This is a genomic window from Bradyrhizobium japonicum USDA 6 (assembly GCF_000284375.1).
GTDB lineage: Bacteria > Pseudomonadota > Alphaproteobacteria > Rhizobiales > Xanthobacteraceae > Bradyrhizobium > Bradyrhizobium japonicum.
The window spans coordinates 8,025,933-8,256,618 of the sequence record NC_017249.1; the positions used below are offsets into that span (position 1 = coordinate 8,025,933).

148 protein-coding genes, 24 pseudogenes and 1 riboswitch (2 of these 173 only partly in view) are annotated in these 230,686 nt (G+C 58.5%); of the genes and pseudogenes, 62 read left to right on the plus strand and 110 right to left on the minus strand.

Annotation, left to right across the window (positions count from 1 at the left end):
- Nucleotides 1-69: the final stretch of a hypothetical protein gene (locus BJ6T_RS48785; RefSeq protein WP_014497773.1), read on the plus strand. Its footprint begins 267 nt before the window's first position; the window shows 69 of its 336 coding nt (coding positions 268-336); the start codon falls outside the window, past its left edge; its stop codon occupies nucleotides 67-69.
- Nucleotides 70-226: 157 nt separating this feature from the next.
- Here BJ6T_RS48785 and BJ6T_RS37425 read toward each other — a convergent pair whose 3' ends face one another.
- The 12 genes from BJ6T_RS37425 to metE form a co-directional block, all read right to left on the minus strand.
- The gene (locus tag BJ6T_RS37425) at nucleotides 227-1,564 is read right to left on the minus strand and encodes a glutamine synthetase (protein ID WP_011084879.1); all 1,338 of its coding nucleotides are present in this window, start codon (nucleotides 1,562-1,564) and stop codon (nucleotides 227-229) included.
- Nucleotides 1,564-2,850, minus strand: coding sequence for an ATP-grasp domain-containing protein (locus BJ6T_RS37430; protein ID WP_011084878.1), 1,287 nt, complete (start codon nucleotides 2,848-2,850; stop codon nucleotides 1,564-1,566). Before BJ6T_RS37430 ends, BJ6T_RS37425 begins: the two co-directional genes overlap by 1 nt.
- Nucleotides 2,847-3,716 (minus strand): EamA family transporter, encoded by an 870-nt coding sequence (locus BJ6T_RS37435; protein WP_223153700.1) that lies wholly within the window; start codon nucleotides 3,714-3,716, stop codon nucleotides 2,847-2,849. Before BJ6T_RS37435 ends, BJ6T_RS37430 begins: the two co-directional genes overlap by 4 nt.
- A gap of 163 nt (nucleotides 3,717-3,879) precedes the next feature.
- Nucleotides 3,880-4,695, minus strand: a complete 816-nt coding sequence (locus tag BJ6T_RS37440) for a gamma-glutamyl-gamma-aminobutyrate hydrolase family protein (protein WP_011084876.1) — start codon at nucleotides 4,693-4,695, stop codon at nucleotides 3,880-3,882.
- Nucleotides 4,692-5,750, minus strand: a complete 1,059-nt coding sequence (gene rtxC / locus BJ6T_RS37445; RefSeq protein WP_011084875.1) for a dhydrorhizobitoxine desaturase — start codon at nucleotides 5,748-5,750, stop codon at nucleotides 4,692-4,694. The genes BJ6T_RS37440 and rtxC overlap by 4 nt, the downstream gene beginning before the upstream one ends.
- 31 nt (nucleotides 5,751-5,781) lie before the next feature.
- Nucleotides 5,782-8,193 carry a 2-aminoethylphosphonate--pyruvate transaminase gene (locus tag BJ6T_RS44275; protein WP_014497776.1) on the minus strand — a complete coding sequence of 804 codons (2,412 nt, stop codon included), beginning with the start codon at nucleotides 8,191-8,193 and terminating at the stop codon, nucleotides 5,782-5,784.
- 1,746 nt (nucleotides 8,194-9,939) lie between these two features.
- Complete coding sequence (locus tag BJ6T_RS49300) at nucleotides 9,940-10,455, minus strand: NoeE-like protein (protein WP_244442032.1); 516 nt, start codon at nucleotides 10,453-10,455, stop codon at nucleotides 9,940-9,942.
- Nucleotides 10,456-10,656: 201 nt separating this feature from the next.
- Nucleotides 10,657-11,004 carry a sulfotransferase gene (locus tag BJ6T_RS49305; RefSeq protein WP_011084869.1) on the minus strand — a complete coding sequence of 116 codons (348 nt, stop codon included), beginning with the start codon at nucleotides 11,002-11,004 and terminating at the stop codon, nucleotides 10,657-10,659.
- A 978-nt stretch (nucleotides 11,005-11,982) separates the two neighbouring features.
- A complete protein-coding gene (locus BJ6T_RS44285) occupies nucleotides 11,983-12,168 on the minus strand; it encodes a hypothetical protein (RefSeq protein ID WP_014497780.1) in 186 nt (61 codons plus the stop codon).
- Nucleotides 12,169-14,325: 2,157 nt separating this feature from the next.
- Nucleotides 14,326-15,198 (minus strand): glycine amidinotransferase, encoded by an 873-nt coding sequence (locus BJ6T_RS37475; RefSeq protein WP_197535737.1) that lies wholly within the window; start codon nucleotides 15,196-15,198, stop codon nucleotides 14,326-14,328.
- A gap of 702 nt (nucleotides 15,199-15,900) precedes the next feature.
- Nucleotides 15,901-16,107 carry a hypothetical protein gene (locus BJ6T_RS37485; protein ID WP_026312600.1) on the minus strand — a complete coding sequence of 69 codons (207 nt, stop codon included), beginning with the start codon at nucleotides 16,105-16,107 and terminating at the stop codon, nucleotides 15,901-15,903.
- A gap of 2,029 nt (nucleotides 16,108-18,136) precedes the next feature.
- A complete protein-coding gene (gene metE / locus BJ6T_RS37490) occupies nucleotides 18,137-20,482 on the minus strand; it encodes a 5-methyltetrahydropteroyltriglutamate--homocysteine S-methyltransferase (protein ID WP_011084864.1) in 2,346 nt (781 codons plus the stop codon).
- A 101-nt stretch (nucleotides 20,483-20,583) separates the two neighbouring features.
- A riboswitch (cobalamin riboswitch) is annotated at nucleotides 20,584-20,785 on the minus strand.
- 351 nt (nucleotides 20,786-21,136) lie between these two features.
- Here metE and BJ6T_RS46375 point away from each other — a divergent pair.
- The 5 genes from BJ6T_RS46375 to BJ6T_RS37510 all read left to right on the plus strand — a co-directional run bounded on the left by BJ6T_RS46375 (nucleotide 21,137) and on the right by BJ6T_RS37510 (nucleotide 28,161).
- Nucleotides 21,137-21,427 carry a hypothetical protein gene (locus BJ6T_RS46375; protein ID WP_131234261.1) on the plus strand — a complete coding sequence of 97 codons (291 nt, stop codon included), beginning with the start codon at nucleotides 21,137-21,139 and terminating at the stop codon, nucleotides 21,425-21,427.
- Nucleotides 21,428-21,772: 345 nt separating this feature from the next.
- Nucleotides 21,773-22,498, plus strand: a complete 726-nt coding sequence (locus tag BJ6T_RS37495; RefSeq protein WP_014497786.1) for a hypothetical protein — start codon at nucleotides 21,773-21,775, stop codon at nucleotides 22,496-22,498.
- Between the two features lie 1,077 nt (nucleotides 22,499-23,575).
- The gene (locus tag BJ6T_RS37500) at nucleotides 23,576-24,346 is read left to right on the plus strand and encodes a thermonuclease family protein (RefSeq protein WP_240537930.1); all 771 of its coding nucleotides are present in this window, start codon (nucleotides 23,576-23,578) and stop codon (nucleotides 24,344-24,346) included.
- A gap of 8 nt (nucleotides 24,347-24,354) precedes the next feature.
- Nucleotides 24,355-25,098, plus strand: a complete 744-nt coding sequence (locus tag BJ6T_RS37505; RefSeq protein ID WP_014497788.1) for a carbonic anhydrase — start codon at nucleotides 24,355-24,357, stop codon at nucleotides 25,096-25,098.
- A 1,896-nt stretch (nucleotides 25,099-26,994) separates the two neighbouring features.
- Nucleotides 26,995-28,161 carry a flavin-dependent monooxygenase gene (locus BJ6T_RS37510; RefSeq protein ID WP_014497789.1) on the plus strand — a complete coding sequence of 389 codons (1,167 nt, stop codon included), beginning with the start codon at nucleotides 26,995-26,997 and terminating at the stop codon, nucleotides 28,159-28,161.
- Between the two features lie 822 nt (nucleotides 28,162-28,983).
- On the opposite strand, the gene BJ6T_RS37515 is transcribed toward BJ6T_RS37510, so the two are convergent.
- Nucleotides 28,984-29,631: an FkbM family methyltransferase gene (locus BJ6T_RS37515; protein WP_011084858.1), complete on the minus strand. Its 648-nt coding sequence runs from the start codon at nucleotides 29,629-29,631 to the stop codon at nucleotides 28,984-28,986.
- Between the two features lie 950 nt (nucleotides 29,632-30,581).
- Between BJ6T_RS37515 and BJ6T_RS37520 the strand changes: the two genes are divergently transcribed.
- Nucleotides 30,582-30,896, plus strand: a complete 315-nt coding sequence (locus tag BJ6T_RS37520) for a co-chaperone GroES (RefSeq protein ID WP_014497790.1) — start codon at nucleotides 30,582-30,584, stop codon at nucleotides 30,894-30,896.
- 84 nt (nucleotides 30,897-30,980) lie between these two features.
- Entirely contained in the window at nucleotides 30,981-32,621 is a 1,641-nt protein-coding gene (gene groL / locus BJ6T_RS37525; protein ID WP_014497791.1) for a chaperonin GroEL, read from the plus strand.
- Between the two features lie 1,239 nt (nucleotides 32,622-33,860).
- Here groL and BJ6T_RS44305 read toward each other — a convergent pair.
- The 6 genes and pseudogenes from BJ6T_RS44305 to BJ6T_RS37550 form a co-directional block, all read right to left on the minus strand.
- Nucleotides 33,861-34,757: a YopT-type cysteine protease domain-containing protein gene (locus BJ6T_RS44305; RefSeq protein WP_011084854.1), complete on the minus strand. Its 897-nt coding sequence runs from the start codon at nucleotides 34,755-34,757 to the stop codon at nucleotides 33,861-33,863.
- A 610-nt stretch (nucleotides 34,758-35,367) separates the two neighbouring features.
- A complete protein-coding gene (locus BJ6T_RS49765; protein WP_011084853.1) occupies nucleotides 35,368-35,787 on the minus strand; it encodes a DUF7694 domain-containing protein in 420 nt (139 codons plus the stop codon).
- 1,082 nt (nucleotides 35,788-36,869) lie between these two features.
- Nucleotides 36,870-37,914, minus strand: a pseudogene (locus BJ6T_RS37530) (IS110 family RNA-guided transposase).
- 89 nt (nucleotides 37,915-38,003) lie between these two features.
- Nucleotides 38,004-39,108 (minus strand): annotated as a pseudogene (locus BJ6T_RS37535) (IS3 family transposase).
- 176 nt (nucleotides 39,109-39,284) lie between these two features.
- Nucleotides 39,285-40,529: a group II intron reverse transcriptase/maturase gene (gene ltrA, locus BJ6T_RS37545; protein WP_014497798.1), complete on the minus strand. Its 1,245-nt coding sequence runs from the start codon at nucleotides 40,527-40,529 to the stop codon at nucleotides 39,285-39,287.
- 1,508 nt (nucleotides 40,530-42,037) lie between these two features.
- Nucleotides 42,038-42,271, minus strand: coding sequence for a hypothetical protein (locus BJ6T_RS37550; protein WP_014497799.1), 234 nt, complete (start codon nucleotides 42,269-42,271; stop codon nucleotides 42,038-42,040).
- Nucleotides 42,272-43,467: 1,196 nt separating this feature from the next.
- Here BJ6T_RS37550 and trpD point away from each other — a divergent pair.
- The 6 genes from trpD (at nucleotide 43,468) to BJ6T_RS47730 (ending at nucleotide 49,089) form a co-directional block, all read left to right on the plus strand.
- Complete coding sequence (trpD, locus tag BJ6T_RS37560; protein WP_014497800.1) at nucleotides 43,468-44,481, plus strand: anthranilate phosphoribosyltransferase; 1,014 nt, start codon at nucleotides 43,468-43,470, stop codon at nucleotides 44,479-44,481.
- 239 nt (nucleotides 44,482-44,720) lie between these two features.
- Complete coding sequence (locus BJ6T_RS44320) at nucleotides 44,721-44,906, plus strand: hypothetical protein (protein ID WP_014497801.1); 186 nt, start codon at nucleotides 44,721-44,723, stop codon at nucleotides 44,904-44,906.
- A gap of 871 nt (nucleotides 44,907-45,777) precedes the next feature.
- The gene (locus BJ6T_RS46395) at nucleotides 45,778-46,038 is read left to right on the plus strand and encodes a hypothetical protein (protein ID WP_133415003.1); all 261 of its coding nucleotides are present in this window, start codon (nucleotides 45,778-45,780) and stop codon (nucleotides 46,036-46,038) included.
- Nucleotides 46,039-46,178: 140 nt separating this feature from the next.
- A complete protein-coding gene (locus BJ6T_RS44330) occupies nucleotides 46,179-46,814 on the plus strand; it encodes a hypothetical protein (protein WP_223153701.1) in 636 nt (211 codons plus the stop codon).
- 27 nt (nucleotides 46,815-46,841) lie between these two features.
- Nucleotides 46,842-48,152, plus strand: coding sequence for a preATP grasp domain-containing protein (locus tag BJ6T_RS37565; protein ID WP_014497802.1), 1,311 nt, complete (start codon nucleotides 46,842-46,844; stop codon nucleotides 48,150-48,152).
- 469 nt (nucleotides 48,153-48,621) lie between these two features.
- Nucleotides 48,622-49,089: a hypothetical protein gene (locus tag BJ6T_RS47730; RefSeq protein WP_018647484.1), complete on the plus strand. Its 468-nt coding sequence runs from the start codon at nucleotides 48,622-48,624 to the stop codon at nucleotides 49,087-49,089.
- 543 nt (nucleotides 49,090-49,632) lie between these two features.
- On the opposite strand, the gene BJ6T_RS37575 is transcribed toward BJ6T_RS47730, so the two are convergent.
- The 14 genes and pseudogenes from BJ6T_RS37575 to BJ6T_RS37650 all read right to left on the minus strand — a co-directional run bounded on the left by BJ6T_RS37575 (nucleotide 49,633) and on the right by BJ6T_RS37650 (nucleotide 67,920).
- Nucleotides 49,633-50,310, minus strand: a complete 678-nt coding sequence (locus tag BJ6T_RS37575; RefSeq protein ID WP_014497804.1) for a 2OG-Fe(II) oxygenase — start codon at nucleotides 50,308-50,310, stop codon at nucleotides 49,633-49,635.
- Complete coding sequence (locus BJ6T_RS37580; RefSeq protein WP_014497805.1) at nucleotides 50,295-51,446, minus strand: GFA family protein; 1,152 nt, start codon at nucleotides 51,444-51,446, stop codon at nucleotides 50,295-50,297. Before BJ6T_RS37580 ends, BJ6T_RS37575 begins: the two co-directional genes overlap by 16 nt.
- A gap of 1,210 nt (nucleotides 51,447-52,656) precedes the next feature.
- Nucleotides 52,657-53,523 carry an electron transfer flavoprotein subunit beta/FixA family protein gene (locus BJ6T_RS37585; protein WP_011084835.1) on the minus strand — a complete coding sequence of 289 codons (867 nt, stop codon included), beginning with the start codon at nucleotides 53,521-53,523 and terminating at the stop codon, nucleotides 52,657-52,659.
- A gap of 517 nt (nucleotides 53,524-54,040) precedes the next feature.
- Nucleotides 54,041-55,789 carry a nif-specific transcriptional activator NifA gene (nifA, locus tag BJ6T_RS37590; RefSeq protein WP_014497807.1) on the minus strand — a complete coding sequence of 583 codons (1,749 nt, stop codon included), beginning with the start codon at nucleotides 55,787-55,789 and terminating at the stop codon, nucleotides 54,041-54,043.
- A gap of 252 nt (nucleotides 55,790-56,041) precedes the next feature.
- The gene (locus BJ6T_RS37595; RefSeq protein WP_011084833.1) at nucleotides 56,042-56,878 is read right to left on the minus strand and encodes an SDR family NAD(P)-dependent oxidoreductase; all 837 of its coding nucleotides are present in this window, start codon (nucleotides 56,876-56,878) and stop codon (nucleotides 56,042-56,044) included.
- A 728-nt stretch (nucleotides 56,879-57,606) separates the two neighbouring features.
- Complete coding sequence (locus BJ6T_RS37605; RefSeq protein ID WP_011084832.1) at nucleotides 57,607-58,719, minus strand: nodulation protein NodZ; 1,113 nt, start codon at nucleotides 58,717-58,719, stop codon at nucleotides 57,607-57,609.
- 165 nt (nucleotides 58,720-58,884) lie between these two features.
- Nucleotides 58,885-60,911, minus strand: a pseudogene (locus BJ6T_RS49310) (carbamoyltransferase family protein).
- Nucleotides 60,912-61,166: 255 nt separating this feature from the next.
- Nucleotides 61,167-61,955, minus strand: coding sequence for an ABC transporter permease (locus BJ6T_RS37620; protein ID WP_011084828.1), 789 nt, complete (start codon nucleotides 61,953-61,955; stop codon nucleotides 61,167-61,169).
- A 3-nt stretch (nucleotides 61,956-61,958) separates the two neighbouring features.
- Complete coding sequence (gene nodI / locus BJ6T_RS37625; RefSeq protein WP_011084827.1) at nucleotides 61,959-62,879, minus strand: nodulation factor ABC transporter ATP-binding protein NodI; 921 nt, start codon at nucleotides 62,877-62,879, stop codon at nucleotides 61,959-61,961.
- Between the two features lies 1 nt (nucleotide 62,880).
- Complete coding sequence (gene nodU / locus BJ6T_RS37630; protein WP_014497812.1) at nucleotides 62,881-64,590, minus strand: nodulation protein NodU; 1,710 nt, start codon at nucleotides 64,588-64,590, stop codon at nucleotides 62,881-62,883.
- A 13-nt stretch (nucleotides 64,591-64,603) separates the two neighbouring features.
- Nucleotides 64,604-65,233: a nodulation methyltransferase NodS gene (gene nodS / locus BJ6T_RS37635; protein WP_014497813.1), complete on the minus strand. Its 630-nt coding sequence runs from the start codon at nucleotides 65,231-65,233 to the stop codon at nucleotides 64,604-64,606.
- Nucleotides 65,160-66,617: a chitooligosaccharide synthase NodC gene (gene nodC / locus BJ6T_RS44350; protein ID WP_011084824.1), complete on the minus strand. Its 1,458-nt coding sequence runs from the start codon at nucleotides 66,615-66,617 to the stop codon at nucleotides 65,160-65,162. The genes nodS and nodC overlap by 74 nt, the downstream gene beginning before the upstream one ends.
- A gap of 14 nt (nucleotides 66,618-66,631) precedes the next feature.
- On the minus strand, nucleotides 66,632-67,291 hold the full coding sequence (gene nodB / locus BJ6T_RS44355; RefSeq protein WP_011084823.1) for a chitooligosaccharide deacetylase NodB: 660 nt from the start codon (nucleotides 67,289-67,291) through the stop codon (nucleotides 66,632-66,634).
- Nucleotides 67,288-67,920: a NodA family N-acyltransferase gene (locus tag BJ6T_RS37650; RefSeq protein WP_011084822.1), complete on the minus strand. Its 633-nt coding sequence runs from the start codon at nucleotides 67,918-67,920 to the stop codon at nucleotides 67,288-67,290. The genes nodB and BJ6T_RS37650 overlap by 4 nt, the downstream gene beginning before the upstream one ends.
- An 880-nt stretch (nucleotides 67,921-68,800) precedes the next feature.
- On the opposite strand from BJ6T_RS37650, the gene BJ6T_RS44365 reads away from it, so the two are divergent.
- The 10 genes and pseudogenes from BJ6T_RS44365 to BJ6T_RS37690 all read left to right on the plus strand — a co-directional run bounded on the left by BJ6T_RS44365 (nucleotide 68,801) and on the right by BJ6T_RS37690 (nucleotide 79,764).
- A protein-coding gene (locus BJ6T_RS44365; RefSeq protein WP_110115808.1) for an IS5 family transposase occupies nucleotides 68,801-69,560 on the plus strand; the annotation gives its coding sequence in 2 pieces (ribosomal slippage) (nucleotides 68,801-69,141 and nucleotides 69,140-69,560; 762 coding nt in all).
- A gap of 9 nt (nucleotides 69,561-69,569) precedes the next feature.
- A pseudogene (gene nodD1 / locus BJ6T_RS37660) lies at nucleotides 69,570-70,493 on the plus strand (transcriptional regulator NodD1); the annotation flags it as partial.
- A 633-nt stretch (nucleotides 70,494-71,126) separates the two neighbouring features.
- Entirely contained in the window at nucleotides 71,127-72,119 is a 993-nt protein-coding gene (gene nodD2 / locus BJ6T_RS37665) for a transcriptional regulator NodD2 (RefSeq protein WP_011084818.1), read from the plus strand.
- Nucleotides 72,120-72,705: 586 nt separating this feature from the next.
- A complete protein-coding gene (locus BJ6T_RS44375) occupies nucleotides 72,706-72,915 on the plus strand; it encodes a hypothetical protein (RefSeq protein ID WP_014497819.1) in 210 nt (69 codons plus the stop codon).
- Nucleotides 72,916-73,037: 122 nt separating this feature from the next.
- On the plus strand, nucleotides 73,038-73,751 hold the full coding sequence (locus BJ6T_RS37670; RefSeq protein WP_026312621.1) for a MerR family transcriptional regulator: 714 nt from the start codon (nucleotides 73,038-73,040) through the stop codon (nucleotides 73,749-73,751).
- Nucleotides 73,752-74,175: 424 nt separating this feature from the next.
- Entirely contained in the window at nucleotides 74,176-74,466 is a 291-nt protein-coding gene (locus BJ6T_RS49315; RefSeq protein WP_028154217.1) for an ABC transporter substrate-binding protein, read from the plus strand.
- Between the two features lie 100 nt (nucleotides 74,467-74,566).
- Nucleotides 74,567-75,166 carry an ABC transporter substrate-binding protein gene (locus tag BJ6T_RS49320; protein WP_245283467.1) on the plus strand — a complete coding sequence of 200 codons (600 nt, stop codon included), beginning with the start codon at nucleotides 74,567-74,569 and terminating at the stop codon, nucleotides 75,164-75,166.
- A 1,478-nt stretch (nucleotides 75,167-76,644) separates the two neighbouring features.
- On the plus strand, nucleotides 76,645-77,007 hold the full coding sequence (locus tag BJ6T_RS37685) for a hypothetical protein (RefSeq protein ID WP_014497821.1): 363 nt from the start codon (nucleotides 76,645-76,647) through the stop codon (nucleotides 77,005-77,007).
- A gap of 963 nt (nucleotides 77,008-77,970) precedes the next feature.
- Nucleotides 77,971-78,216, plus strand: coding sequence for a hypothetical protein (locus BJ6T_RS44385; RefSeq protein WP_011084811.1), 246 nt, complete (start codon nucleotides 77,971-77,973; stop codon nucleotides 78,214-78,216).
- Nucleotides 78,217-79,038: 822 nt separating this feature from the next.
- A complete protein-coding gene (locus BJ6T_RS37690) occupies nucleotides 79,039-79,764 on the plus strand; it encodes an outer membrane protein (RefSeq protein WP_014497822.1) in 726 nt (241 codons plus the stop codon).
- Between the two features lie 347 nt (nucleotides 79,765-80,111).
- On the opposite strand, the pseudogene BJ6T_RS44390 reads toward BJ6T_RS37690, so the two are convergent.
- Nucleotides 80,112-80,249, minus strand: a pseudogene (locus BJ6T_RS44390) (LuxR C-terminal-related transcriptional regulator); the annotation flags it as partial.
- Nucleotides 80,250-81,495: 1,246 nt separating this feature from the next.
- Here BJ6T_RS44390 and BJ6T_RS37700 point away from each other — a divergent pair.
- Together BJ6T_RS37700 and hemN are read left to right on the plus strand one after the other, a co-directional pair.
- Entirely contained in the window at nucleotides 81,496-82,212 is a 717-nt protein-coding gene (locus tag BJ6T_RS37700; protein ID WP_014497825.1) for a sulfite exporter TauE/SafE family protein, read from the plus strand.
- Between the two features lie 1,642 nt (nucleotides 82,213-83,854).
- Nucleotides 83,855-85,192 carry an oxygen-independent coproporphyrinogen III oxidase gene (gene hemN / locus BJ6T_RS37705; protein ID WP_014497827.1) on the plus strand — a complete coding sequence of 446 codons (1,338 nt, stop codon included), beginning with the start codon at nucleotides 83,855-83,857 and terminating at the stop codon, nucleotides 85,190-85,192.
- A gap of 408 nt (nucleotides 85,193-85,600) precedes the next feature.
- Here the strand turns inward: hemN and BJ6T_RS37710 are convergent, their stop codons facing one another.
- Nucleotides 85,601-86,119: a hypothetical protein gene (locus BJ6T_RS37710; protein ID WP_011084803.1), complete on the minus strand. Its 519-nt coding sequence runs from the start codon at nucleotides 86,117-86,119 to the stop codon at nucleotides 85,601-85,603.
- A gap of 413 nt (nucleotides 86,120-86,532) precedes the next feature.
- Between BJ6T_RS37710 and BJ6T_RS47740 the strand changes: the two genes are divergently transcribed.
- From BJ6T_RS47740 to BJ6T_RS37720, 3 genes are all read left to right on the plus strand, one after another.
- On the plus strand, nucleotides 86,533-86,889 hold the full coding sequence (locus BJ6T_RS47740; RefSeq protein ID WP_161170727.1) for a hypothetical protein: 357 nt from the start codon (nucleotides 86,533-86,535) through the stop codon (nucleotides 86,887-86,889).
- Between the two features lie 507 nt (nucleotides 86,890-87,396).
- On the plus strand, nucleotides 87,397-89,004 hold the full coding sequence (locus BJ6T_RS37715) for a carbohydrate porin (protein WP_223153702.1): 1,608 nt from the start codon (nucleotides 87,397-87,399) through the stop codon (nucleotides 89,002-89,004).
- A gap of 131 nt (nucleotides 89,005-89,135) precedes the next feature.
- Complete coding sequence (locus BJ6T_RS37720) at nucleotides 89,136-89,516, plus strand: transposase (protein ID WP_011084799.1); 381 nt, start codon at nucleotides 89,136-89,138, stop codon at nucleotides 89,514-89,516.
- A 7-nt stretch (nucleotides 89,517-89,523) separates the two neighbouring features.
- Here BJ6T_RS37720 and BJ6T_RS37725 read toward each other — a convergent pair whose 3' ends face one another.
- The 9 genes from BJ6T_RS37725 to BJ6T_RS37760 all read right to left on the minus strand — a co-directional run bounded on the left by BJ6T_RS37725 (nucleotide 89,524) and on the right by BJ6T_RS37760 (nucleotide 106,576).
- Entirely contained in the window at nucleotides 89,524-90,159 is a 636-nt protein-coding gene (locus tag BJ6T_RS37725) for a hypothetical protein (protein ID WP_014497829.1), read from the minus strand.
- 2,215 nt (nucleotides 90,160-92,374) lie between these two features.
- Entirely contained in the window at nucleotides 92,375-93,319 is a 945-nt protein-coding gene (locus tag BJ6T_RS37730; protein WP_014497831.1) for a hypothetical protein, read from the minus strand.
- Nucleotides 93,320-95,502: 2,183 nt separating this feature from the next.
- A complete protein-coding gene (locus BJ6T_RS37735; RefSeq protein ID WP_011084794.1) occupies nucleotides 95,503-96,543 on the minus strand; it encodes a pectinesterase family protein in 1,041 nt (346 codons plus the stop codon).
- A gap of 218 nt (nucleotides 96,544-96,761) precedes the next feature.
- Nucleotides 96,762-98,060, minus strand: a complete 1,299-nt coding sequence (locus tag BJ6T_RS37740; protein ID WP_014497833.1) for a glycoside hydrolase family 28 protein — start codon at nucleotides 98,058-98,060, stop codon at nucleotides 96,762-96,764.
- A 950-nt stretch (nucleotides 98,061-99,010) separates the two neighbouring features.
- Entirely contained in the window at nucleotides 99,011-99,301 is a 291-nt protein-coding gene (locus BJ6T_RS44415; RefSeq protein WP_014497834.1) for a hypothetical protein, read from the minus strand.
- Nucleotides 99,302-99,815: 514 nt separating this feature from the next.
- The gene (locus BJ6T_RS37745) at nucleotides 99,816-100,985 is read right to left on the minus strand and encodes a Wadjet anti-phage system protein JetD domain-containing protein (protein WP_011084791.1); all 1,170 of its coding nucleotides are present in this window, start codon (nucleotides 100,983-100,985) and stop codon (nucleotides 99,816-99,818) included.
- A gap of 2 nt (nucleotides 100,986-100,987) precedes the next feature.
- Nucleotides 100,988-104,422 (minus strand): SbcC/MukB-like Walker B domain-containing protein, encoded by a 3,435-nt coding sequence (locus tag BJ6T_RS37750; RefSeq protein WP_014497835.1) that lies wholly within the window; start codon nucleotides 104,420-104,422, stop codon nucleotides 100,988-100,990.
- Nucleotides 104,419-105,057 carry a DUF4194 domain-containing protein gene (locus BJ6T_RS37755; RefSeq protein WP_014497836.1) on the minus strand — a complete coding sequence of 213 codons (639 nt, stop codon included), beginning with the start codon at nucleotides 105,055-105,057 and terminating at the stop codon, nucleotides 104,419-104,421. Before BJ6T_RS37755 ends, BJ6T_RS37750 begins: the two co-directional genes overlap by 4 nt.
- Complete coding sequence (locus tag BJ6T_RS37760) at nucleotides 105,047-106,576, minus strand: Wadjet anti-phage system protein JetA family protein (RefSeq protein ID WP_014497837.1); 1,530 nt, start codon at nucleotides 106,574-106,576, stop codon at nucleotides 105,047-105,049. Before BJ6T_RS37760 ends, BJ6T_RS37755 begins: the two co-directional genes overlap by 11 nt.
- A gap of 223 nt (nucleotides 106,577-106,799) precedes the next feature.
- Between BJ6T_RS37760 and BJ6T_RS37765 the strand changes: the two genes are divergently transcribed.
- The 3 genes from BJ6T_RS37765 to BJ6T_RS37775 all read left to right on the plus strand — a co-directional run bounded on the left by BJ6T_RS37765 (nucleotide 106,800) and on the right by BJ6T_RS37775 (nucleotide 109,738).
- Complete coding sequence (locus tag BJ6T_RS37765; protein WP_043900307.1) at nucleotides 106,800-107,864, plus strand: IS630-like element ISRj1 family transposase; 1,065 nt, start codon at nucleotides 106,800-106,802, stop codon at nucleotides 107,862-107,864.
- A 303-nt stretch (nucleotides 107,865-108,167) separates the two neighbouring features.
- On the plus strand, nucleotides 108,168-108,419 hold the full coding sequence (locus BJ6T_RS37770; RefSeq protein WP_011084786.1) for a helix-turn-helix domain-containing protein: 252 nt from the start codon (nucleotides 108,168-108,170) through the stop codon (nucleotides 108,417-108,419).
- Nucleotides 108,419-109,738, plus strand: coding sequence for a type II toxin-antitoxin system HipA family toxin (locus BJ6T_RS37775; RefSeq protein ID WP_011084785.1), 1,320 nt, complete (start codon nucleotides 108,419-108,421; stop codon nucleotides 109,736-109,738). The genes BJ6T_RS37770 and BJ6T_RS37775 overlap by 1 nt, the downstream gene beginning before the upstream one ends.
- A 251-nt stretch (nucleotides 109,739-109,989) precedes the next feature.
- On the opposite strand, the pseudogene BJ6T_RS44420 reads toward BJ6T_RS37775, so the two are convergent.
- A pseudogene (locus BJ6T_RS44420) lies at nucleotides 109,990-110,984 on the minus strand (IS481 family transposase).
- A 213-nt stretch (nucleotides 110,985-111,197) separates the two neighbouring features.
- Between BJ6T_RS44420 and BJ6T_RS37790 the strand changes: the two are divergent.
- The 4 genes from BJ6T_RS37790 (at nucleotide 111,198) to BJ6T_RS37810 (ending at nucleotide 115,866) form a co-directional block, all read left to right on the plus strand.
- Nucleotides 111,198-111,563, plus strand: coding sequence for a Nif11-like leader peptide family natural product precursor (locus BJ6T_RS37790; protein ID WP_011084781.1), 366 nt, complete (start codon nucleotides 111,198-111,200; stop codon nucleotides 111,561-111,563).
- Nucleotides 111,564-112,279: 716 nt separating this feature from the next.
- A complete protein-coding gene (locus tag BJ6T_RS37800) occupies nucleotides 112,280-112,747 on the plus strand; it encodes a hypothetical protein (RefSeq protein ID WP_028143999.1) in 468 nt (155 codons plus the stop codon).
- A 46-nt stretch (nucleotides 112,748-112,793) separates the two neighbouring features.
- The gene (locus BJ6T_RS37805; RefSeq protein ID WP_011084778.1) at nucleotides 112,794-113,186 is read left to right on the plus strand and encodes a hypothetical protein; all 393 of its coding nucleotides are present in this window, start codon (nucleotides 112,794-112,796) and stop codon (nucleotides 113,184-113,186) included.
- A gap of 700 nt (nucleotides 113,187-113,886) precedes the next feature.
- On the plus strand, nucleotides 113,887-115,866 hold the full coding sequence (locus tag BJ6T_RS37810) for a RiPP maturation radical SAM C-methyltransferase (protein WP_014497841.1): 1,980 nt from the start codon (nucleotides 113,887-113,889) through the stop codon (nucleotides 115,864-115,866).
- Between the two features lie 89 nt (nucleotides 115,867-115,955).
- Here the strand turns inward: BJ6T_RS37810 and BJ6T_RS48805 are convergent.
- Together BJ6T_RS48805 and BJ6T_RS37815 are read right to left on the minus strand one after the other, a co-directional pair.
- Nucleotides 115,956-116,080: pseudogene (locus tag BJ6T_RS48805) on the minus strand (aldehyde dehydrogenase family protein); the annotation flags it as partial.
- A 99-nt stretch (nucleotides 116,081-116,179) separates the two neighbouring features.
- A complete protein-coding gene (locus BJ6T_RS37815; protein WP_223153707.1) occupies nucleotides 116,180-116,398 on the minus strand; it encodes a hypothetical protein in 219 nt (72 codons plus the stop codon).
- A 392-nt stretch (nucleotides 116,399-116,790) separates the two neighbouring features.
- Here BJ6T_RS37815 and BJ6T_RS37820 point away from each other — a divergent pair, with 392 nt between their 5' ends.
- On the plus strand, nucleotides 116,791-118,137 hold the full coding sequence (locus BJ6T_RS37820; protein ID WP_014497842.1) for an IS5 family transposase: 1,347 nt from the start codon (nucleotides 116,791-116,793) through the stop codon (nucleotides 118,135-118,137).
- Between the two features lie 376 nt (nucleotides 118,138-118,513).
- Here the strand turns inward: BJ6T_RS37820 and BJ6T_RS47745 are convergent, their stop codons facing one another.
- The 6 genes and pseudogenes from BJ6T_RS47745 to BJ6T_RS47755 form a co-directional block, all read right to left on the minus strand.
- Nucleotides 118,514-118,741, minus strand: coding sequence for an IS3 family transposase (locus BJ6T_RS47745; RefSeq protein WP_370091571.1), 228 nt, complete (start codon nucleotides 118,739-118,741; stop codon nucleotides 118,514-118,516).
- An 8-nt stretch (nucleotides 118,742-118,749) separates the two neighbouring features.
- Nucleotides 118,750-119,049: a transposase gene (locus BJ6T_RS37825; RefSeq protein ID WP_011084772.1), complete on the minus strand. Its 300-nt coding sequence runs from the start codon at nucleotides 119,047-119,049 to the stop codon at nucleotides 118,750-118,752.
- A gap of 205 nt (nucleotides 119,050-119,254) precedes the next feature.
- Nucleotides 119,255-121,573, minus strand: a complete 2,319-nt coding sequence (locus tag BJ6T_RS37830) for a S9 family peptidase (RefSeq protein ID WP_014497844.1) — start codon at nucleotides 121,571-121,573, stop codon at nucleotides 119,255-119,257.
- A 776-nt stretch (nucleotides 121,574-122,349) separates the two neighbouring features.
- Nucleotides 122,350-122,930, minus strand: a pseudogene (locus tag BJ6T_RS37835) (IS6 family transposase); the annotation flags it as partial.
- 427 nt (nucleotides 122,931-123,357) lie between these two features.
- Nucleotides 123,358-123,498, minus strand: a complete 141-nt coding sequence (locus tag BJ6T_RS47750; RefSeq protein ID WP_154694111.1) for a hypothetical protein — start codon at nucleotides 123,496-123,498, stop codon at nucleotides 123,358-123,360.
- Nucleotides 123,499-123,614: 116 nt separating this feature from the next.
- A complete protein-coding gene (locus BJ6T_RS47755; protein WP_162130978.1) occupies nucleotides 123,615-123,785 on the minus strand; it encodes a hypothetical protein in 171 nt (56 codons plus the stop codon).
- A gap of 75 nt (nucleotides 123,786-123,860) precedes the next feature.
- Here BJ6T_RS47755 and BJ6T_RS44450 point away from each other — a divergent pair.
- Nucleotides 123,861-124,067, plus strand: a pseudogene (locus BJ6T_RS44450) (IS256 family transposase); the annotation flags it as partial.
- 695 nt (nucleotides 124,068-124,762) lie between these two features.
- Here the strand turns inward: BJ6T_RS44450 and BJ6T_RS37855 are convergent.
- Nucleotides 124,763-125,500, minus strand: a complete 738-nt coding sequence (locus tag BJ6T_RS37855) for a glycoside hydrolase family 12 protein (RefSeq protein WP_014497847.1) — start codon at nucleotides 125,498-125,500, stop codon at nucleotides 124,763-124,765.
- Nucleotides 125,501-125,793: 293 nt separating this feature from the next.
- Between BJ6T_RS37855 and BJ6T_RS48810 the strand changes: the two are divergent.
- Nucleotides 125,794-126,123: pseudogene (locus tag BJ6T_RS48810) on the plus strand (IS256 family transposase); the annotation flags it as partial.
- 305 nt (nucleotides 126,124-126,428) lie between these two features.
- On the opposite strand, the gene ltrA (BJ6T_RS37860) reads toward BJ6T_RS48810, so the two are convergent.
- The 6 genes and pseudogenes from ltrA (BJ6T_RS37860) to BJ6T_RS37890 form a co-directional block, all read right to left on the minus strand.
- Entirely contained in the window at nucleotides 126,429-127,694 is a 1,266-nt protein-coding gene (ltrA, locus tag BJ6T_RS37860; protein WP_225895121.1) for a group II intron reverse transcriptase/maturase, read from the minus strand.
- Between the two features lie 507 nt (nucleotides 127,695-128,201).
- Complete coding sequence (locus tag BJ6T_RS37865) at nucleotides 128,202-128,393, minus strand: hypothetical protein (RefSeq protein WP_014497849.1); 192 nt, start codon at nucleotides 128,391-128,393, stop codon at nucleotides 128,202-128,204.
- Between the two features lie 17 nt (nucleotides 128,394-128,410).
- Nucleotides 128,411-130,777: an LPS-assembly protein LptD gene (locus tag BJ6T_RS37870; RefSeq protein ID WP_223153708.1), complete on the minus strand. Its 2,367-nt coding sequence runs from the start codon at nucleotides 130,775-130,777 to the stop codon at nucleotides 128,411-128,413.
- A 1,269-nt stretch (nucleotides 130,778-132,046) separates the two neighbouring features.
- A pseudogene (locus BJ6T_RS44460) lies at nucleotides 132,047-132,829 on the minus strand (IS5-like element ISBj2 family transposase).
- Nucleotides 132,830-133,227: 398 nt separating this feature from the next.
- Nucleotides 133,228-134,064, minus strand: coding sequence for a hypothetical protein (locus tag BJ6T_RS37885; RefSeq protein ID WP_028144470.1), 837 nt, complete (start codon nucleotides 134,062-134,064; stop codon nucleotides 133,228-133,230).
- 17 nt (nucleotides 134,065-134,081) lie between these two features.
- Nucleotides 134,082-135,146, minus strand: a complete 1,065-nt coding sequence (locus tag BJ6T_RS37890; protein WP_011084514.1) for an IS630-like element ISRj1 family transposase — start codon at nucleotides 135,144-135,146, stop codon at nucleotides 134,082-134,084.
- Between the two features lie 2,155 nt (nucleotides 135,147-137,301).
- Between BJ6T_RS37890 and BJ6T_RS44465 the strand changes: the two are divergent.
- From BJ6T_RS44465 to BJ6T_RS46460, 3 genes and pseudogenes are all read left to right on the plus strand, one after another.
- Nucleotides 137,302-138,126 (plus strand): annotated as a pseudogene (locus tag BJ6T_RS44465) (IS6 family transposase).
- 249 nt (nucleotides 138,127-138,375) lie between these two features.
- Entirely contained in the window at nucleotides 138,376-138,963 is a 588-nt protein-coding gene (locus tag BJ6T_RS44475; RefSeq protein WP_063701405.1) for a GNAT family N-acetyltransferase, read from the plus strand.
- A 286-nt stretch (nucleotides 138,964-139,249) separates the two neighbouring features.
- A pseudogene (locus BJ6T_RS46460) lies at nucleotides 139,250-139,496 on the plus strand (IS6 family transposase); the annotation flags it as partial.
- A gap of 170 nt (nucleotides 139,497-139,666) precedes the next feature.
- Here BJ6T_RS46460 and BJ6T_RS47760 read toward each other — a convergent pair.
- From BJ6T_RS47760 to BJ6T_RS37945, 8 genes and pseudogenes are all read right to left on the minus strand, one after another.
- Nucleotides 139,667-139,837 carry a hypothetical protein gene (locus BJ6T_RS47760; RefSeq protein ID WP_014497858.1) on the minus strand — a complete coding sequence of 57 codons (171 nt, stop codon included), beginning with the start codon at nucleotides 139,835-139,837 and terminating at the stop codon, nucleotides 139,667-139,669.
- A gap of 56 nt (nucleotides 139,838-139,893) precedes the next feature.
- Nucleotides 139,894-141,639 (minus strand): T3SS effector NEL-type E3 ubiquitin ligase NopM, encoded by a 1,746-nt coding sequence (gene nopM / locus BJ6T_RS37910; protein ID WP_014497859.1) that lies wholly within the window; start codon nucleotides 141,637-141,639, stop codon nucleotides 139,894-139,896.
- Between the two features lie 417 nt (nucleotides 141,640-142,056).
- Nucleotides 142,057-142,628, minus strand: a pseudogene (locus BJ6T_RS37915) (IS66 family transposase); the annotation flags it as partial.
- Nucleotides 142,629-142,938: 310 nt separating this feature from the next.
- A pseudogene (locus BJ6T_RS37925) lies at nucleotides 142,939-143,528 on the minus strand (LLM class flavin-dependent oxidoreductase); the annotation flags it as partial.
- Between the two features lie 215 nt (nucleotides 143,529-143,743).
- A complete protein-coding gene (locus BJ6T_RS37930) occupies nucleotides 143,744-144,814 on the minus strand; it encodes a flavin reductase (RefSeq protein ID WP_014497863.1) in 1,071 nt (356 codons plus the stop codon).
- Between the two features lie 744 nt (nucleotides 144,815-145,558).
- Nucleotides 145,559-146,641, minus strand: a complete 1,083-nt coding sequence (locus BJ6T_RS48820; RefSeq protein ID WP_347336781.1) for an aspartate/glutamate racemase family protein — start codon at nucleotides 146,639-146,641, stop codon at nucleotides 145,559-145,561.
- A gap of 800 nt (nucleotides 146,642-147,441) precedes the next feature.
- Nucleotides 147,442-148,584 (minus strand): ABC transporter substrate-binding protein, encoded by a 1,143-nt coding sequence (locus BJ6T_RS37940; protein WP_014497865.1) that lies wholly within the window; start codon nucleotides 148,582-148,584, stop codon nucleotides 147,442-147,444.
- Nucleotides 148,585-149,116: 532 nt separating this feature from the next.
- On the minus strand, nucleotides 149,117-149,878 hold the full coding sequence (locus BJ6T_RS37945; RefSeq protein ID WP_028170445.1) for a class II aldolase/adducin family protein: 762 nt from the start codon (nucleotides 149,876-149,878) through the stop codon (nucleotides 149,117-149,119).
- 623 nt (nucleotides 149,879-150,501) lie between these two features.
- On the opposite strand from BJ6T_RS37945, the gene BJ6T_RS37950 reads away from it, so the two are divergent.
- Both BJ6T_RS37950 and BJ6T_RS37955 read left to right on the plus strand, forming a co-directional pair.
- Complete coding sequence (locus BJ6T_RS37950) at nucleotides 150,502-150,705, plus strand: hypothetical protein (protein WP_014497867.1); 204 nt, start codon at nucleotides 150,502-150,504, stop codon at nucleotides 150,703-150,705.
- Nucleotides 150,706-150,814: 109 nt separating this feature from the next.
- The gene (locus BJ6T_RS37955) at nucleotides 150,815-151,597 is read left to right on the plus strand and encodes an aspartate/glutamate racemase family protein (RefSeq protein ID WP_014497868.1); all 783 of its coding nucleotides are present in this window, start codon (nucleotides 150,815-150,817) and stop codon (nucleotides 151,595-151,597) included.
- A gap of 280 nt (nucleotides 151,598-151,877) precedes the next feature.
- Here BJ6T_RS37955 and BJ6T_RS48825 read toward each other — a convergent pair whose 3' ends face one another.
- Both BJ6T_RS48825 and BJ6T_RS46470 read right to left on the minus strand, forming a co-directional pair.
- The gene (locus tag BJ6T_RS48825; protein WP_014497869.1) at nucleotides 151,878-152,597 is read right to left on the minus strand and encodes an aspartate/glutamate racemase family protein; all 720 of its coding nucleotides are present in this window, start codon (nucleotides 152,595-152,597) and stop codon (nucleotides 151,878-151,880) included.
- Nucleotides 152,598-152,607: 10 nt separating this feature from the next.
- The gene (locus tag BJ6T_RS46470; RefSeq protein ID WP_141379392.1) at nucleotides 152,608-153,084 is read right to left on the minus strand and encodes a hypothetical protein; all 477 of its coding nucleotides are present in this window, start codon (nucleotides 153,082-153,084) and stop codon (nucleotides 152,608-152,610) included.
- A 1,188-nt stretch (nucleotides 153,085-154,272) separates the two neighbouring features.
- Here BJ6T_RS46470 and BJ6T_RS48830 point away from each other — a divergent pair.
- Nucleotides 154,273-154,830, plus strand: a pseudogene (locus BJ6T_RS48830) (CoA transferase); the annotation flags it as partial.
- A gap of 92 nt (nucleotides 154,831-154,922) precedes the next feature.
- Here the strand turns inward: BJ6T_RS48830 and BJ6T_RS44490 are convergent.
- From BJ6T_RS44490 to BJ6T_RS37990, 4 genes are all read right to left on the minus strand, one after another.
- Nucleotides 154,923-155,381 carry a hypothetical protein gene (locus BJ6T_RS44490; RefSeq protein ID WP_080593924.1) on the minus strand — a complete coding sequence of 153 codons (459 nt, stop codon included), beginning with the start codon at nucleotides 155,379-155,381 and terminating at the stop codon, nucleotides 154,923-154,925.
- Nucleotides 155,382-155,624: 243 nt separating this feature from the next.
- Entirely contained in the window at nucleotides 155,625-156,590 is a 966-nt protein-coding gene (locus BJ6T_RS37980; protein WP_014497873.1) for a D-2-hydroxyacid dehydrogenase, read from the minus strand.
- A gap of 453 nt (nucleotides 156,591-157,043) precedes the next feature.
- Nucleotides 157,044-158,444: an aminotransferase gene (locus BJ6T_RS37985; protein ID WP_014497875.1), complete on the minus strand. Its 1,401-nt coding sequence runs from the start codon at nucleotides 158,442-158,444 to the stop codon at nucleotides 157,044-157,046.
- An 11-nt stretch (nucleotides 158,445-158,455) separates the two neighbouring features.
- A complete protein-coding gene (locus BJ6T_RS37990) occupies nucleotides 158,456-159,934 on the minus strand; it encodes an NAD-dependent succinate-semialdehyde dehydrogenase (protein WP_028170442.1) in 1,479 nt (492 codons plus the stop codon).
- A 188-nt stretch (nucleotides 159,935-160,122) separates the two neighbouring features.
- On the opposite strand from BJ6T_RS37990, the gene BJ6T_RS37995 reads away from it, so the two are divergent.
- A complete protein-coding gene (locus BJ6T_RS37995) occupies nucleotides 160,123-160,599 on the plus strand; it encodes an Lrp/AsnC family transcriptional regulator (RefSeq protein WP_014497877.1) in 477 nt (158 codons plus the stop codon).
- 698 nt (nucleotides 160,600-161,297) lie between these two features.
- On the opposite strand, the gene BJ6T_RS38000 is transcribed toward BJ6T_RS37995, so the two are convergent.
- Both BJ6T_RS38000 and BJ6T_RS38005 read right to left on the minus strand, forming a co-directional pair.
- On the minus strand, nucleotides 161,298-162,380 hold the full coding sequence (locus tag BJ6T_RS38000) for an ABC transporter ATP-binding protein (protein WP_141379390.1): 1,083 nt from the start codon (nucleotides 162,378-162,380) through the stop codon (nucleotides 161,298-161,300).
- Between the two features lie 55 nt (nucleotides 162,381-162,435).
- Complete coding sequence (locus BJ6T_RS38005; protein WP_014497879.1) at nucleotides 162,436-163,152, minus strand: ABC transporter permease; 717 nt, start codon at nucleotides 163,150-163,152, stop codon at nucleotides 162,436-162,438.
- A 108-nt stretch (nucleotides 163,153-163,260) separates the two neighbouring features.
- On the opposite strand from BJ6T_RS38005, the gene BJ6T_RS38010 reads away from it, so the two are divergent.
- Nucleotides 163,261-163,887, plus strand: a complete 627-nt coding sequence (locus BJ6T_RS38010) for a hypothetical protein (RefSeq protein ID WP_014497880.1) — start codon at nucleotides 163,261-163,263, stop codon at nucleotides 163,885-163,887.
- Between the two features lie 222 nt (nucleotides 163,888-164,109).
- Here BJ6T_RS38010 and tnpB (BJ6T_RS38015) read toward each other — a convergent pair whose 3' ends face one another.
- Nucleotides 164,110-164,415: an IS66 family insertion sequence element accessory protein TnpB gene (tnpB, locus tag BJ6T_RS38015; protein ID WP_014497881.1), complete on the minus strand. Its 306-nt coding sequence runs from the start codon at nucleotides 164,413-164,415 to the stop codon at nucleotides 164,110-164,112.
- Nucleotides 164,399-164,803: an IS66-like element accessory protein TnpA gene (tnpA, locus tag BJ6T_RS38020; RefSeq protein ID WP_014497882.1), complete on the minus strand. Its 405-nt coding sequence runs from the start codon at nucleotides 164,801-164,803 to the stop codon at nucleotides 164,399-164,401. The genes tnpB (BJ6T_RS38015) and tnpA overlap by 17 nt, the downstream gene beginning before the upstream one ends.
- A gap of 165 nt (nucleotides 164,804-164,968) precedes the next feature.
- On the opposite strand from tnpA, the gene BJ6T_RS48835 reads away from it, so the two are divergent.
- The 3 genes from BJ6T_RS48835 to BJ6T_RS49325 all read left to right on the plus strand — a co-directional run bounded on the left by BJ6T_RS48835 (nucleotide 164,969) and on the right by BJ6T_RS49325 (nucleotide 166,680).
- A complete protein-coding gene (locus BJ6T_RS48835; protein WP_225895101.1) occupies nucleotides 164,969-165,868 on the plus strand; it encodes an IS4/Tn5 family transposase DNA-binding protein in 900 nt (299 codons plus the stop codon).
- Nucleotides 165,869-166,150: 282 nt separating this feature from the next.
- Nucleotides 166,151-166,423, plus strand: coding sequence for a hypothetical protein (locus BJ6T_RS48840; protein WP_225895102.1), 273 nt, complete (start codon nucleotides 166,151-166,153; stop codon nucleotides 166,421-166,423).
- Nucleotides 166,424-166,557: 134 nt separating this feature from the next.
- The gene (locus BJ6T_RS49325) at nucleotides 166,558-166,680 is read left to right on the plus strand and encodes a hypothetical protein (protein ID WP_259227855.1); all 123 of its coding nucleotides are present in this window, start codon (nucleotides 166,558-166,560) and stop codon (nucleotides 166,678-166,680) included.
- A gap of 63 nt (nucleotides 166,681-166,743) precedes the next feature.
- Here the strand turns inward: BJ6T_RS49325 and BJ6T_RS38035 are convergent.
- From BJ6T_RS38035 to BJ6T_RS38060, 6 genes and pseudogenes are all read right to left on the minus strand, one after another.
- Nucleotides 166,744-167,759, minus strand: a pseudogene (locus BJ6T_RS38035) (FAD-dependent oxidoreductase).
- Nucleotides 167,756-168,475 carry a class II aldolase/adducin family protein gene (locus BJ6T_RS44505; RefSeq protein ID WP_014497888.1) on the minus strand — a complete coding sequence of 240 codons (720 nt, stop codon included), beginning with the start codon at nucleotides 168,473-168,475 and terminating at the stop codon, nucleotides 167,756-167,758. The pseudogene BJ6T_RS38035 and the gene BJ6T_RS44505 overlap by 4 nt, the downstream one beginning before the upstream one ends.
- Nucleotide 168,476: 1 nt before the next feature.
- Nucleotides 168,477-171,146: an SUMF1/EgtB/PvdO family nonheme iron enzyme gene (locus BJ6T_RS38045; protein WP_014497889.1), complete on the minus strand. Its 2,670-nt coding sequence runs from the start codon at nucleotides 171,144-171,146 to the stop codon at nucleotides 168,477-168,479.
- A 19-nt stretch (nucleotides 171,147-171,165) separates the two neighbouring features.
- Nucleotides 171,166-171,780, minus strand: coding sequence for a hypothetical protein (locus BJ6T_RS38050; protein WP_014497890.1), 615 nt, complete (start codon nucleotides 171,778-171,780; stop codon nucleotides 171,166-171,168).
- Nucleotides 171,781-171,786: 6 nt separating this feature from the next.
- On the minus strand, nucleotides 171,787-172,743 hold the full coding sequence (locus BJ6T_RS38055) for a 2-hydroxyacid dehydrogenase (protein ID WP_014497891.1): 957 nt from the start codon (nucleotides 172,741-172,743) through the stop codon (nucleotides 171,787-171,789).
- A 16-nt stretch (nucleotides 172,744-172,759) separates the two neighbouring features.
- The gene (locus BJ6T_RS38060) at nucleotides 172,760-173,497 is read right to left on the minus strand and encodes an iron-containing redox enzyme family protein (protein ID WP_160321084.1); all 738 of its coding nucleotides are present in this window, start codon (nucleotides 173,495-173,497) and stop codon (nucleotides 172,760-172,762) included.
- A 1,438-nt stretch (nucleotides 173,498-174,935) separates the two neighbouring features.
- On the opposite strand from BJ6T_RS38060, the gene BJ6T_RS38070 reads away from it, so the two are divergent.
- Nucleotides 174,936-175,361, plus strand: a complete 426-nt coding sequence (locus BJ6T_RS38070; RefSeq protein WP_014497893.1) for a GNAT family N-acetyltransferase — start codon at nucleotides 174,936-174,938, stop codon at nucleotides 175,359-175,361.
- 573 nt (nucleotides 175,362-175,934) lie between these two features.
- On the opposite strand, the gene BJ6T_RS38075 is transcribed toward BJ6T_RS38070, so the two are convergent.
- From BJ6T_RS38075 to BJ6T_RS38120, 10 genes and pseudogenes are all read right to left on the minus strand, one after another.
- A complete protein-coding gene (locus tag BJ6T_RS38075) occupies nucleotides 175,935-177,029 on the minus strand; it encodes a KamA family radical SAM protein (protein WP_014497894.1) in 1,095 nt (364 codons plus the stop codon).
- 1,332 nt (nucleotides 177,030-178,361) lie between these two features.
- Nucleotides 178,362-178,595 (minus strand): annotated as a pseudogene (locus BJ6T_RS46485) (transposase); the annotation flags it as partial.
- A gap of 486 nt (nucleotides 178,596-179,081) precedes the next feature.
- A pseudogene (locus BJ6T_RS38085) lies at nucleotides 179,082-180,635 on the minus strand (porin).
- A gap of 597 nt (nucleotides 180,636-181,232) precedes the next feature.
- A pseudogene (arfB, locus tag BJ6T_RS38090) lies at nucleotides 181,233-181,639 on the minus strand (alternative ribosome rescue aminoacyl-tRNA hydrolase ArfB); the annotation flags it as partial.
- Nucleotides 181,640-181,780: 141 nt separating this feature from the next.
- Nucleotides 181,781-183,145, minus strand: a complete 1,365-nt coding sequence (locus BJ6T_RS38095; RefSeq protein ID WP_014497898.1) for a M16 family metallopeptidase — start codon at nucleotides 183,143-183,145, stop codon at nucleotides 181,781-181,783.
- Nucleotides 183,142-184,485 (minus strand): M16 family metallopeptidase, encoded by a 1,344-nt coding sequence (locus BJ6T_RS38100; RefSeq protein WP_225895103.1) that lies wholly within the window; start codon nucleotides 184,483-184,485, stop codon nucleotides 183,142-183,144. Before BJ6T_RS38100 ends, BJ6T_RS38095 begins: the two co-directional genes overlap by 4 nt.
- Nucleotides 184,486-185,344: 859 nt before the next feature.
- Nucleotides 185,345-186,154, minus strand: a complete 810-nt coding sequence (gene istB / locus BJ6T_RS38105; protein WP_014497900.1) for an IS21-like element ISBj11 family helper ATPase IstB — start codon at nucleotides 186,152-186,154, stop codon at nucleotides 185,345-185,347.
- The gene (istA, locus tag BJ6T_RS38110; RefSeq protein WP_028170462.1) at nucleotides 186,151-187,665 is read right to left on the minus strand and encodes an IS21-like element ISBj11 family transposase; all 1,515 of its coding nucleotides are present in this window, start codon (nucleotides 187,663-187,665) and stop codon (nucleotides 186,151-186,153) included. Before istA ends, istB begins: the two co-directional genes overlap by 4 nt.
- A gap of 1,068 nt (nucleotides 187,666-188,733) precedes the next feature.
- Nucleotides 188,734-190,566, minus strand: a complete 1,833-nt coding sequence (locus tag BJ6T_RS38115) for an ABC transporter ATP-binding protein (protein ID WP_028170463.1) — start codon at nucleotides 190,564-190,566, stop codon at nucleotides 188,734-188,736.
- A 656-nt stretch (nucleotides 190,567-191,222) separates the two neighbouring features.
- The gene (locus BJ6T_RS38120) at nucleotides 191,223-192,215 is read right to left on the minus strand and encodes a TlpA disulfide reductase family protein (protein WP_014497903.1); all 993 of its coding nucleotides are present in this window, start codon (nucleotides 192,213-192,215) and stop codon (nucleotides 191,223-191,225) included.
- A gap of 1,026 nt (nucleotides 192,216-193,241) precedes the next feature.
- Here BJ6T_RS38120 and BJ6T_RS38125 point away from each other — a divergent pair.
- Entirely contained in the window at nucleotides 193,242-193,565 is a 324-nt protein-coding gene (locus BJ6T_RS38125) for a hypothetical protein (RefSeq protein ID WP_014497904.1), read from the plus strand.
- A 123-nt stretch (nucleotides 193,566-193,688) separates the two neighbouring features.
- Here the strand turns inward: BJ6T_RS38125 and BJ6T_RS48845 are convergent, their stop codons facing one another.
- The 3 genes from BJ6T_RS48845 to BJ6T_RS47765 all read right to left on the minus strand — a co-directional run bounded on the left by BJ6T_RS48845 (nucleotide 193,689) and on the right by BJ6T_RS47765 (nucleotide 194,964).
- Entirely contained in the window at nucleotides 193,689-193,895 is a 207-nt protein-coding gene (locus BJ6T_RS48845) for a hypothetical protein (RefSeq protein ID WP_028170465.1), read from the minus strand.
- Nucleotides 193,892-194,236: a hypothetical protein gene (locus tag BJ6T_RS38130; RefSeq protein ID WP_014497905.1), complete on the minus strand. Its 345-nt coding sequence runs from the start codon at nucleotides 194,234-194,236 to the stop codon at nucleotides 193,892-193,894. The genes BJ6T_RS48845 and BJ6T_RS38130 overlap by 4 nt, the downstream gene beginning before the upstream one ends.
- 557 nt (nucleotides 194,237-194,793) lie before the next feature.
- Entirely contained in the window at nucleotides 194,794-194,964 is a 171-nt protein-coding gene (locus BJ6T_RS47765) for a hypothetical protein (RefSeq protein WP_014497906.1), read from the minus strand.
- Nucleotides 194,965-195,000: 36 nt separating this feature from the next.
- On the opposite strand from BJ6T_RS47765, the gene BJ6T_RS38145 reads away from it, so the two are divergent.
- Nucleotides 195,001-195,375 (plus strand): c-type cytochrome, encoded by a 375-nt coding sequence (locus tag BJ6T_RS38145; RefSeq protein ID WP_340050700.1) that lies wholly within the window; start codon nucleotides 195,001-195,003, stop codon nucleotides 195,373-195,375.
- A gap of 684 nt (nucleotides 195,376-196,059) precedes the next feature.
- Here the strand turns inward: BJ6T_RS38145 and rpoN are convergent.
- From rpoN to BJ6T_RS38155, 3 genes are all read right to left on the minus strand, one after another.
- Entirely contained in the window at nucleotides 196,060-197,514 is a 1,455-nt protein-coding gene (gene rpoN, locus BJ6T_RS38150) for an RNA polymerase factor sigma-54 (RefSeq protein ID WP_011084688.1), read from the minus strand.
- 2,293 nt (nucleotides 197,515-199,807) lie between these two features.
- Complete coding sequence (locus BJ6T_RS44520) at nucleotides 199,808-200,593, minus strand: helix-turn-helix transcriptional regulator (RefSeq protein ID WP_018645272.1); 786 nt, start codon at nucleotides 200,591-200,593, stop codon at nucleotides 199,808-199,810.
- A gap of 1,100 nt (nucleotides 200,594-201,693) precedes the next feature.
- The gene (locus BJ6T_RS38155) at nucleotides 201,694-202,308 is read right to left on the minus strand and encodes a J domain-containing protein (protein ID WP_011084684.1); all 615 of its coding nucleotides are present in this window, start codon (nucleotides 202,306-202,308) and stop codon (nucleotides 201,694-201,696) included.
- A 1,406-nt stretch (nucleotides 202,309-203,714) separates the two neighbouring features.
- On the opposite strand from BJ6T_RS38155, the gene BJ6T_RS38160 reads away from it, so the two are divergent.
- Nucleotides 203,715-205,043, plus strand: a complete 1,329-nt coding sequence (locus BJ6T_RS38160) for a hypothetical protein (protein WP_011084682.1) — start codon at nucleotides 203,715-203,717, stop codon at nucleotides 205,041-205,043.
- Between the two features lie 684 nt (nucleotides 205,044-205,727).
- Complete coding sequence (locus tag BJ6T_RS44530; protein ID WP_011084680.1) at nucleotides 205,728-206,144, plus strand: SET domain-containing protein; 417 nt, start codon at nucleotides 205,728-205,730, stop codon at nucleotides 206,142-206,144.
- Nucleotides 206,145-206,883: 739 nt separating this feature from the next.
- On the opposite strand, the pseudogene BJ6T_RS44535 reads toward BJ6T_RS44530, so the two are convergent.
- Nucleotides 206,884-207,666, minus strand: a pseudogene (locus tag BJ6T_RS44535) (IS5-like element ISBj2 family transposase).
- A 510-nt stretch (nucleotides 207,667-208,176) separates the two neighbouring features.
- On the opposite strand from BJ6T_RS44535, the gene BJ6T_RS38175 reads away from it, so the two are divergent.
- On the plus strand, nucleotides 208,177-209,835 hold the full coding sequence (locus tag BJ6T_RS38175; protein ID WP_224517533.1) for an outer membrane beta-barrel protein: 1,659 nt from the start codon (nucleotides 208,177-208,179) through the stop codon (nucleotides 209,833-209,835).
- A gap of 2,156 nt (nucleotides 209,836-211,991) precedes the next feature.
- On the opposite strand, the gene BJ6T_RS38190 is transcribed toward BJ6T_RS38175, so the two are convergent.
- From BJ6T_RS38190 to BJ6T_RS44550, 4 genes and pseudogenes are all read right to left on the minus strand, one after another.
- The gene (locus tag BJ6T_RS38190) at nucleotides 211,992-212,567 is read right to left on the minus strand and encodes a hypothetical protein (RefSeq protein ID WP_014497914.1); all 576 of its coding nucleotides are present in this window, start codon (nucleotides 212,565-212,567) and stop codon (nucleotides 211,992-211,994) included.
- A 1,612-nt stretch (nucleotides 212,568-214,179) separates the two neighbouring features.
- The gene (tnpC, locus tag BJ6T_RS46515) at nucleotides 214,180-214,854 is read right to left on the minus strand and encodes an IS66 family transposase (protein WP_223154101.1); all 675 of its coding nucleotides are present in this window, start codon (nucleotides 214,852-214,854) and stop codon (nucleotides 214,180-214,182) included.
- 17 nt (nucleotides 214,855-214,871) lie between these two features.
- Nucleotides 214,872-215,159 (minus strand): annotated as a pseudogene (gene tnpB / locus BJ6T_RS46520) (IS66 family insertion sequence element accessory protein TnpB); the annotation flags it as partial.
- 19 nt (nucleotides 215,160-215,178) lie between these two features.
- Nucleotides 215,179-215,553, minus strand: coding sequence for a transposase (locus BJ6T_RS44550; RefSeq protein ID WP_014497916.1), 375 nt, complete (start codon nucleotides 215,551-215,553; stop codon nucleotides 215,179-215,181).
- A 326-nt stretch (nucleotides 215,554-215,879) separates the two neighbouring features.
- On the opposite strand from BJ6T_RS44550, the gene BJ6T_RS38205 reads away from it, so the two are divergent.
- Both BJ6T_RS38205 and BJ6T_RS38210 read left to right on the plus strand, forming a co-directional pair.
- On the plus strand, nucleotides 215,880-217,226 hold the full coding sequence (locus tag BJ6T_RS38205) for a citrate-proton symporter (protein WP_014497917.1): 1,347 nt from the start codon (nucleotides 215,880-215,882) through the stop codon (nucleotides 217,224-217,226).
- Nucleotides 217,227-217,889: 663 nt separating this feature from the next.
- A pseudogene (locus BJ6T_RS38210) lies at nucleotides 217,890-218,686 on the plus strand (IS1380 family transposase); the annotation flags it as partial.
- Nucleotides 218,687-218,837: 151 nt separating this feature from the next.
- Here the strand turns inward: BJ6T_RS38210 and BJ6T_RS44555 are convergent.
- On the minus strand, nucleotides 218,838-219,263 hold the full coding sequence (locus BJ6T_RS44555) for a hypothetical protein (protein ID WP_223153745.1): 426 nt from the start codon (nucleotides 219,261-219,263) through the stop codon (nucleotides 218,838-218,840).
- A 179-nt stretch (nucleotides 219,264-219,442) separates the two neighbouring features.
- Here BJ6T_RS44555 and BJ6T_RS44560 point away from each other — a divergent pair.
- The 3 genes and pseudogenes from BJ6T_RS44560 to BJ6T_RS38225 all read left to right on the plus strand — a co-directional run.
- A pseudogene (locus tag BJ6T_RS44560) lies at nucleotides 219,443-219,874 on the plus strand (effector protein NopP); the annotation flags it as partial.
- Between the two features lie 583 nt (nucleotides 219,875-220,457).
- Nucleotides 220,458-220,751 (plus strand): IS5 family transposase, encoded by a 294-nt coding sequence (locus tag BJ6T_RS38220; protein ID WP_011084662.1) that lies wholly within the window; start codon nucleotides 220,458-220,460, stop codon nucleotides 220,749-220,751.
- A gap of 142 nt (nucleotides 220,752-220,893) precedes the next feature.
- Complete coding sequence (locus BJ6T_RS38225) at nucleotides 220,894-221,904, plus strand: IS481 family transposase (protein WP_011084661.1); 1,011 nt, start codon at nucleotides 220,894-220,896, stop codon at nucleotides 221,902-221,904.
- Between the two features lie 330 nt (nucleotides 221,905-222,234).
- Here the strand turns inward: BJ6T_RS38225 and BJ6T_RS38230 are convergent, their stop codons facing one another.
- The 4 genes from BJ6T_RS38230 to BJ6T_RS38245 form a co-directional block, all read right to left on the minus strand.
- Nucleotides 222,235-224,478, minus strand: coding sequence for a T3SS effector XopP-like protein (locus BJ6T_RS38230; RefSeq protein ID WP_011084660.1), 2,244 nt, complete (start codon nucleotides 224,476-224,478; stop codon nucleotides 222,235-222,237).
- Between the two features lie 426 nt (nucleotides 224,479-224,904).
- Nucleotides 224,905-226,146 carry a cytochrome P450 gene (locus tag BJ6T_RS38235; protein ID WP_011084659.1) on the minus strand — a complete coding sequence of 414 codons (1,242 nt, stop codon included), beginning with the start codon at nucleotides 226,144-226,146 and terminating at the stop codon, nucleotides 224,905-224,907.
- Nucleotides 226,147-226,696: 550 nt separating this feature from the next.
- Nucleotides 226,697-227,578, minus strand: coding sequence for a pantoate--beta-alanine ligase (locus tag BJ6T_RS38240; protein ID WP_014497922.1), 882 nt, complete (start codon nucleotides 227,576-227,578; stop codon nucleotides 226,697-226,699).
- 184 nt (nucleotides 227,579-227,762) lie between these two features.
- Complete coding sequence (locus tag BJ6T_RS38245; RefSeq protein WP_011084657.1) at nucleotides 227,763-229,244, minus strand: pentapeptide repeat-containing protein; 1,482 nt, start codon at nucleotides 229,242-229,244, stop codon at nucleotides 227,763-227,765.
- Nucleotides 229,245-230,650: 1,406 nt separating this feature from the next.
- Between BJ6T_RS38245 and BJ6T_RS38255 the strand changes: the two genes are divergently transcribed.
- Nucleotides 230,651-230,686: the start of a hypothetical protein gene (locus tag BJ6T_RS38255; RefSeq protein ID WP_014497924.1), read on the plus strand. 873 nt of this gene lie beyond the right edge of the window; 36 of the gene's 909 nt are visible here — the first part of the coding sequence; the start codon lies at nucleotides 230,651-230,653; the stop codon falls past the right edge of the window.

Genomic DNA, 230,686 nt, shown 5'->3' on the forward strand with positions numbered 1-230,686 from the left:
GCCATATTCGCGAAGTACAGCATGGAGCGCTGGGGTACGTTCTTTCAGGCCTCCTATAAGTTTGATTGAAAAGATCACACCTCAAACCAAGCGCCGGGCGTCTTCAACGCTACGAGTAACGCACATTTTCTCTGCATGAACTCCAACATTAGCGGCACAGACCCCCGCAGTAGCCCTGCCGGCACCGGCCAGAAGAATGATCTCCAGAACTGTCGAAGAGCCCAAGCTAAATGATCTCAAAGTATCTCCGACGTTCAAAGTCGGTGACCCGATGTTGAACGGCTTGCCACTCCCAATGGCGCGAGCAAGAAAACGCTCCAACAAACCTTTCTCCAAAGACATCACTGGCCGCTGCAGACTCTGCAAACCGAGATGTTGCCTCTGATAGGCTTTGAGGCAGTCTCGCGGACGGACGACACATTTCCACGCTTGCATCACCGACGATCGAAGCCGGTAGTGCCGGACCTGTCTCGACGCCCAATATTCCCGAACCAATCGCACATGCTAGCGCGAGATATGGGTTCGCGTCTGCGCCAGGCAGCCTATACTCCAGGCGATGGGCAGATGGCTCTCCCGGAATGGCGCGAACCGCGCAGGAGCGGTTGTCGACTCCCCAGCTTGGACAGATTGGTGCCCAGGAGCCAGGTACCAATCTCTTGTAGCTGTTGAAGTTTGGCGCAGCGAGCACACAGAACTCATTCATGTATTCTAGTTGTCCGGCGATAAATTGCCTCATAAGATCGGAGACGTTGCCGAACGCATCACCGTCGTAAAACGCATTTTGACTATCCGAGGACATGGAGATGTGAATATGGCCGGACTGGCCAGGCCATTTCTCGGAAACCTTGGCCATGAATGTAGCCATCATGCCTCGCGTTTGCGCCCAGGCTTTTATCATCGACTTGAATATGGTTGCTCGATCGGCGGCTTCCAGCGCATCACAATGACGAAGTGACGCTTCGACCACGCCAGGTCCCGTTTCAAAGTGTAGTCCGCTGAGAGGTATTCTAGCCTTCTCACAAAGCGCCAAGATCTCACCGAACAGCTCATGTTGCGCGATAGAGCGCGCAATCGAGTAGCCGAACGGGCCGCGAGTTAAAGGAGCCCATTCACCGAACGGCTTTTCTTCAATCGTGTCTGCGTTCTCCTTAAATAGTATAAACTCAAACTCAAACCCGGCAGTGCAGTCGTATCCGTGGTCAGCAGCCCTTCGTAGGACCTTACGCAGAACGCCGCGCGGGCAGATGTTCTCATGCGCGCCCGTGAACTCCGCGAGGTAGAGATATTGAGAGCCGAGATGAGACACCGAACGGCCGGTGCCTGATAGAATACGCAGGTCAGCATCTCCGAACGCTGATAGCGGCTTTTGCGTGAAACTCGCCGGAATGACCCGGTCCGTACAATCCCACGCCAGCACCGCTTCAGAGAACTTGATAACTTTATCTCCATCCGAGAGATCTTCACCTAAGACGTGTTTGCCTCGCAGAACGCCATCGAAGTCGCTGACGCCGACCATCGCCGCGCGGGCTGGATTCGCTCCGGTGAACCTGGGATCAGTTGGCATTAGTCGCGATCCTGCATCACTAAATCGAACACCTGGTCCATCCGCATTGCTCGCAACTTGCGATAGTCATTCTCAAGCGTAGTCAAGTCGCTATTCACGAGATAAACGATGCCCGGTGTCGACGCCAAGTCGATCGTGGGAACAAGCTCTTGACCAATCGGAACGAATGCAATGGCGTCTGCGAAGCTCGGCAGCTTGCGGATTGCTTCGAGTCCCGGGTAACCGGCGACGACACCGCCCATATCTGAGATCAACGAGACGCAAAGTGCGTGAGCCTGCCGCTTGTAGGGCCCGCGCAGCCTCATATATTCACCAAAGCCCTTGGGATCTGCGTAGCACCAGGCCGTCAGGGTCATATGGTTGTGCCCCAACGCCATCGTTCGTGCTTTTGCCGACATGGTCCCTTGAAGCCTCGCTCCGAAGTCAACCAGAACTGGTCCCCGATGATCGACGATGATCTCAGCATGAGCCGGTCCCTCGGCGATCTGAAGCGCCTGCAACGCTCGTTCCAGGTAGTCGGACAGCTCCTGAACGATTGGTTCGCTGCCGTCCAACAATCTCTCGAGTGAACAGACCGATGATGCTCGCTCGATAGGAACGGTGTCATACGTCCAGGCCTCCGTAACGAAGGCATTCCCGTGGATCGAGATGGCGTTTACGGTGTATTGTTGACCGTTTATTTTTTCCTGCCCGAGGGCAAAACGATTCAACGCTCCGACACGGTTGGTCTTCCCGACAATCGCGCTTAGTGCCCGCTGAATGTCAGCATCTGTCGTGCAAAAGAATACATCCTCGGTTCCCGTACTGTTCAGAGGTTTGATCACGATCTCGTCGAAGTTCGCTTCGCGCTTCCAGCTTGCGATTTCTACAGCATTGTCAGACACGACTTGTCTGATCGATCGCACACCGGCATAGGTCAGCGCGCAAGACAATCGCGCTTTGTCACGCCGAGCAGCCGATAGAGCGGTGCCGTTTGAAGGTAAGCCCAGCCGCTCCGACAACGAATCGGCGAGTTCGACTCCAGACTCGCAGCCGGCGATAACGAACTCAAATTCTCTGCCATGGAGGGCCTGAAGATGATATTCAACGATGTCGTCATACCCCATGCGCTCGCTGGGGCGAATGACTTCATCATACAGGTTAGCATCAAAGTGCGCTTGGAATATGGGTGGAATCTGTGCGGCCGACATCACATGCACGGTTCCAATGCCATAGCGCTTGAACTGTTCCGGTAGATATCGGCCGGTAGAGTATGCGTCTACGATTACACAATTCCGTTCTTTCATGCGGATCTCCGATACTGCAAGTAGATGTTGCTGACGGCGACAGCCGTAATGAGAATGTTTCCAAGGAACGTATGTGACGAAGGCACGATGCGAGAATCGAAGTACTGGAACAGGAAGGTGATGATAGGGGCGGTGGACAGGACCATGTTGACGGTGAAGGGCTCGACGTAACGAATGCCCTGCTGGATCAAGAGCAAAGGAACGATCATCGTCGAAACGCCAACTGCTGCGATCGCAAACCAATGCTGCGAGATCTCAGGCACGATGGATGAATAGTCCACCAGTCCCAGCAGCAAGATAATCGTTCCATAGAACCGATGCGCCAGCACTTGCCGGCCGGAAAACCCACGGTCGAAAAGCAGTTTGACAAGTACATTTGTGAGGGCGAGCGATAGGCCGGCCACGATGGCCAAGACTATTCCAAAGGACGATCGAGCCCCCCACTCCACGCCTGCGTTGCCGCTGGCCGAGATCCAAATCATGTAACTCGCGATCATCGCGATCGAAGCGCTGACGACGATGTCGGATGCTGGCGGAACTCCCTGGCGCCTGATCACGGCGTTTAGCCACACAGTTGCGGTGGGCCCCAACGCCACCATGAACGCGACGACGATCGCAGGTTCAACGTATTTCAAGCCGATAAATAGGCCGATCCAGCTGATTGCTGTCACGACGTTGAGTACGGCGAAGACCAAAAGGGACCGATTCCCCACTCCTGCCTTGCTTGTGTCGTGGCGCGCCAAGAGATTGAACGTCAGACAAACCACGGTAAATGACAGCAGGAGCGCGACGAACGCATCTGCTCGCTGAAAATACGCTGCGGCATAAACCTCGCCTGCCGCACTCACGAGGACATAGAGGGCCACAAAGAGCACTCCCAGCGCGAACCTATTCGTCAATCGTCTACCCTTCCCGTGCCCGCGCGACGGGGCGCGGCCCTCGCAGGGACCGGGCCGCGCGCATCGATTTTGAGGCATTCAACTTTCGGCCTGTACTGACCACGTTTGGTTTGAAATCTCACGATCTGCCCTAGTGATTCTTCGTTCCGCGGTACACAACACAGGCCTCTCCGAATGCTTTGAAGAGTTGCTTGCCGAGGAGATCGGTTGAGACGTGCCATTCGGGGTGCCATTGCACCCCGATTTGCAGCGTCGGCGCGCCAATCACCGAAGCCGCCTCAACAAGACCGTCAGGCGCCCACGCCTCCCGCCTCAGCGCCGGGGCAAGCGCCTCGATGCCTTGATTGTGCAGCGAGTTGACTTGGGCTTCGATCGTCCGGGCGATTGGGAAGAGCGCGCCGTCGGAAGATATCCTGACGCTGTGCGCGGCATCGTACTGACGGTCCCTGGGACGGTCTGGCTTCTCGGCATGCATAGCACCGCTTTCGAGGCTCCACTCCGCAAGCGATGGGCGGAGTGTGCCGCCGAAATAGACGTTGAGCTCCTGAAGCCCACGGCAGATGCCCAAAATAGGCATTCCGAGCGCGATGGCGCTCTGTATGGCTACGGCAGAAAGCCGGTCCCTAGGACGGTCAAGGATCCCAGCCTCAACGTCCCGATCAGGATCAACTAAGGATGCAGGCGCTGACAGGACGGCGGGGTCGACGTTCGATTCATCACCTGTCAAGACCACACCGTCCAGCCGGCGCATGATGGCCGTGGCGAACGCCTCCCCAGCATCTTCCGCGTCGACGGTCGGCAATACGACGCAAGCAACTCCCCCATGACGATGGAGTGCCTGCACGTACTTACGGCGTAACCAGTCGCGATGCACACCGTCGACCAGAAGACGGTTCGAAGTGACGCCGACAACGGCTCGCGCGCGCTCGGGCTGTTGCAGACTCACGCCACCTGGCCCCGCGTCCGGACGGCGGCAACGGACTGCTCATACAGCCGTCGATTTCGCTCTTTCAGCTGAGTTATGACGCTAGGCTGACCTTGAGGCCCCTTGACAAAGAGCCCGCCCCAAGTCGCGGCGACCTTCGCGTAGTTCGGATCCTGCATTCGGATTTTCTGAGCCTTGCGCAACAGCCAAAACGGGATACCGGGCGAAAGGTGGTGCTCAAGGTGGTACTCATCTAGATTCTGCCCAAGAATGGCTCGCTCGAGGAAGCTTCCCTTCCGATTTCTGGTGAGATAGACGTTCTGCGTCTCGTTTTCGCACATTGGCGAGTGCTCGGCGAGTTCGATGAACCAGCCGAGGACCTGAAATGTGGTGAGATAGGGCACGATCCAGAACAGGACGACAATATGGAGCAGCCCAAGAACATATGACCCGGCCAAGATGCTGATCCAGAAGAGATAGAAGCCATACCTGTCAATCAGTATGCCTGAGCGGCTCTGATCCTCGGTATCTTCGACCGAAAACCGGTTGGTCCAGAGATACTTCAGATAGGCCACTGTCGCGCCGCCGAAGATCGGCTTCCAGATGATGTTGAAAGCGTATCTCTCTGGACGCTGCACGTCATAAACGCCGCTGGCCAGGAAAAACTTCAGGTCGGGATCCTTGTCGGGGTCGCCGAGATAGGGATGATGCAAGTAGACATGTGAGATCCGATAGGCCCAGTGTCGCTGGAACAAGGGATAGGAGGCGAACAGAATGCCAAGAACATAATTCCAGGTGGTGTTCTTCGCGAGCGTGCGGTGAGCTGCATCGTGAGCGATGGTTGTCAATCCGCGCTGATAGGCACCAATCAGGAGAACGGCCAGCGGGTAGAGCCACCACGAAACAGACACGGTCGCAAGCGTGCACGCTGCGATAACAGCGTAATCTTTCGCAATGTAGGCGGCCCCTGTGATGTTGTCGGGCCTTAGCTCCGAAAGTTGCTTATTGATCTCCCGGCTGAATTGAACGGCCTCATAGCGTGATGACCTCAGTTTCCAAGCGTCTGCCTGATTCATGAGAACCTCTTCCTAATTGCCTTGCAGGTTGTCAGATTGCGGAAAGCGCCTTGTCCAGATCGCGCAAGATGTCATTGACATCTTCGATGCCGACACAAAGCCGGATTGAGCCGCCAAATATGCCGGCGGCTTCGCGCTTTTCCCGCGGGACGGTGGTGTGAGTCGTCGAGACAGGATGAGTCACGAGCGTGCGGGCGTCTCCCACATTGGAAACGTGATACATCAAGTCAATGTTCTGGATGAACTTTCGCCCGGCCAGTTCGTCTTCCACCTCGAACATGACCATCGCCCCGTGTCCATATGCGGTGTTGAGTGTCTGTTCGACGATTTCCCGATCGGCGCCTTCGAAGAGACCCGGGTAAAACACCCGACGCACTTTTGGATGCTCCTTTAGAACTCCAGCCACGATCCTGGCATTGGCGCAGTGCTGCTTCATGCGAAGCGGCAGCGTTTCAAGCCCTTGGATCAGTTGAAAGCTCGCAAACGGGGAGATGGCTGCACCGGTATCGCGTAACCAGGTCATGCGAGCCTTGAGGAGAAACTCGCTCTTTCCTAGGTCATCGACATCGCGCACGGCGTTGTGCCAGACAATTCCGCCATGCGCTTCGTCGGGACCATTGAACAAGGGGAAGCGAGAAGCTCCGCGATAGCTAAATTTACCGCTGTCAACGATTAGTCCGCCGAGGGTCGTGCCGTGGCCGGAGATATATTTTGTTGCAGAGTACGTTGTAACTGCAGCGCCCAGGTCTGACGGCCGGCATATCAGCGGCGTAGTCGTGTTGTCTACGACCAGAGGCACGCCGTACCTCCGGCCGATCTCCGCAAGCTGTTTAACGGGAAGCGGAATCAGACAGGGATTCGATATTACCTCTCCGAACAGGCAGATGGTGCGATCATCGATCGCTCGCTCGAACGTCTCGGGCCTTCGAGGATCTGCTGTCCTCACGCTGATTCCCAAACGCTTTAGGGTGTTGTGGAGCAGGTTCCAGGTATTGCCATATAGATATGGAGAGGCAACGACATTGTCCCCTACTTCGCCACTTGAAAGATTGACGATAGCAAGGAACGTCGCCGCTTGACCTGACGCAACGGCGAGCGAGTCGCTGCCCATATCGACAGCGGCGTAGCGCTTCTCGAGCGCGCGGGTCGTGGGATTGATAATCCTCGTGTAGGTGAACCCATCGGCCTTGACGTTGTAGACGTCCGCGATGTGGTTGAGATCGCCATCGAGTTCATAAGCTGTATTCTGGTAGATCGGCACTGCGACGGCTTTCGTCACCGGGTCGCGCCGATAACCCGCATGCAGAACAGCAGTCTCGGCGGAAAACGGCAGCTGCCGGTCTCCAACTGCCTGAGCCGGCATCTTTACGCGCGCGGCATATGCCTCTTGGTCCGGCGCCGGCCTTGCTGACCGGGCCTGACCGGACCGGAAATATGAACGAAAAGCGCATCCCAACCGCTCAATCCAGCTGGATTGGATTTCCCCAATGCAACCGACGCGAAAGCTTCGCGTCGCAAGGTGCAGCTTCGAGTAGACGTAAAGATTGTGGGCCGCCAAGTGGCGATACAGCCCATCGAATCCTTCCTGGTCTACTATGCCGGGCGGCGCACTGAACGCAACGCAGACCGGCGACTGCAACTCGGGGGACAGCAGCGGAGACACTGTCCCTTCGAGTTCCTTGATGAGGTCGTCTCTGACCTTCTCGTACCGGAAGCGTCTGGCATCAATGCTCTCCTCATGCAGAATCTTCAAAGCCATTGTCGTTGCCTGAACGATGTGGGTGGGAGGGGTCGACCGCCACTCACCCGTGCGCTCGAGCGAGCGCCATTGATCTCTCACATCGAGCACAAACGATCTCGGTTCTTGAGCCGCATTCTCCAGCAGCTCGCGCGACGCAATTACAAACGCTACTCCCGGCGGCCCTTCTATGCATTTGTTGCTCGATGTGACCAGTACGTCTGGTCCACGCTGGCTCAGATCGATATTGAGAGCGCCGAAGGAACTCATTCCATCAACGATGGTTTTTACGCCACAACGCCTCGCCTCTTCCACGATCTCTTGCAGAGGGTTGACGATTCCGGTTGTCGTCTCACAATGCACGAAACACAGGTGCGTAACGCCAGGATTTCGGCTCAGATACTCGCCGATTTCTTGCGGATCCAAAGGATCGGTTGCGCGCTTGACGAGCTTCAGCGCTTCGACCCCCCACAGCCGCAAAATTTGTAGAACACGCTCGCCATAGATGCCGTTTACGCAGACGAGCGGCCTGTCGGCTCGGGACACAAATGAAGAGAGGGCAGCCTCCATTGCAAAGGAGCCCCCTCCTTGAATGGGCACCACCGAATAGTCCTTAGCGTTTCCCAGCAAGTTGAGCATCAGCCGCCTCATGCAGGCGGTCACCTCCTTGAACTCGTCATCGCGAGATGCGAGATCAAGCTGCATCTGGCTCTTCACCGCCAACGATAGCGACAATGGACCAGGCGTCAGCAAAGAGCGCTGTCTTGTCAAACCATTCCTCCTACATTGTGTTCGTCGATGACCTGCCGTACGCGCGCCATCGCCCCGGAGGCGCGCGTATGCCTTCCTCATCGATAGCTTCGAATGAAGCGCCTTGAAACGCGGTCTCGTTTCGCGTCGACCGCTCCAAAAGGCCGCCGGATGACAACCTTCAATTTCTCATTGCGGATGGAGAGCAATCCTTCACAAAGCTCCCCGTTGATGCGTTTCAGACCTCCCAGATAGCCTTTTTGCGCTGAACGCTCGGGCGCAAGTGGGCGCCGACGCTCGCTCTCATCCAACTGTCACGCATGTGCAGGCTTGGGCGTGGTCGCCTCTGGCGCTATGAGGCGCCGGTCGGCCGGCGGTCTACCTGTAAGACTGCCCAGTCAGGCAAGCTTTGCCGCCAGAAAGGCGATGCAGCCTAGATCGTCGCGCCCGGACGATAGGCAGGCACACTCGATAGTCTTCGTTCGCAGCGGGTGTCCAATGCGTTTGCTTGGGACTTGATACATTTTCACTCCGTCGCTCGTGGAGGGATTGGGACGCACATGGCTGTCTGGGCGAGCTCGAAGATCGTACAACTTGACGTTACGGGCGTTTCAACCCTCTCCGGAATTTTTCTCGCGGGACTTTTTCCTCACGTACTCCCGTTTGGCAGCGACAAGTCGACGCAAGCAGCGGAGTACGAGGGATTCACAGCGAGGTTCAATAGTTTGAACGTTAGATCTGGATCGAGCGTGAGTATTCCGCGTGCGAGCGCGATTCTGCGGCGAAATGACGGGATCGTTCCGTTTACGTGCAATCCGGCCAAAAGAGCCATATGGAGGTACGAAGCTTCTCGGCAGCCCGGGCGAGATCCTACTGGATGCTGTGCATGACGGTTTAAACCTTCCGCCATAGCTGTTGTGTCACGTCATTGCGCTCGCAATGGAGCGGCGTTGGCAGCCCGCGGCGAGCCACACTTGATGGCGATCCAGCGATCTTGGATGCTTGCGCGAGCAGGAATCAGTTCGACACCTTTTGGCGAGCGGCCTTGTGACACAACATGTCGCCTCGATTTGCCGGGAGTACGTCGAGCCAAGTCCAATGAAGTTGCGCGCTTTATCTTGGAAGCGATTCCTGGGCTTTCAGCATCTCAGTTACTTAACGCCGCTTCGCCGCGGGACGTCTCACCGAGCGATATGGCGGCGGTGAGCGTGCGGTTTTACGGCGGTTCCAAGGCGTGGGCGGCGAGCAAAAGTTGCCGGCATCCCAGCGCTCGTTGCGCGCAACTACCTCGCCGATGAGGCACTCTGGTTGGACGACGGTCGCACTTCGTACTTGTCCTGCTCTCTCCTCTGCAGGCCGGCTCGTTGATGCGAGCTCGCGTCCGACGTGGTCTACGGGCGCGGTCGAGCACGCCAGCGGTTGACCAGAGCGGATCATCAAGTGATCATCTCTGTCGCTTGCCAAGGATGAGCTTCGCTTCCTTTTCGGCTGCGCCTATGGCGCCTTCATGGCGATCAACCAGGAAAGGCGGAACGGAGCATGACCCGAACACGCGGCGGGGCTTCGTAGCTCAGGATGGCGCATGTTCGTGACAGCATTGCCTCGCGATGCGAAGGTACAGGCCTACGCCGAAGGTATTCGCCGACGAGCGGCGGCCAAAAAGGGAAGAAAGCTTGCCAGACGTTACCATCGCCAGCGTCCTTAGGAGATGCTGAGGATCTGCTCAAGCCGCGGGACCTCCCCTCGCAACGTCTCGATAGCCACGTCTCGGTTCTCCGAAATGTTCAAAGCAGTGTGGACCGGCTCTCCAGCGTAAGATGAGCCGGGCAATCCTCCCGCATTGGTACTTCGCATATCCCACCAGGTGCGGAATATACGGCGATAGGGTTCAGTTACCTCCCGCCCCCTGTCTAGAACTCCGGATTTCTGGGCATGCAGCAGTTCCTGCTCATATCCGAGTTCCAGCAAAAGCTCGGCACCGACCAGATCGGTCACGGTTTGCATCTCCTCGACGCACAATTGAGATTGCCGTGATTTGACTGAGCTTCCGTGGATGGCGTTTCGTTCCACGTTTTTTCGATCCCCAAAGCTGCTGGCTTGAAGATAATCTGCTCGTCCTATGCTAGCCGATGCGACGCCATCTGGATCACAGCCGAGCCCTGTCAGTACACGTTGGATTTCCTCGTCCGGACGCGCCACGAGCAGTTCGTATTGCACCAAATGGGCCTGCGGGCGAGTACGTTGCTCGGCGAGCCTAGGAAGACCCAAAACCAAATCGGGGAGTGAAGATATTATGCCATCGGGCAGACGAAGCATGAGATCAGTGAGACTGGAAACGCTGACCGGCTGCGAGCTGTCTGCCCGCCATGGAATCCCAGGTCGATTTCAATGAAGCGGCGATGGCGTAGGGATTGCGCATCAGAAGGATGTGTGGCGCTTCTGGATAGACGGATTCAACAAAGTCAAGGACCGTCCATAGCGTGGTGTCTTATCTATGATGATGCGCTTACCCGCTTCTGCCAGATACTGATCGTATGCTGCTTCTGCAAAAGCGCGGCTAACGATCGCGCGGTCTATCCGTCCTAAGAATTCGGAGGTTGCGGCCTCAATCAGTGCGCTGCCCCCCGGATGGCGCCGATCCACCTTGCCAAACGCCTCGAGCGCCAACATTAACCAGGGTTCAGGCGGAGCCACAATGTCTGGATGGAGCTTCAGCAAATGAGCCAGGAGTGTGGTCCCAGATCGTGGAAGACCGAGAGAAAGCACACTCAGGTGAACGACCAAAACGTCCGCTTATCGTCAGGCGCTCGTGCTGGGCACGCGCCCCCCTGTCGGCGCTAGCTCGATTGGGCGAAGCAAAGCGAGCCGCCCGATCGCATGAGGACCAACAGCTTGCGTACAAAGCGACGAAACGACAGAATTTTGGCTGCTACTCATGACCTAAGACCCATTCACTTTGATCGGGCGGGATCACAGAAGGGTAACTGCAATCGCGCCTCCGATTGCTCGACCAATAGAACGAAATTAAGCAACTGCTCAATTGCAGCAAGATTGACTCGGATGTAGGAAGGTTGGAAAGAACTATACGGACGTTTGCCGAAGACCGCGCGAGCACATGGCAGGTTGCTACGTATGTAAATGCGACTGCACCTCGCTGATTCTCGGCATACTCCAAGACATTTCGGGATATGAGCGGAGTGCTGCAAAGAATCAGGTCATATCGCGGGGGTCACACTTGAGTGAGCGCCGCGGCTAGCCGGTCAACACATTGGATTATAGCTCCGGCCAACTTTCTTTCGACAAGCGCAATCGTCCAAGCCGCACGAAGTATTTGGGTTAGCGGATCCGCAACGTCGCTCTTCCCCTGACAGGGGCTAAGGAGGCTGAATGACGGACCTGATCCAACATGCCACGGGATAACGCGATCAGCAAGCGCGCTTGGCCGCGTCTCTACTCACGAAGACGAGATTTTTCCGCCGTTCATGTGGAACATCCTTGGTAGGGCTACGAGCAAGACAATGTCTTCAATGCCGATTATGAATCACGACCGGACATAACCTTTTAGACCAACACTTTCTAACAAAGTCCATCAATGAGGATGCTGGAGCCCCACCGCCACATTGAAACGCCATCCAAAAAACCCCTCAGCGCGAATCGGCAAACCCAATTTGCTAGAGAACCTTCTATGGGCACTGAGGGCGGCCTGCGAGCCGCCCTACCGTGCAAGTACCAGCGCGGCCCAAGCTACCGCTGATGTCCGAGTCCGATTCCAAGATTTAAGGCCTTCTGGCGGAGCGCACCGACACTGCGTTTGGTCATCTTTGCTATTTTTATCACCGGGGTCCTGGCCTTCGAGTGGACTTTGAGCTCCTTGATATCTGCCTTCGTCCATTCGCGCCGCTTAACGCTTTTCTTAGTTGCTTTCTTCACGATGAATGCTCCTTTTTAGCGGAGCGGCTTGTAACATAGTTTTCTCGGCGCGACGACGGTAAAAAAATAGACAATATTATAGGACATCGCGCCAAGTGTAAGCTTTGGCATGTCTTCCGAAGCGAGGTGTCTGCACTGTTGCAGCTGCGCAATTGTAAACTTCATACGCACGTCGCGTTCTGATAGCGTTCCAATCGACGCCTTTATATCCGGAGCTAAACAACCGACACGCTCTCGAATAAGCGAGAGCCAAATCGCGATAGAGATCAACAGGTCCAAATAAGGAGGTGCGCCCAGAGAACGGAAAGATGTTGTGTCTCCGCGATATTGCTTAGAGAGGTGGCTGACGAGAATGATTAAAGGCACACTCACCTTTGATCACGCGCTCTTTGTCAAGTTCGCTTTTGGTCGTATTCAACTCGCGCAAAGAGCGCCGCCGCTTGATGGCCTCGACTGAAGTGGTAGGTTATTGGTGAAGTTCACGCGCGCCGCGCCTCACATCCAAAATGCTCATATGTCGAGCTCGTTCTCCGAGTGCAGCCCGCTGCCAGTGATGCCCTCAATTCCAGTGCAAGATCATCATGCCCAATTTTCGGGATAAGAAATTTGCTGAAAATCCAGCACGACTGGCGTCCACCGCCGATCAGGACACCACAGGCGTAGACCGCTTAAAGACGAGCAGAGACCTTCGTCGGCTGCCTTCGCCAACCAATACATGGGGTTCTTGGTCCCCTTCTCGTATTTGACCCGGATGCCTTCCGGGAAATCAGTTTAGCCGACCGTCTCGATGACACTGATGTGCACGAAGAGGCCAAATCCTTCGTCCCTCAGGTCAATATCTTTGGTCGCGTTCAACGACTCCACAACACTGATTACAACGACACTGTTTCTAGATTGAACTTCGCAATCCAGTCGAACTGCATCACCACCAGCAAGGGTTCAAGCGGCTTTCCTCCACGTCGACATCGGTTTACGTCGGCTCAATCGCATGCCGTGGGACGCTTTCTGCCCGTGTTCGCTTCCAGCCGAGAAACCAAAGGGAGCGGCAGCTCAGCTTTCGGCTCTTGCGCGATCTCTCGCTCAACCTGCGCCTGCATAGTACCCCGATCTAAGTTTTCGAGCGCCTCAAGTACTCTCTTCCCTCTTCGGTGATAATCCAGCACCCGGCCTTCCGCTCGATCAGCTTTTGGCCGAAAACATCGAGTGGGGTCGCGCGGCTCGCAATCCGCTTCATACGGTCCGTCCACTCCGGGCCGCTGCTAAAATAGATAGCCAAATGCTGCTTAACGACTTCGATACTCGCCAGACCGTGCGGCTGCAGGCGAGTATCTTCAGTATCGACAACTGAAAACTCGCGCACGCCATCGACTTAAGGAAAAGCCCATATTACATATTTTGAGGTAAGCTCCAGAGCTGCGAGCCGCTTTTCAAAAGAGAGCTTCCTCCTAAAGCCGATTGCACGACACCCGCCTGCCGTCGCCGCGGTAAGCAACGCTTTTCGACTGCATCTTGCCAGGACTCTTCCGAAGAACGGTTCAGCATTAGATAGCTGCGTTGACTAGGAGCGTGAGGTGGTCTCGACTGCCGACTTCGACCGACTTGAGATCAAACGACGTCGGTAGTAGCCACGCCGTTGTACATCCTGACGAATGACGTCGCTCACGAAACGAACCGCCCGCTTCTTTCGTTTCCAATTCCCGCCCAATCCCGCGGGGATCGCAAAGCCTCTCGGCACGACCAAAAGATCGTTTCTTTGGTTCAAATAGATATCGAACATGTGGTGGCTCTTTTTCGCACAAGCGTAGATCGGCTGTTCACCGATCTGGTGACATCGAAGCAACAGTTTCCTTTAAGTCACTGGACGATCAAATGACATTCAAAAGCTCCCGTCCTGATAAGGGAAGACGGTCACGCGCACAATGGTGCCGCAAGATGTGAGCGTGTGCACGTCCCGACTTACGGCGCCCGGAGAGGCACCCGTCAATGTCGACCTCAAACGCGGCGGAGAGTCTATCTAGGTGGCTCAACTACGGCAATGCCAGCCTACGCTACGATTTTTCTCCCAACTAGCTGATGCAGCATAAGCTTCGCCAGGTATGAGGCTCCCAAAGCAGCGGCTTAGCAGATCGTTGCCCGGAAAGCAGACGATCGTCGGTACTAGCTGAAGTAATCCTCCGGCCCGCCTTCGCGAACCGTGTCGAGAGTAACGCAATGGAACCCACCGCCGAAGATCCGTCTATGGCGGCGCCGAACCGGGACAACCTGAAAGCTGAACTGTTCAAGGATCCGAGCCAGCTCGGGGCAGGCGTCGTTGACTAAGACGACGTCAGGAGCGACCGAGAGGACGTTGACATCAATGTAAAGACTGGACAACAGCAGATCGTCGTCGTTGTAAGCCGGAAAACTATTTTTGGTTGGCTCGGGCGCTACTATCATGTCCCAGTTGCGCATTGCTTCTGGCAAATAGTCCGCCACCTCGCGAGACCGCACGAGCAGCGGCCCCGGCGCAAGCGCTATGACCATACTATCAATATGGCTATCGCAGAGCTTGTAGGCACGGTGGATCCGAAATCGTCCTTGCAAATGGCGCTCAAGCCAATCACATGGCATCGCGTGATTCTTGGTAGCGATATTTACGACGAGGTCGCGTCCAACACGCAAACACTGCGCACCGTCCCACATCATCTCGAGGCCAACGTCATAGGGATGTGTTCCGGGATGGTGGATCGGTTCCGTTGGACCACCGGTCGTTGACAGGGCGTAGGAGCGGTCAAATGAACGGTTAGTCATCAACGGGCGCGGCATCACTGACCATCGCGCGCCTCGGTCGAAATAGGACGCGAAGATTGGCTTGAGAAATTGCGTCTCGAAGTATCGTGAGCGGAGCATAGGAGGGGTCTCGATCAATTCGTCTCCAACCACTAACGCTATGTCGCGGACATTGAGCGGCGGCACGACTGCGGCCAACCAAGCAAGGGTGCGAACCTCCACGGTGGACGCATCGAGTGTCATCGGTCGATGCACGGTCACGTTAAGCTTCCGCAACGTGTTCACAATTCCTTCGGCGTCCTCATTCAGTTCGTCCAGGTAGCGGTCCTTGATCCGATGGCGGACCCGCGTGCCAGCTTGTGTGCCCGCTGCCGCAGAGGACAGACGCGGAGCAGCGCGATCGTCTGTTCTCTACCCACTGGGATGATCCCGCCTTGGCCGGCTGGTCAGATGCGCTCTACACCATTGCCGGATACGTGCTCTACACCACGAATTCAACCTATCTGACCTGGCAGGTTCGCCGGCGGATGACGTATTTGCCGTCCCTTCGGGATTCCATATACGGCTGCCGGCGTGGTTCAAATTGTATAATTGGAACGTTTGCCACAGTAAGGCTACCGCACGGAATGGCAGCGGGCGGAAGTAAGGCTGATGCGGAGCACCGCTGCCAAGGTTCGAAGTGGACGCCGGTCACTGTAAAAGGGCAAAGTCTCATCCGATTGAAACGCGGAGCCGGACACAATGTCGTAGGCATGCTCGACGAACACGTCGTCGCGCCGGATGCCATAGCCGAAGAATACCATGACTGGCGAGGACGCCGGTGAATGTCACGGGCGTGAACTGAGAGCATTGGCCGGAGTTGAAGACCTTAAACTTCCTTGGAAACCCGGAAAGTGCGACGCCCTTGCAACTCAGGAGAGCTCGTCCTCGCGGAATGCTCGAAGATGATGTGGACGGATTGGCTCATGCAGGCGGTGTTCGAAGCTCCAGTACATCGGCGAAGATTGTCCAATCGCGGACCCGCCTTTGCCGGCAGAAATCGGTCTCCGCCTGCTGAGCAGCAGCACTCAGCGAGGCGGCATCGACCTTGAATGCTGCCTGGCACGCACGATGCTCGCCGCCGGCATCGTCGCAAACGATCTTCATAAACCGGACGCTAAATGAAGGCATGCCCCCTCTCTTTGTGTGGTTTGCTTATCCACTATTCTGCCATTCGCGCGGGGAGTATTTGATTTGCCTCAAGGAGCATCCCAAGAGGTCTGTCTGATCCTCCGAAGATAGGCCAAGAAAGTCCGCCGTGAACTTTACGAGTTGTCCGCGATAGTCTTGTGAACGACTGCCGCAAGTGCAGGCTTATCGCGGGCTGATTTCTGCCATGCGCCGGCGGCTATGCGCGCAAGCGATCGCTGGGCACCAAGAACCCCGAACTTGCATCGGCGGTCCACCTGAAGACGCGATTGCAGAAGCCGCTCATCACGCTTGTCCTAGCCCACGTTTCGATAAGCCCGGTCCAGGACTTCAGCGCCGGAGCTTAAGGTCTATCAGCGCCCGGCAAGGCCACCGAGTGAAAGGCGAAGCATCAATTGACCGTCGGCGTGCACGGAGCAATGGCGAAAAGTTGTCCTAGCCATGGGCGTGGGTTGCACCTCAATTCAACGCGTTGGTCTGTTGCAGAGAACGCGAGGCGCTGGCTGAAGCGCGAGTTCGGAACATGTCGACGAGCGTCTGCGGCTGGTAGCGGTCACGAGCCTCCGATCCCGGACGCGCACAACTTTTTGACAAGCATCAATGCTGCAGCGGCTGCCTCTGATAGAAGTGGTCTTCTAGTAAGGTCAGACGCACGGCGGACCGAAATGCTTGACGCCCATGATGCTTTCTTGCCCGGGTACCCGCTGCCGTTCCTAGGACTGCTACCAGACGCAGCCGCAGCCGCGCGGCGGCCAATGACCGGCCACATGATAAATTGCGCCGACTTGCGACGGCATCTACTTTATCGGCCTGCGGGACGGCCCTGCTATGGGCTCAGAGCGATGCCGCCCATCTAACGGTGTTAAGAAAATGCGCGCGTGAGGGAGGCCCCCCACACACAACCAACACGATGACGCCGGAGGATAAGGAGATGTGTCTCACCAACAAGGGACGTGATATGACAGACGGCCGGACCATTTACCCTGCTCCGGGCCGGATTACTGGAGCTGGAGTCCAGTCTAACTTGTGCAGCACAGCTACAAATATCAACGGCCGAGGCCTTGAGCTGATCCAAATCAATTCGACCAAAGCTCAGATGTCGTTTCGTGGCGCAGATCTAAATATTTCAGTTCGCGAGCGGATCATGTTTCGTCACAACAGCGCATGGCCGATAGCCCTCCGCCGCGGCTGACGCGATCGAGAACGCGGGCCATCCGAACGTTATCGGCTTGGGCCCGTCCGCGCAGAACCCAAGCGATGTGCGCGGTGTTAACAAGGTTATCTGAATTTGTCACCCCGCAGCTATGAACACCGCCCAGCATCTAATGATCTGACATGGGAGCAGCTTGGAAAGGCGCCGCCCTTCGATCAGGATCTGGAGATTGCCGTGATCGAGGGTAATTCAATTCACCGGGTGGTCTTTCCTTGCCGCCGGATCTTCGGCGGATGGATCAACGCGAATACCGGAGAGCAAATCGCTGTGCGGCCGACGCATTGGCGTATCTGGCCCGGATAGCCGTTATTCCAAATGGATTGGCGTGAGTTGGGGTACGGAGTGCCTTTGACGTCCTCTCTTCGGAAACTATCTAGCGTGGATTGATTGAGGGAGCCTGACGGCATCTCCGAGCGGACCGAATCCGCGCCGGTGCCTTGCGGTGTCCGTCAAGCATTAGTTTTCTCATTGCTGTCGCGGCCGTTGCCAACGTGCCCATGAGCGACAAATCACAGCCTAGACGGCCGCGTACCATGGCATGATTGAGCTGCGGCACTTCTGCTTGAATGGGTCGCAGATTTTCGGCGAATGTCGTCGCCTTGATCGAGCAGCCGGCAATTCTCCCGCGGCCGACGAAACTAGCGTAACGCGTCACCATCTTTTCTCCGAGACCGTACCTTCCCCGGTCCACGAAGTGGACCGGGCATTTTGTCAGCGGCAAGGATAGCCTCGATAATGTGGAAAGCGTAAATCACCATAACCCAATTAGCTTTGTCGAGAACAGACCGGAGCTCGGGATCAACGGATTTGCGGATCGGATGCAGCGCGCAGTTCGCGCGCGGCAGCGACCATGTTGGCGAGCGCAGGCCGAACCTCCTCCCATTTGCGCGTTTTTAGGCCGCAGTCCGGATTGACCCAGAGCTGAGAATCCTGCAAGCGCGTCCGAGCTAGCACGATCAGCTCCTTCATTTCGTCCGTCTCGGGAACGCGCGGAGAGTGAATGTCGTACACGCCCGGTCCGATTTGATTTGGATATTCGTACCTCCTGAACGCATCCAGCAGCTCCATTTTCGATCGCGACGTCTCGATTGAAATGACATCCGCATCCATTGCAGCGATCGCACCGATGATGTCGTTAAACTCTGAGTAGCACATATGTGTATGGATTTGCGTTTGATCGGTAACGCCCGATGAGCAGATGCGGAAGCAATCTCCGGCCCAATCGAGATATGCCTTCCAGTCCGACCGGCGCAATGGCAATCCTTCGCGAAGTGCAGCTTCGTCGATCTGTATCATCGCCGCACCGGCATTCTCGAGATCGCGGACTTCATCGCGCATCGCGAGCGCAAGCTGACGGCAGACCTCGCTTCTAGGAATATCATCGCGAACAAACGACCAGTTCAGGATCGTCACCGGTCCGGTCAACATCGCCTTCATCGGCTTACTAGTTAGTGATTGCGCGTAGCGCCACCATTCCACGGTGATCGGCTTCGGCCGCACTACATCGCCAAACAGGATCGGGGGCCTAACGCAGCGCGAACCATAGGACTGAACCCATCCATTCCTTGTAAATGCGAAGCCGGCGAGTTGCTCGCTGAAGTACTGCACCATGTCATTACGCTCGAATTCGCCATGAACGAGGACGTCAAGACCGATGTCCTCCTGCCAACGTACGGCGCGGGCTATCTCCTCTTTGAGGAACCTGTCGTATTGCTCCTCGCTCATCGCACCTCGCGCATGCGCCGCGCGAGCATTTCGCACCGCTGTGGTCTGCGGAAACGATCCTATCGTCGTGGTGGGAAAAGCCGGTAGTCCAAAGCGTTCCCTTTGGATCTCGGAACGACGGGCAAACGGGGTGGCGCGCTGGCGCATCGTCTGATCGATCGCCCTCATTCGGACAGCGACGTTGGCATTATGGATCTTCGGCGAGGTCCGGCGGGCAGTCGCAGCGCATTCCGACTCGGCAAGAGCTAGCCCAACATTCTGGTCGCCTGCGAGTACCCGCGCCAGGATCGCAAGCTCACGCATCTTCTGAACCGAGAAAGCAAGCCAGCTCTTGACGTCGGACGCGAGCCCGGTCTCTAGTTCAACATCGACCGGCACGTGAAGCAGCGAGCAGGATGGAGCGAGCTGTACACGGTGCCTGCCAAGCTTCGCAATCGAGGGCTTCAGCCGCTGACGGAGCGACGGCAAGTTCGACCGCCACACATTCCGGCCGTCGATGACACCGAGCGACATGACGAGATCACTTCGGCCGTCAGCAACGATCTGATCCAATAGTTCTGGCGCTCGAACCAAATCGACGTGCAGACCGGAAATTGGCAGGCTCAAGGCAGTATCCAGATTGTCGCCTAGGGCGCCGAAATAGCTCGCAAGCATGATCTTGATAGCGGGTCCCTCCTTTGCGAACCGGTTATAGGCGTGCAGCAACGAATTTCGCGCCGCCTCATCCAGATCAAGGACCAGGCAGGGCTCGTCAAACTGAACCCAACTTGCCCCTCGTTTGGCTAATTCATGCAGAAGGTCGATATAGACGGGTATCAGATCATCGAGGAGAGAGAGGGGCTGGAACGCACTATCGGTACTCTTGCCGAGCTTTAAAAATGTGACCGGCCCGATCAGGACAGGGCGGGTCTGAAAGCCAAGAGCCCTCGCTTCCTCATACTCTTCGACGGGTTTGCGAGAGCACAGTCTGAACGCCTGTCCCCGGTAAAACTCAGGAACCATGTAGTGGTAGTTGGTATCGAACCACTTGGTCATTTCCTGCGCGGGCACGCCAGATCCCCGCGGGCTCTGGGCGCAACTCGCATCCTGCTCGCCGCATTGCGATCCGCGGGCCATGGCGAAGTACGTTTGGAGCGAAACGGATTCTCCGTTCGCGGCGTAGATCTCCGGGATTGCGCCAACCATGACGCTTGTATCGAGCACCTGATCATACAGCGAGAAGTCGTTTGACGGAATGATCGTGACGCCGAGCGATTTTTGACGAGCCCAGTTCGCTGCGCGTAGGCCGAATGCGTCTTCGTGCAACTGCTGTTCACTAATCTTTCCAGCCCAGTAGCTTTCTAGAGCGAGCTTGAGCTCACGCCTTGGGCCGATGCGTGGCGTTCCGAGCGTAGCAACTGGAAGAGAGAGAGGAGACATAGCGTTAACCCCTGTTGGGGACAAAGGCCATGGCGGACGCAGGCAGGAGAAGTCGCGCGTGCGACGGCTGCTTGGCGCACCACCGAGACACCCCGCCCGTGGACCAATATATTGTCGGGGCCGGTCTCCTGGCTTGCTGGTCATCGCTGCTGTCCGGCCTTCCCGAAGCCGTGCAGGCTTCAGCGACATCGTCGGACAGCGGCTCGCCGCTCACAGTTGCGGGGGCAGAGCCGGCATTTGCACCGGCTTCCCTCTTAGCTCCGGATCAATGGGAACCGGAGAACCTCGACGACTTGGATTATCGGCAGGAGAACTCTTCCGTCAACCTCTCAGATTATGTGCAAGCTAATCTGCGACATCCGCTAGCCGAATGACCGTGCATCTCTGTGACTTCACCATCTAGAAACATTCTCTCATCAGAGATGTCATAATCAGACATATCCTTCTCAGATGCCGGATAAGCATCGGAGCTGCCTTGAGGCGGAGCCGCACGCTAAATTGATGAAAGGGACAGAAGCAGCCTGCCGGCGGGAGTACCGACGTTATATCAGAGCGCTTTCAATGCGGCTTTGCGATTTCCAGAGGTTCGCCCAGCACCTCAGCTAGCCAGCTCTTCGCTCAACTAAAGGATCTGCGGCGAATAGGCCAAGGCACGTGGCGAAATTTAGCAACTGGCGAGGGGTTGATTTGCGTGCCACCCAGACTTCAGAGCTGGGATCAAGCCGGCTTGGTGCTTGGCAATCACGCAGCTCGAACGCGGGCGGCACGATAGCGAACCACACAGCTCAATGGCGGCAAACCCACTTCCGTCCACAGGCATCCGGCATCGAGGCGTTCAACTCTTCTGCTAAATATCCGGTGCGGGACATGGATGCACAAGCTGCGGCGGATACGCCAAACAGAAACATCGAAAACATGCAAAGGTCGGAAAGTCGACAAGAGTGACACAAACTCCGTGAAATTTTCCGCCTATTGCCTGGCACGAAGAATGCAGACCCTCGGAATGCCCAGTCTCCTCCTCTGGGCAGGTCCAGCTCAGCCAATTGACGCAGTCGCTGCCGGGGAAGTTAGCTGCGCATGACATAGAGGGGAGCGCCTGCTCGCGCGGGACAGCTAGCGGGTGCATCCCCGTAAACTTCTTGCGATGGCATAGCAGGTTCGAGGTTGCCTGCTTCACAAGATATTTGGATGAAACGCGATAGGCCGAGGGTTATGAAGAGAATGCCTGGAAGACCCGCGCTATGGCTTAGCGTGGTCGGATTTTTAATCTGCCTCGCCTGGCCGGCTGCCATGAGCAATAATATTCGGGCCAGCGACAGTCCCCTTGTCGAACGACTGAAGTCAACTTGGCGAGCGCAAGATGGTGAGACGATAGAACAAATTATCTCCAATGTCTCGAAGGTGGCACAGTTCGTGCCTCAAATGTGGGGCGTTGTTGAACTTGGCCAAAACGACTTTATTTTCGTTTCGTGGACCAGACACCGGGACAACAAATCGGACGAACAGTACGTTATCGCCTGGAAGATCGCCCTCGACGGCACGCTTGAACTTGCGTCGACTTATGCGAAGCCGATGGAATTGGGCTGGCGCGCCCTGGCGCTCTCCCTAATCGCCAGTGAAGTCGCAGATGGCGAAAGGGACGCAAATCTTCGCTTTCTGCATGATCCGGCCAACTTCAACTTTGTGACTACCCCGCAAGGCCGGCTCGGCGATCTTCTGCGGCAGGGCCGCTGCACTATCATTGAACCAGTTGGAGTGGACTACTTACCGAAGCGGAATGATAAACCGGCCGAGAAGGGTGGCGTGTGGCGCGTTCTGCTCTTGGTGAATTGTAGTATCCAAGGACCACGTTATTTTACACACAACGGGGTCATCACTTTCGAGAAGAGAGAAGGACAGGATTGGGAGCCACAATCCTCCTTTGCCAAACGCATCGCGAAATTTCCCCCTGGCTCCTGGTTCCAACGCACCGAGCCAAAAGAAGAGGAAGACTTAGGAGAGCCAAGGCCTGAGTAAACCGCCGCAGAGCAACATCTTGCCGCAGTGGCGGAGCGCCTCGAACCTATTGCAAGACATACGCGCTCTACACTTGCTTTGTTTTAGCATCCGCAACGGTCCGGGTGCCTTTCTCGCAGCAGTCCGTCCCGTCGCAAGAAGGTCGGGCCGCGCGATTCCGTTTGTTCCGCCTAGTGTCAGCGGCGCGCACGAGCTTGCGAGATGTGGTTTTCCCGCCTTCACTCCACCCGGTGTGAGGACATCAGTTTGCGTAGCAACGTCGAAGGCACCAGGAAATGAGTGCTGAGACGAAGCCGGCGAGGAAGTTACCGGAAACCGTTCACCGGTAGCAACCCAGCATACCGCTGGGCGCTTGCGCATTTCGGAGCGTGCAGACCGGGAAGCTCAGAGCCGTACGCAAGAACGTCGAGGACCAGACTGGCTCGGCCCTAGCTTATCTGGCACCCATTCGTCTGCACGTCATAGATCCGGATTTCGAAGCATGGAAAACACTTCTATAACTGTGCTCCACCTGCCCTGGTCGACATCAACGATCATCCTGCCGGGCGGAAAAGGCATCGGATTTGCGCGGTTTGCTCGCGCAAGGAGCTAAGTTATGCGCGGGCGTCTACGCTGAACTCCATTGCGTCTTCTTCTAAATCGGTCAGAGCGAGCCAGACAAGATTTTTCACATCTTTTCGTGTGAAATGCGAAATTTCATCGCAGAACCGTCGGCAGCGGCAAGATTGCCGCTGGGAGCCGTGGCCGACCAGAACAAGGTTGCTCCTCAGCGCCTGACTCCACCGCGAGCGCCGGCGCTTCATAGTCGGTCTCCTTTTTTGCAAAACACAACATTCCGGGGTTCGGGTTTGTTCAGCATCGCCCGTTCGGCCCGCCCGCGAGGATTTCCCCCTCAGGTGGAGGGTACAGCGCGGTCCTAGTGAGAGAGCCGATGCTCGAAGAATACCGCCGCCCGCCCCGAAGAAATCACTTGATCCTTACGCAGCGTCAGGCCGTAGGTTCGCGTTCCGGCGAAGCGCTCATAGAGCGCTCGGAAATGCCGGCGGAATAACGCACATAATGCTGTCAAGCAGTCGAATGTATCGGCACCGTATCGTGCGTGAAACGTGGATCAGGAGCGAAAGGTTATTGTCGGTGAACCGCGGAATTATGTTCGCATTGCTCGCTCTCGTCACATCTCCGGTCTGCGCCGCGACGCTCAGCGGTGCTCCGCGTATCCTCGACGGCAATACGATCGAGATCGAGAAAACCAACGTTCGGCTCTCAGGCATCGAAGCTCCTGAGACGGACCAGATTTGTCTCGACACCAACGGTCGCAAATGGGCCTGCGGCGTAGCTGCTCGCGACGAGCTTATCAAGCATTCAAATGGGCGAACCTGGGATTGTCACACCCAGAGAGTCGATGAGTACAGACGAGCCCTCGGTAACTGCTTCATCGAAGGCGAGAATGTGAATGTCTGGATGGTACGCTCGGGCTGGGCACTATCGGCTGCTGCATCTCACGCTGTCTATGAGTTGTCGGCAAGCACAGCCCATGCCGGACTGTGGTCGGGAGCGTTCATCGCTCCGTGGGACTGGCCTCGCCGCAATAAGGGCACGATGATCATCGGCGCGTGGTCGGTTCCGATCGACGCGCAGGAAGTACTGCTCGGATCAGTCCTGCTGTCGGAACCACCGTCCCCCGAGTGCCTGATAAAAGGCACTGTCGAGCGCAGCGGCGAGCGGATTTATCACCTGCCAGGGCAAGCCAGCTACGAACTAATCGATATGACGAAGAAGCGCAGCGAACGCTGGCTTTGTAGCGAAGCGGAAGCCGAAGCCACCGGGTGGCGTAAGGCCGTGCGATGAGGCGACACATGCATGCAGCCAATTCTCCAAATATGAACCATTTAACCAGCACTGCGCGTTCGCGCCGTTCGCTGTTGTTGTTTGCTGCTTCGACAGTTTTCCTACGATTCGGCAATAAAATTGCCGATGCAAGGGAAGCAAAAGGCACGCCCAAGCCAGATAACCTGCTGTCGCAAGATGCTGCCCTGAAGCGGCTGCTGATGGGAAACGATCGTTATGTCCAGGGTACATCGCGAGCCGACGATTTCAGGCGCGAGCGTTCGGCTTTGGTCGAAGGCCAAAATCCATATGCGGCGGTTTTGAGCTGCGCCGACTCTCGCGTGGCGCCCGAACTTGTGTTCGACAGCGGGCTCGGTGATCTGTTTGTCTGCCGCGTCGCCGGCAACTTCGCTAATGATGATACGCTCGCCAGTATGGAATATGCGGTCGCAGTACTGAACACGCCGCTAATCCTCGTACTAGGCCACGATCATTGCGGCGCGATAGACGCTACGATCAAGTCGCTCCATCAAGATAAGCCGCCGCCAGGGCACATTTCATCCCTGGTGACCGCACTTGCTCCCGCGGTGAACGCATCTCTAGGGCAAGCCGGCGATATATCCGCCCACGCAACCCGAAAAAATGTGATCGACAATGTGAACAAACTCAGATCGACGGGCCCGATTCTGACGGCTGCAGTTGAGCAGAACCGGCTGAAAGTCGTCGGAGGCCTGTATCGGATCGGCACCGGTAAGGTCGATATTGTCAGCTGACGCTAGCACATTCACACCCGAGGCGAATCATCTGCCGTGTGATACGGCCCTTCCGTTCCGCTGTTTGGTCCACCGTCTGCGACAAATGCCCCGGATACCATCCGCTCCATAATAATGATCACTTCGGGAAGTCCTTCGGTATGCGTGGCGTCTTGATTCTCCTCATGTTCTACCTACTCATGTTAGCAACACGCGGCGAGCATCAAGAAACGCACCTAACGCGTCCGACAGCGTTCATGCCTCCATATTGAGTTGCAAACCCAATAGCGTGGTTCCGGTAGCAGATAGCGATGAAGCGCATTGCCTGGCTGTGAACTCCAGAGCCGGCGACGATCCTGAGATCTTCTAGCTCCGATCGAGCACGCCATGAATGGTGTTGCTTTATCACCAAGCTCAGCCAGGGCTGCAGATCACATAGAACAACCAGCAGGACTGCCATCATTCGTTATGATAGTCTCGTTCGCCGCCAAGGACCCGGCCCGCAATGATAAGGCCGTTGAAAGCATGGTTGTTTTCACCACGATCTCGCATGCGCTGCCTGATATTGCACACAGTCGCGCGACCCGCCCGCTTTGGACAATTTACTATCCGTCCTCCATAACGAGTTCGACACGAGACGAAACTGGCAGCTCGCAAATTGCATAGCGTGTACGCGAAACCCATCAGGTTGTTAGTCGCTGCGGACACAGTAAGTTGTGCCAGATTTGTCCGCCCAGGCGAATACCAGAACAATGATTCAAATGTTGCGCACCGCGTCTGCCAGCCAGAAATCATCTAACAACCGATAGATTTGGCAAGCAAGCTCTTCAACCACGGCGTCGCTCAGTAGGAAACAGAAGACTAGCTTCAGAACGTGGATCCCTCATCAGTCGTAACGCTCGTGGCGCAGGCATGCTGCGCGAATTTGGCAAGCTCGGCCAAAATCTCAGCATTGGAAAACCGCCGAAGAGGGAGGCGCCGGCGGCTGCAAAAGAGGTCGACAGGTCAGAATTCTGCCCGAATTTCTTGCGTCCTGTAGGACAGAAGGTAGACGGCTCGTGTGCTGCAACGAGCCTCCTAAGCTCCCCGGGGCCTCTTCGAAGCGCGCCTTGTCTTTGCTTGCATGAGCCGGGTACTCTTGCAGTGCCTCGAACAGATTTGATCGCGTAATTCAGCGTCTTGAGCTCCGTGCGTTTGCTGAACACCAGCTGTCTGGAGGTCCGCTTCTAACCAGGCGCTCCCCGCAGTCGCACGAACAGCTATTGGGCTGTTGGTAGCATCGGGAGATCGGAGCGGGTCTTAATTTTGGCACTAACGTTGAATCTGGCCGGTCGGCGATCGAGGTCCGCTTCTGTCGGTTTGCTTGCGGCTTGTTGAGTCAATGACATTGGCGGAAAGTATACACGAAGACACGAGCATGTGTGGCACGGCGCGGCGGAATGATCTCGCGAGATTCGGACAAGGCCGGCAGACATGCTTAATGGCACGCCGATTGCTGAGACGATGGAAAACTAAGTCGCAGGCTTGAGCGCCCTCCCGAGCATAGCTCAGGAACTCCAAACTTGGCTCGACCCGGCTTGTCCGACGTATGAGCACACGTCCATGGAGAAGACATGACATCGCATGCCCCCCCGACCAGCCGCCGGAGATCCAGCCCGGCAACCACGGGCCGATGTCGCGCCGCCGTCTACCGGCTGTTTTGCCGGCCAGCCTCCATGCAACGGCAACAGCTACATCTCAGTCTGGCTTCCCGGCCCTTAAATTGGGAAGCTACCGTGCGCAATCTCATGCAAGCGATATCAACTGCGACAGCTCTGAGAATGTCCTCCAGCCGGTATCGTATCACCCAGCTTCGCCCCGTGCGCAGTCAATGGCTGACGCACGACCATGGTCGGCACAAGACGCGGAGGACGATCTATGAACGCTTCACCCGAAAAGCAATGTCCTGTATCCCACACCGCGGCTGCGACCTGGGATAATCTGTCGCCGCTACTTGTCGAGATCCGTGCGCGTCGCAACGAGTTTGGCCCCGCGCAGGAAATTCCAAAAGAGATCATCGACGGCTTCAGGCGCATCGGTATCTATCGGGCTATGGTCGCGAAGCGATTCGGCGGCGAGGAGCGAACACCAGCCGAATTTTGCCGCCAGATCGAGCGCATCTCCGAGGCCGACGGATCCGCCGGTTGGGTCGCCAGCTTCGGGGATGGAGCTCGCTACCTCGCTGCTCTTCCGGACGACACGCTTCGAAAAGTGTACGCCAATGGACCTGACGTCGTATTGGCGGGTGCGCTCTTCCCGCTCCAGCCCGCCAGGCGATGCGCCGGCGGATTTGTCGTGAACGGCGTGTGGCCATTCGCTAGCGGCTCGCCCGGGGCGGATTTGATAGGAGTTGGTATAAAACTGGAAGACGATCCGGCCGGAGACCTCCCGCGTGTAGCGGTGATTCCGGCAGAGAAGGTGACAATCCGGCCCAATTGGGACGTCATCGGACTACGAGGCACCGGAAGCCACGACGTTGTCGTCAGCGACGTCATTGTGCCAGAGCAATGGACCTTGATCCGCGGCGGTCCGGCAACACTTGATGGGCCGATCTATCGTTATCCGTCCGTCGCTTTCGCTGCGCAGGCGCATGCGGTCGTCGGCATCGGGATTGCGCGAGCCGCAATAGACGAGGTGATCGCCATGGCCGGAAGCCGCGCCTCGATCACTGGAGCGCCCGTGATGGCTGAGCGCGGCTATGTCCAACTTGAAATCGCCAAAGCCGAATCTATGCTACGTTCCGCTCGTTCCTTCTTTTACGAGGCCACGGAAGAGCTGTGGAAGCAAGCGCTCACGGGCGGGGTAAATCTGAGCACCACGATGCAAGTGCGGCTCGCCGCGACGAACGCCGCGCGGCAGGGCGCTGAGGTCTGCAGGATCTCGAGCGGTCTTGCTGGAACTGAGGCGCTCTATACCAGCAGCAACCTAGCACGCGCCATGTGCGACAGCTTCGTGGTTGCCCAGCACGCAGCTTTAAACGAGGGAACGCTTCAGAGTGCTGGCCTCGCCCTGCTCGGAACTGCAATACAGCCCGGCTTTCCATGAAGTAAAGGGATCAGGCGCGGGCAAACCACAGGCCACGCGAATGGATTGCCGAGCGGGATCGACCTGAATTTCTGCGCAACGGCAACCCACGAACTTTCCAAATCACCGAGCGACGGGGCTCGACTCTCACGGGCTGTGCCGCCTGGGCGCACCGTGCAGCACTGCACGGCGCAATATCCTGGCACTCAACCTTGCGCTTATCGATGCGGCACGCCGACACTGGCAAGGGCAGTACGACATTGATGTGAAGCGTACCGTGCACCTCCATCGGAATGATGGATCAATCTGGCTCTTGGCCGCGGCTGGCGGATCGGCATCGCCGGCGCGGAAGAGACGCTGCGGCCGCATGAGATCGCGCATCGCCTAACCGGCCATCTTCCGGCTGAAGAGACCCATGTCAGCCCTCCAATACAGCCAGCCCTCTGCCGTTGGGATGGAGTGACATTAGCAAGCTAGACCGGTTTGGGGCGCGCCGATGAGGCCGCGCGATGGTTTGGCGTGATCGGCAGTAGATCCTGGCGACTGCCGGTAGAGCGGAACCGACGAAGCGACGTCATGAATGTGCGAACGCCTTGCTGCTACATCGGCTGTTCGATCGCCACGGCACCACGGCCTTAGCTCCTCAGGATCGGATGGACCCGCTGACTACCATGGCGCTGGCCGCTCCCTATGGACCGGCTGGCGTTCACGCCGGCTCGAAACCGCACACCAATCGGGCTAACGATAGCCGCCCGCCTTGACGATCACCGTTGTGCAGCTACGGCCATCACAGAGTACGCTGATCAGGCGCTGCATGAATGAGACGCTAGATCTGAGTAGCTGCTAGACACGCGTATTCCTGAGCAATACATCACCTTCCACTGCGCGCGGATAGTGAGCCGCCACTTCAAATGATGGCAATGAGCTAAGAATGGCTTGCAGGCTCAACTGCCCTTCGTAGAGCTCGCGATCACTATATTCGGTGTAGATGAAGCGCGTGTTGCTCAAGGTCCGCATGCCGCCGGCGATAACGTCGGCTTCGGCTCCCTGAACGTCCATCCAGATGAAATCGACTCCGTCCAATTTGGCTTCGCTGCACCAGTCGTCCAGCCGCCGTGTTTCAACCGAGACAGGCCGATCAAACCGGACCCAATCATACTCGGTAAGATGGTTCTTTGGGCGGCGTATTGAGCCGGACAGGTCCCAATCTTTCGCATCCCCATCTGCATTACTCGGATGGAAGTCGATCGTCCCGTTTCGGTCGCTGATGGCGATTTCTAGCAGCTTCACCTTATTGAGGGATGGACCAAGCTTCTTCTTGAAGCGCGCGATCGCTCGGGGGTCGGGCTCAAAGCAGTAAAGCTCGGGTTGCGGGCACAGCTCGAGGAACTTTTGCGTATCAGTCCCATCATTGCAGCCAATATCCAGGATGACGGGATTCGGCTTCTGCAGAAGTGAGACGATGTGCTGATGTACTTCTACGGATGACACAGATGCTCTTCCATGGTGCGCGGAGATCGGATGAATTTCGACTTGGAAGCCGATCACACGCCGGAAGCAGCTGCACAACGTATATCAAGGTATATTGCTCTTATATCCGCCAATCCCTTCGATCCTCGACAGCTGTTTGGATGCCATCGACATCAAGTAGAGGGAATCTATCGAGCACCTCGCGATGCAATCTCGACCCTATCGCCGGAAAATGCGGCCTCAGTGAGTTAGATCGCCGTCCTGGCTTTTCGCCGGCCGAAAGAACGCTTTCGTTCAAGCGCCACCTGCCGGATATGATCTATGGCACGTGCCGAGCAGAGTGGCCCCTTATGCATAGCAACAGCCCCTCATCTCGATGACAATTGCGCAAGAATGTGCGCTGTCGGCTGATGGCCGCCATCTCAGATAGTAGCTCCCGTCAATCTCTTCCGCGGAATCGCCGGCGAGGAACGCGGCCGGTGAAAGCACCGCGGTGCGCGATGTCCGGCGCAATCAAGCTTTCGCGGCGCGCGCAAATTTCTTCAAGTGCTGCCGGCACGATGACCAGGGTGAAGTCAGTAGGGTTTGAGCACCGCCGCTGGACACCGTTTGTGGACCGCACGCTTTGCCCGCCACAGCTGCTAGATGGTGCCGTCAGGCAATCATGTGCAATGCCAGCACCGCCGCCAACACGCGAGGCCTTTCGACCTGTTCAACGACCACCGGAGCAACGTTGAAGTCTTCCCGGGATCAATGCAGTATTCGAAGAAACGCAATGTCATTTTCACGACAGCCGGGCGGGCTGGTGCACCTCTGCGCGTTTGCTTCTGGACAACACAATCGCAGCCGCTGAATGCTTCAGCAGTACTGGAAGGGCAGATCGCTTAGCGCATTTCTGGCCCGACTCTTGCTACGGGCTGCTTGTCACATTGTGCCTAACTTCAACTTGTTCACACGCTCAGGAGACCTCTATGAAATTCCGTCCGCTTCACGACCGCGTCGTGGTCAAGCGCATCGACGCAGAAGAGAAGACCGCCGGCGGCATCATCATCCCCGACACTGCCAAGGAAAAGCCATCGCAGGGCGAAGTCGTTGCAGTTGGCCCGGGAGGCCGCGATGATAGCGGCAAGCTAATTCCGATCGACATCGAAGTCGGTGATCGCGTGCTGTTTGGCAAGTGGTCCGGCACCGAGGTCAAGATCGATGGGCAAGACCTGTTGATTATGAAGGAGAGCGACGTGATGGGTGTTCTCACCGATGTCTTCTCCAAGAAGAAAGCCGCCTAATTCACAGCTCGCAGCTCACCCCTCCTGAGGAGAGCCCATCGGGCGCGCCAAAGGATGAATTAATAGGGACTGAAGGAATTTTGTATGTCAGCCAAAGAAGTGAAGTTCGGAGTAGACGCGCGGGACCGTATGCTGCGCGGTGTCGACATTCTCGCCAACGCCGTGCAGGTCACGCTCGGTCCAAAAGGCCGCAACGTCGTGCTCGACAAGTCGTTCGGCGCACCTCGAATTACCAAGGACGGCGTTGCAGTCGCCAAGGAGATCGAGCTCGACGACAAGTTCGAGAACATGGGTGCCCAGATGGTGCGTGAGGTCGCTTCGAAGGCTGCGGATGCTGCTGGCGACGGTACCACCACCGCGACCGTCCTGGCCGCTGCGATTGTGCGAGAAGGCGCCAAGTCGGTTGCCGCCGGCATGAACCCGATGGACCTCAAGCGCGGTATCGACCTTGCGGTCGAGGCTGTGGTTGCGGACCTTCAGAAGAACTCCAAGAAGGTCACCTCGAATGAGGAGATCGCCCAGGTCGGCGCAATTTCGGCTAACGGCGACCAGGAGATCGGCAAATTCCTCGCCGACGCGGTGAAGAAGGTCGGCAACGAGGGTGTCATCACCGTCGAGGAAGCCAAATCGCTCGAGACCGAGCTCGACGTCGTCGAGGGCATGCAGTTCGACCGCGGCTACATCTCGCCCTACTTCGTCACCAACGCCGACAAGATGCGCGTTGAGATGGACGACGCCTACATCCTCATCAACGAGAAGAAGCTCTCCTCGCTGAACGAGCTGCTGCCGCTGCTCGAGGCCGTGGTGCAGACCGGCAAGCCGCTGGTCATCGTCGCCGAGGACGTCGAAGGCGAAGCGCTCGCGACCCTGGTCGTGAACCGTCTCCGTGGCGGCTTGAAGGTCGCGGCCGTCAAGGCTCCGGGCTTCGGCGATCGCCGCAAGGCCATGCTGCAGGACATCGCGATCCTGACCGGCGGCCAGGCGATCTCGGAAGATCTCGGCATCAAGCTCGAGAACGTCACGCTCAACATGCTCGGTCGCGCCAAGAAGGTGATGATCGACAAGGAGAACACCACGATCGTCAACGGCGCCGGCAAGAAGGCCGACATCGAGGCGCGCGTGGCCCAGATCAAGGCGCAGATCGAGGAGACCACCTCGGACTACGACCGTGAGAAGCTCCAGGAGCGTCTCGCCAAGCTCGCAGGCGGCGTCGCGGTGATCCGCGTCGGCGGCGCGACCGAGGTCGAGGTGAAGGAGCGCAAGGATCGCGTCGATGACGCGATGCATGCGACCCGCGCGGCAGTCGAGGAAGGCATCGTCCCGGGTGGCGGCGTCGCCCTGCTCCGTGCCTCCGAGCAGCTCAAGGGTCTGCGCACCGAGAACGACGACCAGAAGACCGGCGTCGAGATTGTGCGTAAGGCGCTGTCCTGGCCGGCCCGCCAGATCGCAATCAACGCCGGCGAGGACGGTTCGATCGTAGTCGGCAAGGTCCTCGACAACGAGCAGTACTCTTTTGGTTTCGACGCCCAGACAGGCGAGTACAGCAACCTCGTTTCCAAGGGTATCATTGACCCGGCCAAGGTCGTGCGCATCGCGGTCCAGAACGCCTCTTCGGTGGCCGGGCTGCTGATCACGACGGAAGCGATGGTTGCCGAGCTGCCGAAGAAGGCTACGGCTGGTCCAGCAATGCCTGCGGCCCCCGGCATGGGCGGTATGGACTTCTGATCGGCCTCCTTAAATTCTCGATGGCATGCAAAACCCTGGCGATAATGTCAGGGTTTTTTGCAGCGAGCGGTCTGTAGCCTGCCAGTCGACGAAGAATACAGCCCATGGGCCTATCGGCCTATCCATGTGCGCGGCGGCAGGCCCCGGCTCAACTTGCTTGTGACCGTTCCTTGGCGGCGACAGGACCGCGTCCGGCACGACGCGCTGAGGGGATGGAATGTGTCTATGCTAACGATATTTTACGTTGGTCGTCCACTAGGCAGATGGCTGGGTGCTAGGCAGCAGGGCATGAACCCGCGCAGGCGCTCTCGCCGGATGCATGCCGTCGGGTTCGTCAGCTTTTGGACAGCTATTCGGTGTACAATGACTCTTGAAGTTAGCGGCGCGTGGTAGGGACAGCGCTCGCCCCGAGTATGCGTGGGGATTTCGGCGCCGAGTCACGCTCCTGCTAACTTCAACCAGTCGCGCATGCGCGGCAGAGACAGCGTCTGATCCATCCACCCGACCAGCGCCCCCGCTGCTTCCCGCGTAATCGGATCCACGCTACCGGGCGCCGGTCATCCGAATTAGCTAAATACCCCCCATGCGAGCGCTCCGCGCAGGAACTCCTCGTCCAAACTTCGCGATGTCACTCGCACTATTCGGCACTTTAATCCGTGAAAGAGTGCTCCAGCTCGGCGCACAATTCCATTGAGAAGCTTGGAACAACACAGCGCTGCAATATCACTGAGTCAGATCGCGGATGAGGTCCTCACCGAAGCCGTCAATCAAGTCCAGCGACGAGAGAAGGCGGATTGTCGCGGAGCTCGTGGCGAGCGATGACTGGCTTTGAGGCGCCGGTGCGACGGCAAGCCGATGCCCCCGGCAGCAGCTATTTGGTTGGTGAGCTCACTATAAAAGCGGCTGGCGGTGATTCCGAAGCAGATCGGCTCCAGCTAGTGCCGACTCTGTGGATGCTTGGTTGCCGACCGGCCCCCTGAGCGCGATTGGGCGTCGGGTAACGCAACCCTACGAGGAGGTTAGCCTAACGGGCCGCCGGTCCGGCCTGAGAGGAAGCGCAGGCGATTGCTCTGACACGCGATGGCGCGGGGCTCACAAACCTCAGTGACCGGCGAACCTATGTCGCTAAACATTCCCCTCTCTGCACTACTTCCAGAGAACTTCCATCGAGAGCATCGATTGAACATCCACAGAAACCGCGGCGGGTGAAACAAGGCGGGCGATGCGGCTGCCTCGTGTCTACCGATGAGGTTCCGCGCGCGGGAATAGGGCAAGGTCCGTTGCATTGGGATGCCCATACCTGATCCTTTGTGTGACGACCGCCGAAATATCACGTTTGTTCAGGGTGCTATAGCGCTCGGCAAGACTCTTAAACAACCCTCCGACCCGATCTGACGGAACAGTAAATTCGCCATAGTTAGGATCAGAGAGGATCGTCGTTCCATTCGACGTTGCCGTTGCAATCGTGTGGGTGCCGGCGCCAGGTTGGACGAATTTCAAGCTGACCAAATGGACGGATGGATCCTGCGCAAGCTCGTTTACGATCTTGTCGATGCACGAAGATGTACCAAACCTATATCGCGTCTCTTCAGCAGATGGTTCTAGGCCGGCGTCACGCAAGATTGTGCTTTTTGCCTGGAAATTGTGAGACCCTTCCGCCTTATCCTCTTTCAATTGAGTCTTAAGCTTTTCAGACTGTTCCTGCCGTCTTGCCGCCGAGCGGTGATTTTCCGTGCCCGGGAGCAGAACCCCCATTCGGGAGGAAGCGCTGCTTGGGAGATCAAGGAGCCACTCCGCGGCCAATCCAACACAGATTCCACTGACATTGGCTTGGGGCAATTCCGCCGTCCTGTAATCGAACAGAGGACGGACAGGGCTAGTGGCAACGGATAACTCGGAGCTGGAGGACAGAGAGGATGTGCTGAGGCCCGAGGTGTTTGAACTATCATCGATTGCATCTGAGGTATGCGGCTTGCTGAAGCAGAGCCCCATTCTATCGAACAATTCGCCGGGCGCCAGGCTCTCCAGCCGCGCGATTTCGGTGAGTGTTTGGGCACATTCGCTACCGTCTGCGGGCCAACTCGATTCCTCAGCTTGCTCAGTATGTGCGTATTCGCCATCGACTCGATTATACATGCTGGTTCACCGGCTTCTTCCGCGTGCGTCTCCTCAGAGGGCGCGCTGCTCACATCTTGCCTGCGACCGATATCGCGGCAAACTGACGAGGAGCTGGCCACCACACAAGCTTAGGGAAGCTATCGCCGTCATGGCAAATTGGCTGTGCGACAGTCCCAGCTTCCGGGCGCTGCTGCAGGTGTGAGGCGGTGGCCGACCAGCTAGTGACTCTTGCACAGTGAAAGAGGTCGCGCTCGTGTAATTTCAGCTTCAGTCAGGATGATGGCTGCGTTAGACGATGCCTTCACCAAACCAGGCTCGGTCGTGGGCTTGAGATCGATCTCACCCTCATCGTGCCGCGCCGCCCGGCGCCCAAAACTTCGCCTCCAAAGAGCGCGCAATTCGCGTCCCCAGTTCGCCCCGTGATCGGCTATCAGCGAGCGAGATGCTGTTGTTCGCTCTGAGGCTGCTCCTGTTTGACAGCGGCATTTCATCTCAGCCCGCCTTGCACGCCGCAACGGCCGAGCGAGCCTGACATACACCCGCTTGTGACATCTCATCGGGACGCCGAACCGGTGCTTGTGCACCCGCTCGGCCTCACCTTGTGCTCGGATATTGTAAACTCAGTCCGTCATGCTGTCGCGCTCATCCGCGCGAACAACGTTGCCGCATCTGAGGGACTCAATCCAACGACGCCTACGAAGCTCGGAGACGGCATCGGAATGTCTCGATAAATGGGTCTCCACAAATGAAGGCAATATCGGCTGTTATTCACATAACGCGAATGTGGCGGATGCAGTTGCATGACGCACTCTTCTTCATCCCAGAACATGTCTTTGACAAAGCACATCTCCTCCCAGTTTGGACAACGCCGCGGTGTCGAAACAGCGACATGCTCCCACCCAGGACGGACAAATGCACTTATCTTTAGTTCACACCCGCAAGGCCCCTGCACAAAGAAGAGACCGCAAGGGCCTGATCCCGGAGCAGTCGCGAACCGGCCATGCTGCACCCGGCCCGCCTCCAGCTTGTCTACCACCTGCGCTCGCACGCCCGCTCCTTTGCCTCTCGGATAGCCCTGAACTCTACGTAGAGGACGTTGTCGCGCAACAAGTCAACCTCCGCGATTCTCGGCCCAGCTTTCCTGAACCACTCTACAACGCACCATCCGCAAAAGCGGTAGATGTCTATCATCACTCACGCTCCTCTAGTTATGCCTCTGGTGCTCGAATTGCGCTCGGTGCCGCCGGTTGCCTGAGGACGGGCGGCGGCACGATCTGTACGTTGAGTTAGGCGACCCGCCGATCGAATCTTCCCGCTACTTATGTAAGTCCGCCATTGAGCCTCTCCGCGGCGAAGCAGTCTTGATCGGTGCCAGGCATTCACTGCTCATCGCCGGCAGAGCGCACATCACGCTTGAGCATGCGAAGTCGGCGGCTCTTGAGGCCTCATCTCGTCTTCAATGAATTGTCCCTCATCATGCCATGCTCTCCTATTGGCGGCGGAATCCAGACTTCATGATGCTCGCAGTTGCCGCACCAGATAGCTCCGGGCGACATTGCTGCTTCTGCGGGAGTGTACTTGATCCCTTGCGGCCTTCTCGCAAAGGCTGAACAGTCCTAATGCGTCAATTATGTGAAAACCATTCAGTTTTATGGCGTCCAAATCGGCTCGTACATAGCCGCAGACGTCTGGAATGCACTTCTTAGCTGGCACATCCAGCGGACCGCTGCGACCTCGATCGTCAGCTAACGGTCAGGAAACAATGATTAACCGATCTCATTGGCTGCCACTGCAAATATCGCTCGATTTATAGGCCTCACTAAGATGCGGCCCTTAACGCGTTGGCTACGTGACCTTGCCCCCATATGTGGAACGGCCCGCGAGGCAAGAGCTTTTTCAGTCGATTTCACACATTGGAACGGTGCGGTCATATGTCCGGCCTTTGCGCGCGGCACAATATGGCCGCTGGCCTCGATGAGATCCGCGGAACGAGGAGCTAAATCAAGTTTACGCGCTTGAGCGCATTGGGGGCAGTAGCTTCACTCGTTTCGGGATTTCGTCCCATGGGTTCATCGCCTGTTGTTGCACCTCGCCCTCTGCCGGCCTGCGCCGGTCAGATCGTTTTGGCGGTCACTGCGTCACCGCGGCAATCGCCAATGGGTCGGGACGCCGATAAATTCCGCCCTTGTTCAGGAGCGCCCAGATGATCCGCGCCGTCTTATTGGCCTGCGCGACGGCGGCAACCTTGAAGGGGCGTCTGGCGAGAAGCGCCTTCAGCCACGGCCGCGCCCGAACGTCGTTTCGGACAAGCCGCAAGACGGCCGTTGCCCCGACAACGAGGAGAGAGCGGAGTTCTGGATTTCCCATCTTCGATATTCGTCCCAACCGCTCTTTGCCTCCGCTTGAATGAGGCCGCGGCGTCAATCCCAGCCAGGCGGCAAAGTGGCGAGCCGACTTGAACCCGCCGGGATCCGGCACAAGCGCTTTGATGGTCGCCGCCGTAATGGCGCCGACGCCAGGGATCGTGGTCAACCGACGCATGTCCTCGTCGTGCTTGGCCTCCGCGACGATTGCGCGCTCGAGCCTCTCGATCTGGTCGGCTGAAGCTTCAATCTCGTCGGCAATAGCCATCAGCGCGAAGCGCGCTGCTGCGGGCAGGCGTGCATCTGTCTCATCCCGTATGATTGCGACCAGCGCCTCAACCTTTGCCAGGCCGGCGGTGGCGATGATCCCCAATTCTGCCAGATGCGCGCGCAACGCGTTGACCGATTGCGTTCGCTGCCGCACTAGAAGAGCGCGGGGTCTTCAGCACCATCGCGGCAGCCTGTTGCTCAGCCGTCTTAATCGGCACGAAGCGCATGGTCTTTCGGGTCACCGCTTCGCTGATGGCCTCAGCGTCCGCCGAATCCGTCTTGCCACGCTTGACGAAGGGTTTGACATAAGCCGGCGGAATGAGCCGGACCTCATGACCGAGAGCTGCGATCTCGCGCGCCCAATAGTGGGCGCTACCGCATGCTTCCATCCCCACCAGGCATGCTGGCAGCTTCTCAAAGAAACGCAGAACTTCGCTGCGCCGTAGCTTCCGGTTGAACACGGGTGAGCCCTCGGCATCCGCCCCGTGAACCTGGAAAACGTGCTTGGCCAGATCCAGCCCGATGGTGATAACCTGTTTCACGGAACGGTCCCTCCTTTGTGGCGTTCGAACAACGACCACGTTCTAGCACTTTGATGCTGTTGGAGCGGGCCGTTCCACCACATCAAGTTTTATCCAGTCCTGAGTTCGCCCCGGCTGTTGGATTTGCCCGGTTGGGCGGTGGTAGCGACGGGAGCTGGCGCGGAGCCCTCGGCATAGCGCAGCGCCAGATCCCGGCGCGGGTTGCAGGTGAAGGCAAACTCCGATGGTGTTTTCCATCCGAGTTGCGAGTGAGGTCGCGTATCGTTGTAGTCGGCCCGCCAATGTCCGAGTTCGACGCGGGCCTGGGCCAGCGACGTGAACAGCGTCTCGTTCAACAATTCGTCTCGGAGACAGCCATTGAAGCTTTCGATGAAGGCATTCTGCGTCGGCTTGCGGGGCGCGATGTAATGCCAGTCGACACGGCTCTGGTCGGCCCATGTCAGGATGGCGTTGCTGGTCAATTCGATGCCGTTGTCGCTGACCACCATTTTGGGCTTGCCGCGCTCAATCATCAGCCGGTCCAGCTCCCGCGCCACACGGGTGCCGGAGAGTGAGGTGTCGGCCACCAACGCCAGGCATTCGCGCGTGCACTCGTCGACCACGGTCAGGATGCGGAAGCGGCGGCCATCGGTGAGCTGGTCCGAGACGAAGTCGAGCGACCAGCGGTCATTCGGCGCTATCGGCACCACCATCGGCGCCCTGGTCCCGAGCGCCCGCTTGCGGCCACCACGGCGACGGACCGCGAGCCTCTCTTCCCGGTAGAGCCGGAACAGCTTCTTGTGGTTGATCAGATAGCCCTCCCGCCTGAGCAGAACATGCAGGCGCCGATAGCCGAAGCGACGGCGCACCTCGGCAATCGCTCTCATGCGTTGGCGTAGGGCCGCGTCGTCCGCCCGGGTCGTCCGATATCTGATGGTCATGCGGCAACAGCCGATGGCTTTACACGCCCGCCGTTCGCTCATCCCGTGGGCGTCCACGATCGGCCAAAAGCCGCTTCAGCCGCGTGTTCTCATCCTCCAGCGTCCTCAGCCGCTTGGCCTCCGAGACCTCCATCCCGCCAAACTTGGCTTTCCATTTGTAGATGCTGGCATCGCTGACGCCGTGCTTCCGGCACAGATCGGCAACCGACACGCCCGCTTCGTGCTCCTTCAAAATCCCGATGATCTGCTCTTCCGTAAAGCGGCTGCGCTTCATGCTCTGGTCCTCATATCGGCCAGAGCGAACTTCAATCTGGATTAAGTCCACGGGGCAAGGTCATACGGCATGACGCTCGCGAGGCGCTCACCTTTTGCTGTCGAGTAGGCCGAGGGAGTTTCACCCTCGGCCGCTCACAGATCCGGACGTGATACTCTCGCATCATCCGGCTCCTGTTATCCAACCGTAGCCCGTCCAAGCTTTTGCCAATGGACAAAGAGCTTTGGATTTTGCTTCGCCATCTCGTTGAGTTTCCGCAACGACCGTCCCCGATGGCCCTTCAGTTGCTTGTACTTGCACCGAAGCCACGCGCCGAGGCGCTCATCGAAGTACTCATAGAGCCTACGCAGTTCCGTCGGGTAGAATCGCCCGTAGTATTGATCCCAGCCCCGAAGGACGGGGCTGAGACTACGCGCGATGTCTTCAAGCGGAAGCGGCGAGTGCTGAGGCAAGCGCCATCCTCGAATGCGAGCCCTCATCTCCTTGAGAGAGTTCGGACTCACGCCCGGAAGGAAGCAGGTGAAGATCCTGCCCCACCGGTTCTTCGCCATACGGGGGCGGAAGCTAAAGCCCAGGAAGTCAAAATGGATCTGCGGGTAGGACCGCCGTCGATTGCTGTCAGCGCAGTAGACCACTTTAGTCTTCTCCGGATGCAGCAATAAATGGCAGTCAGCAAACCGTCGTTCCAGCGCCGATTTGAGTTCCTCCGCTTCCTGCCGCGTGCGGCAATGGCAGATGATGTCGTCGGCGTAGCGTTCGAACGGAATGTGGGGATAAGACCCCTTCATCCAAACATCGAACACGTAGTGCAGGAACAAGTTTGCCAGGATTGGACTGACCACACCCCCTTGAGACCTGCCTGTCGTCCTCGCCCGAACCGATCCATCGGGCATCTCGACCGGAGCCTTAAGCCACCGCTCAATGTAGAGCCGGATCCAGTCAGCTTTCGTGTGTCGATAGACCGCGCGCATCAAGAGTTCATGATCGATCGTGTCGAAAAAGCTCTTGATGTCGAGATCTACGACCCAGTCGTGCTGCCAGCACCGCTTACGCGCCTGCTCTATGGCCTGATGGGCCGATTTTCCGGGCCTGTAGCCGTAGGAGTCCGGATCAAATTCTCCATCCAACACCGGCTCCAGACACCGTTTGACCACCATCTGGGCGATACGGTCCGCGACCGTCGGTATGCCAAGAGGACGAATCCCACCGCCGGCCTTAGGAATCTCGACCCGCCGCACTGGTGGCGGGAAGTAACTTCCTGACACCAACCGATTCCACAGCCGGTAGCGGTGGTTCTCAAGATCGCCGGCAAAGTCTTCGAGACTCTGGCCATCGACGCCCGCCGCCTTTCCCTTCTTCACAAGCTTATAGGCTTCCCACACCATCCGCTTGGTGATGGGCAACGGTTTGCCGGAGTTCACCGTGCTCCTCCCGGTCTTCCCGGTTGGCGCAGTGACGCCGGCAGGATAACGCAACCCCTTTGCTCCACGGCCATTACACCCGCTTCCTCACTATTACGGGTTGCTCCGCCCCTGACGCATTGCGTCAGGTTCCGACGTTCCGTGTTGAAGCCTGTGACGAGATCATGCCGCCTATGCACCGGCTGCCGCGTGGGCCGTAAACAGGCTCCGCCCACACTCCTCCGAGCGCTACTACCCCACGCCCGTCTTGACAGCATCTTGAACCCATTTCGATACGTCATCGGCGGTTCGCTTGCACTCATCTTCTTGTCACTTACCTGACGGTTTCATTCACCGCCTTTTTCCTCATCGCTCACCACCGCGCCTTTTGAACGCGGCAGCATGAGGTGGTTTGAAGCCTGCCCCTGAAGGCCGGCTCCGGGAGGCCAAACTCCCATCTTCAACACAGCATCACCGGCGTCGCCGCCGGTGTTCGTTGCACACGGTAATGCGGGTTTTGTTTCCGACAGGAATGTCGCGACTCCGACGTCGCGCAGCGGCTCCGTTTGACCAACCCATCAAATGAAAGGCGCTGCCGACAGTTCTACCTTCTGGCATGTAGCTTGCTGCGTGGGCCGAACGCGACCTTGCCGTTCCGAAGATACACGAGCAATCAATCGGCCGAGTGGTCGCGACGCAACGAACATCGTTTCTCCTACCGCCCTATGAAGAGAGGACTGCTAGCTTATGAGTGATAGGAGGCATGCAAAGCTTGGCATATTTCTGTTGGCCGGCGCTCAGCGCAATGAGACGTACATTCGCGCGCAACAAAGCCCCCAATGATCAAGCATTTCGGCGCCGATCGTCCCTCCTTGCAACCGCAGAGAAGGTGGAACTGGGAGCTCCTCGTCGCACTTCTCATAAATGCGGTGCTTTGGGCTGGAATCTACTTGGTCATCACAGCCTTCTTCTGACAGCCTCCCGTGCATGGCGACCGCGCGAGGCTTCTAGGGCCTATCGCATGCTGCAGCCGCCACGGCTGCGAATAACCTGATGCCGGCGCGCAATTCGCGCTGCGACCTGGATTTAGAGTGCGCTGTTCCGGCGACCGCAATAGGAATTCCGACGCATAACCCAGATGTCTGAAATGAAAGACACTGATATGCCGTTGCGGCCGCGGCTAAGTGCCAAAAATGACCAGTAGCAGCTCGACGTACCGCGCAGGTGGCATCCGGGCTTCCTCGTTAGGCGCAACGGATTGACTGCAAGTGAGAACTGGTACTCCGCATTACCGTTATGTGAAAGCTAGCTTTCGAGAAGCTGACGAAGCAAAGAGACCTGAAGGAACGTTGGGCAAGCGGCCGGCTCCGCCCTCACGTCCTATGGCATAGGACGGCCCGGCCGCCTCGCTCCTCGCTCCCGCAACGCTCGGAGCAGGCGGGATTGACTTGCTTGTTGAGCGATATCAGCCTCGCCCTTGGGTTGGGTATAGTTCAAAAGGCTGAAGCCTTGATTGGCCGTAGCAGCGCTTACAGCTCTTGCTCAGGCCACGTATCGTCCTCATTTTTGCGCATCCGCCACACGAGGGCGCGCTGCGCTAACTTGTCGTATTCGAAGGCAATCTTAAGCAACCTGTCTTTTGCTTTCCCGTCAACGAGCGCTGCCGCCTTCTTTCGCGTTGCTTGCGCGCGGCCTCGCCAGTGATCGGGTTGGTAGAGTTTGCTTTTCGGATTCATGCCGAGAGCATGCAATTCGTAGATCAAACAATTGCGACACCTACGCTCCGTATCATCACGTAGGAGCGACGCTCGTGGCTCGGCTGCCGAAGCGGTCGATCCCTAGTCCACAGCCCCCGACAGCTTTAGACCATCGGTCTTATGAAGAGACTTTGAATCGCATGCATCGTTAGATTGTACGAGTTGGGACAAGTGGGGATCACCACTGAGAGCCAGGGGATTCCTGACATCACGACATTTGCGAATGCTTCAAATATGTACGCTAGCCCAGGACGACGAAATAGAGAGCCTAACACCATCCGGTGCAGGCCTACCCCCGATTCATCGAATGTCATTCCCGGCGGATGACGGGCTCCGTACAATGAGAACCGCAAAGTAGAATAACGAGCTTGCCGACAGCCAGCTAAGCAGATCCGCAGCTTTCCGGTTGGCAGATGATGCGCTCCGCACACAGCAAGAACAAAACGTCACCCCACCCGAATTGAAGGAATGTTATGATTCAGAAACAACGAACTAAGTTGGCTTCGGACCTCGGACTTCGCTACGGCGCCATCGCTCTTGGCCTGGCAATGACAACGGTCATGCTCGCGCCAGCCAACGCGCTTGATCAAGCGCCGACCGCAGAGGAGAAAGAGGCCTGTATGGAAGACGTGTTACGCCTTTGTAGTAGTCATATACCAGATCGCTTTGCTATCACTGTCTGCCTCAGATCCAAGCAAGATCGCCTCAGTCAGCAATGCCGATACGTGATCTCCGGGCGGGACATCGGCAATCAGAGCAGCAGATCGAAGTGAAGGTGCTACGACTTGTCCGCCCGGCTCCTTACCAGAAGTCGTCCCAGCTCACGTGCAGCACATCGCACGAAGGTTAACCGGCGGCCCCCGCCACGGCGGCGCCGGAAGCCAAAAGCCTTGTGACCCTCCTAATATCGCCGGCAAGCAGGCTCGAGACGACGCTATTGTTCTGGTATCAAGCGACTGCAGTCCTCTGACCAGCCGCCGGCGTCCTATCTAGGGCACCATCGAATGGAGAGGGCTTGACCCTCACGTAGCGTCAGGTTGTAGCGTCGCCACAGATGCTCACGTTTCATCTGTCGGCCGCCTGTTGGACAAGTGCGGCATAGCGAGTGCGAATAGACAGGCAGCTGCAACAAGGCACTCGGCTGCAAAGACGTCTGGCTGAACGGTCGCAGCTCAGATTGGACAAGGGACGTGCACAGTTCGATGGAACCGCTCAAGTCGATCATCGCGAAAGTTGCCACGGGCGCCATACTGACGCGCGAGGAGGCTGCGTCAGCGTTCGACAGCATGATGTCGGGTGACGCAACTCCCTCGCAGATCGGTGGCTTGTTGATTGGGATGAGAGTCCGCGGCGAAACAGTCGAAGAAGTCACCGGCGCCGCGTCCGCAATGCGGAATTTAATGCCCAAGGTGGAAATGCAATGCGACCCCATCGATATCACTGGTGCGAGCGACGGGGCGATGCGTCCGCTCAACGTATCGACGTGCGCTTCCTTCATCGTCGCCGGGGCCGGCGTTCCTGTCGCCAAGTATGTTAACCGCGCTGCGACTTTGCGTTCAAGCACCGCAGACGTGTTGGCGAGTCTAGGCGTAAAGGTCGATCTCAAGCCTGATGCGATCGCACGTTGTGTGCACGAAGCCGGCATTGGCTTCATGTTTGCGTCAGCCGGCTATCCTGCGATGCAGCGCATCAGCCAGATCCGAAGCGTGCTTGGAACCCACACAATGTTCAATCTAATCGAGGCTTTGTCTAATCCGGCCGGCGTCAAGCGGCAGATCCTTGGAGTTTTCGCTCGCAAATGGGTGCAGCCATTGGCGTACGTCTTGAAGAACCTGGGTGCCGATTCGGTATGGGTTGTTCATGGCTCGGACGGGCTCGATGAAATATCCCTCGCCGGGACAAGCTTTGTTGCTGCGGTCGAGGCCGGTACAGTCCGCACGTTCGAAGTGACGCCGGAAGAAGCCGGGCTCCCCCGCTACCGCGCCGATGCGCTGGAGAGCTGTGATTGCGAGTCTCATGCCATTGCGTTAGAGAAAGTGCTCGACGGCCTCCCAGGCCCTTTTCGTGATGCCGCACTTTTGAACGCGGCGGCGGCACTGGTGGTGGCCGGTCGTGCCTCGAACCTACAGCAAGGCGTGGCACTTGGCCAAGAATCACTTGATCACGGCGCTGCAGCCGCCCGGCTGACTCGCTTGATTGCGGTTTCAAACGCCTAAAGCTGAGCTGGCTGAGGCTCGACTAATGCGATCAAGAGTGCAGCTTACGTGCGCAAGAATATTGCAGCTGCAAATGCGCGCCACTTCTGCGGAATTTGAGTGAGCGCCGCTGACGAAACAACTCGCGCTGAGCAGGTGTCCGACAGCCACCCCTTTGCCGACTAGAGGCTGTTCTCGGCCCGGTTGCTGAGGTGAGGACCCGCGGCGCAACGTGCGTTACGCGCCAAAGGAGACAATGGATGATGCCCTGGCAGAGGATGGAAACACTGGGAACGATCGCAACAATAGAACACATCATCCGGAAGTTTCGGGAATTGATCGATACAGATAGCTCCATCCCGCCAGAGCTGCGGCGTGCGCTGCACGATACCCTGGATGAGCATCTTTTCGAGGCAAAACGACGTGTTCTGCTGAGAGCGCATTAGGTGCGCCGTTGCCGCCTACATGCCGAGAGACTGGCAGGCCAGCGTGGCGCTTTACGCAAACGCCAAAAACACTTGCCAAGCTTGGCTTCGATATCTCGCCTTCTCAGACTGACCGCCGATGGTGATTCCCGCATACGCCCCCTGAGCAACTCCAAATTTCGCCGGAAGCGAGCGGCGACGTGCGTTGGGTACGCCGCCGACGCGTTCGCTGGATCTCTCCTCAATGGCCCTCATTAACTGGGGCTCGCCCCCTCACGGCGGCGCTACATGTTCGCGATAGCCCCTTGGGGGACTGCTTGGGCCAGCATTACCTTGGTCACGTTTTCATAGGCCGCAAAAAAGGGGCTTGAATCTGACGTAACGTTAAATCGTACGCTCTCGGGCGTGGCACCTATCGTGTGAGGGACTGCGAATGCCTCAGCTGGTCATATCCGCTGACCGATGGCCGGTCATGCTCCTCATTGTCTATAGTCCCTCGCTCGGGAGGGCTGTGCAGCGAGTTCCGATCGCGGCGCCAGAGCTCGCACGTAGCTCTAAATGGTTCGGCATTTCTGATCCTGACAATATGGCCGCCGGCGGCCACTTCGCCACGGGAGCCGATAAGGTCAGAATTGATCGACGTGGAAGTCTATCGGAAGCGCTTAGGTGGCGCCCGCTTCCTGAAGCTGCTCGTCTCGCGCAGCAACGCACAAAACTCAGTTCGCCGAACCCGCCACCTTCAAGCTCCTTTCCGCACCTGGCAAGGCGTTTCGACCGTGCAAGGTTTGGCAGATGGTGAGCCCGCGCGGGTTTCGACGAGTGGCCCGCGCGGGCGACTCCGCGTGACCAGCGCGGCATCGGAAGAAATTGTTTGGCAGGCTGGAGCAGCAAGTTGAAAGACCGCGATGGCCTTAAGAAGGTCCTGTTAGTTCATCATGTTGAAGGCCAGTGCCGTTGCATCATCGGTTTCAAAGATGGAGATATGAGAGCGGCCTATATGTGCGGCGAGCCTGTATATCAAAAACGCGGCAAGAAGACCTCTTCGTGGTGTGCCGATCATTACCGGAAGATGCACACCGCAGCTGAGCAGAGCGGAGTGATCGATCGATCGGCAGATTTCCCTCGAGCGATATCCATCGTTCGCACCCCATGACAGCCATTAAAAGAAGGCTTCCGCCAAGACCGTGTGAGCACAGCCTGTACAAGCGCCAGCCGAAGCATATGACCGGGGCCTCGTCAGGATTTGGGGGGCCGTTGCGGGTGGCGCAAACAGAATGCGCGGACCTGACACGCATGAATAGCAAGCTGAATTTTTCCACCCCGGCCGAGGGAAGCGCTACCTATACCTTTGACAAGACCGCGATTCATTTCGAACGGAAGCCGTCCAGCTATGTCATCCTCAATCGATACATTGAGCGGATCGCTCGCGCCTTGGAGAGCCAGTTTGGTGCCCTGAGAGGAGCCCGACTCGAGATCCCCAGCCTCGCCGGCGACAATGGACACTGCGAGGCCGATGGATCTATTCCGCTTCACCGCGGCAAAACAACTCTCGATTATTTCAAGCGAGAATATCTTTCCAGCAAGAATAGAGCGAGTGCTTACGGAACATCCAAATGTAGCCGAATGCTGGTCGGTCGAGCCGTTGCTCGATGGGAAGACGCACCCGCCGCTTATGTGACCAAGCGGCGGCGACTGCCGGATCGAGGCGCAAGCGCTGATCGCCCATGTTTGGTCAGAGCCCGTTTATCGGGCTCTGCGAGATCATTTCATACGCGGCCGAGCCATAAATTGAGATCGGCAGATTCGAGGCGGGCCGTTCTCTCCCGCTGCATCGCAGGTGACATCGAGATGGCGCAAATTCTCCCCTCTCCCAGAGCCTTGCCACGGCATGGCAACGACTTCGTGGTTGCCATGACGATCCCATCCTGATCACGACCAGATGTCCGGAGGTCGAGAATGCCGCGAATCCTGATTATGAATGCCGGTACGCCTCAGATGTCGGGCGCCCACCTAACAAATGCTCAACTTTCGCTGGCCGCCAACTCGGCATTTCGTTCAGCGTGGTTTGCTCAGGAGGGCGACCTGATAGTCTCTCCGGTAGTGATCCCGGCCGATCTGTTATCCTTCATTGGCGGAACGCTCAATTTCCATTCATCGGCTCTTCGCCTGCTTGTACCTGCGAGCCGCCAATCGACAATCCTCGATGATTGTACGTTACTGTCCAAAACTGTTGTCGAGCGGCTCAAAAGACATATTCGCCAGAAATCAGACTGGCAATTGTATCCCTGCTACTCTACTGAAGGCGTCGCACGCTTGGCGGCCATTCTAGGCATACCGAAGACCGGTGACGACTTCGCTTTGCAGCGCGGGCCTGATCTGTTGAATCGCAAGAGCCACTTCCGTCAATTGGCAACAAGCGTTGCACTTCCGCTCCCCCATGGATCAGTCGCGACAGACCCAAATGGACTGTTCAAAGCCGTCACCTCCCTCAAATCCGAGACCGGCACGGTCATTGTAAAGTTGGATAATGGAGCTGGTGGAGTTGGAAACGTCATCCTGACCAGCAATAAGAGCGATCCGCTACCTGGAGCCAGAGATACTCGGTGGGTTTCGTGGCCGTCGTTTGATCCCGAAGCATTGTGGTCTGAGATGACAACAGCCTCGTGTAAGACGCTGGTCGTGGAATCGTACCACTTGGCCCGATCTTTATTCTATCTCGAGTATACAATCCAGGATGATGCATCAATCGCTTTTGTCAATAGTGGAAGCATACGTCTGCGTAAAAGCGCAGACCGATCCGAAAGAGCTCTGATCCGGACGGGACTTGAGCTTCCAAGCGACTTGGAGGAAGAGCAATTGTTAGCTGCCCAGGCCCATGCCTACCGTTTTGTGGCACTCGCGCGAGACCTGGGGTATCGCGGAATGATCAACATCGACGCCATTTTCGCACAAGACGGGCGGTTGCTGTTCAATGAAGCGAACGGCCGCTGGGGTGGCGGCTCGGTGTTACACAACATTGCCGTCCGGCTGCTAGGCGTCGACTATTTCGGCTGTAACGTTATTTTATCTGTGAGAAATGTGCGATCAGCATCCTTCCGGGCGGCGCATGATCGTCTCGTCAAGGATGGACTTATATTCGACCACACACGTAAGGAGGGCGTGATCCCGCTTGCTGCCGATGAAAAGGCTGGCACTGTGGAGTGCGTTGTGATTGCGCCGAACAGGCCCGCGGCCCACGATCAGCAACACCGACTATTGAAGTCGTAGCAAACATCGTCAGCCGCTCAATTCATCGCTTCGAAGCCTGGGATACACCATCGCGCACCGGGAACGCGCGCCTCCCTTCCTTCACGTGGCGACGAAGGTGCCCCAATCACCGAGCAAGCTTTGGTCGGACGATGAATGGTGGCCCTATGAGAGTGCTCTTGTTCGTCCCGGACGAGACCAGCGGTGCGCCGAAGCTTGTACAGCGACGAGCGTCATGGCGTAAGGCTGCCAGCGCAGTTGCCGACCCCAAAAGCTAATCGCATTGCACGTCCTGCTTGGCCGATTTGCGACGCCTACGTTGAAACTCGACAATACGATGGGCGATTGCACTCGCTGGCTTGGGTTTATGCGAGTTTCACTATGAAATAAGCGGCCCCAAAAGACCGCACTTTGCCGGCACGTAAATTGCTGCATAGGAGCAGGAGTTGCCGCAAAGAACGCGGCCGCAGCAGCTATCTTCGGAGCCCCAATGAGGCTGATCCGATTGATCTTGTTCGACTTGGCTTTGATTCTGCTTGCATCTGGAGTTGCAAAAGCCATGAATGTGGCCGCTGGCGCAAGTTCCGCATTTGTCAGGCAGACTGCTCTGCGCGAGGTGGCACCGAGCTCCAAGCATGGTGGTCCCTACTACAGCCAAACGCCGCTCGTTCCCGGGCAGCCGCCGGACAACCCCGGTCGGGACCAGCTGGCTGACAATTCCGCGGGGATGCAACCCAGCTTTGGATGTGTGGTCCGTGAGTCCCGACGCCCGACTAGCTATATCTTCGATAGCACTGAGAGGCTCAATCTCCCGCCCCGTGTGATGCCGTCGATCTGCAATCCTATCGCCTCGCCTCTCAGCCTCCTACCTGCGGGCAGCGGAATGGTCATCATGGCCTTTGCGACCACTCTCCTCGTGATTGTGGTGATTGTGGTGGAAATATTCGGCCCATTGTAACGGCGTGAGGCCCCAACCGCTCCCCTTTCGGCGCCCGCGATACAGCTCGGCATGAGCGGATCCGTGGAGGAGGAACGATGGCAAATACCATGCTCGAGCCAGTAGCAAGGTGATCGTCGCGTCGAGGTGATCACTGGGATCGTCGCCGACGATGGACGGGCGAGGAAAAGGCCCGGATCGGGGCGCAGAGCTTGGAGTAACAATGACACGACCAAAGCGATCACTTCATCGCCACAGCCAAGCCCTAGATCCACAGGCTTGTGCTGGCCTGCCTGCTGGATCATCTCGCCAAGCGCGTCCACGAACTCACGCCCGGAATTGGTAACCTCAGAACGTCGCTCATGCCCCATGAGCGAGGTCGGCCATCCGCTCAAGACGCCCAACTAGGGGCCGTCACCGGACGCGTACGATCAATGTAAGCCATCGCTTGCGACCAGACTCGTGTCGGACCTCACGAAGGACCCGCAAGATGGGAAAGCCATCAATTCCCCGGAGAGCTCGCTCAGCCCACGATTTGCAGAGACCCATACCAGGCGCGGCACGCTAGGGCCGAGCGTTAGAACCCTCGATGATCCGGCGGTTCACGCCGCTGCGTTTTGAACAGAAGTATACGAGGGATCGGCGCTCCCCGCTTGATACCGGCTTTACCTCATGCCGGACCTTACAGGTTGTGACAAGCACAGCGCCAAATGGCGGCCGGAATACGTGTTGTTCGTACCCGGTTGGATATACCACGAATTCACCGCCGTCGAAGTCTCTCGCTAGCTGCACAATCACCGAGTACTCGAAATCCGGATCACTCGCCGCATCCAAATGAATGCCGATAAAGGACCCCGGCGGCATACGATGCATCTGGCATCGGCGAACCACGTAATCTGCGGATGCTCCGAAGATCTTTCTTAGCGCGAAGCTGCGATCTCTACTTTCGAGCAGCTCCATGATCTGACCCGAAGCAGTACCACTCACGTTGCTAGGCGCGTGGCCGGGCGGGTCTACCCTCACGCGCTGGACAAAGACGCTGTGCAAGTCGCCCGCATCTCCCTCCCGCACTTCTTCTTCCGGAATCTCAGCCTGCAGCTGATCGATCCTGGCTATGTCGTCTTGAGTGAATAACATTTGCGGGGCGATTACGACGGACCCCTTTACTAGCAGCTCAATCCGGTACTTTGTCAGGACTTCTTCTGAAAGAAGACAGGATTTATCTTTCATTGCGCGCGCCATTCGAGCTCACTCCTTTGATCTTCGAAGCATGACTCCGGGTCCTGCTGCATTGACAGGAATGCTTGCTCCCAATGCGCGCCATCGAACTCAGATATTCTTAAGTGCTCGATGGTCTTTCTATCCAGACATCGGATATTTACGCTGTACCCGGAGGGATTCGACCTCGGCCTATAGAATGGCTTTACGCCACAAAGCCGGCAAAACGTGTGCCGCGCAATATTCTTGTTGAACTGGTATGTCGTGAGGAACTCTTCGCCGCACTCGATGCGCAGCTTATCGCCAGGTACGAGCAAGTGGACAAATCCAGACATTTGACAAATTGAGCAATTGCATCGAACTGCAGAGAGCTCTCGAGGTGCATTGACGTAGAATTTGATAGCGCCGCAATGACAACGGCCATGATGTTGCATCTCGGAGTGATCATCTCCCGTACGCGCCGCCGTTCCGAGCAGATCGCGACACCACTGGACGCTGAGCCGATAGGCTCGGCCGAATTCATTCAAAAAGCGATCATTAAGGCCAGGCTGCACAAGTTCACCAATCAGCCGGCCTGTCATTTCTCCGTGGTACTTCTCCGCGGGATCTTCTCCGCCGACATGGCCGCGAAAATACTCAAGATCGTCCGGCCGCGCCTTGAAGGTTTTGACCAGAGTGGTCCACAGCGACTGGATCATGTCTGCAGCATGGAGCTCAAAGGCGACCATGTAGGCGCAACGAACCAGGGGGTCTTTCGATGACAATCCGGCATAGAGAGAATGCAGGTACTGCTTCGTCCTGTCGCTATAGTTGGGCCTTATCGCTCTGCCGAGTAGTCGTGCAGCATCCTTTCTCAAGAGGTTGGAGTGAAAGTTTTCTGTCAAAAGAATATCGGGCAACGCCGCCTTGCCGCCCCGGAGAATCCCGCCATGGCCACCGGTCTCATCCCAGCAGATAAAATTCGCGACCACGCTGGTCAGTTCAATGTCCCTCCCAATGTCCCGATTTTGATGCATTGCATCGAATATGAGGTCCCTTTGCGACCCTGCCTGCAGGTACGGGAACGCCTGTGACATCGCTAGGTATTCAGGCAGCAGGCTGGCGACCTGGTCTCCGGACATCTGGGAGGCGAACGGATGCGGGCCGAACAAGGCTCGCACTCGCTCAGTCAAGTACTCGCAGGATAACTTCGGAGGCTGATCCGGTGCAAATCGAGACGCTTGAGATATCATTTGACTCCCTGCAGATGAGAAGCGAAACGGTCCTTGACGAAGCTACCTTCATGTCCGGGCCGACTATTGACCGCGCTGAGTTCATTGGCTTCAAAGGGCCTAATGTTGCGTTCACCTTTCACGCAAACTTTCGTCGTTCTCCTGGCCACGGCAGATTGCGGTCTTCTCTGTCCTGGTCATGCGCATCGAAGGGACTTCGTTCATTGAGGGAGCGGCGAGGATCCGGTTGGCTTCCAGTCCAGCAGCAATCCGATGCCGCAATGGCAGCCACAGCGAGCATGCGCGCGGAGAATCGTCTTGGATACTTCGCCGCGCATGCCATTCTGATGCTAATGCCGCATGCGCGAATGACACGCCTAGTCGCGCGGTGCAGCTTTGGCTGCCTGAGCAAATGAATGAAGCCCTCGCGGTTGCTGCTGCCGCCATTTCATCGAACCGCTGTCAACTTGGTACAGCATTGTAAAATCCAATTCGTGCCTACCGACCTCACAGGGCCTCAGGTCGTTCGTGGCATGCCGCTCGCCTGTTCTTCGCATTCGCGGTTACCCCTCTTAATTTTTACTGGCTAACAGCAACCATCATGCCAACTCTTGAATTTGCTCCGTCAGATTCCGAAGAAGCTGGTATAACACTTGTGACCTATCCTCATAGCAAGTGCATAGCACTTGAGAGGCTGCGCACCGCCGTCAGGAACGAAACAGCGGCTGTTCACATACACACGGCTGCTGAATTGGCGGATTGCTTCAAAGGCGCCGCATAGGTTGGCTTTGCTCCTTAAAGCCAGCGACAGGGCTTTGGACGTGCAGACGGCAGCGCTAGCATGGTGACCCGGGTTGCTGACGTATTCCGTCTTTGCTCGCGACCGGTACGGAGGAAGCAATGGTCTTCCACGGTCGAACACGACAAAACGGAAGATCTGAAATATGCGCAGGCCTGTTTGGCCGTGCCCCGGCAATCCTGGGCGGCTCCGGACTCGATCGTAGCGATAACGTGCTCTACGGAACATGCGGCCTCAGCCGATGGCGAGATCGACGGATGGCATAGCAAACTCTTATGGTAGCTTACCGCGTTGCACAACGACATGTTGCGCTCTCATCGACTCGGGTGCGAGCGTTGATACATTTCTTGGAGCGCGTTGCTAACATTGCCCGGACAGTCCAGATCGGGCGTCACGAGCAAGTGTCGCCAGATCGGTTTCGAGCTTCGGTTGATTCAAGAAGATTGCGTCTATTAGCGCCTGCGCCGGCTGCTCGGCGGACTCAACCAGCGCCGCCCTCTCGGCCCGCGCAGGGGGAGCGAACACACGTTTGACGACAGTCGGCGAGCCCTTGAGCCCACATTTGGAGATGTCTTCGACACCTGCATCTTGCGCGCTCCATTTCACGATTTTGGCTCGCGCGGCACGCAAGGCATCCGCCATCGCGCCTCGCCGAATCTGATTCGTCGCCTCAAGCATGGTGATGAGGCAGGGCAACCTAGTGTGCAGAACCTGCACACCGCCTTCCGAGCGCCGCTCCGCTTCAATTGTTTCATTGGCGACGTCCACGGATCTGACCTTCGCAACGTAAGTTAGCTGCCCTACGCCCAGTCGCTTCGCGATGCCAGGACCAACCTGCGCTGTATCGCCGTCGATGGTCTGCTTTCCCGTGAAGATGAGGTTTGCCGGACCATATTCCTTGCCAATTTTCCGGATCGCTGTTGCAAGCGCATACGTAGTGGCCAGCGTATCCGAGCCCGCAAAGCAGCGATCAGTAAGTAGGACGGCGCGATCAGCACCATAAGTCAGCGCCTTTCGCAACGACTCCTCTGCCGATGGCGGCCCCATGGTAAGCACGGTAATTTCGCCACCGAACCGATCGCGCAGCCCCAGCGCGGCCTCGAGCGCGAATAGGTCATACGGGTTGATGATGGTCGGCACTCCCTGACGCATGATTGTATTGGTCACGGGGTGCACGCGGATCTGCGCCGAGTCCGGAACTTGCTTGATGCAGACAATATTATGCAAGGTGTTGCTCCTAAAGTTACGTCAGTTGGGAAGAGAACAGCAAGTCTTGTACCATCCCCGCCGCTTGGGACCGCTCGCTGTCACAAGGCTTAACACCGGGTAGTGCGCCCTCTCTACCCCGCGCTTCCTGAAAGGGATGCCGGCACAAAGCAGGCTCGGACAGCGCTGTTTCGCAGCACCACGCTGGCAAGTGGCGGCGGGACTGCTTGCGGATTGACTGCCGCTAATCCCCTGCAGGCCCGGACCGGTCGAGGGTCATTAAGCATTGCGTTCGCCAATCCGGCTTGATTGAGATAAGGATGATAGCTCTTTGCATTTCGAGCAACCGGCGGTTCGCGATTGTGCGACTCGCAAGTGAGGCTCTCCGCCCCATCTGTCGCTGAATAGTTGAGCCCTTCTCGGGGTCGTGGCAAGCCGACGCCCCCGGCGGTCCATTCCCCTCAGATTGCTAGATTAACTACGCGGACCGTCTTCACTTATCGATTTGGCGGAATCAGTCCAGGCCGATGCGGGGCGCTCAGAACCGCTTTATCTCGATTCCGTATTTCCTCAGCGCGTAGCCGACTTGGCGCGGGGTTAGCCCGAGTAGGCGCGCTGCCTTGGCCTGCACCCAGCCAGACTTTTCCATAGCCGCAACGACCCGCTCGCGATCAGCCATTCTCGCACCACTAACGAGAACTGTGCCGGAAGGTGCCAATGAGCCCGGTTCGCAGACAGCCTGCGGCGGAGGGGCCGTTTCAGCCAGCGGGATGATGGACTTTGCAGGCACCGGTTGCATCGGTGCCGCCGGGTCTGTCTTGCCATACGATGTGCTTTTCCAAAGCGTCGTGGAAAGGCATTGGCCTTGGCTGCATGCAAAGTCACTTCTTACAATCGATGTTCCGGCACTGAGTGTCGCGGTCCGCTCGATGCAGTTCTCGAGTTCGCGGACATTTCCCGGAAATTTACAGCTCATCAGTACATCGATCGCACTCGCCTCCAGAGTAAGAGAGCGGCCGTTCTCGCTGTTAAACTTTCTGAGGAACTCTCTTGCGAGCAGCGGAATATCACTGCGTCTTTCGCGAAGCGGCGGCAACAACAAGGGAACTACGCTAATACGATAGTAGAGGTCCGCGCGGAATTCGCTCCTTGCCACAGCCTCTTCAAGGTTCCTGTTGGTCGCAGCTATCACCCGAACATCGACTTTAATCGTGTGATTGCTGCCGACGCGCTCGAACTCCTGCTCTTGCAGAACTCGCAGCAACTTCGCCTGGAACGGAGGTGAGATCTCTCCGATCTCGTCAAGAAATAGCGTCCCTTTGTCAGCAAGCTCGAAGCGCCCCTTGCGGGCGCTGACAGCACCGGTAAAGGCACCTTTCTCATGGCCAAACAATTCCGATTCCAGGACCGTCTCGGGGAGCGCCGCGCAATTCAGCTTAACGAACGGCCGCTTAGCACGAACGGACGACTCGTGAATGGCCTTGGCTACCAGCTCCTTCCCGGTACCGGATTCGCCACGCAGCAGAACCGTGCTGTTTGATCTGGCTACAACGACAATCTTCTCAAGCAGTGCGCTCAGCGCCGGGCTGTCGCCAATGATCCCGTGTGCCTGAAGCTGCTTGCGCTCGCGAGCGGGCGGCCCACGATCAACTGTCTGTTTCTCTAGCCGGTCCTTGTCCACCAACGATTGTTCGCGATCGCCGGCGAACAAGCGATGTAACTTGATCGTTTGTCCTATCACGTTCGCGACCATGGCGAGCAGCCGCGCATCGTACTCGAGAAGACTTGAACTGCCTTCCGGGATACGGTCGATCGTCAGCGTACCAACGACCGTCGAATCAACGCGAATCGGGACCCCGATGAACGCTACCGGTATACTATCAGAGGCGCCGAGAACCTCCCGGTCGGCAGCGCTGAAGGCCGTCTCGGCGGCTACATTCTCGACCATAAGAGACCTGCCTGTCGCTACGATCTCGTGGATTGCTTTCTGCGGCACGCACGTCCGGTAACGTTCGTCAGTGCCTTCGCTCCAGCCGGCGCCAACTGTAAGTTCTGGAACGCCGTCATCGTTGAACAGCGAGACGAGGCCGTGTCGCATCTGCACAAACGATTGCAGAAGACCGAGAACGTTGGCCAAGGTGACTTCGAGCCGGCCGGGAGCATTTAGTATTTTCGATATTTCGTAGATGCCGGCCAGCGCGCTCTCATGCGACGGCTCCCCCGGGGGGGCACGCTCCGGTTCCGGCTGCGAGGCAGGTCTTTCGCTCGAGGAGGGGATATGCAGCATAAGCCTGTCTCCGTTTCCTTGATCATCCTCCCTGGACCCATGTCCGGATTGGCGAGGTTCGTTTTGCATGTCACTCTCGATCTAGCGCCAAGTGTTGACGAGATGACATCGAACCGTGACACTTTTTCATGGCACGACAGTAAACTTGCCGTGTGCCTTCGATTCATTTTCTGTTGATTGTATGCGCGTGGTCAGCGGAGAACGTGAGTCCGTTGGGAAGCTCAAGTCAGCTTCGCCGCCGGGCCGGCCGCTTCACAGATGCTGGCCACCGTTGATCGGCACCTCGGCACCCGTAACATAGCTCGCCGCATCCGAGCATAGGAAGAAGATGACCTTGGCCACTTCGTCCGGAGTACCCACTCTGCGCAGCGGGATACTTGCCACGACGCGCGCTTCCGCGTCGGGCGACAGCATGTCGGTCCTGATTTCGCCGGGCGCGATCGCATTGACGCGAATGCCATGCGGCGCATAGTCGTGGGCCAATTCGCGTGTGAGGCTCGCAAGCGCAGCTTTCGAGGTCGCATAGGCGCTACCGGCGAATGGGTGCACCCGCGAGCCCGCGATTGAAGTCACATTCACGATCGATCCTGACGCGGCTCTTAGCTCATCAAACAAACCCTGCGCCAGCAGGATCGGAGCCACCAGATTAAGATGAAAGACCCTCATCCAGGTATCGGTTGAGGTGGTCAACGATGTCATCCGATCGCCTGTGGGCGTTTTCGGCGACACACCCGCATTATTCACCAGCGCGTGCAAGGGCGCACCGGCCAAGCGTTTCTTAACCTCGGTGATTGCGCGCGGCAGCATTCGATGATCGCCGAGGTCGACCTGGAAATGATCGTCATTCCCAGCCTCCCAGGGGCATCGCTCGCCGTCGAACGGTTGGCGTGCGCAAGAAATGATGCGCCAGCCTGCCTCCGAGAATAGCTTGGCAGTGGCATGGCCAATTCCGCGCGATGCGCCGGTGAGTAACATCACCTTCGGTTCTCCACGATCAACGCGCGCATTAACGGCGTCAACGAGGCGATCCAAATGTGCTTCGGGCAGCGGACCTCGGATCAGATTGTCATTTGGCAGATCGAGACCCACGGCCGCCTCCTCTACTTTTGCGCCCGCGCACGCGTAGCAGGATTTGCGCCACTGCGATGTACGTAAATGCGCTTCCGTTTTGCGTCCTAATGTCGCGCACGCGGAATGCTTGGCGCATTCAAGACAGCGGAGGTGAGCTTTCTGACAGCGATGGTGACTCTGCTACGTAAGTTCGCGAGCACTCGCCCGCTTCATGAAAGGGCTACCCAGCCCGCGTTCGCTTTCAGGATCGCACAACCGTACGAGCCTGCGGCTGGCCGGCGCCTCTCGTCGAAGTCGAAAAATGCCCGGGGATAACGGCCACGGCCATTAGCCGCCCCAACATAAAACTGATGTACCAAGCTTGCACGTTAGATTCGTCGGCGGCCACTTTTGATCTATCGCGCCATGCTCTGAGCGGCACTGGATTTCGCGGCGCTAGTTCCAAGCATGAGCTGGCGAGCTGAAATGTTCATCCGTGATTGAGCGTTGTTTAGCTTCCGTCTGCGGCCCGCCCGAAGCGAAGACGAAGGCGTGCTCCTTCTGTAAAACGCAGCGGCACTTTAGGGCCGTTGTTGTCGAAGCCGCGCCTTAGCCGAACGCATTCGGCCGCGGCTTCGTTCTCTTCGCCCCTGGAACATTGCGGCAATGACAGCCCGCGGGCCAGAAAATCGTCGCCCGGAGAAGAACTTCCACGGCTATCGGACGTAAAGAGCGGCGGTGAGATCGATCACGCGGGTTTGCGACTTTCACGAAGCCATAAGCGCTTGCGAGTTGTCTTCAATCAGGATCAACCGGCCCGGATCGTTCAAATCGAATTCTATAACGCGTGGGGCGAAAAGACGCGCATAGCGCGTAAAAGCGCTCGTTGGCGGAAAACGGATCACCGTGTCGCAGCGGGCAAGGAGATACATCTCGGTGAGGGCAGAAAAGCCGCCTTCAGCTCCGAGGGCGGGATGGTGCAATGGGCCCGCTTGAGGCGCCTGGAACTGCTTTGGAATCGCGAAGACATCGGGAAATTTAACCGAAACCTGCTCGAGGACGAGCGCACTGTCCGTGCACAGGAACGCCCTCACAGGTTTTGCGTGGGATAAACTCCTGGCCTCATCAATGGCATTGTAGATCTGCCGCAAGGCGCGCTCCGTGTCCGCCCAGTAAGGGGCATGCCCCATAATATCTTCGCCATTGCCATGCCGGACATGAATGCCGATTACGCTGTACGGCTCAAAGTGCTCGCGGTAGATAGCATCAATCCGGGCCTGAATTTCAGGCCGCGGCTTAATACTCCGGAAGATTTCGCGTTCCGCTTCCTGATCGCAGCGCCACATCAGGCAGGCATCACACACAACCGTGTTAGCGTCACTATCTCTCTGACTTTGGAACAGTTGATCGAGTTGATCGCGTTCCCTGAAAATCTGCTCGTCCGGTCGATAGATGCAATCGAAAGATGGCTTGTTCCACCATGTTGGAAAGAATGGTCCTGGAAACGAACGCGTATTGATGTCGTCATCGCAAATTACTCGCACTCCGCCAATGTCTTCAACCGGTTCGAAGAAGACTGGAAAGGCATTGGTGAATGGTTCATCAAGATAACAAGATCCCCGCCAATCAATGGCTAGCGTCCGTCCTGTCTGCTTTGCAAATCGCCAGGCTGCCGCGAGTGACCACAGACAGTCGCCAAACCCCGTACGTCGCCGGGACACTACGAACCGATCATTGCTCGAACCGCTAACCATCTGCCTTGCCTTTTCGCGCGCTCCTGGTTGGACAAGAGACGTCAGTACAGACGTCTCGCGTATCTTCTCGCCCGGCGTCACGGCCTGAAATCGCGGTGCCGGCGAGCTGCATCGGTAGAACTTCATAGCAGGGCTATCCGTGACGGGCCGCGTTCTCTCAATACGATCGTCCTTTCTTCAACGGTGTTGCATCGACCTGCCCGAAGCCCGATGCCCGATGCCCCGCTCTGCATCGGATGGCCTGGTCCCCTCACATGCACGCATGGGCGTGGCCATGCGCATGAGTCATGGCTATGTTCCGCTTTGTACATTATCGTGACGGCAAGCCGCGTGCAGCGGATGCAGGCGAACGCCCCGAAGCTCCCATACGAGCCGCAATTCCTTCACAAGATCTTCACGCTTGGCCTGGTCCAGCAGGGCTGTGTCGAAAAGCGACCCGAGCGACGCCTCGCCCTCGATTCGCATCAAGATCTCGAAAAGCTCAGGTGAGATACGCATACTAGAGTGGGCGGAATGTCCCATGCGGATCTCGCAGACCGTTTCCTGCCGATCTGGCGCTATGTGGGAGCGAACACGATGAAGGGATGCGTACGGCGGCAATGACGCAGCCAGCGCACTCCAATCCTGCAGTGATGCTGGCCGCTTCCTGACGAGGAACGGCCCAACAACAAGTCCGTCCAGATCAGTCGTCAAAAACGTGGTGATCGCATCTGACACGGACTGCACGATCGGCTCGGCATTGTTGTTAAATGAGGTATTTAGAAGAATCGGAAGGCTCGTTCGCTTCTTGAACGCATTAATGACGTCCCAGTAGGCGGGGTTTGTCTTGCGCGATACGGTCTGCAGCCGAGCCGTCCCATCAACGTGCGTGATCGCACCGAGCACGTTACCCTTGGCTTCACGCACGCGAACTACGAAGTTCATGAAGGGGAGCTGCCGCGTGCCGTCGGGGAGCTCAAAGAACTCGCTCGCATCCTCCTCTAATGCAGATGGCGCAAAGGGGCGATAGCTCTCGCGCTTCTTGACCACCGCGTTGATGCGATCCTTGTTTTCCGCAGGCCGCGGGTCCGCTAGAATGCTGCGGTTACCAAGCGCACGTGGGCCGAACTCAGAGCGCCCCTGAACCCAGCCGATTACAGCGCCATTTGCCATCCAGTCCGCCGCACTGGATGCTATGTCATCACTTCGTTGAATGTCGAGGTGGCCTGACCATGCGTTGAGCTCAAGCTCTGTGGCTTGCTCGTTCCCAAGATCGGGCCCCCAATAAACGTCCGGCAGTCGCTCGCGCGGCGCTGGCCTGCCTAGCTCGCTTGATACCATTAATGCAGCGCCGAGTGCGCAACCGGCGTCGTGCGCCGCGGGTTGAACAAAGATGTCGTCAAATAGCCCGGAATAAAGCAGCTTACCGTTCAGCGTGCAATTATGGGCCCCCCCGCCAGCTAGGCACAGGCGTGTCATGCCCGTCGCTTTACGATGGTGCCGCAGGGTGTGAAACACGATCCGCTCCAGCGCTTCCTGCAGCGACGCGCTGACATCTCGATGCTGTTGGGTGAATGGCATTCCCTTTCGCCGAACCTGGATGTTGCGCAAAAGGGCTGGTCCGATTCGATCCAGGTGAACGCGATAGCCACCGCTGTCCAACAACTCGTAGAACTGCGCGAAGAGCTCGCGATAGCGATCGGGATCACCATACGGTGCAAGCCCCATCACTTTGTATTCGTCGAACATCCCGCAGCCGAGATATCGGATCGTCTCGAGATAGAACAGCCCAAGAGAGTTGTGTTCCGGGAAACTTACAAGCTGCGCAATTACGGTCCCGGACCCTACCGCCATTAAGCCTGAGAGAAAATCGCCCCCGCCGTCGATCGCAAACACCAGACTTTGCTCGAACCCGGACATGGCAAACGCGCTCACGGCATGTACTTCGTGGTGATTCACGAAGGAAACCCGGACGGATCGATCTCGGCCCCGAATTCCCGTGCCAACAGCTGCCGCAGCAACAGTTTGGGGTCCAACGGAACGGGCTGAGAAACAGAAAGGCGCTCGAGCATGGCTTTGCAGTAAGCTTCAGTCGCGTAGAACGCGATACGGTCGATGTCGCCGAGCTCGACTCCTGCGGTAGAAAGGCAGTATCGGATCGAATTGCTGGGGAACTTGTTGGAGTGCTTGACGCGGTTGAGGCGCTCCTCTTCGACAGCAGCAATTACGCGGCCGTCCTGCACAAGTACCGCAGCGCCATCGTGAAGAAATGTATTCGGCAGCTCCGGAGAGCTTTCATAGATTCTGTCAAGGCCGCCACTCAGTCCTATGCTCAACATCCCGTTCTCCATGGAAGGCCATGCCGTCCCACCGATCTAATCTGTACAGTCACGCGCAGCCGGTGCGCGTGCCAGGCAGCACAACACGACTTTGCAAGGTCCGATCGGCCGAACAGGCGGCCGTAGAGCTGGCTCGATCGCGGCTTCTCAAGGCCGTTTCACAAGCTGCTCTGACAGACCAGGTCACTCGCGAGCTACCGCGGAACGCATCATGACACTGCATCGCTTTGACTTCTCCGTTTCGCTGAACTCACGTCAACGCAGCAGGCGGCGCCGAAATAACGCGATCGACGCGAAAAAGGGCAAGACCGCGTAAACGCAGAGCGCGCCTACGTGTAGGGCAGCATTGTCGGCGCCGCGCTCAAGCATCACTGGGCGAATAAGGTCGACCGAATGTGCCAGCGGCAACAAGCCGGCAAAGTGCTGAAATGAGTCGGGCATTTGGCTCGTCGGAAAGACCGCGCCACACAAGAACACCATGGGCGTAAGGACGAGCGACTGGTAAAACACGAAGTAATCGTAAGTTGGCGCAAGAGATATGACGACCATTGCCAGGCTGGCGAAGACAAGGCCCGTAAGGGCGATTGTCGGTATCGCACAAAGAACCGACGTCCAGGATGCATAACCCAGGGTGGCAGCGACAATCCCGATTGCTGTCCCGGCTAGAACGGACTTACTGGCCGCCCACACCAACTCACCTAGAACGATATCGCCAAGCGTGAGCTGTGTGAACAAAATTCCCTCCCAGGTGCGCTTGACATCCATCCGAGCAAAGGCTGCGTACAGAGTTTCAAAGGTCGCGGATGTCATAGCGCTAATCGCGACCATACCCGCCGCCAAAAACGCAATGTACGAAGTCCCCTCAACCCGTCCCACAATGAGTCCGAGCCCAAAGCCAAGGCCAAACAGATTGGTTATGGGATCTGCGAGGTTGCCGAGAAGCGATGCAAGCGCGACTTTCCTCCATGCCAAGTAATTTCGACGCCATACCGCGGTCCAATTGTACGCATTAGCCGGCATGACCGACGCATAACCATCATCCATCGCTCATTTCTCCATCTCGCGCCCGGTCAACCGCAAAAACACGTCTTCGAGATTCGGGGGGCGCTGCAGAACGCGAAGGTCCGTTCGCCCGCGCAGGTGCACGCTGATTTCGTCCGGACATCGCGCGTAACAAAAAAGCGTCTCTCCACTCACTTCGATATGCCGCGCATACGGCCTGATCAGCTCCCGGAGTTGATCTAGATCACCGCCATAGATCTCGATCACGTTGCAGCCGATATGCTCGTCGATCAAGGCGTCTGGCTTGCCTTCGGCGATTTTGCATCCACTCTCAAGCACGCATAGCCGATCGCAAAGGCGTTCGGCCTCTTCCATGAAGTGAGTGGTCAAGAGGATCGTCTTGCCGCGCGCAAGAAGAGCCCGCAGGCGTTCCCAGATCAGGTGGCGAGCATGCGGATCGAGCCCCGTCGTCGGCTCGTCCATCACGAGTAGATGTGGATCATTGATCAGAGCGCGCGCCAGCGTCAGCCGCCGCTTCATACCACCGGACAAAAGGGAGACGCGCACGTCCGCCTTGCTTTCAAGCCGCGCAAACTCAAGCAACGAGGGCACAACCGCTTCGATCGTGCGAGCGCTCATGCCGAAATAGCGGCCAAACACAAGCAGGTTCTCCCGCACGGTGAACTCGGGCTCAAGGTTATCGAACTGCGGCACCACGCCTACGCGCACGCGCGCCGCACGAGCGCGGGAAGGCACAGGCTCATCGAGGACCGTAATCTTGCCTCGATCGGGGGAAATCATGCCGAGGAGCATGCGTGCAATCGTACTTTTGCCAGCTCCATTTGGCCCAAGCAGCCCGAAGCACTCTCCGCGCGCAACCGAGAACGACAGGTCATTGACGATAACCTTGTCCCCGAATGACTTTCTCACGCCGACAAGGTCGATCGCCATATTGGACATGTTCATCTTAGGCTGACAGAAGTCGTTCCGTAGGCGATGACTTCTTGATGACCGTTTTGCTCCAGAGCATGCCCTCGCACCACACATGCTCGACGCGCCCCCATTGGCATGCCGCCGCAGCATCGGGAAAGAATCCCCGTCCATGGAGGTTGGCGCTCGTGGTGCAGAGCAGCGGAATGCCGGTGAGTTGCTCAAATTCGATGAGAAGCGCAGCAATTTTGTGAGGAGAGTTGCGGGAAATTGTCTGCAGCCGCGCCGAGCCGTCGAGATGTACCACTGCCGGGATCTTGTCGCGCCAATTCGCCCGGGTTTGGTGATCGAATAGCATGTAAGGATCTGGCGTACCCGGGCTGAAGATCTCCGGCGCACGATCTTCCAGACAGATCGGCACCACCGGCCGGAAGTGTTCGCGCCGTTTGATGTCGTTGAGATGATCCTTCATCTCCGGGGACGTTGGGGCCGCAAGAATGCTTCTACCGCCCAACGCCCGCGGCCCGAGCCCGGCACACCCGGAAAGAAAGATGACGGGCTTGTTGTCAGCAAGAATCGAGGCAAGTTCAGGCAGACTGCACGGCGCCGCCTCCCAGTCCGGCGGAACCTCGCTCTCCTGCAGGGCGGGGCCACTGTAAACTGACCATTCCAACGGCTCGAAGCCATCTTGCGCTGCCATAGCGCCGCACGCCGCGCCGATTGCCGAGCCACTGTCATTTGGAAACGGCGGCACCCAGACATCATCGAATAATCCGGTCGCGCGAAGCGCGCTGTTCCATTTGATGTTGAGACCGCAACCTCCGGCGATGCATAGATTTCGCGCTCCCGGAAGCGACGAGTGCCGTAGCAGAACCATCGCGATCTCCTTAACGAGAAGACGTTCCAGAAACACATGAAACGACGCGAGGACGTCCTCCGCGCGCTTGGCCTTCAGGCGCAATGCGCTTGACTCGAAGAAGTCGTGAATAACTGCGAGAGACGCTTCCGCATTGTTGATGTTTTCGCGGTAGCGACGAGCCTGCTCCGTGTCAGCCGCTGAGCGCGTTTCATAAAGCTCCTGGAACACTTCCACGATGCTTTCGTCCACGGAACCAAGCTCGATGTAGGCCATCAGCTTGCCAGCAATGCCCAAATCCCAACTGGAGCGGTTCGGCTGCCGGTATGGGCCGAAGTGAAGGCCCGCGGCGGCATAGGCATGGCCAATCATCGGAAACAGCGATCCGATGAGCCGCGCGCCCTGGGGCTCGACATAGTAAAGGCGTGGAAAGATACAGCCGTCCCATACCAGACACAACGCGGGTTTCCCCGCGCTGGCGAAAGGACTGGTGCTATATGCTGAGGCGACATGGCCCGTGACATGCGGGTAGCTCTTATATGGAAACTCCTCGCCTCCGAGGAGGAGGCCATAGCCGTCGACGGAATCAAGGAGGCCCTCAGCATGACGCTCGACATATGGCGCGCCTTTTAGCGCGACCGGCACCGCTCCGCTTAGGAGCTGGAACTGCGATTCATTCTCCCCGTCCCAGCCATCAATCACGAACTGATCGATGTCGCGCGGATTCAGGCCATGCTCCGCCAAGGCGAAGACGACTGCATCGAGATTGTCGACGGACTGATAGCGAGGACCATTGCCGCGCTTCTCTTGCTCGACGCAAAAAAGACGCCGACCGTCCTCGACGACAGCAATTGCTCCGTCATGTGTCAACTTTATTCCGCAGATGCGCATACGTCCTCCTGGCCTAATGACCGGCGTTTGATTGTGCCGACGCGCCGCCCGGCTTCAGAAACCGGACGATCAAGCAGTCTTCGCTCGCCGACCCGGTGCAGCAGTGCCGGCGCTCGATCTCTGATAGGCTCTCATTGAAGAGAGCGATCACCGTCTCAGCACCGGCAGCATGCCCCCAGCGTTGACATATTTCATCACGCGCAGACCCGAAAATGAGAGTCTCATCTGGCGCAAGCATACTCACCAGGTTGCGGATAGCCGCATGCATCTCGACGACGTCCCTGAGGTAGTAAAGAACCTCAGCCACGACAATCAAATCGAATTGCTCAGTGGTCGAGAACCGCTGAATGTCGCAGGTCACCCAACTAATATGTGACCATTTCCCGGTCCGCAGTCGCGTTCGCTCGATTGCCTGCGGCATGACATCCACGACCGTAAGTCGCTCGCATAGCGGCGCCAGCATCTCCGTGAATGCACCGGCTGCACATCCTACTTCGAGCGCAGACGCCGCATCTCCGTCGCGGCGCGACATCCGGAGCATTTGCGCGTATCGCTGCTGCTCGAACGCACTAGTGTCGAGGCGCCACGGGTCGTCGACAGCCAACTCTCGCTCTAATAACTGATGGTTTTCGTCCTGAGTCATCAGCCGACCACTTATTTGTAGACAGTCGAACGATCGCGACCGGAAACACTCTCCGTCGCCGCCAGGCTCGATGGAGGCTGCGATAACGCCGCCTTACGAATAGGAGCAGGCGCCCCCCTACACCAGCAGGACTTCGTCCGGCATTCGGGTGCAGGATGACAGGCTGTTTCCCCTCTTCCGTCGGCATATCGGTGACTTTCCGAGATAGCCAATCGCTATTGCTCAATGTACAAAGCGCATAGGCCTTCAAAGGCAGTAAGAGACAGATATTGATCGGCGTGTGGAGCGAGAAGCCGATAAACCGCAGCTCGCGGGCACGAAGCGCTGCCACACAGCACCGGACCGTAGTCATTGCAGCAATCGTCAATCCCGTCCACCAGGGTATAGAGCCATCGATCAGGAGCTGTGCGAGCGCAGCAAGTGATGAAATGGCGAGGAGCAATGGGCCGAGATTTTGCCCGATAACGTCTAGCGTCAAATAACCATCGAGCTCTGGCAGCAGGCGCCAAGCAAGAAACGTATCTCGAAAGGTACTTCGCGCCCAGCGGAGTTGCTGTCGTAGATATGGCCGAAGACTGTGCGGGACGACTGTGGCTGCTATGGCGTCCGGAACGTATTCGGTTCGAAACCCCGCCTTGAGCATGAGTATCGTTAGGTGGCGGTCCTCGCCGAAATCGCTCGGCTTCCCACGAAAGAATTGGGCTTCATATTGATCAAGAAGCAAGGCGAGCGCGGAACGCCGATACATGGCACATGGGCCGCAGCAACACATGACGGCACCGAAGCGCGCCTGTGCCGCGCGCTCTTCGTTGCACGCGAGCCAATATTCCATGTCGATCAGCCTGGTCAGCCAGGTCTGGTTGCGATTGCTCGCGATCAGCTGACCCATGGCCGCACCGATTCCCGGGTCATGCATCTTCAATACAAGCTTCGTGACGACGTCGGCAGCAAGTATCGTATCGGAATCGACGTTGAGAACCAGATCACCGGATGAGCTGCGTATCGCTGCGATCTGCGCCTTGCGCTTTCCCACATTGTTCGCCAACAAGATAAAACTGAATCTCGGATCGCTCGCATATATCCGGTGTACAGGCGCGACAACGTCGCGGTTTGCCGATCCGTCATCGACCACATATACCTGCATCTTTCCGGCGTAGTCTTGACTGGCAATCGACTCCAGACATTCGGCGAGTGTGTTCGGATTCTCGTTGAAGCACGGCACGATCACGTCCACAGCAGGAACGACCACCTCGGCTTGTCCAAGGTTGTCCAGCGATGAGTTGATCGCCGGCTGAGCATAAAGCGCTTGCACGCTCTTATAGATCGTCGATAGGAGCGCATAAGATGAAACGGCGGCAGCACTGGTCGTCGCGAGCAGGTCCATGGGGTGTCGTTTTTTCAGTGGAGTTGAGGGAGTGGACGGATTACAAACCCGCGCCGTTGTAGTGCTGGAATGAGATATGCCAGCGCCGTCCTGGTCTGATCGCGCAGCGTAGAGCCACTGGGCAATCCCTCCTCATCGGGAGGATATCCGTCGTGCAGGAGCACAATTGCACCCGGGCGTACGTTCGCCAGTACGGAATTCACAATTGCATCAACCCCGGGGCGGGACCAATCTCTAGGGTCGACCGACCAGTGCAGAGCCGTGAGACCAGCGCTCGCCGCCACTGCGAGCACATCTCGCGTCCATATGCCGTAAGGCGCTCGCATATGCCTGGGCGAGGCCAGCGGGCACGCCAGACGGATGGCTTCGCTCGCCGTCAGCACCTCGTCGTGTAGCTCCGTAGGTCCGCATCTGGATAGATCAGGATGGGTCATCGTATGGTTCGCAACCTCATGCCCTTCCGCAATCATTCGTCGGATGAGTTCAGGATGCTCCGTCGCGTACGTCCCGATGACGAAGAATGTCGCGGGGACCCGATGTTGCGCCAGGACATCGAGCACCTCTGGCGTACAAAATGGATTTGGCCCATCGTCAAAGGTCAAATGGACAGCTCGACTTCCGCCCGCGTCAGCGTAGTCGCAGCGGACAGTAGATAGGGTGGAACGCTCTGTCACAACTCAGGCCCGTTACGATCGATGACAGTCCCGGCCGGCCATTCGCTTATCGAGCGTCCGACCGGAAACACCACGACGATCACGTCTTCGATGCGCGTCGGCGATAAATTTGGATAGACATCCGGCAAGGTGGAGCGGACGCGAATGCCACGCATCAGGGTGGCGAGCCCCTGCCTTTCGACCAGTCGGGTCAAATGTTTTTCGAGGGCCGAGCGAACCGCGCCAAATCCGAATGGAACGCCGAGCTCCTGGAGTGCGGGATACATCACGCGCATTGCGTGGCCTATCCCGTGCCCCTCGAGATCGGGGCGCACCGCATACAACCCCAGTTCGGCCACAGGGAGATCGACTTCACCAACTTTGATGAAGCGGCGCAGTAGCCCGATGTGAGCCGCTACCCCGCGCGCGTCGTAACCAATTACGCGGAGCTCGGGTCTTGCTCCAGCCCAACTTCGGCTCCGCTCAAACGGCTGCGCATTGAACGCACCCGTCGGTCCGTAACTCTTGCGGAAGAACTCCGCGAGCTCGGCATGATCGGCGAGCTGCAGTTCACTTTCCCAACGAAGGCTCCACTGCACTTGAGCGCGCCCAGAAGATCCTTCCGCAGTCGGGGAGACGGCAATGTTCATGGCGAGCTTCCTTGCGCCGGTGGAATGAAGAGCGGGGATGGTCACGTCAATTCGCTATTCGCCGAACCGCCGATGAATGCTGAGATGCGCCGCCATGCTCTGTCGGAGCTCGGCACTGCTCGCCTACTCCGCGCCGCTGGCCTTTGCGCGACGGAGCGATCGCTTGATTGCACCCTCGTGCGGTTGATGCCGCGCTCACGATAACTCGGAAGCTGCCGACGAGGCGGTTGGGCTAGCCAGAACCTGTCTGCACCAGCGAGCTTTTGTGCCTGCAGTCGCATCGCCCTCCGGCGCTTTGACGTCTGAGGGCCGGCCATCGGCGCGCAAGCCTCATCGATGGCGCATCGGAGCGGCATCAGATCACACTGGCTTTTATACATCTTCGACACGCCCCACATGCACTGGACAGGCGAGCCATTTGGAACGGCGCCTGGAATTCTTGGCATCCGCAACCTGCGTCTGCCTCTATTCTTCGACACTAGAATGAGGCTGAACGCGCCCTCAATTGTACGCGGGTAAACCTGAAATATGGAAACGGATGATATCCGCATACCAACGTTTATCGGGACGCGCTTGGCGTTCGAACGGCCACGCTTAAGGAGAAACAACAACGCGCGCCCATGGTGCGCTCCCACGTCTGGGAGCTCTTCTCTTAGCTCACGTGAACGACCGGAAACCATCGTGGCGCGTCTAATTGCTTTTTCCAAACTTCAGTTTGCTATCCAACCTCCCCCAGTTTGGTAAAATCGATTGTTTCGATAGAACACATCCACACGATGGATAGACTCATCACATGCGGTTCAAGGGACTTGATCTAGGGTCTGTACCTAAATAGCGCCACGTGATTCTCTTGCCTACGTGTTGATTCGGGGGCGAGAGAATGCGCGCTGGTTTGTTTTGGCTGAACGACAGGCAATGGGCGCGTATCGAACCGCATCTGCCGAGGGGACTGACGGGGCCGGATCGGGACGACGACCGACGCATCGTCAGCGGCATCATTCACATGCTGCAATCGGGTGCACGATGGCGTGATTGTCCACGTGAATACGGCCCTTACACGACGATCTACAATCGCTTCAATCGCTGGGCCAAGCGAGGACGATGGTGCGCAATCTTCGAAGCGCTGGCCAAGCCTGGCGAAGACGGCGTCGTACTGTCGCTCGACTCGACCTCGATTAAAGCTCACCGGTGTGCCTCCGGCGGAAAAGGGGGAGCACAATCAAGCAATCGGCCGCTCGCGCGGAGGCCGCACGACAAAAATCCATGCGCTGAGCGATCCGCTCTGCCGGCCGGTCGTCCTGCATCTGACTCCAGGCCAAGATGCCGATATCGCTGCGGCTCCCGATGTCCTGGCGCTCGCGCCACCCATGAGCGTGCTCCTCGCCGACAAAGGGTATGATGGCGACAAGCTTCGCGGCGCAATCATTCGTCGTGGCGCCAAGCCCGTAATCCCCAATAAATCTAACCGTGTCGTCATCCATCGCTTCAACAAACGCGCCTACAAAGGACGAAATGTCATCGAACGCTGCTTTTGCAGGCTCAAGGACTTCCGGCGCATCGCCACGCGATATGACAAGCTCGCCCGTAATTTTTTGGCCGCTGTTCATCTCGCCGCTCTCGTCGCATATTGGCTCAATTGAGTCTGGACCCTAAATCTTCTCGTTGCGCTCGACGCCGTGATGACGGCGCGCAACCTCACAGCGGCGGCTCGCAAAATCAATCTGAGCCAGCCTGCTATGAGCGCTGCGATCGCACGGCTGCGCACCTATTTCCGCGATGAACTCTTTACTATGAGAGGTCGCGAACTCGTCCCGACACCTGGCGCGGAAGCGCTTGCAGGTCCGGTTCGCGAGGCCCTGCTGCACATCCAACTCTCAATCATATCGCGGGACGCGCTCGACCCTGCTCAATCGAGCCGACGCTTCAGGGTCATTCTCTCAGATTTCATGACGATCGTTTTTTTCCGCAGAATTGTGGACCGCATGGCGCAAGAAGCCCCCGCGGTGCGCTTCGAACTGCTGCCATTTTCTGATGAACCGGATGAGCTGCTGCGGCGGGGCGAGGTCGACTTTCTCATTCTGCCGGAACTTTTCATGTCGAGCGCGCACCCTAAGGCGACGCTGTTCGACGAGAGCCTCGTATGCGTCGGATGCCGCGCGAACAAGCAGCTATCCCGGCAGCTTACGTTCGAACAATACATCTCGATGGGGCACGTTACTGCCAAGTTCGGACGCGCACTGAGACCGAACCTCGAAGAATGGTTTTTGCTTGAGCACGGCCTGAGGAGACGAATTGAGGTCGTCGTGCAGGGCTTTAGCCTGATTCCGCCCCTGTTGCTAGACACGAGCCGTATCGGCACGATGCCCTTACGACTGGCCAGGCACTTCGAAAAGCGGATGCCGTTGCGGATCATCCAACCGCCCCTCCCCCTGCCCACATTCACAGAGGCCCTGCAGTGGCCCTCATTCCACAATACCGACCCCGCGAGCATCTGGATGCGTCGGATATTGCTCGAGGAAGCATCCAACATGGCATCTGGGGACCAGGAGCCTCCAACTCGCAGGCGCTGTTAGGCTTACCTTAAGCTGCGCTCTGAACATCCCCGGCACACTGTAGAACCTTCGACGTGCCCCGTTTTCTTTCGTCTCTCCAGGGTATGGAGGTGAGAAGGAGCCACAGACGCGCAATGCGACGATCGGTCGCGAAGCCTTTTCCAGTTGTGCGCGTGGTGACCTCGAAGGTGCGGTTTGATGCGCTCACGACGCATTCAGGCTACGTCCGGCAACCATCGCAGAAGAATATGCCTGCCGTGCAAATGTTTGGCTCTATCACTAAAATGTCTTGAACCGCACATTGCGTCAGGTTGTAGGTTGCTCTCGTGACAAGCGCTGCACGACCCAGCTGTCGACACCGCGCTTTGGCACGCTGACGAACACTGGGCTGATCTGCCATCAGCGGACTGAACGACCCTGCTGCGTGGCCGGCCGGAACCGGCAAGACCAATTAGCTTGGAGCTCCCGACGCTTTCCCGCCGCTGCCGATCGGCTTTCCGCCTGCTCTCCATTGTTGCGGTCATCTCGCAAGCTTCCTTTCCCGGGCGCAGGAATGAGCCGATGTCCATTGGGGCGGGCCAAGACGATTGCTCCAGGCGCTGGCGCCACCGCACGCTATTGCGCAGCAACGACGTTTGTGCCGGATAGGAAGAGATGCGTTTCAAAGGTCTGGATCTAAATCTTCTGGTCGCGCTGGATGCTCTAATAACTGAGCGCAACCTCTCGTCAGCCGCACGCAAGATCAATCTTAGTCAGCCGGCAATGAGCGCAGCCGTTGCCCGGCTGCGCAAGCATTTCCGTGATGAACTGTTTGGAATGAGGGGGCGCGAACTTGTCTTGAGCTCACGCGCGGAAGGGCTCGCGGCTCCTGTGCGCGAGGCTCTGATGCACATTGAACTCTCGATTATGGCCCGACATCCGTTCGACCCAGCTCGATTGAACCGCCGATTCAGGATCGTCCTTTCTGACTTCGTAACAGTTGTGCTCTTCCGAAATGTCGTAGCACGCGTCACGCGAGAAGCCCCCGCCGTCAGCTTCGAATTGGCTGCGCCGACCGATGAACACGAGCTGCTCCTCCGCCGCGGTGAAGTCGATTTTGTTATCCGGCCAGATTTTTTCATGTCCAGCACGCACCCCAGAGCGGCCCTATTCGAGGAGCGACTCGTCTGCGTAGGCTGCTGCACCAATAGGGAATTACAACCCCGGCTTACATTCGATCGATATATGTCGATGGGTCACGTTGCAGTTAAGCACGGAGGTGCGCCCCGGACGCCAGTTGAGCATTCCTTTTTGACTGATCTCGGACCCACGCGGCGCATCGACATCCTCGTGCAGAGCTTCAGCATGATCCCGCCTCTCATAGTTGGGACGAACCGCATAGGCACGATGCCATTAGGGCTCGTGAGGCATTTCCAAAGAACGATGCCCCTTCGGATCGTTGAGCTTCCGCATCCATTCCCCGCCTTCACCGAGGCGGTCCAATGGCCCTCACTTCACAACAGCGACCCGGGAAGTCTGTGGATGAGGGACATTTTGTTTCAGGAGGCCACCCGCATGGCAACTACACAAGAGCTCCGTGTGACCAGCAGCCCGGAAGACGCGGAGCCCCCGGGACATTTCGTGCGATCCGTCTCACCGTTGCCGTAAGCACATTCGCGAAGTCTACGAACCTCACATTCCAACACTTGTCTCAACACACAATTCCTGCTCGCCTGGCTTGCTCTTATTGCCGGGGGAAAGGATCCTTGCGGCAGGCAAGAGGCGCTTTCGCTCTTCGCACCTCCGCCTCGGGGGCGAGAAACGGCAGACTGCCGACTTGATGCTTTTAGGGACGGGAACGGAACGGGGCCGGCGAGCGACGGAGCAATGCCTTCGCACTGAAGCTAGGCGTTTACGTTGCAACGGCCGCGGCAGGGCGCAGCTCTCTCAAGAAGGTAGGCCAGGCACGGAGCTCTTGCCGTCAACTCCCTGGGTCGGTAGTTGCTCCCGATGAACGGAGATGATCAGCTTATTCGGATTCCTACCACCGTTCATTGTGAGCATAGAGATCGTCGGACTTGCCGTGCCGTCGAAGCTAGCATCGCGAACGCGTGTGGCCTGAACGCATCACACAGCAGCACATCACATCCTCATCGCTTTGCGCCGCAGGTATGACTTCTTTTGGCCCTACCGCAGCCAAACGTCTTGACGACGTGCGCTGCGCTTGACTCAATTTCAAACAAGGAGCTGAACGTTGAAGCTTTGCAGCGGGGTGTTCGATCCAGAAGAGCTATCTGCCCTCGGACGGCTTTATGACGGCGCCGTCGACGCGCTACCTCCGTCGATGCGGAGTCCAGAAAACTGCGCAGCAATCGCCAAACTTATCCTGGAGCGTACGGCGGCTGGCGAGGCTGAACTGGCACGCCTGGCGAACTTGTTGATCACCCTTTCTCCTGAGGGTTGATCAGCCGCCATTCTAAGGATAGTCACCACTCGCGCGCATGAATTAAAGGCGATTCAACTGGAGCTTAGAAATCCGCTTGAATCATACGTGACGTCAGGTTGTAGGCTTTGAAATTGAACAACATGAACAGAGCTACACCAAGACGGCGTCGATGGCGCATTGGCGAACTTGCAGAGGCGACCGGAGTAACGGTGCGCACGCTGCACCATTATGAGCACACTGGACTGCTAGCAGCGACAGAGCGCACTGAGGGCGGTCACCGGATGTATGACCGCGAAAGCGGGCAACGGGTTCATCAGATTCGCGCGCTGCGTGAGCTTGGCTTCTCGCTCGTGGAGATCCGTAAAGCTATGGAGGGGACGACCTCACTCACGGACTTGCTGCGCAAACATCTAGAGCGCATAGAAGTCCAAGTCGCGCGCACAACTCTGTTGCGCGACCGTTTGCGCAACATGACCATCGACAGCGAGGCGCAGGTAAGTGTGGATGAGCTGCCTGCCACCCTGAACGCCATGTCGCGCGCCGAGACGCGGAGTCAGACGTCCCGGTGCACCTGCAATTTAGCTGCGGAGCGAGAGGACCGCTGGCGGCGAATCCGTGATGATCTTCGCGACTGCATGGATGGGGGCGAGCACCCTTGCGGAGAGCGCGCAAAGGCTGTCGCGGTTGCAGCACGCTTGCTGATCAGCGAAATCGCCGGCGACGATTCACGTGTTTCGATGATCCTGAAGGTACTTGCACGATTAAGCGCGCCCCGCAGTCTGGCTGGTTGGGATCCCTGTCTAATGCAATATCTCGATCTTGCCCTTGGCGGATTGGAGGATCAGCCTTACTGACGCATTCATGGCGGGTTCCACACGCCGGTTAGGGCAAGCTAAGAAACGCTAGGTGAACCGGCCGCTCTCCGACGCGGCTTGGAGTTTTACGGAATCAAACGGAAGGATTGTCACCGCCGGTCGATCCGCGTCCCTGACGCCTCCATCGCTCTTCCCAAAAGGGCTTGATCCGCACGTAACGTCAAGTTGTAGATCTTACCGTAGTTGGCGGCTCGCCCGGCCAACGCAGGTTTGCCCAGCAAGCAACGCCTGTCTACAGGCGTGGTTGACTACAACCAGTTGCGGTTCACTTCAGGTGAGCATTGGAAGCTCTACAATGGTAAATAAGCGGCATGCCTCTCTTGCGCCTGCGGCGCTTCTCTTCTGCGCTCTCGTCGCTCCGTCTGCGCGCGGCTCTGAAATAAAGATCGCCGTGGCTGGCCCAATGACCGGAAGCAGCGCTGCATTCGGCGCGCAAATGCGCGATGGTGCGGCTGCGGCGGTCGAGGTCCTGAACGCCTCAGGCCAGCTTCCCGATAATGCCAAAACTATATTGAGCGTCGCTGACGACGCCTGCGACCCTAGGCAAGCTGTCGCAGTCGCGAATAAGCTCACGACAGAGCGGATCCTGTTGGTGGTTGGCCATTTTTGTTCCTCTTCGTCGATCCCGGCCTCCGACATCTACGCGAAGCTGGCATCGTCCAGGTGTTACCAGGCTCGTCAACTCCTCAACTAACAGAGCACGGCCTTGAGACTGTCTTTCGGATCTGCGGCCCGACGACCAACAGGGAGCCGTTGCCGCCGAGTACATTCACACGAATTATCGCCTCGAGAAAATCGCGGTGCTGGACGACAAGAGGACTGCTGGCAGGGGGATTGTCGACGTGGTTGAAGCCCGGCTTCATCGATTGGGACGGCAGGTGAGCCGGCAAAGCTATGTTGCCGGTGAAAGGGGCTTCAGAGCCTTGCTCTCAAGAATGGAGAAGGACCGGCTGCGCGTCGCCTATATCGGCGGCTACCACACCGAAGTCGGATTGTTGGTACGCCAGGCAGCAGAAGCAAAAGCAGACCTCACGGTCATGGCGAACGATCCGCTGATGACCTCCGAATTCTGGGCCATTACCGGCAGCGCTGGGAATGGCACATTGTTTACCTTCATGCCCAACCCCGCTGGGAACGCCAATGCTGCCAGTGCGGTCGCCGGACTCAAAGCTTCCGGGCTGCCCGGTGAAGGCTACACACTATACGCTTGTGCCGCTGTGCAAGCCTGGGCAGAGGCGGTGAACCGGAGCGGCTCCTTCAATGCTGACCGGGTCGCCAGCGCGCTTCGTTCCCGACCGATCGACCGGTTCGACAAAAGGAGGGACAACTCGGCTTCTGGATTTTTGGTTTATCGCTGGCGCGACGGTCATGTCGAGCGTGTCAAGAAGTACTGATTTTCATGCAACGCAGCATTCCCCACGCGAAGTATCTCGAATGATGAGACGCCCTCAGAACGTTGTCGCAGCAATGCTCGCTAGCGCTTTTATATTCGCTGCTTTTGCAGCGTTTTTCGCGCTCGCTGCGGCGCTCGCAGAGCTACCGAGCGCCGCCCTGCCGAAGGTGCTACGCCCGATGATAGACAAATAGCAGCCCCCTTGTCTGATCCCGTCTGCAGCACCGGCCTCGGAGGCGGCCATTTACCGTTCTGCTAGGTTTGAAGGCATGCCCCTTATGCAGCCAGTGATCGAAGGTTGAGGACTAGGAAAGCGAAGCTAACGATTCTTTATGGACAAGCACGGATTTTGTTGGAGGCGTTCGCCTTCTGTCAGATTCGTGCCCGACCAGCATCTACGCATTCTCTAGCCTGGATTATATCGCGCAATCTCAGATCCACGAATGGAAGAGACAGCGGGACGGCACGAAGCAATCAGGCCCACTACCTAGACTATAGCCGAGTATACGGGTAGCGAGAGCTGGTGGATAGCCGGCGCCGGGATGCATGTCTCTCTTGGCCGCGGGGGCACCAAGGTTTTGGCGTCCAAGTCAACGCTACTCGTTCCGCTACTTCGTGCGCTCTCAAGCATGGCGGGTCATCAGCGGCTCAGCCGCCTGCCCGGGCATTCCCTATGCTTCCTAGCCCGGATAGCAGGAGAACCAATCAACCGGCTCCGATGAAGGCGGTGAGATTGCTCGCCTGCGCTATCAACGAACTGGATGCATCCCATCAACACTTTCTATTTTACTAATTGAAGCCAAACACCGCATAAGTCGATCGCCGGCTTACGGAAGGCAGTGTTCACGAATGTCGCGTGATAATGGATCACTTGGTCGCAGAGCAAATCACGTGCTTCTTGGCTGCTTCGAGCAATGTTTGACGGCAAGACACGTGGGGGCACGAATGCAGTGCGGTGACCAGTCGCAGTTGGCGCGCAATCTACACGACGTTGCCTGCCCCTTTGGGCATGATACTTGATTGCTCTAAGAAGACAGCTATCACGCACACTCGGCGATGGTAAATGCCTCCGCAGCGTAGAACTCGGGCAGGTGAGTTGGCCTTCGCAGGGGTGCGGGCTGGACCTTTCGCTCTGACCAGGCGGGTCGCCTCAACAGTCCGGCGCTGTTGCCGCGGCTCCAAGCAGAGCAGTACAATCAGCTGTGTGGCCCCGAACAGAGTCACCGCTGTTGCCGAACGCACTGGGCGGCTCGAGAATCCATTCAAATCCCGCGCCATCGGCAACGCTTTTCGTTTTTCCCTAGACGCTCATTGCACTTTTGCAATCCTTTCGCGGCACATATGTGCCCCCTCTTCCAGGGGACCGGAAGCGCCTCCTGTGCAGCAGTCATTTGTCCAGCGAAGCGTCCGCCGTTTGGCGAACGGGAAACGATACCTCTACTCCGCCTGTCTTGCATTTCACCACTTTGGAGAAATACCGTGGAACTTGACCCTTCCAATTCACGCATACAAAACCTCGAGGATCGCGTCGACCTGCAACTCGACATCGTGGCTGGGCTCATGCGCGAAGAAGGCAACGAGCTGGAAGCGATCCGATTACTTAATGCCCTCATAGGCCAAATGATCACCGCGGAACTGGAGCTCGGCCAGCTTGGCGATACAAGAACCGGCCACGGACGAATGCGATTGTCGCAAGACCGTGGCGTTTACCACCCCGAGGACCTTCAGATTCTGGGACGCCTTTTTGATCAGACTGTGGCGGCATTACCGGCCGCGCTGCGGACTTCCGCCAATCGATTGACGATCGCCAAGCTCATTCTTTCACGTGCGGCAGCGGACTGAGATTTCATTTGCGCTTTTTGGAGATTGATGGCGTTGAGCGGACGTTTATGGCTGGGCTGACAGTTACACTTAGGCCGCACACACCAGGGATCGACATTTGCTGTTTATGGGCTCACCGTCCGTAAGCGCGCCGCTTCCGCTGGCCTTTCATATGGCAACAGTTCGCCACCACTTTCGAAATCAGGCTTGCTCTATCTCACGCCGCCGGCGACGCATTCGATCTAGCTGGGCCTTGCTGTCCCTCGACGCCTTTCACGAGCTGCAAGTATCCAAAGCTCGGAAGCGCGCCGCCGATCCCACGCTGCGCCGGCTTTCCTACGCAACTCCGTATTGAACCCACACCGACGGCGCCCGGCCCTTCTTTGCCAAACGACTAAGAATCCGCCGTGGGGAAAGTGCAATTGCCCTTGCATCTCGTTCCCTCTCTTAGGCGCCTGACCGGTAACAAACACCACGGCCGGAGCAGAAAGCCACGCGCAGGTGAATATCACACGGCAATAGGCGTCGAGACTTGTCGCAAAGCAGACAAGTCTCATCCGGAACAGGCTACATCACCCCAAATCCGACGTCACAAGCGCCATTGCGGTTTGAACGCTTCTTGAGAGTGGGAAAAGAGTAGGCGGCCTTTTTCATCATGCTGGGCTTTAACCGCAACCCGTGGGGGCCGATCTTCCGAATGAAGGAAAAGCCACAATTTGGTGACCGACCAAGAGGCCCACGACGGCAATGAAGGGCACGACAACTCGTACTCGCTTCACTCTTTTCAGAATTTCTTCGAATTGCGCGGGCATTACGGCGTTCGGTCATCGCAACTTCAACAAGCATCTATATCCTCTCCTGAAGTCCCGGGAGTAGCGTGGAAGAGGTTGAAGAGCAGATGTCTTTCGTGCTGAGACACGCAACACAATCCGGTTGCTTTTGAGAAGGTACTTCCTTGTATCAGGATGTCGAGGAGCGTTAGAGATGGATCAGATCTTTTCCGAGCAGGTGCAGGTGCCAGATGCCGTTGTGAGCGTCGCATTTGACAAGGCTTGGAGCTTTGTCGAGAAGGATCCGCTGCTGGCACATAATCTGAAGGCCGTCCTTCATAGCCGATTGCGCACTTACCTCGAGTGCTCGATAAGAAACGGCGAACGGAATGCTTTGAATCTGGCCAACGAGGCGATACGCAACTTGCGGGCTGAACTGGCACCGTCGACCGGGCAATGACTCGCTTGTGCCTATTGCGGCGAGAGCATCCGGCGCCGTTAAGGCATTTAGGGCGCCTCATACGGTGGAAAATTCGGGCCAGTGCGTGGTCGAGCAGACTTTTCTCTAATCATGTGCGGCCCCGCTGAAACGAGAGCGCTCGAGAAAGCTGTTGCCTCTGCAGCTCCTCTGGCGGCCGAGACCAGGAAGCTGAACACCAGGCCCAGACGGCGGCGAGACGGGGCGGCCGCGCTGGTATTCGCTCGCGCCAGGAAACCGACCACGGTGACCTTGAGCTCGGCACGATCTTGCGCAACTTCAAGCAAGAGCACTGTCTAGCACGCAGTGGGCTTCCCGACCCATCAATCAAGGTCGAAGTTGACGGACCATCGAGCTAGACTTGTGGTCGTTCCAGAGCCAAAGCGATCGAGCCTGCAATCGATCGGCATCGCGTTGCTCGCGATTGCAAGCGATAGCACGTCCGTGTTGCCGGAAGAATGACCTTAAGCGCCTGAGGCGTGCCATCGATCCAGTACTGTAAGTGCGGCTGGGCGTTGCCGCAGCTTAGCGACGGAAGGAGCCGAACACCTTTTGGCTTTGCTCCGCGTCGCAGGTGATCATGAACGATCATTTTCAAAGAGGATGATCCGCGCGAGGCGACCACTGCCGAGCCACAGCGTCTCGGTAGAAGCAAAGCAGCGGAAACCGCGAGCTCCGCAATCTGACGCCGCGGGCGATTGGGCACGTTTCTTTCCAAGACATGTTGTGCGCCAGTTACAGCAATTCGCGTTCATGTTGTTAAACGGCACGGTGCCTGGGGCACCTAAAGGAAACAACACGCGAATGAAAAAGATTCTTATTCTGACTGCATGCATCGGCGCACTCTGTGCGGCCGCCCCCTCATTCGGCACGGATCTGGCCGGGCAGCCCGTCAAGGTCAAGGCGGCACCGCTGCCAGTCGCGGCCCCGATTATCGATTGGTCCGGCTACTATATGGGCGCAAACGGTGGCTGGGGAACGAGCCACAATTGCTGGGATTTCAATGGCATCACTTCCGAGGGCTGCCATAATTCGACTGGCGGTACCGTTGGCGGCCAGATCGGCTATCGTTGGCAAATCTTCAACATGGTGTACGGCCTCGAAGGCCAGGGCAACTGGGCCGACTTCCGCGGCTCCAATGTCAGCACCGCCTTCCCGACAGACACCGTTGGCACCACGACAGATGCATTCGGCCTACTCACGGGCCATATCGGATACGCGTTCAATGCTGTGCTCCTTTATGGCAAGGGCGGTGCTGCGGTGACCAGCAACACCTATTACGTCAACTCGGTGGCAACCGGCACCGAGCTTGGCAAAAACAATGATGTGCGTTGGGGTGGCGTGCTGGGCGCCGGTGCCGAAGTCAGCCTCACGCCGAACTGGTCAGCGGGCGTCGAGTATAACCACTTGTTCATGCAGCGCAGCAACATAAGCTTCCCAGCGGCCCTTGGCGCGGATCGCGCGCACCAGGACGTCGATCTCATCACGGCACGGCTCAACTACAAGTTTGGCTGGCCGTTCGCCAGATAAAGATCTCCACGCGTTTGGATGAATCGGGACCCCGGCCCGCGGTCGGGGTTCTTTCCTCAGCTGTTCCTCTCCCTAGACCCCTGTCCGACGTCCCGAGCAAGCGGTGCGGGCTCATCTGAGCAAAGAATCACCCGCTGGTGGAGAGAGCCATGCTCCGACCAGTGAGCATTAGATCGGCCGATTCCACATCTTACCGACCTTACGAAGCCCCAGAACCTCACCCAGCGCGAGATGCAGACTTGCCCAAAGGAGGGTTATATCTGCGAGTTCACCGAAAGCACCGTGCTCAACTTGCCAGAAGCTGGAAGCCAAAGATGTGACAGTTGGCGGTCGTTCCTCAATTGAATTCAAAGAACATCGAGGCGAATAGCTATCGCGACTGCTTGAATCCGGCTGGTCGCACCCAGCTTTCCCATCGTATTCTTGACATGAAAATTGACTGCATTCTCGCTGATTTCCAGGATCATCCCAATTTCCCATAACGATTTTCCTTCTCTGACGCCATTGGCCGCATTCGTTGCTCTGCCGGCGACTGCGCCAGGATGATCGCATCGTCAAACAACCGAATAGCGTCATCATCCTTGCTCCGAGGCGATCGACAAAGTGCTCGCTGATGGCGAGCTGGCGAACTCGGAGATCATCGCCTGTCGTCCGTGCGGATCGACTCCATGCGAACACAAGGATGCTCCATCTTACTCATGCCGGCAGTGATAGAAGGGCCGAGGGCCCCGGGACTGTGCTGGCGACAAGAACCGAGCGCACGCACGGCTGGATGCTTGGGTCGGTTTAGCTTGCATGGCGAGAAAACGCAGTCGCGTCCGAACGGTGCTTCGCTTTGTCTCTCGGGCGAGCACGAGGAGATCTTGGGCTCTGAACTACACGTAAGGTAGAGCACGCACCTTTCAGTGCGAGACTCGATCTGCGTCTTGTCAGTACCAATTCCCTGCTTTGAGATGAAGACAACAGAAGTGTCATCTTTTTTCCCAATCTTGCGAATCATCCATCGCTAACCTGTCGCTGATTCTCGGCGTGTGACAGCGTCGGTGACGCGATCGATGAGCTGAACGGAAGATCCGATGCAGACGCCATACTCCCCGCATCGTTGTCCGGCATTTCATCGGGCCCGTCCGGCAGGCCCGGTACAAACGAACCGAACGGACAGAAATGGGCCACGTCAAAAACGCAACAAGCGATAGGCGCAGTCGCGAAACCTGTTTGATGCGGAAGACACTTTGCATGCGCATTCCAGAAGGAGAGGCCCCCGGGATCGGACTAGCAAGTGCCATACCAACTGTTGATTTCGCCAAAATCAATCGTCGCAAAAGGACTTCGAATGCGGACGGTTGGTTGCGAGGTAGGTGCCTCGAAGCATTCATGACATGGGGAGGGAAGGCGACAGTACCATTGCGAGCTGCGGCACGGGGTAAGCTACAGCAACAAATGCAGCTCACCTCGGCAGCTCACCTCGGCCGCCCCCTCGAGTGCCGTCCTCTCAGGGCCTCAAACGCCCCCTATTGGGGCCCAGTCAACTACCAACCTCGGCAATTGATGGGAGGGTCCACACATGGCACTCGCTAAGGAACTTGAACTGACTACACCTCCGGCCGCACGATTCCGGCGAACCGCTTAGATCCGCCCCGAGCGGAAATACAATTAGGCCGCACCAGATGCACGAATCATGATGGGCTTGCTAATAAAACGGGCGAAGATCGTCGCCAAGATATGTGAAGCATGACTTCCCTGCTCTTCGCGATCATCTCCCTGCTATATGCGAGCGTTGGCCAGGCTGGCGGGACTGCATTCCTCTCGCTAATGGCTTTTTTTGGTATGTCATCGACAGAGACGCGCCCCACGGCGCTTGGTCTCAACATTGTCGTCGCGGCTTATTCTACTTGGCTGTTCAACCGCAACAAGGTCGTTGACTGGACAATCCTGCGCCCTCTTCTCTTTTCGTCAATGCCAGCGTCGCTTGCCGGTGGCTTGATTGTGCTCGAGGAGCACATGTACAAAACACTAACCGCACTCGTTCTTCTTCTGGCGAGCGCAGTGATGATCATGCAGCGGGGACGAGCTGTCGATCGCGTCGGCGAAATTCCGCTCCGGGAAAGCGTGAGCATTGGCGCGGTCCTTGGCCTCGTTTCTGGCCTGACTGGGGTGGGCGGCGGTGTGTTCCTCGCCCCGACGCTCATCGCACTGAATTGGGCATCACCGAGGCAGACCGTCGCGCTATCACCCCCTTTTATCCTGGCCAATTCCACAGTCGGCTTCGTCGGAGCTCTTTTCACCGGGCAATTTCCCTCTCCGGATTTGGCTCTATACGCTATCTTCACGCTGGCGGGGGCGGTCGCTGGAGCAGTAATCGGCCTGAAATGGTTGAGCCAGACAGCCATCAGATTCATACTGGCGGCCGTTCTGCTCGTTGCCGGCATTCAATTGGTTCGCGCTTAAAGTGGAAACGCGCATCTTTCATGCGGGCGATCCCAGCGCGGTCAGATCGAAGTACAAGGTTTCTGCGAGCCGCGGCTCAAGCCTGGTCCGAGCGCCTTGCCCAACACTGAAAGCCGCCAACACGATCGCGAAAAGCCGTAGGGTCGAGCGAGGGTGAGGCGGATCCGAGCGCGCTCCGCATCGTCCTGAGGCGGACGGTCAGTACTAGATCGCATCCGATTCGCGCTTCCAATCGACCTGCAGGATCAACGTCGGGCAGGCCGGGCGAGCAAACGAGGCGTACGCCGATCTCGGCTATGGCCTGGCGCGACGCTTCAATCAAGCGTGCCGGACGAAGAGCACCTGATCGATGGCGATCCGGCAAGCTCTCACTACCCTGAGGACCGCGCCAGGGTGCGCATTCGACTTGGTTAGGAGCGATAGGGCGATGAACTCTCAATATAGTATTTCTGCAAGGCCGCGCAATCTCCTTTCTCGCGCGCGTGTGGGCTGCGTCCTCATGGAGAATATTACGAAGATGATGTCCACGCTCGATTGGTTTTCGAAACAGACACTTTATCGATCCAGTGTGAATGGACTGGAACGCCAGGATGCGAATCCCATTTTCTGTAATCATGAGGCACAACCTTACACCCCGGCTCCTGCATACATGGCCTCCAGCTCGCAGCGTAGGAATGTTTTGTGACGGGATGATCGACGCCTCACCAGGCGACTTATGTGGAACCGAATCTGGAGGTCCATCGCATTGATGCGACGCCAATGAAGACTCGCTGCATAGATATGCGATCTGGCCGATCAACAGCTGCAACGGCGTTATCAGAAACAAAACGCCTCAACCGATGAAGCAGAATAGAAAGTACAGCAAATCGTTCCGAGCTCGCGTTTGCCATCAGCACGACGTCCAACTCGTTGTGAGTTAGTGACATGTATTTGGATCTGAACGAGACGCCGGCGAACCAAGGCGTCCCGACGCACTTTGCCGGGGGCGTGAAGTGCGCCGGGGCCACCCCAACATCATCAGTACATCCGTGATGATGCTTGCGGCAATGAGACAAGCAGCGTGGCGGAATTGAGGCTCATTGATTTTATGCTGGAAACCAAAAAAGTTTTTCGTGAGCTGCTACAAAAGACTTGAATCGCACGCAGCGTCACGTGCTGCAATCGCACATCGCACATCGCGCTCTGCTCTAGCAAGTCACTTATCTCCGTGACGCTCCGGCCTTGAACGGGAGGCATCCGTCGATTGCGGAGCAACCACGTCGGCCTTTCCTCGGAAGTCCAGCAACAAGCTCAGCTGCCCTGCTGAGGTTTTAAGATCCCTGTTTCCGTCGCAAAAAGGCAGCACGCCAGGGGGAATGCGGAAACGACGCTGCCCGATGAGCGATTGATACTGCGCACGGCTAGTCGCGGTACACCGCGCTAATTCGAGCGTCCTCGTAGAAATTCATATGCCACCATAAACGTCCGAATAATTGCGGACGAGCGGCGCTCACTTCCAGGCATGAACCCCAACGCTGCGTTTGGCCGTGACGTCGAGAGCAGGCCAGATCTCAGGAACCGTTAGACGCGTTTGACATAACGCAAAGACATAACAGTGGGCATCGGTCAGCTTTATGCCGCTCGACCATGAGAAAGTTAGGCTTTGCAGACGTCTCTCCTGAACAAGTATTGCGACGCTCGCCTGCCTTGGTACACCATATACCCGACCGTGCCGGATTTCTCCGCGACCGTCGGTGCCAAGACTTGTGAGACATGGTTGAGGCGGCTGCCGCCCGACGATCCCGTGTCGCTATACATCCACGTTCCGTTCTGTCGTGCTATCTGTTGGTATTGCGGCTTCCCTACAAGCCTCACTCGCAGCGAGCGACCGATCCGCAAGTACTTGGCGACGCTGCATGCCGAGATACGTTTGGTCGCAGAGCAAGCGCCTCGCGCGCTGCCGGTAAGCGACGTGCATTTCGGCGGCGGGACGCCGACTACTATTGCACCGGCCGATTTTCTCGCCTTGATGGCACTCCTGCGACGCTGCTTCGCGTTCAGCAAATCAGCTACCATCGCCATAGAAATCGACCCACGTGCGTTCACGGCCGAGATGGTTGAAACATTACAAGTGGCCGGCGTCAATCGCGCGAGCATCGGCGTGCAAAGCTTCGACGGGGTGGTTCAGAGGTCGGTCAACCGCGTCCAGAGCGAGGTGCAGACGGCGTCTGTCGTCGAAAGCCTTCGCCAGCATGGGATAAGCCGCATCAATTTCGACCTCCTCTTCGGACTGCCGCATCAGACGGTGCGATCTTGCGTGGACTCTACACGGACGGCTCTGGCCATGCGGCCAGACCGGCTTGCAGTTTTCGGCTATGCTCACGTCCCCTCCTATATGAAACGTCAGCGCCAGATCGATGAGACGGCGCTGCCGGATAATCTCGCCCGCGCCGAGCAAGCCGCGGCTATCGCAGATACGCTGGTCTCGGCTGGCTACCGCCAGATCGGGCTCGACCATTTCGCCCTGCCCAACGACGAGCTCGCGCTGGCGCAGAAAGCCGGTCAGCTTCGCCGCAACTCCCTGGGCTATTCGGCTGATACCTGCAAAACCGTGATCGGCTTAGGTCCGTCAGCCATCGGCCGTCTGCGTGAGGGTTACGTTCAGAACGAGAGCGCAACCGCTTCCTATCACCAACACATTCAGGCTGGTCGTCCGGCAACCTCAAAAGGCTACTGCCTCTCCCCCGAAGATCGCCTCCGCGCCGCAATTATCGAGCGTCTGATGTGCGATTTGCAGGCCGACGTACCAGCGATCTGTGCTGCTCACGGATTTGATCCAATTCCTCTTCTCAATTCGGCCGACCGGCTGGGAATGCTCGCCGAAGACGGGATAGTGGACATTGAAGGGGGATTCATTCGGGTCAAGCAGGAACACCGGTTTCTCGTTCGTGCTGTTGCTGCCGCATTCGACACCTATCTCGACCGTATCCCTATTAACTAAGCCGCGCATGTGAGCAGATCTCAAACATTTAAGCTCTTCGCGACGGAATGATCTGAAGAGGCACCTCCGGCAGACAGGCCAGATTTCGAGGATGCAGCGGCGGTGTCATGACAACGATCTTTCAGATATGGCCTCAAACCGGGAGGGCTGACTAAAGGGAAGCTGATTTGAAGGAGAAGCGCAGCGGATTCCGCCGTTCAGGGCCACGGCTCGATCATGCCGAAAGGGCTCTGCCCCACCTCCCCTTGACTGCTCTTGATGATGGTGACGGCCTCAGCGACGTGCCGCTGGAGACGCCGGCGCCCGCACCAGCTTCGGGAAATTTACGGCTGGAGGCAGCTTTGCGAAGCTACGGTCCACCTCCTCGAGCACAGTTGGACACTCGACGACGCCTGCAGCGTCCCAGACTCAAGGCTCGGCTGTCTTCGGTCCGGCGATCACTGGCGCGCCTCCGACGGAAACAGGTCCCTGTGGTTTGGACCGCCCGAAGCGTTTCCTGGCGGCGCTCGAAACAGCCCGGGCTGGCGACAAAGGAGGCTCGGAAGCAGCAGAAGGGACAGGTGTTGAACTCTGCAGCGCATCGATCCGCGAAGTCAGTATGGTGATCTGATCCAGGACCCCTTTGAGGACATCCCGCTGGGCATCGATCCGGCGGTTGAGTTCTGCGATCTCATCACCATTTTTCTGCTGTGCCCACTTTATCTCGGACAAGGATGCCCTGTCCTCCGGTGGCAGGCTCATCGTTGAAGCGACTTCGCTGCTTTCCGGCGTCTCGACAGGCTCTTCAAGGTTAGCCCAAAGCCAGGCGCTAGCAGCACACGAGCCGACGAGGATAAGCGGGAGCACCAAAACCGGGAGAATCCGTCTTGACGGCCCGTGCAAGAGCGGCCGCAAGTCTGAAGCGGCCGCTTGATCAATCAAGTCCATTGTCCCTCGCTCAAGATCTCGTTCCAGCAGGCTTATTTTGTCGACGCGATAGCTCGCGATGCTCCCGCGTTCCAGGAGCTGCCAGCGTCGACAATAATCAATCTTGGTGAGCTTCCCGATCGGCTGCGCCTACTCCTATGAAACGCTCCTTCTTGAGCAACGCGACAATTTGCGCGCGTTCTCAATGATAGCGCCACCAGCGAGCAATGGTTCTCGTCGTAGTCGGCGATGGCGCAGCATTCTCTCATCATTCAGAAGAACCTTGCAGATTTTTTACCGTGCCCCGGCACGAATGCAAACCGTCCACTGATTCCTGCAAGTGTTCGATGGAGCCCCGCCTCACGCATTGCCCAGACCAGCAACCTCGTCTGGGACGCGCCACGTAAGCGCCACGGCTGATCGGCCGAGCCGCAATGGCGCGATTGGACCGGCAAACATTGCACCTGATCAACTACCAGTTCCGGCAGGTTGTTCGAGATGACGGGCACGTGGCAAGCGTAACCAACGAACGCCGCGCACATCAAGGTTTTGGATGCAAGACAGGTTTTGCCGCGCCGACGGCAGAAAGCAACTGCTCGCCGATATCCGCCAAAGCTGCTCGATGGCTGATTCCTCCGGTCCCCTGGGCTATCACGTTGGATGTTGTGGTGTGGTTGCCGCGCGCGCAAATCCAAAAGCTCTTCGGCCTTCAAGCCCGCCGATCGTCTCGTGTTTCGCTGACAACGATACCAATGAAACGCTTCGTGAAGCCAAGCCTCTTGCACGGCTAGCCTTGCTTTCGGGTGGCTGCCGTTTGGTCCAGAAAGCCGCCTTCGATGCAGATGCGCACCACCGCCAGACTCGCCTGACGCACAGTGAGCAAGGTGGACATTCGCAACGCTTTGGCGGCCAGGACAGAACGCTCCGCGCGCTCGTGAGCATTTGCCGAGCCAGCGCTCTCCGCTGGCTCTGGGCGCACCGGCGTCACGCACAACCAAAGTTTCGGACCAGATCATCCTCGCGCCGCGAGCTGAGAGGTTCAGGAAGCCTGAGTGGCTCTGTTCGGATAGATCGAGTTCTGGCTCGTCCCCCTCCCCCACGGACGCGAAACGACAGCCGCGATGCCGCTTGCTCGTCATTGCGAGGAGCGCTGGCGACGAAGCGATCCAGACTGCCACTGCGGGGGGGTCTGGATTGCTTGGCTGCGCTTGCAATGACGATGTGGAAGCAGGCGCGTGCCACACGCCGCCGCGAGCTCACTTCGGGCCAATCAGGCCGCATATTCATGGCCGGCAGACATGGACCCGAACTACGCCATGCGTGATTGCCTTCTTGCGACGACCTCGCCCCGGACATACTCGGCTACGGCAGCACTTTCTTTCAATTTAAGACCAAGGGGCAAGCAATCTGGGCTTGCTATCGCACTTTCGCTAGCGGCTTGTCTGGTCGGCAATCCCGTACTGGCACAAACCGCGAGCGGACTTGATCCTAGTAACCACCCTGTGGATCAGGCCAGCAAAAGAGGAAAGACTTCCGACCGGGCCGCAAAGCTCCCGATCGACCTGATCTGTCAGGCAATCCGCCCTCCTGCCCCGGCGCGAGCAGCAGGTCCCGGAGTGCCTTTGGAGAAGCGCGGCAATGCGGACAGGGCTGCTCAGACGAGACCGCAAAAAACGATCGATCCCTTCCAAAGGTACGACAATCTGCGTGAAAAAGGGTTGTGGTTCCCCATCCCTGGTCCTGCAGATACGATTGATCAGGACAAGGGGGGCGTTAGATCTGCGCTGGCGGACGTCGGCATCGGCTATATCGGGTGGACACATAACTCCTTTGCAAGCAACCAGCTACCGCATGCAGCCAGAAGCACTATCGCAAACCAGCTCTATATGGGCCAGAATCCGACTTTCGCGTCGGCGAACTTCATGATCGTCACCTACGATCTGAGCCGGTTTGGCATTGCCGACGGACAGATTGTCGTAGGGGCCGAGCAGCAATACTGGACGTGGGATCGCCCAGGGCCAGATCGGGTGGGACTCAATACGCTCGCCTACTACCAGACTTTCTTCAACAGGACACTAGAACTCAAACTTGGCTACCTCAGAAACCAGAATGAATTCACCGGCACATTGTTCGGAGGAATCACAGGATCGAACATGTCTGCCTTGTTCCAGGCTGGGATGAGCACCAATGCCGCGCCCACGCCAGCGGCCAACTTGAAGTACAATTTTGACGCTCGCTTGTACAACAAGGTCTCCGTCCAGCGCTCAATCAGTCCAGATGGTGCCTATGCCCATATAACCGAGAATCCCACCGGCTTGAAATGGAGCACGGCCAATGCAGGCATCCTTCTTGTCGAAGAAGCCGGCTACAAGAGCAAGGCTGCTCCCGGCGTACCCGACACGTGGCTGCGGGCGGGCGTTGGTTTGAACAGGAGCCGCTACACGAATTTGGCGGATCCCAAGCAACAAAGGGAGAGCGGAAATAATTTTCACTACATCGCTGCGGACAGGCAGCTCTGGCAGAGTGACGCCCTTGGGTCGCCGTCTCGCGGCATCTACGGCGGCTTCTCCGTCATGGGAGCTCCACCTGAGCGCAACAGGATCAGCCGGTATTACGAGCTTCGTCTTTATGCAAAGGGACCTTTTGATAGCCGGCCCAGTGATCTGATTGCTCTCGTGGCGACCAACACGGCCTGGAGTAAGCTTGCAGTGGATGCTGCTCTGGCAAAAGGCCAGCTTGCGCACCGCGATAGCACAGCAGTCACGGGAACATACATCGCGCATCTCGCTCCGGGGATATATGCAAGCGTCGGACTGTCATACATTCATTACCCGACAATCATCACACACACGCCCCAAACGGAACACGCGCTCAATCTGTTGATATCTACGTTGATATTCTTCTGATCATCGCAAGCGCCGTTCTGCTCCGACGTTATCGTGACGCATGGGACCGAACCCTACCACGGCAAGTCGGCTAAGCGTGACAGAAACGAGAGCGCGACCTTCGACCGAGCAACGAGCACCACTTTATCGGCATGGGGAAGGACCTGGACGATCGTAAGCTCGGGGGAAACCAGCGAGCGGAAGGCATGGAGCAAGGGCGAATCGCGGGCATCGATTGCGATTCTGATCTTATGACCTTATTCGCGCCCGTGAATTCCGCAACCTTCACCAAAGAACCCAATTGCATGAGACGAGGCGGTCTCGCGGGCGCCGGCATCACCGCGTTGATGAGCCGCGAGGCCGTTTGCTACGACAATGCCCCGATGGAGAGCTTCCTCCATACACTGGTTCGTCATCGCAACCATAACCGCGCCGACGCCCAGCGCATTATCTTTGCTTTCATCGAGGGCTTCTACGAGCCGAACCCGGCTCCATTCCGCAATCGATATATCGCCCGATCGAGATGGAGCTAAAAGCCGCTTAAACCCCTCCACTCTTTCGGGGAAGATCAGACTGCCCTAAATTTAGAGCCGAGTCATCTGGATCGACGGATACTGGCGACGGTATGGATTGATCATCGAGCAATCGCCAAAGCTCCCCTGGAGAGAATTGCTCTAGATCGAAACTAAGCCCTTCTGGACCGGCGGAGAACGACGGGGCAGGGTGTTGGCGCAAGTCATCCTGCAAGTCCTTTTCTAGTCGCTGAAGCTCCTCTGAGGGGACGGAGACGGGGGACGGCATGGATTGATTATCAAGCAATCGCCGAAGCTCCCCTGGAGAGAATTGCTTTAGATCGAAACTAAACTCTTCTGGATCGGCGGAGAACGACGCGGCAGGGTGTCGGTGCAACTCGCCCTGTAAGTCCTTTTCCAGTCGCTGAAGCTTGTCCGAAGGGACGGAGGCTGGTGACGGAATGGGTTGATGATCAAGATGATCCAGCACTTGCAAAAGCTCCCACTGATGAAGCTGCTCGGGATTGATCGCGACGTGCCCTTGGACGAAAGCCGACGGGGCGGGTTGATCCTCCTGCCCGTCCCGAAGCTCCTCTCGCCGACTGCTAGCTTCGTACGAGGCCCTGTGCTGTGCAGCGGCGTCGCCGATGAGCGTCGGTTCCATCAGTGCCGCGCTTTCGGGATGGATGGGGGCCACGTTCGGGGGCGGGCGCGACCGCTCCGTTGGCGTACGATGACTTCGCCCGTCGACCGAAAGGTGCGGAGATGGTCTAATGCTACAAGGAGGATTTTGGGATTTCCCTTTCCGACGAACTCGTATACGTCACCGCCATTGCTCAGCGACTTATTGTCCTGCCGAGCAACAATGCTCGGTCTGCGTTTTGCGAAGAGCCAACGGCTAAAGCTAAGAAGAGCGCCTGCATGTTGCTTCGCCCCACCGGCGACCATCCCGCCTTTGATGAGAGCCTCCTCAAGCCTCAAGATTTCGGGAGCATCCTCGGATAAACAGGCCGCTTGTCCAACTGATGCCCCCGTACCACAATCCCAGTTGATTGAGCCGGCTGCATCGCGGAGGCTGCTGACATTGCTCCACCACCGCCTGAATTGGCGAACTCGCTCAGCTGCTGCTCAATGGCAACGCCTTGCGGACTTTTTAGGGCCCTTGGCCTCTTCGCTGCTCTCAACTCAGCTGTGTTACGCTCATCGTTGATGAGGACCTCGCTTGGCAAGAGGTTGCTCCTGGCAAGTGCACTCATCGGCTCGGCCGGGGACTGCTGGTGTAGCTAGACACATTGGTAGAGGGCCTACCGCGTGGCCCACCGTCAGGGATCGCGTTATCGGCTTCGCGCACCTCGTTTAATTGCTGCTCAAAGTCGTCTTGCCCGGATCGGTCGGGTTGATGCTCTTGCGAGACCTGTACCGCGGCCCGGCAGTTACGTCAAAATTGTGCGGTTCCACATTAGCCTCTCGTCATGAAATCAATTGAGCTAGTCCTACTATGAACAAACTTTCGAGAATCTGACGAGCCGTCGCCCGCGGCTCTCAATCGTCGCGCAACTTCATGCCGAAATCCTCGACTTGCGCGCCACCGGTCTGTCGCCGCGCGGGATCGCGCCGCAGATCGCCATGAGCGTGAGGACTATCGAACGCTGGCTTGCTGCGGGCGGTGAGCCTGAGCGCCGGCGGCCGCCCGCACACTCTGTCCTCATTGATCCTTTTCGAGATTATTTGGGAAAAGCGCTGGGAGGAAGCTGACCTTAGCGATTTTTATCGCACCAAGCTCGCTTTCATCGGCTTCCCAGGTCCAGTGGGCACTTGCACTCTGCTCCCGAGCGGACCAGGTGTTTGCAACGCAGCGCGAGGGGCCTTTGCATAGCGCAATAACTGAACTGGGCATGAGGCCTTAAGCTATGCAGGTTGCGAAATACCGCGCCCGCCGAGGAATTTGGGCGGCCATCAGGAAAAGCCTTTGTCAGCAAACTTTCGTTTGGTGGCCAAGTTCTTGGCGCTTGGCCATCGCCTGCGCTCGGCGCCGGTGCTCCCTCGATCAGGAATGCGTTCGATCTGTGGTAGCTGCGGTTTTCAAGACAAGAATTGGCGGACTATGTGAAAGGATCAGGGATGCAGAAAGCATGTCCGGGCACGCACCAAATTGGTAGAATCGCTTGGCAGATTCTACAAAGAGGAGGCTGGACGGTTCAGGCCGTGCCCCTGCAACGGATCCATCGCCTGCCAACAGCCTCGCTATAGAACGCCTTACGCGAGCTGCCCCGCCGAAAGCTCGATTGCAGGCCCTGCTGCCTCTTCAGCCACGTTCAGGATAAATGCGTACGCGCTGGCGGCCTTCGCTCTCCACCAATTCACCCCTGTAAGGCACTCCGCGGATCTCGAAATAGGTTGGTTGGCCCGCCCGCGGCAAGATGCCTTGGCCTTCCAGGGCGCGGACGAGGTAGGGCGGAAGGAATCGATCTCGGTGCTCCCATCCCCGCGGATCAGATACCCAAGATCAACGGGCCCCTCACCGGATTGCACGGCTGGCACGATCGGCCGGGGACGATAGAGCGACTGAGACGGGCCTGGTTCATCCGGCTGGCTCACGCGGGGATGATGGATCAGGCGAACATCCCTGCGGCCTCCTGGTCCACCGTAGCCGAAAATAGCGCTCCCCATTGATCACAAACTGACTTGGCCCGAACTGGTTTGGCAGCAGATGCATATTTCCCAATACATCGATCAACACGACTGAAGCCGCCTGGGAGCCGTGGCGCCAGCCGGCGCCAACGATCGCTCCTATATCCCGCAGCTCCGGAGCCGCCCCCGGCGGTCCTGCGAACGACGAGGCGGCTGCAAATTCAGATGCTGGCGCAGAGCGCGCATCGTCACGCAAGTCGTGGGGTGTGGGGTGGATCCAGATCAACGAAGGAGTCGAGACCGCCGTAGATGTTTGACGATCGAGGCCTCACGCACGACGGCGATGCGGAGTCTTGCATCTGTTGCCCGAGCCAGGCCCAGGCTCCCTGGCTGGGGGTGGCCGGTGTAGCAGGAAGCTCGAGCGGCGGATGAGCTTGCGCGCCCCAGTGCGGCGCTGGCTCTGGTGAGGCGGGTCCTTGGATCTGCTCGCCAAGCCAGTTCCAGGCTCCGGCGCTCGGCGTCGCCGGGGTTGCGGGAAGCTGCTGCGACGAACCGGCCTGCCAATGGCTGGGCGGCGCTGGCATCGATATGTTGGGCCCGTGGATCTGCTCGCCAAGCCAATCCCAGGCGCCCGCGCTCGGGCTAGCTGGCGTTGCGGGAGGACCCTGCAGTGCATGCGGCTGTCGAGCAGCTTCCCAAGAAGGCTGGCCCGGATCCTCAGGAGGCCTCAATCCAAGCGCCCTGTTCGCCTCCAGGATTTGCTCGTATCCGCCAAGTTTGACCAGATCAGCATTGATCTTCTTGTCGTTGGTTTCGCGCCTGTACTCCTCGAGATCCCGGACAAACGCGGGGGTGGAAAGTCGGCCGGCCATCGGTGGCCTATCATGGGTCCGCAGCCACTCACTCAGCTTAGACATGCGGCGAGCTTGCCTGTCGATCGTCTTCGGCTCGATCCTGCGTGTTGCCTTTTCCGCCGCCGCCCACATGTGGATGAGGGTTGCGTCCGCGCCGTGAGGAGCCAGTCGGCGGAGATCAGGCGCCAGGGCGTTTCCGGCACCGACCTCACGGAGCTTCTTCAAGGCCGCCTTGATGCGCGTGCCGCGGCGGCCTGCGTACCTGTCGACCTCCTCATCGAGCTCAGCTTCCAGCTGGTGGTTTTCCACCTCCGGATTGTCCTGCTGCGCGTTTTCCAATTCCCGGCTATTCGATCCGCAATTGAGGGCCTGCCGTGCTCGCTCAGGAGCACGCTCAAATGGCGCAAATCGGTTGCCGCATTCTTGATCGTGCCGTCGGTGAGGTTACCCGCCGCCTTGTTTCGGAAATCTTTAATGAGCTCCTCATCGGCCGCAGGGACCCCGCGCGTCCGGCCCGGCTGCCTCGCATAATCAATTCGTAAATTCGTCGAAAAGACGTCAGATTGCCCAGCGTCGCGCGACGAATTTTCACTGCTGCTCCGGCCAAGCGCCTTGCCGATTCCCGACTTGAAGCGTGACCATAATCTGCGGCTTTTTCCGCTTTTGGCCGACGCGGCAGACTCTGCGTCCGGAAAGCTTTAGCGCGCGCTGCTGAACAGATCATCTCGCAAACTAGACTGCGGCACTTGCGTCGCAGCGGTAAGCTGAAAGCTGGGAATGTCTACGCTCCGGCGCGTGTCGCCTAGCGCACTCTCCCTAAAAGTGGAGTGCGGCGGCGCCCGCATCGAACCGCCGAAATCGTCCCGCCGGACTGCTCGACCACCTCCTGCGGGAGGCCGATCAGGTGAAGTTGACTTGCTTTGATCAGACGGATCGAGATGCAAATCCTCCATACGCTTCTCAAAGTCGCCTTGCTCGCTTGAGTCGCCCCGTCGCTGACCCGCCCGCCCCGGCAGCGCGGCGTACTCCCGCATCCAGGCTCCTGAATCGAAGAATGGGTCAACCGGATCCATCCTGCTCTCCTCATGTTTGTAGAGACCCTGCAGCAATCCGTACGGCCTGGATTACGGCGAGATTGCAGCTCTTCAGATTCTCGATTGTTGTAGCCGCAACCTTTCAAGAAGCTGACGAGATCAGGATATTGCTGCGCGCGAGACCGGCGTCGCATCGGCACCCGCCTGACGACGGACGGAGTTGCTCCAATTTTATCGCACCTCTTCGCCGGTTTCGTGTTCGAGCTGACGAAATTGGTCGACCGATCTAACAATGGATCGCCGGTCGATCGTGCGCCGAATTCAAGCATCACGGCGGGACTTACATAGCCGCTACCGTCTCCAATGGATCATACGTGACGTGCATCTTGTCGTCCTTGGCATCAATTTTGGTAGTGAGCTTGTCCTATTGCAGGCGTTCATTGATGACGCACAACGTCTTTTCCTTGACGCAGACCGGAGGCGTTCTCGCGCGTTGGCACTTTTGCTTTGACTGCGGTTCTGAGGGACCAAATTGTCCACCGGGTCCGGAGCTGTTGCTCGAATGCCGTATGTGAGATCCACGTCGTACGAGAAACGGCGAATTGCGCCGTAAGCCTTCGAAAGGGACGTTCCGCTCGGAGACGAGATTCTCGCCCAGTGGCGACGAGCGCGTTCAGGCATCAAAACGACCCCAAACATTCTTTTTCGAGAAGATGTGCAGGGCGTCCTGAGTTCGCAGCAGTAACGGTGCCTGGCAAGCCAAGTTGGCAATGAAGATCCGGCAGACTTCGATTCGCTCACTTCAATCGGGCTCAGTCTTTGACTGAGGGACCGCAAGGCTTCTCTTGCAGTCTCGGGACCGCCCCGCTCGAGCGCGCACGACCTCACCTGCACGACGGCTTGGCCATCGTAAGCTGCCAACGCGGTGCATGCTTGAACTCCACAACTTGCTTGCCAAGATGGAGCTCGCGGAACGCCCCCGAAGTCAAATAAACCTGCCGAACAGTCTGCGGCCTCGTCAACCGAGTTGGTTGGCTGAGGCAGCGCCTCCGTAACCGATGATTTCGCCGCGGCGCGCCTTGGTCTCCTCAACAACTTTTCGACCGACTGAGCTCTCGTTCCGAAGCAACTTTCGACGGGGCGCAGATAGGCGCCCTCGCCTCGCGCACGGGAATTTTCGTCGCTCACCGACCGAACGAATATAGCCGCGAAGCATCAGCCCACTTCGCTCTCCGGAGATCTGCGCAAGGCGCTGAACAGGCAAATCAGCCGTTCCCGAGCGATGACGACGTGCTGACGTGACGGTCCGTAGAGCTTGCCGACACTGATCCGCCAAAACGGACAAGATGATCTGCGAGCTGAAGCGGGCGCATGTGGGTGGACGGCGAACAGATGAGATCGTCGCGCCGGCCCCCTTTCCGTCGGTTTGGCTCCGGCGGCGGTTGGGTTGCTGTACAAGACTCTCCATCACAATCAGGCTCGCTCCCCTCATTCATCCGAGGATCGCCGTGGAACCCCTTCACCGTGAACATTGCTCTTTGTTCGAACCTGATGGTTCGTGGGCAGCCAATCTGTGACACCCGCGAAGAACACTCTCAGCGACCATCTCGCAGCTTCGCCATCTTTCAGTTGATGGGAATGAGGCTCGCGGCCTGATGGGTTAGCACCGATGCCGAAGGATCTATATTCGGCATAATAGCTCGTGCTCAACTTGTTGGTCTCGCCGGGAGCCCATTCGCGCCAGCCTTCCGCAATCACTCGTGCATCTATCTTTGTCGACAGGAAGACCACTGTGGCGTAGGAGCGCCAGGGGCGGCCAAGCGCGATATAGCGCGCAGCAGGGTCGGCACTTAGCCTGCAATGATCAAAAACATAGCCACTGTCCTCATCCGGCGTTGCCTTGCTCTGAGCGGTATAGATGACCGCTTGATTGGCGATGCCGTGCAATTCACATTGCCGGAACCAGACCTTGGCGTTGCCAAATATGAAATCGACATGCCCTTCGATGTAGCAGTTCGAGAAGTATTGTCGTGACATTCTACCGTTTGGTCCCTTGCCGGCAAACAGCGTGTCCTGGGCGCCGAGCAGGCGGACGCGCGTAATGACGTCCCTATCTCCGGTAACGGACAGCGCTACCGCCTGCGAAGGTGGATTGGCCGGATTGAGGGCATAGTCGTTCTGAATGGTCAGATTCTCGAGCCGGAAGTCATCGCTAGGGGCATCCAGCGTCGCCGAACGGGCCGTTCCTCCTACATTGACCGCGCCGTCGCCATACACAATGACCGTATCCTCCGGCTTGTTGCCAGTCCCTGCGAGATGAACACCGGATTTCGTGATTTTAACCTTCTCGCGATAGATGCCTGGCGCGATCCGGACGTTTCCGCCTTCCGCCGGCAATGCGTCGATGGCTTGCTGCACGGAGTGATAGTCTGCATTTCCGGCATGCGACACCAACAGTGGATGAGCGTACGCCGCGGCGATGCAGAAACATCCCGCCAGAAGTGCAGCGGAGGAAACGAAAATTCGCATGTGATCTTACACTTCGTTTCTCAGCGGGATAGCCGTCGCGCATCGACACAAGATTTTCATCGCCAAATCAGAACCTGCGTCACCTTGACATTTCCGGCCCTGCAAAACTGTCGGCCAATAGCAACCAACTCGGGACATGAGCCCGACCTTCGTCAACACCAGTAATCTTGGCCCCAGATGCGGAACTCACCACCTGAGTTCGGCGCCGCGTGTAGTGCTTACCGATTGCCGTCGCGGAATGCCTTGGAACATACCTCCGATCCGCGCAGCGGCGGTTGTGTAGCTCGTCCGGGCAGCGGGGGCCATACGTCAGAGTGATTTGCGCTGACGTTCGCATGTTCAAGTTGCCAAGTCGCGGAATTGGCAAATCGAACATCTTCGAGTGTCACGTCCAGGGCATGCCGCTCGTCTATGCCGCGCATCAGCAGCACACCAGTGTCGCCATGCACATGACGGAGAACGATTTGCCGATAGACCGGAATCCTCGTGCCTTGAGCGCGCGGATCATATTTTGCATCGAAAGCCAGCGGCCACCGGTTGCCCCTCAGGCACACGTACTCATAAGTCACGTTCTCGACCAGACCGCCTCGACCAACATCGCTCTTGATGCGCAGGCCCGACGTCGTACCATCCAGTGTCAGATTACGCACCAATATGTCTCTGGCCCCGGAATTCACCTCGCTGCCGATCGACATGCCATGCCCCCAGCCGAAATAATTATCAATGATCGAGATATGGCTGCTTGAACCATTGTCGCCGGCCTTGATTGCGACGTTGTCGTCACCCGTACGGATCCAGCTGTGGGTGATGGTCACATCCTGACTGGCGCCAAGATCGATGCCATCGGTGTTGCGGGCATCCGCCGGCGAATCGATCGTGAGGGCCCAAAACGTGGCACCTTCAACCCGGTTCATCGCGACATGAAAATTGGCAGCGTTGCGCAAGGTGACACCAGAGAACGTGATATCCTGCGCATGATCGACCTGGATCAAGCGTGGGGCGTTCTGATTGCCGCCCTGGGCTTGGGCGCGGCGGGCTAGCTGCCACCAGGTTTCCGCGCCGCCGCCGATCAGCGCGCCGCCCTGACCATCGATGATGCCCTCTCCGTAGATACCGCCGCCGCGCGTTTTAGAAAAGCTGATGAATGGCCGGCAACCGTCGCCCTTTTCCGCAATGCGACCACATTGCCCGAGGCCCTTGTCGTAAGCGGCAGGTTCGGGGATGGCGATCAGTGTCGCACCGCGTCCGACCCATAAGGTCACGCCCGATTTCATCTCGAGTGGACCTGAGTGAAACTCGCCGCGCCCGAGATAAACTGCAGCGCCATCGGGGCAATGTTCAATGGCCTCCTGTAGGCTAACTGTATCGTTCTTGCCGGAAGGCACAGGGCGATCACAGACCGTATCAGGTGCAACAGGTTCGGCGATAGTCCGGCGGTCTTGCGCTTTTGCGGCGGGGCCGACAACCATGGAGGCGAGTATGGACAATAGGGCCCAGTTGCGAAAACGCTTTGTCATTGACCTGCTCGTGCTTTTGTCACGCGCATCATTGTCGCGTGCCTTTTCTGGTATTGAGCGCTGGCTTGATCGAGTCGCCGCGTGCGTCACTGGCGCGCACAAGATGACATTTATCCGACGCAGTAGACGCCTGGACTTGAGATCGCGCAGCAGCACCTTGCCTATGCGCGAAAAAGATGAAGCGTTTTGCGATAGTACGAAAATCCAACAACTTCGTAACGTCAGCCTGCTCACACTGATTGAGCTCCCAACCGGTCCCCGATTTCATTTGTGCAACTCCAATTGCGCGTGAGTCCACGCAGCCTCTCGTCCAGGATCGGTGGGCAGTGAGTATTCGGGAAAGCTTTCGAGAAGCTGACGAGGCTACGGCCGGCACCGGATCGCATTCGCACCGGATCCCCTCTTCCTGGTGTCTCACGAATTTTTAGATGACTGCCGTTACCCGCCCTGTTCCGGAGTGATCGCTTGCGGGACATAGTCAGTGAGTTCCGTCATCATCCATGCGATGCCGGAGGCATGGTCGGCTTCCGCGGTCAGCACCGCTCGGCACGTCGCCTGCCCAACGGCCATAGCGGACCATCGTGGTCATTGAACGCGCCCGCTCGCGCCCCTCCATGGACGCCTAATCGGAAATTTCAACGACTTAAAGACGGACAAGACGACCGAACTGGCTGGAAGTGGAGAGCTCTTGACACTCGATTCAGGACATCTACGTGAGCAGCCCCGAAACAGGAGGCTCTAGCCAAAGACGCGGCGATACGTCCCCTATCTGGTGCTGCTCTGCGCGCATCCCTGGCGGACGCACCGCGATCAGCCAAAAAGCCGAGCCTATCGGCAAGGCCGCACCTAATTGTCCAGTTCGCCCGCCGGGTTCGCAACACCATGCGTCTCGAGATCTTCGCCAGGTCCGTCCCAAAACCTGTCGCCGTTAACGTGCGCGGCGGCAGCTTTCAGCGGTCCCATCGAGGCGAAAACGCCACGGCAGCATCCGGGTTAACAGGATTATCGAGGCTTCGCGATTTAGGCGGCCGTGCGTTGCGTATTGAATTGTTTGCCGCAGAGTTGCGCTGGCGTTCATCGATCGAGACCGCTCGACACTCAAGCCTCCGCTCCAGATCCGCCAATCCTGCCTTACATTCGGCGACAACCGATTGGGCGCGAAGCAGCTTGACCTTGAGCTCGTCCTGTTGCCTGAGTATGTTCTCAAGATCCCAATCGTTCTGCATTAGCTCATTGACCATCTGCAAGCCCCGATGCAAGGCCGACACCTAGCTTCAAGAGCGCAGGCTCTGCATGTCGCAGATGCCCCACCCCGAACCATGGGCTAATCCGATGCCAAACGATCGTCCTGAGGACGCCTTTACGCTGGCGTTCTTGCTGAGAACCACCATTCGTTGCGAGCCCCCAAGACAATCGGCTTCTGCCCGGCAAACCGGAGCGCGATCCCAAGATGGCAGAGTTCGCGAGGCAGGCGCCCGGTTTGGAAAGCGCATCGGGGGACCTCTGCCATCGATCAAGCGGGCATATTTCATCTCAATACTTCAACCGGATGCTGAACGAGCATCATAGTCACAGGTGGTTTCGTCCCATCTTCAAGCAACTGGCATGCCAATGCTGGTTGAGCGTTTTTATGAAGAAACGATGTCGGTTTGCCCGCAGCACGTAGTTGCGGGCGGTGCTGTTGTCGCGCTTGAAACAAATGACGTCCTGAGCGAGACAGCCAAAGCAGCAACCACGAGCGTCCGCGCGCATTTTCTAATGAAACTCTGGCAGGACTGGATCGAGTTCTTCCTGCTCGAGCGTCTTGGCTCCATCTTTCGCCAGGTACGCTGCCAGAGCTGCGATACCGGAGTCCGGTGGACATCGAGCGGGTGCGGATTTTTTGAACGGCACTTGTCCCAAACGCTCGGCAACTTCGACACTCATGAGGTGGGCACGGATCGGCCGGTCGACGGCGCGCTCGATGGTGTGGAAGATCCAGGTGCCGTCCGGATCGATGTCCGACCAATGAAAGATCGGCGTCTGTTCGGATACCAATCCTGCGATCGTCCGCAGCGCCTGCTGGGTGGCAAGCGAGGGGTACCCTCCGACATACATGGTCGTTCCTAATCGGCCGGGGTCCGCCTCGGCGATGTGCCGGTTGAAGCTTGCGAAATTTTCGATCGTTAGCACGTAGGCCGGCGGCTCCCGGAAGCGGACGCGATCTGCTTCCTTGGGAGTGATTCCGAGATACAGCGGAGAGATTCCGGAGAGGTCGGCTCCATCGAGGTCGATCTTGCCCGCGATCAGCAGCGGTGGCGCGAAGCGCTCAAGGCCGATTGCCCGGAGCGCCTCGCGTGGCCGCGCGCCGGGGGGAAACTCCAGGATGCCGCTCAGGAGCCGCACGACCGCGCCTTCGATCCGTTCGAGCGTTTTGCTGTGCCCCACCGTTCGTCTCGAGAAGGTCTTGTAGTCGACGCCAAGATGTTTGTTAGCCAGGATGGCCTGGGCGAGAACGAACGCGTCGCGCAGTGTCTCGACATCGGACGAAGCAACCCCGTGCCACGTTTTCCCCCGCCCCCATACCTCGGCGACTTGGGAAGCGCTGTTCTTCAGAGAGTCGTGCATCGCCGCCCCGGCGACAAGCCGCACAGCGGCATCCTCCGCGATGCGCGACGCGGGGGTACGGCGGAGATATCGGTATAGGATCTCCGCCGAGGCCAGCCGCACATGTGCCACTTGGTCGCGCATGGGGCCCCGCCCCCAACCAAGGGAGACCGCGCCGGCGCTTTCGGCTTCCCTGATCTGTTTCAGGAAGGCGTCCGCCGCGACTACTGATGGGAAAGCGGGGTAGTCCGGGTGGGCGATCGGGCTTGCGGCCCCCGCCTCGAAGCGGTTGAGCAGGTCGTTCAGCAGGCCGATCGCATCCGTGAAACGCCGAGCCATGGCTACTCGGCGGCCAGACGGGTGGCGAGCTCATCTTCGGACATCAGGTCCGGATCGATGGCCATCAGCTCGCGCTTGGCCTTCTCTTTCAGTTCCACCACAGTGGCCCTAGACTGCTCGCCGATCCGGTCCACCTCCACGATGGTGTCCATGTGCTCGAGCACGGCGACGCGCTTCTCGAACGGCGCCGCGATCACGAACTGCAGGCCGAGGTTTTTGTAAAAGCTCATCATCTGCCGCTGGTTCTTGCCGTCCATCTTGGAGAAGGCCTCATCGAACATGGCGAGCGCGAAACCGGCGGGCTTGCCGGCACGACGCTCCGCGCTGCCGTAGACGGCGGCCAGCGAAGCGCCGATGGCAACGTAGATAGGCACCTGTTGTTCAGCGCCAGACCCGGTGCCGCGCCGCTGCTCCCAGCGGGTCGAGCGGCCGGTGGCAACATCCTCCATGTGGATCTCGAAGGTGTAGAAGTTGCGGTAGTCCTCGAACTGGGCGAAATCCTTGTCGGGGTCCTCGAGCAGCGCCTCGAGTGCGACGATCGTATCCTTGTGCGGGAAGTCATCGGGCACGTCGCCCCGGAACAGCATATCGAGCGCCTCCGGAGAGGTTTTGGCGATTTCGATAATCTTCAGGATGGGCTGGAATTCCACCATCTGGGTGCGATGGAATGAATATCGCTCGTTATGGAAGGGATGTGCGTAGAGGCTACGGTTCAACGATTGCAGCTCCCGCTCCATCTTTCCGATCCGGGCCGTGAGCGCATTGATGAATTCGCCGCGCAGCAGGGTGGAGGCCTTCTCTGCCGCTTCCCGCGCCTGCCTTTCGTACTGGCGCAGCTCGTTGGATTCGATATCCGAGATCAGCTGCTCCATCCATGGCTTCACCTCCCGCAGCGGCTCGCTTTCCGCGCCGACCTGCGAACTCATCCCGAACTGGTCGAAGTAATCGTAAAGAAGCTCGCGGACCCGTCGCTCGATCCGGGCGCGCTCGTTGTCGGACGCGTTCGCATCCTTCAAGGCCTTCTCGGCGATAGCCCGGTGTTTCTCCGCGAAGCCCTTTTGGGCTGCGGCATCGAGGCGGTCGCGGTAGACGGCCCTGCCTTTCGCGGTGGAGTAGAGTGGGAAGAACTTGCGGTATATCGACCGGGCGACCCTAAGGTTGAGTTCGGAGCCAGGCACGTTCTCGCCCTCTCCGAGCCTCCTCTCCGCCGACCTGACCTCGCCGTCATGCTCGCCGAATGCCTTCTGCTGTGTCTTTCTCTCCTCCAGCCTCTTCTCCTTCAGCTTCTGCTGCGCCCTCTTTTTTTCGCGAAGCCCGCCGTCCCCCGCGCCGTCGAGAGCATCGAGCCTGGCCTGAGCTTCAGCGACCTCAGTCTGCGCGGCCACGAAGGCGGCCGCGCACGCCCCCAGGTCATTACGTCCCTCGCAGATGTTCTTCAGAGCGGCAAAAGCCTGCTCCGCGGCATGGGCCTCCTTCCCCTTGTCGGTCATGATCCGACCCAGCTCCTCGGCCTGATCCTGCAGGGATCGCAGGGCGTTCGCCTGGGCTGCCTTTCCGATCTTATGCTGCGAGGATTCGATCCAGCGATGGCTCCGGACGAGTCCGTCGTCGTAGAGGCCGTCCTTCATAATCGCCCGGCCGGGCCTGTTGAACTGGTCGAGCGTGTCGGCGAGACGGACATTGCCGTAGCGGCGCATGATGAAGGCCATCGCGTCCGGATCCTGGCTCCGGAAGATCGAGGGGAAAGTGCCGCGCTCCGGCTTGGCCCTGAACTGCTCGAGCTTGTTTAGGCTCACGAGCGATGCATGGCGAAACTCGCGGCGACCTTCCTTGAAGATTGACGTGGCGGCGCTGATATCCGCTCTGTCCACGAACACAGCTTCCCGGTCGCGGCCGAGGAGCGCCTCGGCGGCTCCCACCCACTCGGGTTCGGCGACTTCGATGATGTCGCAGAGTACGCGCGGGACCATTCCCTCCTGCCGCAGCCTGCGGCAGAGGAGTTCAGTGTCGTCGCCGAGATAGGCACGCGCCCCTCCGGCGGCGTGCTGTCGGATCCGTTCGAGCACCTCGTCGCGCCTGCCGCGGAGGCCAGAAAGCTCCGCGATGATCGTTTGACGCGCTTCGTCGATCTTCGGCAGCCATTTGGCGCCGCTTGCCGCGAAGGACTTCTCGGCCGCGGTGACCTCGTCGGAGACGCCCACGATGTCGGCCCCGGCGGTGGCGGTCAGAAGACGCTCAAGCGCAGGAACGAAGTCCTCGAAACCGTCCGCGCACATCGCGCGTAGCGGCTCCAGGCGACGGATGTTCTCCATGCGAGCCTTGAAGTCCGCCGAGGCGCGGTGCGCCGCCTGCCCGGCCACATCGGCGGTCTGCTGCAGGGACTTTCTGCCGGTCTTGGCATCGTGCTCGGCGATCGCGGCCGTGAGGCGTTCGATCTCCTTATCGATGGCCTTGACGTCGTCGTCGATGAATTCGAGTTCTTTTGCTGCGGCGTCCCGGCGGGCCATCTCGGTACGCCGCTTGGTCTTGAAGTCCAGGTTTGTCGCGCGCGCCGCGAGCCAAGTCGCGCGTTTTGCGACCCATTCCTCCCTGAACTTGGTCTCGAGCGCCTCTTCAAGCGCGGCGAGGACGCTCCGAAGCGCCCTCAGGGCTTCGAGCCTGAGGCGCATTTTCCGGATGGTCTCGCTGATGTTGTGGTATGTCTGGATCGACTCGCGCAGCTCCTTGATGCCGATCGGACTGTCCTCGAGGATGTAGTTCCGCACGAACTGCGTCGCCGTCTGGTTGTGATCGAGCGTCATCGCGTTGACGATTGATTTCTGCAGGGCGCTGGCGTTCTGTTCGCCAAAGGACGAATGCGGCAGAAGATGGCGCATGTACTCGCGGACATAGTCGCTCGCCCGGTCGCGATGATTGACGAAGCTGCCTTCGCCGACCGCCGCGACGATCCGGGCGCGCACGTCCTCCCATTGCGCCGGGAATTGCGACTTTCCTCGCTGCTCGATGAAGTCCTTGGAGCTCAGAACGGTCCCGACGGCGACGAACAATGCCAGCACGGTCTCCCTGCTGTCGGACTTGCGCGCCTCGAGCGCCATGCCGATCGTGACCGGTGGCCGGGCGTCTTCCGTGTCTTCGAAACCGAGCGCGATGTAGGTGCGCGCCTCGTCGCGCCGGCGCTGGTCTTCGCCGAGCGTCCCAAGGCAGTAATCGACGACGCTGCGCTTCGAGCCGCTGCGCGATTTTCCGCTATCGCCGGCGACCGCGTTCAGGCGCAAGAACCGCCGGCTCGCGCCGGTGAGAACGACCTGTGCCATGTCGAGGATTGTCGATTTGCCGGACCGGTTCTCGCCCAGGACCCCGACGTGTCCTGTCACGTCGATGTCGGCGACGTCGAACAGGTGCCAGTTCACCATCGTCAGGTGGCGTAGCTCCATCATGCCTCGCCTCCTGTGGGCTGCGGAAACCGCGCCTCCTCGCTACGGACGTAGCGCTCGAGCCGTTGGAGGGCATCGCCGCCACTGATCAGCTTAATCATCGGACGGATCCTGATCTCGCAGTCCTGCTGCTCGTCGTCAAAATCACCGATCTCGACCAAACTGCGTTGGGCGACCTCGCGCAGGATGTCCCGGAACCGGGCGGCCGAGATCGCGCCACCGCCGCCGTGTTGCGCCATCTCGCGGTAGCGATCGAACAGGTCGTTCAAAGTGGCCACTACGACGGCCCGGTCCTCGACTGCTCCGACGTTCACCTCCTGCTGCCAGTATGCCGCCAGCACCAGCATGACGATGGTTTCGTCGAGCTTCATCCGGGGCAGCGGCACGTCCTCGTCCATGGCGACGATGCCGGCCCACTGCGCCTCCGGATCGCGGTGGACGCGGTATCCGCAACTATCGAAGAAGCCGTCGACCACGTCGCGGAAGCGGCCGTCCATGATCGTGTTGTAGACTGTCCCGGTCCGGGGGTCTCCCGCGAACACGAACTGCCGCCGTAGCAGGAAGTGCTGCGCTTTGCGGAGGTCGGCTGCCTTTTCCGCGCCGAAGGAGCGCTCGACGTTTTCGAACTCACTGAGCATGAGCCGCCCTCGCCTTCCGGAGTGCGCCCGATCGCTTGACCAGGAAGTTGGCGCAACGGAGCCATTCGCTGTCGTGTGGGGGCGTGTCGGGGCACGGTTCGAGTTCGAACCCGGCCGCGACCTGCGCCGGAACCTCGCCTGTCAGCGCATATCGGCGGGCGCAATCGAAGGCGAGAAAGTCGTCCACGGTATCGATTTCCATGAAGCGGGCTTCCCTGGTCGCGAATGGCGGCACCTGGCCCTCGAGGAATCGTCTGACATCCTCGGGGCGGGGCGCGATGCGAGCGATGTACTCGAGGCGGAGCTTCTTGCGCAGTTCATACAACGGATCCGACGGCGGCTCGGCGAGCTCCCTTGCTTCGACGGGACGGCGCGGCTGCCTGGCCGGCGCCTGATGGTGCTCCGACCAGGGCGACCGCAGCGGCTCGATGCTCCATTCGATTGTCGCCTTGTGGTGCCTGCCGTCGCGCAGTAAGGCATCCAGGCGCCGCACCAGGTCGCCGGCCCGGCCGACGAGTCCCTGCCCGCCCCGCTCGGCGTACTTAATGGTGTTGCGGACCCGGGCTTCGAGCTGCCTGCGGAAGGCCTCGATCCTGTCGAACATCTCCCCGATCTGATCGAAGATGCTTTCGATAGCCAGCAGGTCGTCGGCCGCGGCCATTCGACCGTCCTCGATGTCGGCTGCCATGCTGGAAGCTATGTACTCCTCGGCGAGGACCTGCATGGTTTCCGGGCTGTAGGAGATCCTCCGCGCGAGATCGACGATGGCGTCGCGGAAGCGGTATGGATGGTTGACGGTGAGGATGGACTCGAAATCCTTCAGCAGGAGCTGTTCGATGAACTCCTCGAAAAAGGCTTCGAGCCGGGTAGCGACTGTTTTCGACTCCATGACGGTCCGTCGGACGCGCTTCAGGTCGGCCAGAATGGCCCGCAGACTCTTAGTGAACTGGTCGGCCTGATTGCGCGCCTCGCGGACGGCGAGCGCGGCTTCGCGCTGCTTGCGGTCGGTGATCTCAGGCCTCAGTTTTTCGACGGCCTCCAGGTTGAGGCGGATTTGCACGATCAAGCCGCCGAATCGCTGCGAGAGATCCTTGTTGAGGCTCGCGAGCCGTTGCAGCACGAGCAGCGGTCCCATAGCCATGTCCACAGTGACGCGAAGCCCGTATTCCTCCTCTTCAAGCCATCCCCAGACGAGCAGCCGGGCGTATAGTTGTCGGGCAAGACCGAGCGCCTTGTCGCCCTTCTCGGAAGCGAGCGCGACGTCGGCCTTCCGGATCCGGCGGCGTCTCGCGGAGATCATTTCCGGCAGGCTGCCGAAATCATCGCCCTCGTTCCAGAGGACGGGGTTGGCGCGCATGACGTCGTAGATGGCGTGGACCACCTGCTGCGGCGTCGGGAACGACGGCGCGCCTGAAAAGAAGCGTTCGTGCAGATCCAGCAGACACGCTGCGTACAGGTGCTTGTGATCGCGCGAAAAAGCTAAAAAGGCGTCGTCATGCAAATGGCGGAACAAGGTCAATGACGCGGCTCCTGGGCCCGACCTCATCCTGAGTTGGCGGCACTAAATGCACGGCCTGCCGGGCAAAATGTTAGTGAGAGTGGGTCTTGAAAACACAACCGGAAGATCAGTTCTTAGTATGTTCTAATATAGCTTTCCAGCTCAATCGCTGTCGAGACTCCAAAGGTCCGATCGGAGCTAGTACCCACTTTTCTTGGAACGTGAGTCGTGATTCAAGGTCGGGATGATACCCGAAGCAAGAGAAGTCCACCTTTCGAGGAAAGATCGCAAGGTGCTTGAGGCGTGCTGTCGCTCACCGGTGACGTTGCAGCGCGATTTGAAGCGGGCGCGGATAGTTCTGTTGGCGGCGGATGGGCGCAGCACCCGGTCGATCGCCAAGGAAGTTGGGGTCCAGCCGCGGATTGTCAGCCTTTGGCGGCATCGCTATGCCGACCATGGCCTTGAAGGGCTGCAAGACAAGCCGCGGCCTGGCAAGCAGCGGATCTATACGAAGACGACCGACAAGCGGATTCTGAAGCTGCTGGATAAGCCGCCACCGCAAGGGTTTGCGCGCTGGACCGGCCCCCTGCTGGCCGAGGCGCTGGGCGATGTCGATGTCCAATATGTCTGGCGGTTCCTGCGCAGCCACAAGATTGACCTGGTGGCTCGCAAGTCCTGGTGCGAGAGCAACGACCCGAACTTTACGGCCAAAGCCGCCGATGTTGTCGGCCTCTATGTCGCGCCGCCGGCGAAGGCCATTGTGCTGTGCGTGGACGAGAAGCCCTCGATCCAGGCTTTGGAGCGAGCGCAGGGTTATCTGAAGTTGCCCAATGGCCGCGCCTTAACCGGCCAAAGCCACGATTACAAGCGGCATGGCACCACAACATTGTTTGCGGCGCTCGAAGTCGCCACCGGAAAGATCATCGCGACCCATTCAAAACGCCGGCGCCGCGTCGAGTTTCTCGATTTCATGAACAGCGTCACCGCGACTTTTCCGAACCGCAAGCTTCACGTCATCCTCGACAACCTCAACACCCATAAAAAGAACGAGGACTGGCTCAAGGCCCACCCCAACGTGCAATTTCATTTCACGCCGATAAGTGCGCCATGGCTCAATCAGGTCGAAGTATGGTTTTCCATCTTGCAGGGGCAGTCGCTCAGCGGCACCTCCTTCACGAGCCTCAAGCAGCTTCAGGAACACATCGATGCCTACGTCAACGCATACAACGACAGAGCCGAGCCCTTCGTCTGGACCAAGAAAAAGGTCCGTCAACGCCGTTTCAAAGGCCGCCGTATCACTCAGCTCTGATTCCGGGTACTAGGGTCCGGTCTCAGATCGGGAACAATCCGGCCTCAAGTCATTGAATTTGTTGTTGTTACTGTTGCGGCAAAATGGATACAAGGAGTTGCTTGGCACGATAGTGATACGAACGTTCGACATGTCGAGGAGGCTCTCTCGCCCACCGGCAGATTCGAGCCCAGCTCTACATCGATCATCAGCTTTAGCTTTTTAGTAATTTCAATATGCCTAGTATACGCGAAAGCGTATGATCTGTAGATATTCGCGGTCGCGTATATTGACAAATTATACGCGTTTGCGTATCATGCCTTTATGGATACGATTGCCCGCACCCCCCAGCAAATCGGCGCCGGGATCAGGCGCTACCGGCGGCAGAAGAAGCTCACCCAGGGGGACCTCGGTGAGAAGATGCATGCGCGTCAAGCGACGGTCTCGAAGCTGGAGGCCGGTGAACCTGCAACGCAGCTGCGCATCTTGATGGATGCGCTGGCCGCGCTCGACCTCGAGCTGGTCATCCGGCCGCGCACCAAATTGACGGCTGAAGCGATTGAGGATCTGTTCTGATGGCGCGTCGCCCTGCCCGTGCGCCGCTCAACGTCTACCTCAACGCACGGCTGGTCGGGCGGCTGCGGCGCGAGAGCAGTGGCGCAATCGATTTCCAGTATGACAAGCAGTGGCTCGCGTGGGAAAATGCCATCCCCGTTTCCGTGTCGCTGCCATTGCGGGAGGATCGTTATATCGGCGATCCCGTCGTCGCTGTTTTTGACAATCTTCTGCCCGATAATGACGACATCCGCCGACGCGTCGCCGAACGCGCGCATGCTGATGGCGCCGATGCTTACAGCCTGCTCTCCGCCATCGGCCGCGATTGCATCGGGGCGCTGCAATTCCTTCCCGACAGTGCCGCACCCGGGGGCGCCGGCGCCATTGATGGCCGCGCCGCTAGCGATCAGGAGATCGCCGCCATTCTCGGCAACCTTGCCAGCAATCCGCTCGGCATCGGCCCCGACCAGGACTTCCGCATTTCTCTCGCGGGCGCGCAGGAAAAGACAGCGCTGCTTTACTGGAAAGACAAGTGGCACGTGCCTCATGGCACGACCGCAACTACGCACATTATCAAGCCGCAGATCGGGAAGTTGCCGAACGGAATCGACCTGACCGGCAGCGTTGAAAACGAGCATCTGTGCCTTGAGCTGGTTGCGGCACTCGGCTTGCCTGTCGCCAAATCAAGCATCATCGATTTCGCCGGGCGCCGCGTGCTCGCAGTTGAGCGGTTCGATCGCATCTGGACGCGCGACGGCCGCCTGTTGCGGCTGCCGCAGGAAGACTGCTGCCAGGCGCTGTCCGTTCCACCCGCGCGAAAGTATGAATCCGATGGCGGACCCGGCATCCGCAAAATCTCGGATTTCCTCAAGGGCAGCGATACGCCTGAGGACGACCAGGCCATTTTCTTCAAGGCGCAGATCGTGTTCTGGCTGCTTGCCGCCACCGATGGCCACGCGAAGAATTTTAGCATTCATTTGGCGCCGGGCGGTCGTTTTCATCTTGCACCGCTTTACGACATCATTTCGACCCAACCGAGCTTGGACGCTGGACAGATCAGCCAAAACCAAATGAAGCTGGCCATGGCGATCGGCAGCAACCGGCATTACATCGTCCACACGGTTCTCGGCCGACATTTCGTGCAGACTGCGAAAAGCTGCGGTCTACCCGACAAAACAGTCAAGGTTGTCATCCAGCAGCTCGGCGATACAGCCGCAAAGGCCATAGATCAGGTGCTGAATGCGCTTCCAAAAGGATTTCCGGAGAAGATGGCCATATCGATTGCTGATGGCGCAAAGCGCCGTGTGAATTCGCTGGCTGTGCTCAAGAGTAGTGAATGATCGCCGGTTTGCGCAAGCGTACGATGACCTCCGTGAACGGTGGCAGGAAGACCGGATCTACCAAACCAAACCTGGAAGCTGCCTACCAGAGGAGCAGCAGCGCGATCAGCAACAGGGAGCGTTGCCCGAAAGCAGCCAACCAGCGGCTCAAGAAACGGGCCCGGTTCAAGAACGGCGATTGCCGCTCTCCTTCGACGGCGAGCGGCCCGCGCCGTCCGTATGCAAGCTCCAACAGCGACTGCGTTTCCAAACTAGGTGTTTAGTCCCGGCATTTGCTGGAGCGGATTAAGTTTGAATCGTTCTGGCTGGGAAGTCCAGCATTTGCAGATGTATTCGTAGGGCGTGAGGCCCTTCAGGGTCTTCAGCCGGCGAGCGAAGTTGTAGGCGCGGACGAAGTCGGCGAGGTGGCTGCGCAACTCGTCATGCGTGTCGTAGTGGAAGCGCTTGACTGTGGCCTCCTTGATGGTGCGGTTCATCCGCTCGACCTGGCCGTTGGTCCAGGGATGCTTAGGCTTGGTCAGGCAACGATCGATATCATTGCGGGCGCAGGCCACCTCGAAGGCATGAGCCCAAAATGGTTGCTTTCGTTCGATCATGGCTTTGATATCGGCCACAGTCCAACTCCCACCGCTTGGGTCGGTGAGTGGGTGCCGTTGTCCGTCAGAACGGTGTGGATCTTGTAAGGGACTGCCTTGATCAAGTTCCGCAAGAAGTCGGCTGTGACACTCGTGGCTTTTCGTGCAACTCGGTGAAGGCGCACTTCGAGGTTCGATCGATTGCGACGAAGAGATAAAGCCCTCCCATCGCGGTGCGAACCTCGGCGATGTCGATGTGGAAGTATCCGAGATAGCTTTTGAACTTGCGCCTTACGCCCTTGCCATCCTCCACGTCGGAAGCCGTGAGATGCCATGGCGCTGAAGACAGCGATAAAGCGATGAGCGTGTCAGATGCGGGATTGTCGCCTGGAGAGCATAAAGGCAGTCATAGTCATCCAGCGGCAGCAGCGCATGCTTGCAAAAGGCGACGATGATGGCCTCCTTCTCAAGCGACAAACTGGTGGATTTTGGCTCTCTCGGGCCGGTCGGAAGATCGGCCACCGAACCGCGCTTCTTCCATTTTGCGACGGTCTTCGGATTGATCCATAACGCTTGGACAGCGCCCCCAGGCTCTCTTGACTATTTTGTATTGTTCGACGGATTGCCTCCGTCGTTGTGGCGCAGCCGTGAAGAACCTGCTCCGTTTGGATACTGTCAACGAAAACCTCGTCCCGCGTAGCGGGCCGATTGTCAGTTCGGCAACAAAGTGTCACCAAGTGGACGATACGCAGGGTCAGAAAAACGAAAAATCAGCAATCTTCAATTCGGCACGCCTCTTGCCCTGTTAACGGCGTCGGCACCAATCGCTTGTGAGCCCGAGATGGATGATTTGGCGACTTTGAGCAAAGGCACGGAGACTGGCTGTGTCGCGAACTGACGTAGAGCGATTCGTCAACGATCTGGGGAACGACGGTGGTCTGCTTGAACGCGTAAAACCAATTGCTACCGGCCTTGCATCGATTGTCGCGATCGGAAAGAGCCTCGGCTACAGCTTCACACCTGATGAAGCTAAAAGTTGCATTCGAGCTCGACAGAAGTTGACGACTAAACCGCTCGCCGGTGGCACTTTTAATTCGAGTGATACGATCTCGACCGGCGCTGTTCAGGCCCTTGCAGAGGTGGCCACGAGCGGCGCGCAAGCCGCGGAAGCGGCCTCTGACCACGCCACAGCAGTTGAGCCCGTTGCAGTTGTTGTGGTTGTTATTGTAGCGGTCGTGGCCGAGGTCTGACATGCCTTCGCTCTGACCGCATCGGGTGGTTGCTCGAGGAGGCGATGAAGTGCGATGAAGTGCGATGAAAACATGAAGTAAGCTTCGTCAATGACACACGCTGCCGCCGAGCACTACCGACAGATTTTTGACCGGCGTACCCCGGAGCAACTGCGCACGCTATCGCATCTCAAACGCTTCATGGAGCGGTTAGTCGGTGACGAGGAGTTCCGCAGGGCGCTTGCGGAGGCAATCGCCACCCCTCGAGCGGTAACAGAGCGGTACGGCATCAATGTGGATCCAATGGAGGTGCTGCCGCTCTGGCGCGGTGGCTACCAACAATACCGCTTCAAGCCGGAGTCTGCGCCGTGGCCGCTGGCTGTGATGTGGGATGAGTATCTCCGCGAGATGATGCGTCATCGCGACCTCTTGCGCGACGAAGGCGAGATGTCGACGATCAATCCTCGCTTTCATGCTTGGCGCGAGCGGCAAATCCGGCGCTGCAATGACCAATTGGGCGTGTCGGCGGCGTCGCTCACGCACCCCATAATCGCTTTCGAGCTAAGCGAAGGCTGCAGCGTCGGTTGTTGGTTCTGTGGCCTCTCGGCCGATCGCTTTACAGGCTATTACGACATAGCAAAGAGCATGCAGCGCTTTGGCGGGGCGTGGTTGGTGTCGCGAGCGAAATGTTTGGTTCTGCAGTCCGCACGGGCTTCTGCTACTGGGCCACAGATCCTATGGACAACCCACACTACGATCGCTTTCTGTTCGACTACTATCAGATTACGGGCGCGTTACCGCAAACAACAACCGCAGCCCCACTCAAGGATCCGGCACTCACCAGGCACGTGCTCGGGCTCTTCAATCTATATCGCACGACGACGAATCGTTTCTCCGTGCTGAGCAGGGCCCATCTTAATCAGATTCACACGGCCTTTTCGCCTGAGGAGTTGCTAGGAGTCGAACTCATCCTGCAGGGCAAGGAGGCGCAGACAGCAAAGGCCATGGTCGGGCGCGCGCGCGAGCGGAAGGAGAAGCGCAGGGGCGCTAACAAGGACGGTGCAATCGCCTTTCTGGAACGCAATCACACGACGATCGCCTGCGTTTCCGGCTTCCTCGTAAATATGCGGCAGGGGCGTTTACGACTGGTGACGCCGGTGCCGGGTAGCGATCGCTGGCCTCTCGGGTACCCGCATTCTGGGTGAACGCTTCTTCAGCACGCCTGACGGTTTCCGGGGCGGGCTGCAGAGCATGATCGAACAGTATATGCTCGAGAGCCCAGCCCATGACCTGCCGATCCGCTTCCGCAGGGACCTGCAATATAAGGCAGGGAACCGGTGCTTTCATCTTCGCTCACGCAACATGGAACACCGCGTGCTCGACGACATCGCCCCGATTTCCGTTGGCCCTTTGATCGCGGACGGCAACTGCACAATGTCGGAGCTGGTTATTCGGGTCGCAGCTGACGGAACAACCCTCCTTGGGGTCGCCGACTTGCTCGATCAGTTGTACATGACCGGGCTGATCGAAGAAGACCTCGACGACTGCTTCATCTGGCAGACCGGTGACTGGACGACGAGGCGCATCGAAGGAGTCAAACACGCGTCCTCCCATACGGGTGCAGATTGTGCCGATTCGCATTGAGGCACTACTTAGCCTCAAGCGACAGCAGCATCCCACCATCCAGCAGTGCTGAGCGCGATGACATGCCGCTCCGCATCCACGGTCCCTGGCTTCGTGGCGTGCACAACCGGCGTGACAAAAGAAGACCAGCGGGGTTCCGCGCTTGCGGCTTCGAGCCAAGCCCTCATTTCGGGCATCAGCGGTGCACGACTGGGACGCACGCGGTTAAGTCGAGAATGGCTTGCCCCGCCCAGTGGTCAATCAAATGGTTCTGCCAGACGACGGTGCCGCTGGTTCCGGAGAGGTCGTGGCTTTTCGTGGCGCGCCACTGCAACTTGCACTGGCGGTGATCCCTGCTAGCGGACGACGACGCGCCTGAAACTTTGATAGGTCCATGTGAATGACGACGTCAGTCCGTTCATCAATGATGAAAAACAGCGAGTCTCACTCGAGGGTGGCGCCGCTAAATACCAGAGCGGAGCCGCGTGCAGGCAATTATTCCCCGTTCGGCTCCAGCACTCTCTGCTTGCTCATGCCGTCCAGTCGCCGGGCAACGAACGTGACGCGGAAATCGTGGCTCGAAGCGGGCTGCCCACTAGCCGAATTAGCGACTTCATGTTCACGGCTCCGGTCAGGAGTCGCGCAGAATTCACTTTGCCGTCCGGCGCATGAGACTATGGCATGGCGAACGCACCTGTGCGCACATCATGAATAACGTGGAATGATTATGAGTATCGCTGTGCCAATCGTCCTAGTCAACATGCCTGTGTCGGCAGTCGAAAGGCCGTCACTGGCGCTTGGTCTGCTGAAATCAGCGCTGACCCAGGCTGGACTGCAATCCACCATAGCATATGCCAACATCTGGTTTCTAGAATACATAGGCATCGCCGACTATGGACCTCTTGAGAATTGCCCGCCAGAGGAGGCACTGGTTGATTGGCTGTTCGCGGGCATTGCTTTTCCCGGCTTCGAACCCGAACAAAACGCCTTCCTCGACCTCTATTTCGAGCGCAACCCGATACACGCAGGCAAAGGTATGGCCGAGCGTCGCGCGAATTTCCTTAGGCTGCGCTCGCTCATCGGCGGGTTTATCGACTGGACGGCTGACAAGATATTGGCGAAGCGGCCGGCTATGGTCGGGTGCAGCTCGACCTTCACCCAGCATGTCCCCTCGCTCGCGTTGCTGCGCCGGCTGAGCGAGCGCTCACTTGATCTTGTCACCCTCATGGGTGGAGCGAACTGCGAGTCGGTAATGGGGCGCAGCACTCACGCGCGTTTCCCATGGGTCGACTATGTCGTGTCGGGCGAGGCCGACGCACTGATCGGCCCGCTGTGTTGGGACATCCTAAATCGCGGCAGAGACATCCCGCCTGCTGACCTGCCATTTGGCGTTTTCGGCCCGACGCATCGCGAGGCCGGCTATCCCGCGGCGTCGACGCGCGACTTAGTGCCCCGCGCCGTGATCGAGAACATGCGTGACCTGCCGCTGCCGGATTTCTCGGACTATTTTGCGGAGGTTGAGGCGTCGCTCTACGCCGACCGCATCCATGCTGGGCTGCCGATGGAGTTCTCTCGCGGCTGCTGGTGGGGCGAGCGCAGTCATTGCCTGTTTTGCGGGCTGAACGGCGGATCGATGACCTACCGCCAGAAGCCCGCGGGGCAGGCCGCAGCGGAGATGATTGAGATGTCGGCGCGCTACGGCTCGTCGCGCATCGAAGCTGTAGACAATATTATGGCCATTGACTACCTTGAAAAGGCGCTCCCTCACCTCACCGCGCTACCCGAGAAGCTCGCGATCTTCTTTGAGGTCAAAGCCAACCTGAAGCGCCACGAAGTGGAAAAGCTGGCTGCCGCCGGCGTCCGCTGGATTCAACCGGGTATTGAGAGCCTGGATACTCGTGTTTTGAAGCTGATGCGCAAAGGAACGACCTCAGCGCACAATGTTCAGCTGTTGAAGTGGTGCCGTCAGTACGGCGTGCGGGTCAGTTGGAGTTTATTGTGGGGCTTTCCCGGCGAGTGTGATGCATGGTATGCGGAAATGGCCTCTTGTTTGCCGTTGCTGCATCATCTGCAGCCGGGACCTGCGGTACGCTTGCGATACCAGCGCTACAGCCCCTATCATTACACAGCTGAGAAACATGGACTGAAGCTGCTCCCGGCCGCCCCCTATCGCTACGTGTATCCGCTGTCGGAGCGCGATCTCTCGGAACAGGTATACTACTTCGAAGACAGCGAAGACCACGATGTCGGCGGCCATTTCACACCGCGCGACGAAAACCGCCCGGGGCTAAATGCCGTCGCCAAGGGCATCGATGCCTGGCTGAAAGCCTGGAGGGGGCCGACTTTCTCTATGCTGTCGATGCAGGACAACGGCGACGAAATCATAGTCGAGGACACGCGAGCCATAGCAATCGAGCGCGAACACCGCGTCAGAGGCCTCGAGCGAGAAATTCTTCTGGCCGCGGACGAAGGCTCGCCTGAAACTCGCCTGTGCGATCGGCCGGGCGCGGCGAATGTAATGCAGGGCGAGATTGATGAGGCGATAGCTAACATGATCGCCCGCAAACTGATCGTACGGCTTGACGCGCGGCTGGTTGGGCTCGCGTTATGGCATCCATATACGCCAATCCTTCCCCTGACTGCGTTCCCTGGTGGCTATCTCGACCGACGCTCCACGCCAGTGGCCCTCCCGCGCGAATAAGGAAAACTGCGGTGTGCACTTCGCAGGGCCACACCCCTCGCCTGTCTCCTTTGCTTGGCGCTCGCGCCAGCCTTGTCATTTTTTTCGCCCGCGTCGTTGAGCACAATCAACGGCGTCGAGCCCAAAGCTCCAACATATATGGTTTGAGATATTTGGCCGAAGCGGCGGCGATAATCGCGCCAACCCTAGTGGAGCCGATGAAGTTTATGCGGCGTTCGTTCCGCATTAGATAGCTTAAATATGCGCTACGAACTGCATCGCTCGATTTTCGTAGACTACTTCATCGGGCGAAAAGGAGAAACCGCATCGAACTTCAACTGTTTGACACAGGTTGCAGCTGCCAAAGCGTCGTGTAGTTTATCGGTTCGATCATCGGCTGTAATCGATCCAACTGCTTCGCCGCGTCCAGATCGACACATAGACTTACATTCGTGAGCGACGATGTCGTCACGACTGCACCATCATAAAATGCAGGCAACCCGCGCATCGTTTCGATGCCGGGGCGAATCCCCTTATCGTCCTCGATCATCATTTGCCGCATTTCCAAATTTATCCGGCGGACATCGAAGAATAGAGCCCCTCACGATTCACTGCATCTCCCTTAAGCTGTAAAACGATATGATGAACCGGTCCACGATTGCTATGCCGACGCGTAGGGTCAGGGCCTCGCTCGGCCGCGAAGCTTCTCGTCGGGCTGGTCAACGCTGGATTTGGAGTGCCTGTCAGGTTCCATGGCTCGATTGTTCTGATCCTCACCAGTTGTCCGTGAACAAGCCTCCAAGCACTTGATTGAGAGTCTGTTTTCCGGTTGCGGCGGCATTTGAGATTGCAGGGGATTGGGGCTTCACAGCAAAAACCTGCAATTTCGATTTTGGATTTCCCTGCCGCTGCGAACCGTGATTCTGTGCTGCATCGGAGGGACCGATGCGACCAAAGAAGCACAGGACGACAGGCTCGAACGATCTGTTCCGGTCCCGGCTGGACCAGATCATCAACATGCGACACGAGCTGGTTCTGCTCGCCGGCAGGGTCGATTGGGACTGGATCGACGGCGAGATCGCGCCGCTCTACAGCGACAACGGCAGGCCGGGTATCGCGACCCGCTTCATGATCGGATTGCTGCTGCTCAAGCACATCTACGGCCTGTCCGATGAGGGGGTGTGCGAGCGCTGGGTCCACGATCCGTACTTCCAGTTCTTCACCGGCGAAGAGTTTTTCCAGCACGTTTTCCCGCATGAGCGCTCAGACCTGAGCCACTGGCGCAAGCGGCTCGGCGACAAGCTGGAGCGGTTGTTGGCCGAGAGCCTTCGCGTGGCGCACGCGAGCGGTGCGTTGCGCAGCCAGGACCTCAAGCGGGTCACGGTCGACACGACCGTCCAACCGAAGGCCATCAGCTTCCCGACCGACGCCAAGCTGCTGCATGCAGCGATCCGCGGGTTGAACCGCCTGGCGAGGAAGCACGGGGTCAGGCTCCGGCAATCCTATGTTCGCGTGGCCAAAAGCGCGGCGATGATGGCGGGCCGCTACGCTCATGCCAAACAATTCAACCGGCATCAGCGACAGCTGCGCACCCTGCGCAGCCGGCTGGGCCGGATCATCCGCGACATTCGCCACAAGACCGAGGGCCAGGCCGCACTGGAGGAGGCATTCGCCCTGCCGCTGAGCCGAGCCACCCAGATCGGCTCGCAGCAGCAGCGCCAGCGCGGCTGGAAGTTGTATTCCTTCCATGCTCCGGAGGTCGAGTGCATCGGCAAGGGCAAGGCCGCCGCGCCCTATGAGTTCGGCGTGAAGGCCTCCATCGTCACCAACAACCAAAGAGCTCCGGGCGGCTTGTTCGTGCTCCACGCCTGCTCGCTGCCGGACAACCCCTACGACGGTCACACCCTTCGCAACGTCATCGAGCGCACCGAGAGCCTCACCGGCTGCCCGATCGAACGGGCCTATGTCGACAAGGGATATCGCGGCCACGACACACAAAATCCCCGCCGCGTCTTCATCTCGGGCCAGAAGCGCGGCGTCTTCGGCGTCATCAAGCGCGAGCTACGCCGCCGTTCCGCCATCGGGCCCATCATCGGACACATGAAGAACGAAGGTCACCTTGGCCGCTGCTATCTCAAAGGCCGCGCCGGAGATGCCGCTAACGTTCTCCTCTCGGCCGTTGGCCACAACCTCCGCCGTGTCCTGGCTTGGCTCAGAGACCTTTTGTCCCTCTTCCTGCTCTCACTCTGGCCAACGCTCAACTGTCCAGTTCAGCCCAATTCGGCTTATTAACGATCGACTCACCACGCTCATTGGAGAACGTAGAGGTTTCTCAACCTCCGAGCTAAGCTCGGATCCTCCGCGCGAGCTACGGAGGGTTCAGTTCGAGAAGCTGATTGACGCGCTCGAAAACAACAGCCCGGCGAAATCGACACTCACCTTTGCAATTTACCGGCCGAGCCAAGAGCCGCTTCGAAGGCATTGCGTTGGTCAAGTGTCCAGAGATCTCAGAATGGGGCGCTAGCTTCCGAGAAGCTGACGAGCCTCGGCCCAATGCTTGGTTCGATGTTGAGAACGCCGTCGAGTTTTAACCGGCAGGGGTGCTAGCGGCAGCAACAGCTGAACGGTGAATGTCCCGTATGATCTTCCCCCAAAAAATTAGACGGGTTTAGGCGACGTTTAGCTCCATCTCGATCGGGGCGATATATCCCACGGCGGAATGGAGCCTTGTTCGGTTATAGAAGCCCTCGATGAAGGCGAAGATATCACGCTGGGCGTCGGCGCGGGTCTTGTAGTTGCGATGATGAACGAGTTCGGTCTTCAAGGTATGGAAGAAGCTATTGCGCCTCCAATAAGCTGACGGCCGCTGCCCTCCCGGCCGCAGAGAATAGCACAAGGCTGTTTCTAACCCGCGCAGCGTGCAACGGCTCTGGACAGTTTTTTAAAATGTCGCGCTCGTTCGGTCTCCTGGCGCAGCCGGGCGATCTCCGAAGCCTGGTCCGCCGACATCGGCGTCACCTGCGTGGTGGGGCGCCACCTCGCCGATGCCGGCTCCTGCCGGAGCTTGTCGACCCAGCGCCGCAGCACCGAGTCGCGCAGACCGAGCTCCTTGGCCACCGACGTGACCGTGCGACGGCTGGACACCACCAACTCGACGGCCTGGCGCTTGTACTCCTCGGTAAATGACCGACGTTGACGTTCCATTCGACACCTCCGGGCTCAATGAGCCTACTACAGGTGTCCACTCATTCGGAGGAGGTTCAGCGCCTGTCCCAAAACTCCCAAAGAGTCATAGATGACTGTGCTTTTGCTTACTAATGCTGAGAGACAAGCGAAATCGGAGGGCGCTCGTTCGAGTCGCCACGGCGTTGGACCTAAATGATGATAGCTCTTCGCGCAATCATGGCCCTTAATTGGGTTTCAGCAGCTCAATCGGTAGGGCGTTCCAGTTAGGTGGTATCTGCCCAAGAATATTGCGAACGAAGAAGTCCAGAAGCTTGAGCTCGCTATAATTGCCGGGCGCTCCGTGATCTGCACTGGGTACCACAAGCATGTCGAAGTATTTTCCTGCCTTGATGAGCCGATCAGCCATCTGGAAGGTAGAGGACGGATCGACATTGCGGTCCATTTCGCCGACAACGAGCATCAACTTACCCTGTAGTCTGTGGGCGTTGTCGATGGCGGAGGACAGCGAATATTCGATACCAACCGGCCAACCCATCCACTGTTCATTCCACCATATCTTGTCCATCCGGTTGTCGTAACAGCCGCTGTTAGCCACCGCCACCTTGTAAAAATCAGAATGGAAGAGCAGCGCGCTCACCGCGTTCTGCCCGCCGGCGGACCCGCCAAAAATGCCGACGTTCGAAATATCGTACCATGAATACTTCGCGCTCGCCGCCTTATGCCATAGAATCCGATCGGGAAAGCCGGCGTCCTTTAAATTCTTCCAGGCAATGTCGTGGAACGCGCGCGAGCGATTGTTCGTACCCATTCCATCGATCTGAACGACGATAAACCCCATTTGGGTGAGCGGCTCAACCAAGGCCGAGAACGACTTCGGAACGAAAGAACCCGTAGGGCCGGCATAGATGTTTTCCACCACCGGGTATCTCTTGTTTCGATCGAAGTTGAGGGGCTTGTGAATAACCCCCCATATATCGGTCTCGCCGTCCCGGCCCTTGGCATGGAAGCTGAGGGGCGGCTGCCAGCCGGAGGCGATGAGTTCCGAGATATCGGCGCTCTCAACCTGCATCAGCTCGGCATTATCACTGGCGCGATACAGCGCCAAGCGCGGCGGGACATCGATGCGTGACCACAGGTCGACATAGTAGCGGCCGTTAGGCGAAAACTCAATGTGATGGTTGGCCGGTTCAGGAGTGAGCGCGGTCAGTCCGTTCCCATCGAAGTCGACACGGTAAGCATGGACAAAATAGGGATCTTCCCCTTTGTCCCTCCCGCTCGCACCAAACCAAATCTGGCGCTTGACCGGATCGACGTAGTAGACCGCGCGAACCACCCAATCTCCTCTAGTGATCTGGTTTTTGAGCTCGCCGGTTCGGCCATCGAAGAGGTACAGATGCTCGTATCCATCGCGCTCGGACGCCCAGATGATCTCCTTTCCGTCCTCAACGTCGTAGCGGAAGAACTTTCCAGTGTTCTGCTGGTCCATCACCAGAGGCTGGTAATCGATGAAGGTAATGCTGCGCTCATCAATCAGAGAGCGCACCTTACCCGCAGCAGCTTCCACCTCGACAAGTCGATAGAGTTGGTGCCCGCGCTGATTATACTCGAAGGTGAACCCGCGACCATCCTTCCACCACTTGATCGGCGAAAGGTGGTAGGGATTTGGAAAGGAAGCATTGTCGATTTCAATCTTGCTCTGCATGATGATGTCAAACAGCACCGGCTGGAGCAGCGGCAAGGCATCACCCGGCTTCGGATACGTCATCGTCGAATATCTAGGTTGAAGCTCGTCCGTCGGGGACGATTCGATGTAGTGGATCTGACGTTTGTGGCCTGGACGGATGCGGTAAGCCGCGAGGTGACGCGAATCTGGAGACCATCTTAGCGTCGAGAAAGCATAGTAGTTGCCTTCCGATCCGTCCCAGGTCAAAGGGATGTCCTGCAAGCCGTCCTCGCTGCGCAGGAAGATATTGTATTTTGTAGTATAGGCCAACCATTTGCCGTCAGGGGATATGCTTGTGTTCTCCGGATCGTTCTCCGCGGGCGGAGTGGGGTCATAGCCCATCTGTTGATGGACGTCCGGGTGCATGGCATTGGCTGTGCAGCCATAGCTTACGAGGTCGCATGTCCACCGGGTGTTGTCGATGTTGAAGGTGATCATGCGAGCATCGTCGGCCAGCTCGAAACGGTCGAACGGCAGATTGTCGGCCTTATAGTTCTCGAGGCTTGCCCTGGCCAGCGCCGCCGCGAGGCGGGTATGATCAAAAGCCGGCTGCTTTCCGCCAGTGGCAGCATCGACCTGCATGAACTGGTGCTTGCCTTGAGTCGTCCGTCGGTAGACGAACGCTTCGCCCTCTGCGAGCCAGAACGGAACGTCGGGCATATTGACAGTGAGCTGGTTATATTGAGCGCCGATCGTTAGCGCTCGCTCGTAATCGGACGGCACCAGCAGCGGCTTTGCAATGTTGTCGGCCGGAGCCTGCGCGGCTGCCAATCCCTGCTGACCCAGCAGCGCAAGCATGAAAGCGCCGAGCTTGTACATGATCGTTCACTCGTCCTCGTTGTGTGGGGATAACGGAGGCTGGGGTTGACCTCACGAAATTGGCGCAGCTGCGTTCAGTGTCTCCTCCAAAGCCCAGCACTGACCCTTGCGCACAAAGCGTCCTAAACGTTGCACGCAAGTCTTGGGCCAGAATCAGGCTCCGATCTCCCAGACACCTGAGTGGGCGACTGGGCGGCACGGTCTAAAGCTGTGATCACCGCTCTGGCCCCCGGCCAGGGATGCAGGGGTATGGACGACGTCGCCATAGATAGATGGGCCTAGGGGTCACTGAAGATGTCCGGCATAGCCGCCACCGCCGTGCACGCCAATATAATTCCCGGTCCAGCTCCACAGTGTCGGATGAAACCTTCACCGCTGGATCGAGATCCGCCGAATTCGCGCCACCGCAAGCGGCAAGCGTAACTGCTGCCGCGCCCCGTATAAGAACTCCAGGTCGCATATCACCTCACGAACAACACATGTGCGCGCCATCCGCAACGACGTTCGATGTCGTGGCGTCGCTTCTACGCCCCTGGTGGTGAGCAGACTCCATGCCAGCGAAGCGATGCGCATTCCCGACGGCTTCCGATAGCTATGTCGCTTACGCGACAAGGCTAGCGATTGTTGAGGCAAGCCGTATGTCTGACCTCGAACACACCAGAACGTCCTGCCGTAGCGGCCGATCAGCTTTGCGGGCTGCATCTCGGTCTTCGTCGGCCATGATGCAAGAAGGCCAAGGAAGAACGTGTGGGCGACGCATGGATGGCATCGTCAACTTAATCGACCGCCGAGACGAAGGAGGCGATTTTCAAAGGTCCGAGATTCGGCGATAGCGCTTGTCGCGGAGATTTCGCGCCAAGTCGCAAAGGCTCGTTCGCGCGAAGCACGACGGAGGTCGGCGGCGACAGCTCCGAGATAGGGGATGCGGAAACGTTCGCGACCTGATCGTGAACTGACTAAAACCGTTGAGCCTGATGGGGCGCTTTGAAACGCTTCATGATCCGCTCGCGTCGCCGCGTCTGCCGATGAGAATTCTCGGCGCGATTGTTGAGAGTTTTGTGCGGGCGATGTCCGACGTGAAAGCCCATGCTCGCCCTCGCAGCGCCGTACGAACGGAGCTTGTCCGTGATCATCACGCGCAGCGGCGTGCCGGCGGATTCAAGCGCTTCTTCATGAGCCGCTGCGCAGCGCGCGAGTCTCTTCGGGGCTGGATCAAGACGTCGAGAACGAAGCCATTCTGGTCGACAGCGCGCCAGAGCCAATGTTGTTCGCCCGCGATCGAAATAACGACCTCGTCCAGATGCCATTTGTAACCGCGAGCGGAAGCGCGCTGGCGGATGCGATCGGAGAACGCCTTTGCCATGGTCGGTGTTGTAAATCTCCGGCGTGCCGTACGTCGCCGCGCCTCGTCCAGAGCCGCCACGCAGAACGAGACGTCCATCGTATTCGACAGCCGCCACGCCAGAACCGCACGGCTCGCTCAGTCGATGATGGCGACGAGATAGAGAAAGCCGCGGCCGATGGGCAGATACGTGATGTCGGCCGCCCACACCTGGTTCGGCCGGTCGATCGTTCATGTTGCGCAGCAGATCGGGACAGAGATCTTGTGGCCCGGCGCCGGCTTTGTCGTGTTCGGCTTCGGTCCCAGCGCGGCGATGCCCATCTTGCGCATCAACTGTTGCACGCGCTTGCGATTGACCGCAAGCCCCTCAGCCTCAGCATCGCGGTCATTCGCCGCGAGCCCAGGAATGGCCAGGCGGTGATCAGCTCCTCGATCCGCTGCATCAGGGCAAGGTCGTTGAATTGGCCGGCTGTAGCGGCCGGTAGACGCTAGAACGGGCGATGCCGAGCAACATGCATTGCCGACGGATCGACAGCGCCTGGTCGACGCGCTCGAGCATTCCTCGACGGTCCGGCGTGCTCATCTTCCGGACCTCCGCGCTAAAAACTCGCGCTCGACCGTCAGTTTGTCCGATCTTGGCGTGCAGCTTCTCGATCTCGCGTTCGCGCGTTTCCTTCGCTCTCGCGCCCGACACCCACGTCAAAAGCCGGGCCGCCTGGTCCAGCAGCTGCTTCTTCCAAGCATAGATCTGGTTCGGTGAACCTCATAGCGCTGGGCCAGATCGGCAGCCGTCGCCTGCTCCCGCACCGCTTCCAGTGCGATCTTTGCCTTCAACACCGCGTCGATCTTCCGTCGCGTCTTCTTCGTCATCATGCCCTCCGTCGATCAAACGGAGCGGCCCTTTTCCAACCTGGCCTCTCGTCCCAAAACCGGGGTCCATTTCAGGGCACCATTCGCCGGGTCACGCGCAACGTCAAACGCCGGCGGGATGCCGGTATGACCTTGCGATGGGTCGCGGCCGGCATGATCGAGGCCAACAAGGGTTTCCGATGATTGAAGGCGCATAAGAAATCGTCGGTTCTGCGTGCGGCCCTTCAAGCTCACCACGATCGCATGACGATCAAGCCCGTTGCCCACGTCACGAGCGCGGCGCTCAACAGCGATCGGGACATCTCCCGCTACCTTCGCTCACGAAAGGTCGCGCAGCGGGCATTGATCGTTCTCACCCAACTCGGCGAGGTGCGGAATGGCCCGTTTCAAGAACAGTGCCGAAAGTTCGGTGGTGATGCGAAAATCCAAAATTGCGTATTTCGCTCGCTATTTCTTTGAGCTTGTGAAAAACGGGCGCACTGCAAGGTAGGAGCAGCGGCACAGCTTTCGTCCGTTAGAATTGCTGGTCGTCCCACGACATGTTTCTCTCCTCGGGGGATTGCGAACGAAGATCGAGGGCGACTAGGCGAAGAGTCCACTTCTCGACGTCGCCCCCGCAACAAACCACCCAGCCCCCGACGGGCTGCCCACGCAGCGTGAGCATTGTGCGAATCGATTTTCGTCCGGTGCGATCAGCTCCACATGTTTGCTAGGGAGCTGTCGCATTGCCTGGCCGAAAATGTTCCTGAACTGAGTTGTTGCCTCACGTAATTTTCTCTCCACCGCTGGTAGCGCCAGATCCGTCACCTTTGATTGTTCTCGCAGCGGCTCCAAGGCGATCTTTGCCTTCAGCGCTGCTTCGATTTTCCGTCTCGTTCTTCTTCATGGTCTCCGTTTATCAAAACAAAACGGCATCCGCACCATCTGAGCCGCCGGTCCAGAATCCGAGGCCACTTCACCTCACCGACCGTGGGTACTCACCTCGATGTCAGGGTCCAATTATTGAAGTTGAAGTTCATCCCACCTGGAGAGGAGGTGATCTCAACGCCGTATTGGACGTTGCCGACGTTTATCTCCCCAAAGTACCCTTTAGACTTGATCCACTGCAGGACACTCTTGATATCCACCGTCCCACTGTTGGTCTTCGAAGTGCGCAGGAATGAGATGACCTTATGGTGATTTTCTCCTTGAAACACGTTCCAAGTCGCTCCGCCTACATCGACATTTGTGTAGATCGGTATCGCCGCCCCGGAAGAAGCGTACTTGTAAGAAATGGGCTTGACGTTGCCGCCACCATCGGGATTGCCGGTGTAATTCGTCCAGAGCATTATCTCATACTGATTTGAGCTATCCCAGATATCGTAGGCGACGTCCCAGGCGCCGCTAGTCGGAACTTCCTGATTGAAGTTCGAGATCAGAGTGTTGATCGAACTGAGCGGTTTGCCGACATTGAAACCCTCGTGGGGATAGCTCTTGATGCCACCAGTATCAGGCTGGTTCGACCACACCCCCCACTGGTTGACAGCACTCACCGAGATAGTCTGGGGTCCTGCGCCCCTGCCCCATACGTCGTTGTTCCAACTGTAGCCATCGATTGAAAAGCTCCCGTATTGAGCGCTCGAACTCCATATCGGAGCTTTTGCCGATATTGGCACAAGCGCAACACTGGCCGCACTCAGGGCCGCAAACACCTTTAGCTTTGACACGCTCGCCATTCTCAATCTCCAACCTGACCTTTGCCCGCTCGCCCCTCGCAAGAGTTGGGCCATTATGCGCAGAGCCAGACGTGCTATTTTTCTCGCGCTCCGGGTTGCGTTCCCGACAGGCTGGCGGATTTCAGACAGGGTCCCGCCGCAGGATTGGTTGGAATTGAAAGCGGCGTAGTCTCTGAGGTGATCAACCTCGAATCATCCGCCGTTTGGAGCGCCGGATCGGAGACCATGCCATGACCAGCAATGTCACAAAGATGCATTTCCCCGCCGTGTGAAAGAGAGACGGCTCCGCAGCTTTTCGAAATTGGTTCGATCCGGTTGAAACGGCGGTGCGGAAACCAACGCGGGAACTCATTAGAGGAATTGCTCCGCAGCGAGCTCGATGCGGCCCTTGCGCGGCCGCGCTACGGACGCGGCATGAAGGCCGGCCATGAGGGAACGCCCCGTTACGGGCATCGACACGGCAGCCAGCCGCGGTCGCTGACCGGTAGCTTCGGGTCGATTAAAATCGCGGTCCCGCGTGCGCGGCTTGACACCCGCGATGGGGGACGACCGAATGGAAGAGCCAATTGCTGCGGGCTTGCAAGGATCGCCTCAGCCCTGCCGAAGTAGACATCGACAGGAGTGAGGTTGTCGATGCTCTCATGATAGCGGACGTGATTGCAGTGTTCGACGAACCGGGACGAAGCGCATGGTATTGCGCGCGACAGCTTCGCTGATCGCCTCTGCGTCGGCATCGTCTACCTCTCGCACCCCGCGGCCATCAGTCTTCCCGCGCTTGAGTAGAGTCGAGGAGAGGCGCGGTGATGCGCTTGTTGCGCGTTCCGTTTCCTCTCCCCGCTCATCAAACCGGACGTGCGGTTTTCCCGCATCCGGCTTTCCGACAGGTTTCGTCACAAGGCGCACGTCGGCGACACTTTGCGCACGCGGTTCAGCACAAGTACGCCAGGGTTCCCATAGATCTGATCAGAGAGCCACGTCCTGGCGTCTTATGTCGTCTGCGCAGAAAGGCGAGCACGCGGTCAAAGACGTGTCGATCAACGGCCTGATGAGCCGTAGCAAGCGAGCCATAGCTGAAGTAAGCGGACCAGCCGCGCAGAAGGCGGTTCAGTCGTGCTTGTACTTCGGGCCAAGCGCCCTTGTTGCCCGGCGTCAGCAGTTCGCTGACCTTCCTCTTGATCCGCAGCACGCTTTTCTTCGACGGAGCCGCGCCAAGATACCACCGCCCCCCATTGCGGAAGTGGCGGGGTCCGAGCGTGTACCCAAGGAAGTCAAAGCTTTCCAATCGGGCATTCTTCACCGAGGTTTTAGTCTCGTTGAGTGTCAGCCCAAGCTTGGTCATCACCGCTTTCGTCCACGTCAATGCGTCTTCCGCGTGGCCGCGGCTGAGAATGACGAAGTCGTCGGCATAGGAGATAATCTGGCCATGGAATGCTTCACACCGACCGCTGAGACGCCAATGCTTCAGGAACCGGTTCATGTAGATGACGGAGAGCAGCGGACTGATGACACCCCCCTGTGGCGTGCCACACTTGTTGCTCTTACCGCCGCTCATGCGCCGTTTCCCGTTGCTATCCCGCTCCTCGACCGGTACTCGCAGCCATAACTTAATCAGCCGCAGCACATTCCGGTCGACGATGCGTCGGGCCACCGATTTGAGGAGGTCCGAGTGCGGTATCGTGTCGAAGTATTTCGACAAATCGGCGTCAACAACATCTGTGTAGCCCCGGCACATAAGCCGGTGCACTTCCTTGACGGCATCGACCGCGTTGCGGCGCGGGCGATATCCATAAGCTCCGTCCTCAAAATCCGCCTCGAAGATCGGTTCCAGCACGATCTTTGCAGCAGCTTGGACGACCCGGTCCCGGATTGTTGGGATACCGAGCGGACGTTCGCCGCCGCCGGGCTTCGGGATCATCACCCGCCGCACCGGATCGGGCCGATAGGTCTTCGTGACGAGTTCATCGCGCAGGCCAGCCAACCATGCTTCGAGTCCCGACGCGTCGATCTGTTCGAAAGTTATTCCGTCCACTCCCGGCGCACCCGCGTTGGCGCGGGCCAGCTTGTAGGCATGGCTCAGAATGTCCTCGCGGCAGATCTTGTCGTACAGCACGTAGAAGCGGAAGGCAGGCTCCGCCTTCGCCTTACAATAAAGCTTTCTTTCTCTGAAGGCTCCTGATCTTATCGGGCGTTTCAAGGCTCATCGCCAATCTACCCTTTCCCTCGCCATCTTCAAAAGCGCACCTGAAGTCAGGGTCCTTTCCTCCGCCGGAATTACCCGGTTTCATCGGTACCTTTGACCCTGTCCGACTCCCGTCCGGTCCATCGACTACTCAATGCTGAAGGCGCGACCTTCGACCAAGACGGGTCTCCCCCGATTACCCGTACTACCTTTCCAACGTGCCGTGCCCATTACCCCGGTGAACCAGACAGGTGCGTGCGTCGATTGCTTCCCTGTCCGCACGGCCTTCCCCGCCATACGATCGGGTCGGCATTCACATCGTAACTTTCGAGGCGTGCTCAGGCTTCACTCACGTTACGGCCCGCTGGATTGCTCGGCCGCCTAAAGCGACCTTTGTCACGAGGCTTCGATCCGTCCGATTGCTCGTCCAAACCGCTCGTCAGCTACCAGATCAATCGACAACTCTCTGGGTGGATCCTTCCTCCACTGGTAATACGCGCCGTCGGGGCGCACCGAATGGCTTCACATATTGAGGTAGCAGCAGTTTGACGTCATGACCCAAAGCCGCGATCTCGCGCGCCCAAAACCAACATGGCTGAAGTGGAACAGTTCTGCGCGTTCGTCGAACTCGAGCTTTCCCAGCACAGCCGTGACCGCCTGCCCGCTATTGCGCGCCTCGGTCGTGGTGGTGACGTCCCCCGACGTGACCCGCATGCGCCGCTATCCGTGCCTCAGAAGCCGATTGCGATCGTCCCGAATGTTCGTAGACCTATACTTAGCATGTAGGTCTCATTCAAGACGGGGGGCACGCCGCCTACCGTATAATTGTAGGATTTCAGATAGTTCAATCCCAGCACCAAGCAATCGTCGACATAGCCGGCACCGACCACATACTGGTTGATCTCGTTGGCCTCGAGGTCCCAGCGCGCCGAGCCCGTGACCACCCAGTTGGTCGCGACCTTCAGCGAGCCGGTGGTGAGGATGCCTTCGCGGCGGGTCAGATAGCCGAGCTCCGGCTGTGCCGCGTAGTTGCCGTACATCACGCTGATCGACCAGCGATCGAAGTTGGCGCGGCCTTCGGCCTCGAAACGCTGGACGTTCCAGGTCTGCTCGTCCATGCGGGAGCGGACGCTGAAGGTGTAGGTGCGGTTGGGCGAGTAGTCGATACTCGCCACGTAGTCGGAGCGGGGCTTGTCGAGACCGGAATCGAGGCCCGTGTTGATGGAGTCCCGGACCGCGTAGGAGTTCATGCCGAACAGCTGGTAGGACTGGCCGAACAGCACCTTGGCCGCGCCGCCCTTGTCGAACTGCGTGGTGGCCTGCACGCCGACATTGGCGCGGCCGCCGCCCTCGACGCGGTCGTAACCGGAGAACTTGTCGACGCTGAACAGGTTCGACGTTTCGAATACAAAACTCTGCGCATCCTCGTTGGGAAACTTGCCGGCATAAGTCTCGTTCGGGCGGATGATGATCTGCGCGATCGGCTCGACGGTGGTCGAGCCCCAGGGCTGAACGTTGATGAAGGGATAGCGGTATTCGAGGCCGACCGTCGGCATCAGGCGGAATGCCTGGGTGTCGCCGACCGGTAGGTAGTTCGACACGCCCGGCTGGTTCGAGACCGAGGAGTTGATTGCATCGGCGCGCAGGCCGGCGAACGGCGTCCAGATCTGGCCGAGCGGGTCGGTGAAGGATTTGCGCCACTGCGCTTCCGCCGACAGGCGGGTATAGGTGCCGGGGAAGCCGCGCAGCAGGCACTGCGATGGCGTGCGCGCGAGCGGATCGGCCGACGCCGTCGTGCACAGGCTGTTGGTGTTGGCGAGCGTGGTGATCGGATCGAACACGGCGCTGTCACGCGACAGGTTGACGGAGTTGGTCTTGTAGCTGAACTCGCCGCCGAACACCGGATAGTTGAGCACGTTCGAGTAGTCGATCACGGGGTAGACGATCGGGACCTTGTCCTGGTTGCCCGAGAAGCTCCGCCAGTACATCGTGCGTGCGTCGAAGAAGCTGCGATTGCCGGCGCCGGTCAGATAGAGCTGCGAGACCGCGTCGGTCGGCAGGTTCAGGAACGAACCGAGCGGGTCACGGTACTGCGACAGGCGGTAGTCCGAGAAGAAATAGTAGTCGGACATCACGACGCCGTCCCAACCCCAGACCCATTTGTCGTTCAGCGCGAACTGACCCTTGGTCTCGACGGCGCCGCGCCACTGGCGGTCGCCGGGCTGCCCGGCGAAGGCGCCGCGATCGAGCTGGTCGATGCCGTAAGCACGGATCTGGTAGGCGCCGCCCATCAGGCGCTGGCGGAACTCCGCCTGGAACAGCACGCCCTGCCTGGAGGTGATGCGCGGGTTGAAGGTCACGTCCATATCGGGCGCGATCGCCCAGTAGAACGGGACCTCCACGCCGTAGCCGTAGCCCGTGTTCGAGGTGAAGCCCGGCATCAGGAAGCCGGACTTGCGCTTCACGGTCGGGTCGGGCGTCGAGAAGTAGGGCATGTAAGCGAGCGGCACGCCGAAGAACTCGAGCTGCGCCGTCTCGAAGTACAGCATCTTCTCCTGCTGGTCGTGGATGATGCGGGCACCCTTGACCTGCCAGAGCGGTGGCTTCTTCGGATCGTCCTTGCACGGAGCGCAGGCCGTGTAGACGCCGTTCTCGAACACGGTGTAGTTGCCGCTGGAACGGTCGGCGCGCGTTGCGGCCATCCGTGTCCGGTCGGCGGTATCGACCCGGAGCGAACCGACGAATCCGTCGCGATAGTCGTCGGACAGATCGATCGTCTCGGCATAGGTGATCTTGCCCTCGGCATCCGTCATGCGGATGTTGCCTTCGGCATGGAGCCGCTTGGTCTTCTGGTCGTAGGCGACCTTGTTAGCCTCGACGCTGGTGCCGTTGTAGAACAGCTGGACGTTACCGACCGCCGAGATCCGCGAATTATTGTAGTCGTAGACGACCTCGGTCGCCTGAACCAGCATCTGGTTGTCGTTGGCGGCCTTCGGCGGCTTCGGACGCGGCGGCTGCGTATTGTAGGAGACGTTCTGCGCCGATGCCTTTACGACGGGGCCGAAACCAGTCGCGATGACAACGGCTATGGCAAGCAAGCAGTCGCAGACTAGCGACGTGAAGAGCCACGGATCGTGCCCTGGCGCAACCGCAGTCAGTTTGTGACGATGCGCAGCCACAGCCACTAACCTTTCCGTCGGGTCAGCAAGGCCAACAATCTGATGAAGCGGCCAACGCAGACTGGCGGCCAGACCGAAGTCTCCAGTTGCATGAACTCACACTTACTTGACGTCCTGATACAACTAGCCACAACAGCGAGCAGGAAAATGGTGAACACGTTACCTTAAATTCTCGGCATCGAGCCGTAGCACTGGCTCCAGCCCTCTTGCGGTTGCGCAGAAACCCTCGGCAATCGACGCGAACCGCTACGCTGAAATCTCTTCAAGTCGGCCTCGCTTCGGCCCAGGGAATTCGTGCTGAAGGCGTCGCGCTGGAAGGTTTGCGGAAGCATGTGATGGCTGATCTGACGGGTTATCAGGTTCATCCGAACCGAACTATGCCTGGAAGCACAGCTACTGGAGCAAGCTGCGAGAGCCCAGGAGCAGCAGCAGCGCTATGGGCGGAGCGCGAAATGCCGATCGCGGAGAAACTCCGCGTCTCCGATAGGCGATCTTGGGCGGCAGCTTTTTCAGCAAAGGGATCAGGAACACGAGCAGTCCGCGCTCATTGGCCAAAGCTTTGACGAACTGTCGGTCCGCCGACCATGCCACTTGGTTCGCGTGGGTCGTTCCGATATCTGTCAGCTGCGACCTACTCCGAAGGATGCTGATCTGTTGTTGTTGCGGCGAATATGCCAGCTGCTTGCTAATCGGCCGTTTCACGCCCCCCGGCGCATGACGGCCATTATGCGGGCCGGGAGCCATGCGGTGAAGCGCGAGCGGGTGAAACCGTTGATGTGCAGAATGGGAAGGCTCAGGCCGAAGCCGCGAATAACGCAACCGTCGGGGCCAGAGGCCAATGTTGTGTTCTGCTCCGCCGTTTGCGGATTGGTGCCAGAGGATCAGACACAGCTTCACTGCTGGCCCAAAGTCGGCCGGGCCGGCCTGCCGCGGGCTAGAAGCGCAATGGTTGTGGCTTCCCAAAGACGAACTCCAGATCGCATCATGCACTCCGCTGCCCCTTCCTGTCCAATAACGAGCGCCTGCGCAAACGAAGCAAGCTGCGTGCCGCTCGAAGATGGAGATCCTCAAGCGGGTTTGTTCATGGTACATGCGTCCGGTTGTGGACATTGGTCCGAACCAGACAATCGAGTCCTTGGCAGTGATATCGGTAGTTGGTGGAACGCACGATTGCACTAGGGTCCAGACTCAATTGAGCCAATATGCGACGAGAGCGGCGAGATGAACAGCGGCCAAAAAATTACGGGCGAGCTTGTCATATCGCGTGGCGATGCGCCGGAAGTCCTTGAGCCTGCCAAAGCAGCGTTCGATGACATTTCGTCCTTTGTAGGCGCGTTTGTTGAAGCGATGGATGACGACACGGTTAGATTTATTGGGGATTACGGGCTTGGCGCCACGACGAATGATTTCGCCGCGAAGCTTGTCGCCATCATACCCTTTGTCGGCGAGGAGCACGCTCATGGGTGGCGCGAGCGCCAGGACATCGGGAGCCGCAGCGATATCGGCATCCTGGCCTGGAGTCAGATGCAGGACGACCGGCCGGCAGAGCGGATCGCTCAGCGCATGGATTTTTGTCGTGCGGCCTCCGCGCGAGCGGCCGATTGCTTGATTGTGCTCCCCCCTTTTCCGCCGGAGGCACACCGGTGAGCTTTAATCGAGGTCGAGTCGAGCGACAGTACGACGCCGTCTTCGCCAGGCTTGGCCAGCGCTTCGAAGATTGCGCACCATCGTCCTCGCTTGGCCCAGCGATTGAAGCGATTGTAGATCGTCGTGTAAGGGCCGTATTCACGTGGACAATCACGCCATCGTGCACCCGATTGCAGCATGTGAATGATGCCGCTGACGATGCGTCGGTCGTCGTCCCGATCCGGCGCCGTCAGTCCCCTCGGCAGATGCGGTTCGATACGCGCCCATTGCCTGTCGTTCAGCCAAAACAAACCAGCGCGCATTCTCTCGCCCCCGAATCAACACGTAGGCAAGAGAATCACGTGGCGCTATTTAGGTACAGACCCTAGTGCGCGCAAGCGCTCGTCAGCCCAGATGGCAATTGATGAGGGCGCGCCGCCTGTGTTCGATGGGACGGACCAGATGGTCGATCGCCGACGCCTAAGCTATGAAGAGCTGCCTGCCAGTTGTGCGCTAATGGCCCGCAACCCGACGCGTCCACACGATTATCAAGCGACGGCAGGCACTGCACTTTTCAATTCGGCTCGCTCCACGGCCAGCGGGCGGTGCTCGACGACATGGAATGGCTGGGCGACGAGCATATCGGGCGAATTACGCCCTCCTGTTACAGGAGTTGAAGAGGGACATTCCGGATCTGGCGGCCCGGACTCGTTCGTGGAGTTCGTGACAACCCATGTGCTGCGCTACACTATCCTTCCGCTTTCATTATTATTCCCGAGCAGGCAACCGCCCATAATGCCATTTGTTGCATTAGCAGCCCAGTTGTTCGCAAACAAATCATCGACATCCTTGCTCGGGAGCCCCCCACCGGGATTCGCCGCTTGTTGAACAAAGGCTTGCGCCAGCGAGTGCCGAAACGCAGAGATGCTTTCCGCATCCATGGGCGAGATCTCGCAGACCAAAGCTTTACTGTCGGCATCCATTAAGACCTGTGGACCAAAAGCAGTACCGCTCGGGTTTGACGCCATAATCAACGTGAAGCTAATTTTGACCCCGGCCGAGGTCGTAAAACTATGAGATGCCAAAGAAACTAGCCTCTGCATCAGCATCGAACCGACAGGCGCCTCCGCACGGAGAGCCGGACCATTCTGCCGGAACGATCTTGCAGGAGCGAACGACGCCACTCGAGGCCCTTTGTCTGCTCTCCTCTTTAGAACGTCTTCGTCGGGATAATTTGACGGCTCGTCACTGCTCAGCGTCATCGATCGATAGCGCAGACGCGAGGGCGCTGGAAGAATCACAGGAGCCAATACAGCGTTGCACGGTGCACCCGCATTAGCCCCATTGAAGCTGAACAGATCCGCACCCCGCTCAAAGAGCTCCCCTCGTATGGGCTGGTTGTCACTGAAAAGATGGAGGGCTTGGCATTCCGACTGAAAATTATCAACAAGTAGGATGGAAGAAACAATCAGCATCCCGGCACAATCACTCCGATAGCCGGAGCGTTTTGCCATGGCTCCGCGGTTGCTCACCACCAGCAAAAGCAAGGCCGCAAGCACGCTCACGAAGTACAAAAACACCAGCCTAGTACCCGGAATCAGAGCTGAGTGATACGGCGGCCTTTGAAACGGCGTTGACGGACCTTTTTCTTGGTCCAGACGAAGGGCTCGGCTCTGTCGTTGTATGCGTTGACGTAGGCATCGATGTGTTCCTGAAGCTGCTTGAGGCTCGTGAAGGAGGTGCCGCTGAGCGACTGCCCCTGCAAGATGGAAAACCATACTTCGACCTGATTGAGCCATGACGCACTTGTCGGCGTGAAATGAAATTGCACGTTGGGGTGGGCCTTGAGCCAGTCCTCGTTCTTTTTATGGGTGTTGAGGTTGTCGAGGATGACGTGAAGCTTGCGGTTCGGAAAAGTCGCGGTGACGCTGTTCATGAAATCGAGAAACTCGACGCGGCGCCGGCGTTTTGAATGGGTCGCGATGATCTTTCCGGTGGCGACTTCGAGCGCCGCAAACAATGTTGTGGTGCCATGCCGCTTGTAATCGTGGCTTTGGCCGGTTAAGGCGCGGCCATTGGGCAACTTCAGATAACCCTGCGCTCGCTCCAAAGCCTGGATCGAGGGCTTCTCGTCCACGCACAGCACAATGGCCTTCGCCGGCGGCGCGACATAGAGGCCGACAACATCGGCGGCTTTGGCCGTAAAGTTCGGGTCGTTGCTCTCGCACCAGGACTTGCGAGCCACCAGGTCAATCTTGTGGCTGCGCAGGAACCGCCAGACATATTGGACATCGACATCGCCCAGCGCCTCGGCCAGCAGGGGGCCGGTCCAGCGCGCAAACCCTTGCGGTGGCGGCTTATCCAGCAGCTTCAGAATCCGCTTGTCGGTCGTCTTCGTATAGATCGGCTGCTTGCCAGGCCGCGGCTTGTCTTGCAGCCCTTCAAGGCCATGGTCGGCATAGCGATGCCGCCAAAGGCTGACAATCCGCGGCTGGACCCCAACTTCCTTGGCGATCGACCGGGTGCTGCGCCCATCCGCCGCCAACAGAACTATCCGCGCCCGCTTCAAATCGCGCTGCAACGTCACCGGTGAGCGACAGCACGCCTCAAGCACCTTGCGATCTTTCCTCGAAAGGTGGACTTCTCTTGCTTCGGGTATCATCCCGACCTTGAATCACGACTCACGTTCCAAGAAAAGTGGGTACTAGTGAACTCAATCGATACGGCCCTCATCAGAAGTTCCTTCACCCCGATGTTATGGGGCATCACGTGCTAACCGATGTCCGCCCTGCACTGAGCCCTGATGCCACATTCATGCCAAAGGCCCCTGTTGTTTGCGGACGCTTGTCACTTGCGTTCGCCAAACGACGTCCGGGTATAAACCCCTTGCTGAGCAGATCGACAATCTCGATGTCCTAAGAACAAATGGCCGTCGGCATCACGTCTGATAAGTCCGACCGCTGAGGGCGGAGACGCCAAGCCAACGCGACCTTATTGCTTGAAGCCTAGTTTCATGTTGCCTCAGAGTAAGCTGACGACCACGGCGCTCGTGGCGACACGCGAGAAGGCAACCTTCAGCACCCCCCTGGAAAAGCGATCCGAGATGTTCGTCCGCGAACCAAGCAAGGGACGTGTCGATGAAAATCGCAGCTGCTCTGCGTCTTCTACGAATGTTTGTAGCGTCGGAAGTCAGACATTGTTTCAGAGCTGACAATCGACTCTGTTAAAGTTCTGACAACACGCTGCGCAAGAAGGGGTGGCATCCCGGTCCATAGTCCAAATATTGTCATCAGAACTTTAGCGATGATCAGAGCTACAGCTGTGATGCAACGGGCAGCGTGACCGTTTCCGTATATGGTAAGAACGACCGGAGCGCAGGGGACTGCGCTCCCATTTTCATGGGGCATCTTTTTCCAAGGCACCACGTCAGGAGTGTATTGTCGCTCTGTCAGTGGCGAGAACACTTCCGCTGGTTCTGGCGACAGCGACGTTCGGCGCCGGTGCGCTCGTATCCATAACCGACGCTACATTGAACGCGCGCCGAACCAGACGGCTGCAGACCGCAGCATTTCTCACCTGAGCGTAGGCACGGATCGCACAGCTGTCCCTGTGCTGCGGTCTATGGTGGCAAAGAAAGAAGGAGCAGACTGCAATCAATCCTACGACGAATACGGGACGCGACATTTCCCCTCCTCATTTAAGGACAGCGGCAGTCCATCTACCATCTGTGAAATCAATCGTCCGCTCGACCGCGAGCCCCCCGGCTCCCTTGTGCGGAGAGCTCGCTCTATTTTTCGACATCGGGTATTCGACAATACCTGACACTACCGGAGCGCCGTCGCTTCCGTCGCGCGGCACAAGGGTTCGATCCTGCACGCCGACTTTCCTATACGGTGCTATTGCAAAGTGGCGGCCGTGTCTCAGAGGTTCTGGCGCTCACAGCTGCTGCTGTTGAACTGAAAAGCGGAAGCGTAGCGCTTCTGACCCTCAAGCGTCGAAAGAGTGACGTGGTACGACAAATTTCCCTACCGCTGAAACCCGGCCGAGGCGCGAATGGAGTTTCCGGAGTTGGCTGAGGTGTGGGCCACGATCTTTCCTGCCGTAGAGAAGGCGGCGGAGGAAGCGGAGCGAAAGTTGCGCGATTTCGTCGCTCAAGTCGGGTAGTAGAAATTTGCGGCGCTCACGCGCCGCCGAATTTTCAGACCGGGATGCCGAGCTTCTTCGCCTTGTCGCCCAGATTGTCCTGAATTCCCGCGCCCGGGACATGCATCACGCCAATCGGCAGCTCGTTGAGCATCGATTTCCGTTGTCAGGGTTGCAACGGCGTCAGTCGATGCCTCCGCGTCAGCCCTTCCAGCGATCTCTCCAGCTCGTCCCGACGCATCAGGACGGCGGCGTCCGTATCATTTACGGTTCGGTCGAGCTCTTGAGTTCGTGTTCGTAGCGCTCTGGACACAGCCGGGTCGGTGGCAATCAGCGGGAACACCTGACCCTGCGACCGGGCGATATCCTGACAGGCCATATTGAAGGCCCCTTCGGCTGAAGCGCGGCGATTCTTCGCGGCCTCCATTCCCGCGGCAGCTTCCTCGCAGCGAGCGCTCGCCGACTGGAACGCGCCAGCAGCAGCGGATTTCGCCTCCCACGCCTTGGCGAGGGTTTCGTGGGCCGTTCGACGACCTTCGTTAATCCGGGTCCGGTGACTCGCGGTCGCCCCACCGTCAAGAAGTTCAGCTCAGGCGAACGCTTCTCTACCAGTCGACGTTGTTTGGGTTGGGCCGCGCTCTGCGTCGATTTGCGACCGTGAATGCTCAAACGAGATGGCCGCGACCGCGCCGTCCGGCTCCGTTGCAGCGTCATTTCGAGCTCACCAGCCCGCTCACGCAGTGCACCGTACTTTTGCGCAACCGCTGAAAGTCTGTCGGCGCAGCCCACCGGGGCGGCGTCAATATGCCGTTTGGTTGTAGTTCCCGTTTCCCTTAAGCTTGCGCATAGTCGAGGAAATGCTGGAGGCGCGTGGCACTGTTGACCTATGAAGCCGTGCGCCAGTGGGGACCGAAATTCGGCAAGGCGTTCTCCGATCGGTCCGCGAGCGCGCTCCCGCTCGCGGTGACAAATGGCATCTGGACGAGATCGTTATCTCGATCGCGGGCGAACAACATTAGCTCTGGCGCGCTGTCGACCAGAATGGCTTCGTTCTCGACGTCTTGATCCAGCGCGGAAGAGACTCGCGCGCTGCGCAGCGGCTCAGGAAGAAGCTCTTGAAATCCGCCGGCACGCCGCCGCGCGTGATGATCACGGACAAGCTTCGTTCGTACGGCGCTGCGAGGGCAAAGACGGGCCTTTGGGTCGAACATCGCCAGCACAAAGTTCTCAACAATCGGGCCGAGAATTCTCATCAGCCGACGCGACGACGCGAGCGGATCATGATGCGTTTCAACTCCTCCAGGCCCACCGATTTCTGTCAGTTCACGATCAGGTCTCGAACCTTTTCCACATCCCCTATCCCGGAGCCCTGACTGCCGACTTCCGTCGTGCTTGGCACGAGCGAGCCTTTGCGACTTGGCGCGAGATCTCCATGACAAGCGCTATCGCCGAATCTCGAACCTTTGAGAAGCGCCTCCTTCAGCTCAGCGGTCGGTTAAGTTGACGATGCCGTCGCTCGACATTCAGTATGGCACAGGGATTGCAGTGATGAAAAAGCGCTCCGGAAGCTGAGCACGGCGAGCCGGTGCCGGGCGATGGATCTATTCTGAGTCGTTACGGAACATGACCATCAGCGGGCAGAACCCAGGTGCAGCCGGTCGATATCAGGAATCTGGTGATCGGCCACGTCTTCTTTATGTCGTGCCACGTAACTCTGACAGGTAGACAGAAAATTTGGAACCCACATTATGCCGGCGGAGTCGGATATCAAATGTGCGAATGCAAACATTCGAACAAGCACCGTCTGGACAATTGTGCTCGGCTTTGCCGCCGATCCATTGATGCGGTGGAGTTGGCCTGACGCAAGCCAATATCTTCGGAGCATGCCTCGGTTCGTTAACGCCTCTGGTGGACCAGCATTCGAGCACGGCACAGCATACGTCACGGAAGGGATCCGCGCCGCAGCCCTGTGGCTGCCGCCTGGCGTGCAGCAAGACGAGTCCGCGTTAGACGAAATAATGGCGCTGTCCCTGAACCCGGCGATCACCGAAGATATGGCGCTCCTGCGGCAGGAAATGGCCGAACATCATCCGTCCGAGCCGCATTGGTACCTGCCTCTCATCGCGGCCGATCCGAACTGGGTCGGACAAGGACTTGGCACATTGTTGATGAAATACGCTCTTCAACGATGCGATGAGCAGGGCATTAGCGCCTATCTGGAAAGCTCGAATCCCGATCACATCCCCTTTTATCAAAGCCACGGCTTCGAGGTCATTGGCAAAATACAACATGGTTCTTCGCCGCCGCTCACGCCAATGTTGCGAGCAGCCAAATAAAGCGAAATTCAAAGCCTGTGTTCGCATTGGCTCACGAGGGCCACCTTTCAGCACTGCTTACGTATTGTCTGCGGCGGCGCTGATTATTTCGCCAGCAAGTATTGGGGCGACTCGGGCTCGCGGCGATGCTCCATGATGTCGGGAAGCTACCATTCCGCTGACGCTGTTCGACAAGCCGGGCCGTCTAAATGAGGAAGACAGCAGACTGATCGAGACACATCTGGTCGACGGCTTCGGAAGACTCTGGATGGCGTTAAGTTAACGAATTGGAGCCGCCGAGGGGGTGGTGAGGACCAGCACGCCGACCGCCCGGACCCCTCTTTATCGCCGCCATCGCTTCCCACCGGAAGTAATCAGCTATGCCGCTTGGTTGTATTCCGGCTTCCTCTCAAGCTTGCGCATGGTCGAGGACGTGCTGAAGTGCTGGCGGCGCGTGGCATTGGCGTGACCTATGAAATCGTGCGCCAGTAGGACGAAAACTTCGGCAATGCGTTCTCCGATGGATCCGCTCGCGCGCTCCCGCTCGTTCAAACGACTGAGAGCATGCACTTGACCGACCGCGACAATCGCGATGATCAAAGCCGGTTGTTGACGCGTCGATTTCGCTCGCCCGAGGACGAGTACGAAGCAAAGGCGGCGCGCGGTCACGACAGAATTCCGGCGGAGCATTCCGCAGCCCGGTAGAAGGCCCGGGCATCCCGTCTTACAAGGAATCGGCAATGAGGCTGCGCGCCGACCATTTCATGCTGCCGCGCACCGTGCGATCTTCACGGCGGTAGATGCGTGCTGCCTCAACGGGCAGCGCCTCAGCCTCCTCGCTCGAGCGCCAATCGGCAATCGTCAGCTCAAAGATGATGTCGATTGCAGGATCCATCTTGAGGCAGCGCCACAGAGCAACGAAGAATATCCCCGCGGGACTGTTGGGAAGTCTTATTGTTCTAGGCCGCGCTCTGCGAGCAGCCGGTGCATGACCTCGCCTTTGATCTCGCCTGCGATTTGGTTTCGGACTTGGGCTCCGAGCACCCGCTCGGCATCGACGTCGCCCACCAGACCATGTTCGGCCAGTCGCTGATCCAGACGGCTTTGGAACTCTTCGCCCATGGCTTCGACGAGCCGGTCTTGCATCGCTGCATGTTCGTCTGGAGCGATGCGCCTCAGCACCGTCTCCCAGGGGTGCCAGCGGCTTGCCATGAAGTCGGTGAACTGGCTTGCTTCCCGCTCCCGGACCAGGTCGAGCGCCTCCGTCGCATCATCCTCGCTTACGTGAGAGACCGCCAGGAAGCGCATGTCAGGGGCGACGTGACTGAGCTCCAGCGGCTCGCGCAGCCGATGTTGATAGGCCAGGTAGACTTCGATGTCGTCTACGTTCGGGTTGCCGCTGGCGAGCGAGTTGATCCTGTCGCGCGCGATCTCGTCCAACGCCTCCAAGCGGAAGGCGACACGGCCGCGCTGGATCAGATCGCCAAGCCGATCGTCATATACCCCGTCCTCGACGTCAGCGTTGAGGCGCGCGGTCTGCATACCATTCCAGTGCAAGGTGACACGATCCTCGCAGCTCGCGTTGGCCTCGGACGCCTGCGCAAAGAACTGCTCGCGCAATGTCGGATTGGCGGCCGCCTGCTGCAGATCATCAGCCACTGCCTGCCGAAACTCGTCATTGCCGTAGTTCACGGTCTCTCGTAGCCTCTCCAGGAACTGCGCGTAGTCCTGGGCGCCTGGCTCATCCGCAAAGTGCTGCCATTTGGCCAGCGTCGCCGGGTCGTCTGCGAGCCATTGCGCGGCAGCCTCATATAGAGATTGCTGCGCAAGCTGCGGTGGCGCTTCAGCCGTCGCCAGATTAGCGAGGACGTCGTCCGGCAGCGGGTTATCCCCGAACTCGAGGTTCTCCAAATGCGGGTAGCTGAGACTAAGATTCGGTACACGCCCCTCAAGAAGATCCTCAGGCAGGCTGGTCAGCCGGTTACCGCTGAGATTGAGCGATTGGAGGGTGCTCGGAAGGGGGGCGGGGAGGTCGGCCAATTGATTGCTGCTGACATCGAGTTCAATGAGCCCCGATGGGAGGTAGTCGGGGAGGTCGGTCAGCTGATTGCCACTAACCGCGAGCGAGGTGAGCCTGCTCGGGAGAGCGTCCGGCAGGCTAGTTAGTCGGTTGTCGCTTGCGTTCAGGATCTCGAGCCCAGCCGGAAGGTTGGCCGGCAGACTGGTCAAGCTGTTATCGGCCACCTCCAGCCGAGAGAGGGTCGCCGGAAGAGCGTCCGGCAAACTAATCAACCGGTTATGGCTAATGAGAAGATGCTGAAGACCGGGTGGGAAGCTAGCGGGCAGGCTGCTTAGCTCGTTGTGCCTGGCGCGCAGTTCCAGCAATCTTGGCGGCAGGGCGGCGGGCAAAGCGGTCAGGGAGAGGGAGGACAAATCCAGCGAGTGCGAGCCAGTGTTGTCCGCCCCCCTAATTCGTGCGCGTCCCTGTCGCCGATTCTCGGCTTCGCCCTGCCCCTCTTCGGCCGCCCAGTTGTCCAGCAACTGCGCGCGCGCGGAGGCCGGGGTCCGATATCCTGTCATGGCTTCGAGCAAATCCGCCACGGCTCGGCTGAAGCCGCTGAGGTAACTTTCCTGCTCCCCCTCTTCAGAAGCGGCCGAGGAAGAACCTGCACTCCACTGAGCCTGTCCTGTGTTCATCAATATCTCCATCGCCAAAACAAGAATACCCCCGCTCCTCAAGGTCGCGAAGCAGGCCGGGTGTCATGATCATTGTTCACACGAGCCCAAACGCGCAAATGGATCGATACTGCTGCGAGGCTTCCTGCCATTTCGTTGACCAGATAAGTCCCGGAGGGCCGTCAACGTGGCAGCGTTCTGCCCTTAGCAGGCCTACCTGTCGATAAGCTGACGAATGTCGCTGCAGAACCCCGGGTCGCCGGTTGCCAGCGGTGACCGAAGCAAGCCCGGTTTGAGGTTGAACCGGTCAAGCTTCGCAAAGACCAGCTTGGCCCCCATTGCCTTGGCATGGGCACCGCCAGCGCTTACGCGTTCGGAGCGTCTGCCACTCTTCGTTGCCACGTACTCGGTCGAAGGGTAAGCGGCAAGCTGCGGCCGTCAGGCGGCGTGGTTCCATGGCATAAGCGCGTCGATTTCGCCGCTCGGCCAGCCGTTGGCGATACGCTGAGGCGTTAGGCTGAGCCAGGCGCACGGATCGACGTTATTCATCTTTGCTGTCTGCAGCAGTGTTGCGATGGTTCGCCCAGGTTCGTCCGCCGCCGTCGCTACCGGCAAAGAGGCTATTCTTTCTCGTAATTGTTTGTGGTCAGATGGCGCGTTCAACGATGTTGGAGTCGAGCTCGATGCGAACCATCAGTCTGGAAGCGTTCGAAGATGGCACGGCGCGAGACGGCATAGCGGATTGCCTCAGCCAGTTTTGATTTTCCGGAAATCCGCCGCAATGTCTGCTGCCAGAGATCGAAGAGATCTGCGACGACCGCTGTGGAGGCTTGCTGGCGCGCGGCAACGCCTACGTCGGGGCTTTGACCGCGTATGGTCTTCTCGACCTGCCAGAGCTTCGCCATCCGCTCGACCGTCGCCGTTGCAACTTTCAAGCTTCCTGCAACATGCAGCTCATAGAACTTGCGCCGGCTGTGTGACCAGCAGCCAGCCAAGGTGACGCCATCTCTCTTGCGTGAACAACGGACGTATCCATTTCTTGATCTCTGGAAGCGACGCCGCCCACAACGCAAGCGTCTCCTCGATCGACGCTGCTGGCGTCCACGACCTCCGAATCATGGTGTCCATAGATTCAGACATCTCCTAAAAAGGCAACTGTAATGCTAGGATTACCCCTAGGACCTGCAGCGCTCGCGTCCGTCAAACAAGGCGGCCTCAATGGAGGGATACCTTCCATCAGCTGGATGGCTGGATCATCCGAAGGCTCTGGTCGCGCCGCGGAAGCGGTGGCGGAACGCAGCCTGGAAGGAATATCCGACCGCTCGCAAAGCGCATGGGGTCCTGCTGAACGCGCTGCGAGGCGCCTTCGATGGCGCGCAGCCGCGGCCAGCTTGCAACATAGATATCGTTCATCGCCGTCCGCCAGCGGAAGATGTAGTGACTGACGAAGAAACGCGTCATCACACCGACACGACCGCAACAAGAGCAATGCCGGCATGGGACCAGGAGGTAACCGCATTCCATCCAGAGCGCCCTCCGCTGATGTGATCGATGGAGGCGAACTTCCGAGCGATATGGTAAGGCTCGTTATAGCTTGTGGAAGCAGTCGCCACGAGGCCGATGTGTTTCGTGCACATTGCAAGGGCCGCCAGCAACGTGATGGGCTCTAGCTCCACGTTGTTGGAGCTGCGCGCGGCCGCCCCTTTTGGATCATCGTATGAGCGGACCGCAAGCGTATCGGCAAGAAACACCGTATCGAACATCGCCTCCTCGGCGATTCGAGCTGCGGTAGCGAAGTGCTGAACCTTCTCGGATGCTGCGGGATCCACATCGGGATGCAACCAAGCTGAAATGTTGTAGCCGAGGCCTCGAATCGAGGCGCCCAGGCGCATTTGCCTTTTGTCTGCCATTTGTCTCTCCAGCCTATGTAAGTTGCATTTATAGTGACCCCTATGAGGTAGAGGCCATTCCTGTCATGCGGTCTCGGTCGTGGACGGTCGTCCAATTCCTGCAATGCCAAACCAAATTGCGCTCAAGAACCATCTAGGCCTGCCTGAGTTCGGAAGAGGCGTGCGCTGGCTTCTCGGTACGGGCCGCACCAGACCAACGTAGCCTCTCTTGCAGGCTAGAGCGCCGAGTCGGCATCCTCGAATTTCCGGATGAAAGCCTCCAGAAACTCGCGGACGGCGCTAATTTGCTCTGGACTGAATCCAGAAAGGCATTCCGCTTCGTATCTATCGCCTCGCACCTGAATCGCGTTCCGTTTGTCGCGCCCAGCCTCTGTCAGAGAGACTCTCTCTTTGAGATCTTGAGTGAGGAGGCCGCGTTCGATTAACTCCGCAACCGCATCTGCGCAGTCGTCTGGCGCAGCAAAGATCTGCTGAGCCAGGTCGCCGATGGCCTGGCCGGGATTGGCGTAAAGCGCCCACAAAACCCGGCTCTGCAGATAGTTGACGCCTTCTGCGCGCCGGTGTTTCTCAAAGCGACCAACCTGGAGCCGGGTTGCGTCAAGGAGTAGTTTCGACAATGCCGCCATCGCCCTAGATTCTGGGCGAGCTGGTGTGACAGGCGCATCAGGCGCGGATTGCAATTGTGGATGAATCTGTGGGACAGCATATTTGCTTTGAACGAACAAAAGCGGCTTGCCCGAATAGCGCACGAACCGCTGCACTCGTCCGATAATGATCAAGTGATCGCCACCCTCATAGGTCGCTTCTTGCTCGCATTCGAACAAGGCGACAATTCCCGGCAGCACGGGACAGCCATTGCTGCCCTTGAACCATTGAAGTCCTGCGAATTTGTCGTCTGTCGAACTTGAAAATTGCTGCGAGACTCCGATCTGGTCTTCCGCGAGGACATTGATCGTGAAGTGACGCGCCCGCTCAAACATCGAAAAGCTGCGCGAGGAGCGAGCGATGGACCAAAGCACAAGCGGAGGGTTGAGCGACAAAGACGAAAACGAGCCGATTGTTGTCCCCGCGAGCCGTCCGTCGATCTGCGTGGCGACCACGGTGACGCCCGTTCCGAATTGTCCCAGACTCGTTCGAAACGAACGCGGATCGAGCTCTGCGCGCCCATCGTCCAAGACAGAGGGACCTACCAGGGCGTCCTCTACTGCATCTTTTGGGGATGATGCATCCAATGGCGCGGTCGACGCGGCAATGCCATCCGTTGATTGTGTCACTGAGTTCGCCATGCCAGCTAATGCTCGTTGATGTGGATTGTAATGGTTATTCTGCCATCGATAAGGTGGACCGAGCGCGCCCGCGCGGGTGGGACGACGAATGGCAGCGGTAGTGAACTCGTCGCCGTCTTAATCATTGAACGGCGTGCCAGGTCGACTGAACGATGAAGTGATGTCGGCCTAGTCATGACATTCGTTCTTCCTGAAGGGACGCAAAACTCATTGACCGTTCAGCGGCGTTTATGCCGACGGGCGTCGCTTCGGCCGGGATCACTCAAGTGCGAGCCCAATATTCGAAAATCACTATAGATTGCTGGAGAGCGGATTCGCAGCGAACCGCGCGCGAACATCGAAGATAAGCAGCAAAAAGCACACAGATCGCGCAGAATCGCGCCGCCGTATTGCGGGTCGCGAAGGTCGAGGTATTTGCGCACTGTTCCGTGTACACGTGGTGATCTTGTGAGTCTTGCAGCCTCATCGGATCGCGCAATATGTCGGCTCGCTTACTTGCGAGGCCCGACGAACACCTACATCGTAACGACGTCTGGCACGAACGCCCCGGAGGGCTGCGGTCGGAGGCGCACGCACAGAAGGCGCGAGCGCCGCGGCCGAGCCAAAATCGAGCCTCTTGCCGCCGCAAGCGCCCTAGCCAGAGCAACGTGGGTTACAACGAGATGCTCTGCTGCGGACGACACTCGCGCTCCTCGTCAACGTCCATTATCGGCAAACGTTTGACCCCACCCGAAGCGGGGGATGCTATCTGACACCGACGGACGCCATGGTCATTCGGCAGAGATCAGTAATGTCGTAGACCGGTAGATCCACGATTTGGCGGATTGCCGTTGCCACCATCGGAAAGCCCGCGCACTCGAACAGGATAGCCGCGATCTCTGGATGCTTGGCTCGAAGCCGCGCGACGCAGCCCGTGACATCCTGCTCCATTCCGACCACGTCGATTGGTGGCGCCGGCTGCTTCATCTCGTCATGCCAGAACTTGCCGCCTTCGATGCCGCCTACCACGATTCGCGCCCGCTCTCTCGGATCATGAACTCCGAGGAGGTCTTCACCGCAATGAGATGAATCATAGGTGAGGACGGCGATTTTGGCGGCCGCTGGGAACTGCCGGAGCAACGCTGGTAACAGGAGCAGGCTCGACATAACCACAGGTACGTTCACTGAAGCGGCCACGGCTGCCTGATGCCGGATAGAGAAGCCACAAGTCGAGGTAATCGCGACAGCGCCTCGGTGCACAAGTCGCCGGGCCGCAGCGATGAAGGCCGGTTCAAGTGCAGGATCACCGCGCACAACATTTTCAACCCAGGCCCTGGCAACGGTTTCCGCGAGGACAGGAAAATGGAACGTAGCAGTCGGATTGAGCAGCGACCCAGGCCATGCCTCCGGCGGAGGCGCGTCCGGCAAATCGCCGCGTTCGAGGTTGAGGATTCCCAGATAGGGGGGCTTTGCGATCTCATTGAGGGAGCGTAGCCGCAACCTGAAGCCGAATTCACCTAATAAAGGCTGCCTTGGTGCCGAAACTCTGCAGTGAAGTGCGGCTCGCGCAAGGGTTGGTTCATCTGCGATCTCAAAACACGGACCAGGCGGAGCGAGTTGAATCATGACCGAATAGGCCGGGTTTGCTCGCCCACCTTTGAACCGGTGGCCGGGTCCATTACTGGCGAGGGTATCCTTGCCCAAGCAGACAAATGATGTCGAGATCTTTACGCGCAGGAAAGCGCCCCTCGACGCCGTGGCCTCCTTGTGGCGGGCAATCTCATGAAGCGATGCATTCGGGCAGCCTTGCGGCAACGCGTCGGCCCCAGGCCCTTGAGAGGCGGTCAATGCAGTCCACCCTCAGCTTGCAACCCTCGCAGCGCGTTTCGCCGCGCATGAGCGCAAGCTCCAGCCCGCGGCACCGGCGTCAGCCGGAGTGATCCCCAGCAGGCTCATAGCGGCCGCCAGCGGATTCAAAGACGTATGGGCCGCGAGACGATGTGCGGGGACCAAGATCGCGTATGCGGCCGCTGCAATCATCCCAAGCACGACTACGCTGAATGCGATTCATACGAATTTTCCAAGTTGTTGGAAACGTATGTCGCAACTAATCAGGAAAACGCGACTTGATTTGCGTCGACAAGCATGAAGCTTCGGGGCACATTGGTGCAATTAAGCGCATCGAAGTACATTGGCGGGCGAGCATGTTGCTTTGCTTGGGCCTATTTTGATTGAAGTGCTCCTGCTCGATTGACGGCGCAGCCGACGCTGGAAAGATGTGTCAGAGTGGAGAAATGATAGAGGCATCTTCCGTCAGAATGCTCGCCGCGCGAGAAGATGGTACGCCGTTCCACGAGGAAAGCTGCGCGCCTGGACCCAATACTGCAGCCGTTCTCCGGCATTCAGGAAACATTTTACAGGCGAGAGATATCAGGCCTCGCGACATGGAGGCGATCAACGCGACGTCGACTCGCTTTAGTGGTGCTGCAGGTCAGAGGAGTAGGCAAGAGAGTTAGAGAGACTCGAATCCGGCCAAGGGCTGTGCCCTCCGAACTAGCTGTGAGCTCCGCTGGCTTTGGCGGTTCCAAGGCTGCAATGGCAACCGGCGGAGCCTACGAGGGCTCCGTCGGCCGCTGATGTTATGGCACTTATGCCGTCCGCCACCTCAACCATCGCTCTTGGATGTAATCAGAATTCGACTTGCCATCGGGGCGTTTGGCAGCCAGCCAATTGGAGTCTTCGATGATGGTCTTCGCAGCATTCTCCGGATTGACGCTAAGCAGGGGAATGAGGTCGGCCGGTAGATGTTCAAGCTGATGGCTATTCGGCGCTGAGTAGCCGGTACCCTGAGTAACGCCGGCAGCAATCTGAGCACGATTCATGAATGCGATCAATTTTTGCGCATTCCCGGTGTTTGGTGAGCCCTTGAGGATCACACCGACGGTGCTCCCCGCCAGATCAGCACCGTCCCAGATGAATTTGATCGGAGCGCCCTGCTTCATTGCGCTGAGCACGCGGCCGTCATACACGCTGGTCATCGCGTATTCTCGGTTGATCAGCAGTTGAGTCGGTTCACCACCAGCATTCCACCACTTTGTGATGTGGGGCTTGATCTCGTTTAGCTTTTCGAATGCGCGATCGAGTTTGTCATCGGTCAGCGGCCAAATGTTGTTTGGTGCGACCCCGGCTGCGACAAGCGCAAATGTCAACGTACGCCAGGGGTTGATGACGCTCAGCCCCCGCGGCCCAGGAAATTTCCTGACGTCCCAAAAATCAAACCAGTTTTTCGGGCCACCTTGCGGGAAAGCGCGCTCGTCGTAGGCGAGAACCGTCGCGGTGGAGTAAAGCAGGGCGCCAGCCTCGAGACGAGCGTTCGGAGGGACGCCTTTGAGCGACTCTTGATCCCAAAGTTTGTAGTCGATCGGCACGAACATTCCGGTTGCATGCATCCCGAGATAGCTCACGATCGAAACCTGGGCGATGTCCCAATCGACCCGGCCGGCCCGGGACATCGCCATGACCTGCGGGTCAGCGATATCAGCGACCACGTCGACGACCTTTATTCCGGTCGCCTTGGTGAATGGATCATGGACGTATCGTCGAAAGCCCTCGGTGTAGGAGCCGCCAAATGTCTGAACGACGACTTCCCCACTGCCGGCGAGCTTTTCCTCCGCCCAGGCGAGCGTGGACTTCGTGACAAGCGGCATGGCTAGCGAACTTGCCGTTGCTTGTAGGATCAAGCGCCGGGTCATGCTGGCGCTTGAAGCGCCGTTGGTGTTCTGCTTGGTCATTAGGTCCCTCCTTGCAAGGCCAAACGAGCGTTGCGAGCGCAATCATCGGGTCGCCAGCTGTGCAGCCCGGCGACCGTCAGCCTGCGATCCCCACAAAGGAACCTTAGCGGTTTGCTGCATGGATTCTCATCCAACACCGATGTAGAAACGAAGAAAGAATAGAGCTAGCGGCCCAGCCACGCAGGATTCCTGCGCACATACCGCACTTGAAAACAAGTGAGGACCTTGCGGCGACTTTCGGTAAACGCTCGTGTTACGCAAGTCATGTGGGCTGCTTCAGGGCAGGCCACCGGGTTAACCCAAGGGTGAGCTGCTGGTTTGAGGCGGCGCCTCGATCAACGGCAACGCCAGCGTCGATCGATAATATTCGCCGGTCTTTCGCTCGCTTGGCGGAATGGAAGTCCTCGACGAGCGCCATTCATGTCGGAGCAATCCAGCCCGCTGGCTGACAAAGCATGCGCGCGCTTCGCCAATCGCACTTGGCTTGAGTTGCGCGCGTGCTGAGGCTCTAGCTCGCAGGCCCATGCCAACCTTACTGCCGCCAATCCGTGCCGCGGCCTTCGATTTGGCGGACCGCAGCCCGCCATTCCTTGATTCCGAATTCGGGCAAGGCACGCTTCGGCTTGTTGCGCTTGGCGTAGTCTTTCACCACCTCGGGATCGATCGGCGTCGGCGGCTCGTCCAAGGTGCGGGCGATCACTTCGATCTCGCAAGCACGTACCAGGGCGTACATGCGCTGGAGTGCGGCCTGAGGCGTTGCGCCGATGGTGAGCAGGCCATGGTTGCGCAATATGAGGCATTCGCCCTTTTGGCAGGTTACGCCTAGCGCATCGCCCTCGTTATATGAGCCGAGCGAGCCATACTCGTGATAGGTGACCTCGTCGTAGACTTCGAGCGCGTCTTGACTGATTGGCCTGAGGCCTTGCTTCAGAACAGAAATGCCGGTGCCCGCGCGTACGTGAGTGTGCATCACGCAATTGACATCAGTCTTGGCCCTGTAGATGCCAGCGTGAATGATAAAGCCCGCGTCGTTGAAGGCCCCATTTTTGGCATATACTTTGCCGTCGGTGTCCATCTTCACCAAGCTGGATGCGGTGACCTCGCCGAACAAATCGCCGTAATTGTTGATCAGGAAGCAGTTCGGTTCACCGGGAATACGTGCCGATAGATGGGAGTTGATCGTATCGGTCCAGCCGTAAAGGTCGCAGATCCGGTATAGCGCAGCAAGGTCGCAGCGGATTTGCCATTCGGCGTCAGTCATATTGGTGCGATCTTGGTGAACAACGGCAACCATCACGCGCGCTCCTCGTGGAATTAGCATTCAGCTTTTTCAAATGTAATCGGGCTCGAATGCGCACAATGTGCAAAGGAGCGGTCTGGTACGCCAAAATCCTGCGCCCCGAGGACGTTTTTGACCAAATTCAGCGGGTACCGCGCGAGAGGCGGTCAGCTCCTCGCACCGATTCGTTCAAATTACCTAGTTCTCGATTGCCGGAAAGACCAAGATCAGGGTCGCAGCTCGACAGGCATCCCTGGAGTAAGCGGAAGAACAGGTCGCCTGTGTATTCAAAAAGGGTGGCGCGCACATCTTCGCTTTGGAGAGATTATATCGGCCGGCTTCCTTTGACCTGACGCGTAGTGCAACTCTGCGGAAAGAAGCGGGGTTGCCGCTTTCGGGGAGGGCGAAACCGCCGGGCAGGAATTGGTATCGCCGAACTCCAGCGAACAGTGCGCCCTTTTCGTTGAAATCCGGCAATCATGTTCGAATTCCTCAGCTTTCAGTAGCGAAATCGCCTTTAGCATCTTCGGCCAGAACACATCTCAAGAGCGATATCGGAATGAAATTGGATTTGCAGATGGGAGCGGCTGAAGTGAAGAAGTCCGAGGCAAGCATCAAGGTCGACGCTGAGCCCCTACTTGCGCCCCGAATTCAAGACGCAGGTCGGAGAAGGGCTGCACAGCGGTGACCTGGTGCCCAAGCAGACCGTTGTCGATGGCTTGGAGCTCGCGGCTGACGCGTTTATCGGGGTGCTGTCCGGAGCGAACATTCGCAAGATGCTCGTTCGCCTTGCAGATGCAAGCTCGGACATGAAGCGGAGATCCGGCCTGGTAAACCGCTAAAGGTGGGAATTCCTCGCATCTGCGACGCAAGAAGCGCGATTTTATTGAAAGCCTATCCGTCGGGATTGCGATTTATCAACTTCAGTGAATGGAAGGACCAGTTTGAAAAATGAGTGACTCCCATAATGGGGTGGTTCGGACATCGTCGCCAAAACGCAATCTGCAGTTTTACGGCGCACCGGTGGGTATCTTGATGGTTCAGCGCGCCACGACAGACGACCCTTTTGATCGCTTTTACCCTCCTGGAAGCGTGAACAACGCGAGCACGTGGAGTGTCCCCGTTCGTTATAAGCCGATGCTGGGCCTTACCTTCCCGATGCTTCAGGTCCCCAACAATGCCGCGACAGAGTCTATCGCTGTGAAGGCTGCGGTTGAGCTTGCACGTGAGGGCGCGAGCTTTATCACCGCAAACTGTGGATTCATGGTCCGGTACCAGGAAGCGGTGCGAGCGGCGGTCGACATTCCTGTTTGCCTGTCCCCGCTTGTTCTAGCACCTTTCTTGGAGCGGATGCTTCCGCCGACTAAATCAGTCGGGATTATTACGGCCAAGGCGCCCTTTACTCCGGATCTGCTGGAAGCGGCCGGCATTTTACCTGATTGTAGGCGCGTCTCTATCGTCGGGCTCGAAAAATCACCGTCATTTGCATCTGTTATTCTGAACGCGACAGCTAACATGGACGTCGATGCCGTCGAGGCCGAAACAGTTCGAGCTGCTCTGGATTTGCAAGCTAAGCGACCAGATATAGGTGTGTTTTTGCTCGAGTGTTCTGAGCTTCCGCCCTACGCCGCGGCGGTCCAGAGAGCGACCGGCGTGCCGGTCTTTGATTACACCTCCATGGTCGAATTCTTCGTCAGGGGAGTAGTCCCTCGTCGTTTCTATGGGATCACTTAAAAGTCAGACCGTGCGCGTTGGCAGCATGAGAGGTGATGCTCGCATCGCCCTAGAACCTGATTCCAAACTCTATTCTGAGCGGACGCTTGCGCGAATGTTCGCAAGATGAGTGGGCGATGCCAATACGGCGTCGCGCTCTTGATTGTTCAATCATCGGAGGGCGGGTGAGCACGACCAGAGAAAGCGAGGGCCGCAGCACCCGTTTTAAGCAAGCGGACGCTTGAAGACGATGGGCATCTCGCTTTGATGCACCTCTAAGTGACCAGGCGACCCCCGTGAGCTATCCCGCCGTCCAGCCGGTGGAGGCCATTGTGATGCGGCAAAGGTCAGTGATGTCGTAGACGGGTAGCTTCGCCGTACGACGAACATAGGCCGCAACGGTCGGGAATGCTGCGCATTCGAACAGGATCGTCGATATTTCTGGATGGGCGCTTCGGAGCCGTTGGATGCAGGCCATGACATCGGTTTCAATTGCGGCGACATCCGTAGGCGGAGGAGGATTCTTCAATTCGTCATGCCAGAACTTACCGCCCTCGATACCGCCAATCACGACCCTCGCGCGTTCATTCGGATCTTCCAGTCCGAGCAGATCTTCGCCGCAATGTGTCGAGTCGTAAGTTAGGACGGCAATCTTCGCCGAGCGCGGTAACTGCCGGAGCAGTGACGGCAGCAGGAGCAAGCTCGACATGACTACGGGCACGGTCACAGACGCAGCCACTGCGGACTGATGCCGGATAGAGAAGCCACACGTTGAGCTTATTGCGACAGCGCCGCGCTCGGCTAAGCGCTGAGCTGCTGCAACGAATGCCGGCTCCAACGCTGGATCTCCGCGAACGACGTTCTCCACCCAGGCTCCGGCAACGGTTTCCCAGATTACCGGGAAATCAAAGGTTCTCGGATGCAATACCGCGCCAGGCGCGGGCGTTGGTGGTGTTGCGCCGGGCGCTAGGCCGCGCTCGAGGTGAAGAATGCCCAGTGAGGGTAGAGTTTGCGAGGTCATCCTCAGGATCCTAATGCAGATCGAAGCACGTTACGCGCAGTTTTTCTCTTGCGTTCACCGAATATCGCAGGAAAAGGATCGAGCGATGGAATCGCGGCGACCTTCCACTGCAGGCTCGCAGTGTTGTATTGCTAGGTGGCAGCCCGGAAGTTCTGGCAAGCGTCAAAGTCAGCCCCATCGTCGGATCGGTTGGGTGAGGATCGGATCGTCTGTTGAGCACGTCATCGTAAAAGCGGCTGATGCCGCGCATCATGCAGCTCTTGATCATATGTTCGGGAAAGGAGGTCCAGCCGTTGACCGCGGTATGAATATTATCCTCGTATTTGACTTCTGTCATGACGAACTCTTTGCTTTGCCCTGCGTCAACCCGACGCTCGACCTGGCCAACAAGATCCTCCATCTGCTGACGGAAGTGTTTGACTTCGGCGGTGCCGCACACATTCCCGTGTCCCGGTACAATGTATCGGACGTCCAGCGCTTCAATCACTCCAACGGCCCAATCCAACCGTAGGTATCGGCATCCAGGAACGATGGTAACCCGCTTCGCACATGAGATCGCCAACGAAGGCAATCCCCTGGTGCGGAATAACGGCGATAATTGAACTGGGAGCGTATCCAGAGAGCGGATGAGTTCAAAGTTAATCCGCCCACGTCCAGGAACATGAGGTCCGTGACGGTCAAGGTCGGGACCCTTGGGGACATATCCCGGAAACGGTATTTCATTCCCGAAGGTTCCAAGATCTCCAAAGTCGCGCGAAAGCCTTGATGACCCTCGATTGCGACATGTACCGCCCGGTGTACGTATGAGAGACAATCTCCCCCGCATGATGCGCTCCGCCGCGAGTGGCGCGCCTTCGAGTCCGTCGTCGCCCGTCCGCGGGGTGTTAAACGGATATGGGACTGAACCGATACTTTGCGGCGCTGCCCCTCGCCTCCGCCTATGGTGCCGTGATCGCCGCATCGGCCACGGCGCTGGCCCTTCAGGCGCGGGAACGCAGCGGTGTCGGTGACCACATCAAAGTACCGCTCATCTGCGCAGCCACGGAGGCCCTCGCGTACACGCGGCGGCTCAAACCGCAGTTGCTGATGGATTCAGGACCTTCAGGATACCTTCTATCGAAAGGGTGGCTACAGGTGCAAGGACGGGCGGATGTTCTCCGTAACCTACCCCGGCACCACAACCTTCATACAAGGCGCTGCCTGCAGGGCCTCGGGATCTGCGACGGCCTCGTTGCCGAAAGGTTGGTCAGGCGATTCCTAACTTCCCACGCGCGAATGGAAATCGGATCACCTTCTAAGCGTCTGGCCATTGCCTCGCCACTGCAGACAAGATCATCGCGCGGATGAAGGCCGCGTTCCTGACCCGCCCTTCGGCGGAGTGGGAACACATCTTCCGGGAACACCGCATTGCAGCAGCCCACAGAATTCCCTAGGAGAGTGGCTGCATCATGAACACGCCTTGTCTGCGGGTCTGTTGGTGACCGACCCAGAATATGGACCGATGACCCGGCCTGGACCTGTGTGCTGGACGCAGGATAGCGGAGAAGCAATGTTAAATCCGATGCCCCGCCGATGGGTGGCGGCCGGCGAGGCCGGCGCTGCACTCTCGGCGCCCCCTGCGCAGCGATCAGTGCCCCGGATAGGCCAAGAACTGTCGGGATAGCTCGACGGCTTACGGGTTCTCGACATGGCCAATGTCATTGCCGATCGGCACACGGCATTCTACCTGGCCCGCTTCGCCGCGGAGGTGATCAAGATCGCCCCGGTGCGATCCCATTATCATGCCGGCTTCAACGTCGTCATAGCGATGTTCAACATGCCGGAAAGCAGTCGGCGCAGCTTGACATCACCGCGCCAAGAGGCGTGAGGTCTTCGAGAGGCTGTCAAACCGGTCGACGTCATCGTCTGGAACGCAACCGACCGAGACGTCAATCGCAGGGGGCTGGATAGGAAGAGCCTGGAGACGCTCAATCCAAACGTGATCTTCTGTCAGGTCGATTGCTTTGGCGGCCCACGCCGTGGTTCGCGCAGCGACGACCTAGGCTACGACGACATCGCCCGGGCAGTGAGCGGAATCATGCTCAGGTTTGGCGGTTCATCGGAAACTCCCGAAGGCACGCGCACTTGGGGACGATCGACGCCTTGGGTGCATATAGCTTGGCTCTGGGCGTTGCGGCCGCGTTGTACCAGAAGTCGAAAATCGGCCGGGTGTGGCGACCCAGGAGGTCGCTGACGGCACTCTCGGGCCTGCTGCAGATCCCTATTGCGACGACTTTCCAGGGCGGCAGCCATTTGACGAACCCGTCGGTCCTGATGCCAAGGGCTTCAGCGCACTGGCGCGCCCCTACGTGGCGAGCTGTCGCCGACAGCATCATGTTGAACGACCTCGTAAGCGACTTGCCTCGGCTTGCGAGAGTCGATGGTTTGCAAGGGATCGCCGGCGCAGGACAAGTCGGTGTTCCTTGCCGCGGCGATCGGACAGGTCACTGCACAAGAATGGGTGTCGAGATTGAATGCGCCAGATACTGGCGTGGCAATCTGCGGGAGCATCAATGCGATACGTTCTGAAAATTGTCGCCCGGCGGATGCCGCGCCGGGAACCGACCGAGGCAGCTTCTCCATTTCGAGATACCCCGACCACCCGAGCAGCCATTCGGTCCACAGCTCGACCCCTATGCCGTTCGACCGGCGGTCGAGAAAGTCTATGCGCTTGCCCCCGCCCAGAAATACGGCGCCGTCTACTCGAATTATCCTACTGTGTTTGGAATACACCGACGCCGACATCGACGCGCTGCTCGCCGCCGGCGATGTCAGAGAGAGTTGAAGTCGCGAGTACTCGCCGAGCTGAACTCTCCTGGTGATGCCGGTCCGCCTTGCCGATGACCCGCGTCTGCGAACCGGTCTTTGTGTCGGGGTACGCAGCTGGCGTCCGGCCAGTCGCATTCAAGTGTGAAGAGGTCCCGCGCGGCCGAAGCCGGTCATGAGCGTGAGCGTCACGTCGCCAAGGCGCCATTCGGAACTGCGATTTCAATAGCCACGTTGCAGGTCTATAACATTTTTCAAGGCCTGCCCGCTTAGCAAGCGCTCAATGTTGTCGGCCAATATGGGGAATACTCGATCGGTATAGTTTGGCTGTGTCCCCGACACATGCGGCGTCACGATTACGTTTGGCAGGTCCCATAACGGGCTGTTGTGCGGCAAAGGCTCCTGCTCGAACACGTCGAGCATCGCACCAGCGATCGCATTTGTCTGCAAGGCCTTTATGAGCTCTGCCTCGACAACTGCGTTTCCCCGCCCGATATTGATGAGAAATGCGTCGGACCGCATGCGTGCGATCTCAGGTGCGCCTATAAGGCCGGTCGTATCCGGCGTTGCCGGCAGTGCGAGGACCACAAAATCACAGAGCGGCAGTAGATTGTGTAGCGCATCCAAGGAGAACAGCCTGTCGACGACGTCGATCGGAACTGACGTATCGCGCTTCAAGCCGAATACAGTCATGCCGGCGCCCTTGGCACGACGAGCAATAGTCGTACCGATAGAACCCAGCCCTACGACACCGAGCGTCTTCTCTGCTAGAGGAGCCACAGGGCGTGGGATCCACTTGCGCTCCGATTGCTCACGCAGAAATCGCATAAAGTCCCAATGGAGCATTGTGACACCGCCCATCACAAAATCAGCGATGCCCTCACCATGCAGGCCCCTCACATTGGTCACAACGATGCGGCCGATCAGTTGATCGCGGATGGGGAGCATTGACTCGACTCCCGCCGCAGCGGACTGGATCCAGCGTAGATTCTTCGCTTGACATAACAGCTCAGGCGAAATGCGAGATGCCAACAGTGCATCCGCCTGGCCAATATTTTCTTCGAGGCTACGGCGGTTCGCCGCCTCAATCGCACGGACGTGGGGGAAGCGCTTCGCTATGAGTCGGGCATATACGTCGGCATCTGGGTCGTTGAGGAGAATGGTAAGAGAGGGGCTGTCGCCGGGCATCTCGGTCTGGATCCTTTGTTGCGGTTAAACTCAGAATGGTCGGATGTTGGCGATTCGTTCGGCTGCAAAATGATTTGGGCTACGACAGCCAACAGGTCGGGCATTGCCGGTCTCAGCGGTAGCCCGGGTCGCTTTTGTCGAAAATCGCAGCAAACGTCGCAAATGGCTCATTCGGCAAGCATTCTCTCACGCGCGGCGCTACGCTAGAGCTCTCGATTGCTGATATGTCGAGGCGTCTCCGCGGCCGCAGAGAAACGACTATCCGTTGAGGCGCATGCAAGTCTGGCTACCCGCAAACAATTCCGCGTCGATGTCGGCGAGGGAGAACTCCACGACGAAACTCGCTACGGACGGATCGGCGGCCTTGCGGAGAGCTTCCTGCGACATAGAAGCCTGCCAGATCCGCTCATGCGAGTCGTCGGCATGCGATTCACCCGTGTTCGAGAGTCCACCTCAAGCCATGGCAGCATCTTTGGCGAGCTCATCCATGACTTGCTTCGTCGCTCGATAGGCCAACTCGACGATCTCGTCGATCTCCGCTTCGGAGACGACGAGAGGCGGAGCAAACCCTAGAATGTCGCCGTGTGGCATCGCTCGTGCAATGAGCCCCCGATCACGAGCAGCCTTGGAGATGCGGGCGCCCACCTTGAGCTGCGCATCGAATCGCCGCTTTGACTGCCGATCCGCCACGAATTCGATCGCGCCAAGTAGCCCCACACCGCGCACCTCACCGACGATTTCGAGCTGCGCAAATCGCTCCTTGAGCCGCTTCTGAAAGTGTGCGCCTACGACTCTCGCCCTGTCGCTAAGTCTTTCATTTTCGACGATATCGAGGACCGCGTTGGCGGCGGCTGCCGCGATTGGATGGCCAGAATAGGTGTAGCCGTGCGAGAATGCCCCGATGCGATCCGCGGCTTCCTCCATCACTGCATAAACTCTCTCGCCAACAATGGCTCCCGAGAGTGGCACGTACCCAGACGTCAACCCTTTGGCGACCGTCACCAGGTCTGGCTCCATTCCGTACAAAGTGCTGCCAAAGTCAGCGCCGGTTCGCCCAAAGCCACAAATGACCTCATCCGCGATCAGAAGGATGTCGTAACGCCTCAGCACAGCCTGAACTTCGCGCCAATAGCCCGCCGGCGGCGGTGTTATACCGCCCGTGCCAAGCACCGGCTCGCCAATGAAGGCGCCGATCGTCTCCGGCCCCTCCCGTACGATCAGCTGTTCGAGCTCGGCCGCACGCCTCCGAGAAAAGTCCTCTTCTGTCTCGCCCGGCTCGGCGCCCCAATAATGGTGCGGGGTCCCCGTGTGCAGGATGCCCGGGAAGGGAAGATCCATATGATCATGGTAGAACGACATCCCGGTCATCGAACCGGAGATCACTGAGCAGCCGTGATAACCGCGCTCGCGCGAGATGATCTTCTTCTTCTTGGGATGACCCCGCAGATTATTGTAGTACCAGACGAGCTTGGCCTGGGTCTCGTTAGCGTCCGACCCTGACAAGCCGAAGAATACTTTACTTGGTTTTCCCGGAGCCATTCGCACGAGACGATTTGCGAGTTTGGCCAACTCGTCGGTGGTGTGCGCCGCATACGTATGATAGTATGCGAGTTTGTAAGCTTGCCGCGCAATGGCCTCCGCCACCTCGGTCCGGCCGTATCCAATGTTTACGCAGTAGAGACCAGCAAAGGCGTCAATGTAAGTATGGCCCTGCGCGTCTTCGATGCGGATACCCTTCCCTCCTGTAACGATTGTCGGGTCACCCGCTTGTCCGCTCGCAAACTCCTTGAGCTGAGTGAATGGGTGCAGAACACTCGAACGATCCAGCTCGGCGATGGCCTTAAGGTCAGACATTCCGCACTCTCCTAGCCCGTCAAATCGCCGAAGCAGACGTACTTCAGCTCCATATATTCTGCCAATCCGTGCCGCGATCCTTCGCGACCAAGCCCAGACTGCTTCCATCCGCCAAAGGGAATCGGCGGGCCAGTGAACGATGCGGTATTGATTCCAATCATTCCGCACTCGAGTTGCTCCGAAAGCCTGAGCGCTCGGCGCAGGTTGTCGGTGTAGACGTATCCAGCCAGCCCCATCTCGTTCGCGTTGGCGCGTGCGACGACCTCGTCTTCAGAGTCGAAGGGCAGCACGGCCGCCACGGGCCCAAACGTCTCCTCATGTGCGATGAGCATCTCTTCGGTTACATCGCTCAGCAGCGTCGGAGCAACAAAGTTTTCGCCCAGTTCATCGCCTAGCTTTGGGGAGAAAACCCGCGCCCCCTTTGCCGCCGCGTCACTGATTTGGGCCCTGCATTTGTTAGCTACCGCCGCCTTCGTCATCGGCCCAATATCCGTTGTAGCGTCCAGGCCATGACCAACCCTGAGCTTGGAAATTGCCGCAGCAAAGGAGTCGATGAAGTCGCTATAGATGCGTCTTTGTACGTAGATGCGGTTAGCTGCCAAGCAGTCCTGGCCGGACGTCGCGAACTTGGCGGCCATCACGCCTCTGACGGTTTTGCGAAGATCGACATCATCAAAGACGAGAAAGGGCGCATGCCCTCCGAGCTCGAGCGACACTTTCTTCACGGTCGCAGCGGATCCTTCCAGCAATAGGCGACCGACTTGAGTAGAACCCGTGAAGGAAAGGGCACGTATCCTCGTGTCTTCCAACAAGGACGCCGAAAGTTCGATGGGATCACCAACCAGCACCTGAAACACGCCAGGCGGGACACCTGCTTCTTCGGCGAGTCGGGCCACAGCAAGAGCAGATAGAGGGGTCTCGGGGGCAGGTTTCACGATGATAGGGCAGCCGGCGGCAAGGGCTGCTCCGGCCTTTCGTGTAATCATGGCAACCGGAAAGTTCCAAGGCGTGATCGCAGCGGAGACGCCGATTGGCTGCATACGCACCTGAAGCAAACTTCCAGGCTTATGACTGGGGATGGTCTCTCCGTAGGCTCGCTCGCCCTCCGCCGCGAACCAGTCGAGGAACCCGGCACCGTACGTAATCTCGTGGCGAGACTCAGAAAGCGGCTTGCCCTGCTCGCTCGTGACCAGGACGGCGAGGTCATCCGAATGCTCGAGCATCAACCTGGCCCATGACCTAAGTATCGCCCCACGGGTCGCCGGCAAAAGCGCTCGCCAGGAGCCGAACGCAGTCTCAGCTGATGTGACCGCGAGGTTTACGTCTCCGGCGCTGCAGCGGCTAACCTCCGCAATATCCTCCTCGGTAGCTGGATCGACGACAGTGTCCGTCGAGGCCTTCGTTACCCATCGACCGTCAATGAGTGCGGCGCCAGCAAGGAAGTCGCGGCGCCTCACGCTTTGCAAATGTCTTTTTGCGATACCGATCATGTGCGGACCGGTCTGTCGAACAGTGCCAGCTTCCACTTGAGAGTCCTGCGCGTCATCTGTTGAAATTGTCCATGCAATCAGGCTACCTTCGATGCACGGTAGTTTGCGTCGCATTTCTGGTCGAGTGGGATGATTTCCTGCATCACGCACTGAATTCGCGGCGATATTCACCAAGGGGGGAGCCGTTCATGCAATACGATAGAATCGATGCCCGCATCCTGGAGATCGTGCAAAAGAATAACCGACTAACATCAGAGACGATCGGCGAACTTGCCGGACTTTCGGCCACGGCGTGTCAACGACGACTGAAGAGACTTCGGTGTGAGGGCATCATCGAGTCGGACGTGTCCATCGTCTCACCGAAAGCTGTAGGACGGCCAATTCAAATGCTGGTGTTGGTGACGTTGGAGCGCGAACGTTCCGACATCATCGACAAATTTAAGAAGGCAATCAAATCGTCAGTTGATGTCGTGAATGGGTTTTATGTGACCGGCGAAGCTGACTTTGTCCTGTACATCACGGCGCGTACCATGGAGGATTATGAGCAGTTCACGCGCCGCTTTTTCTACGAGAACGCGGACATCAAGGGCTTTAAGACAATGGTGATAATGGACCGGGTGAAGGCAGGCTTTGCCATTCCGATCGATGTTCCGACCGAGGACTAGTACGAATGTCCAAATGTTCTGGTGTGCTCGTCGCCCACTCGTGGTTACCCACCCTAACCGTCTCCCGTGTCCCTTCCCTAGCTGGCCCTTATAGTGTCCGAAGCGGCACCGCCTAGGATAAACTCATACGAAAGTCGCGGCGGGCTGCTTGGAACGCTCGCCTGTCGCGTCCAGTATCGCGTGAGGCGAAACGGCCAGATCAGGTGCAGAAGTTAAACCGGCGATGCGCCTCAGCCTATCAATCCATCCAAGCAGAGGGAGTGGGTAACGTACACCGCCTACACGTTTGTGGGCTCGTGGTTTACTGGTCTGGACGAGGGCAGCGATAGCCCTGAGGTCGGAAAGACCGAAGCTAATCGGCTGGCCTGCCGCAAGGAACGTCAAGCGGCTCAAGCCTCATCCAGTGCGTCACCCCTTGGTTTGTGACAGAGAACGCGCAGATGAGTCGATGTATGGCTACTCAAAGCGCGATCTCTGGCGACCAATCTGAGCAGGCGAACCCATGTATGGGCTTCCTCGAACTGACAGTATCGAAGACTGCTCGAGCCGTCCTCCCGACAAGATATCATCCGCGGAGCAGCGGCAAGCAAAAGCGGTGGGGCAAGCTGTACGGGTCTATCCGGCTGCCTACCCCACTCCTTCGACAGACGAGACCGCCGCCGAGAATCCGCAAAGTGCGCACAAGCGATGACGGCAACTCACTCTGTAAGGATCGTTGCGTCGTTTTCAATCCACGATGCGACACAGACATCGCCGATGTGGGGCATAGTGTCGGCAGAGATGTTCAGCACCTTCGACGTCAGCTGTAGTCCTGAATCGCTGCGGAATTGATAGATCGTGGCGTCACCGACGAACGTCTTTTCCACTATGCGCCCTTGAATCCCACCCGAGTGTCCGGCGACGAGGCGCAAATGCTCGGGCCGCACACAAAGCGTCGCATCCCTGTCTCCGCCCGTCCATGGCGCGGCCGGCAACACCTCGCCTGCAGGACCGTGAACGGTGCCGGATTTGAGTTTGGCAGGGATAAGATTTACTTCACCGACGAAACTTGCCACGAACAAGTCAGCGGGCTTGCGATAGATGTCCTGCGGACAAGAGACCTGCCGAATCCGCCCTTCGTGCATGACCGCGACCCGATCGGACATGGCGAGTGCCTCGTCCTGATCGTGTGTGACGTAGACCATCGTTTTGCCAACTTCACTATGCAGGGTCTTGATCTCGTTTCTGAGATGCTCGCGCAACTTCCGGTCGAGAGCGCCCAAGGGCTCGTCAAGGAGAAGAACGGGCGGGTTGAACACGAGTGCGCGTGCGATCGCTACTCTCTGCTGCTGACCGCCGGACATCTGGTGCGGGTAGCGAGAGGCCAACGCACCCAAGTGGACCTGATCGAGAACTCGGCGGACGCGGCTTTCGATCTCCGCCTTCCCCATACGACGCATACGCAGGGGGTAGGCAACGTTCTCGGCGACCGTCATATGCGGGAACAGAGCATAATTCTGAAAGATCACACCGAGTTCGCGCCGGTGCGGTGGCAAACGAGTAATGTCCTTGTCGTCCAGTTGCACCCGACCGCTATCCGGCATCTCGAATCCAGCGATCATCATCAGAGTTGTGGTCTTTCCTGATCCGCTCGCGCCGAGCAAGGAGACGAACTCTCCAGGTGAAATGGAAAGACTGACATCGTCAACGGCCGTCACGCCGCCGTAGCGCTTTTGCAGGCTGTGTAGCGAAATGCCTCCGGTCTTCACTTCGGTACCGCTAACCTTGGATGTCATCAACATTTCAGCTCCCAAGAGTACTTTGAGTACGTTCGCATCTCTTCGTTTGCCCGCGTCGTCAGGTTTTCTTCCTGGGGCCCAGCACGGCGCTGGTGATAATAACAGTCGCGGCAAACACCATCTGCAGCGTGGCCACGGCCGCGATGGTTGGATTTATATCTTGTCTGATCCCCTCCCACATACGCATGGGCAACGTCGTGATCCGCCCAATGCCAAGGAACAGCACGTAAACGACATCGTCAAATGAAGTGAGGAAGGCGAAGAACACCGCGACAATCAATGCTGGCATAACAAGCGGCACAATGATCGTCCGGAAGGTGACCAGGGGACCCGCACCTAGGCTGCGTGCCGCGCGCTCGTATGTCGGGTTCAGATCGCGCAAATTAGCAACAACGATCACGACGACATAGGGAATTGCATGGACCGCGTGGCCGAGTGCCAACCCGAGCTCCGTGCCTTGGAGCCCAACTCGCACCAGCACGAAATAGGTCGCGACCGCTACCACAATGGTCGGTAAAATGATCGGCGAGAGAACGAGAGCAACGACGGCGCCTCGACCACGAATGCCGCCGCGCGACAGACCGAATGCCAGCATGCTGCCGAGCAGCGTCGCCATCGCGGCGGCCATTAAAGCAACCCGGATGCTAACCAAAGTCGCGCGCACCCACAGTGGATCGGAGAAATAGGTCTGGTAGTTGCGCAGCGAGTAGTGCAGTACCGGAAAGACGAAGTAAGACGACGCGCTGAACGACAGGTAGGCGACAATCAGGCGCAAGCCCGACAGACGAGCTTTTCGAATGCAGCCGTTGGCAACGCATTCCTGACCGCACTAGCGCCTGTCGAACTAGATGCTTTATCGCGTTCCCGCCGGGTCCAGCAGCAGATGAACAATGCGTTACGCTCCAGCGCAGAACGTGAGCTCGAGCGCAAGCGGTACACGACGGCGCTTGCTGAACGGCAGTTCAACCGAGCTGATCCAGATAATCGGCTGGTCGCCTCGGAACTAGAGCGTCGATGGGAAGCGGCCTTAAACGACTTGCGCGCCGCCGAAGAAGCGCTTGCCCGACAGACGCCGTCCACAGCCATCACGCGAGTAGCCATAAGCAAGGAGCTCAGCGACAAGGTCATCAACCTCACCGGCCGCCTCGCGCAGATATGGGGTGACGAGACTGTTTCGGACGCGCATCGCAAGGCTTTGTTGCGATGCCTCATTGAAAAGGTCGTGCTCGACCGTGGTGAGCACGACCTGGCCCTGGCCAGGATCGTCTGGCGCGGAGGCGCCGTGACGGAGCTCGAGGTGAAGATGAGCGTCAACTCCGTCACCGGATTGACACGAGGCGCGGAGATGCGGGAGCGCTCGCTGGCGCTCGCCCGCGACGGCGTCCCAGACGATGAGATCGCCGCAATCCTTACCCAAGAAGGCCACCGCTCTCCCCGTTGCGCCGATAAAGTGCTGCCCATCACCGTCGGGCGGCTCCGTCGTGCTGCGGCCATCAAGGTAGCTAGCTAACGCAGCCGATGGGAGCATGACGGCTCACTCCTCAGCCCGCCCGAACTGGCCCAAAGGCTCGAGATTCCGGTGAACTGGCTCTACGTACAGATCCGAACTAAGCTTTTGCTGATTGATCGCCAGCCATCTCTTCCCGAATACACCATCCGTTCTTGATGCTATCGGAGAGTTTCGAAACCACGTCAATGATCTAAGAATCTGTCAACCTAACAAGGAGGGGCATCAACATGGGTGATCGAGCAGGTAGCCAAGCTGGGCTGGGGTGACCGTCACCACGCCATCAGCCGACGATGGCCAGAGAAAGCGGCCGGGCTCAAGCCGCTTGGCATAGAGCGACATGCCCAGCCCATCATGCCAAAGGATCTTGATCAGCTTGCCGCTCTTGCCACGGAACACATAGAGGTCGCCGCCGTGCGGGTCGCGCCTAAAGGCCTCCTGCACCAGCAAGGCCAGCGAGTTCATGCCGCGGCGCATATCGGTGTGGCCACCCGCACGCCCGAGGCAATGGGGATCACCGCGGCCGTCCATCTGCCAGCGCCGCCACGGCGGCCTTCAGCGTCGCCGCGTCGGCCACACCCGTGATCCGCATCCGAGCTCCGGTCGCAAACTCGATCGCCCCGCCGCTGCTGGCCGGCGCGACGGGACAAGGCATCGGTCCCGATTCCGGGACCACCATCGCCGACACGAAGTCAGGTTGTTGGGTGGCATCCCTCGGCTCGGCCCGAAACGAGCGTCGCCATCGCAGCAGCAATGAGCGCGAAACGCCATATCGCCGCGCTGTTGCCGCGACCTGGCGCGGCGCCTGTAAGCTCTCCAGGACGATCTTGAGCTTCTCATCCTCGGACCAGCGCCGCCGCCGGCCTGTATCCACTACTTCGAGCCGTTCGACTTGGGCACTGCGCCTATCACTGTCCATAAGGACAGTTCTCAACAACCGCCTCATTCGGCAAGGCGGCCTTCACCGGCTTTCAATTACCCATAACTTTGACCACTCGAGCTGATCCGCTGATCGGCGAAATCTTGAATCGAAAGAATCACTTGTGATTCCTTGCTGAGCACCTGATTCGCGAGGGGGTGCTCTATGGGGCTGACATTAAGGGATCGATCGACAAAAGGCTGTTTGCGGTCTTTAAACAGGGAATGTTGGATTGATCGAGAGAGTAGTGGATGCGAGTTTAGGGACGCGCGGCTCGGCGACAGATTCCGCAAACTGCTCACGCAGATTGGAAGCGCCATGGGACAAAGCATTCCGCTCGTCTGCCAGGATTGGGCGAATACCAAGGCAGCCTACCGCTTCTTCTCTAACGACCGGGTCAGCGAAGCGGACATTCTGGCCGGACATTTCCGATCGACACGTGATCGTGCCGCCGCCACTGAAGATCTCGTTCTTGTGCTGCACGATACAACCGAGTTCAGCTATCAACGCGAGAAGTCAGAAGCGATCGGCATCACCAAGAGCATAAACAATGGACGGGATAAGGCAGGTCGCCTCAGATCGCACACCGTTTGCGGCATCCTGATGCATTCGAGTTCGCGGTTACAATCGAGGGGGTGCCGCTGGGGTTGGCGGCCGTTAAGTTCTGGACCCGGAAGAAATTCAAGGGGACGGCAGCGCTTAAAAAGAAGATCAGTCCGCCCCGGATTCCCATCGAGAAAAAGGAAAGCGTCCGGTGGTTGGAAAATCTCAAGCAGTCTACGCAACTCTTGGATCGTCCGGGACGATGCATCCATATTGGTGATCGCGAGAGTGACATCTACGAACTCTTCTGCGCAGCACAGGAGATCGGAACTCATTTTGATCAGGACCTGCGTCGACCGCTTGGCTGGAGACGGTGATCACACCATCGCCGACGAAATGGACGAGGTCGCCGTCAAAGGGCTCCATCGCATCGAAGTCAGAGACAGCAACGGCGATCCCGGCCAGGCCGTTCTTGAGATCAGGTATCGCAAGATTCGCGTTCTGCCGCCGATCGGAAAGTAGAAGCGCTATCCCGCTCTCTGACCCTGACAGTGATCCATGCCGAAGGGCGCGGGAGGCCGAAAGACAGAAAAAAGATCGATTGGAAACTGATCACCGACCTGCCTGTTGGTTCCCTCACCGACGCCATCGACAAGATGGATGGTATAGTTTGAGATGGAAGATCGAGGTGTTCCACAAGATCCTCAATCGGGCTGCAAAGCTGAGGAGTCGAATCTTAGGACCGCCCAGCGTCTGACCAACCTGATCTCGCTCTTTTGTATCCTGAGTTGGCGGGTCTTCTGGATGACGATGCTCAACCACTCCGCCCCAGACGCGCCACCAACCCTCGCGTTGACTGCGACTGAAATCGGCGTGCTCGATCGCCTCGTCAACGACAAACCAAGAGCAAGACGGAAAACGCTCTCGCACTATCTGATCAAGATCGCCCAGCTCGGCGGTTATCTCGCCCGCGCCAGCGATCCGCCGCCCGGCAATACGGTCATGTGGCGCGGGCTGTCACGCCTCACCGACATCGCGCTGGGCGCGATGGTCGGAGGAGAATTTGTGGGTAATTGAAAGCTTCACCGGATGGATACACCTAGAGACGAATGGGCCTCCGACCAGAGAGAGTGGTCAGCGCTCGGCGCGTCTCACTGCTCCGGCAACCCACAGCAAGGCGCAATCGAGATCGACTATTCGGGCGAGGCGTGATGCGGATCCGCAAACGCCGCGCCCCTAAAGCTGCAGTCGCGACATTGGCAAGCTATGGCAGCGATGATCCCGATGCCGTCACCCCGATGGATCGCGACCCGAAACAACGCCTGATTGCGTGAAGATCTGAGCAACCGTCGAGCTTCACGCATCCGAAGTTGTTCCCGTCCAAGCTACAGGATTGATCAACCGATAAGAGCCGACACGGCGTTTGCGCATCCCCAAGAGAGACTAAATCCGGACCCACCATGTCCGTAATTATGGACGATGCATGTACCCGTCCCTAACACCTCTCGTTCAAGCCTGATGCCAGACGGCCGTACTGGTCGCACCCCGACCACGAGTTGTCGGGGCCGTCCGCTTGCACTATCCCGAACCCAAGGAACGTAGCGGCCGGCGCGGGCTACTACGTCTGACCACTTGATACTTTCGACGAGGTCATTCAGGCCAGCCTCCGCACTACCGCCAATCATGACCTCTCCCCCCTGGGTATCACGTAGGCCATGCCGTCTGGATGGTCGTCGTCTCCAATATATTCGGTTGGCGATCCGTCATTGGATGCAACCACAAAGTATTGCCCTTTGTAGGGTTCAAAAGCTTCGTCGTTGACGAGGCTGGCGGCTCCCAATCCGGTGCAATTTACGACAATATCGTGTTGACAGCTGAGATCAGCCAAGCGCTCGACGTGCTGTCGCCTGAACTGCACGTTCCTCTTCTCGGCCTGCTCGACCAGCCAGTTCAGATAAGACGACATTTTCGCCGCCGGCGCCTTCAATCGGTACCCCCATTTCACAGGGGCATTCGAAAGTGAGCTCATGGAGCCATGGAGCGCGCCTTCCGGCTCATTAAACCTCCGCAGCTCGTCATCTGTTAAAAATGCGAACTCGGGTGGAATATGCGACCAAGCGGGCACATGCCTCCGCTGGGCTCTAAAGAGCTCAACGCCACGAATGATTTCGACGCCGGATTCTGGATAAAGACGGGATATATCAATCAATCGTTGCAGCGTCACCGAAGACCACACAAGTACTTCCGCGGTTTCCGGGACGAGATACACGTGCCACACAGCCGTGGCTTTGACCGAATCAGTATCGGCTCCGAACTTGTCAGCGATGATCTGCACTTCATACCGGCTGGCTAGTACGATTGCAGTGGTAAGACCTACGACACCAGCTCCCACGACGCAGATCGACTTTGTCATCGGGAACCCCTCGTATTTAAGAGCACACGCTGAAACGCCTTGAACAATTTTTCTGCGGCCGCGGCACGATCTTTGCGCAACTCCGTTGCTGTCTGCGTCACCACATGATCCGGAGGCGTCAATGGAGATCCTCCCAGCGATAGAGCCAGAATCTGCACTCTACATGCAACTTCCATATAATGCTGCAAATAGACCGCTTCCTCGATGTTTGGGGCCACGACGAGGAGCCCATGGTTGCGCAGCAGGCCAACTCCTCCTGTCTCAAACAGTCCCATGAGCGCAGGGTCAATCTCTGCCTCACGGAACAGTCCCTGATACTCGACACAGATCGTTTCAGAAATGAGTTCGACGGCTGTCTGCGAGACAGGAAGAAGCCCTGCGGAGGTTGTGCCGACAGCCAACGCATTTTCGGAATGCGTGTGTAACGCGCTACCTGGTCGCGCCCGCACCTTATGAATCAGCCGATGAAGCCTATATCCGTCGGCATTCACACCCAGCTTTTCTGGATTCAGCTTGTCAATTTCATCGAGAGGAACCGTGATCCAGTCCGATGGCCTCATTTCAACGGCAAGAACACCATCGGGATTCATGGAAACAAAGGTGCGTCCTCGACCGTCGACCCATGCGGTTGAAATGTGATTAAATATTGCGTCGACGTAATTCAGCTTTCCAAGTATTCGCCATGCATCTGTCATCTTGGCGTTGACGAGGTGCATGTCACTTCCCTCGCTCAGCGACGCAAAGTCTTATTCCAAGATCTTCATATGCATTGTATGGAGGATCAAAGCTTCTGAACGTTATTTCCGCCGCTTCGATCTCGGACGATAGCCACGAGGATCCGCGCGCAACCCGATCATCCAGGCCACAGACGTCTGCTTCTTGTCGGAACGTCTCCTCAGAGTATGGCTTTGCTTTTGAAAGCGTCCATTCCCAGACATTGCCGACGATATCATGAAGACCACTCGAATGAAACGGAAAGAGCCCTACAGCGCAGGGCCGAAGGGCTCTCGCCTCCTCGCTATTTTCTGCCGCCCGCAAATGAGCGTTTTCGTAAGGGGCCCCCTCCGTCCAGGGATAGGGATTGTCTCCACCCAGCTGCTGGGCCACGCTCTCCCACTCGGCTTCTGTCGGCAGACGGACCTGTTGATCTTTGTCCAGTTTTCCCTGCTTGCGAAGCCGGGCGTCGATCCAGCTCGCATAGGCCAGCGCCTCCCACCAATTCACCCCGACAACAGGTTGATTGGGCCTGTTGTGTGAAGGGGCAGACCAGTACATCGGGGACGATCGCTTTATCATTCGCTCGCATTGATCCGGGAAGTCTTCAGCAATCAGGCGCTGCCCAAGCACTTCACTCGTGAGGTGCGTCGGTGCGACGTCCCAAGCCCGGTTCAGGACGGCATTGCGGACGTCATCATCACCGCTTGCCCACGCCCATCCTTCGGCACTCTGCCAGTGCTCCCGTTGCTTGTAGCCTCCATCAGCCAGGAACTGCTTGTATTCGGCGTTGGTCACCAAGAACGCCGATAACGCAAAGCGGCATAGCATTCCCTCGATCGGTGGTGAGGCCGGGACGCTCGAATATTTCGTTATTCTGGTGATATGGTTGGTCGATCGCCCAATCTGCCTAGGGCCGGCCTCTACCCAGAATAGCCTCGAACTGAACTCGGCCTCGAGCCTCGGGTCGCCTAACGTGCCCAGAAGATCGCCGATCCGCATCCTCTTCGAGAATGGCAAAGAACGCCTGCTCAGCCACTTGAGCAGCTCGGATTGGGTCGCCAGGATCCTCTGTTTGAGGTCCCGCATCAAGCTCTGACCATGCGTGACGGATACCACTTCGCTGAGCATTTCGGCTCTAGCCAGAGCAGCTTCGATCGTACGGCTTCCAGGCCCCCCTCTCAATTCACCAACGAAGGCGTTTATTTCGTTCTTTCCTTCTTCGCTTGCCGCCCGCAGTCCGGCCCAATACCGTATCGGCGCATGCCACTTCTCGAGCAATGCGTAACCACGTCGCTGGGTGACCGGTCGCTTCGCCAACGCATAACCGGCCAGCACCTCGCGAAACACGTTGTGGGCGAACTCGTATTCATTTCGCCGCATCGGCTGCAAGATGCCATGTCCGCGCCGGATATGAGCCGCAATACTCGTGATGAGGTTTTCCCGGGTTTCGAAGGCCGTCGCTTCCGAGAGCCGGCAGGTGTCTTTTGAGACGCGCCGAAGATCTTCGTCAGTCAGGATCTTTGTCCCGCCCTGTGCGAGCCGTTCCTGCGCCGTGAAGGCGGCTTCCGCAAGCGCGTCCAGAATCCAGCTGCGATGGTCGGTAACGAGAAGCTTCTGATCGCCGAGCAGGTGCTTTTTCATGAAGAGCCGGTCAACAGCCCTGAGGCACAATTGACTCACAGACGACGGGATATCCCGGCTCTCGTCCGAATAGATCGTTTGCAGGATGTTAAGCATCAACGGCGTCAAGCAAACAGCACCGAGCTCGGAGTTCGTCGAAATTGCATTGGCTACATCGAGTTTGCGTTTCTCCAAATCTGCTGTGCCAAGCCTTTCTTCTGCGCGCAGTCGAATCGCAACGTCGTGCCAGCGAACCACTGCTTCCTTTGCCTGTTCAGGCGAGAAATTGGAGATTTCAAATAGGGCCGCGGGCCTTATCTTGGTTCGATCGTCCTCGTGCCAGTCGGCCACGCGGCTGGTCACAATTGTGCTGAGGCGACCTGTACGGAAGCTTTCGTTGTTTGGGATGTTGACGCTTCGTATCAAGGAGGCAGCCTCAATCCGTGTTGGGATTTGGTCGCCGGCTCCGTGCGTCATTGGAAGCTCGTCCAGGCCGTCGAAGATCAATGTGGCGCTCTTGAGGGATTTTTCCAATTCGAGGAGCGCCCCTTCGTCCAGCACGAGACCAACAGCTCGCACTGCACATTCTACGATCGCCCGCTGATTGGTCCTGTCCTTCAGCTTCAAAGACGCGAGTGGCACGTAGAACGCAAAGCGGTCTAGCTTGCTCGCAAGAAATTCTTGAGCAAAGCTGGTGGTCAGGAACCGAGCGAGGGTCGATTTGCCATATCCCGGATGGCCAATCACGACCGCACATTGCTCTGTGGTCGTCCAAAGAGCATTTATATCCCGCTCGACATTTCGTTCATCGGCGGTTCGGAACGTGGGCGGCACCCATAGCTCGCGGAGATTGCTACGCCGGGCAGCAGCTCGACCAGACCGATCGAAGACGAATTCGGCAGGGTCTCCGTACTCCAGGCTATCCAGCTTGGCGATCGCTGCAGCCAAATACTGTGCCTCGCCGTCGGCGAGTGATCTTCGAACGGAAGATGATGATGGCGCTACTCTGATCACTTTCTCTTCAGGAGTTCGCTCCCTTGGCGCATCCATCTGTTCCTCGCAATATCCTCTACGAATCTCGCATACGCGGAAATTGGCTCAGCGCCGTCAGACTCCCGGTCGCGGAGCGTCGCCAATAACCGCCTTCCCGAGACACAAAATACAGGACCGGTTCCGGGATCTGGCTCAGCTCCCGATCGTCCAGCAGCGGCACATTGAATGTGTTCTGGTTGGGCAAAATCGGCCTTTGCGTATCCACCAAGGGCCGGCCCTCAGCTTCGACCCGCCAAAGATAGATCGGCGCCTTTGTCAGGTTCTGTATTTCGAGATCCCATTGCCGACCCCGCACCAGATCTGTGACATCCTCTTTCACAAGCTGCGACGTAAGCCAGAAATAGACCGCCGTCTGTTCATCAATCGACTTCTGTTCTTGTTCCTTCCGATTTTTCCCAAACTGCCAGATGAGCGACACCAACGCGGTCATTACGCCGAGAAACGTCGCGCTACCGGATACAACCTGGCCCCAGGAGCCGAATTTTTGATAATCAATTGCGCCGAGCCCAATGCCCCAGTAATTGAGCGTAACGAGCATCAAACAGAAGAAGAGCAGCAGCAGAACAGCTACCCAAAGTAACGCGAACACGATCTGGTCAGTCGTGCTGCGCCGCAGTTCAGGGCTGCGCATTTTCGATCACCTGACCCTATAGGCATCCTTGCCAAACTTGATCATGTTGATGATCGATGCGACCGCCCGGTTGGCCATCGCATCCCGCGCATCGCTTGTGAGCGAGGCAACATGGCCGGTTATCATCAGCCGCGCCGGTATGAGCAACTTGGCAGCAGCGGCGATCTCGGGCTGCTCGTAGAACCCATCGAAGGCAGCATAGCCGAGCTTTCCTGACGAAAGGGCGTCCAACAAAGCTGTTGGGTCAACAATCTCGGCGCGCGCGCTGTTGATCAGAATGAGCCCGGGCCTGAACCTGTCAAACTGTCTTCGCCCGATCAAACCGCGCGTTTCGGTATTGCCTGGTGTCATGACAATCAGGACGTCGACACTCTCCGAAAGCTCGTCAAGCGGCCGGTAAGTCAACCCGAGGCGCGCCTCCTCGGCAGGCTTTCGCGTTCTTGAGAAGTAAGAGACGGGACAATTAATGCCGAACCTAAGAATTTCAGCAATACGGATGCCAATGCCGCCGAGGCCCACGATTCCGACATGCAGATTCGCCAAGTCTCTTTGTTTTTCTTCCTTCCCGGAATTTCCCTCAGAGTATGCCAGCGCGTATTGATGGATGCGGCGGGTCGAGTTCAAAAGCAGGCCGATTGTGAATTCTGCAACGGCATTGCTGAGAGTACCGGGCGTGTTGGTGACTGCAATCCCACACCTGTCAGCCGCATCGGCGTCGATAAATGATTGATACCCCATTCCAAGAAAGGCGATTATCTTGAGTTTCTTTGCGCCTTGAAGTGCCTTTGCTGTTGCAAACTCGTCTCCGCCCAAGAGGTATCCCGCCTTGTCGGCCAGGGCTGCCGCGAGTTCATCCTCAGATAACAGATGAGTCGGATTCTCGACCACAAACCCCGCTTCAACCAGCGGCTTTAGCAATTCCTTGCGGACGCTCGTGCCAGTTACCAAGATCTTGTCTGACATGGTCACTTCCTTTTTGTTAAACGCCCAGCTGCGCCTCGCGCAGCAGCTCGTCATAGTAGCGCACCCTCGCGCTGACGCCGTCCGACGCGCCGGCCAGGTACTGCCGCGCGTCATAACCTAGCTTTTCAAGCGCGGTCGCCGCTTCAGCGATGAGGCGGGTATGCGCCTCGTCTTCTCCAATGTTCGCGTGAAGGAAGCTTTTGTAATCTGCTGATGGCAAAGCGGCATCGAAACAAGCCTCCACGGCTCGGTATTCGGCGAGAAGCATTTGCTCATTTCCGACACCAAGAGCTCCAAGCGCTCGCATTGGGTCAGCCTCGGTTTGCTGCAAAGCCTCGATGAAAGATGCTACCGCCTCGGTTACTTTGACCGGTCGATCTGATAGCCCAATGGACCTGCACAACTTCCAAATGAGCCACGGGTGAGAACGATCTGCGATCCCGCCACGAACTGAGCTGTGCTCGCCATCGACGACCGGCATCAGGAGTGAGCGAACGTGAACATTCGCAATCCTGGCAATCACTCGGAGCAGGATCTGCGAAAACGGGTTGGTGACGACAGCCTCCTGGCTCGCCCAAAGCGATAGAGCATCTGGGTGATTCTTTGCGTACTCGAAAAAGGGATGTACCTCTATTCTAGCGCGCCGCTCAATCGCTTCCGCTTCGGCAATGAATGGGGCAATCGGCCAATGGACAATTGGCTGGAAATATTTGTCCACCGGAAACGCGGTCCTTGGCAACGCATCGCTATTCATAGTTTCCCTCAGCATTCCGGCCCCCCTCCGTGCGAGCTCATAATAGAATCAAAGTACGTATTCACCGCGACTTCATCGTCTTTCGCAGCACTCCAATCTGCTCAAGGCCCAGAAGCACGCCCATCATGACAGGTTGTGAGATTGGGGGCGCACGGCGCTCTTCATTTAAGATGACACTAACGCAATGGCGAGCGGCTGCGGGGCCCTTACAACAAATGCCACCTATTCGTCCAATACCGCCTTCCTGGTACCGGCCTTGCCCATCCCGCCGAGCCAAACCCGGAAATGTTCGCAGATGGCTGCTTGCAAGACGTTGCGCATTTTCGGCGGATCGAAGCCCTACCTGCAGTTCGCTGCTCGACCGAGCTTTTTTAATTGGAACAGCGACGAGAAATTGCGAAACAAACGGTCAAACGGCGCAGGAATTCAGCGATTTTTTAAGTCTTTGCGCAGCATCGAGGCCGACACCATCATCTGGAAAACGTCGCGAGCTCACGAGACCGCGGTCCCTCGGGGCGCCCCCTGGGATGTCGTGAGCCGAACCAGCTCCTGATAAGGAGCGGGCAGCGCTGGAGACCAGGCTCCAGGGCGAATCCGCCGGCTTCGCCTCGGCGCTTCGCGTCGCAAGCTGGCGCGTACGAATGGCGGGTTAGACACCTGGTCCAGGTTGGACCAAGGAGAAGGTTTCGATCGGGGCTTCTGGCAACAGCACGGTTTTTCATCGTTCAGTACAACGCTGGAGCGACACCGTCATCTCCGCTTCGGCCAGGAATGGCTGCGTAACGGTGCCCCCAAGAAGGCGCAGCGCAAGCATCCGATCAACAGCTAAAGAGTGGAAGATCGGCAACCTGTGCGAGGCCGTAAAGACAGGGAATGACCTGCGTTCTCTGCTTATCGATCTTTGCTTATCGATCTTTGAGAACGCATTGATGAATTGCAGCGGGATCTCGCGGCCGGCCCGCGCGCTGTCCCCGACGTGCTTTGCGGGGGAACAGCCATGAAACAACTCTCGACCTTGATAGTTTTCGAAGCGAAATCCGCCATATAGTCTCGGTCACGCGCAGATTCGGCCTCATGAGAACACAGTCGGGTGACGAAGAAGCATTCGCAATGTTACTCTGCTGGCCAGCACTCTTGAGCAAATCTGAAACATGGACCGCTATTCGCGCTTCGCTGAACCTGACGTCCACGTCGAGAGGCCTTTAAGACGCGGGAACGCGACGCAGCGCGGATATTCGCTTCGCTCAAGGGATGCTGTCGCAGCGAGCATGCGGGCAAGGCGACTGGCCGAGGATCAACAAGAGAGTGTAGAACGAGAGCACTGCCAAGCAGCTCCTGCATAGGCTCGCGCCCGTCAGTTCGATCGGCTTGCGTTTTCTCGAATCGCAGCCTCGTCAGAGGCTACGCTGCTATAAAACTCTGTACGTAAGGAGAAGTCATGCCGGACATCGTCGTAACGGATGTAATCGCCTCTTCCATGGTACAGGCGATCGAGCGGCGTAATGAGGACTTCGGTGGTGTTATCACCGCCGTGGGCAATAGCCGGCCCATGGCCGTGGTATTACAGGATTCCCAAACCAAGCGCGCTCTCGGCGGTGCGATAGGACTTTCATCGGCACGAGTGCTGTTCCTGGACTCGTTCTTTCTGCCAAGGCAATTGCGCGAAAGGGGTTTGGGAAACGCGATCTTGAAGACATTTGAAGAAGAGGGCCGACAGCGCGGCTGTCGATCGGCCTTCCTTTACATCGTCAATTTTCCGGATTTCTACACGCGGAACGGATGGAAGGCCTCCGGCCGAACGCCTTGCGACCCGCCCGGAGCATTCCGCGTTTTTATGACCAAGAGCCTGGAAGCGCGCTCATAGCCTTCTTCGGGCCAGAATAGCTGGATAAACCAGATAATTGCCCAAAAGAGCTCCCACATCGCAAATTCGGATGGCTATCGTTCGCTGTTGCGACTCGCAGCTGCGTGGATGTGGTCGTAAGACGAGCGAAACAGACGGATGGCGTCTCGGAACCAAACTCCAAAATGAACTATATGCGTGCGACGAAGGCCTTGGCCGCATGCAGGCCTGAAATCGGCATCAAGCCGAACAAGAAATGCGCTTCGAAAGCTACGAATGCGGCCTACTGAGCAGGGTCGTCCCGACGCCGTACTCTCACTGGAACGCATCCCCAGCGTGGCACCGGTGTCAATTTGAGCCGTGCCCTAACTATCAAAGGCCGATATCATGTTGTCTCGGGAAGGACCGGGATTGGGAGCAAAACTCTCCAGCTCAGCCAGGGGCCAACAAGGCCACATGTCGAGAATCTGCAGTAGTGAGGTGGCTTGCCCTGCACTGCGCGACGGAGGTTCAGCCGGGCTTGGCGGCTCCGATGAGCGTCGCCGGCGCGCTGCACTCGCTCGAGTCGTAATCAGCATTGAGCGCCGTTAGATCTCATTGTTCTGGCAGATCGTCCAACCAGCAGGCAGCCTCGACGTGAGGCCGGGAAAAGATCTGTCCGATCTTCTCGGGAACTTTGTTTTGATGGTATCGCATGTACACGCGGCCATCGTCTCCCAAATCCAGGATTTCGATCTTTCCCGTGTAATGAGACATGATGTATTTGAACGTCTTCTCGATGCCACTAAGGCGCTGGTTGACGCTGCGCGCAATCTCTATTCCCCGTCGGAGCGCAACCTGAAAATGGGATGCGCCCTTCACCGGCCTCGCTTGAAAGAGGTAGTAAGGGCGCACTCCGGTATCGTGGCATTTGGCGAACGTTTCTGCGAGGATTTTAGGGTCATCGTTGACCTTCGCGAGAAGTACGGCCTGGTTGAGGAACTGCACGCCTTGCGCTCGCAACGAGCGAACTTTGTGCTCCGCATCGGACGAGATTTCACCCACGTGATCGAAATGGGTGACGATTATCGGAGTTTTGCCTGCCTTGTGAATCCGCTCGAACAGTGTCGGCAGAGCGGAATCTTCAAACCGCCTTGGTTGATAGGCCAGCATTTTTGTGCCAAATCTGATCGAACTCAAATGATTGATAGGCAGCAGGTGGTCAAGGATCCTGTTCAGCTTGGCCGTACTAAGCACGAACGGGTCGCCTCCCGATAGTAGCACGTTGGTCATCTCAGGATGGCGAGTAATATACTGCGCGACCTGATCGAAGTCCGGTGCGATTTCATCGGAAGCCTTGCCCACGATACGCTTGCGAAAACAATAACGGCAATATGAACCGCAGCGTTCCGTCACCAGCAACAGGCCGGTCTGCGGGTACTTGTGCTGCAGTCCCGGAACGACCGTGTTGTCGTGTTCGCCGCTCGTATCCAAGGTGCCTGGGCTCTCGAACTCGTCCAGTGAGGGCTCTACAATGCGCTTCAGCTGATCGTAGTACCTGCCTTTGGCAATCTGCTCGCGATAGAACTTTGTGACATGATAAGGCGTGATGTTGTTGATCTGCAGTTCGCTCTCGCTAACTTCGCGCGTTTCTTCGATGAACTTCAGTACGCGTGCTTTGCAATCCAGCGGATCAGCTATGGTTTCCATTGCAACACCTCGTCCGTCCTGATCAGCGCATTTGATCGGTACGATCTGCTCGTCTACAGTACAGCACCAATAGTAGATCGATACCTACCTGGTGTGGTGAGGGCTACCAAATGCGAGAGTTGAGAGAGGCACTCTCGTACTCGCCGGATAGCGGGGTGCCGGGGATCAGGGCGCAGCGGCGTGCCTAAATCGTTGCCATTAGTCGACCGCGCGAGCATGCCGAAGGTACGCGACAAGCGCGCGCAAGCTTTGCCGCGCGTACAAACCCGATCGCCGCCTGCTGAAGCAAGGTGAACACCAACCCTGATTTCGAAGCGCTTTTTGAAACGCGCTCATCGATGATCAGAGCTCTGTTCTTGCGGGCCTCATATTCATGAGGTTCTTCACTGTGCTAGGCCCCTTTTGGACAGCGCCTCGCAGCCACAGGCTCGACCGCTCCATCTTTTCACTATCCAGCACAGATCCAGAGAACGCGGGCAGCCAGAACGCCTCGCCCCCGGGCGAGATCAAATCGGAAAGGTGGGTGACGTCGTCTCAGAATCGCCGCGCGACTTCATCGGAATCAGCACTGGGTTCCAGATACTGCTTGACCAACATCTGCGCGACGCGGTCCGCGACGACCAGAATGTCAGAGGACGGATGCCGCCGTTGCCTTGGGAATCTACATGCGCCTTACCGCTGGCGCGAAGTAGCTTCTCGACACAAAGCGATTCCGGGGATTGTAGAGGTTGTTTCCAAGATCCCGCGCAAATTCTCCAAGCTCTGACCATCGACGCCCGCCGCCTTTCCATTCAATGCCACCAGCTGGTAGGCCTCCCAGACCATACGCTTGATGATGGGCAACGGTTTGTCCGGCGTGATAACGCTCCTCCTGACAAAGCCTTGGCGTCCGATGTCGGACAGGGTAACGCATCCCCTTCGCTCCATGGCTATTGCAGCCACTTCAACGCTACTACAAGCTGCACCGCCCCTGTCTCGGAGTATTGGTATTCTCCCTCGTGGTGAGCGCCACTTGCGGATTTCACTTAACACCCCGAGCCAAATTCCCTCGTTCCCCATTGAAGCCTGTGATGAGGTCATGCCGCCTATACACCCCGTTATGACAGCGTCTGGACCCATTTCGATGCCTCATCGGCGGTTCGCTTGCGCTCATCTTCTCATCGCTCACCTGATGGCGTAGTCCGCCGCCTTTTTCCCCAACGCTCACCACTACGTCTCTTAAACGCAGCAGCGTGGGGTGGTTTGAAGTCCGCCCCTGCAGGCCGGCTCCGGGAGGGCAACTCCCGTCTTCAACACAATTGCGGCGGCAGATACGCACCAGCTATGAGGCACACGGAAATACGGGTCGCCGACCCAGCGCTTGCACAGCCCCTCATGACAGCCAGTAAATGTGCTTGAGCAGCAACGGCCGGATCATGAAGCAGGTCGCGATCCCGGGGTGACCATTCTCGCTGTAGAGCAGCGCGGCGCGATCTCGCAGTCGATCCAGTCCCAATCGACCTTGCCGGCGAGCTGAACCAGCTCGTGCTTCATATTGATGATCTGGTCCAGCCTGGCCCGGAACAGATCCCCCGATCACGTCGTACTGTGCTTCTTCGGTCGCATCGCCAACTCCGATGCGACGACGGAAGCACAACGGGCGACTCGACGGAATCTTGAGTGTTCTGTGAGGTTCGCGGGGCAAAGACCAGCGGCGCGCTGTGCCGCGGGTGGCGACCTCATAGAGGCCGGGATTGAACGAAGCCGCGATTTGTAAGCCGTATGGCTATAGTGCAGCCAGTGCGGCTGCAGGGAAGGCGCGCCTGTGGTCGTCGTGCGGTGGTGATCCTCTAGCCAAAAATGCTCCAGTGTGCAGGCCGCAGCTAAGCGCCGCTGGACCGAAGCTTCAGGGGCAGGTCATCGGGCGAATAGCGCGCAATCACCGCCCCCCAGCGAACATCGTGTGCGGCGCGACCATTGGCGCCAAAAAGGCCTCCGATGGGCATACCGGAGGCCTTTCTTTGGAGGTTTACCGTAGAACTACTTTTCTCTCCTTCCGTTCACCGAACAATCTCACCAATTGCGCTGAGCACGGAGCAGCAGACTAACCGTGTTTTGGTCCTTCAGCTCGTATGTAGCTGCGGGCTTTGCCACAAGTGGAACAGCCGCCGTCGTCGTAATTGTCCCGTCAAACTTTTGGTCGAGGTGAGTCCAGACCACGTCTGCCGAGAACGTAAGGTTCTTCACCGGCGTCCAGCGGGTTATAAGACCGAGCTGTGCGACATTGAAATCCGGATTGCACGTGGTGATACCAGCAGTCGGTGCGCCCAAGCCCAGGATCGCAGCGCAAACGAGAGCCGAACCACCGCTACCGTACTTCAGCTGAGCGTACGCGCCGTAGATCGCACTGTTCCAGTACGGATTCCAGTTGTGGGTATAAGCGCCCCGGAAGCCCCAAGTCTGGACCGTGGAAATGCCAGCTCCGGGCCCAAACACACCGTCAGCAGCGGCTGCAAGCCCAATGCTCTGGTAGGCACCCGGAACGCTGGTACCGCCAAACATAGCAAAGTTTTGCGGAGCCAAGCTCTGGAAGTTGTAGCGGGTAGCACCATCGGTGTAGACCGCTTGCATGTTGATGGTGTCACCGGGGCCGGTCGGAAGATTCTTGATCGACAATGCCAGCTGAGCAGCCCAACCCCATTTGTCGCCCGGATGACCGGTCGGCTCTGTCGCGCCGTAGTACGCAGCATGATTGTTATGCGCTGCGACCGACGCCTGAAAAAGGCCCCAAGCCTGATCGACGCGGAACATGCCCTGTATATCAGGAGCCCTCGTTCCGCCAAAGTCATTGGCGCCAAAGTTGCCAGAACCGAAGCCTGCCACTGACGTAAGGCCGGCACCGACATTATATAGGTTACTCTGGTAGTAAGCGGTCGGATCAACAGCCGAGATCGATGCGGTGATGCCCTCGCCGAAGTCTGCGGTGTAGGTAAGCTGGTTTACTCCAGTCACTGTGCCGCCGCCGCCGACCAGACCGTCGAAGTTGTTGCCAGGGTAATTAGTCCAAGGCGCGTCGAACTGCGAGACGGCCTTACCTATGGTGAACCCAGCGAATTGGATGAAGGCGTAGTACACGCCAAGCGTGCCGCCAGCAACCGCGCCCGCATTGGCGTTGCTCGGCGCACCAACGCCCGTGCTGCCAAGCTGTGAGTACACCGTAGCACCGGCAGTAGTACCACTTCCCGAGTATGCGTCGGTTGTCCAACTGAACGTCGCGTCAAAGAACGTGCGGACCACGCCGTACTCGGTCGCGGTGCGCGTATCGATGTTGAAGTCTTCGCGCGCCTTAGTGAAGTAGTAGTTCGTCAGGCGGTTCTGAGCACCCTGAACACCACTGTAGTTACCGTAAAATACGCTCGCACTGAGAGACGTTTCTGCACGCAGGTAACCACCCAACTTGATGCAGGTATCAGTGCCCGGGATGTAGTAGAACCCGGCGCCGTACAGGGAGCAAATCTTCACAAACTCGACGGCTTTTGCCTTTACTGGTAGGTCGGCCGCCTAAGCCGTCCCCATGCCGATCAATCCGGCGGTTGAGCCGAAAAGAACGCTCCTCACGTTAATCATGTATTAGACCTCCAAGTTGCCTCAACTCAAAAGAAGTCGGCTCGACGTTTTCCGACGACTACCAACTGCTTTCGCCCCCAATTCATCCTTGACTTGCGGGGCCACCTCGAACGCCACCGATCGATTGACCAGCTGACTAGCGTCGCGATACGGATGATTCCGCTCTCGCCAAACAATGCCTGATCGAGCTCGTGAACGGCGCACTAACTTTGTACGAAACAAACAAACACGCGGGTTGGCTTCACAGCTGTGATCAATTGGAGGCACAACCGTCCGATCCGTACATAGAGTCGCAACGAGTGACTCGAAAACTCGCTGTGCGCGACAGCATTGCAGAGCGCCAGTGCGGTGATGAGTGGGCCTGGATCTGAGCGACCTATTGCGGAGCTCTTCGCACCACTCGCGGCGCCAGCATGGTGATCGCGATCACTACCAGCTGACGCTATCTGCACGTGGATCGGGTTTTTTGACCACAGAGCACGGTGCGATGGGTACCTACCAAGTGGCGGGATCTTACCGATATCGAGGTCGGGTCGGCCCCGCGGCGTGATCGGCAATCGACAGCCCAGTTTGCTGCAGACACGCTGGCGCAACCACGAAGCCGCGACCGCGCTTTGCCTTGATGTCACTACGGCGCCTCTTGCCTTCGAGACGGCGCTGCTTGGAGGCGAAGGTCGACCGCTTCGCGTGGCGCGGCCTCGGCCGCGCCACGGCCTTTTTGAGGATTTCCACGAGGCAGCCGACGGCGTCTTGGCGGTTGCGCTCCTGGGTGCGGAAGCGCTGGGCGTGGATCACGATGACGCCGCCCTTGGTCATGCGCTGGCCGGCGATGCGGGCGAGCCGGATCGCGGCATCCTCGGGCAAGGTTAGCTTGCGCGTGTCGAAGCGCAGCTGGGCCGAGGTCGAGACCTTGTTGACGTTCTGCCCGCCCGGGCCGGAGGCGCGGACAAAGCCGATCTCGAGTCGTCCTCGTCGATGACGAGTTCGCGGGATATCCGCAGCATGATGGCACCGTTCGTGATGTCCGGACATATCGCGGACGTCCACGTTCGGCAAATGGCGGTCATGGGAAATGCAAATGGCCGGGGCGGGCCCGGCCATTTCAGGAAGCAAGAAGCGGTCAGTTCGACTGCTAGTTCGAATTGCTAATTCGACTTGGGCGACGTGGCCGCCGGTTGCGCGGCGGCCTGCGGGGCGCGGCCGACGACGACCGTCAGCAGGCCCTGGCCCCAGAGCCGCTCGGCGGCGACCTTGGCATCATCCAGCGTCACCGCATCGACGAGGGCATTGCGCTTCTCGATATAGTCGATCGGCAGCTTGTCCTGCTGGTACTGCAGCAGCGCCTGGGCGAGCTTGGAGGAGGTGTCGAGCGCCAGCATCTGCGAGCCCTTGAGGTAGGACTTGGCCTCGTCGAGCTCCTTCTGCGTCGGGCCCTCCTCGGCGATGCGGCGTACCTCCTTCTCGATGGCGTCGATGGTGTCGCCGGCACGGTCGGCGCGGGTGCCGGTATTGCCGATAACGACCGCCGAATGCTCCATCCAGAGCAGCGATTCGAACACCGAATAGGCGAGGCCACGCTTCTCGCGCACCTCGCGATAGAGCCGCGACGACAGTCCGCCGCCGCCGAGGATGTGGTTGACGACATCGGCCGCCATGAAGTTGGGATCGCTGCGCTTCACGCCGGGGCCACCGAAGGTGATGACGGTCTGCGGCACGTCCAGTGGAACGAAGGCGCGCTGTGGCGGCTTGGCCGCCTCGATGTCGGGAACCGGCGTGAGTTTGGCTTTTGCGGGCAGGCTGCCAAAAGTGTGGTCGAGCAGCTTGCCGAGGGTCTCGGGATCGACGTCGCCGACCACCGCGATCTTCAGCCCATCCTTGGCGAGCACGCGGCCGACATAATCCTTCAGATCGGCGACCGTGAGGGTCGGCACGCTGTCCAGCGTGCCATTGGTCTGCCGGCCATAGGGATGGTCGCCGAACGCGACCTCCAGGAATTTGCGGCTCGCCAGCGACGACGGATTGGTGGTCTCGCGGCGCAGGCCCGAGATCACCTGTGAGCGGATGCGCTCGACGTCGGCGGTGTCGAAATGCGGCGAGGTCAGCGCGCTCCTGAGCAGGTCGAAGGCCTCGTCCTTGTTGTCGCGCAGCATCCGCAGGCTGCCGCGGAACGTATCGCGGGTGGCGCTGAAGGAGAGCTCGATGGCGCGGCGGTCGAGCCGCTCATGGAAAGTCTTGGAGTCGAGATCGCCGGAGCCTTCGTCGAGGAGGTCACCGACCAGATTGGCGACGCCGGACTTGTCCCTGGGGTCCTGCGCCGAGCCGCCGGCAAAGGAATATTCCATGGCGATCAGCGGCACCGTCGCATCCTGTACGAACCAGGCTTCGATGCCGCCCGGCGAAGTGAGGTGCTGGATTTTTGCGGCCGCCTGTGACGGCGAGACCGTAGCCAGCGCGAGCGCCGCGCCGGTGGCAAGCGAGAATGCAACGCGTCGAAGGAAGGGATAGGTCACGAACGCTTCTCCTCGCGCTTGGCGGCACTGGTGTCCTTGATCAGATAGCCCGTCACCGAACGTTTCTTCTCGAGCCATTTCTGCGCGACGGCGCGCACCTGTTCGGCGGTGACCGCGCGGATGCGGTCCGGCCAACTCCTGATGTCCTCGATCGACAGGCCTGTGGTCAGGGCGCCGCCATACCAGCTCGCCAGCACGGCCTGATCGTCCTGGGCGTAGATCGCTTCCGCAATGAGCTGGGTCTTCACCCGCTCCAGGTCCTCGGCGCGGATCGGGTTCTGCGCGATGTCTGCGATGACGCCGTCGATCACCTGCTCGACCTCGGCAAAGCTGACGCCGGGCTTCGGCGCGGCCGAGATCGAGAACTGGGTCGGGTCGAGCGAGATGCTCGAATAGCTGGCGCTGGCGGAGACCGCGAGCGGCTTGTCGACCACGAGGGCGCGGTAGAGATAGGAATTGCTGCCGCTGCCCATCAGCTGCGCCAGCACGTCGAGGGCTGCGCTCTCGCCGGCTGCGGCCGTCGTTGCGGAAGGTGCCAGATAGTAGCGGCGCAGGCTCGGCTGCTCCACGAGCGGGTCGGCCAGCGTGACGGTGCGCGGGGCGGCGGGCTCGGGCTCCTGCGGGCGCACGCGGCGCGCCGGTATCGCGGGCTGGGCCGGAATGGCGCCGAAATTGCGCTCGACCAGCGGACGGATGTCGGCGGCTTCCACGTCGCCGGCGATCACCAGGATCGCGTTGTTCGGCGCGTAGAAGCGGCGGTAGAAGGCCAGCGCGTCCTCGCGATCGAGCTTCTCGATCTCTTGCCGCCAACCGATGATCGGCCGTCCATAGGGGTGATTGAGATAGAGCGCTCTCTCGATCTGTTCGTTCAACCGCGCTCCGGGGCTGTTGGCGACCCGCATGTTGTACTCTTCGAGCACGACGTCGCGTTCCGGCAGCACGTCCTCATTCTTGAGGATCAGGCCGGTCATGCGATCGGCCTCGAACTCCATCATGGTCGGCAACTGCTCCTTCGGCACGCGCTGGTAGTAGTTGGTGCCGTCGACCGAGGTCGAGGCGTTATCGTTGCCGCCGACCCGAAACACGTTTTGGGAGAATTCGCCGAGCGGGTGCTTCTCCGTGCCCTTAAACATCAGGTGTTCGAGAAAATGGGCGAGCCCGGATTTGCCCGGCTCCTCATCTGCGGAGCCCACTTTGTACCAGATCATCTGCGTCACCACCGGTGTCCGATGGTCAGGGATTACGACCACCTGCAGGCCGTTGCCAAGCGTAAAGCTGGTGAGGGGCATGGACTTCGCAAGAGTCTCGGCTGAGGCGCCATCTATTAAGAAGGCGCGCATCAGCACCAGTGCTAGAACGCAAACGACCGTTCGAGGTGAGGACGTCGGCAGCATTGACAGCAGTCGCTGTCGAATTTTCGAAAGGAAAGACCGATCGTGCGGCCGATTGGATGCGGCATCATTATCAATATCGTTCGTCAGCTGCGGGATCGGGACGGCTTTTTGCAAGCTACATTGCATTTCGGTCTGGATGAGGAATGAGGTCATCATCGAAGTCATCTAGAGGATGCTCCATGCTTTTGGCTATCAATCGACAGATCGCGCTTGCTCCAGGGGATACCATCGGCCGGCGCGTCGGCGGCTAACCCAAAAGCATCAGTCGTGCCAAAGAAGAAACTGTTTAAATTACAGCGTGGTCACCCGAAGCACTCTGTCCGTATCTTTACACATCGTCGTACATCAGACACGGTGTGGCTATCTAGGGACCCCTCTTTTGCGGACCCGCTTGGCGTTACTGGTGCCGACCACTATGTGTAGCAGGAGACTCTAGAATGGCATGATCGAGTGCATGGGTGGCCGCGATCAGCGCCAGTCCGAGAGCTTGTGCAAGGTCCCCGTGCAGTGCCACAAGCGCGCGAGTTTTCATGCGCTAGACTAAACATGCGATGGCAATTCCTCGTGACGTCGAGGGGACAGTTTTGCACCGCGCGCGACATCAAGCATTCACGTGTCGAAAATCGTCGCGATGTTTCTTTTTCTGATAAAAGCGGCGGCATTTGTGAATGCGTATAGCGCGACGATCTGGGTCGGAAGAGCGCGGCGATCAGGATGGCGAGTCAGTGTCGCGGCGCGATGATGATCGCCGCGATGATTGTCGCGCGCAAGAGTTTTGTTTGCTTTGATTGTCGCGGAGCGTCAATCAAGCGAGCGTTTTTTGTGTCGCGTGCTCCGGTGGCCGCCCTGGACCACGCTTTCGCTCGAGGGCAGTCCGCCTGCGATAGCTCTCGACGTTCATCTCGACGATGGTGGCGTGGTGAACAAGGCGATCGATCGCCGCGAGGGTCATAGCTGGGTCCGGAAAGACCTTGTTCCATTCTCCAAAGGGCTGATTGGCGGTGATCAGCAAAGAGCGTCGCTCGTAGCGTGCGCTGATGAGCTCGAACAGCACACTGGTCTCGGCCTGGTCCTTGGTGACATAGGCAAGATCGTCCAAGATGACGAGATCGAAGCGATCGAGGCGGTTGATGGCGCCCTCGAGGTTGAGCTCGCGGCGAGCCACCTGGAGCTTCTGCACGAGATCGGTGGTGCGGGTGAACAGGACGCGCCATCCGTTCTCGATGAGGGCCAAGCCGATTGCTGCCGCCAAGTGGCTCTTGCCTCCACCGGGCGGACCAAACAGCAGCAGATTGGCGCCCTTGCCGAGCCAGCCGTCGCCGGCGGCGAGTGCGGTCATTTGCGCCTTGGAGATCATCGGCACGGCCTCGAAGTCGAAGCTGTCAAAGGTCTTTCCGGTAGGCAGCCGCGCCTCGACGAGATGGCGCTCGATGCGGCGGCGGCCGCGCTCAGCGATCTCGTGCTCGGCAATGGTGGCGAGGAAGCGCGCCGCCGGCCAGCCTTCTATATCGGATTGCTCGGCAAATTGCGGCCACAGCGCCTTGATGGCGGGCAGCCGCAGCTCGTTGAGCAACAGATTGAGGCGCGCGGTGTCGACTACGTTGGTTGTGCTCATGCGGCGCCTCCGATCTCGGCGGTACCGATGAGGCATTCATAGGTGGCGAGCGGTGCGAGGCGTACCACGACGTTCGGCACCTGGGCGGGATCCGGGGCGAAGTGAGTACGTAGCCGGTTGAGGTCGGGCAGCCGGCCGTCGTTCAGGTCAGCCGTGAGCTGATTGGCGAGTTCGGCCTCGCAACCGCGCTCATGGGCGAGTGCGAGGAGATCGACCATGATCCGGCAGGCCTTCTTGTCCGGTAAGCGTTTGCGCAAGACGTCGAAGGCTCGGCGGTAAGCTTCCCGGGGGAACAGCTGGTCGCGGTAGACCAGGTTGAGGAGCGCCATCGGCTTGCGCCGCAAGGAATGGATCACGTGCCGATAATCGACGACCTGATCGTGCTTGCCATTGGGATGCGGCCGCCCGCGCGGCAAGGTGAGGAGATGCGTGCCGCCGACAAACACGTCGAGGTGATCGTCATACAGGCGCACCCGCAGCCGATGGCCGATCAAGCGCGACGGCACCGTGTAGAACACCTTGCGCAAGGTGAAGCCGCCGGACGACGTCACGTGGACGATCACCTCTTCATAGTCCGACGTGCGGCGGTCCGGCAGATCCTGAAGTGCGCTACGTTCACTGTCGATCCGCTTGGCGTTGCGGGCATTGCGGCGGCTGGCGATCTCATCGATGAAGCCACGATAGGCAGCTAGATCGTCGAAGTCGGCGGTGCCACGCAGCAACAGCGCGTCGCCGATCGCTCGCTTGAGATGACCATGCGAACTCTCGATCGCCCCGTTCTCGTGGGCGATGCCACGATTGTTGCGGGAAGGCCGCATGCCGTAATGGGCACAGAGGTCTTCGTATCGCCGCGTCAGATCGTCTTTGGCGTCGCGGTCGAGATTGCAAAAGGCGGCCGACAGGCTGTCGGTGCGATGCTCCCGTGGCGCCCCACCGAGTGACCACAAGGCATTCTGCAGGCCTTCGGCCAGAGCGACGAAGCTCTCACCGCCGAGCACGACATGGGCGTGCTCAAACCCGGAATAGGCCAGCCGGAAGTAATAGAGACGATGGTCGAGCGGTACGCCCGCGATCGTGACACCCAATTCGCCCATGTCGGTGAAGTCGGACAGGCCGCGCTGACCGGGTTCGTGGGTCTGGCGGAAGATGACCTCCTGCTCCTCGCCGTGGATCGCCCGCCAGGCCCGGATCCGGCGCTCCAGCGTGCGACGGATGCCGGCGCCGAGCTCGGGATGGCGTCGGAGCAACTCCTCGAAGATCGTGACCGGCCGCACACCGGGGGCGGCCTTCAGCATCGGCGCGATATCTGTCTCAAATACGCGGGCCAAGGGATCTGGCCGGCGACGGCCGCGGGGAGCCTTCTTCTGCGACGGAAGGCGTCGATCCTTCTCGATCCGGTAAGCGGTCGAGGTGCTGAACGAAGCCTTGGCGGCGGCCACGGGTGGGCTATCGGTCTGACGGTACTTCATGTAGAGCCTCATTTGGTGATCGGTAATGTGTCGGCCTGGCACGCGAGTGATTCCTCTTGGCGGAAGAACCACTTGCATAACCAGCCGGCCGCGATCACCAGTCGGCGCGGTCCGCTGTGGATCGCGCCGACGCCGGGCTCGTAACTCCGGTCGGGCTACGCCCTCCCTGCGTCACGAGCCCGGCGTAGCCCTCTCATCATGGTCGACGCTCCACTTCCATCCTGTTCGCCGCGCGGCAAATGCGGTCGGTCAGGCGCCCATGCTCTCGCGTAATTCTGGATTTAATCCCGCTGAGACAATCGATTGGCGCCGGCGCTTCGAGATTCTTGGTGTGCGATCGTTCTTAGTCCGCCTGCCGAAGAGGATGCAGCTGTCCCCACCAGATGTTCGACATGGATTTGAAAACTCACTCGAATGAGCAAAGCGCGTAAGGCTTTCCTCCGGACGCGGCGGTTCTCTGCCATAGGCAAAACCCGCCGACATTCGACTTCTAGCGCCCCCTTACCTGTTCTGACCACGTTGGGCGGAAGTCGTTAGGGTCCTCTGCGCCTTCGGCAGAAACCAGATGCGAACTTGACTGAAGAACTCCTAGTGCCAGTGGGGCATGCTCATGCGCGACCAACTCGGGCAGGCGAGCATGTCCTGATGTGCAGGCTTGCCTCGACGGCGGTGCGGTCAAGATCGAGCCCAAGCGGCATAATGTTGATGAACAGGCCCATCGTGCGGCGGCACCGGCGCCGCCATGCATGCGGCCGAACAGCACCGTGCGAACACCACCTGCTCACGGCCGCTGCTGCGCGCGACCACCTACCCCACACCAGGTGGCAGAGGCTAGCCAGGGTCACATCAAGCCGCCGCGCCTGGCCGCGCACCCGCGCATCCTGCGGCAGCGTCCGCCGTCCCTCCGTGATCCCGCTGCCGTCGCCGTCGGACCTCGCTTAAGCCGAACGGCCGGCCCGGCTCAACCATATCTGCGAGCCACGTCCGGAAGAACTCCTCATGCGCCTTTGCATTAACGCTCACGCGCGCCTCCGTCACCACATTGCAAAAGGGATGTGGGATTATCAGGCTATGCTCATGTCCCTCCAGCACGGCCAAATAGCTCTAGGGCTACGGAGATGCGGCCAGCGGTGTTTTAGGCTCCCCTTCCGCCGAGAGCGGACCGAACTCGATGGCCTGCCGCTCGAACAAACTGCGATAGATGCCACCGGGTTGCACGATGAGTGCCGGATGCGCGCCCTGCTCGACGATCTCGCCGCGATCGAACACCAGGATGCGGTCGAGGCCGCGCACCGTCGACAGGCGGTGCGCGATTACGATCGAGGTGCGGTCCTTCATCAGCCGTTCCATCGCCTCTTGGATCAGCGCTTCCGATTCCGAATCCAGGCTCGACGTCGCCTCGTCCAGGATCAACACTGGCGCATCGGCAAGGAACGCGCGCGCCAGCGCAACGCGCTGCCGCTCGCCGCCCGACAGATTTACGCCGCGCTCACCCACCAGTGTGCCGTAGCCCTTCGGCGATCGTATGATGAAGTCATGCGCATTGGCGAGCCTCGCCGCCTGTTTGATCGCCGCCATGCTGGCGCCGGGTCGGCCATAGGCGATGTTTTCAGCCAGCGAGCGGTGAAACAGGATCGGTTCCTGCTCCACGATCGCGATCTGGCTGCGCAGCGATCGTTGCGTGGCCAGCGCGATGTCCTGCCCGTCGATCAGGATCCGGCCGCCGGAGATGTCGTAGAGCCGCTGAAGCAGCTTGACGAACGTGGTCTTGCCGGAGCCGGAGCGGCCCACCAGACCGATCCGCTCGCCGGCGCGGATGTTGATCGACAATCCGTCGTAGAGCGGCACGCGATCGCTGTCATAACGGAAGGTGACGTCCTCGAACGTGATCATCCCACCGTGAATGTCGATCGGCTTGGCGTCGGGGGCATCGACAATTCCGATCGGCTCGCCATAGATGGCAACCAGTTCCTCCATGTCGTTCACCGAGCGCTGCAGATTGTTGATGTGCATCCCTACTTCGCGCAAATAGGCGTGGATGATGTAATAGCTTGTCAACACATAGGTGACGTCGCCCGGAGAGGCGCGCCCCGCTATCCACAGCAGGATGGCGCCGCCGATCACCGAAGCACGAAAGCACAAGAGCATCACGAGCTGCACCGTACTCGTGCCGTTGGACCGCAGCCAGGTGCGCTGCACCCTCGCCCGCCAGCGTCTGACGACATTGTCAAGCCGCGCATCCTCACGCGCCTCAGCACCGAAAGATTTCGCCACAGTATTGCAAGTGAGCGCGTCCGCTAGCGTGCCGCTGACTTTGCTGTCCCAGGCGTTGGAGACCCGCGCCGCCGGCGCGATGTAGCCGATCGTCAATGCCGTCGTGATGGCAACATAGATCACTGCGCCGAGGCCGATCACGGCGCCGAGCTCGGGCCAATGCAGGCCGAGCAGGATCGTCGAGCCCACGAGCACCGCGAGCGACGGCAACAACGCCATCAGGATCGTATGGTTAAGCAGGTCAAGCGCCCACATGCCGCGGGTGACCTTGCGCACGGTCGAGCCGGCGAACGAGTTAGCGTGCCAGTCGGTTGAGAAGCGCTGCACGCGCATGAAGGCCCCACGGGCCACATCCGACATGGTCTTCAGCGTGAACGGCACGATCGCCTGCAAGCCCGTAAACCGCAACATAATCGAGAGCAGACCAAGGGCGAGGATACCAGCGAACGCAATCAGTGCCGCATGTCGCGCCGCTTGGTCGGAGGGGCCCGACGTCAATGCATCCACTAGACGGCCGGAATAGACCGGCATGAACAGGTCGGCGACCGTCGCCCCTAAGAAGCCAACGAGGATGATCGCGGCACGGACTGGCTGCTTCAGCCAGTGCTCCAACGCAAACGGGAGAACCAAGCCGATTGCGGCGGGTCGTTTGTCATCTTGACTGGTCATGGCGCTAGGGGTTTGTGGCGCACGCGGTGTAAAAAACGGTCGATCCAGACCCGATGTGCCCAATGCTTGGCGCGCCGTACGAGGGATGCGATAAATGCCCGGAGTCTGGGGGTTGCGGCCGAAATCTTCTACCCATTTCACCCACTCTTCGCGTAAGCGCTTAGCCGAAGCGCCTCACGCTTTGCGAGCTCCTCGTAGCTGAGAGCATCGATCTGAGACATCAGCCAGGCTTGCGCGATCCGAGCTTGTGTGAGCCAGGTAGGCGGGATCGGCGTCACTCATCTTTGCCCACCTGCAGAAGCGTGGGGATGTCCGGCTGGCTCCGGCCATGGCTGTACGCAAAGGTGCATTTTGATGAAGGAAGTGTTCAGCATAACTTCACCTGGAAGATCACCTCCGCGTCGATCCGGATGGAGGTCATAGCAATCCGAACCTCCAACGTGCCACAAACGATCCACCGCCCTGCTCGCTGATCGTTAATTGCCGATGGCCCGCCGGATAAATGGACGAATTAACCAGTGAGCAGCTCAGATCGTCGCCCTTTTTCATCTTCTCTCCTCGGCCGCTTGCGCTTTGCTACTTTGCGAGACTCCGGGTTGCGGAGTCGCACAAACAGACCCATAGCAAGCCTTCTGACCCTTGTAGTTGGCGAGCGTTTAGACCGATTCCGACATAACCTCCTGTTTCAGGTTGTCCGGGATAGGTGCGGGGCCGTCCAGCGACTTCAGCGTCACCTCGATCAACTCGCTCGCGCGATCCTTGTTGCCGCTCTCGTAATAGTACTGAGCGACCGCCGGATAGGACAGGAACTTAGGGGCGTCGCCGCGTTGCGGAGCATTTATTGCCAGAATGTGTCCGGATAACTCATTGCCCATCGCAAAGCGCTCGGCCTGCGGCAAATGAGAGTTGTCATTCGCCGGATCAAAGAGTTGGCGCATCGCCCCGGCCATCCACAGCGCGGATTTTTTGTTGATCGCGTCACGAACCAATTGGCGCATCACCGGCAGGCCGGCCTGCAAGTCGCGCATTTTGTGAAGCAACAGATCCGCCTGGAGCACGCGGAAGTTCACGTCATCCGGCAGAACAGCGACGGCTTCTTCGACCACCGAAAGCGCCTTCGCCCAATCCTGCGCCTTCATCGCCGGCGTCAATTTGACGAAGATCGGCATTGTGCGTTCGCCCTTGGCGATCCGCTCAGCATCGGCGGCTTTCGCTTCATCGCTGATGCGCCAGCTGCCAGTCAGAATCTTCGGCAAAACCTCTTCGAGTTGCGTCGGGGAACCGATAAAGGCGATGTGGCCATCACGGTCGACGACGAACGAAGTGGGAATCCCGATAGAAAAGCTGGAATCCATCCAAAGCTCGTCCATTTCGCGTGTGTAGTCGAGCCCGACCCGATAGTTGAGATTCGGCAACTTTTCGGTCAACCATGCGTCCAACTTGCTTCGGGCCTTTTCCGCTGTTTGAGCGCGCTCACCAGCTGCTATTCCGAGGACCTCAACTCCGCTATCTCTGTATTTCTCTTGCAGCTGTACCAGATCGGACAGCGCCGCCACACACGGTGCGCACCAAGTTGCCCAAAATTCGACGATGTACACTTTCCCGGGCTGGAAGCTCGTGAGGGGTTGACCACGCAGCCAGTTCTCCACCTTGATCGGGGAGCTGGGGATTCTAAGCCCAGCGTCATGTTACGCTCCAAAGTTATTGTCAGGGACTGCGCGACGTTTTGTGCTCGCTGATCTCCGATCGCGACCGCGACCGAGAAGTGGGGTGCCGTGGTGTAGACGGGCTGCCGAACGAGAGCCGTAGCGAATGTCGGTGTCGCAGCGCTAAGCACGCCGACACACAAAGTTACAAGGAACAAGCTCGTCCTCTCACGAGCAGGCCACGTCGATTCAAGGAAGGAGAGCATCGCTCGACTCGCATCTGGGTGGGCTCAGCACTTTCAGTACTGCTGCACCCTTAGTAGCAACGTCCGTGCCAGCATCGTCTGCGCGCATTAAGCGCCTAATTGCGCATGAACAGCTCAACGGCAGTTCACGGCGACCAGTGTTTTGAACCCGACGGGCTTTGTGCCGGTGTCGGAATTTGGACAAGAATTGCGCACTTCGCGCCGCCAGATAACTGATTTGATGTTGTGAGCCGCCGAACGGAAACTTGGTAATCCCTGTCCCCTAGCAAACAGGATTAGAGGCGAGCGACGATTTAGATTCGACTCGAACGAGCCGAAGCCCGTTGACCGGGACACGTGTTCTGGGCGATGACGATGGAACCATTCGCCTGAACCTGCGGACGGTGCCGCGGATCAGGGAGGCTCTGAAACTGTGAGTGCTCGCCATCGCTCCAAGCGGTTCCTGCACCAAAAACTGGTACTTCGATTAGTTTGCTGTCCAGCCGCGTGTACCAGGCGTCCATGATGCCCCCTTCAATTCGAAAACCGTTTCCCTCGTATCGAAACAGACGCCGCCGATCGCCTCGATGGAGCTAAGGCTTATACAGGCGTTCACCTCCAGGTTGCCGACCGGGAGGCCGGCTGGCACCACCCGCTGGCGGCACGCAGCACTTCCTTGCCGGCTTGAAAATCTTTGGCAAGCTGCGGGCCTTCAAGACCCATCGTGTCACAGCCGGATGACAGGTATCGAAATAAGTAGACGGAAAACCCTGCACTATGCGATGTGGCCGACATCGACACAGGCTATGGCAATGCGATCAATGTCATCCATGCCATTGGCGAGTATGAAAGGACCGGCGCCAGCTCCGTTGTCATCGAGGACAAGACATTTCCCAAGGTTACGAGCCTTGCTGCGGAACGTCCAGATGATGAGTTATGGCAATTTCGGATCCGGGCCTCAAGCACAGCCTTGAGGGACACCTTCCGCCGTATCATCGCTGATGGCGGCGTCCAGAACGTCCACAAGGATATTGTAACGATAGAGGAACTCTTCAGACTGCAGAGAATGGACGAGATTGAGGCAGCTGAAACGCGATTCCTGCGCTGATGCAGTGCTGCAGGCCGACTCTAATCTCGCCTGAACGGCTGTCGCTGCAATCTCGACGGGTTGGGGCGGCACGTTCGTCGGGCTACGACTCCATTTCGTTGAATGGAAGACTATCGTGCCCTGTCAGTCAGCATCTTTTGCGTTTGGCTCGAGGCTGTTAGCGCAAATGTGAAAGATCGGGGTTTGTTCGGACACCATTGCCGAGATCGTGCGCAGGGCCTGTTGGCTGGCAAGCGAGGGATACCCGCCAACATACAGCGTAGCACCCAGTCGAGCGGCGTCGGCCTCGGCGACGTGCCTGTTGAAGCTTGCCAAGTTTTCGATCGTCAAAACATACGCCGGCGGCTCCCGGAAGCGGACATGATCTGCCTCCTTAGGCGCGATCCCGAGATGAGCGGAGTGGCTCCGGAGAGATCGGCCCCAAGAAGATCGATCTTACCCGCGATCAGCAGCGGCGGGGCAAAGCGTTCCAGCCCGATCGCCCGCAGTGCCTCGCGGGGCCGCGCGCCCGGAGGAAACTCGAGGACGCCACTCAGGAGCCGAACCACGACGCCTTCAACGCGTTCCAGCGTCTTGCTGTGCCTCACCGTCCGTCGCGAGAAGGTCTTATAGTCCACGTCGAGATGCTTGTTGTCCAGGATGGCCTGGGCGAGATCGAAGGCGTGGCGCAACGTATCGACATCGGACGAAGCGACCCGCGGGCTACCGCTCCCGGTCGATCAACGACGGATCGACTGGTGCGCGCATCCGCACCTGAAGCGGTGGTTCGATCTGGTCAAGGCAGGCCGGGCGTGATCCGCGCGCAGCGGCGTTCATCGAACCATGATCGCCGCCCGGCGCGACCCTAACGATCAGCTGGCCGGCGTATGGTAGCCTTTCGGTTGCCATGCGCGACCCTTGAGGCGATCCATGGCCATGATCGAGTCCGCCGCCCCATCCGCGCCGCAAGTCCAGCGACATGGCTCGATCTTTGACTGTAGGAGGCGCTTCATCCAGAATAAGAGTTTAGGACTTTGGTTCTTTGAATGCCTTCTTCTTCAAGGCGGATAAATAATTTCCTCGAACTCTTGGACGAGATTTACCGGCCAAGCGCATTTCTAGCGTCACAACAAGTTCCTCAAATTTTTTGCGTGTTGCGCCCGCCAGAGGTCGTTGCCGATAATAGCTGTACAGGCGCTCGGTTATGACAGCTGTCACCCACCGTGGCGTATCTTCCGATTCGTAAAACTCACTTATCCTGGTTATAGCTAGGGAACGAGTCGATCTCGAGCAACATGAAAGAGCAGAGCAGCGTGCGAATTGCAGATGTCTTCTCGCTGCGTATCTGCTCATCGATAAAATCAACCAGCTTTTCGCTTCCAAGGCTTTGATAGGCGATCTCGGCAACGATGGTCGGCATGACATGCTTGATCGTACCCTCGATGAACCTAAATAGCTGGGACAGCTTTTCACTCAGTACCGGGCGCGACCATTGGACGGTGTTTTGGCAACAGCTCCTTATCTGCACAACGGGTCTGTTCCGACCCTGAGAGACATGCTGGTGCCGCACGCCAAGCGGCCGATGTCGTTTTGCGTAGGCAGCCGTGCGTTCGACCCGGTCAACGTCGGGCTCGCGACGAAAGCACAGTCGTCCGAAAGCTGTGCGGCCGGTCTGACGAACTTCGATGTGTCGCTGCTTGGGAACAGCAATCGCGGACATTCTTTCGAGGGTAAGGAAACCGACTTAAGGAAACTGCCGCCCGGCATCATCGGACCAGAGTTGACCGACGCCGAACGGCGAGCGCTTGTCGAATATCTCAAGACTCTATGAGCGATGGCGTTCGACGCCGACTTGTGTGCCGGCGTCGCTAGCTTCCGCCGAGTTCGAATGCGCCTCGTCAGAACACGTGCCATTCGGCAGATTGTCCCTGCTCAGCCAGGTCATGTGTCCCTCCTGCCGGGACGTCGTCGATTGTCTTGAAGCCGCCATGAGCTCGCCGGTCCTAAGCAGCCCCGACTTGGCGCAATCCTGACGATCCCGCCCAACCGCACTTGGCGATGCTGGGCGCGGCTACAGTTGCGCACTCGAAAACCTGTTCATTTTCCAAAATCTGGGCGCTCCAAGTGTAGTTTTTACAACATTTAGCGCCGAGCTATTATGGTTAAGCCAATAATTCGCCCTACAACCTTGTTGTGCAGCGTAGCAACGAACCGGAAAGTTATCGCGGAAGAGGTGGTGGCGATCATTGGCGTGCGAGATCAGCCGGCTGCTACCGATCGGGGCCGTATATCGGCCGACAATAAGCCAAGGCGAGGACTTGGGAGGAATAAGAGCTTGGCGCCGACGGAGCCTCTGAAAACGCTCGCCCCTCTTAGACGGCAGTCGGCCTATACTACCTCTCCTCAAATGCCGCGCCAGAAGCTTCCTTCCATCACCATCAACAATCTCGCTCCAAAGGCCCGCTTTCAGAGACCTCCAAAGCTACGCTTCCGGATTAAATCGACAGCTGGGGGTTTATTTATCGAGGCCAGTTCCGCCCGATGCTCTACTGTTCATCGTTGACCACATATTGTCGCGGCGGCGCTGCACCGAGGACCGAATGCGCATGGCTTCGCGGTACTTCGCGACCGTGCGGCGGGCAATATCAATGCCCGAGACTCGCAGGCGCTCAACGATCGCGTCATCGGACAGAACCGCTGACGGCTCTTCGGATTCGATCAGCTGCTTGATGCGGTGACGCACCGCTTCAGCGGAATGCGCCTCACCGCCATCCGCCGAAGGGATCGATGCCGTGAAGAAATATTTCAACTCGAATGTGCCGCGATTTGTTGCCATGTATTTGTTGGCGGTGACGCGCGACACCGTGGATTCATGCATCTGGATGGCCTCGGCAACGGCCTTTAGATTCAGCGGCCGCAAATGCGCAACACCAAGGGTAAAGAAGCCGTCCTGCTGACGCACGATCTCGGTCGCAACTTTCAGGATGGTGCGGGCGCGCTGGTCGAGCGCGCGCACCAGCCAGGTCGCGTTCTGCAGCGCGTCGTTGAAGTAGGACTTATCGACGTCCTTGCCGATCTTCTTCGACAGCTTGGAATAATAGGTCTGGTTGACCAGCACGCGCGGCAAGGTGTCGCTGTTGAGCTCGACATGCCAGCCGCCATCAGGAGCCGGACGGACATAGACGTCGGGTACCATCGTCTGCAGCCGCGCCGACCCGAACTTCATGCCCGGCTTGGGACTGAGCCGGCGGAGCTCGTCGATCATGTCGGCGATGTCCTCGTCGTCGACGCCGCAGAGCTTGCGCAAGCTCGCGATGTCGCGCTTGGCGAGGAGATCGAGATGCTCGACGAGGGCCTGCATCGCCGGATCGTATCTATCGAGCTCGCGGAGCTGGATCGCCAGGCACTCGCGCAAGTTACGCGCACAGACGCCGGGCGGATCGAACTCCTGCAGGACGGCAAGAACGTGCTCGACATCCTCCTGCGTTGCGCCGAGCCGCTCGGCGGCCTGGCCGAGATCCGGCGGCAGATAGCCGGCTTCGTCGACGAGATCGATCAGATACTGCCCGATCATGCGCTGCGCCGGCGCGGTGAATGCGACCGACAGTTGTTCGGCCAGGTGGTCGGACAATGTTGTCTCGGACGCGACAAACGCTTCGAGATTGTAGTCTTCGTCACCCGAGCCGCCGCCACCCCATTCGGTATAGGTGGTCATGGCGCCATCCCGGGCGTCGCGCACTTGGGCCTCGGCCAGCTGATCGCCGCTGACCTGATCGACCTCAGTCGGGGCTTCGGCCCCAGCTGCATCGTCACTGGCACGCTCGAGCAGCGGATTACACTCCAGCTCTTCCTCCACGAAGGTCATGAGGTCGAGATTAGATAATTGCAGCAGCTTGATCGCCTGCATCAGCTGCGGCGACATGACCAGCGACTGGGATTGCCGGAACTCTAATCTTTGCGTGAGCGCCATGAAGCAAGAACCGTTACTGAAGTTGGTCTGCGTTTTGCTCATCTAGTCAGGAGCTGATCTAAGCGCTTTGATGTCGCGCAAAAGCGGATGCGAGGTGAGATGAAGGCAGCGAACAACGGAATCCGACACTCAGTCGGAGCTCCCTCGTCAATCCCCATTGTGCGCGAGATGAGAGGACTAGGAATTCGGATGCGGCACTGTGACGCGAGGGCATCAACAAACAGGACAGCTTCCCGTGGCGATACTCCTATCAAGGACTTGCAGTCCCCGGCAGTTTCGGTGAGTTCTGCGCGTAGCCGCGATCCTCCACCCTCCCGCAGGAGCGCCGGCAACAGCTGCGCGGGGCTCAGGATCAGTGCCTGCCGCCACTCAGACAGTCCCTCGCTGTCGAGCCTTGCTGCACGCTCGAATTAGCGCGAACTTCGAAGCCGATCGTGGAAGGAAGTTGCGCAAACGAATTGGCACTAGGGCTGGCAGTCGAAAATAGTTGAGGTAGCGGGTTGAACCGGCCGCAAGATCGCTATTGCGTCAAACGCGATTGCGAGGCGATCACCATTCAGCTGCCCAACGCCTGCCGCTTGTTGGCCGCTAGCGTCTGCCCCATGTGCGTCGAGAAGAGTCTCTTGTCCGGGTTGCTGACGCAAATCGGCAGAAGTTCGAATAGCGGGCATATATTGGCCTGCTCTTCGGCTTATCCTGCCGAAAGTTCCAACGTATTCGGGATGACGAATCTGGGGCCTCTGACGCATCAAATCTGGGACAGTTAGTTTCCTCCGCTTGGCCGCTGAGCGGGACGATCTTGTCGGTTTGGTCGAGAGCCCTGCGCCAGTCGCCTTGCTTGCAGCGGCCGGCCGACATACTCGCTCCGCGAGAGGCGTCCGCACGCGCGAGACCGCCATGATGTTCCTACGACCTCGAGCAACATTTCATCGCTGGCCAGCGGGGTCTTGCCAGCGCGTTGGCCCACTCCTCGCCATATCGGTGCTGCCGGTGAAGCCTGCCGCCTCCCCAAACAACACCTCTCCGAAGCTTCGGTGGGATGCCGACCCCAATCACTCGCCTCAGTGGCATCTGAGCTGCGGCGAAACGACAAGAAGAATTCGCGCTCTTGGTACAACTCACCGGGTCGCAGAGGCAAGCTCCCGAGCCGAACCCCGGCTCATCGCCCGCGTCGTCGTACCTGCCATTCGCGCTCCCGCTGCCTCTGCGCCGATGGTAGCACCATACACCGCGCTGTAGAACACCGCAGCGGAAGTTGGCGCCGCGACATCTTATTCCGGCTACCGACGCAATTGAGCGGCCGCGTGAGGAGTTCGAGCGACGGATCAAGATCAAGACCGTTTGCCATCAGCGGCCGCCGCGGCAATGCCGTCCTGGCCTGCTCACCCCCGGCCAGATCAACATGCGCAAGGTCGACGGCTGGAGACCCCTCACCACAAATCCTTCGATAGGTAACTTGGGACGCGCCTAGTTGTGGGGCGCGCACCATAGCCACAATGCAATGCGCATCGCGATTGAACTCGCTGCGCACGGGCAGGTAGCTTCATGTTAGTGGAAATCGCGCCGACATTGCCGCAGCTGGCAAGCCTCGATTGCACAACGCGAAGCATCAACTTCTCGATAAGGGCCGCGCTGCCGCTCAGGTGAAGGGCCTGGCTTCAGCGATCACGGCTTCGTCCAGCGGCAAGCCCCTGCCATAGGGACGAACCAGCTTTCGCGGGCGGTCGCATCGAGCAGCGGCACCTCAGTTGCCTGATTGATATGGCCGGGACGGCCGGCTGGCGCAGCCTCGAGAGCCTCGAGACGGTTGGTGGCGAGAATGAAGATGTTGTCATTGTTGCTTCAACCCGTTCATTGCGTTGAGCAGCCTGTTTAGCAACACTTACTTGCAAAAACCTATAACAGCGCGATTCCTGGCAAACAGATCGACATCCTCGATCTGAAACGGATGGAACTTCATATCAATAGCGCCGGGATCGCGTGGTCGGTATGACAAAGCATGCGATTTACCGCCTAGGACCTGCATTGTCCGAACTAGGAAATCCAGCCTCAGGCGAGTCTGACGCAGCGAGACTTGCATGAAGCGCCGACGCCCCTAGGTCCACGCCAGCCACTGATAAACACCGGACACGCGCGCCGGATGCGCTTGCCCCGTCATCTGGTTTGAGCCAATTCCGTTGAAGTACATCGTTGAATCCACTAGAGATCGGCTATCCCGACCGCAGCAGATGAATCGCAAAGGAAGAGCCCGCCGACGCAGGGTCCTTGATCGTTCCTTTGAAGGCGTACGGAGCTAAATGATGCCGCGCCGGGTTGCTTTGGCTACAGCATTTGTCCGGTTTGCCGCCCCTAGCTTTCTGATGACGTTCTTCATGTGGAAATTGACGGTATTATCAGTGACGTTAACAAGTTGCCCGATTACCCAGGCTGACTTCCCCTCTGCGACCCAGTATAGGCACTCTGTTTCTCGCGGTGTTAGCGGAATGTCTGTCTCGCAACTCTCATCAAGCGGCGGTGTAATCTGCGCGACAGCGTTGTGAAACGCCGACGCCAATGTCGTGAGATGAGCCATGCGATCCTGTGGATCGGCATCATCGAAAGGAGATGCAAACGATACGAAAGCCGATCGGCCTTGCGATCCAAACAATGGCACGCTCATGCCATGCTTAAGGCCTGCTTCTTTGGCCTCGCGTAAGACGCGCAGCTCACGGGGCTGCAGTTCATATCGACTGGTTAGTTCATCCCAAAGAAAGGGCCTTGGCAGCATTGCTGTCCGCCGGACCACCGGGTCGATCGCTTGATATTCTTGTTCAGCATAGCGTTGGCACCAATCAGACGGGAAGTTTATAGTTGGCGGGGGCGGTAGATACTCTGGCAAACGACGCTCATTGGAGCAGGAGAGTGCTCCGTAGGCGACTTTATCAAAGCCTTCATTGCTCGCGAAATTCACAAGAAGATCGAACAGCGCTGCGATTGATCTTGTCTGTATAGCGCACTCGATGAAGCTGAATAGGTCGGGCCCGCGACTTTCCCGTCTGCTTGAAGCGAGTGGCATTTTGCCGTGCGACTGGTCATCCATTTTCTATTTCCGTTTGCTTACACAGATGTTGGCTTTGCTTCTTGCAGCTGAAAGCTCGCGCGCGAAAGGAAAGCGCCGGCCCAGAACTGTTTCACACGGTCCCAGCACGCTCCGAGAAGATAATCGGAGCGACTTGACGCACGCTGGCAGGTCGAGCCAAAGCGAAGCTGACTTTGTTCGCTGCTGACCGGTCGGGCTGCTCTCCGAGGTGCCAGTGCCCCAGTCTCTCGAAAGAACGGCTGGCAAATCATGCAACGATTGCGGCGGACACGGTCAGCACTTCTCGTAAGAACATGCCGGCATCTCGAGCGCCACCGCAAAGGAGCGAGGTCGGCATGGAACTGTTCGCAGCTCGGCACACCACACCCGGACGGGTCCAGCGCCCTCAGGTGCTTGCGCATTTTGGGCCACCACCCGCGGACATCAACAAATGGCTGCTTGACGAGGACGACAGCGTGCATGCGATCCTCAGGACTTTCCAAGAACCACCGATGCGCACAGCAATTCTCGCACCACTCGCCGATCGGAGAACTTGCCCCCATAATAGGGGCACTCGCAGAAAGATGGTCTCCTCTGGTTGAGCGGATGTGACATACGTCGAACATGCGACAACGTCTCATGCGCGACACAGAATTTGATATAGATCAAGAGCGTGATTAAAGGCCTGCCGTCTCACCTGCATTGACGGGGCGCGAATGGCACTCCCTGAGTGCCATCTTAACGCGCGAGGCAAGTCCAGTACCAACCTTCCTGCGGGCAGCGGAGCAGCAGTTTAGTGTGGCTCTGCTTTTCGAGCAGTCGAGGACGGCACTTTCGAACTTTCGCTGTGGCTCGCCTTTGCGAACTTCCCATCGGCGTCGTGAAGACTTGCCCCCTCCTTGCAAACCCGAGGAGAGAGCGAATGAACGAGGAAAGAAACAAAGGCTCGTTGTTGATCGGTCCGGGAGCAGGTTGATAGAACTCCTTGTGGCGTGGCGGAAATGTTGCGCCTCTCGGGCCTAGGGTCTGAAGCGGGTTACACGCCAGCTCGGGTGCAGCCTTCACACGATGAAGGGCTATGGAATGGCGGGTGAGGTGAAGCCGTTCAAGTCGTGTCCGGGTTAGCTCTCCCGCACCACGGTCTTCAGGTAATGGTAGGCCTTGATGATCTCGACCAGGCGCTGCTCCGTAGAGCGGTCGCCGCCATTGGCATCGGGGTGGTGCCTCTTGACCATCGCCCTGTACCTCGCCTTGATATCTCCGAGCGTCGCATCGACATTCAGGCCCATCACCTGCAACGCTTTCCGCTTGGCATTGAAAAGCTTGCGCGTCTCAGGCCTGGCCTCCGCGCGGGCGCGTCCCTTCAGCTCAGCGAGCATGCAAAAAGCATCGCAGTCGTCCTCGGAATGGGCCGGGCTGCCGGTCATCTTGCGGGCGCTGATGGGCTCGCCGATTTTCCAAGTTGGACGATGGCCCGTCAGCGCGTCATTCTGGTAGCGCGCGATCGCTTCGGCGTCCATCCCGGAGAAGAAATTGTAGGACTGATTGTATTCGCGAGCATGCTCGATGCAGAAGTGCCAATATTCGCGCGCATTGTGGCGGCCCTTTGGCGCGGGATGGGTTGCCTTGTTCTGGCAATCAGGCCATTCGCATCGCACCGCGGTCCGGCGCTCCTCCTGCGCTTCCTGCTTGTTGATGCGAATGGAGGCGAAGAATTTGGATGTGTCGCTCAGCATGACTTGGCTCCGTTGGGCGGAGCGGCAGTTAGCAGCGCCGCTTCTAAGCTAGAGAATTGGTTTCGACGGCAAGTTGGATCTGACTCGGCCTTTGCGTCTAGTTCAGTGCATGGTGTAGCAAGCACTTCCCAGCAATCGACATGCCAGGACTCGCGCGCTTGGTTCAGACAATCATCTCTTTGCGATCTCAGATCGATTCAATTGCAATGTGCTGTCGGGCTCTGCACATCGAGGTCTTGAACGGGACCGGGTGAATACGAACAAAGCGGGAGCTATGCAGGAATCTGGCTGATGACGCGCTTAGGGAAGCAGCGGAGCAACGCGGATGGTGAATTTGCGAGAACTTCTCGACGAGGCGATATGGCCAGAATGAGACTATCAACATCCTGCCCTTCGCTCAGCCGCCTGCGGTTGATCATGCGTGCTACAAATTCTGCGCAACAGAGCGCGTGTTCTGCTCGCCCGGTGCCGCGACGGAATCGTTCCAGAGACGCCGGCGAGATGAAGCGGCCAAGGATGGCCGCGCAACACCGCAAAAGCTATCGGCGCAATCGAGGCGGCCGGGCCCAAGGTGAGGACCGGGCGCGCGACTCTCGCCGGTTGGATCCGCTTCACGTACTTGATTTTGCCAGCCGAGCGCGGCGACCAGGAGCTTTGATCCCCTGCTTAGCCGGGCCGTATGTTGACTCGCGATTTCAGGAGGCACGATCGGCCCTGCTGGAAAGGATGCGGCGAATCTTTTGCTATTAGCGATTTTTGGGGCCTGAACAATCGATCGCGGGGCAAATACGTGCGCCGCAGCACAAGTCCGCCGGCGATCAAAGAGAGCCCGAGCTGGTTCTGAGCGGCAAGAAGAAGGCCATGGAGGGTCTCAACGGCGCCCAGCCGGCGCGGTCGCGGAGCATGCACTCGACATCTTTACTGCGAGCGCACCAAATATGTGCGTGGCCGCGATTACCGGACAAGGATCGCCGATATAAAGCCTATTGGCTTTCTGTGTCTTGCCGGCCGAGCACCAGCAGAGAACCACAATCCGAGCGAGAGCATCCGCCGCGGTACGGCACACGAACATGCGAGCCAGGAACCGTTGTCGGCCACCAACCGTATTAGATTGTGCAAGCTGAGCAAGCGTGAGACGTTGGGATGACCGAAGAGCCACAATCAGTTGCCGAGATCATCGCGGCGTCAGAGTGCCGACAGTATTTGAGCCCGTCCCAAACAGGCAAAAACGATGCCGCCTGCTCGGCTTCGTCACCAGTCGCGATTGCGGCGAAATGACTGAGCTGAGATCGCACTCCGGTTAGTCTCTAAGCACGTCAGCTTGTCGACAGCTGATCCTAATAGAGTGAGACAGTGACACGATTGGATCGGCATTGCGAGCCGACTCAAACCACCGGAGAGTCGACATGGACCCTTTTAACCGCATCAACCCACTCGACCGTGACCACGCCGCGGCACCGCAACAGCAGCAAGCGGAGTTTGAGCCTTACTTGGATGAAGTGCCCCAGCTTGATACCTCGACAATCGCAGAGAATCCCGTTTTTCATGATCCCTACTACCCTCATCTGTCTGAAGAAGGCCTTAGACTGGCCCAGGCATTGGGACTTGAGCACCAGAGCACGGACCGTCCTCATCCCGAACACGCAGTCACCAGACGCGAGGACGCCGCTGCGCAGCATCGCGCGCCGCAGGGTGGGCCGGAGGAACTGACTGCGCAAGGTCACGATCAGGATCCGTGGCAAGAGCCGATACGCGAAGCGATCCTAGCATCGTCTCTCAACCGGCCAGCCCCGGGTGGTCTGGCACCGGATCCCGAAGAAGCCGTTCGTTACTTCAGCTGGAGCGGCGCCTACCGGCCGGCTGCAAACGAGCTAGCCTCGGTCGCTTCCAGCTCAGGTCACGAAGTCGTTGTGGATGAGGATTACACCGGCCAACCTACGAAGAGGCAGAGGACACTAAGCCTGGCGGAAGAAAATGCCACTGCGCGCCAGCGCACCGAGCCCGGCAATTCAACCGGTCGCGAGTTAATTGAAGACGCCGGCGCACCGCTTCTGGCCAGCAGCCGGTTCGTCCTTCCTGAGGAAGTCTACGATCAGGATCTGCTGTGGGCCATGGTGGATAACGCTCGCCCATCGTCATCTCTCGAACCAAACGAGGGTCATCACCAAGCCCTGGACTCAGAAGCGGCCGTTGGTCCGTTCAACGCGCAGCACGGCGACCAGCACGCGTCCGCTGCGCACGAGCGCAGCAACGTCCCGCCGAGCCAGGACAGCCGACCTACCAGTTTTATCGTTCACAATGACCGTTACACGGCGCTGTTCGTGCCTGCGGGGGCGATGAGGCGAAGCACCCCACTCAATCCGCCAGGCTCAACCATTCAATTCGGATCTCGACCGGAAAACGTTCTGCCGCCCAGCCTGCAGCCAACGGATCGAACCGCCCGATCGCTTTTTGGACGGTCGATTGAGCAAGCCGCTCCGGCGTCCTCCAGGGCTCAGAGGACGTACCCCGCGGCCCGCGAGATTTACGCTGCATCATTCTCCGTTCCCGAGACTTTTTTGCACGGCACCCAACCCGCGCCGGACACGATGCGGGCGAAACTCGGCCAGTGGGGCCTTCTGCCGGACGAAGCGCATCCGACAAAACAATACGACATTCATGGTGAGCGCTACACCGCCCTTTTCGGACCCGGAGGCTCCGATGACCTTCGGCTCATCCATCACCCACGAATGTAGACGCCGAGGGACATCTCAAACGCATGGAGCCCGTCCAGATAGTTCCGGAATTGGACTTGTTATTGGACCATAGCTTGCTCCGGCTGCTCCTGCGAGGTTGGCGCGGTTCTGGGCAGCACAGATGTCCGCTGCTCGCGTCGATGACTTGCCAGCATCATCGCTTAGCAACTCCTCGTTGGGCCGAACTTCTACCTCCGTTTTCTTGCTAACTACGGCGTGATCACGTTGATTGCCTCGAGGCGGTTGTGCAGCGAAATCGGCAGTCGAGTGCCGGCCTCCCGCGCACTTTGCCTGCAATATCTGCTCCACATCCACAGTTGCCTGGGCACGCACTGACGCATTCACCCGCGGGCGGCTCTTGAAGCTGCGATGAAGGGCTTGTCGGCGGCTTGCCGGGCCGCGAGAGCATCGAGCGCGCCGTCGCGCTGGTAACAGGTCATGATCGTGCGACACGAGCTCGCCGCTATAATCGACACGGATCTTTGCTCGGAATGCGACTGACTTGCAGCCCTCCCAGCTCACGGCCTTGTCGCTGGAGGCGATCCGCAGCAGGCGGCCCAATACGCCTGGAGAAGACATAAATTGTGATGGAGGCGCGGATAAACGAGCCTACCAATTCGTGCAGCAGATTTCGCAGCTCACGTCAGTTAGTTTGCTGGGTAGTAACTCCGGGAGACTTCTTCAATGCTGATCGTCGACACAATTTTGAAGCCAGACAGGTTTGGCGGTATTGGACTTTTCTCCGCGACTCGTTTGCCCAAAGGTTCGTTGATCTGGATTCACAACCCAATCGTTGACATCACGGTGACGCCTGAACAATACGAAGCCCTAGCTCCAACATTCCAAGCGCTACTTGATAAGCATGCCTATCCAAGAGACTACAAGGCTTACGATGGTGTTATCGAGTACAATGCTGACAATGCCCGCTTCATGAACCACAGCAGCCGCCCAAACACATACCAAGACGACCGCCGAGTTTTCACAGCCCGTGACGTACAACCCGGTGAAGAACTGACCTGCAATTACTTATTTTTCGATCCACGGTGTGACGTATCGTGGAATGAAGAACCATCCATGAATCTTGATGCCCCAACGGGCTAGGCGACGGTGGATTCAAGTTCGCGGTCTGACGACTTGATCCGTTGGCGAATTACGCCGGCAAGACTTTCGGCAACTCGTTGTGGCCATCGACCGACTCGGCCAATTTTCTAGCTGCCTTACCGAGCAAGAAGATTTTGCGAGCGGAGCCTTGTTCGACAGACATCCCTTGGCGCGCAGAGCTCCTTGGCGCACCGTCGCGGGAGCGCTTTCGATGAGGTATCTCCTCGAGGCGGACTTCATTGCATCTCTAGAGCTTACCCAACGCCGGATCTCCGCGGATGTGCCCGTTCTCGCACTGACTTTTGAGTCTTGATCCTCGATATTTCCTGAGATGGCCCGGGCACCGATCCTGATATTACCTTTAGGATAGGCCGATTGTGCCGCTTGATGTCAGAGTAGCAGATGTGCTGTTACAAACGCACTTGATGAGGGCTTATCGCGGCTCGATCTTTGCGCCTCCGATTTAGCTTCGCGCAATGCAGAGAGCATCCGTCCCATCTGGTCACGATCCTACATACTGCCATATCAGGACCTGTTTAGATAAGAGATCAGCGACTATCGTGTGATCGATTTCGTCGGCCGAGGTCCATCCGATCTTGCCGATCAACTAGCATTACGCGCTCAAGGATGCCGCGAGGGACGAAAGCCGCAAGACAATGGGCGCGTCGATCCTAAAGCGGTCCGAGCACGACTCCTAGCTTCCTGGCGTACTCACGCTCCCAAAAACTAGGGTCCAGACTCAATTGAGCCAATATGCGACGAGAGCGGCGAGATGAACAGCGGCCAAAAAATTACGGGCGAGCTTGTCATATCGCGTGGCGATGCGCCGGAAGTCCTTAAGCCTGCCAAAGCAGCGTTCGATGACATTTCGTCCTTTGTAGGCGCGTTTGTTGAAGCGATGGATGACGACACGGTTAGATTTATTGGGGATTACGGGCTTGGCGCCACGACGAATGATTGCGCCGCGAAGCTTGTCGCCATCATACCCTTTGTCGGCGAGGAGCACGCTCATGGGTGGCGCGAGCGCCAGGACATCGGGAGCCGCAGCGATATCGGCATCCTGGCCTGGAGTCAGATGCAGGACGACCGGCCGGCAGAGCGGATCGCTCAGCGCATGGATTTTTGTCGTGCGGCCTCCGCGCGAGCGGCCGATTGCTTGATTGTGCTCCCCCCTTTTCCGCCGGAGCCACACCGGTGAGCTTTAATCGAGGTCGAGTCGAGCGACAGTACGACGCCGTCTTCGCCAGGCTTGGCCAGCGCTTCGAAGATTGCGCACCATCGTCCTCGCTTGGCCCAGCGATTGAAGCGATTGTAGATCGTCGTGTAAGGGCCGTATTCACGTGGACAATCACGCCATCGTGCACCCGATTGCAGCATGTGAATGATGCCGCTGACGATGCGTCGGTCGTCGTCCCGATCCGGCCCCGTCAGTCCCCTCGGCAGATGCGGTTCGATACGCGCCCATTGCCTGTCGTTCAGCCAAAACAAACCAGCGCGCATTCTCTCGCCCCCGAATCAACACGTAGGCAAGAGAATCACGTGGCGCTATTTAGGTACAGACCCTAGTACGAGCTGAACTTGCAACGGCCGGCTGGTTGCCATCAGGCAGCTCGCGGAGTGAAAAGAACACTAGGCTTGAAATCTCACGGCTCATCCAAGCTGAACCAGCTTGTGCTCACCGGGCAGACCACAAAGTTCCGGCACATGCACGTGCCTTGGACGCTAGCTCCGCAATGCAGCGAACCTCGACACTCGTTCGTCCGCCTTCCACCCAATGTAGGGAAGTTGACGCGGCACGCTCTTAGTAAGCTCCTGCAGAACAAAGGAATTGCTCCGGCACGCGGCTTGCTACGTTGAGGACGTCATCACCAATCGTCGTGCGGTGATCTTCGGAGCGGCCCCGGCTCGTTATTGGGGGCCTGGTGCTCCGACGATTTGCCGTGCGGCGATACTTAGCGAGCGCGACTACAACTCGGGAAAGTTCAGGGCAATCTTTATGCGATCAAGAGTTCTCTTTTTGGGGGCTGCGACCATGGCGATCGCCACAACGGGTACATCTATGGCGAACCTCGGGCGAGAAGCCCTGCCACCGTCGGTGTGGAACTGGTCCGGAGGCTACATTGGCGGGCATGTAGGCGGCGGGTACGGTCGAACCTCTTTCACCAATCCGTTCGGCCCACCGATCTACGGCGACGTCGTCGATATTCCCTCCTTCGTCGCAGGTGGCCAAATCGGCTACAATTGGCAGAACAATAGTTGGGTGTACGGCCTCGAACTGGATGCCAGCGCAGCTGTCGCGAGCGGCTCAAACACCTGCCTCGCAGCCTCAGACTTGATTGTAAGCGCAAACTGCAACGCAGCTCCGAACCTCTTTGCGACCGGGACCGGTCGCATCGGTTACGCCTTCGGCTCGCTCGGGCAAACGCTTGCCTATCTCAAGGCAGGTGCAGCCTGGCAAAATAATCGAGGCGACATCGTCAACAACTTTGAAGGGGGCGACCTGCCACAGGAGAAAACCCATTTCGACTATGGCCAAGTTGGTGGCGTCATCGGGCTCGGTGTGGAGCAAGCCCTTACGCCTTCATGGTCGGTGAACGTCGAGTATGACTATCTGCATTTTGGCGGGCCGAGCGTCGCGACCGCTTCGACCGCGAAGTTATCTCCGTCTACGATTTTGCCGGCGAGCACGACCAGCCTGTCCAGCAACTATCACATTGGGAAAATTGGTCTGAACTACCACTTTGGTGCGGACCCAGAAGCCGCACCAAAGTCCGATTCGCCGCTGCATGCGAGATCAGCCGGCAGCGTACCACCCATTCCCTACACGTCCGGTTGGTCGTTCGAAGGGGGCTCGCGGCTCTGGCTGAGCCGGGGAAGATTCCAGTGGGATCAAAGCGCAGTCCCGTATGGCTGGCCTGAAGACCCCAGCATACTGATTTCCAGGCTCACTTATCATGCACTGGACGGACTTTCGGGGGAGGTATTCGGCCGTGTCGACAGTCCCTGGGGAGTGTTCTTGAAGAGTAGCCTTGGTATCGGGTTCTTCAACAAAGGGAAATCGAACGATGAAGATTGGCTGCCCCACGAGGGATACCCCTACCTAAATACTCGTTCAGGTGAGTCAAACGGGCGATTTGCATATTACACGGCCGACGCCGGTTACGATGTCCTGCGCAGTACGAACTACAAGATCGGCGGATTTATAGGCTGGGCCTATTACAGCCAGAGCTCAGACTCGAGGGGTTGCGTTCCGCTCACAAATCCGCAGGACTTTTGTCGTATCAAGCCGAGCGACGATAGGATCGTTGGCAGCCAAGATACTCAATGGAATGCGCCTCGAATCGGCTTGAGCGCCGAAACTATGCTGACCGAGCGCTGGCGCCTGAATGCGGACATCGCTTACCTGCCCTGGACCGACTTCAAGGGCCGCGATAATCATCTCTTGCGCAAAAAGACCACCTTTAGTGAGCAACACGGCAATGGTGGCGGCGGCGTCCAGGTTGAAGGCCTTCTGTCCTACTTTGTCACCAACAATATCAGCCTAGGCGTTGGAGGCCGCTATTGGGCCATGTGGACGAAAAAGGAAGCGGACTCCGCGGACTGCGGAAACGGCTGCGGCTCGCTAGGATTTGCGAACTACAGCATGGAACGGTGGGGTACGTTCTTCCAGGCGTCTTACAAGCTCAACTAAGGGCTTCACTGTTACGAGGCTCCAAACTGCAGATGCTTAGGGGCCGTTCTGAAGTTCGCTGATGGCCCCAGTCCTCGGCGCCCATTCGCCGCCGAGGACTATGTCGCGATCACGCCTGTACACCGGCTTGCTTCGATTGCAAACCGCCCGCATGGACAAGGCGAGCGCAACTCCGCTCGCGAACCGGAGCTCGTTTCTGGTGATAAGAGCTCGATCCGTTGACCCGGAATTCGCTCCAAAGCCGATTCCGCGCACCATTGCGAAGGCGCCGACCGACCGGGAAGCCGCGGCCGTTGTCTCATCGCGCGGCGGCCGGAGGCGGGCGCAAAGTGCCTGGCGAAAGATCAACGGCTTATTCACCGAGGGGAGAGTTGAACGGCTGGCGGTCTGCAACGGACGAGCCGCTCACAGAGGAATTCAAGCCGTGGGTACACAGCGTCGGTGAGGTTCTGCGCGAGGATCCATCCAGCGCAACGACTCGGGCAGTATTGCTTGGCGAGCTACCCGCCCTTGCATCGCCACGCGAACTCACGCGGGTCATTTCCTTTCATGTAACAGCAGAAGATCACCAGATGGAATGCGAGCCGCGCGTCCTTGCCCCCGATCACCAGACGTGACCAAGGATTCCAGACCGTCCTGATTCCTACACTCCCCGCTATGGCCCGGTCGTCTGCCCCTGCTGGGACCTTCATGAGCAGCATCATCCGACATCAAATTCAGCTTACTGATCGTGTGAAGGGCGAGCGCAAGTTCAGTTTTTGCAATCTGCTCATCGTATTTGCCTGCACTTTGGTGCCACCCCCACGGGCAGATCCTCGGCGCTAGAAGTGAATGCGGCCCAATTGGCTGGGGGAGACTAAAGGCAATCGGCATTCGGCCACTTTTCCTCGCCAGCCAAACACGTAACCGGCGGCAGGGCGCCGAGCCCGTATGGAAGGCGCGCCCCCACGATTCCTAAATTCCGCAGCGGGATCTCTCCTGGGCAATCCTGACCGCGGCGAGCCCCAACATCACGTCGCCGGTGAACCCGAAATGGAGACGATAGAGCCACCAGATTGCGCAGCACCGGTCAAGATCGGACAAGGCTAGCCCGCGCCTAATTGCTGCGAGCATCCGCGCCATGGGCTTCATTCCGTGGATCATGTGGAAGCCTCGGCGTCTCGGGGCCGGCGCTCGCCATTCAATGACTTTCCGGGCGGTGGCGGCTCGCTGTCCGGCGCGTGCACCTGCAATAGATTGGGAGCTGAGATTGATGTTCGCCATGACGTTCTTTTCCGGTTTTTGAGGCTGGTTGCACACGCCTATGTGCATGCGATCTTGCGTGACTCTACGGTGGAGCTACTGCTTGCAGAACGCCCAGATTTGGTAGTGTTAAATTGACACGATTTCCTCGACAAATACGCTCACGCAATCCCACTGCTACGCAAAGCGACTGCGCCACTTGCGACGGTCCTTGCGGCTAGGCGATCTTTGCTGCCACCTCCTTGAGAATACCTTCGCGTCCGCCAAGACAATCCAGCCTCGCACTTGCAGGGCCTCCGCCGTTTCCAAGCAAGTGCTCAACGGGCACCGGTTTCTGCCCAATTTGCCGAACCCAGCCGACATCGAGCGCTGGCTTGCGGCCGAGCCCCGTTTGCCCTGGTAATTCTCGGTCACCTCGCGAAGCACCGCCCCGAGCAGTTCGGCCGCGGCACACCGTCGTGCAGCGCTCACGGGGATCCCTCAGACGCAAAGCAGCCGAGAAGACGATCATCCCGCGCACGGCTAACAGTGCGGCGCTGGCCGGTGATCCCGGGACCGGGGCGCGGCGGCGTGCCTTGGGCACTCCGCGACGCACCCCGGTTCTTCCGATCCCGCGCGCAATGGTGCAACCTCGGACTGGCCCACAGCCGGAGCTGTATCGGTCAAGCGCCAGCAACATCCTCGAGTGAAGCAACACGGCGACAATATTGCCGGCCGGATGACAGGTCGGCACCACGCAGACGAATGGCCAGGATGACCGTGCATCTCGAGCGCTGCCAGCGGGCCCGATGATGCGTACCCGCTGGCGGCTCGAACAATCCACTGCTAAGCGATGAACCGTCTATCCAGGTAAGGACAACCAAAGTGACCGCACGACTCAGACCCAGCGCGATCGGCTCACCGTCAAGTTGGTCTCATACCCGCGTAAGCTTAACGAATCCTCCTTCGGCTAGTTCGGCTTTGTAGGCCCGTCCGTTAAGATGGATGGTCGTGGGGCTATTGGCGGTCGGCATGAAACCTTCTTCGCGCAGCTTGTCTATGAGGGCAGGTGTGGCCCATTGCTGTGGTAGCGGCCTTCCATAGCGTCGGTTCTCCGCGAAGAAGGCTCCGAAGTCCGGTACCCCCGCCCGGCCGGCCCCAAGCACTTGGTCTTCCGCAGGGTTATGAACAAGAAGAACGCGATTACACTCATCCAAACCGGCCGTGTAGCGGTGACCCCGGATTTCATAGGTCATTGTCGGCTGGTCCGAGTCCGGCAAGAGACCCCGGTGGAACAGCCTATCGACCATCGAGTCAGGGGCGATTTGCGAACCGTGTGAAAATCTCTGGGGAGCGGCGAAGGAGACATCTACCGCTTCCTCAGGTGCGGCAGACGATGATGGTCCAGCTTCATTCATGATCTCGCTGAACAAATCATGATCTTCCTGTGTCCAGACGTGCGCTGTCGGTGATTCTGGTGAACGGGCATTATCGATCGGGCTTGGAGCCATAAAGCCCTCCTTTTTGTTAAGAGACCAAAGGCCTCTAGAATATCTCCCAGAGGGAATGAGCTGAAGTTCGTCACGAATTCCGGCATGGGCAGCTTCGTCATCAAGAGGCCAAGTTCGAGTGTTAGAGAGGCTGGCTTTCGAGAAGCTGACAAAGGTCGAAGAAGAAAGACAAACTCGCGGCTGCATCTACCACGTCTGATGCGATCATCTCCGATCCTGAACTCATTCCACCTCAACTCGCGGTCGGCGCGCAGCTCTGCGTCCTGCATCGTTTCATCTGACGGAAAGCTCGTTAGGAGGTCAGGCGACGCTGACCGCAGCCAGCCCCAGTCCCATACCGAACATGTGCATTTCGATCTCTGTCCGCGACCAGTTGTTCTGGCCTGCACTTGAGCCTATGCTTGGTCCGATAAGCAGAATGACCGCGATAGCCGGGCCAACGCGAGAACAGACGAGAGCGCGATCTGAGAGTCCGGCAAGAGCGGAGCGATCTGTTCACCTGATTAAATGAAGAAAGAAATCGCTCAGACGCAAAGCAGCCCAGACGATCATCCCGCGCACGGCTAAAGGTGCGGCGCTGGCCGATGATCTCGGGACTGCGGCTGCCGCTGCGTTTAATGCGCACTCCGCGATGTCCCCAGTGCGTCCGATCCTGCGCGCCATGATGCAACGTCGGACAGGCCGTCAGCCGGAGCTACATCGGCCAAGCTGAGATTTTCATCGTCAGATGAGGCAATACGATCCGCCAACTTTATCCGGCTGCTATTGATGCTACGCGTCATGCAGATGGCGCTCGCGCCTTGTTGTTGGAAAAGAGGATTCACTCGTGTCCTGATTAAGACAAATCGTTGTAATTGTTGGCGAAGCCGCCGCTGAAATGGCCGTCTTCCTCTAAGCGTCCGCTGGCGAAGAAGCGTAGCCGTTTCTTGCTTGCCCGCCCGGGCACACAAACGCTAGCTTCTGCGTGTGGCGCTATCGATTAGCCTTAGCAGCTCTCCACATGGTTGACCAAGATGGGCGACTCTGAAGCTCGCGCTCACCTAACGACTTGAGATCGGCATTCGTCGGTGTTGCGGCCGAACAGCTGGGCCTTCTCACGTCCTGGACGACGCGCTCGCTCGGGCGATAGCCAAGATGCAAGCGAGCGGCGCGGAACGCATGACGGCCTCGGTCCTGATGGTCGCCAGACCCAAGCGGCTCGGGGGAAAGCGGTTTGCCCGTCCGCTGGCGATCCGGCCGCGACGGAAAGTGGAGCACTGGTGAATGGTGATCTTGCTCGCGCGCAAGAGACCGCCTCGGGCGCGTTGATTGGCAGCATCGTCTAGGCGATGACGCAGCCCCGACTGGCTGTTTAAGGAGCGGACGCAACGCGTGACGCTGAGGTGGCTCGCGTCCTCGTCGATCATGTTCGGCGCCAGCCAGTCTTGTCGCAAACCCGCCACAGCAACGTAATGTCTGCGGCGCCCGACAACTGCACCAGGTTCTCATATTTCTCTTACCGTAAGCGACGTTCGCGTCCCACTCGCAAAGGTTTGGCGTGGGGATTGCAGTCTGTTGATCAACGTGTTTGCAAATCGCTGGCGGGGGGTATGGAGGCGACAACGACGGAGAATTACGAGGTGCGGCCGAACGACCAGGGCAGGAGCTCGTCGATCCGGGACTGCGGGTGACCGGTTGCGATCGCTTTGAGCGTCGCTTTCATCCAGACGTAGGGCTCCACGCTGTTGATTTTGCAGGTGGCGATGAGCGAAGCTATGCGCGCCCATGAACGACCACCTTCGTCGTGACCAGCAAATAAACTATTTTTACGCGTCAGAGTCAGCGGCCTGATTTGATTTTCGACGGGATTGGTGTCCATCTCAACGCAACCATCGTCGAGAAACAAGGTGAGGCCATCCCAATGGTTCAGGAGATAGGCGATCGCCTTGCCCATCTCGCTGCCCGGCGACAGGCGAGCGGCTTGCTCGCGCAGAAACCTCTCGAGTTCAGCGACGAGCGGCCGTGATCGCTCGTTACGGGTCGTTTGCCGAGCCGGGGCGTCGGCGCCACGGATCTCCTTCTCGATCGCATAGAGTGCGGCGATGCGCGCGAGAACGGCTTCGGCGATGGGTGAGCCGGCTTTCGGAGTCGCTGCGATGATCTTGCGCCTTGAGTGGGACCAACATGCGGCCAGCCGCAGCGGCACGCCGCCTTTGCGCTTGGGCCGTGCGAGCCGATGATAGCCCTGGTATCCGTCGACCTGAAGGATGCCGTCGAAGCCCTCGAGGATGCGCTCAGCAGCTTCCAGTTCAGCCCTTCAAACAGCGCTTCGAACTGCACGCGCGTCAGATGCATGACGCCGTCGCTGATCTGCGGCCACTCGAAACGACCATCGCGGCCAAGGCGCTTGTAGACCAAAACGAGGCCCGTGCCGTCCCATAGCAAAATCTTCAGCCGGTCGGCGCGCTTCGAACGAAAAACCACGATCAGGCCCGAATGCGGATCGAGCCCAAGCGTGTTTTGCACAAGACCGGCCAGCGCGTCGTGCCCGCACCGGAAGTCAACAGGACGCACAGCAAGCACAATCCGCAGTCCCTGCGCCGGAATGATCATGCGCCGCGCTCGATCGCAGTCACGATCTCCGCGATCCGCACCGCCGACACGTCCGCATCCAGGCGGACCGAAACCTTGCCAATCGTAATCTCGACGGGCCCTCGCTCTTGCCTGACGCCACTGGATCGCTCAGCTCGAGCGACACGAAATCCGCCGCGTCGTCCGTGACCAATGCGAGCCGGCCAGCACGCGCCAATCTGCGCCACGTCGTCAACTGCTGGGCCTTCACACCATAACGCCGTGCGACATCACATACCCGGGCGTCGGGCTTCATGCTCTCGAAAACAGCGCGCCCCTTGATCTCCGCAGACCATAACCGGCATCCAGAACGCGTCCGGCGCGTAAGCTTCCCCACAAAGCCATCAGCTTCGGCTTCCTCCCCCGATTGTTCCATCGCCTTCAGTCTCCTCTCGGCTCTCTGACAAGCCAAGGATCGCAGAGCGAAAGCCGAAGCGAAACCAGTCAATCAAATGGGAGAAAAGCTCCGCTTACCTCTTACCGGCCAGGCCTGGGATCAGACCAGAAGTCAAATCGGCCCAGAAAGGCAGGCATTCTTATTGCAGACGTTACCGTGAGGTTTGTAGCGACGCGCTTCAGGCTACATGTGGACAGGCGCAATGGCCGTGAAGGACGAGTTCGGGCAAGCGGACTGCAACTTTGCGCGACCGGTGTCTGGTGGAAATGTTCGGGCCAGGGTTCGCGCTCCAGATCAGGTTGAGGATGGCGAGGCAATTAACTCGAGAGAGGCTGGAGCCGGTCCCCAGTCCGGCAGACGAAGGCTTAACGCGCCGGGCGGTGTTGGGCGCCACCATCGGCAATATGCTCGAATTCTACGACTTCGGCACCTATAGCTTTTTCGCAATACAGATCGGTCAGGCGTTCTTCCCGGCAACCGACCAGTTCGCCAGCCTCATGCTGTCACTCGGAACCTTCGGCGCGGGTTTTGTGACCAGGCCAATCGGGTCCATCGTGCTCGGCTCCTATTCGGATCGGGTTGGCCGCCGGCCTGCCATGACCGCCAGCTTTGCTATGATGAGCGTCGCGGTCCTATTATTGGCCATTACGCCATCGTACGAGACAATAGGATTTTCCGCTCCGTTGCTAGCCATCTTCGCACGCTTGCTGCAGGGCTTTGCTCTCGGAGGCGAAGTCGGTCCAACGACAGCCTACTTGATGGAAGCGGCACCAGCCAAAGCCCGCGGTCTTGCTGTCTCCTTTCAGCCCGCGAGCCAACAGGTCGCTGCGACGGCTGGAGCGTTGGTTGGAGAAATACTCTCGCTCACCATGACAAGTGAGGCGCTCAATGCATACGGATGGCGGATCGCGCTGTTGCTCGGCGCCGTTACTTTGCCGTTCGGACTTTGGCTGCGGAGCGTCCTACCCGAAACGTTTCTCCGCCCGGAGGCGCCGGTTCTGGTCACCCGGCCTGTAAGGCGATCGCCCGCCGCTCGCCGCATCATGAGCTTGGGATTCGTCATCTTGGCCAGCTGCACGATCACTACTTACGTTACGGGATATATGACCACCTACGCCTTGAACACCCTCCACGTATCCGCGCCTCTCGCCTTCGGCGCCACGCTCATCAGCAATATGGCAGGCATTGCTGCGGCGCTGTTGGGCGGCCTGCTCGCCGACCGCGCAGGCCGCCGGCGCATCATGATATGGCCGCAGGCAGCTGCGTTGCTGATGATCTATCCGGTATTCTTGTGGATTGCAGAGAGCCGCAGCGCCTTCGCACTTTTAGGAGGCCTCGGCACGCTCACCCTTATCGGAACGGTTCCGTATAGCGCCTTCTACGTAAGCATGGCCGAGAGTTTGCCCAGGAACATTCGTGGTGGCGCCTTCGGGACGACTTACGCTTTTGCCATAGGCATTTTCGGAGGCACAGCTCAACTGGTCGTCACATGGCTGATCTACTTGACCGGGAGCGCACTCGCGCCCGCCTGGTACATGCTTTTCGCGAGCGCGGCCGGGCTCTTTGCCATGGTGATGATGCCGGAGACGGCGCCACTCAATTTCGAGCGAAACCATAGACGAACATCTGTAACGGCACGATCGCCGCCCTAGTAGCTTAGCCGAACAGGTAAGGATGACATCTGTGACGTCCGAAATGCGAACATCGAGCAGGAGCACGGTATGGGGCTAGCCCGAACAGCAATCTATCCTGAAAACTGGCGCAGCTTGACATCGTGAAGGAGTTCCGGCCGTAACGGCAGCGTCGCGGTCTGAAACGGCTTTCTCCGTTTACCCAACGTTCGCCGATGCTGCAGTTGAGCGATCGGGCTGCCGTCACCCGCCGGCTGGAGTGAGCAATGACTCTGATCATCTTTAGAGAACAAGAAGGCGCGGCTCGCACCATCCGCCAGCGTAAACGAACGGCATAAGGATGCGGCCGCTGACGGAGCAGCGGCCGCACGAGGCTCGATCCTCATTCTCTGCTTTGTTTGCGGACGAGGGCAAGAATGCGGAAATGCGGACTGTCATTTCCAATCCACGATACGTCTCAGATGAAATTCTTATGGGCGAGATGGAGCGCTAGCCCGTCTTATTCGTAAGAGTGCGCCTGAGGGCTGGCGAGCGTGGTGTAAAGCGCTGATGCGGCGTAGGATTCGGTTGCGAAGCCACCCCATCACCTTAAACCACGCCCGCCATGACCGATGATACGATTCTGCCATCCTCGTTTCCAGCCGTTCACGCCAAGAAAGTCACAGCTGCCTTCGATGGCGGTCGATCCACGTCTACGACACGGATAAGAGCCGGCCCGTGGCCGTCGTGCTGCGGCCCGGCAAGACGCCGGGCGGCGTCGAGGTGCGTGCCCATCTGCGCCGCCTGGTACGGCATATCCGCACGCGATGGCACAACACGCAAATTACGTTCCGTGGCGACGGGCACTATGCCCGGCCGGAGGCAATGGCGTGGTGCGAGACCAACGGCATCGACTACATCTTCGGTCTGTCCGGCACCAAGCCTCTCGCCAGAAAAGTCGACGAGGTCGCCGACGACATCCGCACCCGACGCGCCATCGAGAACCTGCCGGTTCTGCGTGGCTATACCGAGACCCGCCACAAGGCAAAGTCCTGGGATCGCGAACGGCGCACTGTCGCCCGTATTGAGGCGGCGATGCTCGGCCTCGACATCCGTTTCGTCGTCACCAGCCTCGATGTCGGCTCGGCCGAGTGGATCTACGACAGCCTGTATTGCGCGCGCGGCCAAGCCGAGAATCTGACAAGCTGCATAAGTCACAGCTCGCCTCCGACCGCACCAGCTGCCGTTCGGCGCTCGCCAACCAGGTCCGTCTCGTGCTCCATACGGCCGCTTATTGGCTGATGCTGACCGTGCGCGAGGCCATTCCCAAAGTCCGGGAATTGGCCGCTGCCGAGTTCGCGACGCTGCGTCTTCGGCTCTTGAAAATCGCTGCCCGTGTGGTCGAGACCACGAGCCGCATTCGCCTTGCGTTCGCCGCGGCCTGTCCGGAAGCCGACCTGATCCGCTGCTTGCCAGGTGCGCTGCTGCCGCTCGGTCCTTGACCGGCGGGGCGTCCGCCCCCCGTTCGCCCAACCTATACCTCAAGCGCGTTGCAAAGTACGGGTCGTCAGGCGGTGAAAAGCCGAAGGCAATCCTGTGCGCCTCGTCAGACAAGATGTTCGGCCGCATCAATCGGGCCCCAAAGCCGCACTCTCACGAATAGGACGGGCTAGCATTGTTAGGAGGTTTGTGCATGTGCACATGATGCGCGCCGACTCGAACGACGGCCAGGCGCGGAGACGTGACCATAGGAGACGTCCGTGAAATCTTGGACGGACTTCGCTGCAGGCTCTCCGATTGATCGATATCGTACAGATTCGTCGCACTCTCAGGATTGCTGGCTTCTTCAAGAATGCAGGAGCTTTGAATGAAGGATGGGGAATGCCATGGGTGTGCTGGTTTCCGCTCGATCTCGCCCACCGTTCCGATTTGGTGTCGCCCGCCATGCCCAATCGCTTTTCTTAGCTGCGGCTGAAGTTCGTGCATGGTTTCCTCGGCGCGCCCGGTGCTGCTGCTTCTTCCTCGCACGTGCGTCAGGCATTTCCTGGCATTGGACGGGGTCTTCTCGGCATAACGCATTGCAAGCTCGTCAGGCTCCAAGCTCTTCTCAGGCAATTGCAGACGCGACAACCACAAGCAGTTCTGCCCGCAGCAGCCCATTACCCTTGCCGTCCCACCAAGCCTGGTAGGTGCGATCACGGGTCGTTTCGGGGATGATCCGACGCGAGTAAAGGTGCAACAACGGCTACAGCTATCAACTAGGAAATACGAGCGTCGGCCTCCAAAGAACGGAAGCCGGATTTCCTATGGCGACTGGTTTCACCAGCCAGCGGTGGCGAGAACTGTTTCCCGGACGGACTGATGTCACATCAATCGTGGATTTTCAGGTTGCACATCCGCTCGTCGGTAACGCCGGCGATATTCTGCTCGAGCACCAACTAGGGCGAGACGGCGAACGGCCGCTAGTGAACTGGCGTCCTGCCAATGACGAAGCGAGAGCCCGTGCAGAACAACTGGGCTTCGTTCATGTGGATCCCGATGATATGGTACTTGATCCCACCCAGTCCAAACAGTGGAGATATAGGGATGGTGAATGGCAGCGCGCAACCAATTCTTCGATGTATCTCTCCAAAGCGTCGAGCGATGATGAACCTTCATCAGAGCCCGACTCGGATGGAGACTTCATGTGACGTGAGATCTCTACCAATCCATTTGAGGTGGAGCAGAGCGCAGACCAACCGACACCTGCGGCTTACGATCGAGCCTTGGACGGAGCGAAGCCCAAGCCAATTCGGCTCAAGCCGTGAGGTGCACTGTACTGGCGGCGGTTTACGAGAGCTGGTGCCTATAATAGCACAAAAGAAAACCCCGGCTTCCAGCCGGAGTTTTCGACTCCCGCCCGGGCGGGAGGAGCGGATTGCCTATGGCAGGCGCCAGCGTCATTGTGTCCTCGCCATCAGAATGGCTCGGGATCTTTCCGGGTTGCCTGGGTGAGGAGGGTTTCGTTGGCCGTTTTCTTCGTAGGCGTCTCGAGAAGTGTCGGGCCAACTCATCGAGCAACGAGACCATCCACCCGGGCTCGCCGGCATTGGATGCGAAGATCAAAAAATGGAGCAGATGTCAGGACAACTACCTTGCCTTCGTTCAACTCGCGTCAGTCAGGCTATGGCTGCGCCTTAATGAATCCGCGCCCTAACACTACTTTGGCAGATTGTTAGAATTGGGCTTTTTATTAGGATTCTCATCCTGGCTTGGTTGTGATTCAAGCTTGGGATGGACCGATTCGTTTTGACTGACGCCCAATGGGCGAAGATGGAGCCGCTGTGTCTTGGCAAGCCGGGCGATCCCGGCCGGAGCGGCAAGCTGTTTGTCGAAGCCGCGCTGTGGATTGCCCGCACGGGCAGTCCGTGGCGCGATCTTCCGCGCGCCTTCGGCAACTGGATAACTGCGTACACGCGCTTTCGCGACTGGGCGAAGGCGGGCGTCTGGAAGCGCATGTTTGATGCGGTCTCAGACGAGCCGGACATGGAATATGTCATGGTCTGTAGAAGTTTCGACTTAATCTGACGGCAAGGTTTGAACTGGCAGGGAATGGAGCTGCGGGCGAGCAGGAGCGCTCACCCAAAGGGCGCTCCCGCGCAGCCCGCGGCGTCTCACAGGGAGACGTTACCATGACCCAGGAACAGAAGTCATTCGCGCGAAAGTCGGCATGCTGGAATTGGCCAAGCAGCTCGGCAACGTCAGCCAGGCTTGCCGGATGATGGGCTATAGCCGCGACAGCTTCTACCGGTTCAAGGAACTGTACGACAAGGGCGGCGAGCTGGCGCTGATTGAGATCAGCCGCAAGAAACCGGTCCTGAAGAACCGTGTCGCGCCGGAGGTCGAGGCAGCCGTCGTTGAGCTGGGGATCGACCAGCCGGCCTGGGGTCAGGTGCGGGTCAGCAATGAGCTCAGGAGCCGCGGCCTGTCGATCTCCCCGTTCGGCGTGCGGGCGGTGTGGCTGCGTCACGACCTCGCCAACGTCAAGAAGCGGCTGACGGCGCTGGAGGCCAAGATGGCCCAGGACGGCCTGGTGCTGACCGAGGCCCAGCTCGTTGCGTTGGAAAGGGCCAAGTCCGAGAAGGAGGCGCACGGCGAGTTCGAGAGCGAGTGCCCCGGCTATTGCGGTGCGCAGGACACCTTCTATGTCGGCAACATGAAGGGGGTCGGGCGGATCTATCAGCAGACCTTCATTGACACCTACAGTAAGGTGGCGTTCGCCAAGCTGTATGATCGCAAGACGCCGATCACGGCGGCCGAACTGTTGAATGATCGCGTGGTGCCGTTTTTCGATGCGCGGGGCATCCCGCTAAACCGGATCCTGACCGACCGCGGCACCGAGTATTGCGGCAATCCGGAGCATCACGAATATGAGCTCTACCTCGCCGTCGAAGACATCGATCACACCCGCACCAAGACGAGGAGCCCACAGACCAACGGCATTGTCGAGCGCTTCCACCGCACCGTGCTCGAGGAGTTCTATCGCGTCGTGTTCCGCAAGAAGATCTATCCGAGCATCACTGCCTTGCAGAGCGATCTCGATGAGTGGATCGCTGCCTACAATGAGGTGCGCCCACATCAGGGGCGCTGGTGCTACGGCAAGACGCCGATGCAAACTTTGCGTGACGCAAGTGCTCTGTCGAGAGAAAAATTGTTGCCGGCTGCGTGGGGTCGCACATGAAACCTTTGTCGGACACCTGCCGCGACAAAGCACTCGCTGTCAGCTCAAGTCCCTTCTTTTACAAAGTTTTCCGTCTTGCAACACTCAGCGGCCTACATTCTCATCCGAGCGCCGATGTTCGCCACACCCCGCAATGGCAAGCTTGCTTGCGCGCCGATTGGCGATCCTCCGGACTGCGGGCTGATAACCCTCCCGAAAGGAGTGTTCTCTCCAGGCTCCATGCTTTTGTAAGATAGAGCTTGATGGGGCTCGGCGCTGCTCAGGCAGTCCGCCAAGCCGATGGAGGCATGAGCGCTGTCACCGGATGGCTCACCGCCGCAAGACGATACCTCACCGGATCCCCAGTCGAGCCATCTGCGCTGAAGCGTGCTCCGGATCGGGGAGGGGCTGCCACGGCTGGCCAGCGGCGGTGCTTAACAAGGACTTGCAGAACACAGGAGTGAGCCTGCCGCGATGGATCACGACATTGTCGTGCCCCTCGGCGGCTCGAGCGCTCTGCCAGTGCCGATTGTAGCCGCGCTGTTCGTCGGACTTGACGTGGCAAGCGGCGAATTCGCGATCGCCCAGCGTTGCCAATTGCCAGGCATTTACCGGGCGCTTGGTATGGATGTGCACCCACATCGGCCTTGGCATCGCACCGCTGCGCAGCGCCCTGGGCTGCAGCTTGATTTCGAATAGCGTCCCCGGCTCTCCCTTCAAGGCGTGCGGTGGATCCACTGACGCCAGTTCTCCCGCTTCCCGCAACTGTTCTAGGTATTCTTGCGATGGAAACGCATAGGTCTTCGTGCAATCGCTTGTGATTGCTGCCTTTCGCGCGTTCAATGAGCTTGCCTGTCCCTGAACCTCGGACCACATCCTTGTCAGCCGGACTATTTTTTCGTGCACTTCAGGCACTTGCGCAGGCGTGAGCAGGCCTCGCCGGCGAGGCTCCTCCAGCGCGGCTACACAGGCCTCAATCTCGGAGGACTGCGTCTGCATGCGCTTGATGACGACATCCAACACGTGTTCGGCGTCCTCGGGCTTCATGTGGCGAGCTTGCGAGGCGGCGCTTTGCTGAGCCGGCAGATCGAACTGCAGCAGCTGGTCCAATCGCTCAAGTAATCCCGGCAGTGCTTTCCTGGATGGCGGAGCCATCCACATCTGGAGGTTATCGGCCGCAGCGGATGACGCGCGTGCCTGCTCCGGAGTGGCGAGTTTCTTTGTACCGAGATCCGAGAGCACGATGACCTTGCCCGCCGGGGCCGTCGCCGCATCGGGCCTAGCGAGTTGCGGCGTGGCGGGGCTGGCCGTCGAACTCCCCTCTCCTGCGGCTGCTGCGGGCCTTGCTTTGCCCGTTCTGCGCGCCGGACTGCCTCCGCCCGCTGGGCCAATATTATCCGGAAGCGCAGCCCAAGCCGGCGGTTCAATCGTGGCTTGCGTCTTTGGCTGCAATGCCAGCAGCCGCATGACTTCGTTCGCCGTCACCCACGCAGCTTCCACGATCTGGTCCAGCAACGGCAACGGAAGGTCAGTTTCCGTTGCAGTCCCCCTCAGGCTGTCAAGCATGCCGCTCAGCCCCGATGCAAATTCCGAAAGTCGTTCCATGACTCCTTCCAGAACGGCGCGATGCTCCGCTTCGAGCGCCGCTCCATCGCTGTACAGAACGGCTTGGGCCGTCGAGACGAACGCCGGAAAAACATCTCCGATGAAGGCCCCGAGCAGGCGCACCCTCCCGCTCTCATCCATGAGGGCGTCGCGCACGTCTGGTTCCAACGTGCTCGCTTGCGAGTTGACTAAAAGCTCCACGAGAGCGATCCGCGATTGCAGATACATGCACTTCGTAAAGAGCGCCCAGCCCGTATGATGCCTTAGTGCGGCATCTTCGGCCGTGCGCATGGCGGGCGTGCTGCCTGGAAGGTGGGCGGTAGCGGCACAGACTGACTGCATCCGCTCACAGCGCAGCACCTTCTTTCCCCACAACTCCATGCATGCTGCATAGTGGTTCGCAACGCTTGTAAACAGGCGGCTCAGCTGTGCAGGCGAGGCGATGTCTTTGAGGCTGTCGAGCACGCCTTGTGCTTTCTTTCTGCTCTCCTCCAGCTCGTAGATAATCTGGGTCGCCACTTCATTACATTCGTCAGCCTCCCTCACAGTGTCATCGCGGAGCCGGCGAGCCCGATCGTTTGGCAGAATTCGGCGCGCCAAATCGGGTGGCAGACTGGCGTAGTACGCCAGAACTGTTGCGCCTGCTTTGACGACCTGATCCATCAGATCTTGTCTCTCCGGCAAGTTCCGGGCATGCCCGGCCGCTCGGCGGCAAGCTTCAAGTTCCTCAAGCAGGCTGCTCAATTCTCGCTTTGCTGCCTTTATCTCCTCCCTCGTTGGCGCCGCTACGTCCGAAGTTGGCGGCGGGTTCGCAAGCGTCGCCGCTCTCACATCAGGCTCAGACCGTATCCGCCCTACGACGGCATCGAAGGACTGATCGCGTTCCCCAGGGAAGAGACCAGACTCCGGGCTCGAACGGCTCGATTCCCTAATGCTTTCGGCTCCCGCGGCCTCAAGCTCTGATGGACCAGCTCGGCCAATGCCTTTCATGCTTCATCTCCGGATAATTGAGGGTGCGCAGCCTGTCTGGATAGGCCGACTGGCTGACGACTAGCTGACCAAGAGCATTCATCCGGATGCGCAAGGAAGAAGATGCGGCCTTGTGTTCGACTTCTATCGCAGCTTCCATGCTGCTGGAGTAACCGCGTCAGTTCCGGTGTCATCAGCTGAGACGCGAACAGGCCAGACGCCCCCTTATAGAAAACTGACAGCTATAGAAAAATGACAGTCGCGTGCACCAAGCATTCGCCTCACGTATCGTTCTTCACGGGCGATTCAACGTCTGCCCGGTTATAAATAGCTGCCGACAGAACCTTCGCTTCTATCCATTCATCTGCGCAGTTTGAAGAAGCCAAGATAGTTCACATCAATCCACACCCACCGCACACCGGCGGTCGAGACTGTCCCGATCATGGCCTAAGCTTCAATCCGCACGGGGAGAGCGGAATAGCCGTGCACGAAGTTAGATGCAATTCGCTCGGGTTCGCCGACGACCTTGATCTTCAATCCCCCATCCAAAATCTCTTCCCAGAGGACTCTCAACTGCAGTTCCGCAAGGTGTCGGCCAAGACAGCGATGGATTCCGAATCCGAACGAGAGGTGTTGCCGCACATTCTTGCGGTCGATCACGAAACTGTTGGCGTTCTCAATGACCTCTTCGTCTCTATTGCCGGAGATGTACCACATGACGACCTTGTCGCCTGTCCTGATCGGTTTTCCCCCAACGATGCTGTCTATAGCAGCAGTGCGGCGCATATGTGCGATCGGCGTCTGGTATCGAATGATCTCAGACACGGCGCTCGAGATCAACTTGGGATTGTCAGTTAGTTTCCGCAGTTCGGAGGGGTACTGGCTCATGAACAGGAGGCCGCCGGTAATCGAGTTGCGCGTGGTATCATTGCCGCCTACGATCAGTAGAATGAGGTTCCCAAGAAACTCAGTTGGCTCCATATGGCGTGTGACGGGTGAATGCGCCATCAAGGAAATCAGGTCGAGGCGTGGCTCGGCATTGATGCGCTCGTTCCAAAGCCGTGTGAAATAGTCCAGGCACTCCGACAAGATGGTGCTTCGCTTGTCCCAGCTGTCGATGGCATAGCCTGCTTTAGGAGTTGTAACAGCTGCGTCCGACCAATAGGTCAGGAGTCGCCGATCCTCAAATGGGAAGTCGAACAGCGTGGCGAGCGTTTGCGTCGTCAACTCTATGGAGACCTTGGTTACCCAATTGAAGACTTCATTACGCGGCAAGCCATCGAGAATCATCCGGACCCGAGAGCGGATCAAGGTTTCGAGCCTCGTCAGGCTTTCCGGCCCGACGATCGGACTCACCGTGTTGCGCTGCTCGGCGTGCTGGGGAGGCCCCATCTTGATGAAACTTGGGGTCCAGTGCTTATCAGGCACCTCGACAATGGTGACACCTTGCTGTGACGAAAACGCGTGGTGGTTTGTGTCGACCGCTACGATATCCCGGTATTTCGTTATTGACCAATATGGACCATGAGCGCTATTTTGACAGTAGTGAACGGGATCTTCTCTTCGCAACCGCTCGAAGCAACCCCATATGCTGTCGTCTTGAAAGCGCTTGCCCTCGCTTACATCCAGCTCGCTGAGCGGGATAATATATCCATCATCCGCTCTATGGATTTCCAATCGCCTGTTCATAACATCTCCGCAGATTTTGTTCGCGAGAGCTTACGGATCCAAACTTACGATTCACCGGTTTGAGCTGTCGTGGCGTTTGGCTGTGACAAGCTACCCGAACAGACTATCTCAAAGTGCGGCTAGCCAGCCCTACCATGTCGGGCAGTAAGGATCGCATTGACTTTCCGGCTCCATCTACTCAATGGATCGCTGAGAGCTGTCACCACCGCTGGCCTCGCCGTTTCCGGGAACGGCATCGGCGTCAACATAGTGGCTGTCGTTGCCCTGACGGCGAAGGAGCTGGTCCGGCTGCCGCGGCTAGGTCCTGTTCTTCCCAGTGACACCGTCCTGCGCCGCCCTAACAGAGGCCGCCGACGAACGTCATCGCGCTGCCCGATCGCTATCTGAGCGCTACCGCGCGAGCCCAGCGCGAAACTTCGCCTTCATTGAGGGCTCCTACAACCGAACTTGGCTTCATTCCGCTCGCATATATCGCCCCAATCGACATGGAGCTAAGAGCCACCTAACCCCGTCTACTTTTTCGGGCGAAGATCTATGAGTAATCGACTCGCTACGACTGCTTAGGCAAATCGATCCAGATATCCTGAGCACCATTTAGGAGCGTATCCTGATCTGGAACATAGATGCTATCGGAAACCGTGAGGCCATGAGCCATTGCAGCCCCAATAATTAAGAATGGGAGCTTGACCTGCTCTAAATCTTTGAAATTATCAGCGTCGACAATCCGAACAAACTCGAGTCTAAACTGTCGAAACTCTATCCGAGATGTCGCCGACGCGACCAGATCCTTCACGCTTGACGCTCCTCGGGCGATCTCTTCTCTTGAACGGTTGAGTGCCGTGAAGAGACAGGACAGCTCATCAAGCTCGGAACGGTTAAATCGCCTCAAGCGCGACGAAATGGGCACTCCGTTCTTGTATCTCACGGTCGGCACAAACCTTATCTCGCAATCGAGAAGCAGGTCTGCGACGGCGCGCTTTACCAGGATCGCCTGACCTATATCTTTCAGGCCGAAGTAACTGCGAGTTGGCCTCGAATAGCAGATCCAGCGGATTGCTCCAGTAACGGCTTCCTTCAAATAAGTTTCAGGCCCCCCTAAACGCAAATCACAGTCACCTTGCGATACATACGTTCGATAGCCGACCGGGAACATTTCGGTGTCGCTCGACGAAACCACGGCAGTTGCTCCTGAACGTAGGGCAAGTCCAATATCATCGTCCAAATTGAAATCGTAGCTCCCACCTGGTCTAAGCTGGATCTTGTTCGGGTACACTGTGACGATCGCGACATCATTCTCCAATGCCGCTCTTCTAATCAGCTCTGCATGCCCAAGATGCAGGGCGCCGAGAGTGTGGACCGTTCCAATCGTCTGACCTGTTCTCGCGACCTCCCGGATGAACGCCTTGCCTGCGGAAAGACCTGTCAGATGCATCTTCTTACTCCGCTTTTTGAACGCCAAAATAGTGGCGCGTTCGGATCTCGGAAGGCGCGCCGCCCAGCGTCTCGTGGGCCGCGCACGCCAACGAGCACCAAAGAGGTTTTACGCCCTCTCACACCTCGACCACCGCACGAACTGTCCAAAGCTCGCGCGCACTGTTCTTGCAGCTCCGAAGCAGTCAGGTTGACCCTTCTCGACCCCGTCTGATCACCGATGAGAATTCAGCCAGATAGCTTGATGGTTCGCGCGGCTGCCGCCCCTCCAGAGCGACCTGCAGTCCCCGACAACGGTCGGCGAAAAATGGTGGCTCGAAAGTGGTTATCTTAGCGCCCGAAAAGTCCACCTTTACGAAACTGGCCTGGAACGGCGATATCCCACTCAGGTTCGCATCGCGCAGGGACGATTGGTTCATGCGAACGTATGCGGCTCGCGTTGCCTCCAGGTTACTTTCGGTCATATCCGCGGCGAGATATGCCTGAACGAGATTTGATCCCTCGAAATTTGCGTGATTCAATGCCATTGATTGCGGCGGATCACCGGTGATCATCGACCTGTAGAGGTAAGCTTGGGATAGGTCCGCATGCTCCAGATCGCAGTCGCGCACAAAGGCGCAGCGGCCGCGAAAACCGGTGAATTTGGCCGCTCGCATTGTGCTCTCTGTTATCGAAATGCTTTCACCTGATGCGCTAGATAGATCCGCCCCATTCAGCTGACAGGAGTGAATAGATGCACCGGTAAGCACGGCACCCACGAGGTTCGCGTCGGACAGGCCTACGGACAGAAGCCGCGCCTCGGTCAAGTCTGCCTGTTCCAGCTCCGCTCCCGCAAGATTTGATAGGTGAAGATCAGCGAATGGGGCGCTCAGGGCTCTCGCCCGAATCCGCCCGCTCACCTTTGAGAGTCTCAGATACGGAAGATGAGCGCCCTCTAGGACGAGACCATCGATCGAGATGGGACGCACGATCGATAAACAGTCTCCCTTCGACTGAAAGAACGAGCAATCCGCCAGATGCGCCTTCGTGATCGTGACCTGGCTCAGCTTTGCGAAGCGGAAGGACGCTGAAGGGAGGAAGCATTCATTGATGGTTGAGCCCTGTAATTCCGCGCCGTCGAATACAGCATCACTCGCGTCGCACTGGTAAACGAGGAGCCCGCTGAGCATCGCGTTGTCAAAGCGTGTTCTTTTCATGCTGCAACCGTGAAAAAGGCTGCCGGTTGCATCGATTACATTGCGCAGACTGGCATCATCGAAGTTGCAGACCTGCGCTGCCATCGCATGCATATAGGCAAAATCGAGCTTGGCCCCCATGAAACTTGCCCGCTCTAGCCCCGGACAGATAAGGTTCGCCTCAGAAAGATCTGCTCGATCCAACTTTGTTCCGTAGAGCTGCGCGCGATTGAGGGTACAGCGTCGCAGCGGGAAATCTGATAGGTCATGACCGCTAAGGTTCTCGGAGGATAGCTGCAAGCCAATCCCGGTCCTTCTGATTGCCTCCTCGGTTCGCCTCCTAACAGCAGCAACCGCCAGCAGCCGGTCGGCAGCCCGGCTCCAGTACCGAACGAACTCGCCATCTGATGAAAGCTTGTCTTTCGGATCTGAGTAGTGCTCTGCCCCTTCATTCACGGTGCACTCGCTATCAGCGCCGATCCTTTGCGACATGTCGAGAGTTCCGTACTGCCAGGATTACGAGGACCTCTTTGTGCTTGGCATGGACGCAGGCTGCGGGCTTTGTGGCGAACTCGCCGGGGATTTGGTGACACGACGTGTCGACGAGACTCTTATCATGTCGCTGTCCGCGGCGGCCGACGCTTGACCACGTCAGCCGAATTCTTGTCATGCCTGTCCACTGCCAATCGGTGCAATTGTCTACCACACCCACCAACCCTGATCCGTTGTTTGGCAGCGCTGATATGTCCGAAAGTGTGTTTCTTTTCGCCAGCTCTTCGACACTCCACATCACTCTCCATTAACCCGAATGCGCAACATTCTAGGTCTTTCTTCTTGTTCGGAATGGACCCGCGGCTTGCGGGCGGAACAGTGATCGTTCACCTAGCTCTGCACTCAGCCTGGCCTTACCTCATCGGCAGCAACAACCGTGCCAGCCGCATCAGTCGGAATTGTCGAGCTAAATCGGCAGCGTAATTTCCACATGGGCGCAGAATGTTCTGATTCTGACAAACACGGTCCCGCTGACAGAAACCGCATTATGGTCGCTACGCCACCTTGAAAGCAAAAATTCCGACTTCGGTTGCAGGAGGGCAAGAGCCGCAGTCCTTACGGGCACGCAATCGATCAATTGCAATTCGACACTTGCGGATCGCCGGCCTCCTGGTTAGCCAAAGCTCGCGATCGGCTAGGCCTGCTCCGCGAGCCGACGGGTCCATCTATGGGAGAACGAGTTGGGCCGATCGAAGTCGCACCCCCGTGGCTTGTTTTGCGACTAACGCTCGGCGCGCCGACGCGATCCATCGCATCAGTATTCCCAACAATGGATCTTCATGCCACGCGGCCCGGTCAGAGCCCGATGGCCGCGGCATGATCCGGCGTTAGTATCCCCAGCAGCTTCTTGAAGAGCTTTTCAAAGTCCTTCACGGGGAGCCGATGCAAGCTAGTCCAGGCAGGCTGCCCCATGCGGCTCAAGCTTACGGTAAGCGGGCCCTCCCCCGGGCTGCTTCCCCATAACCTTTCATACGGTACTGCCATGAAGCGGAGAGCGACAATGGCCCATCTCGCCAAAACTCTGCTCCGCAATAAACAACAGGCTCGCCGGCACAGACGCAATGGCCACGGGCTTTCTTCAAGCAATTGGGTCTGGTCAGCTGTTCGACAGCTAGGCTTTCTAGCATAACAGCATCTTTATCCGGACTGGAGCCCGACTCGAACACAAATATCTGGACGAGAAGCATGAGCTGGATTGCCGGTCAGGGGCCTGCCGCACGCCTCAACACCGAACGTTCGAGAACCAGACCGGTGCATCTTATACAAACTGCGCCCGTCTCAGTTCCTGCTCCTGATCTGATCAACTTTTGCATGACGATATTGAAGGCCGACAAAAGGAGACCGGAATGGCCCCATTTGACAACGTCAACCCATCCGAGGCT

What these genes read in the sequence shown, in the direction of transcription:
- BJ6T_RS37425 (WP_011084879.1), bottom strand. Translation starts at nt 1,564, where the DNA reads ATGCCAACTGATCCCAGGTTCACCGGAGCGAATCCAGCCCGCGCGGCG.
- BJ6T_RS37430 (WP_011084878.1), bottom strand. Translation starts at nt 2,850, where the DNA reads ATGAAAGAACGGAATTGTGTAATCGTAGACGCATACTCTACCGGCCGA.
- rtxC (WP_011084875.1), bottom strand. Translation starts at nt 5,750, where the DNA reads ATGAATCAGGCAGACGCTTGGAAACTGAGGTCATCACGCTATGAGGCC.
- BJ6T_RS44275 (WP_014497776.1), bottom strand. Translation starts at nt 8,193, where the DNA reads ATGCAGCTTGATCTCGCATCTCGCGATGACGAGTTCAAGGAGGTGACC.
- BJ6T_RS37485 (WP_026312600.1), bottom strand. Translation starts at nt 16,107, where the DNA reads ATGCCTTCATTTAGCGTCCGGTTTATGAAGATCGTTTGCGACGATGCC.
- metE (WP_011084864.1), bottom strand. Translation starts at nt 20,482, where the DNA reads ATGTCTCCTCTCTCTCTTCCAGTTGCTACGCTCGGAACGCCACGCATC.
- BJ6T_RS37495 (WP_014497786.1), top strand. Translation starts at nt 21,773, where the DNA reads ATGAGCAATAATATTCGGGCCAGCGACAGTCCCCTTGTCGAACGACTG.
- BJ6T_RS37500 (WP_240537930.1), top strand. Translation starts at nt 23,576, where the DNA reads ATGTATCGGCACCGTATCGTGCGTGAAACGTGGATCAGGAGCGAAAGG.
- BJ6T_RS37505 (WP_014497788.1), top strand. Translation starts at nt 24,355, where the DNA reads ATGCATGCAGCCAATTCTCCAAATATGAACCATTTAACCAGCACTGCG.
- BJ6T_RS37510 (WP_014497789.1), top strand. Translation starts at nt 26,995, where the DNA reads ATGAACGCTTCACCCGAAAAGCAATGTCCTGTATCCCACACCGCGGCT.
- BJ6T_RS37520 (WP_014497790.1), top strand. Translation starts at nt 30,582, where the DNA reads ATGAAATTCCGTCCGCTTCACGACCGCGTCGTGGTCAAGCGCATCGAC.
- groL (WP_014497791.1), top strand. Translation starts at nt 30,981, where the DNA reads ATGTCAGCCAAAGAAGTGAAGTTCGGAGTAGACGCGCGGGACCGTATG.
- BJ6T_RS44305 (WP_011084854.1), bottom strand. Translation starts at nt 34,757, where the DNA reads ATGTATAATCGAGTCGATGGCGAATACGCACATACTGAGCAAGCTGAG.
- trpD (WP_014497800.1), top strand. Translation starts at nt 43,468, where the DNA reads ATGGAACCGCTCAAGTCGATCATCGCGAAAGTTGCCACGGGCGCCATA.
- BJ6T_RS44320 (WP_014497801.1), top strand. Translation starts at nt 44,721, where the DNA reads ATGATGCCCTGGCAGAGGATGGAAACACTGGGAACGATCGCAACAATA.
- BJ6T_RS44330 (WP_223153701.1), top strand. Translation starts at nt 46,179, where the DNA reads ATGAATAGCAAGCTGAATTTTTCCACCCCGGCCGAGGGAAGCGCTACC.
- BJ6T_RS37565 (WP_014497802.1), top strand. Translation starts at nt 46,842, where the DNA reads ATGCCGCGAATCCTGATTATGAATGCCGGTACGCCTCAGATGTCGGGC.
- BJ6T_RS47730 (WP_018647484.1), top strand. Translation starts at nt 48,622, where the DNA reads ATGAGGCTGATCCGATTGATCTTGTTCGACTTGGCTTTGATTCTGCTT.
- BJ6T_RS37575 (WP_014497804.1), bottom strand. Translation starts at nt 50,310, where the DNA reads ATGGCGCGCGCAATGAAAGATAAATCCTGTCTTCTTTCAGAAGAAGTC.
- nifA (WP_014497807.1), bottom strand. Translation starts at nt 55,789, where the DNA reads ATGCTGCATATCCCCTCCTCGAGCGAAAGACCTGCCTCGCAGCCGGAA.
- BJ6T_RS37605 (WP_011084832.1), bottom strand. Translation starts at nt 58,719, where the DNA reads ATGAAGTTCTACCGATGCAGCTCGCCGGCACCGCGATTTCAGGCCGTG.
- BJ6T_RS37620 (WP_011084828.1), bottom strand. Translation starts at nt 61,955, where the DNA reads ATGGATGATGGTTATGCGTCGGTCATGCCGGCTAATGCGTACAATTGG.
- nodI (WP_011084827.1), bottom strand. Translation starts at nt 62,879, where the DNA reads ATGAACATGTCCAATATGGCGATCGACCTTGTCGGCGTGAGAAAGTCA.
- nodU (WP_014497812.1), bottom strand. Translation starts at nt 64,590, where the DNA reads ATGCGCATCTGCGGAATAAAGTTGACACATGACGGAGCAATTGCTGTC.
- nodS (WP_014497813.1), bottom strand. Translation starts at nt 65,233, where the DNA reads ATGACTCAGGACGAAAACCATCAGTTATTAGAGCGAGAGTTGGCTGTC.
- nodC (WP_011084824.1), bottom strand. Translation starts at nt 66,617, where the DNA reads ATGGACCTGCTCGCGACGACCAGTGCTGCCGCCGTTTCATCTTATGCG.
- BJ6T_RS37650 (WP_011084822.1), bottom strand. Translation starts at nt 67,920, where the DNA reads ATGAACATTGCCGTCTCCCCGACTGCGGAAGGATCTTCTGGGCGCGCT.
- nodD2 (WP_011084818.1), top strand. Translation starts at nt 71,127, where the DNA reads ATGCGTTTCAAAGGTCTGGATCTAAATCTTCTGGTCGCGCTGGATGCT.
- BJ6T_RS37670 (WP_026312621.1), top strand. Translation starts at nt 73,038, where the DNA reads ATGAACAGAGCTACACCAAGACGGCGTCGATGGCGCATTGGCGAACTT.
- BJ6T_RS49315 (WP_028154217.1), top strand. Translation starts at nt 74,176, where the DNA reads ATGACCGGAAGCAGCGCTGCATTCGGCGCGCAAATGCGCGATGGTGCG.
- BJ6T_RS44385 (WP_011084811.1), top strand. Translation starts at nt 77,971, where the DNA reads ATGGATCAGATCTTTTCCGAGCAGGTGCAGGTGCCAGATGCCGTTGTG.
- BJ6T_RS37690 (WP_014497822.1), top strand. Translation starts at nt 79,039, where the DNA reads ATGAAAAAGATTCTTATTCTGACTGCATGCATCGGCGCACTCTGTGCG.
- BJ6T_RS37700 (WP_014497825.1), top strand. Translation starts at nt 81,496, where the DNA reads ATGACTTCCCTGCTCTTCGCGATCATCTCCCTGCTATATGCGAGCGTT.
- BJ6T_RS37710 (WP_011084803.1), bottom strand. Translation starts at nt 86,119, where the DNA reads ATGGACTTGATTGATCAAGCGGCCGCTTCAGACTTGCGGCCGCTCTTG.
- BJ6T_RS47740 (WP_161170727.1), top strand. Translation starts at nt 86,533, where the DNA reads ATGGCGCGATTGGACCGGCAAACATTGCACCTGATCAACTACCAGTTC.
- BJ6T_RS37715 (WP_223153702.1), top strand. Translation starts at nt 87,397, where the DNA reads ATGGACCCGAACTACGCCATGCGTGATTGCCTTCTTGCGACGACCTCG.
- BJ6T_RS37720 (WP_011084799.1), top strand. Translation starts at nt 89,136, where the DNA reads ATGGGGAAGGACCTGGACGATCGTAAGCTCGGGGGAAACCAGCGAGCG.
- BJ6T_RS37725 (WP_014497829.1), bottom strand. Translation starts at nt 90,159, where the DNA reads ATGGAACCGACGCTCATCGGCGACGCCGCTGCACAGCACAGGGCCTCG.
- BJ6T_RS37735 (WP_011084794.1), bottom strand. Translation starts at nt 96,543, where the DNA reads ATGCGAATTTTCGTTTCCTCCGCTGCACTTCTGGCGGGATGTTTCTGC.
- BJ6T_RS37740 (WP_014497833.1), bottom strand. Translation starts at nt 98,060, where the DNA reads ATGACAAAGCGTTTTCGCAACTGGGCCCTATTGTCCATACTCGCCTCC.
- BJ6T_RS44415 (WP_014497834.1), bottom strand. Translation starts at nt 99,301, where the DNA reads ATGGTCAATGAGCTAATGCAGAACGATTGGGATCTTGAGAACATACTC.
- BJ6T_RS37745 (WP_011084791.1), bottom strand. Translation starts at nt 100,985, where the DNA reads ATGGCTCGGCGTTTCACGGATGCGATCGGCCTGCTGAACGACCTGCTC.
- BJ6T_RS37750 (WP_014497835.1), bottom strand. Translation starts at nt 104,422, where the DNA reads ATGATGGAGCTACGCCACCTGACGATGGTGAACTGGCACCTGTTCGAC.
- BJ6T_RS37755 (WP_014497836.1), bottom strand. Translation starts at nt 105,057, where the DNA reads ATGCTCAGTGAGTTCGAAAACGTCGAGCGCTCCTTCGGCGCGGAAAAG.
- BJ6T_RS37765 (WP_043900307.1), top strand. Translation starts at nt 106,800, where the DNA reads ATGATACCCGAAGCAAGAGAAGTCCACCTTTCGAGGAAAGATCGCAAG.
- BJ6T_RS37770 (WP_011084786.1), top strand. Translation starts at nt 108,168, where the DNA reads ATGGATACGATTGCCCGCACCCCCCAGCAAATCGGCGCCGGGATCAGG.
- BJ6T_RS37775 (WP_011084785.1), top strand. Translation starts at nt 108,419, where the DNA reads ATGGCGCGTCGCCCTGCCCGTGCGCCGCTCAACGTCTACCTCAACGCA.
- BJ6T_RS37800 (WP_028143999.1), top strand. Translation starts at nt 112,280, where the DNA reads ATGGACAACCCACACTACGATCGCTTTCTGTTCGACTACTATCAGATT.
- BJ6T_RS37805 (WP_011084778.1), top strand. Translation starts at nt 112,794, where the DNA reads ATGATCGAACAGTATATGCTCGAGAGCCCAGCCCATGACCTGCCGATC.
- BJ6T_RS37810 (WP_014497841.1), top strand. Translation starts at nt 113,887, where the DNA reads ATGATTATGAGTATCGCTGTGCCAATCGTCCTAGTCAACATGCCTGTG.
- BJ6T_RS37815 (WP_223153707.1), bottom strand. Translation starts at nt 116,398, where the DNA reads ATGATGATCGAGGACGATAAGGGGATTCGCCCCGGCATCGAAACGATG.
- BJ6T_RS37820 (WP_014497842.1), top strand. Translation starts at nt 116,791, where the DNA reads ATGCGACCAAAGAAGCACAGGACGACAGGCTCGAACGATCTGTTCCGG.
- BJ6T_RS37825 (WP_011084772.1), bottom strand. Translation starts at nt 119,049, where the DNA reads ATGGAACGTCAACGTCGGTCATTTACCGAGGAGTACAAGCGCCAGGCC.
- BJ6T_RS37830 (WP_014497844.1), bottom strand. Translation starts at nt 121,573, where the DNA reads ATGTACAAGCTCGGCGCTTTCATGCTTGCGCTGCTGGGTCAGCAGGGA.
- BJ6T_RS47750 (WP_154694111.1), bottom strand. Translation starts at nt 123,498, where the DNA reads ATGAGCACGCCGGACCGTCGAGGAATGCTCGAGCGCGTCGACCAGGCG.
- BJ6T_RS47755 (WP_162130978.1), bottom strand. Translation starts at nt 123,785, where the DNA reads ATGACGAAGAAGACGCGACGGAAGATCGACGCGGTGTTGAAGGCAAAG.
- BJ6T_RS37855 (WP_014497847.1), bottom strand. Translation starts at nt 125,500, where the DNA reads ATGGCGAGCGTGTCAAAGCTAAAGGTGTTTGCGGCCCTGAGTGCGGCC.
- BJ6T_RS37865 (WP_014497849.1), bottom strand. Translation starts at nt 128,393, where the DNA reads ATGCGGGTCACGTCGGGGGACGTCACCACCACGACCGAGGCGCGCAAT.
- BJ6T_RS37890 (WP_011084514.1), bottom strand. Translation starts at nt 135,146, where the DNA reads ATGATACCCGAAGCAAGAGAAGTCCACCTTTCGAGGAAAGATCGCAAG.
- BJ6T_RS44475 (WP_063701405.1), top strand. Translation starts at nt 138,376, where the DNA reads ATGCCGGCGGAGTCGGATATCAAATGTGCGAATGCAAACATTCGAACA.
- BJ6T_RS47760 (WP_014497858.1), bottom strand. Translation starts at nt 139,837, where the DNA reads ATGGATCCTGCAATCGACATCATCTTTGAGCTGACGATTGCCGATTGG.
- nopM (WP_014497859.1), bottom strand. Translation starts at nt 141,639, where the DNA reads ATGAACACAGGACAGGCTCAGTGGAGTGCAGGTTCTTCCTCGGCCGCT.
- BJ6T_RS37930 (WP_014497863.1), bottom strand. Translation starts at nt 144,814, where the DNA reads ATGGCGAACTCAGTGACACAATCAACGGATGGCATTGCCGCGTCGACC.
- BJ6T_RS37940 (WP_014497865.1), bottom strand. Translation starts at nt 148,584, where the DNA reads ATGACCAAGCAGAACACCAACGGCGCTTCAAGCGCCAGCATGACCCGG.
- BJ6T_RS37945 (WP_028170445.1), bottom strand. Translation starts at nt 149,878, where the DNA reads ATGGTTGCCGTTGTTCACCAAGATCGCACCAATATGACTGACGCCGAA.
- BJ6T_RS37955 (WP_014497868.1), top strand. Translation starts at nt 150,815, where the DNA reads ATGAGTGACTCCCATAATGGGGTGGTTCGGACATCGTCGCCAAAACGC.
- BJ6T_RS48825 (WP_014497869.1), bottom strand. Translation starts at nt 152,597, where the DNA reads ATGACCTCGCAAACTCTACCCTCACTGGGCATTCTTCACCTCGAGCGC.
- BJ6T_RS44490 (WP_080593924.1), bottom strand. Translation starts at nt 155,381, where the DNA reads ATGTCGGCGTCGGTGTATTCCAAACACAGTAGGATAATTCGAGTAGAC.
- BJ6T_RS37980 (WP_014497873.1), bottom strand. Translation starts at nt 156,590, where the DNA reads ATGCCCGGCGACAGCCCCTCTCTTACCATTCTCCTCAACGACCCAGAT.
- BJ6T_RS37985 (WP_014497875.1), bottom strand. Translation starts at nt 158,444, where the DNA reads ATGTCTGACCTTAAGGCCATCGCCGAGCTGGATCGTTCGAGTGTTCTG.
- BJ6T_RS37990 (WP_028170442.1), bottom strand. Translation starts at nt 159,934, where the DNA reads ATGATCGGTATCGCAAAAAGACATTTGCAAAGCGTGAGGCGCCGCGAC.
- BJ6T_RS37995 (WP_014497877.1), top strand. Translation starts at nt 160,123, where the DNA reads ATGCAATACGATAGAATCGATGCCCGCATCCTGGAGATCGTGCAAAAG.
- BJ6T_RS38000 (WP_141379390.1), bottom strand. Translation starts at nt 162,380, where the DNA reads ATGTTGATGACATCCAAGGTTAGCGGTACCGAAGTGAAGACCGGAGGC.
- BJ6T_RS38010 (WP_014497880.1), top strand. Translation starts at nt 163,261, where the DNA reads ATGAACAATGCGTTACGCTCCAGCGCAGAACGTGAGCTCGAGCGCAAG.
- tnpB (WP_014497881.1), bottom strand. Translation starts at nt 164,415, where the DNA reads ATGGACGGCCGCGGTGATCCCCATTGCCTCGGGCGTGCGGGTGGCCAC.
- tnpA (WP_014497882.1), bottom strand. Translation starts at nt 164,803, where the DNA reads ATGGACAGTGATAGGCGCAGTGCCCAAGTCGAACGGCTCGAAGTAGTG.
- BJ6T_RS48835 (WP_225895101.1), top strand. Translation starts at nt 164,969, where the DNA reads ATGGGGCTGACATTAAGGGATCGATCGACAAAAGGCTGTTTGCGGTCT.
- BJ6T_RS48840 (WP_225895102.1), top strand. Translation starts at nt 166,151, where the DNA reads ATGACGATGCTCAACCACTCCGCCCCAGACGCGCCACCAACCCTCGCG.
- BJ6T_RS49325 (WP_259227855.1), top strand. Translation starts at nt 166,558, where the DNA reads ATGCGGATCCGCAAACGCCGCGCCCCTAAAGCTGCAGTCGCGACATTG.
- BJ6T_RS44505 (WP_014497888.1), bottom strand. Translation starts at nt 168,475, where the DNA reads ATGCACCTCGTCAACGCCAAGATGACAGATGCATGGCGAATACTTGGA.
- BJ6T_RS38045 (WP_014497889.1), bottom strand. Translation starts at nt 171,146, where the DNA reads ATGGATGCGCCAAGGGAGCGAACTCCTGAAGAGAAAGTGATCAGAGTA.
- BJ6T_RS38050 (WP_014497890.1), bottom strand. Translation starts at nt 171,780, where the DNA reads ATGCGCAGCCCTGAACTGCGGCGCAGCACGACTGACCAGATCGTGTTC.
- BJ6T_RS38055 (WP_014497891.1), bottom strand. Translation starts at nt 172,743, where the DNA reads ATGTCAGACAAGATCTTGGTAACTGGCACGAGCGTCCGCAAGGAATTG.
- BJ6T_RS38060 (WP_160321084.1), bottom strand. Translation starts at nt 173,497, where the DNA reads ATGAATAGCGATGCGTTGCCAAGGACCGCGTTTCCGGTGGACAAATAT.
- BJ6T_RS38070 (WP_014497893.1), top strand. Translation starts at nt 174,936, where the DNA reads ATGCCGGACATCGTCGTAACGGATGTAATCGCCTCTTCCATGGTACAG.
- BJ6T_RS38075 (WP_014497894.1), bottom strand. Translation starts at nt 177,029, where the DNA reads ATGGAAACCATAGCTGATCCGCTGGATTGCAAAGCACGCGTACTGAAG.
- BJ6T_RS38100 (WP_225895103.1), bottom strand. Translation starts at nt 184,485, where the DNA reads ATGCGCGCCTTCTTAATAGATGGCGCCTCAGCCGAGACTCTTGCGAAG.
- istB (WP_014497900.1), bottom strand. Translation starts at nt 186,154, where the DNA reads ATGAGCACAACCAACGTAGTCGACACCGCGCGCCTCAATCTGTTGCTC.
- BJ6T_RS38115 (WP_028170463.1), bottom strand. Translation starts at nt 190,566, where the DNA reads ATGACCAGTCAAGATGACAAACGACCCGCCGCAATCGGCTTGGTTCTC.
- BJ6T_RS47765 (WP_014497906.1), bottom strand. Translation starts at nt 194,964, where the DNA reads ATGCCGACCATCGTTGCCGAGATCGCCTATCAAAGCCTTGGAAGCGAA.
- rpoN (WP_011084688.1), bottom strand. Translation starts at nt 197,514, where the DNA reads ATGGCGCTCACGCAAAGATTAGAGTTCCGGCAATCCCAGTCGCTGGTC.
- BJ6T_RS44520 (WP_018645272.1), bottom strand. Translation starts at nt 200,593, where the DNA reads ATGGATGACCAGTCGCACGGCAAAATGCCACTCGCTTCAAGCAGACGG.
- BJ6T_RS38155 (WP_011084684.1), bottom strand. Translation starts at nt 202,308, where the DNA reads ATGCTGAGCGACACATCCAAATTCTTCGCCTCCATTCGCATCAACAAG.
- BJ6T_RS38160 (WP_011084682.1), top strand. Translation starts at nt 203,715, where the DNA reads ATGGACCCTTTTAACCGCATCAACCCACTCGACCGTGACCACGCCGCG.
- BJ6T_RS44530 (WP_011084680.1), top strand. Translation starts at nt 205,728, where the DNA reads ATGCTGATCGTCGACACAATTTTGAAGCCAGACAGGTTTGGCGGTATT.
- BJ6T_RS38175 (WP_224517533.1), top strand. Translation starts at nt 208,177, where the DNA reads ATGGCGATCGCCACAACGGGTACATCTATGGCGAACCTCGGGCGAGAA.
- BJ6T_RS38190 (WP_014497914.1), bottom strand. Translation starts at nt 212,567, where the DNA reads ATGGCTCCAAGCCCGATCGATAATGCCCGTTCACCAGAATCACCGACA.
- BJ6T_RS44550 (WP_014497916.1), bottom strand. Translation starts at nt 215,553, where the DNA reads ATGGAACAATCGGGGGAGGAAGCCGAAGCTGATGGCTTTGTGGGGAAG.
- BJ6T_RS38205 (WP_014497917.1), top strand. Translation starts at nt 215,880, where the DNA reads ATGGCGAGGCAATTAACTCGAGAGAGGCTGGAGCCGGTCCCCAGTCCG.
- BJ6T_RS44555 (WP_223153745.1), bottom strand. Translation starts at nt 219,263, where the DNA reads ATGCGTTATGCCGAGAAGACCCCGTCCAATGCCAGGAAATGCCTGACG.
- BJ6T_RS38220 (WP_011084662.1), top strand. Translation starts at nt 220,458, where the DNA reads ATGGACCGATTCGTTTTGACTGACGCCCAATGGGCGAAGATGGAGCCG.
- BJ6T_RS38225 (WP_011084661.1), top strand. Translation starts at nt 220,894, where the DNA reads ATGCTGGAATTGGCCAAGCAGCTCGGCAACGTCAGCCAGGCTTGCCGG.
- BJ6T_RS38230 (WP_011084660.1), bottom strand. Translation starts at nt 224,478, where the DNA reads ATGAAAGGCATTGGCCGAGCTGGTCCATCAGAGCTTGAGGCCGCGGGA.
- BJ6T_RS38235 (WP_011084659.1), bottom strand. Translation starts at nt 226,146, where the DNA reads ATGAACAGGCGATTGGAAATCCATAGAGCGGATGATGGATATATTATC.
- BJ6T_RS38240 (WP_014497922.1), bottom strand. Translation starts at nt 227,578, where the DNA reads ATGCATCTGACAGGTCTTTCCGCAGGCAAGGCGTTCATCCGGGAGGTC.
- BJ6T_RS38245 (WP_011084657.1), bottom strand. Translation starts at nt 229,244, where the DNA reads ATGTCGCAAAGGATCGGCGCTGATAGCGAGTGCACCGTGAATGAAGGG.